The sequence below is a fragment of the Actinomyces haliotis genome, from assembly GCF_015355765.1.
GTDB lineage: Bacteria > Actinomycetota > Actinomycetes > Actinomycetales > Actinomycetaceae > Actinomyces > Actinomyces haliotis.
On sequence record NZ_JACWNA010000001.1, the window covers coordinates 57,672 to 288,357 of the forward strand.

The following is a 230,686-nucleotide window of genomic DNA, read 5'->3' on the forward strand; positions in this document are numbered from 1 at the left end:
GACCCTAGCGCCGCCGGCGGCGTCTGCACGCGCCGCGGGCGCACGGTGGCCCCGCCCTCCGATGAGGACGAGGCCACCGCGAGTCCGGGTCCCCGGACGGACCGGGGAGGGCCGGTCAGGGTCAGATGAGTCCCATGCCGGCGACGGCGTTCTTCTCGTCGACGAGCTCGGCGACGGAGGCGTCGATGCGGGCGCGTGAGAAGTCGTCGATCTCGAGTCCCTCGATGACCTTCCACTCCCCGCCCTCGGAGACGGCGGGGAGACCGGCGATGACGCCCTCGGGGATGCCGTAGGAGCCGTCCGTCGGGATGCCGGCGGAGGTCCAGGAGCCCTTGGAGCCGAGGACCCAGTCGTGGACGTGGTCGATGGCGGCCGAGGCTGCCGAGGCGGCGGAGGACGCACCACGTGCGTCGATGATCGCGGCGCCGCGCTTGGCGACGGTCGGGATGAAGTCCTTCTCGACCCACTCGCGGTCCTTGAGGAGCTCCGTGACGGGCTCGCCCTTGACGGTGGCGTGAGTGAGGTCCGGGTACTGGGTCGAGGAGTGGTTGCCCCAGATGGTGACCTTGTCGATGTCGGAGACGTGGCTGCCGGTCTTCTGCGCGAGCTGAGCGAGGGCGCGGTTGTGGTCGAGGCGGACCATCGCGTTGAAGCGCGAGGTCGGGATGTCCGGGGCGTGGGACGCGGCGATGAGGGCGTTCGTGTTGGCGGGGTTGCCGACCACCAGGACCTTGATGTCGTCGGCGGCGCTCGCGTTGAGGGCCTCGCCCTGGGGACCGAAGATGCCGCCGTTGGCGGACAGGAGGTCCGAGCGCTCCATGCCGGCCTTGCGCGGCATCGAGCCGACGAGGAAGGCGATGTTGGCGCCCTCGAAGGCCTGCTTCGGGTCGTCGAAGATGTCGATCGAGCCGAGGGTGTCGAAGGCGGAGTCGAACAGCTCCATCGCGGTGCCCTCGGCCTTCCCGACGGCCTGCGGGATCTCGAGGAGGCGGAGGTTGACGCGCTGGTCGGGGCCGAGGAGGGCGCCGGAGGCGATGCGGAAGAGCAGGGCGTACCCGATGTTGCCGGCCGCACCGGTGATGGTGATGTTGACGGGGGCGTTCGTCATGGATGACTCCTTCAGACGTGTCGGCGTTGTCACGCGGGCCGCGCGCGGCGCGGCCCCATGGACAGAGCCTACGGCGCCGTGGCGTGCGCCACCCCGGACGATCGTGGCAAAGATGTTCACCACGGGCGTCATCCAGGTCACACGACGTGGAACCAGCGCCCGCCTGCGCAGAGGCCTTCCGCCCGCTGCGCGGAGTCGTCGGTCGTGCGGCTGGCGGCCCTGCCGCGTTACTGCCTCACGGCCTCGACGAGGATTGCCTGGTCGGGGTGCATGAAGGGCGCCGTCAGCCCCACCCGCTCGAGGACCGCGCCGGTCAGGACCACGCCCTCGTCGTCGCCGAACCACGCCGGAGCGATGAGACCTGCCGGGCGGGAGCCGATGATCCGCGGACGCACCCGGTACCGGGCCTCCGGGTCGAGGCCGCGCAGGCGGACCCGCCCCTGGAGCGCGAGCGGTCCGCGCTCGAGCACCGCGAGCTCGTAGAGGGCGGCTGAGCCGTCGCGAGCGGCGACGCCGTGGAGGCGGGCGCAGCCGTCCCCGACCTCGTCCCGGACGATCCGGCCGCTCAGGAGCAGGCGCCGCTGCCCCTTGTAGAAGGCGATCCACCGCCCGAGCGCGTCGCGGTCCTCCTGGCTCTCGGCGGTGAGGTCCCACTCGACGCCCATGTGCCCCCACAGGGCCGTGGAGGCGCGAAAGGCGAGGTCGTGCTGGCGGCCCGTCGTCTGCGAGCGCCCCGAGGCGACGTGCGTCCCGAGCCGCTCGGGCGGGATGACCTGCTCGGTCCAGGGCAGCATCGTGTGCCGCTCGTGGGGTTCGATGACGTCGGAGGCCCAGAACCGCTGGGTGTGACGGACCATCTCGAGGTCGATCCGTCCGCCGCCCGAGGAGCAGGACTCGATCTCGAGGCCGGGGTGGTCGGCGCGCAGCCGGTCCATGAGGGCGAGCGCCGCACGGGTCTGGGCGCCGACGACGGCGCAGCCGCCGCGGGTGGCGTCGCCGCCGTCGAGGACGTAGCGCTCGATGCCAAGGCGGGCGGCCTCGTCCGCGAGCGCGAGGAGCTTGGGGAGGCGGTGGTCGAAGGTAACGGCCTCCCAGACGTTGAGGGTGACGGGCCGTTCAGTCGTGGGGCTGGACGGCAGGGAGCGCGCCCACTGGTGGAGGCGGTCCGCGGCCTCGTCGATGCCCTCGCCGTGGGTGAGGTGCAGCCACGGCCCGGTGTAGGTCTCGACGGGCGCGAGGAGGACCTCGCCAGGGAGGAGGAGCTCGCCGCCCCTCATGACCTGGTAGCCCTCGGGCAGCGGCTCGACGTAGGTCCGGTTGTTGCCGGGGGCGGCGACGTGGAGGCCGCGGACCTGCCCGTGGCCGAAACCGAATCCGCGCTCTCCGACGACGGCGAGGGTGGGGTGGTTGAAGCCGGTGCGGCCGTGGCGGCCCTCGCGCACGTCCGCTCCGTAGCTGACAGGACGGCGCTAGGGCTGTCGCTCGGTCCCCCAACGGCCCGTGGAGTCGAGGAGCTCGTCGGCCTCGAGCGGGAGCGGGAGCGCGAGGCTGAGCTCCTCGAGCTCGTAGGAGGTCTGCCCCGTGTTGGTGAGGATCCCGCGGGCGATGAGCGAGCCGCCGACGGCGAGCTCGATCTCGAGCCGCAGGCACAGGCCGCCTCGGCTTCAGCGGTGTCGAGGGTGAGGGTGCCGGCACCGAGCTCGACGCTCGAGCCCAGCGGGACCTCGTGCTCGGAGCCGTCGGCCGCGGCGTGGCTGATCGAGCGCGTGACGAGGCGCGGGGACCAGGCGGTGCCGTCGGGACGGTGCCCGACGAGGCCGGACCGGCCGCTCCAGCCGGTCCAGCCGGCGGGGACGAGGCCCGGCTCGGCGATGACGTCGGGGTCGTTGCCGAGGTGGGTGCGTCGGGTGCCGAGGACGAGGTCGTCGAGCGCCGCGGCGTCGATGGGGCCGAGGTCGGGGCCCCAGGAGACGACGCTCGGCGCCCCGGCGACCCCGGTGGTGAGGACGAGGGAGGTGCCCTCACCGCGCAGGTGGAGGGTCGTGGTGGCGGGTGCGTCGGCGCACGCGCCGCTCGGGACGGTCGCGGTCACGTGGCTGTCCTTCGTCGCAGGCTCGGGGCGCGCGCGTCCGTGCGCGTGCCCGGCGCCAGGCTACCGACCGCCCGGCCCGTCGAGGCCGCGGACGTGCTCGTGTGCCCTCCCCCGGGGCTGCCGCCCCAGTCGTGCGGACGGCGCCGCCGCTCGGACGGCCGCGAGAGCGGTCGGCGAGGCGGCGGCGCCGTCAGGAGGGCGCGCGCGGCGGATCAGCTCACGGCGTTGGGACCGGCCGCCTCGGCGGAGGCGGCGAGCTCCTCGGGGCTGACGAGTCCGTCGACGCTGACCTTGTCGAGGTAGGCCATGCCGTCGAAGGACAGCTCCTTGGTGTTCTCCGGGTCGCCGTCGGAGCCGATGTTCCCGCCCGCGAGGCGGTCCACGACGATGGCGATGGCGCCGTCGCCGGTGACGTTCGTGGCGGTCCCGAAGGAGTCCATGGCGATGTACGTGGCGATCATGAGCGCGACCTGCGCGTCGTTGAAGCCGAGCATGCTGGAGAGCAGACCGGTCGCGGCCATGATGGCGCCGCCGGGGACGCCGGGGGCGGCGACCATGGTGATGCCGAGCATGAAGATGAAGCCGGCCCACTGGACCGCGGAGACGTGGAGGCCCTGGGTGAGGACGATGGCGTAGGCGAAGGCGAAGATCTTGGAGGTCGAGCCGGCGAGGTGGATCGTGGCGCACAGCGGGATGACGAAGGAGGCGACCGCGTCGGAGACCCCGTTCTTCCTGGTCTGCCGCAGGGTGACCGGGATGGTGGCCGCGGAGGAGGAGGTGCCGAGCGCGGTGAGGTAGGCGGGGGCCATCCCGACGAGGGACTTGACGGGGTTCTTCCTCCCCACGGCGCCGGCGATGCAGTACTGGGTGAGCAGGATGACGACCTCGAGGAGGAGGACGACGACGACCACGCGCAGCAGCGTCTTCATGACCGCTGCCGCCTCACCCGTATAGGTGAGGTTGAGGAAGATGCCGAAGATGTGGATCGGCAGGAGCGGGATGATGATCGTCTCGATGAGCTTCGTGATGATGGCGCGGAACTCGATGAAGCCCTTGCGCAGGACTCCGCGCGGGATGAGCGAGAGCCCGATGCCCATGACAAAGGAGAGCAGGAGCGCGGTCATGACCTCCAGCGGGGCGGGCATCTCGACGGTGAAGTAGGTGGTGAGGGCGCTGCCCGGCTTGGACACGCCGTCGAGGCTCGTCGAGCGCAGCAGGCTCGGGAGGAACGCGGCGCAGACGGCGAAGGTGAGGAATCCGGAGAAGAGCGTGGAGCCGTAGGCGATGGCGGTCGTGATGCCGAGCCACTTGCCCGCACCACGGCCGAGGTCCGCGATCGCGGGGGTGACGAGCCCGACGATGATGAGCGGGATCGAGAAGGTGAGGAACTGGCTGAACAGGTCGGAGAAGGTCGCGAAGACGCGGCCGACCGGCTTCGGGATGAGGGGGCTGCCGCCCACGTGGATGGAGCCCAGGACGAGGGCGAGGACGATCGCGACGATGACCCACGTGAGGATCCCGCCCTTGGCGAGGACCCGGCGCACGTTCGACATGGTGATGACTTTCCGCTGGGGATGGACGGTGGGTACCGCCCGTGCCGGTTCAGGATGACACACGTCTTGTCATCCGGAACTCATCTGCCCAAGGCGTGGTCCGCGCGCCGCGCCGAGACTCAGACTGACGGCAGCACGGCGTAGTAGGACAGCGCGGCGAGCCCTACCGCGAGGAGCAGGCCGATGACGACGTCGAAGGCCCTGCCGCGGGCCGCGATCCACGTCCCCGTCGGCCGACGCAGGCGGACGGCAGCGAGGACGGTCACCCCGGCGGCAAGCCACAGGACGGCCTGTCTGTTGTGCCCGAGCAGGGCCAGTGCGGGGACGAGGAGCAGGCCGGCGGCCACGGCGACGACGGCGAGCGTGCGGTAGGGCTCCTTGTGCTCCTCGGGCTTGTCCAGGGCGCGCACCTCGGCGACGACCGGGGCGGGAAGGTCCTCGAGCACCGCCTCGGGCACCCCCTCGAGACCGCCGACGGTCTCAGACCCGATCTCGGACTCGATCTCGTGCGCGCGGGTCCCAGCAGCCCCGTCGGGCGTCTCGTCGCGCGCCTCGTCGGGGGCTGCGGAGCCGGTCGCGTCACTGGTCACGGCGGACATGCTAGCGGCCCTCCCCGTGGAGACGGGGAGGGCCGCTGGACGGACTCACGCTGACCGGCGCCGGACCTCTTGGTCAGCGCACGCCCGGGACGCTCAGTGCGCGAAGTGGCGGTTGCTGGTGAGGTACATCGTGACGCCGGCCGCCTTCGCGGCCTCGATGACCTCCTCGTCGCGGATGGAGCCGCCGGGCTGGACGACGGCGGTGACGCCGGCGTCAATGAGGACCTGGAGGCCGTCGGCGAAGGGGAAGAAGGCGTCAGAGGCGGCGACGGAGCCGCGGGCGCGCTCGGGCGCCTGCGCCTCGAGGATCTCGGAGGCGTCGGCGCCGCCGACGGCGCCCTCCTCCTGCTTGTCGGCCGCGGCGTCGCCGGTCGAGCGAAGGCCCAGCGTGTTCGCGCGCTCGACGGCCAGGCGGCAGGAGTCGACGCGGTTGACCTGCCCCATGCCGACGCCGACGGTCGCGCCGTCCTTGGCGAGCAGGATCGCGTTGGAGCGGACGGCTCGGATGGTCTCCCAGGCGAAGCGGAGGTCAGCGAGGGTCGGGTCGTCGGCGGCCTCGCCGGAGACGAGCTCCCAGGCGGTCGGGTCGTCGTCGCCGGCCTGGTAGGAGTCGCGCTCCTGGATGACGGCGCCGCCGGAGACCTGCTTGATCTCGAGCCCGTCGCGGGCCGGGGGCTCGACGACGAGGACGCGCAGGTTCTTCTTGGTGGAGAGGATCTCGACGGCCTCGTCCTCGAAGGCGGGGGCGGCGACGACCTCGGTGAAGATCGGCTTGATCTGACGCGCCATCTCCGCGGTGACCGTCGAGTTCGTGGCGATGACGCCGCCGTAGGCGGAGACGGGGTCGCAGGCGTGGGCCTTGCGGTGAGCCTCGGCGACGTCGCCGGAGGCGGAGACGGCGATGCCGCAGGGGTTGGCGTGCTTGACGACCGCGACGGTGGCGGCGTCGCCGTGGTCGTAGGCGGCGCGGACGGCGGCGTCGGTGTCCGTGTAGTTGTTGTAGCTCATGGCCTTGCCGTGGAGCTGACGGGCGTTGGCGACTCCCCCGGTGACGCCGGGCGTCGTGTAGACGGCGGCCTTCTGGGCCGGGTTCTCGCCGTAGCGCAGGGAGGCGAGGCGCTCGTACCCGGCGCCGACGTACTCGGGCAGCCCGGCCTGCTCACCGGCGGCCTCGGCGCGGTCGGTCTCGATCTGCTGGGCGAACCAGGTGGAGACGGCGGCGTCGTAGGCGGCGGTGTGGGCGAAGGCCTTGGCGGCGAGCTCGCGGCGCTGCGCGAGGGAGAAGCCGCCGTCGGCGACGGCCTTGGCGACGGCGTCGTACTCGGCGGGGTCGGTGACGACGGCGACGGCCGGGTGGTTCTTGGCGGCGGCGCGGACCATGGAGGGACCGCCGATGTCGATCTGCTCGACGCAGGCGTCGAAGGGGGCGCCCGAGGCGACGGTGTCGGTGAAGGGGTAGAGGTTGACGACGACGAGGTCGATCGGGGTGACCTCGAGCTCCTCGAGCTGCGCCATGTGCTCGGCCTTGCGGCGGTCGGCGAGGATGCCGGCGTGGACGCGGGGGTGGAGGGTCTTGACGCGGCCCTCGAGGCACTCGGGGAATCCGGTGACGTCCTCGACACCGGTGACGGGCAGACCCGCGCCGGAGATGGTCTTGGCGGTGGAGCCGGTGGAGACGATCTCGACGCCGGCGTCGACGAGGGCGCGGGCGAGGTCGGTGAGGCCGGTCTTGTCGTAGACGGAGATGAGGACGCGCTTGACGGGCACCTGCTCGGGGTTGACGAGTCCCTCCGTGGGGACGTGGGCGGTGGGGACGGACTGCTGGCTCATGCGCAAGCTCTCCTGGGGGGTGCCGGTGTCTGGGCGGGACGCCCAGGCGGGCGACGTCCCGTGTGCTTCAGTCAGCCAGGTACAGGCTCGACCGCTCCCCGGTGGTGGTCCACCCTCGCCAGTCGCGGTCGCTACCAGGCTACCGCCGGGTGCGGGTGCGCGGGACGGTCCGGAGGGTGCCCCGGCTCACCCGGCGCACGCGGCCCAGTGCCCACCGCCGAGATCGAAGGTGATGCGCCCAGATCGACCCTCGGGAGCACGATGTCGACGTCGACCCTTCGATCTGGGCAGTTTCGATCTGGACAGTGTGGTCGGGGTCGTCGGGAACGGCGCGTCCGCCACGGACCGCGCGGGAGCGGGCACGGCGCTAGGTTGGGTCTGAGGCCGGTCCGGCCGCGACCACGAGGCTCCACGACGGAGCGGCAGGAGGAACGGCATGGCGGCAGGAGGAACGACATGTCAGCACTCTCGTCCCTGGGACGCTCGAAGGGCTCCGGCGGCGGCACCGCCCTGGCGGCGGGCGTCGTCGGTGGCCTCGTCGCCGGGCTGGTCAAGATCGGCTGGGAGGCGGCCCTGCCCCCGAGGACGCCCGAGCGCAACGACCCCAACCCGCCGAGGCACCTGCTCGAGCAGATCGGAGTGCCCGAGAACGTCCGCATCGCGACGGTCACCTGCAACGGCAACGAGGTCGGCGTGGCCGGCCTGTCCGTGCACCACGCCTTCTCCGTGGGCACCGCCGTGCCGTACTGCCTGCTCGCTGAGCGATGCCCGGCGATCACGGCCGGCGGCGGCACCCTCTACGGCCTCGGCATCTGGGCCGGCTTCCACCTCGCGGTGCTGCCGGCCGTGGGCACGGTGCCCTCGGCCACGGAGCAGCCGTGGCAGGAGCACCTCTCGGAGGTCCTCGGCCACGTCATCTGGGCCGGCACCATCGAGGCGGTCCGCCGCGACCTCACGGCCTGAGCCTGAGCCTGAGCCTGAGGCCCAGGGACGCACGGACGGCCCCGTCCGGCTCCCGCACCCCTTGGTGCGGCGGCCGGACGGGGCCGTCCTCGTGCGACGTGCCTCAGCGCCAGGCCCAGAACCGGTCTCTGTGTCGGTGCTCCCGCGACAGGAGCCCGACCTGCTCGACGAGCTGGGGCGTCTCCGCGGCCTTGACGCGCTCGGTGAGCGTCTCCTCCGTGTCGCCGGGCAGGACCGGCACCTCGACCTGGGCGATGTGCTCGCCCGTGTCGACTCCCGCGTCCACCCAGAACAGCGTCGCGCCGGCGCGGGTCGCCCCGGCGGCAAGGGCGTCGCGCACGGCGTGGGCTCCCGGGAAGCTCGGCAGGAGCGAGGGGTGCGTGTTGACGATCCGTCCCCCGAGGCGGGTGAGGACGGGTTCGCCGAGGATCCTCATGAAGCCGGCGCACACGACGAGGTCTGGCTCGGCCGAGGCGATCTCGTCGGCGAGCGCCTCGTCCCAGGCCGCACGGTCCTCGAAGTCCCGGGGGGCGACGACGGCGACCGGGACCCCGGCGTCACGGGCGTGCTCGACGCCGGCGCAAGGCTTGTCGGCGACGACGAGGACGACCTGGGCGCCGTAGGCCGGGTCCTCGCAAGCGCGCAGGAGCGCCCCGAGGTTGGACCCGGTCCCGGAGACGAGGACGACGAGCCGCGCCCGGTCATCGGTGTCGGCCCCGGGGACGGGTGTCCCCGCGGGGGCGGTGTTTCGCGCGGAAGCAGGTTCAGTCATCGGTGTCCTCCGTGGCATCGGTCGTTGGAGAGGCGGCCCGGGCTGCGGCCTCCGCCTCGTCCCGGTCGAGACGATCGGCGAGGCGCGCTCTCCAGCCGGTGAAACGAGGCCGCTGCTCGACGGTCTCGGCCGGCGTGCTCGCCAGGGCGTCGGTCGCCCTCTCCGGCTTCTCCGAGCCGGCCCGGTCGTCTGCGTCCTCGTCGTCGCCGTAGTCGTCGTCGGCGGGCCGGACGTCCCCGGTGGGGTCATCGCCGGCGCCGTCGACCGGCAGGTCCTCGTCCCCAGCGATGGCGACCTCGTCAGGGGCCTCGTCCCAGGGGTCGTCGTCCCGGGAGCCGTCGTCGGGAGCCTCGTCAACAGGCCCCGCGAACGGCTCGTCCGGCGACGTCACCCGCTGCTGCTCGGCTGAGCCGGCGAGCAGCTCGGACTCGTCGTCATCGGTCGGCCTCGGCTGCGCCCGGGCCTCCTCGCGCTCACGGCGGGCCTGAGCGCGGCGCTCCCGCGCGGCGTCGAGGCCCGCTCCGACGCGAACTCGGGCACTCGAGGCGGCCTCCCCCGTGTGCTCGACGCCGTGCTCGGTGGCGCGGCGCGTCCAGGGGTGGGCGGCGGCGGTGCCGGCGAGCATGGCGACACCGACCTCGAGGAGCAGCAGCCCCGCGACGAGGCCCGAGCGGGGACCGACGTCCGTCATGCGGCCCGGACCGATCGAGCCGGTGGCCAGAAGACAGGCGATGAGAGTGAGGAGCGCGAGTCCGAGGGACGCGGCGACGGCGGCGATGAGGGCCTCCGGCAGCGCGAGGGCGGCGAGCCGCCGGCGGTGCCGCCACACGGCGGCGAGCGCCGCGACGCTCAGGGCCAGCGGCAGGACGGTCCCCCCGTGAGCGAGGGCGTCCGTGGGGAGCAGGCCGAGGAGCGGCAGCGAGGGCACGGAGCCGGCCACGACGTGGCTCGGCGCGAAGACGGTGCCGGTGCCGACGAGGAAGCCCGGACCGGCCAGCCACGCGAGCGTCCACACGAGGGTCGTCGGCACCCAGGCGATCTGGAGGAGCAGGAGCCCGAGCCAGGACAGGACGCCGCCCCCGCTCACGGTGCCGTACAGGCGCGTGAGTCGGTGGAAGCCGCCGATGAGGGCGAGGACCGCGCAGGCGAGCACGAGCGCGCCGATGATGAGCGCCGTCGTCCGCGCCAGCGCGAGGGCGGGGTCGACCCAGCGCGGCCGGCGGCCCCAGGCGTCGGAGGCGCGGTCCCAGCCGCGTCCGTCGCGGTGGAGGCTCCAGGCGGTGACGAGGAGGGCGAGGAGCGCGCTCCCACCGACCGCCGGAAGCGTCCCCGTCCCCGACGGTCCTGCCAGCAGAACGAGCACGAGGCTCGTGAGCAGGGCTGAGCCGACCACCCAGGCGCCCGAGGACGGGCCCGTGAGACGAGCACGGCGCACCGAGTGGGCGGTGAGCCACGCCTGAGCGAGGGTGACCCCGAGCAGGGGCAGGGCGAGCACGCCGTCGGCGCTGTCTGCGCCTCCGAGCGAGCCGCCGAGCGCGAGCCCCCACAGGCCCGTGCCGGTCCGCACGGCGGAGCCGAGGGAGAGCGCCGCCGCGGCGTCGAGCGAGGAGGTCGAGACGAAGACGGCGAGCGCCGGGATGACGACGAGGAGCCAGCCCGCCAGGACCGACTCGACGCCCGCGCGCACGGCGAAGGGCCAGTCCACCGGGAGGCCACGGCTCGCGCCGCGCCCACCGGTGGGCTGGTCCTCGCTCAGTCCTCGTTGACCGCGCTCGCGCCTCACGCCTGCTCGCCGGCGAGCTCGCGGTAGAGCTCCCGGGCGATGTCAGCGGTCTCGGTGGGGGTGCGGCCCACGCGCACGCCGGCCGCCTCGAGGGCGACCTTCTTCGCGGCGGCGGTGCCGGAGGAGCCGGAGACGATGGCGCCGGCGTGGCCCATGGTCTTGCCCTCGGGGGCCGTGAAGCCGGCGACGTAGGCGACGACCGGCTTGGTGACGTACTCCTGGATGTAGGCCGCGGCCCGCTCCTCGGCGTCACCCCCGATCTCACCGATCATGACGATGGCCTTGGTGTCGGGATCTGCCTCGAAGCCGGCGAGGGCGTCGATGTGGGTCGTGCCGACGACCGGATCGCCGCCGATGCCGATGCAGGTGGTGAAGCCGAGGTCCCGCAGCTCGTGCATGAGCTGGTAGGTGAGGGTGCCGGACTTGGAGACGAGGCCGATGGGCCCGGGGCCCGTGATGTCGGGCGGGGTGATGCCGACGTTGGAGCGGGCCGGGGAGATGATGCCGGGGCAGTTCGGGCCGATGATCTGGACGCCCTTGCTCGCCGCGTAGGCGCGGAAGTAGGTGGCATCGTGGACGGGGATTCCCTCCGTGATGACGACGACGAGGCGCAGGCCCGCGTCGACGGCCTCGACGACGGCGTCCTTGGCGAAGGCCGGCGGGACGAAGACGACGGAAACGGTCGCGTCGGTGGCGGAGCGGGCCTCGGCGACGGTGCCGTAGACGGGCACCTCGACGGTCCCGGCGGTGACGTCGCCGGAGGCCGGGCCGATGGGCTCGACGTCGAAGGCGACGGAGGTGCCGGCCTTGCGGGGGTTGACGCCCGCGACGACCTTCGTGCCGGCGGAGAGCATGCGGCGGGTGTGCTTCTGGCCCTCCGAGCCGGTCATGCCCTGGACGATGACGCGGTCGTTCTCATCGAGGAAGATGCTCATGGACTCAGGCTCCCAGCTTCTCGGCGATCTCGGTGACGACGTCGGCGGCGCCGTCCATGGTGGGGACGACGGTGACGCCGTCGATGTTGGCGTCCGCGAGGATCTGGCGACCCAGCGCGGCGTTGTTGCCGTCCAGCCGGACGACGATGGGCTTGTCGAAGTCCTCGAGCGTGCCGACGGCGGTGACGATGCCGTTCGCGACGGTGTCGCAGGAGGTGATGCCGCCGAAGACGTTGACGAGGATGGCGCGGACCTGCGGGTCGGAGGCGACGACCTCGAGGCCGGTGGCCATGACCTCCGCGGAGGAGCCGCCTCCGAGGTCGAGGAAGTTCGCCGGGCGCATCCCGCCGTGGCGCTCGCCGGCGCCTGCGACGACGTCGAGGGTGGACATGACCAGGCCGGCACCGTTGCCGAGCACGCCGACCTCGCCCTCGAGGCGGACGTAGTTGAGCCCGGCCTCCTTGGCGCGGGTCTCGAGCGGGTCGGCCTCGGTGGTGTCCTTGAGGTCGGTGTGCTCGGGGTGGCGGAAGCGGGAGTTGTCGTCGAGGGAGACCTTGCCGTCGACCGCGAGGACGGTCCCCTCCGGGGTGGCGACGAGGGGGTTGACCTCGACGAGGGTGGCGTCCTCCTCCTGGAAGACCTCCCACAGCTGGATGATGGCCGAGGCGACGCCCGTGGCGACGGGGCCGGCCTCGAAGCCGGCGGCCTCGACGATCTGGGTGGCGACCTCGGTGGTGACGCCGACGAGCGGGTCGATGGCGACGCGGGCGAGGGCCTCGGGGCGCTCCTTGGCGAGCGTCTCGATCTCCATGCCGCCCTCCTTGGAGCACATGGCGAGGTAGCGCCTCTCGGCGCGGTCCAGGAGGATCGAGAAGTAGAACTCGGAGGCGATCTCAGCGCCGTCGGCGATGAGGACGGTGCGGACCGTGTGCCCCTTGATGTCCATGCCGAGGATCTTCTCCGCGGCGTCGCGGGCCTCGTCGGCGCCGCGCGCGAGCTTGACGCCGCCGGCCTTGCCGCGGCCGCCGGTCTTGACCTGGGCCTTGACGACGACGAGGGAGGAGCCGTGGGCGAACATGTCCGTGGCGACCTCGTGCGCCTGCTCAGGCGTGGTGGCGGTGCCGCCTCCGAGCACGGGGACGCCGTGCTTCCTGAACAGGTCTCGTGCCTGGTACTCATACAGGTCCATCCAGATCGTCCTTCCAGGATCGTGTCCGGGGGCGTCGTCGTTCCCGGGGCTGGGCGTGTGTCCGCGACCGAGCCTAACGCGACCCAGGACACAGTGAGGACGAAGGACCCGGACGAGTCTCCGCGTGTTCACCCTGCGAGAGGTGACGCGGCTCGCGCCGTCGACGACAATAGCCCGGAAGACCCGCGCGACCTGGAAGGACGTCATGGCAGTCGAGGACCGACCCGAGAACCGCAACGTCGAGACGAGCCCCGCCGAGAGGGTGCGCGTCGGCATCCTCACCTCCGGCGGCGACGCCCAGGGCATGAACGCCGCCGTCCGTGCCGTGGTGCGCACGGCGCTGCGCGCGGGCGCCCAGCCCTACGCCGTCATGGAGGGATGGTCCGGAGCGGTCAAGGGCGGGGACGGGATCCGCCCCCTCGAGTGGGACTCCGTCGGCTCCATCCTCCACAAGGGCGGCACCATCATCGGCACCGCCCGCTGCGCCGAGTTCCGCGAGCGCGCCGGGCAGCTCGAGGCCGCCGCGAACCTGCTGGAGCACGGCATCGACCGCCTCGTCGTCATCGGCGGCGACGGCTCCCTCACCGGTACCAACGAGTTCCGCAAGAACTGGCCGGGGCTCGTGGCCGAGCTCGCGGACACCGGGCGCATCACCCCCGAGACGGCGCAGGCCCATCCCCAGCTCATGGTCACGGGGCTCGTGGGGTCGATCGACAACGACCTCGTCGGAGCGGACATGACGATCGGCACCGACTCCGCCCTCCACCGCATCCTCGAGGCCATCGACGACATCTCCTCCACGGCGGCGAGCCACCAGCGCACCTTCGTCGTCGAGGTCATGGGCCGCCACTGCGGCTACCTCGCCCTCATGGCCGCCGTCGCCGGCGGCTGCGACTACGTCCTCGTCCCCGAGCTCCCGCCCGCCGAGGGCTGGGAGGAGGACATGTGCCTCAAGCTCCGCACCGGCCGCGAAGCCGGGCGCCGCGAGTCCATGGTCATCGTCGCGGAGGGGGCGACCGACCGCGCCGGCAACCGCATCACGGCCGACGACGTCCGTCAGATCATCGAGGAGCGGCTCGGCGAGCAGCCCCGCGTCACGATCCTGGGCCACGTGCAGCGTGGCGGTCGGCCCAGCGCCTACGACCGCTGGATGTCGACCCTGCTGGGCTGCGCGGCCGCCCGCGAGGTCATGCTGGCCCGCCCCGAGGACGAGCCCGTCATCATCGCGGAGCGTCACAACCGCATCCACCGGCTGCCGATGATGGAGCACATCGGTCGCACGCGCGCCGTCGCCAAGCTCGTCGAGGACGGCGACTACGAGGGCGCCATCGAGGCGCGCGGCGCGAGCTTCGGGCAGATGCTCGAGCTCTTCGAGACCATGTCCACTCCCCCGGTGCTCGACCCGGCCGCCATCGGCGAGCTGCACCACCGTGCGGAGGCGGACGACGACTCGCCCGCGCGCTCGCGGCGCATCGCGATCGTCCACGCGGGCGGCCTCGCCCCGGGCATGAACACGGCGGCCCGCGCGGCCGTGCGCCTCGGGCTCGACCACGACTTCACCATGCTCGGCGTCAACGGCGGCTTCCAGGGCCTGCTCGACGGGGACGTCCGCGAGCTGTCGTGGGACGACGTCGAGGGCTGGGTCGGCGACGGCGGCGCCGAGCTCGGCACGCGCCGCGAGGTCCCCACCGTCGAGCAGCTGTACGCGCTGGGCCGCTCCATCGAGTCCCACGGCATCGACGGGCTCCTCGTCATCGGCGGCTTCAACGCCTACCTGGCCTCGAACCTCCTCGTGCGCGAGCGCGACCGCTACCCCGCCTTCAACGTCCCCATCGTGTGCGTGCCCGCCTCGATCGACAACAACCTGCCCGGCTCCGAGCTGAGCATCGGCGCTGACACGGCGCTCAACAACGCCGTGACCTCCCTCGACGCGATCAAGCAGTCCGGCGCGGCCTCGCACCGCTGCTTCGTCGCGGAGGTCATGGGACGCCGGTGCGGGTACCTGTCTCTCATGAGCGGCCTGGCGGCCGGCGCGGAGAAGGTGTACCTCCACGAGGACGGCATCACGCTCTCGGAGCTGGCCGCGGACTCCGAGCGGATGGTCACGTCCTTCCGATCGGGCCGCAAGCTCTACCTCGTGGTCCGCAACGAGCGGGCGAGCGAGGGCTACACGACGGACGTCCTCGCCAAGATCTTCACGGAGGAGGGACACGGGCTCTACGACGTGCGCGAGGCGATCGTCGGCCACGTCCAGCAGGGCGGCGACCCCACCCCCTTCGACCGCATCATGGCGACGAAGCTCGTCTCTCACGCTCTGCGGCTCCTCTCGGACCAGCTCGACGCCGGGACGTTCCACTCGAGCTACGTCGGCCTCGTCGAGGGCCGCATCACGCACCACCCCCTCGAGCGCATGAACGAGGAGCTCGACCTGGTCAACCGCCGTCCGCGCGAGCAGTGGTGGACGGGGCTCCGGGACGCCATCTCGCTCGTGAGCCAGGAGGGGGGGGTGCTCGCGCCCGAGGACCTTCCGGCCTTCGGACCGACCCGCACCCAGGCGGAGCGGGCCGCACGCGCCTGAGCCCGGGCACCGGGCCGACAGCGGGCCCCGGAGGCGGGGTCCGCTGAGCCGGCTGGGCCCGAGTGCCTCGGCCCCTGCCCCGGATCCGCCGCCGGTACCGTCGAGCATGATGAGCACGTCCCGTCCCGCCGCTTGCGGCGCTCCCTCCCCCGCCCCGGGCCAGTGGTGGCGGCTCAGCCTGACGATCCTCCTGAGCGGCGTGGCCGCAGGCCTCATCGGCATCTCGATGGCGTACCTCCTCGAGGGCTTCGAGTGGCTCTTCTACGGCGTGCGGGACGGCTCCCTGCCGCAGCGCGTCACGGAGGCCGCCACGTGGCGCCGCGTCCTCGCGCCCGCGGCCGGTGGGCTCGTCGCGGGATCGCTGTGGTGGTGGGAGCGCGCCACCGGCGGCGTCGTGACCGTCGAGCGGACCGTCGAGGACACCTCACTCGACTCCGCCCGCCGCATGGGGATCCTGCGTCCCTTCGCCGACGCCGTCCTCCAGGTCCTCACCGTCGGCTCAGGCAACTCGGTGGGCCGCGAGGGCGCCCCGAGGCTCGCGGCCGGAGCCGTCGCCTCCCGCGTCTCGCTGGCACTGCGTGTCGACGTCGAGTGGGTCCCGGTCCTCGTCGCCTCCGCCGCGGGCGCGGGCCTGGCCGCCATGTACAACGCACCGCTCGGCGGTGCCGCCTACGCCGTCGAGATCGTCATGCTGGCCTCCACCCGGGCCGGCCGGGGCGTGCGCGCCCCCGCCCTCGCCGTCGTCATCTCGGTGCTCGCCACCGTCGTGTCGTGGCTCCACTCGCACGCCGCCGCGAGCCTGTCGATGCCGCGGGCGCCTCTGGCGGGCGCCGACCTCCTCGCCGCGGTCGTCGTCATCCCGACGGCCGCGCTCGCGGGCTGGGGCGCTCGAAGCCTGTGGGGCTGGTTCAAGGCTCACAGGCTCCCGGACTCGTGGACCCTGCCACTCGCGATCGGCGGGGCGGGTCTCCTCACGGGCACAACCTCGCTGTGGCTCGCCGAGCTTCCGGGCAACGGCAAGGACGCCTTCCAGGCGGCACTCACGAGCCCGCCCACCGGGACGGCGCTCGTGGCGCTCGCCGGCGTCATCGTCCTCAAGCCCCTGCTCACGGGCGCGACCCTGGGCGCCGGTGCGACGGGCGGTCTGCTCGCGCCGTCCTTCGCCCTCGGGTCCTCGGTCGGTGCGGCGCTCGCGGGGCTCGCGCACCTCGCGGGCGCGGACGTGTCCGTGGCCGCCATGGCCGTCCTCGGCGGCGGGGTCGTCCTCGCGGTGACCCAGAAGGCTCCGGTCTTCGCGGCGCTCTTCATCTGGGAGCTCCCGCACGCGCCCCTCTGGCTCCTGCCGGTCCTGCTCATCGGGACGACGGGCGCGGTCGCCGTCACGACCTGGCTGCCCGGCCGGCGGGCGGATGCCCGCCTGCACCGGGCCTGACGTCCTCGCTGGTCGACGCCCCGCGTCCCGGCCCGGTCAGAGGCTGCGTCGCAGGAGCACCGAGTCCCAGCCGTCCAGGTGCTCGGGGAGACCGGTCCCCGACGCGGCCGCCTCGCCGGAGGGCAGGCTCGCGACGAGGAGCCGCTGCGCGCTCGTCCACTCCGCCAGGTCGAGCCCCTCGGCAGCGAGACGACCGCGCAGCGCGGAGCCCTCGCCGGTGTCGAGACCGTCCCGGCTGCAGGAGGCGACGAGGAGCAGCTGCTCGCGACCGCCGTCGGCCGTCAGGTGCTCGCGCAGGATGACCCATGAACCGGGGTCCTCGGCGTCGAGGAGGCGGAAGGTGCCCAGGGCCAGGGCGTCGTCCGAGTGGCGCAGGCTGATGAGCGCCCGGTAGTGCTCGAAGACGCTGCCCGGCACGCCCACCTGGGCGGCGGCGTTGATGTCAGCGGCGTTGGGAGCGACGTCGATCCACGGGGTACCGGTGGTGAAGCCCGCGTTCTCGGTGGCGTCCCACTGGACAGGGGTACGGGCGTTGTCGCGCGAGTTCGGCTTGAGGCCGTCGAGGACCGCGGCAGGGTCGTCCCCGACGCCGACGCGCTCGTGGAAGTGGTTGACGGACTCGAGGTCGCGGAAGTCGTCGATCGAGGTGAAGACCGTGTTCGTCTGGCCGAGCTCCTCCCCCTGGTAGACGTAGGGCGTGCCGCGGTGCGCGTGGAGGATCGAGGCGAGGGTCTTCGCGGAGAGCTCGCGCCAGGCGGGGTCGTCGTCACCGAAGCGGGAGACCGCCCGGGGCTGGTCGTGGTTGTCCCAGTAGAGGGAGTTCCAGCCCTTCTCCTCGGTCACGGCACCGGCCTCGTCCGTGTGCGGCGCCAGGGCCGCCTGCCAGTCGGCGAGATTCTTCTTGAGGACGACGCGGTCCACCGCCACCGGGTCGAACTTGCCGTGAGGGCCGTCCGCGAGGTCGACGTGCTCGAACTGGAAGACCATGTCGACCTCGGCGCGGGCAGGGTCGGTGAACAGCGCCGCCTCGTCCCGGGTGACGCCGGGGGTCTCGCCCACGGTGATGACGTGGGCCTCGCGCGGCGCGAAGACGGCCTCGTTCATCTCGTGCAGGAACTCGTGGACCCGGGGCCCGTTGGCGACCGCGACGAAGCCCGAGCCGTGAAGGTCGCCCTCCCCCTTGGGGCCGTCAGCGAGCGGGTAGGTCTTGGAGATGAGGTTGATGACGTCCATGCGGAAGCCGTCGACGCCGCGGTCCACCCAGCGGTTCATGAAGGCGTACACGGCCTGCCGCACCTCGGGGTTCTCCCAGTTGAGGTCGGGCTGCTTGGGGGAGAACAGGTGGAGAAAGTACTCGTGGGTGGCCTCGTCCCACTGCCAGGCCGAGCCTGAGAAGGCGGAGCCCCAGTTGGTCGGCTCCGTGCCGGGCTGCCCGGGCTCAAGCCCCTCGACCTCACGGGCGGGGCGCCAGATGTACCAGTCGCGCTTCGGGTCGTCCTTGGAGGAGCGGGAGGCGCGGAACCAGGCGTGCTCGTCGCTCGTGTGGTTGACGACGAGGTCCATGACGAGGCGCATGCCGCGGGCGTGGAGCCCGGCGATGAGCTCGTCGAGGTCGGCGAGGGTGCCGAACATCGGGTCGACGTCCTCGTAGTCGGCGATGTCGTAGCCGTTGTCGTCCTGCGGGGAGCGGTAGACGGGGCTGAGCCAGACGACGTCGACGCCGAGGGAGTCGAGGTGGTCGAGGCGGCTCGTGATGCCGCGGACGTCGCCGAGGCCGTCGCCGTCGGTGTCCTGGAAGGAGCGCGGGTAGACCTGGTAGACGACGGCGCGGCGCCACCACTCGGGGTCCTCCCCCGCGTGGCGCGGGGAGACTATGAGCGGTGCGGGCGAGGCGGACGGGTTGACCGGGGTCGTGGTCACGGGGTGCTCCTGCTGGTGGGCGGTCGGCGGCTTCGTCGGCGCACGGGGCGCGGCACCGTCCTACCGCAGTGCCTTACCGGGCTTCAAGGCCGACGGCGTCGCGCGGCGCCGTCAGGGCCCCGTATCGCAGCGCGAGAAATCGCCCCGGCCGTTTGTCCGCGCGCCCGAGGACGGGTCTACGGTGAGCGGCGTCACGCCCCACGCGTCAAGGAAGAGAGTCATGGGATACCAGACCACGAACCCGTACACCGGCGAGGTCGTCAAGACCTTCGAGACCGCCACGGAGGCGGAGATCGACGCCGCGATCGCCAAGGCCGACGCCGCCTTCGCCACCTGGAGGGACACCCCGGTGGAGGACCGCGTCGCCGTCCTCTCCAAGGCCGCCGACATCCTCGAGGAGAACACCCGAGAGTACGCCGAGGTCCTCACCCTCGAGATGGGCAAGACGATCGACGAGGCCGAGGGTGAGGTCGCCCTGTGCGCGAACATCCTGCGGTACTACGTCGACCACGCCGCCGAGCTCCTCGCCCCCAGGCCCGTCGCGGCCAAGGGCTACGGCGACATGGACGTCGTCGTCGTCCACGAGCCCCAGGGCGTCATCTACGCCGTCGAGCCGTGGAACTTCCCCTTCTACCAGGTCATCCGCGTCTCCGCGCCCCAGCTGAGCGCGGGCAACACCCTCGTGCTCAAGCACGCCTCGATCGTGCCGCAGTCGGCTCTCAAGATGGAGGAGCTCTTCAAGGAGGCGGGCGGTCCCGAGGGCCTCCTCGTCAACGTCTTCGCCTCCCACGAGTCCAACGAGCAGATCCTCGCCGACGAGCGCGTGCGCGGCGTTGCCCTCACCGGCTCCGAGGGCGCCGGCGCCGCCGTCGCCCAGGAAGCCGCGAAGAACCTCAAGAAGTCGACCCTCGAGCTCGGCGGCTCGGACGCGTTCATCGTCCTGGACGACGCCGACCTCGACAAGGTCGTCGACTGGGCGCTTCTCGGACGTCACTGGAACGGCGGCCAGGTCTGCACCTCCTGCAAGCGCATGATCATCGCCGACTCCCTCTACGACGAGTTTCTCGAGAAGTACCGGGCGAAGGTCGCCACGCTCAAGCCGGGTGACCCGATGGACTCCTCGACCACCCTGCCGCCGCTGTCCTCGCAGTCCGCGGCGGACGAGCTCGCGGAGCTCGTGGCGCGCGCCCGCGAGGAGGGCGTCACCGTCGAGGAGGTCGGCGAGCCGGTCCCGCAGGAGGGCTCCTTCTTCCAGCCGACGATCCTCACTGACATCCCGGCGGACTCGAGGACGTCCCAGACGGAGTTCTTCGGCCCCGTCTCGCAGGTCTACCGCGCCAAGGACGACGACGACGCAGTGCGCATCGCCAACAACTCGCCCTACGGACTGGGCGGCTCGATCTACTCCTCCGACGTGCGCCGGGCCCAGGAGCTCGCTCGGCGCATCGACACCGGCATGGTCTTCATCAACCAGCCCACCGGCGTCGCCGCGGACATCCCCTTCGGCGGGGTCAAGCGCTCCGGCTACGGCCGCGAGCTCACCGAGCTGGGCCTCACCGAGTTCACGAACCAGAAGGTCGTCGCCGTCGCCGACATCGACGGCGAGTTCTTCTGACGGGCGGGCCAGGCGCCGTCGTCGGGCGGCGCCTCGCCTCCGCGCTGAACGCCGTCGCCCCCGGAACCACTCGGTTCCGGGGGCGACGGCGTTCAGCGCGACCGGGCCGGCGGCACGGTCCCTCGGCGGTTCACTTCTGCGAGCCGCGCATGACGCCGGAGATGACCCAGCGCTGGGCGATGACGTACACGAGGAACATCGGGGCGATCGCCATGAGGTAGGAGGCGAAGGACACCGGGTAGTTCGTGTTGAACTGCCCCTGGAAGACGTACTGCGCGAGCGGCAGCGTGGCCTTCGACTGGTCGGTGAGGATGACCAGCGGCAGCAGGAAGTCGTTCCACGCCCACAGGCAGGTGAGGATGCCGACCGTGGCGTTCATCGGGGACAGCAGCGGGAAGATCACCTTCCAGAAGATGCCCCAGCGGCTCGCGCCGTCGATGGCGGCGGCCTCCTCGAGCTCCTCCGGGATCGACTTGATGAAGGAGGTGTACATGAGGATGTTGAAGGCCAGGCCGTAGACGACGTAGAGGAGAATGAGGCCCGCCTCGTTGTCGATGTGGAGCAGGGCCGTCTCCTTGACCACCGGCAGCATGATGATCGGGAAGGGGACGAAGAGCGCGGCGACTATGTAGTAGTACATCGCCTTGACCCAGCGGCGGTGCATGTTGCGGGCGAGCGCGTAGGACACCATCGAGTTGGACAGGATGGTGAAGACGGTCGCGCCGACGGTGATGATCGAGCTCGTGAGGACGCGCTTGGGGTAGGAGGTCATCTCCCAGGCGGAGCGGAAGTTGTCGAGGCTCCAGGAGTCGGGCAGGCCCCAGCCAGAGGCTGCCAGCTGCTCCGGCGTCTTGAAGGCTGTGACGACGGTGAAGTAGAGCGGCACGAGGATCGTGAGGCTGAGGACGACGGCGAGGACGGTCGTCCACCAGTTCGTCCGGCCGAAGGTGTGGCGTGAGTGCCGGCGCGTCCGGTAGGTCCTCTCGTCGGCGGGCGGGCGGGCGCCGTCGGCGATGGTGCCGGTGGCGCTGACGGAGGCGTCGGGGGATGCGGGAGCTGCTGCGGTCATCGCGGATCAGACCCTTTCCTGGCTCTGGGTGAAGCGGAGCTGGGCGAAGGACAGGAGCACCACGATGAGGAAGTAGATGATGCCGTTCGCCGTCTGGTAGGAGTACTCGCCGCCCTGGAAGCCGTTCTTGAAGATGAGGTAGGAGATCGACTGGGTGGCCGTGCCCGGGCCTCCGGAGGTCAGGGCGACGATCTGGTCGAAGACGCCCAGGAAGTTCTTGAAGGACAGGACCATGTTGATGCCGAGGTACGGGATGATCATCGGCAGGGTCATCGACCACAGGCGGCGGACCGGGCCGGCGCCGTCGATGGCCGAGGCCTCGTAGATCTCGTCGGGGACCGTCTGAAGTCCCGCCAGGTAGATGATCGTGTTGTAGGCGACGGCCTGCCACACGCCGACGAGGACGATGGCGAGCCAGGCGAGGTTCTCGTTGGCGAGCAGCGAGGTGCTCAGCCACTCCCAGCCGAGCTTCTCCCCGATGAGGGGGAGGTTGTTCGTGAACAGGTAGCTGAAGATGTAGGACACCACCAGCACCGGGAGGATGTACGGGATGAAGAAGATCCCGCGGAAGAAGCTCTGAGCCTTGAGCTTGGAGTTCAGCATGAGCGCCAGGCCCAGCGAGATGATGTTGGTGAGGATCGAGGCGACGATGGCGTACTTGAAGGTGAAGACGTACGAGCCCCAGATGATGTCGTCCTGGAACAGGTTCTTGTAGTTCGTCAGCCCCACGAAGTGCCAGGAGCCGTAGCCCTGGAAGTTGGTGAAGGTGTAGAAGAAGCCGGTCAGCAGGGGGATCGTGAGCAGGACGGTGAAGACGAGGGCCGCGGGGACGATCATCCACACGTAGGCCTTGTCGATCGGCTTGGGCTTGTTCTGAGCGCGGCGCTCGCGCTCGGCGGACCGCTTGGCGGCCGTGGTCGTGGTCATGGGTTGCCTCCGCGCTCTCAGGACGTCTCGTTGATGCGCTTGACGACCTTGTTCCACTGCGTGTCCAGGGTCGTGATGAGCTTGTCGAGGTCGCCGTCGAAGAAGTACTGCTGGATGTAGGCGTTGAGCGTGATCGCCGGCGGGAAGTTGTGGTCGGAGTAGGTCGCGAGCCGCTCGTCGTCGAAGTAGGGCTGGAGGCCCGCGAGGGCGGGGTCCGTGGCCGACAGGGTGGTGAGCGTGGGGTAGGCGACCTGCTCGTCGCAGTAGGCCTTCATGTTGGCCTTGGCCATGAGGTACTTGAAGAACCTCATGCTCTCCTCGGGGTGCGCCGGGTCCGTGCCCATCGTGAGTGCGACGTCGACGCCGGAGACCACCTTGGTGTCCTTGGGGTCGTCGGCCGGGGTGGCGAAGGTGCCGAGGTTGATGTCCTTGTTGTAGGAGCGGATCGCCGGGATGGCGTAGGTGCCGTGCCAGTACATGGCGCCCTTGCCCTGGGCGAAGCCCTGGTTCCCGTCGTTGTAGCCGAGTCCGGCCTTGTTGGGGTTCCCGTACTGGTAGGCCTGGTGCATCTTCTCGAAGACGGGCGTGAGCTCCTTGAAGCTCATGCCGTTGCCGATCTCGCGCCGCTTGTCGTACCAGGCGGCGACGCCGTCGGTGAGGAAGTCACCGGAGAGGCTGGAGAAGGCGGGGGCGCCGGTCCAGTTGTCCTTGGTGGCCCAGTAGAAGGGGTTGATGCCCTGCTTCTCGAGCTCCTCGCAGACCTCGATGAGCTGGGACCAGGTGGTCGGGGGCTCGACGTCGGCCTTGTCGAAGATGTCCTTGTTGTAGATGATCCCCGAGCCGTTGTCGGCGAAGGCGACGCCGTTGGTCTGCCCCTCCTTGCCGGTACCGAGCGTGTTGAGGATGTTGGCCATCGTCGGGTTGACGCCGTCAAGGAGACCCGAGTCCGTGAAGTCTCGGAAGATGCCCGTGCGGGCGAGTGCGCCGTAGTTGTAGTCACCGTTGATCGTCATCATGTCGGGCATGTCGCCCTTGACGAGACGGGCCCGCAGCGCGGTGACGTTGTCGGTCTGGAAGTTCTGCGTGACGACGATGTCGGGGTTCGCCGCGTTGAACTCGTCGCAGATCTTGGTGAACAGGTCGATGGCCTCGCTCTTGAACTGGAAGAGCTCGAGGTGGACCTTGCCGTCGTCGCCGGATGAGCATCCGGCGAGCGTGCCGCCGGCGGCGGCGAGCGCCGCGATCCCCGCCGAGGTGGCGAGGAAGGAGCGTCTGCTCAGTGCTGTCATGGGGACTCCCGTGCGTCCTTGCGTGAGATGGGGATGGGCGGTCCGGATGGGCTCGGCCCGCGAATATTTTGCGTCGAAAGAAACGCTTTGGCAACTTCCCGCCGCGGCGCCGCGCGACGGTGCATGATGGCGCGGTGCCCACCCCCGCCTCTCCCTGGACCGACCTCACGGGAACCCAGCGCGAGATCGTCCTGGCGCTCCTCCGCTCCGGTCGTCTCCCGCGCACCCGGCTCATGGAGATCGTCGGCATCTCCCCCGGCTCGGTCACACGCCTCACCACGCCCCTCATCGAGGCCGGCCTGCTCACCACTTCCACCGAGCGCGTCGCGGGGACCGGTCGCCCCCAGTCGCCGCTCGAGCTGAGGGCGGAGGCCGAGCACGTCCTCGGCCTCGCCCTGTCCAACCGCGCCGTCACGGCGGTCCTCACCGACCTGCGCGCCGACGTCGTCGCGAGCAGCCGCGTCGAGCTCCCGGGGCACTCCCCCGACGCGGTTCTCGACGCCGTCGCCGAGGCAGCAGCAGCCGTCTCCGACGACGTGCACCCCGCGTGCGCCGGCCTGGCCCTCGGCGGCTCGACGACGGACGGCCGCGTCGTCGACGACGCCGGCTTCTACGGGTGGCACGGCGTGCCCCTCGCGAAGCTCACCGAAGAGCGTCTCGGCGTCCCCGCCACCGTCGGGAACGACCTCGTCGCTCTCACCGGCCTCGAGGCGTGGTTCGGTGCCGGCACGCAGACCGACCGCTTCGCGCTGCTCACCACGGGCACCGGAATCGGCTACGGCCTCGTCATCGGCGGCGAGGTCGTCACGAGCGCCGACGCGCAGCTCGGCCTCATCTCCAACGTCCCGGTCCCCGACGGCGACCGTCCGCCGCACGCCGCACCCGCCATGGAGTGCCTCACGAGCGCGGCCCTCGAGCGCGCCTGGGAGGCCGAGGGTCGCGAGCGCGCCACCGCCCACCGCGTCGTCGAGCTCGCCCGAGAGGGCGACGCCGCCGCCGTCACCGTCTGCGCCTCCTTCGCGCGCAGGCTCGGTCGGCTCATCGGCATGGTCGCAGCGCTGACCCTCACCGAGCAGGTCGTCGTCGCCGGCGAGCGAGCCGACCTCGCCGCCCTCCTCGAGGACCACGTCATGGGCGGGGTCTCGGCCGTCCGACGACCGAGCGCCCGACCGCTCCGCGTCACCGTGCGCGAGCACGACCGCGTCGAGTGGGCGCGCGGCGCCGCCGTCCTCGCGCTGCGCGAGAGGGTCGCCGGGCGGTTGTGACGTCCCGGGCCCGGCTAGCCTGGACGCATGGCCTCTCCGTTGTCGCACGCCGCCTCCGAGCCCCGCCTCGCCCCCGCACCGGCCGACGCCGTGGTCTCGGGCCCCGGGTACCGCTTCACCGTCCTGACCGACCGGCTCATCCGGATGGAGTCCGCCGAGGGCGACCGCTTCGTCGACGCCGCGACGCAGCTCGTCGTCAACCGCGGCCTCGGGCCCGTCCCGGAGTTCCGCGTGGTGCGCGGCGAGAACCGCGTCGAGGTCATCACGGAGCATCTGCACCTCACGTACCAGCCCTCGCGCGGCTTCTCGCGCTCCGGCCTGCAGGTCAGCCTGCGCACGAGTGTCCTCAACCCCCACGGCGGCACCTGGCACCACGGTGACACCTGGGACCCCGCGGAGAAGTTCCCGTCCAACCTGGGTGGGACCTGCCGCACCCTTGACGAGGTCGACGGCCGCGCCGTCCTGGGACCGGGCCTCCTCGCCATGGGCGGCATCGCCGTCATCGACGACTCGGGCTCGCTGCTCGTCGACGAGGACGAGTGGGTGCGCCCGCGTCCTGGCACGAGCCCGGTGGACGGCTCCACCACGGACGAGGACCTCTACCTCTTCGGCTACGGGCAGGACTACCACGGGGCCCTGCGCGACTTCTTCGCGCTCACCGGGCCGACCCCGCTGATCCCTCGTGCGCTGCTGGGCAACTGGTGGAGCCGCTACCACGCCTACACCGCGGACGAGTACCTCGAGCTCATGGACCGCTTCGCCCAGGAGGGCCTCCCCTTCTCCGTCGCCGTCATCGACATGGACTGGCACCTGGTGGACATCGACCCCGCCATCGGCAACGGCTGGACCGGTTACACCTGGGACCGCAAGCTCTTCCCGGATCCCAAGGCCTTCCTCGACGGCCTCCACAAGCGCGGGATGCTGACCTCCCTCAACCTTCACCCGGCAGCCGGCATCCGGCGTCACGAGGAGGCGTACGGCCCCATGATGCGGGCGCTGGGCCGCGACCCGCGCTCGGGCGAGGAGATTCCCTTCAACATCGGGGACAAGGAGTTCACGGCCGCCTACCTCGAGCACGCCCACCACCCCCTCGAGGCCGAGGGCGTCGACTTCTGGTGGCTCGACTGGCAGCAGGGCGGCACCACAGACGTTCCTGGACTCGACCCGCTGTGGATGCTCAACCACGTGCACTATCTCGACTCGGGCCGCGAGCGCACCCGGACCGCGGACGACGGCAGCACCGAGAGCTACCGGCGCCGTCCCGTCACCTTCTCGCGCTTCGCCGACGCCTCGAGCCACCGCACGCCAGTCGGCTTCTCCGGCGACACGATCGTCACCTGGGACTCCCTGCGCTTCCAGCCCGAGTTCACGGCCACGGCCGCCAACATCGGCTACTACTGGTGGTCCAACGACATCGGCGGGCACATGTTCGGTGTCAAGGACTCCGAGCTGGCGGCCCGCTGGGTCCAGCTGGGCTGCTTCTCCCCCGTCAACCGGTTGCACTCCTCGAAGTCGCCCTTCAACTCAAAGGAGCCGTGGCGCTACTCGCGCGACGCGCGGGCCACGATGGAGGCTCACCTGCGCCTGCGCCACCGCCTCGTGCCCTACCTCTACACGTGGTCGCGCCTCGCGCACACGGACGGCGTCGGACCCGTCCGCCCCGTCTACCACGACCATCCCCAGCAGCCCGGCGCCTACGGCCACCGTGCTGAGCTCCTCTTCGGCGACCTGCTCGTCGTACCCGTCACGCACCAGGCGGACCGAACGAGCGGCCTGGCCCGCGAGGACGCCTGGCTGCCCCGGGGCACCTGGTTCGACCTGCCCACCGGTCGCCGCTACGCGGTGCCGGCCGAGGGCGGCAGCGAGGTCAGCCTCTCGCGCCCGCTGGACCAGCTCCCGGTCCTCGCCCGCGCAGGCTCGATCATCACCGTCGCCGACGACCTCTCCGAGGCGGCCGGAGCCAACCCCCGCGCGCTCGGGCTCGTCATCGTGCCGGGCGCCGACGGCACGGCGGTCCTCGAGGAGGACGACGGCTCGGCCGAGCCCGGCGACGAGGGCGTCGTCAGGACACGCTTCGATCTCACCTGGGACGACGAGGCCGGCACCGCCTCCCTCGAGATCGCTCAGGAGGGTGCCGACGGCGTCGTCCCGGCGGAGCGCGAGGTCACGCTGCACCTGCTGTCCGTCGGCGGCACCGGCGACGATGCCGCGGTGACCGTGTCCGGGGCCGGGTCCACCGGTGCCCCGGCCCGGATCGAACGCCGCGAGGGCGACGGGTTCACGCTCGGCCGTGGGCTCGACGTGAGCCTGGGAACCATGCGTCTGACTGACGGCCCCGTGCGGGTCGGACTCACGGGCGTGCGCACGCGGACGCCGGCCCTCGAGGACGAGGTCTTCAGGATCCTCGAACCGGTCGAGGTCGAGTACGCGGCCAAGGACCGCGCGTGGGAGGCCGTCACCTCGGGGCTGCGCGGCGGTGCGCTCCTCGGCGCGCTGCGCGCCTGCGGGCTGCCCGACGCCGTCCTGGCCGCCGTCGCCGAGGTCGTGTGAGGTGCCGACCATGAGCGCCTCGGGCCAGGCCACCTCGGTTCGACCGCGTCCCCTGGAGGGGCGGCGCGTCCTCGTCACCGGAGTGAGCCGACGCCGCGGCATCGGGTACGCCATCTCGTGCCGTGCGGCGGATCTTGGGGCCTCAGTCGCTGTGCACCACTTCTCACCTCACGACGCCGCCCAGGCGTGGGGCGCCGACGCTCTCGACGCAGTCATCGAGGGAGTGAGGGCTCACCTCGTGCCAGGCGCGGAGCTCGTTGACCTGAGCGCGGACCTCGCTGACGCGGCCCAGCCGCGGCGCGTCGTGGAGACGGCGTGCGAGGGGCTCGGGGGCTTGGACGGCCTCGTGTGCAACCACGCCGCCTCGGGTCATGACGGCAGGCTCGAGAGCATCGCTCCAGAGGATCTCGACCTGCACTGGCGCGTCAACGCTCGAGGCTCCCTGCTCCTCGTGCAGACCTTCGCCGAGGTCTTCGAGCCGTCGGCGTGCCGGGAGCTCTCGGGGGCGGTCGTGCTCATGACCTCGGGCCAGGGACTGGGCCCCATGCCCGATGAGATCGCCTACAGCACGTCGAAGGCCGCGCTCGCCGGTATCACGCCGACTCTCGCGGACGGCCTCGCGAGCCGCGGGATCCGGCTCAACACCGTCAACCCCGGTCCGGTGGACACGGGGTACATGGATGACGCGCTGCGGGACGCGGTGCGTTCCTCCTTCCCCGCCGGGCGCCTCAGCACGCCCGACGACCCGGCACGCCTCATCTGCTGGCTGCTCTCAGACGAGGCCCGATGGGTGACGGGACAGGTCATCAGCACCGAGGGTGGCTTCCGGCGCTGAGCCCCGGCGGCACGCCCGCAGCCAGGTCTCAACCGGGGACGGAGCGGACCGACCCGGTGGTCCCCCGGTCCGTGATGAGCGGAGGCTCGAGCACGATGCCGTGCGGAGCCCGGCTGGAACCCAGCGCAAGGAGGAGCTCGCCGGCTCGCCGCCCCAGACCGAACGTGTCGACGCCGAACTCGGTCACGGGCGAGGCGGTGACCGAGTTCGGGATCATGACACCGAGGGAGGCCACGGAGAGGTCAGCCGGAACGGCCAGCCCCACGGCCCGCGCAGCAGCCACGAGGCCGGTGAGCGCCCACGGATTGTTCGAGAGCACGGCGGTGCAGTCACCGATGAGCCCGCCGCCCTCGAGAAGGGCGGCCCCTGCGATCGGGTCATCCGGCACTGACCGGTGGAAGAGCTCGACGCCGCAGCCCCTCGCCGCCGTCTGCACGGCACGGACCTGAGCCGGGTAGGCGTTGGCGGGCTCGGCCCCGGCCAGACGTGAGAGCAGGAGCACGCGGCGATGCCCGAGGACGGTGAGGTGCTCGACCGCGAGCAGCGCCATGGCCTCGAAGTCCGCGTCGATGCCAGGAGCGCCCTCTGGGGTTCCCGAGGTCCCGATGAGGGTCGTCGGCACGCCTTCGGCGAGGAGGAGCCGCTCGCGCTCGTCGAGTGGCGCGACGTCCATGAGCACCGCCGCGTCGACGGATCGGGAGCGGACGAGCTCGCGCAGGCCCTCGTCGCCGTCGTGGCGCAAGCTCATGGGGACGACCACCTGGATGCCTTCCGCGGCCACCGCCTCACGCACTCCGTCGATGTAGCTCAGGTCGTCCGACTCGATAGCCGAGCGATCGAGACGAAGCAGGACGCCGACGGTCGAGATCTTGCGCGACGCCAGGGCCGAGGCGCTCCGGTCGGGGTGGTACCCGAGCTCGGTGACGGCACGACGGACGCGCTGCTTGGTCAGCGCGCTCACCGGTCTGCGCCCCGTGAGCACGTAGGTCACGGTCGAAGGGGACACCCCAGCGAGCCTCGCGACGTCCGCACGCGTCACCGCCATCGAGTCACCTCATCCCTGTCCCGGACCGCCGGGTCACTCGTCGGCCTGAAGCGCGAGCCACTGCGCCGCGCAGGGCTCGAGACGGAGCCGCTCGACCGTGTCACCGGAGGCTGCGTCACTGGAGCGCACGAGGACGGTGCCGACGACGTCGAGCTCAACAGCCGTGTCCCCGAAGTTGAGGGCGAGGAGAGTGCTTCCGTTCCTGATGGCGAGGGCCATGTCAGGCACGTCGTTCAGGATCTCAGCGGTGCCGCGGCCGAGGCCGCGCTCACGCCGGACGGCGAGAGCGCGGCGGTACAGGGCCAGGGGCGAGTCCGGATCGCTCGCCTGGACCTCCGGGGCGAGGAACGCCCACTCCGCGGGCTGGGGCAGCCAGGTGCTTCCGTTCGGCCCGAAGCCGAGGCTCGGGCCGTCCGCCGTCCAGGGCAGGGGCACGCGACAGCCGTCGCGGCCTCGCACCTTGTGCCCGGTCCGCAGCCAGGTCGGGTCCTGGCGTGCCTCGTCGGGCATCGTCGTGTGCTCGGGGAGGCCGAGCTCCTCGCCCTGGTAGAGGTAGGCGCCACCAGGCAGCCCGAGCATGAACAGCGTGGCGGCGCGAGCCCGACGCAGGCCCAGCTCGTGGTCGGGCTGCGGGTCTCCCGGACCGATGCCCGCGTCAGTGCGCGTACCCGGTGCGTAGCCGAAGCGGGTCGCGTGCCGGACGACGTCGTGGTTGGAGAGCGCCCACGTCGTCGGGGCTCCGACGGCGCCGTTCTCCTCCAGCGAGGTCTCGATGACGCGGCGGACGGCGTCGGCGTTCCAGGGAGCCCTGAGGTAGTCGAAGTTGAACGCCTGGCTCATCTCGTCCTCACGGACGTAGAGCGCGGCGTGGGACGGCGGGCCCACCCATGCCTCAGCGACGAGGAGGACATCGGGACGGATCCCGTTGAGCACTCGGCGCCACTCGCGGTAGACGTCGTGGACGCCGGGCTGGTCGAAGGCGGGACCTGAGTCAGGGGGCTTGGGGCCGTGATCAGTGGTATCGGTCGCGGCAGGCTCTGCGCCTTCCGCCGGGGAGCTCGAAGCCTCGACGCCCCACCGGTCGGGGCCGACGGCGTCATCGGGCAGGCCGGGCGCCTTGACGAGGCCGTGCGCGACGTCGACGCGGAAACCGTCGACTCCGTGATCGACCACCCAGAACCTGAGGAAGTCGCGGAACATCTCGTGGACGCCCTCATCGTCCCAGTTGAGGTCGGGCTGCTCCGGTGCAAAGAGGTGCAGGTACCACCACCCTCGGTCCTCCGCCCTGCCTGTGAGCGGCTCGACGGGCTCCCAGGCAGAGCCGCCGAAGAGGCTTCCCCAGTTGTTCGGGGTACCGTCCTCGCTGTAGCGGAACATATAGGGGTCGCGCTCGGGAGACTCGGGCCCGGCAGCGAGCGCCTTGGCGAACCACGGGTGCTGGTCGGAGGTGTGGTTGGGGACGAGGTCGATGACGACTCGCAGGCCCAGCGCATGGGCCCGTGCGACGAGGGCGTCGAAGTCGTCGAGCGTTCCCAGCTCGGGCTCGACGTCGAAGTAGTCGGAGACGTCGTAGCCCGCATCGACCTGGGGTGAGGGGTAGAAGGGGGAGAGCCACACCGCGTCCACACCGAGCTCGGCAAGGTGATCGAGGTGGGCAGTGATCCCAGCGAGGTCTCCGACACCATCACCGTCCGAGTCGGCGAAGGAGCGCGGATAGACCTGGTAGATGACGGCGTCTCGACACCAGGCACCGGTGTCATGACGATGGGCGGGGACAGTCGGGATGCTCATGGAGGTGACTTCCTTGTCACGAGGACGAGAGGCCGAGCCCCAGCGTCTGACGACGTGCTGAGGTGCTCGACGTCGAGCGGGTTCGACGAAGCGGTGGGGTGCTACCTGGGAGGTCCCACCCCACCGCTTCGGTGCTGATGCGTGCTGGTCAGCGGCTCACTGCTTGACGCCTCCGGCTGCGAGGCCGGCGACGATACGGCGCTGGAAGAGCAGCACCATGACGACGAGCGGGAGGGTCATGATGACACCGGCTGCCATCTGCGAGCCGAAGGGCGTGTTGAACTGCGAGGCGCCCGTGAACTTCGACAGAAGGACAGTCGCGGGCTGCATCGTCGGGTCGTTGATCATCGTGACGGCCACGAGGAACTCGTTCCAGGCACCGATGAAGATGATGATCGCTGTCGTGAAGATGCCGGGTGCGGCCAGCGGGAGGATGACCTTGCGGAAGGCCTGCCCCGGGGTGCATCCGTCGACCATCGCGGACTGCTCGAGCTCCTGGGGCATCTGCCGGAAGAAGCTCGTCAGGTTCCACACGGCCAGCGGCAGTGAGAACGACAGGTCTGGGATGACCATGGCCTGGTATGTGTTGATCCAGCCCCAGGCCGAGAAGTTCTTGAGGAGCGGCACGATGATCGCGACGAGCGGGAACATCGACGTCGCGAGGACGATGACGAGTAGGAAGCCCTTGCCACGGAAGTCGAGGCGTGCCAGCGCGTAGGAGGCGAAGGTCGCGATCGCCAGCGCCACGACGGTGACGATGACGGAGACGATGAGCGAGTTGATGAGGCCCTGCGTGAAGTTGTTCGTCGAGGAGAAGACCGCCTGGTAGTTCTCCAGCGAGGGGTGCTTGGGCCACCAGCTGTTGTCGAAGATCTCGGTGTCCGGGCGCAGGGAGGAGACGATCATCCAGTAGAAGGGCGCCAAGCAGTAGATGACGATGAGGAGGATGCCGAAGGTCGACAGGACGCTCCCCCATGAGGTCCGCTTGGTGCGTCGGGCGGCGGGGACAGTGGCGGTGCTCATGCCCTGCTCCTCTCAGTGGCGTCAGCGGCGTCGACGACGGCGGGCTGCCCCTCGGTGCCACGCCGGGGCAGGAACGCCGAGGCGGGCAGCTTGTGGTTGTCGCCCTTCGTCTTGCGCTTCTTCTCAGTCGAGGCGCCGAGATCCGCGCCGGTGACCTTGACGAAGGCGTAGGCGAAGATGAAGACGTAGAGGAAGAGGATGAGGGCGTAGGCGGCGGCAGAGCCGTAGCGCAGGTTGGACGCCTCGTCCTGGACCAGCATGGAGATGGTCTCGACGGAGGACTTGCGCGGGCCGACGAGGATGTAGGGCAGGTCGAACATGCGCAGGGCGTCGAGGGTGCGGAAGAGGATGGCGACCACGAGGGCGGGCTTCGCCAGCGGCAGCGTGATCCGGGTGAACCGTCGCCACGCGTTGGCGCCGTCGATCTTGGCGGCCTCGTAGACCTCGTCGGGGATGACCTGGAGCCCAGCCAGGGTGAGCAGGCCGATGTACGGGGCGGTCTTCCAGACGTCGGCGATGATGATGGCCATCTTGGCGCTCGCGTTACCGGACGCCCACATGATGTGCTGGCCGAGGATCGCGTTGGCGACGCCATTCTGGTTGAAGATCCAGCCCCACAGGATGCCGGAGACTGCGGTCGGGATGGCCCAGGGAACGAGGATGGCGGCGCGGACGACTCCGCGGCCCCGCATGGCCTTGTGCATGATGAGGGCCATCGCGACGCCCAGGACCGTCTCGAGGACGACGGTCACGACACCGAAGAGGGTCGTGTTCCAGAAGGCGTTCCAGAAGCGGTCACCCGCCCCGTTGAAGATGTTCGCGTAGTTCTGGAGGCCGACGAAGGGCTCGGTGTCGGAGACGAAGCCGGTGGTCGGGTCAAGGCCGGCCTTGCCGTAGAGCGACTGGTGGAGGGACTGGAAGACGGGGACGATGATGACGATCGTCAGGACGAGGACGGTCGGCGTCAGCAGGATCCAGGCGAGGCGGGACTGCGCCCTGCTCGCCTTGGAACGGTTCCTGCTGATGTCCTTGCTCGTGCTCGCCCTACTGCCACGGGTGGTCATGTGAGGGGTCCTTCGGACGGCTGTGGGGACGTGCGCTCCGTCGCGCACCGGTGCGGGGCGCCGGTGCGGGGCCCGTCGCAGGACGGGCCCCGCATCGGCGGCCCGGCTCAGGAGGCCAGCGCCTTGAGCGCCTTCTCGAGGCCCTCGATGGCGGCCTTCGGCTCCGTCGTCTGCTGGATGGCAGGGTAGATCGCGTCCTGGATCGCAGCGGTCACGTCTCCGTAGTTGACGGCCTTCGGACGACCCTTTGCGGAGTCGAGCGACTTCTTCAGAGTCGGCAGGTACGGGAACTTCGCGAGCATGTCCTTGTCCTCGTAGAGCGAGGAGAGGATCGGGGCGAGAGTCTGGGTGTCCAGCGCGTACTTCTCGGACTCCGCGTTCGTGAACCACTTGACGAACTTGAGCGCCGTGGCCTTGTTCTTCGAGAAGGCGGAGATACCGCAGTTGTGACCACCCAGCGTGGGCACGAAGGTCTTGCCGTCGATCGCGGGGAGGGCAGCGACGTCGAATTTGTCCAACCCGAGCTTGTCAAGGTCATTGGCGTACTCGTAGGGCCACTGGCGGTAGAAGAGCAGGTTGCCGGCCTCGAAGGCGTTGCGGCCGTCCTCCTCCTTCCACTCGAGGGCCTCCTTCGGGATGTAACCGTCCTTGAAGCCGTCGACGAGGTTCTGCAGCCCTGCGATCGCCTCCGGGGAGTTGATCGTGACGTTGTTCTTGTCGTCGTAGAAGGAGGCGCCAGCGGTGTTGATGAACTCACTCGCGCAGCAGGTCAGGCCTTCGTACTTGGCGAACTGACCTCCGAAGCCTCCAATGCTCTCGTGGCCGGAGAGCTTGCGCACGGCGTCGATCGCGGACTTGACCTCGTCCCAGGTGGTGGGGACGTCGACGCCGGCCTGGGAGAGCAGGTCCTTGCGGTAGAACATGATCGGGGAGTCCGTCGCGAAGGGCATCGCGTAGAGCTTGTTCATGTACTTGCCGGTGTTGAGGACGGCCTCGATGACGTCGTCGTTGACCAGCTCGGACTCGGGAAGCTGGAGGATCCACTGGTTCGCGGCGAACTCGCTGACCCACACGTTGTCGACACTGATGACGTCGTAGGCGTCGGACTTGGTCTGGGCGTTGTTGACGAAGGACTCACGCTGCTGGTCCGCCTCGGCGGAGAGCTCGATGAGCGTGACCTTCTCGTCCGGGTAGAGCTTGTTCCACTCGTCCAGACGCTTCTGGACCATGCCGCCCGAGTTGTCCTTGCCCTGGACCCACGTGATCGGGCCCGTGCCCTCGAAGCTGGCAGACGACACGGCGGTGGCGCCGGACGAGGACGAACCTGACTTGTTCGAGCAAGCGGCGACCGCAGCGAGGGCCGCGATCGCCGCGGAGCCGCCGATGAACTGCCGACGGGGAAGGGATGCCATTATGTTTCCTCCTTGAAACAGCACTCAGCGGTCGCGACGGGTGGGATGGGATCCCTGTCGACGCGCGTCGACGACCAGCGCGCCAGACACTATGCCCGAGGGCGCACGACACTTGAGACCTAAGTCATGACGTAATCGTTTCGTAACCATCCGCGCGTGGTAATTTCGCCGATTCCGCACGCCTCGCCAGCGCACTAACCTGGTGATCGGGCACCGCTCCACGCACGGCCGGGGACCGCGCAGTCAGCGACCAGGTCGTTGTTCGCGGCGCCTTCCACCTCTCCAACAGCGGCCTGCGCCCGTCGCCCGGTGGTCGGTCCGCCGCCCACTGAGTCATCACGCGAGGAGCCGCGCACCATGCCACAGCTGAGTGAGCACCGCGAGCACGATGCCGCGGCTCAGGACGCCGCGAGGGCCGAGCCTCGCGTCGCCGGAGGCGTCGAGGGCATGGCCTTCCACCCCGACCGCCGCTTCTGGGTGGTCTACCTGTGCCTCATGATGGTGCAGTTCCTCTCGGCCATGTAACAGACCGCCGTGACGACGGCGCTGCCAACCGTCATCGGCGAGCTCGGCGGCGTCGCCCACATGGCCTGGGCCATCACCGCCTACACGCTAGGGCAGACGCTGGCGATGCCGGTGACCGGCAAGCTCGGGGACCTCGTGGGCCGCAAGCCGCTCTACCTCACGGCCATCGCCCTGTTCGTGGGAGGCTCCGCCCTGTGCGGCATCTCGACCGGGATGCTCGAGTTCACGGTTTTCCGCTTCCTGCAGGGGCTCGGCGGCGGCGGTCTCATGATCTCCTCCCAGGCCATCACCGGTGACCTCATCCCGTCCCACGTGCGCGGAACGTACATGGCGCCGATGGGCGCGATCTTCGGCATCGCCTCGGTGCTCGGCCCGCTTCTGGGCGGCGGTCTCAACGACGCGCGGGGCTGGCGCTGGATGTTCTGGTTCTTCCTGCCCTTCGGCGTCATCGCGTGGGTCGCGGTCGCGCTCGCCCTCCAGATGCCGCGGCGGCGGGGTCGCGTGAGCGTCGACTGGGCGGGCCTGTCGCTCACGAGCATCGGCGCCACCGGCATCGTCCTCATCGCGACGTGGGGAGGCGGCGCCTACGCGTGGACCAGCCCCGTCATGCTCGGCCTCATCGCCCTCACGGTCCTCGCCTGGGCCCTCGCGATCCCGGTGGAGCGGCGGGCGGAGGAGCCGATCATGCCGCTGGACGTCCTGACGAACCGCACCTTCGTCATCGCCACGATCGTCGCGGTGCTCCTATGCGCCTGCATGCTCGGGGTCAACGTCTACCTCCCGACCTATGTGCAGATGGTCCATGGCGTGTCCGCTGCGACCTCGGGACTCGTCCTGGTGCCCGGCGCCGTCGCGATGCTCCTCGGCTCGCTCATCTCAGGGTGGCTCGTGACGCGCACCGGCCGGTACCGGATCTACCCCGTCCTCGGCTCCCTCCTCACGGCCGTGGGACTCATCGTCCTCGGGCTCATCCCGGCGAGCGCGAACGTGTGGTGGTTCGGCGTCGGGGTGTTCGTGCTCGAGCTCGGCGTCGGGATGTTCCTCCAGCTGAGCGTCCTCGTCATCCAGAACGCCCTGCCCGCCTCGAAGCTCGGCACGGGCACGAGCGCGAACAACTTCTTCCGCGAGATCGGGGTCTCCGTGGGCAACCCCCTCGTCGGCGTCCTGTTCACCTCGCGACTGCCGGCCTCGCTGCTCGACGTCGGGATGAGCGCTGACGCCGCCTCCTCCATCTCGCCGGAGAGCGTCAGCCGTCTGGACGCGTCGACGGCGGCCTCCGTCGTCGAGGCCTACCAGCACGCCCTCGCGCCGGTCCTGCTGGGACTCGCTCCCGTGTGCGTCCTCGCCGCGATCTTCGTTCTGCTCTTCCGCCCGCTGCCGCTCTCGACGCGCACGGGGCTGGAGCAGCTGGCCGAGGAGACCGGTGACGACGGCAAGCTCGCCGACGTCCCGGGAAGCAACTGAGAGGGTCCAGCGCGTGCTCGCGGAGTCGTCGACGACGGGATCGAGCCGCCGGTAGCCTCCAGGCATGAGCGAGAACCAGTCCACCGATCCGGTGTCGGCCCACGAGGACGTCCCCTTCGCGGCGGCGCAGCCGTACTTCGAGGCCTGGGGCGACACCCGCTCCAACCGCGAGCGCATGCTCGCCGGCGACTGGTACGTCGCCGACGATCCCGAGAACGGTGCGATCGCCGCGCACGCGCGCCGCGAGCTCCACCGCTACGAGGTGGCCTTCGCCGAGGAGGGCCAGGAAGCCGCGATGGCTCACCTGCGCTCCGCGATCCCGGGGCTCCACGAGACCTCCGTCCTCCTGCCTCCGGTGCGCGTCGACTACGGCACGAACATCACCGTCGGCGAGGGCACCTTCGCCAACTACGGGCTCGTCGCGCTCGACGTGGCCCCGATCAGCATCGGTGCGCACTGCCAGATCGGCCCGGGCGTCCAGATCCTCACTCCCATCCACCCGCTCGAGGCGAGCCCGCGCGCCGCGGGCATCGAGTCCGCCGACCCCATCACCATCGGGGACAACGTCTGGCTCGGCGGCGGCGTCATCGTCTGCCCAGGTGTCACCATCGGGGCGAACACGGTTGTCGGGGCCGGCAGCGTCGTGACGAAGGACCTGCCCTCCGGCGTCCTCGCGGTCGGTTCCCCGGCCCGCGTGCTGCGCGAGCTGCGCGACGACGACTTCGGCCCCCGTCACTGAGATCCGGTACGCAGGCCCGACGATGACGACGAGAAGGCGCTCCGACCCCGCCAACTGGATCGGCGACGACGAGCGCACCGACCGCGAGCGCATGCTCGCCGGCGACTGGTACACCTCCGGGGACCCGGACTCGCGGGCGATCTCGGCGCGCGCCGACGAGCTGTGCCTCCTGTACTGGCAGGAGTGGGCCCGTGACCAGGTCGCGGCCCAGCACCACCTGCGCGAGCTCATCGGCTCCCTCGGCGACGGCGTGCGCCTCAAGCCCCCGCTCAGCGTCGACTACGGCCGCAACATCTCCATCGGCGAGAGCACCTTCATCAACTACGGGCTCACCGCTCTCGACGTCGCCCCGATCCGGATCGGGGTCCACTGCCAGATCGGCCCCAACGTCCAGCTGCTCACGCCCGTCCACCCCGTCGAGCCAGGCCCGCGCGAGACGGGCCTCGAGAGCGCCGACCCGATCACCATCGGGGACAACGTGTGGCTCGGCGGCGGCGTCATCGTCTACCCCGGCGTCACCATCGGCGACGACTCCGTGATCGGAGCGGGAAGCGTCGTCACGCGCGACGTCCCCGCCGGGGTGATCGCCGTCGGTCAGCCCGCGCGCGTGCTGCGAGAGATCGACGACTCGGCCTTCCGCCTGCGCCGTTGAGGGCGCGGGCGGCGCGGTCGAGCCCGGTCGCGGGCGAGCCGAGGCGTCCCGGCGCCGTTAGGATCGCCACGTCGTCCAGGACCGGCCCCCGTCGGGACCTGGCCCGCCCCGAGCAGGAGGAGACCCGTGGCACGCCCGAGGATCAACGCCAAGGGAGCGGCGGCAGCCGTCTCCGTCATCGCGGCGGCGGTCGACGCCGTCCCTGCGGAGCAGCGCGACCGGGCCGTGTCCGCGCTCAAGGACGCCGCTGGCAAGGTCACCGTCCCCGCGCGCCTGTCTGCCTCCGAGCGGATCGCCGATGAGCTCGACGCCATCGCGGACGCACTGGGCCGCCTCGACGAGGACCCGGAGCGTGCCGTGTCCACCGCCGCGTGGTGGCGCCGTCTGCGGGCCTTGCGCTCCGGCCTGCCGCTGGCTGAGGTGGCGCGCTCACGGCGCAAGCAGCTGCGCGAGCTCTCCTCACGGGCGCACGAGCTCCAGGCCGAGGTCTTCGCCGCCGCCATCACGCCCGACGTCGTCGTCCCCTCCCAGGTGCGCAGGCTCGAGGACGTCGGCGCCGATCCTGACCCCGACCAGGAGAGCCCCCGTGACTGACGCCCACTCCTCCGTCGAGGACCTCAGACCGGACTTCGACGCGGTCCTCCACCGGCGCCGCGCCGTGCGGGCCTTCCGCACGGACCCCGTCCCCGAGGATCTCCTGACGGAGGTCCTCGACGACGCCGCCCAGGCGCCGAGCTGGTCCAACACCCGGCCGTACATGCTGGCGATCGCGACCGGCGAGCGCGCCGAGCGGATCCGCGCCGCCTACGCCGCGGAATTCGACCGCTCCGCCGCCGCGCAGCGCGGGGACAAGGCCGCCATGGCGAAGCTGGCGCTCACGGGCTCGATGCCCGACGGCGACTACAAGGTCTGGGCCCCCTACCCGGCGGACCTGCGGATGCGGAGCGTGCGCCTGGGCAAGGCGCTCTACACGCACATCGGGATCCCCCGCGGGGACAAGGCGGCGCGCGACGCCTACAACCGCCGCAACGGCGAGGCCTTCGGCGCGCCCGTCATCGGCTTCGTCCTCGTCCACTCCGGGATCATGCCCTTCGCCGCAATGGACGCGGGCCTCATGCTTCAGACGCTGTTCCTCTCTGCGACGGCCCACGGCCTGGCGACCTGCCCCATCGGGATGCTCGCCGCCTGGCGGCGTCCCATCGACGCCGAGTTCGAGGTCCCGGAGGAGTACAAGCTCATCACCGGCTTCGCACTGGGCTACGAGGCGGACGAGCCGATCAACGCCTTCCGTGCCGAGCACGATCCGATCGGGCTCGTCCCGCCGCGCGAGGGCTGACGTACCCGCGGAGGCCAGAGTCATCCCGAGCGACACGACGGCGGTGCGCCCCTCGGAGGGGTGCCCCGCCGTCGTTCGCGCTCAACCAGGAACGGGCTCAGATCTTCGCGACGGGGGCGAGGCGCAGCATGAGGCGCTTCACTGTCCGGGCGCCGTCGATGGTGAACTCGACCCGGGCGACGGTGGAGCGCCCGGAGCCCTCGATGGCGACGACGTCGCCGGTGCCGTAGGAGTCGTGTCGGACCTGGTCGCCGACCTTGAGGCCACGCACGGCCTCGGGCAGGGCCTCAGAGTCCACTGCGGAGCCGGCGCCGGCGCCAGTACTCGAGGAGCCCGTGGAGCCGTCGAGCCTCGTGGGGGCGGAGCGCTCGGAGAGGCGCTTGGATCGTCGGGCCTCCGCGCGGTCCTTCGGCGTCTCGACGCGACCCAGCTTGCCCGTACGCTTGCCGGAGCCGATCGCGGGCGCGAAGTCGTCGTCCTCGGAGTAGCCGGAGCCGCCTCGCGAGCCGGCGCCGTAGCCCGAGCGACGGCCCGACCCGAAGCCGCCCTCGCCCCAGCTGCTCCCCCATCCGGTGCCGCCCCCGCGCAGGGCGTCCATCGAGGAGGCCAGCCGCTTCCACTCCATCGTCTCGGCAGGGATGTCGTCGAGGAAGCGGGAGGCGGGCATGGCGTTGGCGGCGCCCCAGGCGGAGCGCACGGCCGCCCGGGTGACGTAGAGGCGCTCGCGCGCGCGAGTGAGGGCCACGTAGGCGAGGCGACGTTCCTCGGCGAGCTCGGTCTCGTCGGCGAGCGATCGGGAGTGCGGGAAGGTGCCGTCCTCCATGCCGGTGACGAAGACGACCGGGAACTCCAGGCCCTTGGCGGTGTGGACCGTCATGAGGGTGACCTGCCCGTCGTCGGTCTGGGCAGCGGCGACGTCGTCGGAGGGCGGGAGCTGGTCCGCGTCGGCGACGAGGCTGACGCGCTCGAGGAAGTCCGCGAGGGTGCCGTCGGGGTTGGCGGCCTGGAAGTCGGTGGCCACCGAGTGCAGCTCGGCGAGGTTCTCGACGCGGGTGGCGTCCTGCGGGTCGTCGCTGGCGCGCAGCTCGGCGAGGTAGCCGGAGGCGTCGAGCGCGGAGTCGAGGACGTCGGCGACGCCGTCGCCGTCGGCGAGCTGGTGGCGCAGGCCCGTGAGGAGCTCGTGGAACTTGGTGACCTGGGTGCGGGCGCGGGTGGCGAGGCCCTCGACGGCCGGGGGCTCGGTGCCCGGGGCGTCGAGGTCGCCGGCCGTGTCCCCCTCCTCGTTGGGGCGCAGGGCGCCGGCGGCGTCGGCGATGGCGGTGCCGAAGGAGACGCCGTGGCGGGCGGCGTGCTCGGCGAGGACGGCCTCGGCCTTGTCCCCGAGTCCGCGCTTGGGGACGTTGAGGATGCGGCGGAGGTTGACGTCGTCGTCGGGGTTGTCGACGGCACGCAGGTAGGCGATGGCGTCCTTGATCTCGCGGCGCTCGTAGAAGCGGGTCCCGCCGACCACCTTGTAGGGCTGGCCCGAGCGGACGAAGGCCTCCTCGAGCGCGCGGGACTGCGCGTTGGTGCGGTAGAAGATGGCGACGTCACGCGGCTTGACGCCGGAGACGTCGTGGAGGCGGTCGATCTCCTGGCTGATCCAGCGGGCCTCGTCGTGCTCGGAGTCGGCGACGTAGCCGGTGATGGGCGCCCCGGAGCCGGACTCGGTGAAGAGGTTCTTCTTGCGGCGCCCCTCGTTGCGGGAGATGACGGCGTTGGCGGCGTCGAGGATGTTCTGGGTGGAGCGGTAGTTCTGCTCGAGCAGGATGGTGCGGGCCGAGGGGTAGTCCTCCTCGAACTCCTCGATGTTGCGGATGGTGGCGCCGCGGAAGGCGTAGATCGACTGGTCGGAGTCTCCGACGACAGTGAGCTCGGCGGGAGGCAGGGCGCTGCCGGCACCGGAGGTGCCGGGCCCGCCGGTGAGCTCGCGGACGAGGACGTACTGGGCGTGGTTCGTGTCCTGGTACTCGTCGACGAGGATGTGGCGGAAGCGGCGGCGGTACGTCTCGGCGACGGCCGGCTTGGTCTGGAGGAGCTGGACCGTGCGCATGATGAGGTCGTCGAAGTCGAGTGCGTTCGCGGCCACGAGGCGGGCCTGGTAGGCCTTGTAGACGTCGACGAGGTAGCGCTCGAGCGGGTTCGAGGTGACGGCGCGCTCCGCGTACTGGGCGGGGGTGACGAGCTCGTTCTTGAGGTCGGAGATGCGGTTCGCGAAGGTCTTGGGCGTGAAGCGCTTGGAGTCGATACCGAGCTCCTTGACGATCATCGTGATGAGCCGCTGGGAGTCGGCGGAGTCGTAGATCGAGAAGGTGGAGCGCAGGCCGGCGGCGTCGTGCTCACGGCGCAGGATCCGCACGCAGGCCGAGTGGAAGGTGGAGACCCACATGCGCTCGCCGGCGGGGCCGACCAGCGCCGTGACGCGCTCACGCATCTCCGCGGCCGCCTTGTTGGTGAAGGTGATGGCAAGGATCTCGCCGGGGCGGGCGCGGCCGGTGGCGAGGAGGTAGGCGATGCGGTGGGTGAGGACCCGGGTCTTGCCCGAGCCGGCGCCGGCGATGATGAGCAGCGGCGAGCCGGCGTGGACGACGGCGTCGTGCTGGGCGGGGTTGAGGCCCTTCGTGAGGGCGTCCGGGTCAGCGACGGTGACGCCGAAGGCTGGGGCCCCGGCGCCGCCCAGGCCGCCCGTGGAACGGGGGCGGGCGCCGGTGAACGGGGCGTCCTCGCCGGTGGCTCGGGCGCGTGCCGCGGCCGCGTTCGCCTGGGCGCGCGCGACGAGGGACGCCGTCTCGTCCTGGCGGTCCTCCCAGGAGGGCTGGGCGGCGACGAGGTCCTCCTGCGAGGGGGCGGCGGAGGCGGCGTCGTCGTAGTCCGGCTCGTCCGGTGCCTCGAGGCCCGCGAGGGACTCCGCCCAGGCGTCGTCGTCCGCGGAGGCGAGGGCTGGGAGCGCCGCCTCGGGCGGCGGCGTGGACGTCCCGTTCTGGCCGGGCATGGGCAGGGCGCCGAAGAGGGAGTTCATCGCGTTCATACTGCGCCCAAGACTAGGCCAGGGCGCCGACGCGCTGCGCTGACGGCACCGCGCCCGGGCATGCTTGGAGCATGACGGCTCACGAGCGATCAACGTTCCGCAAGACCGATGACTTCCCCGGTGCCACGCGGGTCGAGGCCCAGGGCCTTCAGTGGCTGGCCGAGGCGAGCACGGACGGCGGCGCGCACGTCGTGCCGGTGACCGTCGGCGACGGCTGGATCGAGGAGCCGCGGCTCCGCTCGACCTCGGTCACAGCTGCGGCCGCCGAGGCCTTCGGACGGGCGCTCGCCGTCACGCACGCCGCGGGAGCACCAGTCTTCGGCGCGGCCCCGCCCGGTTGGGACGGCCGCACGCGGATGGGGCGGTCGAACATCCGCCTGCGGGACGCCTCATCCGAGGACGATGCGGCGGCGCCGCGCCCGTGGGGCGTCTTCTACGCCGAGGACCGCATCGAGCCCTACGTCCGCCCAGGCCGCGACTCCGGCGCCCTCAGCCCGCACGACGCGGCCGTCATCGAGCACGTGTGCGAGCGCTTGCGCGACGGCGAGCTCGACTCGCCCCAGCCGCGACTCGTCGAGGAGGCGGCCGCTGAGGCGGGTCGGCCCGTCGCCGTCGCCCGCACGCACGGCGACCTCTGGTGCGGCAACGTGCTCTGGGTACCGACGGAGGACACGGCGTCCTGGGCGCCGAGGGCGGCCGGCCGCGGCCCGGACGACCGCGATCCCGGCGACGTCGTCGGCGTCCTCATCGACCCGATGGCTCACGGAGCTCACGCGGAGACGGATCTCGGGGCTCTGGGCCTCTTCGGGCAGCGTCACCTCGAGCGCGTCTACGCGGGCTACAACGAGGTCTCCCCGCTGGCCGACGGCTGGCGCGAGCGCATCGGACTGCACCAGCTGCACATCCTCATGCTCCACGTCTACCTCTTCGGCGGCGGCTACGGCCCGGAGGCGGCCTCGGTCGCCCGGCAGTACGCCTGAGACGCGGCTGATCCCGAGGCGGTCGGTCAGCTCACGGCCCGGAGGTAGCGGTCGCGGCCGGTGAGGTCCTGCCCGGTGGAGGCCTCCACGAAGCCGGCCGACCGCGCTGCCTCGCGCAGCGCGGCCCCCTGGCCGGCGTCGTGCTCCATGACGAGGACGCCGCCGGTTTGCAGGAGGTCGGAGGCACGGGCGATGACCGCCGTCGGGACCGCGAGGCCCTCCGCTCCCCCGCCGTACAGGGCGAGGTCGGGATCGAATCGCTCCGTCTCGTCGTCCTCGACGGCCCCGACGGGCACGTACGGAGGGTTCGAGACGACGACGTCGACCGCGCCGTCGAGATCAGCAAGAGTCTCCGGCGCGGTGGCATCGGCCTGGACCAGGCGCACCCGTCCCGGCGCGAGGCGCTCGAGGTTCTCCGCGGCCAGGGCGGCGGGAGCGTCGTCGAGCTCGACGGCGGTGACACGTGCCGCGGGGACCTCGACCGCGAGCGCGGCGGCGATGGCCCCGGATCCGGTGCACAGGTCGACGACGACGGGCTCCACGGTCCCGGCCACGACCGCCTCCCGTGCGGCGTCGATGGCCGTCTGCGCGACGACCTCGGTCTCGGGCCTCACGATGAAGACCCCCGGTCGGACGAGGAGCTCGAGCCCGCGGAACCACATGGTCCCGGTGAGGAGCTGCAGAGGCTCGTGAGCAGCCCGCCGCTCGACAAGACCGAGATACCGCTCGACCTGCTCAGCGCTCGCACCGTCCGCCATGACGAGCGAGCGACCGATCACGTGCTCCGCCAGCAGCCGCGCGTCCACCTCCGGCGACGCGACGCCCGCCTCCGCAAGTCTCCTCGCGGCCTCCCTGACGAGCCGACGAAGCCCGTAACGGTCCAGAGGCTCGTTCAGGGCATCGCCCCGAAGACGTAAAGGAGCCTGCGACCAGTCGAGAAGCGGGTCCCCGACCCGTCCGTCCGGATGACGATCCGTCACTGCTCCCCCACGGCAGCGAGCCGCTCGGCCTCGTCCATCGCGATCGCGGAGTCGATCACGGGGCCGAGGCCACCGTCGAGGACGGCGTCGAGGTTGTACGCCTTGAAGCCGGTGCGGTGGTCTGCGATGCGGTTCTCGGGGAAGTTGTAGGTGCGGATGCGCTCGGAGCGGTCGACGGTGCGCACCTGGGAGCGCCGTGCCTCGGCGGCCTCGGCGGCGGCCGCGGCGGCGCGCTCGGCGAGGAGGCGGGCGCGCAGCACGCGCATGCCGGCCTCCTTGTTCTGGAGCTGGGACTTCTCGTTCTGCATCGAGACGACGATGCCGGTGGGCAGGTGGGTGATGCGGACAGCGGAGTCGGTCGTGTTGACGCTCTGGCCGCCGGGGCCGGAGGAGCGGAAGACGTCGATGCGCAGGTCGTTCTGGTCGATCTCGAGCTCGCCGGCGTCGTCGGCCTCGGGCATGACGAGGACGCCAGCGGCGGAGGTGTGGATGCGGCCGGCGGACTCGGTGACGGGGACGCGCTGGACGCGGTGGACGCCTCCCTCGTACTTGAGGTGCGCCCAGACGCCGTCCTGGGGCTCGACGGAGCCCTTGGCCTTGATGGCGAGGCGGACGTCCTTGTAGCCGCCGAGCTCGGAGTCGGTGTGGTCCAGGACCTCGACGGCCCAGCCCTGCCGCTCGGCGTAGCGCGTGTACATGCGGGCGAGGTCGGAGGCGAAGAGGGCTGACTCCTCGCCGCCCTCACCGGCCTTGACCTCGATGATGACGTCACGGCCGTCGTCGGGGTCGCGCGGGATGAGGACCTCGCGGAGCCGGTCGGCGGCGGCGGCCTCGGCGGCCTCGAGGTCGGGCAGCTCTCCAGCGAAGTCCGGGTCGTCGACGGCGAGCTCACGGGCGTCGCTGAGGTCCGCGGAGGCGGCGGACCACGCGCGGTGGGCGGCGACGACGCGTCCGAGATCGGCGTAGCGGCGCCCGAGGCGGCGCATGGCGCCTGGGTCGGAGGCGACGGCGGGGTCGGCCATCTCGCGCTCGATGCCGGCGTACTCGTCGAGCAGCGGCTCGGCGGCGGAGAAGTCCTCGCTCATGGGCGTGTCCTCGGGTCTCGTGGGTGCGTGGGGTGGCGGGGCCGGGTTCGGTGCCCACGTCGACCGGGCTCAGCGCGGTGGCCCGCCGAGCTCGGTTGAGGTGGCGTCCGGAGACGCGACGACGCCGACGGCGGCTCCCTGAGGAGTCATCCGTCGGCGTCGGGCAGGCTGCTTACTTGTTGCGCTTGCCGTAGCGAGCCTCGAAGCGGGCCACGCGGCCACCGGTGTCGAGGATCTTCTGCTTGCCCGTGTAGAACGGGTGGCAGGCCGAGCAGACGTCAACGCGGATCTCACCGGAGGTCTCGGTCGAGCGAGTCTCGAAGGTGTTGCCGCAGGTGCACGTGACCGTGGTGGGCACGTAGTCGGGGTGGATCCCCTGCTTCATGGTGTCTCCTAGCATTCAGAGGGTCCCGGGTCCCACGTGGTCGACGCAGGTGAACCGGATACCAAGGCGCGATCCTACCGGCGCGGAACCGCACCGACAACGCCGCGAGCGTGGCGCCCAGCGTGATCCCGGGCACCGGCACAGGGCCGGAGCCCGTCCCGGGTCAGGCGAGGTTGGCGTCGTCGTCGGCGTCGGCCAGCGACGTGCCCTCCGGCGTCGTCCGCGAGATCGTCATGAGGAACTCGGCGTTCGACTGCGTCTCCTTGAGCTTGCCGATGACGAGCTCGAGGGCCGCCTGCTGGTCCAGCCCGGCGAAGAGGCGGCGCAGGCGCCACATGATCTTGAGCTGGGCCGGGTTGATGAGGAGCTCCTCGCGGCGCGTGGAGGAGGCGGCGACGTCGACAGCCGGGAAGATGCGCTTCTCGGCGAGCTGGCGGGACAGGCGCAGCTCCATGTTTCCGGTGCCCTTGAACTCCTCGAAGATGACCTCGTCCATCTTCGAGCCGGTCTCCACCAGGGCGGTCGCGAGGATGGTAAGGGATCCGCCGTTCTCGATGTTGCGGGCGGCGCCGAAGAAGCGCTTGGGCGGGTAGAGGGCGCTGGCGTCGACACCACCGGACAGGATGCGGCCGCTCGCGGGGGCGGCGAGGTTGTAGGCGCGGCCCAGGCGGGTGATGGAGTCGAGGAGAACGACGACGTCCTGCCCGAGCTCGACGAGGCGCTTGGCCCGCTCGATGGCGAGCTCGGCGACCGTCGTGTGGTCCGAGGCGGGGCGGTCGAAGGTCGAGGCGATGACCTCGCCCTTGACCGTGCGCTGCATGTCGGTGACCTCCTCAGGACGCTCGTCGACGAGCACGACCATGAGGTGGGCCTCGGGGTTGTTGACGCTGATCGCGTTGGCGATCTGCTGCAGCACGATCGTCTTTCCGGCCTTCGGCGGGGAGACGATGAGGCCGCGCTGCCCCTTGCCGATCGGCGCCACGAGGTCGATGACGCGGGGCGTGAGGGCCTTGGGGGTCGTCTCGAGCCGGAGCTGCTCCTGCGGGTAGAGCGGGGTCAGCTTGGCGAACTCGGGGCGCCTCTTGGAGCGCTCCGGGTCCATGCCGTTGACGGTCTCGATGGAGACGAGCGGGTTGTACTTCTGGCGGTTCTGCCGGTTCTGGCGCCGGCCGGAGCGGCCGCCCTGGTTGCCGCCGGGGTTGGAGGTCTCGCCGCCCTCGCGGACCCAGCCGGTGACGGCGTCGCCGGGGCGCAGGCCCGCGTCCTTCATCTGCTGGGCGTTGACGTAGACGTCCTTCGCTCCGGGCAGGTAGCCGGAGGTGCGCAGGTAGGCGTGCTGCTTGTCGGCGACGTCGAGGATCCCGGCGACGGGCAGGAGGACGTCGTCGTCGCGGTTGCCGCGCGAGCCCTGGCCGGAGTCGTTCTGGTCGTTGCCGTTGCTGTTGCTGTTGCCGCCGTTGTTGCGGTCGCGGTCCCGGTCGCGGCGCTTGCGTCCGCGACGACGGCGACCGCCACGGCCCTCGTCGTCCCAGGAGTCGCCGTCGGAGTCGCGCCCGCCGCGCTCGTCGTTGCCGTTGCCGCCGTTGCCGCGGTCGCGGTCCCGGTCGCGGCGCTTGCGCTCGGAGGGCTCGACGGCGGCGGTGCCGGTGGCGTCGGCGAGGTCCCGCATGAGCGCGGCCTTGGCGTCGAGGTGGTCCTCGGGCGAGTCGGGTCCCTGCTGGTCGTCGCGGTCGTAGCGGCGGGCGGGCGCCTCACCGGTCTCGGACTCGGCCCGACGGCGGCCACGGCGCGAGCCCTCGCGCTGGTTGTCTCCCCGCTGGACGTCCTGACCGCGCTCGCCGCGCTCACGGCGGCTGCGCCGGGACGCCTGCTGGTCCTGGGGGGCGGACTCGTCACCCTGCCGGTCGTCGCGGTCGCGCCCCGCCTGCGGGGCCTCGGCCTCGTGGTGCTCGGGGGCGCCCGCCACGGCGGTGGCACGACGACGGCGAGCGCGGGGCGACTCCTGGCTCTCGGGGGCGCCCTCCGGCACGGTCTGAGCCGGGACGTCCTGACGGGCTGCGCTCGGCTCGGCCGTCGGGGATGAGTGGGAGGCGGAGGGAGCCGCGTCGGCGCCCTCGCCGCGGATGGCGGCGACGAGCTCGCTCTTGCGCATCCGGGAGGTGCCCTTGAGGCCCATGGAGGAGGCGAGCTGCTGGAGCTCGGCCAGGCGCATGGTGGACAGCGCGGGCTTGTCGCTGGAGGTCTCGGTCACGAGTGTCCTTACGTGTGGGTGCTGCGGTCCGGCTCGCGGGTGGAGGCGGCGTGCAACAGGTGGGACTGTCCCGGAGCGGGTCACGGGGAGGAGTCGTGCGCCACCGGACGCCGGGGCTGGGCCACCGGAAGGGTCCGAGGTGCGAGGCGGTGCGGTGCGATCCGCAGGGCCGTTGCCGACACAGTACCAGCCCCGCGCCCGGCCGTTCCCGCACGGTCCGTCACTGTGACGAAGGCCCGGGCTCACGCGGTCCCGCACCGGCCCGCGTGCGGTGCGGCGACGCCCCACGGCCCGAGTCCACGACGACGCCGTCGGGCCCGGGACGGGGCCCCGTCCCGGGCCCGACGGCAGCGGACGCTCACCCGCCCGTCGGGCTGTCAGTGCCGGCGCTTGAGAAGGTCGTCGAGCGGCGTGAAGTCGCTCATCGCGTCGACCGGCGCGTGGCGCGGGAAGCGCTCGACGTACTGGGCGAGCTCGCCGCCGGCGCGCTCGATGCGCTCGGCGAGCGGAGCGGTGTGCGAGTCCGAGTCCGCCCAGCTGGCCCCGAAGTCCTCGCTGGCCGCGAAGACGGCGAGGGAGGTCGGGATCGCCTTGAGGTAGGCGAAGAGCGGACGCATGGCCATCTCGGTGACGAGGCTGTGGCGGGCGGTCCCGGCGGTGGCGCCCATGAGGACCGGGGCGCCGCGCAGGGTCCCGTCGGGCAGGACGTCGATGAAGGACTTGAAGAGCCCCGTGTAGGAGGACTGGAAGACCGGGCTCACGGCGATGACGCCGTCGGCGGCGGCGAGGTCGTCGATGACGTCCTGCAGCTCGGGGCTGATGGCTCCGCCGACGCTCGCGGAGGCGATGTCGCTCACGAGGGGCCGCAGGGCGACCACCTTGACGCTCGCGACCCGGGAGTCCTTCTCGAGGGCGGCGCGCGTCGCCTCGCCTAGGCGCTCAGCGAGCATGGCCGAGGTCGAGGGCGTGCCGATGCCGGCGTGCAGGGCGACGATGTGGGCGAAGCGCCCCATCTGGGTGTGGTCGTAGGCGTCGACGCTGTCCCCGTACTCCGCCGCGGGAGCGTCGGGGCTGCCCGCGGCGACGGCGGTGCCGGGCACGCCCGTGGCGACCGGGGAGACGGCCTCGGCGCCGGCGGCCTGGGCGTCCGGGTCGAAGTCGGAGATGGCGGAGAGCGGGTTGCGCCTCTGGTCGGGGGCGGTCATCAGCGGACCCTCCTTCCGGTGAGCGGGTCGTAGGACTCGGCGAGGGCGAAGGGCTCCTCGGCGGGCGGCTCGGCGCCCGTCAGCGTGGCGAGGTGGCGCGGGTGCAGCGGGGCGTCCGGGACGCCCTCGGGGCGGGAGCCCTCGAGCGCGGCGCGCAGGGCCGGGACGACCTCGGTGCCGAGGAGCTCGAGCTGGCGCATGACCTCGGCGTGCGGGACGCCGCCCATGTCGAGGACGAAGGCCTGGCGCTGGTAGTCGCCGACCAGGGTGGCGTACTTCAAGTATTTCTCAGTGACCTGCTCCGGGGTGCCGACGGTCAGCGGCGTGTGCTCCGTCATCTCCTCGAGGGAGGCGCCCTGGTAGACGTAGGTGTTGCGGAAGTACGGCTCGTAGCGGTCGATCGCCTCGCGCTCGGAGGAGGCCATGAAGACCTGACCGCCGAGGCCCACGATCGCCTCGTCGGCGCGGCCGTGCCCGTAGTGCTCGAAGCGCTGGCGGTACAGGTTGATCATGCGCTTGACGTGGTCGGCGGGCCAGAAGATGTTGTTGTGGAAGAAGCCGTCGCCGTAATAAGCGGCCTGCTCGGCGATCTGGGGGCTGCGGATGGAGCCGTGCCAGACGAAGGGCGCGACGCCGTCGAGCGGGCGGGGCATCGAGGTGAAGTCGCTGAGCGGGGTGCGGAACTCGCCGGACCAGTCGACGTTCGTCTCGGTCCACAGGGTGCGCAGCAGGTCGTAGTTCTCGACGGCGAGCTCGATGCCCTTGCGGATGTCCTTGCCGAACCAGGGGTAGACGGGGCCGGTGTTGCCGCGCCCCATCATGAGGTCGAGGCGGCCGTCGGCGAGGTGCTGGAGGTAGGCGTACTCCTCGGCGAGGCGCACCGGGTCGTTCGTCGTGATGAGCGTCGTCGAGGTGGACAGGAGGAGCCTGTCGGTCCGGGCGGCGATGTTGCTGAGCAGCGCGATGGGGCTCGTGGGGGCGAAGGGCGGGTTGTGGTGCTCGCCGGTCGCGAAGAAGTCGAGGCCGAGCTGCTCGGCGGCGACCGCCATCTCGACGGTGTTCTTGATGCGCTGGTGCTCGCTCGGCGGCTTGCCGGTGGCGGGGTCGGCGGTGATGTCGCCGACGGTGAAGATGCCGAAGTGCATCTTGTGCCGCTCAGGGGTGGGGGCGACGGTGCTCATAGGGAACCTTTCTCGGTGCTGGACATACTGTACGTCCAAACTGCTTGAGCATTGAACTATTCCCGCGAGAGCCGCAACACACCGTCATCGGCCAGAAGCACCCTGAGGCGCCGTCGCCAAAGGTCGCGATCCGGTCAACCACCCGCCTCTTCACCCGGGACCACCCGCCCACCGTCGTTAGGCTGGCGCAGGCCAGGAACTGAAGATCGCACCAGAAGACCCAGTAGGAACCATGGCCCCCACCGCTCCCAAGCCCGCGCCCAGCGGCGCCGTCCACGAGGTCGGCGTCGACGAGCTCTTCTTCTCGACGACGGACTCGCGCGGCGTCATCGAGCGCTCCAACGACGTCTTCGTGCGCCTGTCGCACTACGAGCGCGAGCAGCTCGGCGGAGCGCCGCACAACATCATCCGGCACCCCGTGATGCCCGGCGGCGCCTTCCGGGCCATGTGGGACACCCTCGAAGAAGGGGCTCCTTTCGCCGCCTACGTCCGCAACCTGGCCGCCAACGGCTCCGAGTACGACGTCCTCGCCACGGTCACACCCCTGCCGGGCGGCGGCTACCTCTCCGTGCGGACCAGGCCCGTCGTCGAGGAGCTCTACGGCACGGCGACGGCCGTCTACGCGGACGCCCGCGCCCTCGAGGACGAGCGCCTCGCTGCCGGCGCCACACGTCGCGACGCCGCGCTCGACGGCGCCGGCCGGATCCTGGAGCTCCTCGCCGGTGAGGGGATCGAGGACTACGAGAACTTCCAGAACACGGTCCTGCCCGCCGAGGTCGCCCGCCGCGAGGAGCTGAGCGCAGGCTTCCCGGCCCGCCCGGGCGCGTCCGGTCCGCTGGCCTCGAGGCTGGAGGCCGTCACGGCGGTGAGTCGCGCGCTCGAGACGCGCATGGCGCAGCAGGACGAGCTCGCCGGCCTCGCCCACGACCTGCGCCGGGCGAGCCGGCGCCTCGCGCGCTCCGTCGAGGACCCGGCGCTCACGCCCGAGGCCGTCGCCGCGCTCGACCGCTCGGACGATCGGGTCGCACCGCTCGCTCAGCCGCTCGACCTGTGGCTGCAGATGCAGTCGATCGTGCGCGCCAACGTCACACGTCTCCAGGGCTCCCTCACGGACCTCGAGCGCAACGTCGGCCGCACGCGCTTCCGGGTGGCTCTCGCGCGCCTTCACGCCACGATGACGGCGACCTTCCTCGTCGAGCTCCTCGACGGCGGCGCGGACGCCTCGCCCGACGAGGCGCGCGAGGCCCTCGAGGACGTCGATCTCCTCACGAGCGCGCTCGATGACGGCGTCGTCCGCCTCGGCGAGCAGGCCCGGGAGCACACGCGGATCGCCGCCCTCACGGCGACGACGATCGAGGAGACGCGACGGGTCCTGGAGATCCCACGTCAGCTCCTCTCGCTGTGGACCGCCGGCGGCGGGTCGGACGTCGCTGGTCTTCCCGAGCGCGCCGCCGCGCTCTCCCGGGCGGCGGAGCGCACCGTCTCCTCGACCGACGAGCTCCTCGAGCGCCTCGGAACGCTGGCCGAGCAGTGCCGGTCCGTCGACGTCGCCTCCGACGAGGCGGGCCTGCGCGAGTCGCTCCTGGCCCTGCGCGGAGAGCCCGTCACAGCCTGAGAACACCGGACGAGCGTCCTGCCCGGGACGTGAGCACGCTGGACGCCTCGCCGGTCGAGGGACCGGCGGGGCGCGTCCAGCGCGTCGAGGCGGACGTTCCAGCCCACCCGCACAAGCCTGGTTCAGGCGGCGGCGACGAGCCGCGCGCCCTCGAGGTCGATGCCGGGCCGAAGCACGGTCCAGCCGTGGCGCTCCAGCGTGAAGCGGGTCTGCTCCGAGAGCGCGGCGAGGACGAGGACGGTCGGTCCGGCGCCGGAGATGACCGCTGGGTAGTCCTGCTCGCGCAGGGAGTCCATGACGGCCATCGAGTCCGGCAGCACGGTGCGGCGGTACGACTGGTGGAGCCGGTCCTCGGTCCCCGCCATGAGGAGGTCCGGGCGCCCGTTGAGGGCGAGCATGAGGACGGCGGCGCGGGAGGTGTTGAACAGCGCGTCGGCGCGCGGGACCGAGTCCGGGAGGACCTTGCGGGCCTCCTTCGTTGACAGGCGCGTCGTCGACGGCGGCACGAGGAGGCTGACGGGCAGGTTCCCGTCCACGGGCATCGGCGCGCAGTGCGGAGTGCCGTCGGCGTCGGTCCAGGCGACGGTGGCGCCGCCGTAGACGGCGGGGGCGACGTTGTCCGGGTGCCCCTCGAACTCGGTGGCGATGCGGAAGAGGGTCGCGCCGTCGAGCGCCTCGGGTTCGTCGATAAGGCCGCGCGCGAGCAGGAGGCCGGAGACGGCCGCGGACGCCGAGGACCCCATGCCGCCGCCGTGCGGGATCCGGTTGAGGCAGTGCATCTCGAGCCCGGCCTGCGGGGCGCCGACAGCGTCGAGACCGGCGCGCAGCGCCTTGACGACGAGGTTGCGGTCGTCGGTGGGGACCCGCCCCTCTCCCACGCCCTCGACGGTGACGTGCGTGGTACCGGCGACGGCGCGGACGGTGACCTCGTCGTAGTAGCGGAAGGCCATGCCGAGGGAGTCGAAGCCCGGCCCCATGTTGGCGGTCGTCGCGGGGACGCGGACGGCCGCGGCGTCGTGTACGAGGCGCACGCTCACTCCCCCTCGACCTTCTGGATGGAGAGCACGTCGAGGACGCGGTCCTCGTCGCGGAGCGCGTCGACGGCGGCGTCGAGGTGGAAGATGCTGGCGGGGTGGGTGACGATCGTGACCGTGGCCTCGGCGGCGCCCACGTAGGCGGACTGCCGCACCGAGTCGATGGAGACGCCGTTGGCGGCGAAGACGCCGGCGACGGTCGCGAGGGAACCGGGCTGGTCGTCGACGCGGAGCTGGACCTGGTAGCGGGTGACGGCGGCCTCCGGCCCGAGCACGGGGAGCTCGGCGTAGGAGGACTCGCGGGGCGCCTGGCCTCCGTTGACGCGGTGCGCGGCGGCCGCGACGACGTCGGAGAGCACGGCGGAGGCGGTGGGGGCGCCGCCCGCGCCCTGGCCGTAGAACATGAGGCGCCCGGCGGACTCGGCCTCGATGAGGACGGCGTTGAAGGCGCCGTGGACCGAGGCGAGCGGGTGGTGAGCGGGGACCAGGGCGGGGTGAACGCGCACGGAGATGCCACGGGCGTGGGCGTCCTCACGGCGCTGGGCGATGGCGAGGAGCTTGATCTCGCAGCCGGAGGCGTGGGCCTCGCGGATGTCCTCGGCGGTGACGGATCGGATGCCCTCGACGGTGACATCGTCGAGGCCGACGCGGGTGTGGAACGCGAGGGAGGCGATGATGGCGCACTTCGCGGCGGCGTCGAGGCCGTCGACGTCGGCGGTGGGGTCGGCCTCGGCGTAGCCGAGCTCCTGGGCGGTGGCGAGGGCCTCGTCGAAGGACAGGCCCTTGATGCTCATCTCGTCGAGGATGTAGTTCGTGGTGCCGTTGACGATGCCGAGGACGCTCGTGACCCGGTCGCCTGCCATGGACTCGCGCAGCGCGTAGACGACGGGGATGGCGCCGGCGACAGCGGCCTCGTAGTAGAAGTCGACGTCGGCGGCGGCCGCGGCGGCGTAGAGCTCGGGACCGTAGGCGGCGATGAGGGCCTTGTTGCCGGTGATGACGCTGGCACCGGCCTTGAAGGCGGCGAGGATGAGGGTGCGGGCGGGCTCGATGCCGCCGATGAGCTCGATGACGAGGGCGTTGGAGGTGGCGACGGCGGTGGCGTCGTCGGTGAGGAGCTCGCGCGGGACGGACTCGTCACGGGGCGCGGCCACGTTGCGCACCGCGACGCCGGTGATCTCGAGGCGGGCGCCGGAGCGGGCGGTGAACTCCTCGGACTGCTCGAGGAGGAGGCGGATGACCTGGGTGCCGACGGTGCCGGCGCCGAGGACGCCGACCTTGAGGACGGGCTGGTCGGAGTCGGTCACGGCGGACCACCTTCCGGATGACGCGGGTCGCGAGGCGCGGCCCTGTGGGGGATCGAGCGCGCTCAGCATAGGCGGGCGGGTGCGGCGCGCACGGGGCGGGCCCGCCAGTCAGACGCCCGTCCCTCGCCGCACTCGTACCCGGCGCTCCCGAGCACGAGTCAGCCCGTCTGGCGCGAGGACGCCCGCTCGGCGGGCTGTCCCGCGCCGAACGGGCTGACTCGGAACCTGGATCGCGCTCGGGGCGCCTACTCCTCGCCCTCGAGCCGGAGGAGGTCGTCGATCGTCTCGGGCCGGATGAGCCAGCCCTGCTCGCCGCCGGAGACCCAAGCGACGCCAGGACGGGTGAAGAGGTTGTAGTTGCTCGCCATGGAGCGTCCGTAGGCACCGGTCGCGGGGACGGCGAGGACGTCGCCGACGGCGAGGTCGGCGGGCAGGTCGACGTCGCGGACGACGACGTCGCCGCTCTCGCAGTGCTTGCCGACGACGCGCGCCCGGACGGGCTCGACCGCGGGGTCAGGGCGGTGGTTGGCGACGAGGGCCGTGTAGGCCGCGTCGTAGAGGGCGGGGCGGATGTTGTCGCTCATGCCGCCGTCGACGCTCACGTAGAGTCGGCTCGCCCCCTCCCCCAGCTCGACGGTCTTGAGACCGGTCACCGTGTAGAGGGTGATGGTCGTGGGGCCGACGACGCTGCGTCCGGGCTCGATGGAGACGTGCGGGACGGCGTCGCCGAGCTCGGCGCAGACGGAGCGGACGGCGTCGGCGAGCGTGCGCGCCACGTGCTGGGGCGAGGGCGGGACGGGGTCGGCACCGGTGTAGGCGATGCCGTAGCCGCCGCCGAGGTCGATCTCGGGGCAGAGCCATCCCGTGCTCGCGGCCACCTCGTGGCGCAGGCGCAGGACGACGCCGACGGCCTTGCGGAACCCGGCGAGGTCCATGATCTGGGAGCCGATGTGGGAGTGGAGGCCGTGGAGCTCGAGCTCGGGGGCGTCGACGACGGCGCGGCAGACCGCGAGCGCGGTGCCGCTCGCCACGGAGATCCCGAACTTCTGGTCCTCGTGGGCGGTGGAGATGTACTCGTGCCCGCCGGCGTGGATGCCGGTGGTGAGGCGGACCATCACCTGGCCGGTCTCATCGGGCGCGTACTCGCCCACCTCTCGCAGGCTGCGCACGGCGGAGGCGGCGAGGGCGACCTCGTCGGCCGAGTCGAGCACGAGGTGCCCGACGCGGTGGGCGAGCGCCGTGCGGATCTCGGCCTCGGTCTTGCCGTTGCCGTGCAGGCCGAGCCGGGTGGCGTGGGCGGGGTCGAGACCCTCCGCCTCGGCGCCGTCGCCGCCGCTGAGCTGGTCGAGGGCGCGCAGGCCGACGGCGAGCTCGACCCGGCTCGCGGTGTCGATGCCCATGCCCTCGGCGAGGACGTCGCGAGCGACCCGCGTGGTGAGGAAGGCCTTGCCGGCGTAGTAGGCGTCGCCGCCTGCCATGCCGTAGTCGGGCCAGAACTCCTCGAACATGGCCGAGGCCCAGGTCGCGGCGCGACCGCGCAGGTCGGCCTCGTCGAGGACGAAGACCGGCGTAGGAGCAGCGTCGAGGATCTCCGTGAGGCTCCGGCCTCCGACGACGAGGGCGCCGTCGTCTCCGCGGCGCAGCGTCGAGGGCCACAGGTCGGGGCGCTCGTCGGGCTCGGGGGCGAGCAGGGCCCCGAGGGGCGGCTCGCCGGTGGGGACCGCCATGCTCACATGCGCTCCGGGGCGGAGACGCCGAGGAGGCCGAGGCCGTTGGCGAGGACCTGGCTGACGGCGTCGTTGAGCCAGAGGCGGGCGACGTGCCCGGCGTCGACCGGGTCGTCGCCGCGCGGGGTGACGCGGGTGGCGGCGTACCAGGTGTGGTAGGCGCTCGCGAGCTGCTCGAGGTAGCGGGCGACGCGGTGCTGCTCGCGCATCTGGGCGGCCTGGGCGACGAGTGCCGGGTACTGGGCGAGGACGCCGAGGAGCGCGGAGTCGGCCGGGTCGTCGAGGGCGGCGGGGTCGAAGGCGATGGAGCCGTCGCGCTCGACGCCGTGCTCAGCGGCGTTGCGGGCCACGTTCCGGGTGCGCGCGTGGGCGTACTGGACGTAGTAGACGGGGTTGTCGTTGGTCGAGGAGGCCAGCAGGTCGAGGTCGATGTCGATCATCGAGTCCATCGAGGAGCGGGTGAGCGCGTAGCGGGCGGCGTCCACGCCGACGGCGTCGACGAGGTCCTCGAGGGTGACGATCGTGCCGGCGCGCTTGGACATGCGCACGGGCTGGCCGTCCTTGACGAGGTTGACGAGCTGGCCGATGAGGATCTGCATGTTGACGCCGGGCTCGTCGCCGAAGGCGGCGCACATGGCCATCATGCGGCCGATGTAGCCGTGGTGGTCCGCGCCGAGGAGGTAGATGGCGCAGTCGGCGCCGCGCTGGCGCTTGTTGAGGTAGTAGGCGACGTCGGCGGCGAAGTAGGCGGCGTCGCCGTCGGACTTGATGAGGACGCGGTCCTTGTCGTCGCCGAAGTCGGTGGTGCGCAGCCAGGTGGCTCCGTCCTTCTCCATGATCATGCCGCGCTCGCGGAGGCGGTCGATGGCGGCCGTGACGGCGCCGGACTCGTGGAGGGAGTCCTCGTGGAAGAAGACGTCGAAGTCGGAGTGGAACTCGTGGAGCTCACGCTTGATGGAGTCGAACATGAGGTCGACGCCGCGGGCGCGGAAGACCTCGGTGGCCTCCTCGTCGGGGAGGGTGGCGGGGTCGGGGCGGCCGGCGGCGAGCTCGTCGTCGGTGACGGTCCGCGCGATCTCGCCGATGTACGCGCCGCCGTAGCCGTCCTCGGGGGTCTCCTGGTGGCGGGCGGCCGCGAGGAGGGAGCGGGCGAAGCGGTCGATCTGGGTGCCGTGGTCGTTGAAGTAGTACTCGCGGGTGACCGTCGCGCCGCAGGCGCTGAGGATGCGGGCGAGGGAGTCTCCGACGGCTGCCCAGCGGGCGCCGCCGAGGTGGACGGGACCGGTGGGGTTCGCGGAGACGTACTCCAGGTTGACGTGGTTCCCGGCGAGGGAGTCGTTGGTGCCGTAGGCGTCGCCGGCCTCGAGGATCGTGCGGACGAGCTCGCCGGCGGCGCCGGCGGAGAGACGGACGTTGAGGAAGCCGGGGCCGGCGACCTCGACGGAGTCGATGCCGTCGACGGCGCCGAGGCGCTCGGCGAGGAGCTCGCCGAGGGCGCGGGGGCTGGTCCCGGCCTTCTTGGCGAGCTGCATGGCGACGTTGGTGGCCCAGTCGCCGTGGTCGCGGTTGCGGGGTCGCTCGACCTTGGGCAGCGGCACCTCCTCGACCGGGAGGTTGAGGCTGCCGTCGCCGACGGCGGCGACGAGGACGGTGCGGATCGCTTCGGCGAGCTCTTCTGGGGTCACGCGCTCAGGGTAGCGGAGGCCCGGGAACCGGGCTTCCGCCATCCGATAGCCGTCCCGGGCCGCACCGCGCTAAGGTTTCGGGTATCCGAAACTTTGCCGTCGCCCCAGCCGGCGAGCTCGTCACGGGAGGAGGGAGAGCCGTGACCGTCACTGCCGGCGACTCCATGGAGTCGCCCTCCGCCGAGGCCTCGCGCCCCGGCCCGCTGCCCGACGGCGACCGGCCGGACGCCCACCCGCGCTGGCTCCACCTGCTCACCCTGCTGGGGCCGGCCTTCGTCGCCGCCGTCGCCTACGTGGACCCCGGGAACGTCGCCGCCAACATCACCGCCGGCGCCCGCTACGGCTACACGCTCACCTGGGTCCTCGTGGCCGCGAACCTCATGGCGATGGTCGTCCAGTACCAGAGCGCCAAGCTCGGTGTCGTCACCGGGCGGTCCCTGCCCGAGGTGCTCCGCGACCGGATGGGACGAGGTGCCCGGCTCGCCTACCTGGCGCAGGCGGAGCTCGTCGCCGTGGCGACGGACCTCGCGGAGGTCGTGGGCGGTGCGGTGGCGCTCCACCTCCTCCTCGGCCTGCCGCTGATCACGGGCGGTCTCCTCATCGGGGCCGTCTCGGTCGCCCTCCTCGCCCTCCAGGAGCACCGCGGCCAGCGTCTCTTCGAGGGCCTCGTCATCGCCCTGCTCGTCGTCATCACCGTCGGCTTCGTCGGCGGGCTCCTCGCGGCACCCCCGGACTGGGGCTCCGTCATCGGAGGGCTGAGGCCGCGGCTCGAGGGGCCCGGCGCGCTGCTCGTCGCGGCCTCGATGCTCGGTGCGACGGTCATGCCGCACGCGATCTACCTGCACTCCTCCCTCGTGCGCGACCACGACGGCGCCCCGCGCGCCGACGACGCCCCAGTCGGCACCACCCGCTCCCCCGTCCCCTCCGCACAGAACAGGACGGAGGCCATCCGCACCGCGAGGCGTCTGCGCGGCACGCGGATCGACGTCGTCTGGGCTCTCGGCCTGGCGGGGGTCGTCAACGTCGCCCTCCTGCTGCTGGCGGCGTCGGCGCTCTCGGGCGCGGTCGGCACGGACACGATCGAGGGCGCGCACGCCGCGATCAGCACCACGCTGGGTCCAGCGGTCGGCGTCGTCTTCGCCGTCGGTCTGCTCGCCTCGGGACTGGCGTCGACGTCGGTGGGCGCCTACGCGGGAGCGGAGATCCTGAACGGGCTCCTCCGCGTCCGGGTGCCGGTCCTCGCCCAGCGGCTCGTCACACTCGTCCCGGCGCTCCTCGTGCTCGCGGCCGGTGCGGAGCCGACGCGGGCGCTGGTCGTGAGCCAGGTGGTCCTGTCGTTCGGGATCCCGTTCGCGCTCGTTCCGCTCATCCGACTGACGGCCTCGGAGCACGTCATGGGACCGTGGCGCGACGGCGTCGCGCTGCGGGTGGCCTCGCGCACGGTCGCGGGCCTCATCATCGCGCTCAACCTCGCGCTGGTGTGGCTGACGCTGACCGGCCGGGGCTGAGCGAACCTCCACCGCTTCCTGCGGCACCCGACGCGCAGCGAGCGCGCGCGAGGCATCTACTCGTGCCAGGCTTCCGACCATGAACAGCACTGAGTTCCACGCCGCCCGACTGGCGCTCGGTCTCAACCAGGCCGCGCTCGCCGAGCTCCTCGACGTCAAGCAGCAGACCGTGAGCCGGTGGGAGCACGGGCTCGCACCGGTACCAGACGGGGTGAGTGCGGAGATCTTCACGCTCGGCGCACGTCTCGACGAGCTGACGGCGGCCTGCGTCGAGCAGGGGCGGGCGAGCGGCGTCATCACGATCGTCGAGGAGACGCGCAACCCGATGGGAGTCCTCCTCATGGTCGCCGCGGGGACCGCCCAGCGCGCCCTGGCCGCCGAGTCCGTCCCCACGACCATCACCGCTCAGTAGGGCGCCGGGCACGACCTGCCGTGCCGTTTTCGCAGGAGCGCGGCGCGCTGGTAGAGTCCCTCTCCGGGCCCCGGTAGCTCAGTGGATAGAGCGTCTGCCTCCGGAGCAGAAGGTCGCAGGTTCGAATCCTGTCCGGGGCACCAGCAAGGAACGCCCGCCGTCGCGACGGCGGGCGTTCTCTCCGTCTCCGGTTCGCACGGCGAGGAGGGCACGCGCCCGCGCGGCGCCCGCGATCTCGCACGCCACGGGCACGTCCGGCTCCTCCGCAGCGGTCAGACCCGGTGCAGCACCTCGAGCGCGAGGCTCGGCACGTCGGTGATGACGGCGTCGACGTGCATCGCCTCGAGCCGGCGCATCTCCTCGGGGTCGTCGACGGTCCACACGTGGACATCGATGCCGGCCGAGTGCGCCACGGCGACGAGCCTGGGCGTGACGACGGGCACGCCGCGCCAGCTCACGGGCACCTGGATGGCGTCGACGTGCCCGTTGGTCCACCCGTAGCGCGTGTGCGGCAGGGGCACGGCCGCCTCGGCGAGCAGCAGGAGGCCGGCGACGTCGACCAGCCCGACGGAGGTCGTCGCATGGGGCTCCTGACGTCGGAGGACGGCGAGGCGCCGGGCGGAGAAGGAGGCGAACCGGATCCGCTCCAGGGCGCCTGCGGCCCGGACGGCCTGCAGCGCGGGCTGGACGACGGCCGCCTCCTTGAGGTCGACGTTGAGGCCGAGGTCCGGGAAGGCGTGGAGGGCGTCGTCGAGGCGCACGTAGGGTTGGCCGTCGCCGGCGTCGCGCTCCTGGAGCTCGTCCCAGCTGAGGTCCCGGATGAGGACGTCCTCCCCGGTTGTACGGGCGAGCCCGGGGTCGTGGGAGAGGACGACGACCCGGTCGGCGGTGACCCGCAGGTCGGTCTCCATCCAGGCGAGGCCGAGCCCGGCCGTGTGCTCGACGGCGGCCCAGGTGTTCTCGGGGGCCTCGGCGGCTCCCCCGCGGTGGGCGATGACCTGGCAGGTGCGAACGGGCCGTGCTGCGTGCCTCCCGGCGCGCTCCCCCGTGGCGTTCTCGGTACGGCTCATGGTCCTCCTCGTGGACGACGGGCGTGCGCGCCCACCGTAGCGCTCGCGGCGAGGGCCCGCCCGGCTTCCCCGGTTGCGCAGGGCTCCGTGCACCGGCGCCCCGGCAGGGCCAGCCGGCTCAGGAGCAGTCGGTGGAGAGCTCGGCCGCGTGCTGGTCCGTGAGCCACAGGGCGGGGTCGACCGTGGACTCGTCGGCCGCGTCGTTCTTGGTGCGGACCTCGAGGTGGAGGTGCGGTCCGGTCGAGCGACCGGTGGAGCCGACTCCGGCGATGAGCTGGCCGGCCTCGACCTTGTCCCCCTTCTTGACGTAAATCCCGTCCTCGAACATGTGGAGATAGCTCGTGTACCAGGTCTTCCCGTCGATCCTGTGCTCGATGGTGACCGTGCCGGTGCCGTCCACCATGCCGGCCTCAACGACGGTGCCCGCGGCGGCCGCGTAGATCGGGGTGCCGACGGCGGCGGAGAAGTCCTGCCCGGCGTGGAGCTTGGGGACGCCGAGGGTCGGGTGGATGCGGTAGCCGTAGGGCGAGGAGACCGTGTAGGTGCCCTTGACCATGGGCATGAGGACCTGCGGCTTGCTCGAGAAGGCGGCGGTGTCGCCGGAGGCCCCGGAGGACTGGGCGGCGCAGGTGTCGGCCGCGTTGGCGTAGGCCTCGCGGATCCGCGCGAGCGTGGCGGCGTCGGGCACGTTGGACAGGGAGTCGTCTCCCGCGAAGTCGTCGACGTCAGCGTCCGAGCCGAGGACGGCGGCGGCGACGGAGGACGGCAGGACGCTCGGGGTGGCGGTCGAGGTCGCGGCGGTGCTCGAGGTGGCGGAGGCGAGATCGGCACGGCCACCCTCGGGGAGCGCCGCCGTCGTGGTGCTGAGCGGCGCGATGACGGTGACGGCCGCGAGGACGACGAGGACGGCGAGGCGCGCCCCGACCCCCAGCGGGGTGCGGGCTCCGAGGAGGGAGTCGATGCCGCCGGGCACGGGCGCTCGGAGGGGGGTGCCGGGACCGGCGTCGTGCCCCTGCTCGGGCACGGCCGGGTTGGTGGCCGAGGCCTGGACGGAGGCAGGCGCGACGGGCACGGTCGGCGTCGCGGAGGGGGCCGGCTGGTCGGTAGCGGCAGGCGCCGAGGTACGTTCCGCGGCGCGCTCGGCGTCGCGTCGCTCACGGCGAGTCATGGGCCGCTCGGCTGCGGGGTGCTGCTCGCTCACGGGGTGGTCCTCCTCCCCCGCGTGTGGTCGCTCCGTCGGGCGCCTGGGGTGGGACGCGGCGCGGTCTCCCCGACGGCGGGGTGGCGCGCTGACCGAACGTCCCAGAACGATAACGGCTTGCTGCTCGTCCCCGCCAGGATCGGCGTCACAGCAGCGGAGGCTGGGGACGCGCACGTCGCGCACCGGGCCCTGTGGAGCCCGGCCGGTCCCGCGCTCAGTCGCGGTCGCGGCGCTGGTACTCCTCGCGCTGCATCGCGTCGTTCACCTCGCCGACGAGCTCCTCGAGGATGTCCTCGAGGAACACGACGCCGACCATCCGACCGGCCGAGTCCTCGACGCGACCCAGGTGGGCGCCGGTGCGCTGCATGGCGACGAGCACGTCCTCGACCTCGTCGGCCTCGTGGACCGGCACGAGAGCGCGCGAGCGCCACGACGGGACGGGGCTCTCACGCACGGAGAGGTCCCGCTCGGCGTCCGCGTAGAGGACGTCCTTGAGGTGGAGGTACCCGGTGACCGTGCGGCCGACGGCGCCCGGCTCCCCCTCCGCTGGCGTCCCGTCGTCGGCGGGTGCTCGCAGCGGACCCGCGGCGAGGACGGCGAGGTCGCCGAACGTCGGCTCTCCCATCGCGTGCGCGCCGGAGCGCGCGGGCGCCGCCGCGCGCGGCGCGACGAGGGGGAAGCGGGAGAAGCCGGTCGACGCGACGGCGCGCTCGACGTCCTCGGGCGTGCAGCCCTCCTCGAGGACCACCAGCTCGGAGAGCGGCACCATGACGCTGCCCGCGGTCTCCTCGGAGAACTCGAGGGCCCCGGAGAGCAGGCCAGTGTCGTCGTCGAGGACCCCCTCGGAGGTCGAGCGCTCGACGATCGAGGCGACCTCCTCCGCGTTGAAGGTCGCGGCGAGCTCGTCCTTGGGCTCGAGGCCCATGATCCGCACAATCCAGTTCGCGAAGGCGTTGAGCCCGGTGACGACGGGTCCGAAGACGTGCGACACGCCGACGATCGCGGGCGCGAGGATCCGCGCGGCCCGCTCCGGGGAGGCGATCGAGAGGTTCTTCGGCACCATCTCACCGGTGACGACGTGGAGGAAGACGACGATGACGAGGGCGAGGACGACGGCGACGGCGTGGACGCCGGCGCCCTCGACGCCCGCGCGCGCGAGCGGGTCCTCGAGGACGTGGGCGAGGGCGGGCTCCGCGACGATGCCGAGTCCGGTCGAGCACAGGGTGACGCCCAGCTGGCAGGTGGCCAGCATGAGGGAGACGTGCTCGAGGGCCCACAGGGCGGTGGCCGCCCGGCGGTCGCCGGCGCCCGCGAGGGGCTCGAGCTGGGCGCGGCGCGCTGAGGTGATGGCGAACTCGGCTCCGGTGAAGAAGCCGTTGCCGGCAAGGAGCAGGAGGGCGATGACGAGGGCGAGGGGGGTGCTCATCGGTGCTCCTCCCCCGTCCGACGGCCCTGGCGGTCCGCGGCGTCGTCGGGCTGCGCGTCGATGATCGGGATGACGCGTAGGCGGGTGACGCGGCGCCCTTCCATGGCGTCGACGAGGAGCTCAGCCTCCCCCGCGGTCACCCGGTCGCCCAGCTGCGGGATGCGACCGAGCTCAGTCATGACGAGACCGGCAAGCGTCTCGTACGGGCCGTCGTCGGGGACATGGATCCCCGCGCGGGTGGCGAGCTCGTCGGGGCGCATCCAGCCCGGAGCGACCCAGTCGCCGGAGGGCTCGAGGTGGGCGCCGGCGCGACGCCGGTCGTGCTCGTCGGCGACGTCGCCGACGATCTCCTCGACGGCGTCCTCGAGGGTGACGACGCCGGTGGTGCCTCCGTACTCGTCGACGACGATCGCCATCTGGCTGCCGGCGGCGCGCAGCTCGACGAGGAGGGAGGCGAGCGGCATGGTCTCGGGGACCCGGGGAGCCTCGGTCATGAGGGAGGAGGAGGTGACAGGCACCTGGCTCCTCTTCTCGAAGGGCACGGCGATGGCACGGCGCAGGTGCACGACTCCGAGGACGTCGTCGACGTCGTCGCCGAAGACGGGGAAGCGGGAGTGCCCGGTCTCTCGCGCGAGGGTGACGACGACGTCGGCGGTGTCACCCTCCGCGAGGGCGTGGAGGCGACCGCGGTCGGTCATGACGTCGACCGCGGTGAGGCTGCCGACGCCGATGGAGCGGGTGAGGAGCGTGGCGGTGGAGACGTCGAGGGTGCCCTCCTCGGCGCTGTGGCGGACGAGGGCGGCGAGCTCGCCGGCGGAGCGGGTGCCGCTGATCTCCTCAGCGGGCTCGATGCCCAGGCGGTGCAGGACGCGGTTGGCGGCGCCGTTGAGCACCGCGATGACGGGCTTGAGGACCGTGGTGAACGCAGAGAGGAAGGGTGTGACGAGCCCGGCCGCCCGCATGGGGTCGGTGAGGGTGATGTTCTTCGGGATGAGCTCGCCGAACACCATGGAGAAGGCGTTGACGACGACGAGGGCGACAGCCACGGCGATCCCGGCGGCGAGCGACTCGGCCATCCAGTGGCCCAGGGCCTGCGTGAGCAGCTCGGCGAGGGAGTCCTGCATCGTGTAGCCGAGGAGGATCGTCGTGAGCGTGATGCCGACCTGGGCCCCGGAGAGCAGGGTGGACAGGCGCCCGAGGGCGCCTCGGACGGTGACGGCGCGCTTCTCCCCGTTGGCGGCGCGGGTCTCGACCGTGGAGGGGTCGAGCGCGACGAGGGAGAACTCGGCGGCGACGAAGACGGCGGTGCCGGCGGTGAGGAGCACGCCGACGAGGATCATGAGCCAGTCACTCACGCGGCGCTCACCCGCCAGGAGTCGGTCCCGGCCGCGGCTGCAGCGGCTCGAGGGGCCGCCGTGGTGGTAGCGGGGTGGGGACGGTCGCGGTCGCTGGTGGACTCGCTGTGGGCGTGGTGCGGGCGGGCGGGACGCCGCTCGGAGCGTCCGCGGGCCCTGCTGGAGGCCGGTCGCATAGTGGCTCGCACGCTATCACCGGGGCGCGACGCGCTCACGGCGACGGAGGCCGGGTGAGCAGGGCCGACGCCGCCGAGCGGAGGCCGTGGCTGGAGGGCGGGTGGGCCGCGGGCCGCGCTCCGACGGCGGTGTCACGGAGACGCAAGGGGAATCGCAAGACCCGTGCCTTTGGTCCCGCGTTTCACTATCGCGACGCAGGTCACGAACGTAGGATTGCGCGCGACGCGGCCCCGTGACGGTCATCACCGCCATGACGGCAGCGCCGACCGCCATTCGACGAGGAGAGAAGCGCCGTGCCGACGCATGAGAGCACCGCGGCTGGAGCCGCAGGATTCGGAGCCAACGAGTGGATGGTGGAGGAGATGCGCGAGGCCTGGGAGGCCGACCCCTCCTCCGTGAGCGCCCAGTGGCGTGAGCTCTTCGAGAAGGATCCCGCCGCGGGCGTGAGCGAGGACGAGAGCGCCGGAGCCGAGGCCTCCTCGAGCCCCGCGCCTGCGCCCGAGTCGGCAGTCGTCCCCGCCCCCGACGCCGTTCCCGCGGGCGCCACCCACCCCGAGTCCGCTCCCGCGGGCGACGAGGACACCGCGATCCGTCCGCGGCGCCGGGCCGCCACCCCGGTCCAGGACGTCACCCGGTCCGACCTGCCGCCGGCGCCCACCTCCGACGTCGCCCCTCCGACCTCTCCGTACGCGCAGCGGGTCGCCCGTCTGGCCGCCGAGGGCCACGGCTCCTCCGACGCCGCCGACGTCGACACCAGGATGAAGGGCGCCCCGGCGCGCACGGCGAGGAACATGGAGGAATCGCTGTCCATCCCGACGGCGACCTCCGCGCGCGCCGTCCCCGCCAAGGTCATGATCGAGAACCGGGCGATCATCAACTCCCACCTCTCCCACACCCGCGGCGGGAAGGTCTCCTTCACCCACCTCATCGGCTGGGCCGTCGTCGAGGCGCTCACCGAGATGCCCGGCATGAACGTCTCCTACACGACGAACGAGAAGGGCAAGCCGGTCCTCCACGAGCCCGCCCACGTCGCCTTCGGCCTCGCCATCGACGTGCCCACGTCCAAGGGCGAGCGCCGCCTCATGGTGCCCTCCATCAAGCAGGCCGACCTGCTCGACCTGGCCGGCTTCGTCGAGGCGAACCAGGCGCTCGTGCGCAAGGCCCGCGACGGCAAGCTCGAGGTCGCTGACTTCATGGGGACGACCGTCACCCTGACCAACCCCGGCATGATCGGCACCCTGCACTCGGTGCCGCGTCTCATGCCCGGGCAGGGCGCGATCATCGGGGTCGGTTCCATGGCGTACCCGGCCGCCTTCGCCGGGGCGAGCGACGAGACGCTGGCCCGCAACGGCGTCGGCAAGACCATCACGCTCACCTCTACCTACGACCACCGGGTCATCCAGGGCGCGCTGTCGGGCGAGTTCCTGCGCCTGCTCGAGACCAAGCTCCTCGGCCTCGACGGCTTCTGGGAGCGGGCCTTCGAGTCCCTGCGAGTCCCCCACGAGCCCGTCACCTGGACGCGTGACACGACCTACGACGCCGAGCTGGAGACGGGCAAGCCGGCCCGCGTCGCCGAGCTCATCCACGCCTTCCGGCAGCGCGGCCACCTCGCCGCGGACACGGACCCGCTCACGTACCGCCTGCGCCGCCACCCCGACCTGGACATCACCACCTACGGGCTGAGTCTGTGGGACCTGGACCGCACCTTCCCCACCGGAGGACTGGGCGGGACCGAGCGCGCCACCCTGCGCGAGATCCTCGACCGCCTGCGCGAGGCCTACTGCCGCACCGTGGGCATCGAGTACATGCACATCCAGGACCCGGCGCAGCGCGAGTGGTGGCAGGAGCGCCTCGAGGGCCCCTGGTCCCCCACGACCGACGCCGACCGCCGCCGCATCCTCACCAAGCTGCAGCAGGCCGAGGCCTTCGAGACCTTCCTCCAGACGAAGTACATCGGCCAGAAGCGCTTCAGCCTCGAGGGCGGCGAGTCCCTCATCGTCCTGCTCGACCGCGTCCTGGACGAGGCCGCCCACGACGGCCTCGACGAGGTCGTCATCGGCATGGCCCACCGCGGCCGCCTCAACGTCCTCACCAACATCGCCGGGAAGTCCTACGCGCAGGTCTTCGACGAGTTCGACGGCAACGGCGTCATCGAGGGCGCCGGCACCGGCGACGTCAAGTACCACCTGGGCACGGAGGGCGTCTTCACGGGCACCGACGGGGTCGAGACGCGCGTCTCCCTGGCCGCCAACCCCTCCCACCTGGAGACGGTCGACGGCGTCGTCGAGGGCATCGCCCGTGCCAAGCAGGACCGCATCGGCCTGGGAGAGAAGGGCTACACGGTGCTCCCGGTGCTCGTGCACGGCGACGCCGCCTTCGCCGGCCAGGGCGTCGTCTACGAGACCCTCAACATGTCCCAGCTGCCCGGCTACCGCACCGGCGGAACCGTCCACGTCGTCGTCAACAACCAGATTGGCTTCACGACCGGCTCCGCGTCTGGCCGCTCGACGACCTACGCCACGGACCTCGCCAAGGGCCTCCAGGTGCCGATCTTCCACGTCAACGCGGACGACCCCGAGACCGTCGCGCGCGTCGCCGAGCGCGCCTACGAGTACCGGGCGACCTTCCACAAGGACGTCATCATCGACCTGATCTGCTACCGCCGCCGCGGTCACAACGAGGGCGACGACCCCTCGATGACGCAGCCGGTCATGTACCGCCTCATCGACTCCATGCCCTCGACCCGCGCCGTCTACCTCGGCCAGCTCGTGGGGCGCGAGGAGATCACCGAGGAGGAGGCCGAGCAGATCGAGACCGACTTCCACGACGAGCTCGAGCGGATCCTCACCGAGACCCGTGCCGCCCACGCGGACAAGTCCGAGGAGACCTCGATGGCCGAGGAGGCCGCCGAGGGGCAGTCCGAGGCCGACCCGACCCTCGTCGGACGCCAGCGCTCCAGCCTCGAGCTGCCCAGCTCGCAGGCCGCCGGCGCCGGCATGATGATCGGATGGACGAGCGCGGTCCCGAGGGAGATCGTCGAGCGCATCGGCGACTCCCAGATCGCCTACCCGGAGGGCTTCCACGTCCACCCCAAGCTCGCCAAGATGCTTGAGAAGCGTCAGGCCGCCTCGCGCGATGGCGGCATCGACTGGGGCTTCGGCGAGCTGCTCGCCCTCGGCTCCCTCCTCATGGACGGCGTCCCCGTGCGACTCGCGGGCGAGGACACGCGCCGCGCCACCTTCGCCCAGCGCCACGCGGTCCTCCACGACCACGACTCGGGCGCCGAGTGGACGCCGCTCGACTTCCTCACTCCGGACCAGGCGCCCTTCGAGATCTATGACTCGCTCCTGAGCGAGTACGCGGCGATGGCCTTCGAGTACGGCTACTCGGTGGAGCGCCCGGACGCCCTCACCCTGTGGGAGGCCCAGTTCGGCGACTTCGCCAACGGCGCCCAGAGCGTCATCGACGAGTACGTCACCTCGGCGGCCCAGAAGTGGGGCCAGCGCTCCGGTCTCGTCCTCCTCCTGCCCCACGGTCAGGAGGGCCAGGGCCCGGACCACTCCTCCGCCCGCATCGAGCGCTACCTGCAGATGTGCGGCCAGGACAACATGCGGGTCGTCATGCCGTCGACGCCGGCGAACCACTTCCACGTGCTTCGCGAGCAGGCCTTCCGCCGACCGCGGCGTCCGCTCATCGTCTTCACCCCGAAGCAGCTGCTGCGCCTCAAGGCGGCGACGTCGTCCGTGGAGGACTTCACCGACGGCGCGTTCCAGCCGGTCATCGGCGAGACGGAGCAGAAGGTCGTCGACGGTGGCCGCGTCACCCGCGTTCTCCTGTGCTCCGGCCGCGTCTACTACGACCTCATCGCCGAGCGCGCCAAGCGTCAGGACGACACGATCGCGATCATCCGCCTCGAGCAGCTCTACCCGCTGCCCGTCGAGGAGCTCGCCGAGGCCCTCGCGCCCTTCGAGGGCGCGGAGCTCGTGTGGGTGCAGGACGAGCCGGAGAACCAGGGAGTGTGGCCCTTCCTGGCCCTCAACCTGCCCGACTCGATCACGGGCGGGAAGCGCCCCGGCCTCGCCTCGCGGCACGTCGCGGCGGCTCCGGCGGTCGGCACGGCCGGCGTTTACAAGCGCACCCAGGCCGAGCTCGTCGCCAAGGCCTTCGACCAGGGCTGAGGCTCCGGCAACCGGGGCGCCCGCGGTCGGCGCGGCGCTCCGCGCCGCCTCCACGGCGCGTCGGCGCCCGCGTCGCTCAGGCAGCGACGCGGGCGCCGTCGTCGGACGCTGGTAGCGTGCGCACTGGACCAATCCAAGTCAGGAGGACTCCCGTGGACGAGATGAGGATCCACTTCCTGGGCGACGAGCTCGTCGCCGGCTACGGCGACCCGCGCGCGCTCGGCTGGACGGGCCGCGTCATGGCGCGCACCCCGCGCGAGATCGACGCCGTGTGGATGCAGCTCGCCGTCCCCGGTGAGACCACCACCCAGCTCACCGCCCGCTGGGAGGAGGAGGTCGCCAGGCGCTCGACCCCTACCGGTCAGAACCGTCTCGTGCTGGGGCTCGGCGTCGGCGACGTCGTCAACGGCGTCTCCCACGCCCGCTCGCGCCTCGCGATCGCGAACATCCTCGACACGGCGATCTCGGACCGCCGCTCCTGCTTCGTCGTCGGCCCGCCGCCCTTCCCGGGCGTCGACCCGGAGGGCACGGCCGCTCTCTCGCGCGCCGTGGCCGAGGTCTGCTCGCGCCGCAACGTGCCCTTCGTCGACACCTTCGAGCCGCTCCGCAACCACGAGCAGTGGGGCACGGACGTCGCCGCCGCGGGCGGCTCCCACCCCGGTCAGGCCGGTTACGGCCTCCTCGCGTGGCTCGTCCTGCACCGCGGCTGGTACGAGTGGATGGGCACCGCCCGCACCGTCTGAGCCGCGTACGTCTCCGCAGCGACCTCGCCCCGGCCCCTCTCAGGGCCGGGGCGAGGTCGTCTCCGCCGTCGTTGCGCGGAGCGCACGCTCGACGTCTGACGTGACCATCGTGCGTCATCCGACGATCGCCTGCGCGTGCGGCTCGTCACACGTAGGGTGGTCGCGGGTCCGTCCTCCCCACGCCAGACCCGTACTCAACGATGAGGAGTGACCGTGCGCACCAGACTGCTGCCACGTCGTCAGGTCCTGGAGCTCGGCCTGGGCGCGGCCGCCCTGTCCCTCGGAGGCTGCGCGACGACCGGGACGGGGGTGAACACCTCCCCCACGGTCCCAGCGGCGAAGGGAAAGGTGACCCTGACCTACTGGTCATGGCTCAAGGACCTCCAGAAGGTCGCGGACCTGTACTCCAAGGTCAACCCCGACGTCTCCGTCGAGGTCACCTGGATCCCGTCCTCGACGCAGGGCGGCTACCAGAAGCTCTACTCCGCGCTCGCCGCCGGTGCCGGTCCTGACATCGGACAGGTCGAGCTCCGCATGATCCCCGAGTTCATCCTCGCGGGCGACCTCACCGACATCGCCCGCTACGGCGCCCGCTCGGACGAGTCCAAGTTCGACAAGGCCGCGTGGAGCTACGTCGACATCGCCGACGGCGTCTACGCGATCCCCCAGGACACCGGTCCCGTCGCGACCTTCTACCGCACCGACGTCTTCGAGAAGGTCGGAGCCGAGCCCCCGACGACGTGGGAGGAGTGGGCCGACACGGCCCGCACCATCAAGGGGACGCTGCCGGGCACGTACATGGACGTGTTCAACGTGGCGGACGGCAACATGATGGCGACGTTCTGCCAGCAGGCCGGTGCGAACTGGTTCGTGCCCGAGGACGACGGCTCCTGGACCATCAACCTCACTGACGACGCCTGCCGCACGGTCGCATCGTTCTGGGACGAGGCCATCGACGACGGCCTGGTCAACACCGCGTTCGGCCCCTTCTCCTCACCCTGGCTCTCAGCGATGGGAGACGGGACGCTCGCCTCCCACACCAACGGCTCCTGGGCCGACGCCCTCATCGAGGCGGTGCCGGGAGGCTCGGGGAAGTTCCGGGTGGCGCCCATGCCCCGGTGGGACATCGGCTACGGATCGTCCTACTCCGGTGGCTCCACCGCCGCCGTCATGGCGAACTCAAAGCACCCCAAGGAGGCCATGGACTTCGTGGTGTGGATGCACTCCACGCCCGAGGCCCTCGACGCGCTCATCGCCAACTGCGGCATCGGCTGGTCCCCGGCCGCCGACTACGTCGGAGCCAGCCGGGAGAAGCCGAGCGAGTTCTTCTCCGGCCAGTCGTACAACACCGAGGTCATGGTCCCGATGGCCAAGGACCAGAACCTCGAGTGGAAGTGGCCCCCGTTGTGCCAGCAGTCCATCAACATCATCGCCGACGGCATGCGCAGCAAGCTCACCGACGGCACGACGCTCGTCGACTCGCTCGCCGCGTCCCAGAAGCAGATCGTGGAGGCCTTCGTCCGCCGCGGCCTGCGCGCGCAGGAGGTCTCCGCATGAAGAAGTCCTGGGCCCCCTGGGCCCTCCTCGCCCCGTTCCTCCTCTTCTTCCTGCTCACCTTCATCGTCCCGATCATCGTCGCGGTCGCCCAGTCGTTCACCCGGACCCGCTACTCGGGCCTGTACGGCGAGCGCGGCACGACGCAGGCCTTCGCCGGCCTCGACAACTACGCGACGGCACTGGGGAACATGAACTTCCTCCAGTCGATCGGCCGGGTGCTCCTCTTCGGGATCGTCCAGGTGACGGTCATGATCGCCGCGTCGACGATCCTGGCCCTCCTGCTGGAGTCGGCCGCCGCCAAGTGGCCCGGGCTGTTCCGCGGGCTGTACTTCATGCCCTACGGGGTCCCCGGGGTCATCGCGACGATCCTGTGGTCGTTCCTGTACATCCCGGGACTGTCCCCCATCGTCGACGCGCTCGGCGCCGTCGGGATCCACTACGACTTCCTGGCGGACAACCACGTCCTGTGGTCCATCGCCAACATCGTCACCTGGGCCTACACGGGCTACAACATGCTCATCATCATCGCCCAGCTCAAGGCGATCCCCTCCGAGGTCTACGAGGCCGCCAAGGTCGACGGCGCGGGCCCCCTGCGCATCGCCGCCTCGGTCCAGCTCCCGCTCATCAGGCCGGCGCTGCTGCTCACGACCGTCTTCTCCATCATCGGGACCCTCCAGCTCTTCGCCGAGCCTCAGGTCCTCTCGACGATGGCCCCGGCCATCAACACGGAGTACACGCCGAACTACTCGGCCTACACCTGGGCCTTCCAGTACAACGACTACGGGGTCGCCTCCGCCGAGGCCGTCATCATCGCCCTGGCGGCGTTCCTCCTGTCGTTCATCTTCCTCCGGGCGACCTCCTCACGCGGAAGGCAGAAGCGATGAGCAGCACCAACTCCCGCGAGGCGGGCACCAAGCGGTCCACGACCTGGATCATCACCGCGATCCTCGTTCTCGTCTCGCTGTACTTCGTCATCCCCGTCCTGTGGGTCCTCGTCAACGCGACGAAGACCACCGAGGACCTCTTCTCCACCAACGGCTTCTGGTTCGGCCACACCGTCGTCCTGTGGGACAACCTCAAGAACGTCCTCACCGCCAACGGCTCGGTGTTCCCCCGGTGGTTCCTCAACTCGCTGCTGTACTCGGGCGTCGGCGCCGTGCTCGCGACGTACTTCGCGGCAGCCGCCGGCTACGCGCTCTCGAAGTACGACTTCCGTGGGAAGAACGTCGTCTTCGGGCTCGTCATGGGCGGCGTGCTCGTTCCGGGCACCGCCACCGCGCTCCCTCTCTTCCTCGTCTTCTCCCGGCTGGGGCTGACGAACTCCTACCTGGCCGTTCTCTTGCCGGCCGTCGTGAGTCCCTTCGGGCTGTTCCTCTGCCGGATCTACGCCGATGCCGCCGTGCCCTCCTCGCTCATCGAGGCCGCGCGGATCGACGGAGCAGGCGAGCTGGCGATCTTCCACCGGATCGGGCTGCGGCAGATGACTCCGTCGCTCGTGACGGTCTTCCTCTTCCAGTTCGTCGCCATCTGGAACAACTACTTCCTCCCGCTCATCATGCTGGCCGACGACCGGCTCTACCCGGTCACGCTGGGCCTCAACACCTGGCTGTCCCAGACGAACAGGCTGCCGCAGTACTACCAGCTGACGATCGGCGGTGCGCTGCTCAGCATCATCCCGCTGGCGATCCTCATGCTCATCCTCCAGCGCTTCTGGAAGGGCGGTCTGACCGAGGGCGCCGTCAAGGAGTAGCTCCGCCGCCACCAGTCCGCACGCACGGACCGGGGGCCGGTCACCATCTCGGTGACCGGCCCCCGGTACTCAGTTCTGGGTGCGTTCGCGACCCGGCTCAGGCGTTGGGACGCTTGCCGTGGTTCGCAGCGCTCTTCGCACGGGAACGACGCTTCCGACCGCGCTTGCTCATAACTGCCTCCTCATGTCTGGACTGCCCCAGACGGGGCACGGAACCTGCACATCCTCGCACAAGCGACCAAGTCGGTTCCAGTCGGTCACCCGTTGCGCGGGTCACGCCTCGGCACGGGGACCAGGCGACCGCCCGCGACGCCCCGGCAGGCCGTCAGCCCTCGGTGTGGCTGACCGTCCGGCGACGCACCGTCGTCGTGCTTCCACCGCTCGTCACGGTCGTGACCGTGGAGGTGGCACGCATGACCGACAGACGCCCCAGGACGCGGGCGCGAAGCTCGGAGGGAGCCTGCTCGGCGCAGCGGGAGCGAAGGATCTCGCGGAGGTGCACCTCGGCGTCGGCGACCTTCGCGCAGTGCGAGCAGGTCGCGACGTGCGCGGCGAGGCGCTCGGAGAGGTCACCGTCGCACTCGTGGTCCAGGAAGGCCTCCAGGTGCGCCCGGGCCTCGGAGCACGAGCAGCCGCCGTCCGCGGCGTGGTCCGTGGCGTGACCGGCGTCGCGCATCACTTCTCCTCCTCGTCCTTGACGTAGCCCAGGCGACGGGCGTGGTCCGCGAGCAGCTCGCGCAGCTGGCGGCGCCCCCGGTGCAGGCGGGACATGACCGTCCCGATCGGGGTGCCCATGATCTCGGCGATCTCCTTGTAGGAGAAGCCCTCGACGTCCGCGAGGTACACCGCCAGGCGTCGCTCCTCGCTCAGCTCCATGAGCGCGTCCTTGATCTCGTCGTCCGGGAGGTCGTCCAGAGCAAGGACCTCCGCGCTCGGCAGACCCACCGAGTCGTGCGAGGCGGCCCGGTGGAGCTGCCAGTCCTCGACGGCGTCCGCGTCGGACTGGAGGGGCTCGCGCTGCTTCTTCCGGTAGGAGTTGATGAAGGTGTTGGTGAGGATCCGGTACAGCCAGGCCTTGAGGTTCGTGCCGGGCCGGTACTGGTGGAAGGACCCGAAGGCCTTGGCGTAGGCGTCCTGGACGAGGTCCTCCGCGTCGGCACTGTTGCGCGTCATGCGCAGGGCGGCGCCGTAGAGCTGGTCCAGGTAGGGCAGGGCGTCGGCCTCGAACCGGGCGGCGCGCTCCTCCTCGGACTCGTCGTCAGGGGCACGGTCAAGGGAGCCGTCGCCGTCCGGGTCGATGTCCTCGGCCAGCTCCTCTCGGGTGCGGCCGTCGACGGCGTCCTCCCCGGACGCGTCGAGCTCGACGTCAGCAGCGTGCCCGGCGTCGTCGGGGCCGCCGGGGCTCTCGACGCCCGGCGCGCTCGTGGAGGAGTGCGTGTCGGTGTCCGTCATCAGCCACGAGCCTAGCCCGCGACGGCGCGCGGGGCGGCGCGGGGCGGCGCTGAGTCCGCTTGCGGCTGGAGCGAGGGTCATCGTGGTCATCGCCTGGCACAACGGCTCCCGGCCCGGACGCATTCCCGGCGCGCCCGGCGCGGGATCGCCGAGCGCGCAACCGGGCCCTCCCGCCTGGCGGCCCGGCCCGACCTGAGTGAGGATGAGCACATGGACCTTCTTCGCAGCTTTGCCCGCCCCATCCTCGCGGCCTCCTTCATCGTCGACGGCGTCGACGCCATCGCGCGCCCGAGGCGCCACGTCGAGAAGTTCGAGCGCGTCGCCCCTCTCCTCGAGAAGACGGGCCTTCCGCCGGTCATCACCTCTGACGTCACCAACCTGACGCGCGCCACCGGCGCCGTCAGCGTCGTCGCCGGGCTCGGCCTGGCCACCGGGATCGCCCCGCGCAGCTCGGCCGCCGTGCTCGCCGGCCTCAACATCCCGCTCACCCTCATCAACAACCCCGTCTGGGCCGCACGCGGCAAGGACGAGCGCTCCGAGGCCCTGTCCGGCCTCGCTCGCGGCGGTGCGCTGGGCGCCGGGCTGCTCCTCGCCTCGGTGGACCGCGAGGGCGACCCGTCGCTCGCCTGGCAGCTGCGCAACTCCCGCCAGCAGCGCGAGGCCATGGAGAACGCCTTCGACGACGCCAAGGGCCTCTTCTGAGCCGCAGGGCTCCCGGGGGCGGCGCCATGCGCCCGCCCCGCGCAGCCAGCGGTCGCCCGTGAGCGGCCGACACGGGCCGCACCCCGAACGGGGTGCGGCTCGCGTCACATTCGCGTCGGCGCTTCGCGGTAACCTCGGAGCTGATACGGCTCCCGCCCGTCGGCGGGAGGGACCACGCGCGGCGCGCCCAGCACGACCGCCGCGCCCGAGGAACCGGGAGACCAACGACGTGACCCAGACCAGCACGAGCAACGAGCAGCCCGACGTCATCTGGACGTGGACGGACGAGGCACCGATGCTCGCCACCCACTCCTTCCTCCCCGTCGTCGAGGCCTTCACGCGCCCCGCGGGCGTGAGCGTCGGCACCGCGGACATCTCCCTGGCCGGGCGCGTCCTCGCCGCATTCGACCTCGCCGAGGACGACCTCGGCCGCCTCGGGGCCCTCACCCAGTCGCCGTCGGCCACCATCGTCAAGCTGCCGAACATCTCGGCCTCGCTCCCCCAGCTCAAGGCGGCGATCAAGGAGCTCCAGGCCGCCGGCTACGCCGTCCCGGACTACCCGGACAGCCCCTCGACGGACGCCGAGCGCGACGCCCGCGCACGGTACGACGCCGTCAAGGGCAGCGCCGTCAACCCGGTCCTGCGCGAGGGCAACTCCGACCGCCGCGCGCCGGGCGCCGTCAAGGCCTACGCGCGCACCCACCCGCACTCCATGGGCGAGTGGAGCAAGGACTCGCGCACCCGCGTCGCCACCATGAGCGAGAGCGACTTCCGGCACAACGAGAAGAGCGTCGTCGTCCCCGAGGCGGGCACGTTGCGCATCCAGGAGCGCCCCGCCGACGGCGGCGAGCCGATCGTCCTGCGCGAGTCGCTCCCGGTCACCGCCGGGGAGATCGTGGACGCGACCCACATGTCCGCCTCCGCCCTCGACTCCTTCCTCGCCGAGCAGGTCCGCGCCGCCAAGGCCGACGACGTCCTGCTCTCCGTGCACCTCAAGGCCACGATGATGAAGGTCTCCGACCCGCTCATCTTCGGCCACGCCGTCCGCGCGGCCCTGCCGGGCACCTTCGCCACCTACGGCGAGGAGCTCGCTGAGGCCGGTCTGCGCCCGGAGGACGGCCTCGGCGCCATCCTCGCCGGGCTCGACGGCCTCGCCTCGGGCCAGCGCATCCGCGACTCCATCGAGAACGACCTCGCACAGGGCCCGCGCCTCAACATGGTCGACTCCGACCACGGCATCACCAACCTGCACGTCCCGTCCGACGTCATCATCGACGCCTCGATGCCCGCCATGATCAGGAACGGCGGCAAGCTCTGGGACGCCGACGGCGAGAAGGCTGACACGCTCGCCGTCATCCCGGACAGCTCCTACGCCGGCGTCTACGAGGCGGTCATCGAGGACTGCAAGGAGCACGGCGCCCTCGACCCGACCACGATGGGCACCGTCCCGAACGTCGGCCTCATGGCCCGCAAGGCCGAGGAGTACGGCAGCCACGACAAGACCTTCCTCATCGACGTACCCGGAACCGTCGAGGTGGTCGTCGTCGACGGCGCCGGCGCCGAGCCCGCCACCGTCTTGCTCTCCGACGAGGTCGAGGCCGGGGACATCTGGCGCGCCTGCCAGACCCAGGACGCCCCGGTCCGCGACTGGGTCCACCTCGCCGTCACCCGTGCCCGCGCCACGGGCGCGCCCGCCGTCTTCTGGCTCGACCCCGAGCGCGGCCACGACGCCGTCATCATCGGGCTCGTGAAGAAGTACCTGGCGGACGAGGACACCGAGGGCCTGGACATCCGCATCCTCGACCCGGTCGCCGCCACGCGGCTCTCCCTCGAGCGGATCCGCCGCGGCGAGGACACGATCTCCGTGACGGGCAACGTCCTGCGCGACTACAACACGGACCTCTTCCCGATCCTCGAGGTGGGCACGAGCGCCAAGATGCTCTCCGTCGTCCCGCTCATGAACGGCGGCGGCCTGTACGAGACCGGCGCCGGCGGCTCCGCCCCGAAGCACGTGCGCCAGCTTCTCGAGGAGGACTACCTGCGCTGGGACTCCCTGGGGGAGTTCCTTGCCCTGGCGGAGGCGCTACGCCACGTCGCGGAGGTCTCGGGCAACCCGAAGGCCACCGTCCTCGCTGACGCCCTCGACGCAGCGACGACGACCCTGCTGGAGGAGAACCGCTCCCCCGAGCGCCGCGTCGGAGGCATCGACAACCGCGGCTCGCACGCCTGGCTCGCCCTGTACTGGGCCACCGAGCTCGCCGCCCAGACGACGGACACCGAGCTCGCCGCCGCCTTCGCCCCCGTGGCCGAGAGGCTCAAGGCGGACAACGAGCAGATCCAGGCGGAGCTCGTCGGGGTCCAGGGGCACCCGGTCGACCTCGGCGGCTACTACCTGCCGACGCCCGAGCTGGCGGACAAGGTCATGCGCCCGAGCGCGACCTTCAACGCCGTCATCGACGCGCTGTGAGCGCGTGATCCGGGTCTGGCCACCCGCCCCCCCCACGAGCACGACCTCCCTGGACGAGCACGATGCCGACGGCGCCCGTCCCGTCCAAGGAGGTTGTGCTCGTCGTTCGAGGCGGACCCACGGGACCGGCCCGGCTGCCGCCTGACACAATGGCGCCCGTGACGAGCACGGACGAACGCAGCAGTAACGCAGCCACCGAGAGGCCGACCACCCGCGTCGCGGACCCGTGGCCGGCTCCCACCGCAGCCGGACCGCTCGACGCCGTCGTGCCGCTGCCGGGCTCGAAGTCCCTCACCGCCCGTGCGCTCGTCCTCGCGGCCGTCGCCGACGCCCCCACCGAGCTCACCGGGGTCCTGCGCTCACGCGACACCGATCTCATGGTCTCGGCCCTCACCACCCTCGGTGCCCGCGTCGAGCGCCTCGACGCCACGGGACCGCGTCTGCGCGTCACGCCAGCAGCGCTCCCCCTCCCAGTCGCCACCGGCCCCGACGGCGCGGCGCACGTCGACTGCGGGCTCGCGGGCACGGTCATGCGCTTCGTCCCGCCACTCGCCACCCTCGCTGACGGTCCCGTCATCTTCGACGGCGACGCCGGAGCGCGTCTGCGCCCTCTCGGACCGGTCCTCGACGCACTGTCAGCCCTCGGCGCCGAGGTGACCTGGCTCGGCGAGCCGGGGCACCTGCCCGTGCGGGTCGGCCCCGGCAACGGAGGCTTGCTCAAGCCTGGCGGCACCATGAACCCCGGCGAGCCGCACCGCGTCGCCGTCGACGCCGAGGGCTCCTCGCAGTTCCTCTCCGCGCTCCTGATGCTCGGCCCCCTCGTCCCGGGCGGGCTCGCCCTCACGCCGACCGGTCACGTCCCCTCCCTCCCCCACGTCGCCATGACGGTCGCCTCCCTGCGCGGGCGCGGCGTCACCGTCGACGAGCCGGACGCGGACGTGCCCGAGGGCGAGCGCACCTGGACGGTCCGTCCAGGCCGCCCCGCGGGCGGCGCCGTCTTCATCGAACCGGACCTGTCCAACGCCGGTCCCTTCCTCGCCGCGGCCCTCGTCGCGGGCGGATCCGTCACCGTACCCGCATGGCCCTCCACCACGACCCAGGCCGGCGACGCCTGGCGCGATCTCCTCCCCCGCCTCGGCGGTCGGGTCTCGCTCGCCGACGTCGACGACGGGCTCGCCCTCACGGCTACCGGCGACGGCGCCGCCTCGCTCACCGGCATCGACGCCGACCTCTCGGCCGTCGGCGAGCTCGCTCCCACCGTGGCGGCCCTGGCAGCCCTTGCCTCCGCGAACGGGCAGGCCTCACGCCTCACCGGCATCGCCCACCTGCGGGGTCACGAAACGAACCGGCTCGCCGCCCTCGTCACCGAGATCCAGCGAGTCGGAGGACTCGCCCGGGAGACCGACGACGGCATCGAGATCGACGCCCTGCCCGCCGGCGCCGCGCTCCACCCGGCCGTCCTGGAGACCTACGCCGACCACCGGATGGCGACCTTCGCCGCTCTCCTGGGCGTCGGGATCCCGGGCTGCCAGGTGGTCGACGTCGCCTGCACCTCGAAGACCCTCCCGAACTTCCCCGCCATGTGGACGACTCTTCTCGAGCCGAGATCGGGACATCCTGACCTCGAGATCGGGACATCCGAACCACGAGATCGGTCACTCGCCCCTGCCTCCGACGGAGAGACCCACTGATGGCCCGCCGCGACACGGGCACCGACGACCCGCGCGTCCGCGTCCGTCCCAACCGCCGCGGCTCGCGCCCGCGCACGAAGCAGCGCCCCGCCCACGAGGACGCCGTCATCGGCATGGTCACCCGCATCGACCGGGGCCACTACCGCATCCGCCTCGAGGACCCCTCCCTCACCGAGGACGGCACCGGCGACATCACCGCGATGAAGGCCCGCGAGCTCGGTCGGGGGAAGGTCGTCGTCGGGGACCGTGTCGGCGTCGTCGGCGACGTCTCGGGCCGCAAGGACACGCTCGCCCGCATGGTCCGGGTCGAGGAGCGCCGCACGCTCCTGCGCCGGTCCGCCGAGGACGGCGACGCCGCCGGCACCGAGCGCCCGGTGGTCGCCAACGCGGAGCTCCTCGTCATCGTCACCGCCGTCGCGGACCCCGAGCCGCGACCGCGCATGATCGACCGCTACCTCGTGGCCGCCTACGACGCGGGGATGGAGCCCCTCCTCGTCCTCACCAAGTCCGACCTCGCCGACGCGGGTCCGCTCCTCGCGCTCTACGAGCCGCTCGGCGTGGCCTCCGTCGCGACGCACCTCGAGCGCGCTGTCCGTGAGGCCGGCCCCGACGGCGCCGCCGCGGCCGGGACGGGTGTCGACGCGGTGCGCGAGCGCATCGCCGGCCGCACGAGCGTGTTCGTCGGCCACTCCGGCGTGGGCAAGTCGACCCTCATCAACGCGCTCGTCCCCGAGGCGCACAGGGTCACCGGGCACGTGAACGAGGTGACGGGCCGCGGCCGACACACCTCGACGAGCCTTCAGGCGGTCGCGCTGCCTGGCGGCGGCTGGGTCATCGACACCCCGGGAGTGCGCTCCTTCGGGGTTGCGCACGTCTCGAGCGCCGACGTCCTGCGCGGGTTCCCGGACCTGGCCGAGGTGGCCGAGGACTGCCCGCGCGGCTGCACCCACGACGAGGGCGTCATCGACTGCGCGCTCGACGAGTGGGCCGCCGCGACCGACGTCGACGACGCCGTGCGCGAGCAGCGGGGCAGCCGCGTCGCCTCCCTCCGCCGGCTCCTCGCGCCCTCGCTCGAGGCGGAGGACCCGACGCTCCCCAGTGGTCACCACCGCTGAGCGCACACACCTGCCCGAGAGCGGCGACTCCGTGACAATTCCGCGCCCGGGACCCGCACGATAACGGCGCGAACAACGCGTTCTGGGACCTTTTTCCGCTTCAGAGTCGTGACAAAGGTTAGGGTGGTGGCATGTCAGAAGCCCCCACGCGACTCCCGCGCCCGTCCTGGGCGGACCTCTCGGCCCGCTCAGACCTGTCGGTGGCGCGCCGCAGGGTCCTGGAGACCATCGAGTCGGCCGACGAGCCGATGACCGCCGCTGAGGTGGCTGAGAGGCTCGACCTCCACCACAACACGGTGCGAGAGCACCTCGACGCCCTTGTCGAGGCGGGCTTCGTCGAGGTCTCCACCAGGCCGACGGGTCGGCGCGGCCGCCCCGCCCTGCGCTACGCCTCGACCGCACCGGACCCCGCCCAGGTCCTCGACTCCTACCTCACCCTGCTCGACGCCATCGCCGACACTCTCGGGACGGGCCCCGAGGCCCAGCGCCTCGCCCGCGAGATCGGTCGACGGTGGGCTCAGCTGACACCGCTCTCCGAGGCCGACGCGGCGACCGCCGGGGCCCCGAACGCCCTCACGCGCGCGACGGCGCTGCTTCCCGACCTGTCGACGATGGGCTTCGCCCCCGACGTCGCCGGCGAGGAGATCGTCCTCAAGGCGTGCCCGCTCGTGACGAGGGACCGCGTCCCGCACTCGCTCGTCTGCCTCATGCACGAGGGCTTCCTCAACGAGGTGCTCGCCGAGCAGGGCCGTGGTCTGAGCCCGGCGAACGACCCGGGTTCCCGCACGCACCTGTCCGTCGTCCCGCTGGTGGACGACGGCTGCCACGTCCTCGCGAGCGACGAGCCCGCGACGGTCTGAGTAGGCCGTCTCCTGAGCCCCGCCGCGTCCCAGAAAGGCGGGGCTCAGGCCGTCGCCCTGAGGATCCCCTTGGCGCCCTTCTCCATGTCGGCGAAGGCGTGGGTGACGATCGAGTAGCTGCCCGCCGCAGGCACCTCGGCCTCGACGAAGCCGCCCTGGGCGGGCTGGAGGGCGAGGGCCTGCGAGCCGCCGTGCCAGGCTCGCCCGAGCTCGTCGGGGCCGCCGAGGAGGTAGGCGCCCTCGGAGAAGACGGTGTCGAACTGGAGCCCGACGACGTGGAAGGAGCTGGGCAGGCTCGGGCCGGCGTCGAGCACCCAGAAGCGGACGCGCTCGCCGGCCCTGGCGGCCAGCGGCTCGAGTGCGTACTGGAAGGCGACGCCGTTGAAGCTCATGAGGTCCGGCGTCTTGGCGGAGATCTTCGCGGTGTCGGGGGTGCCGCCCTCGGGCCCGAGGTAGGTCTCGGACTGGATGAGGAGGTACTCCCTGTCGACGTCGGCGAGGCCGTCGGGGTCGATGATGACGGCGCCGTACATGCCGGCGGCCAGGTGCTCGCTCATGGGGACCGTCGAGCAGTGGTAGAGCCAGATGCCTGAGTGCTGGGCGGTGAACTTGTAGACGAGGCTCTCGCCGGGGTCGATGGAGCGCATGGTGTCGTCCGGGGACACCATGCCGGCGTGGAAGTCGATCGAGTGGCTCATCTCGCCCTTGTTGACGAGGGTGATCTCGAAGGTGTCGCCGACGTGCCCGCGCAGGACCGGGCCGGGCGCGGTGCCGTTGTAGGTCCAGCGGGTCTGAGTGACACCGGCCCCGACGTAGGCGTCGGCGACCTCGGTGACGGTGAGGGTCTCGCTGTGGGTCGTGGCCGTGGGCGCGGGGTCGAGGGCGGCGTCCCACGGGGTGAAGCCGTGGGGCAGGGCGGCGGAGAGGTCGGGGACGGCGTCGGAGCCCGTGCTCGCCGCGGAGGTTGCTGTCGCTGAGGCGGCTGCGCTGGCGCCGTCGGCGGTGACGTGGAGGACCATGCCCTGGGCGCGGTGGCCGGCGATGGAGCACCAGCCCTCGACGGGCCCGGGGATGACGCCGGCGTCGAGCGTGGCGCTCGCTCCGGCGGCGACGCGCCCCGTGGTGAGGCTCGTGCCGTCGACGTCGAGGACGAGGTCGTGGACCTGGTCGGCGGTGTTGTCGAGGGTGAGGACGAGGCGGTCGCCGACGCTCACCTCGACGGTCTCGGGCACGAAGCGCATGCCGTTGACGGTGATCGTCTGGCGGACGGTGCGGCCGGTGGGGGTGACGCCGTCGGCGCCCGAGCCGCTGGTGGAGCTGGAGCCGTGCTCGTGGGCGGCGTAGGCGGAGCCGACGACGACGGCCGCGCCCGCCGTGACGAGACCCATGAGGGCGCCGCGGCGGTCGGTCGCGCGAGCCGCCTGACGGGCGGCCTCGGTGTCCTGCGCGGAGGAGCCGGCTCGGCCGCGCCCGACCGCGGGCGCGGTGCCGGAGGTGACGGCGCCCCGGTGCGCGGCGCCTCGGGCGCGTCCCGACGCGCCGGGGGTCGATGACGTGGGGGTCGATGACGCAGCGTCGTCCTGCGCGGGCTCGTCGGCGTCACTCATCGGTGTGCTCCTCGGTCTTCTTCTGGGCGGGTGCGGGAGTGAGGATGGTCGTGGGACCGCTCGTCCTGCGGTCGGAGGCACTCGACGGACGTGACGACAGTCCGCCGACAGGGAGCATGCTGCCCCCCGTCGCACCCTTGGGCGGTCCGACCGGGATGCTGAGGGCGACGACGTCGTCGTCCTTCTTGCGGGAGCGGCGGACGAGCTCGCGGCCGGACAGGCCCATGCCGACGAGGACGTAGCAGGCGACCGCGCCGGCGACGAGGGCGGCGGTGGCGCGCACGGGCCAGCTGAGGAAGGGCAGGACGGCGAGGAGCAGGCAGGCGTTCGACGCGGTGACGCGGTAGGCCGCGGCCCGGTCCATGATCGCGTTGATCGCCCGGGTGGTGGCGGGTCCGCCGCCGAGCATGACGGGGGTGAGGTAGGACAGCGCCGCGGCGAGGACCTGGAGGGCGAAGCCGGCGCCGAGGGCGACGCGCACCCCGTGGATGACGTCGCGGGCGCCTGAGGCGTCGCCGGCGAGGGTGATGCCGATCCCGATCCTCACGACGCAGGCGAGGAACCAGACGACGGCGGCGGCCGCGGAGGCCGTCGCGAAGGAGGACGGCGGGACGCGCCGGGCGGTCCGCACCGCGGGGACGACGACGCCGCAGGCACCGGCGAGGTAGACGAGGGCGCCGACGGCGGCGAGCGGCGCCCAGAGGCCGGAGCACGCGAGGAGGACGGTCCCGACGACGATGACGGGCAGACCGCGGCTCGTCCAGCGCGGCGCCTCGACCTCCATCTTGGTGCGCAGCATCGTCGGCCACAGCACGGTGAGGGTGCCGAGCACGGTGGTGCCGACGAAGCCGAGGAGCATGGTCATCGTGTGGGAGACGTAGAGGACGTCGGCGAGGTGGACGCCGCCCCGCGCCTCCGCCCAGCTCGTGAGGTAGCCGAGGGTGGCACCGACGGCGAGGAGCAGGAGGGCGACGGCGTAGTGGACGGCGAGGGCTGCCAGGCGCGGGGCGACGGCGCGCCGGTACTGGACGCCGATGGCGAGCACGCCGGCGAGCGCGGCGAGCATGACGACGGTGACGCCGACCATCGCGAGGACCTGCCAGCCGGCCGTGATCCCGATGAGGACGAGGAGGCTGCCGGCGCTGTGCGCGTAGAGGCGGGCGTCGAGGAGGGCGGCTCCGCCGAGTGCCGGGCGGTGCAGGAGGGTGTCCGCGAAGTGCGCGGACCAGATGGTGATCGCGGAGCCGATGCCGCCGAGGAGGACGGTGTGCAGCGGCAGCCACTGGCCCCAGCTCGCAAGCGGTCCGCCGACGACGAGGAGGGCGAGGACGGCGGCGGCCACGACCCAGGCGAGCACGACGGCGTTGCGCCGGACCTGGGTGTTCCGGCGGGTGTGACGCTGGGCGGGCAGGCGCTGGGTGCCGGGGGTGGCGAAGCCGGCGCCGGGGCGACCGCTGGCGCTGGAGGCGGGCTGCTCGCCCGGACGGCCGGGGCTTCCGGGCACGCCGACGGAGATGGACATTCAGGCCCTCCTGTCGGGCGCTGGGGTGATGTGCGTGGAGGAAGCGACGGGCTCGGGCCCCGGGGAGGGACGGGCGCTGGTCGCTCGGACCGTCGCTCCGCTGCGGCGGGTCCTCGTGATGGACCCGGAGGCCAAGGCGCTCACGACGACGATGGCGAGGAAGACGAGGATCGCGGCGACGCCGAGCGCCCCGCCGGTCTGCCACGGCCCGGCGGCGCCGACGGCGAGGCCGATGACGCGGGCGGCGAGCCCGAGGTGCAGCAGGGCGTAGGGCAACCACATGAGCGGGTGGTAGGGCAGGCGCCGGTGGACGATGGCGGGGACGATCGTCGGCGCGTGCGCCAGGATCATGGAGAAGGCGTAGCCCAGCGCCAGGCAGTGGATGACGATCTCGTAGGCGGCGCCGGTCCCGCCGTCGATACTCGTGAGGGTCCAGACGACGCCGGCGAGAGCCAGCCAGACGTAGCCGGCGAGCATGGAGGCGGCCATGAAGCGAGGTCCCCCGCTGGCGCGGATCGTGCGGCGGGCGACGTCGTAGTACGTCATGACGACCGCGAGCGCGAGGAGGGCGGGGCCGAGGACGAGGTGCGCGGCGTCGGTGACGGGCAGGAGGCAGGCGGCGAGGAGGGCGAGGGCGGACAGGCCGCGGACGGTCCCCTCGACGCCGTCGCCGAGGAAGGCGACGCGGGCGAGCTCGAGCCGCTCCCCCACGATGGTGAGCACGGGGAAGAGGAGCCAGAGGGGGACCGCGGCGGGGACGGCCTGTGCCGCGGAGGTGCCCGACGCTCCGGCGGCGAGCCACTGGAGGTCGCCGAGGGCGAGTGCGATGGCGCCGAGGGACTCGACGTCGCCGGCGACGGATGGTGCGCGCCGGTGGACGGCGACGTAGATGCCGCACAGGGCGAGAGCCCCGGCGAGGACGACGGCGCAGCCGAGGAGCGCGGGGGCGCCGGCCAGGAGGAGCAGGCAGCCGAGGGCGGATCCGAGCGGAGCGAGGAAGGCCCAGGGGGCGCGGGCGGCGACGGCGCGCTCGAGGGCGATGACGGTGCCGAGGAAGCCGACGAGCATGAGGGGGCCGTGGAGGTCGGAGAGCTCGGCGCCGCTCACGGGCGCGGGGAGCCCGACGCGCAGGAGGGCGGCGTCGAGGCCGGCGAGGAGGCAGGCGGCGCCGAGGAGCAGGCAGATGAGCCGGGGCCAGACGCGGGTCGTGAGGACCTCTGCGCTCTTCGACACACCCACCCCTCTGTTTTTCACAAGAGCAACCGTAATAATATAGTCGCGTACCGGGCAATGCTCTCACGGCGCGCTCCGTGTCACGTCGGACGCCAACGAGGCCGCCCACCACCCGCCGTACCACGAGCGCGGCGCACCCACAAACGAGAGGAACCTCAATGAGCGAGAACCCGAACCTCATCCCGATCCAGGAGAAGCACTCCGGCGGCTGCTCCTGCGGCGAGCACGACTCCGGCCGTCTCACCCTCGACGCCCGCGAGATCCCGCACCGTCTGCGTCACGCCGCCGTCATCGGCGCCGCCTCCTCCCTCAACGTGGGCGAGGGCTTCGACCTCGTCGCCCCGCACGTCCCCACCCCGCTCCTCACGCAGATCGACCAGCTGCCCTTCACGTTCCAGCACACCCTCCTGGAGCAGGAGGACGGCTTCGCCCGCGTCGAGATCCTCCGCGTGGCCTGACCCGCCGCAGGACCGACCGGACGCCCGCCCCGCCCCTGGCGCCGGACGGGCGTCCGGTTATCCTCACCCCATGACTTCCGCCGACGTCCGCACGAGGGGGAGCAGCGCCGCGCCCGTGGCGCTGCCGATGCCCCTGCGCCGCGACGCCGTCGCCGCCCCCTGGTCCCCTGACCAGGTCCCTGAGGTCCCGACGACCGCCGACGGCGCCGTCCCCGACCACCTCACCGACCGCTTCGGACGCACCGTGCGCGACCTGCGCCTGTCCGTCACGGACCGGTGCAACCTGCGCTGCACCTACTGCATGCCCGCCGCGGGCCTCGAGTGGCTCCCGAGCGAGTCCCTCCTCACCGTTGAGGAGCTGGGTCGGCTCGCGCGCATCGCCGTCGAGAGGCTCGGCGTCGAGCGGATCCGTCTCACGGGCGGCGAGCCGCTCATGCGCCGCGACCTCGAGGAGATCGTCGCCGCGGTCGCCTCGCTGCGCACCCGCCGCACCGGCGAGGCCCCCGACGTCGGCCTCACCACGAACGGCCTCGGCCTGGACAAGCGGGCGGAGGGCCTGCGCGCCGCCGGGCTCAGGCGCGTCAACGTCTCCATCGACACCCTCGACCCCGAGGAGTACGCCCGCACCACGCGCCGCGACCGCCTCGACGACGTCCTGCGCGGCGTCGCGGGCGCCCAGGCGGCGGGGCTTGACCCGATCAAGGTCAACGCCGTCGCCATGCCGGGCACCGTGGACCGGCGCGCTCCCGAGCTTCTCGGGGAGTGCCTGCGCCGCGGCTGGAGCCTGCGATTCATCGAGCACATGCCGCTCGGTCCGCGCGAGTCGTGGCAGCCGGAGGACGTCGTCGGCGTCGCCGACGTGCTGGCCTCGCTCGAGGCCGCCGGCTACGAGCTGACTGAGGTGGGGCGCCCCGACCGCCGCCCGGCCGCCCTGTGGGACGTCGCCGCGGGCACCGACCGCGGGGGCCACGAGCACCCGGCAGGCCGCGTCGGCATCATCGCCTCGGTGACCGCCCCCTTCTGCGAGGACTGCGACCGCACGCGGGTCACCGCGGACGGGCGCCTCATGACCTGCCTCTTCTCCTCGACGGAGACGGACCTGCGCGGCCCCGTGCGCGCGGGCGCCACCGACGACGAGCTCATCCGCATCTGGGCGGGCGCCACCTGGCACAAGCCCCTCGGGCACGGCACGAACGAGCCCTGGGAGGCGCCAGACGGCTTCGTCCGCCCGGCGCGCACGATGTCCGCGATCGGCGGCTGAGCCCGCCGGCCCGCGCGCTGCGCGCGGGTCCCCGCACGGCGCACTGCCCGCGCCCCTCCCCCATCCACCAGCCTCGAGACAGGAGCCTCGTTGAGCACTGAGTCCTCCACCGGGACGATCTCGGTCGAGATCCACTACTTCGCGGCCGCCGCCGAGGCCGCCGGACGGACCGAGGAGCGCCTCGACGTCGCCGAGGGCACGACCCTCGCGGCGCTGCGCGAGGAGCTGGCCGGGCGCGGCCTCGCGATGGCGAAGGTCATCGGGGTGTCGAGCTACCTCGTGAACTCGATGTCGACGCCGCCGGACTCGCTGACGCCGCTGGCCGACGGCACCCGGGTCGACGTCCTACCGCCTTTTGCGGGCGGCTGAGCCCGCGGCAGCACAGCGGGCGGCAGCACCGCAGGCGCTCCCGCTCAGGCGATGTTGGACCACTCCTTGGAGCCGTCCTCGAAGAGCTGGTGCTTCCAGATCGGCAGGCGCTTCTTGACCTCCTCGACCGCCTCGCGCAGCGCGTCGAAGGCGGGCGCGCGGTGGTCGGCGCTCACGGCGACGCCGAGCGCGGTCTCCCCGATGCGCAGGTCCCCGACGCGGTGGACGACGGCGACGGCGCGCAGACCGGGACGCGCCGCGACCTCCTCGGCGATGGTCCGCACGATCTCGTCGGCACTGGGGTGCGAGGAGTAGGTCAGGCCGATGACGCCACGACCGCCGTCGTGGTCGCGCACGACGCCGTCGAAGGTGAGGACCGCTCCGGCGGCACGGTCCCCGACGGCGTCGGCGAGCTCGGAGACGCTGATCGGCTCCGAGGTGACCTCGGCACGGACGATCCGCGCGCTCAGCCTGTCGTCGGCGGGCACCTTCTCGCTCACTGCTCCTCCTCGGGACGGGTCCGGGACTGCCCCGAGACGCTACACGTACCCACCCGGGCACGGCACCCGTGGGCGGGTGCGTCGGTCGAGCGGATGCGGGCATGATGGGGACCCCGGGCGCGCCCCGCCCGCAACCGACTCATCGAGGAAGGGACCTCATGCCCGAGCTGCTGCCGCTGGAAGACTACGTCGCCGAGGTGCTGGCCTCCCTCACGCCGCTCGAGCCCGTCGAGGTCCCGCTCGCCGAGGCCCACGGCCTCGTGCTCGCCGAGGACGTCACCGCGGCCCTCCCGGTGCCGCCGTGGACGAACTCCTCCATGGACGGTTACGCCGTGCGCGCCGCCGAGAGCGCGGGCGCCTCACCGGAGAACCCGGTCCTCCTGCCCGTGACGGGCGACGTCCCCGCGGGCGCCGCGCCCGAGCCTCTCGCGCCGGGGACGGCGCAGCGCATCATGACCGGCGCGATGCTGCCCGAGGGTGCGGACGCCGTCGTCAAGGTGGAGGACACGGACCAGGAGCCGGGCAGCCACCCGCTGCCCGAGCGCGTCGGGATCATGGCCGAGGTCGGCGTCGGGCTCGCGATCCGTCAGGCGGGCGAGGACGTCGCCGTCGGCGACCCCGTCATGGCGGCCGGGACGGTCCTGTCCGCCACCGCCGTCTCCTCGCTGGCGAGCGTCGGCCGCGGCACGGTCACGGCGTTCCCCCGGGTGCGCGTCGCCGTCGTCTCGACCGGCGCCGAGCTCGTCGACCCCGGCGAGTCCCTGCCCACGGGTGCGGTCCCGGACTCCAACAGCCTTCTCATCGCCGGGCTCGTCGAGGAGAACGGTGAGGCCGTCGCCTCCGTCCACCGCTCCGGCGACACCGCCGAGGCGCTCTCAGCGGTGCTGGCCCGGGCCGCCGACGGCGCGGACCTCATCGTCACCTCCGGAGGAGTCTCGGCCGGCGCCTTCGACCCGCTCAAGATGCTCGCGGACGCCTCCCGTGAGGGCTCCCAGGCCGGTGCCGACGTCGTCCTCACCTTCTCGAAGGTCGCCATGCAGCCGGGCAAGCCGCAGGGCCACGGCACCGTGCGCGCCTCCGACGGTCGCGAGGTGCCGATCATCATGCTGCCGGGCAACCCGGTGAGCGTCCTCGTGTCCTTCACGACGATCGTCGCCCCGGCGCTGGCCCGCCTCGACGGGCACGACGGCGTCGCGCTCGCTCCCGCCACCACCTCCGACGGCGTCGACCAGTCCGCGGCCACCGCGCTCACCCCGGCCCGCGCCGGCACCGCGCTTCCGGTGCGCACACGCGCCGGGATCTCCTGGAGGACCGCCGGGAGCCGCCGCCAGCACGTCCCTGTGCGCCTCATCGAGAGGCCCGCCGACCTGCCCGAGGGCACCGACGCCGCGCCGCAGGACGTCTGGGTGACCCGCTGGGTGGCGCCGACGCACCGCCTGGGCTCGGGCTCGCACCTCGTCGCCTCCCTGCCGGCGGCGCAGGCCCTCGCCGTCGTCCCCGCGAACACGCCGGCCGTCGAGCCGGGCGACGAGGTCGGGCTCATCGCGCTCGCCTCCCCCGCCGCTCCCGGCGGCGCGCAGCTCCCGGTCCGCTCGGGCGCCCCCGTGCCGCCGCACGCGCCCGAGCAGCCGACCGCCTGACCCTCGAGACACGTCCAGGAGACAGCCGTGACCGACCCGTCCCAGATCCGCCTCACCCACCTCGACGACGCCGGGGCCGCCTACATGGTCGACGTGACCGCCAAGCAACCGACGGTCCGGACCGCGAGCGCGACCGCCTTCGTGGCCTGCGCCCCGAACATCGTCGCGGCGCTGCGCGACGGCACGGTCCCGAAGGGCGACGTCCTCGCGGTGGCGCGGATCGCGGGTATCGCCGCAGCGAAGAAGGTCCCGGACCTGCTGCCGCTCGCCCACGTCATCGGCGTCCACGGCTGCTCGGTCGACCTCGCCGTCGAGGACGAGGGCGTCCGGATCGAGACGACGGTGCGCACCGCGGACCGCACCGGCGTGGAGATGGAGGCCCTCACGGCCGCGACGGTCGCGGGTCTCGCGATCGTCGACATGGTCAAGGGCGTCGACCGCTCCGTCGCGCTGCGCGAGGCGAAGGTGACCGCGAAGTCCGGCGGCCGCTCCGGCGACTGGGTCCGTCCCGATGACGCCGTCTGAGCCTCGGGCCCCCGCCGGAGCCTCCTCACCCCGAACGCGCGGTACCAGCGGCAGCGTCGGCGGCGCTGGCGCAGTCGGCGTCGTCGTGCTGGCGGGCGGGACCGGACGCCGCCTGGGCGGGGTCTCCAAGCCCGACGTCGTCGCCCGCGGCGAGCGCCTGCTCGACCACGTCCTCGCGGGGATCGAGTCGCTGCGCGCCCCGCTGGGGCTCGGCGGGGTCGTCGTCGTGGCGCCCGAGGAGGTCGCCCTGCCGGTCGGCGTCCTGCGAGCCCTCGAGGACCCGCCGCTCGGCGGACCGGTCGCCGGCCTCGCGGCGGGGCTCCTCGCGCTCGCCCACGTCTCCGACGGCGCCGAGGCCGCTGACGGCCCGGTACCGCTCACGGCCGTCCTCACCTGCGACGCCCCGGACTCCTACCGGGCGCTGCCCGCCCTCCTCGTCGCCGCACAGGACGCCCCGGAGCGCGACGGCGCCGTCGCCGTCTCCGGACGGGGCGCGGACCGGCACACGCAGTACCTCCTCGGCGTCTACCGCACGGCACGGCTCAGTGCCGTCGTCGCTCCGGGCGGGCGCCCGCTCCGGGACGTCGCCGTGCACCGGACCCTGCGGGCCCTCGACGTCGTCGAGCTCGCTGAGGACGCCGTGCGCGACGCCTCGCGGGACCTCGACACCTGGCAGGACGTGCACGACTGGGAGCGAGCCGGCGGAGGTCCTTCCGGGGACGCGACCGTCCGCTGAGCCCGCGAGGCCGGTCGGCGCCGCTAGCACGCGGGCGCGCCCCTGGGACTGCGCCCGCCCCAGAGTCGGAACCGGGCGCGCGCGGAGCGCCCGAGAACGACGGAGCCGCCCGGCGCCGTGGAGCGCTGGGCGGCTCCGGGTCGGCTCAGCGACGACCTCAGTGGTCGCCGCCGCCGAGCTGCTCGAGGACGTGCGGGACGAGCGGGCCGATGACGGCGACGGTGTCCTTGACCCCGCCGCGCGACCCGGGGGCGTTGACGACGAGCGCGCCCGCTGAGTCCCGGGACGTGACGCCCACGAGCCCGCGGGAGAGCCCCGCGAGCGGCGTCTTGGCCAGGCCGTAGGAGCGGACCTGCGCCTCAAGGCCCTCAAGGCGGGTCTCGAGGAGCGGCGCGGTGCCCTCCGGGGTGAGGTCGCGCGGGGTGACACCGGTGCCGCCGGTCGTGAGGATGACCCGCGACCCCGTCGCGACGGCCTCGCGGATCGCCTGGGAGACGGACTCGACGCCGTCGGGGACGACCTGGACGTCCTGGACGAGGACGCCGTGCTCAGCGAGCAGGCGCATGGCGAGCGGGCCGGAGAGGTCATCGCGCTCGCCGGATGCGCAGCGGTCGGAGACGGTGATGACGGCACCGCGCACCTCGTGCTCGAGGGGCTGCAGGCTCTTCTGGACGACCTCATCGGCGCTCGGCTGGGAGCCGGGGCGGGCGCCCTCGCCCGGACCGTGCGCGGAGCCGCCGTGGGCGTGCTCGTGGAAGTGACTCATGGGCACCACGCTACCCGGGCCCCGACGCAGCCCAATAGCGAAGCCCCCTATTATTTAAAACAAAGCATCCCGTGAGAAATCCGGGTGCGGAGAACCCGCGTCCTACCGGGGAAAACACGCCGTTGTCCAACCGGCTACCGGTCGAGTGCATCATGAGCCCAGCACGTGCCGAGGGCCACCCCGCCGACGGCGCCGCCACCGGCTCCGGCACCCCGCCCACCGCACCGACGCACGGGCCCGCGAGCCCTCCAGGTCATCAGCACGACGTCACTCAACAGGAGACCACATGAGCAGCGAGATCCCGCTCGACACCTCGGGGAAGGTCCTCCAGGGCTGGAACCCCGAGGACCCGGAGCACTGGGACTCCAAGATCGCCTGGCGGACCCTGGCCATCTCGACCTTCTCGATGGTCATCGCCTTCTGCGTCTTCTTCCTCGTCTCGGCCATCGCCCCGAAGCTCAAGCTCATCGGCTTCGACCTCACCAAGGGCCAGCTCTACTGGCTCACCGCCATGCCCGGCCTGTCCGGCGGGCTCATCCGCCTCATCTACATGTTCCTGCCGGCCCCCCTGGGCACGCGCAAGCTCATCGGGATCTCCTCGATGCTCTACCTGATCCCGATGATCGGCTGGTTCTTCGCCGTCCAGGACGTCCACACGCCCTACGCCGTCCTCCTCCTGCTGTCCTTCCTCTGCGGCGTCGGCGGCGGCACCTTCTCCGGCTACATGCCCTCGACCGGCTTCTTCTTCCCGAAGCGACTGTCAGGCACGGCCCTCAACCTCCAGGCCGGCATCGGCAACCTCGGCATGTCGATCATCCAGATCGTCGGCCCCTGGCTCATGGGCTTCGGCCTCCTCGGCATCACCTTCATCGCCCCGCAGCGCCAGGCCGGCAACGAGGCGATCTTCGTCCACAACGCCGCGATCTTCTTCGTGCCGTGGACGATCCTCGCCGCGATCCTCGCCTTCGCCTACCTCAAGGACGTCCCGGTCAAGGCGAACTTCCGCCAGCAGATCGACATCTTCTCCAACCCGAACACGTGGTTCATGACCATGCTCTACGTGCTCACCTTCGGGCTCTTCTCCGGCTTCTCCGCCCAGTTCGGCCTCCTCATCAACAACACCTTCGGCGCCTCGTCCCACCTCGCCGAGCTCGGCTTCAAGGACCTGCCGCTGGGTGCCACCTACGCCTTCCTCGGCCCCCTCATCGGCTCGATCGTCCGCGTCGCCTGGGGCCCGCTGTGCGACAAGCTCTCCGGCGGCCTGTGGACCTTCGTCTCCGCCGTCGGCATGGCCGTCACCCTCGGCTGGGCCGCCCTCTACCTCCACCCGAGCGACCCGTCCCAGTTCACGCCCTTCCTGTGGGCGATGCTCGCCATGTTCTTCTTCGCAGGCATCGGCAACGCCGGCACCTTCAAGCAGATGCCGATGATCATGCCCAAGACCCAGGCCGGCGGCGCCATCGGCTTCACCGCCGCCATCGCCTGCTTCGGGCCCTTCCTCGTCGGCGTCGCCCTGTCCTCTATGGACGCCGCCACCTGGTTCTGGATCTCCGCCGCCTACTCGGCCCTGTGCGCCGTCGTCTGCTGGATCCGCTACGCCCGTCCGAACGCCCCCTTCCGGGGCTGACGCCACGGCCCGGTCCGCCCGCTCAGAGCGGACCGGGCCGAACCGCTTTCCGACCACCACCTCCACCGCACCGATCGAAGGACCTCGATGAGCACCGTGCACGAGCCCCTCGTCCCCAGCGACGACACCCAGGTCGAGACCGCCCCAGGGCTGTTCTCCCTCGGCTCCTACCTCCGCAAGGGCAAGGCGTCCAAGGACGGCCGCCGACTCTTCCTCGAGGGCGGCCGCGAGGCCGACACCTTCTACCGGCACCGCTGGAGCCACGACAAGATGGTCCACTCCACGCACGGAGTGAACTGCACGGGCTCGTGCGCCTGGGAGGTGTACGTCACCGACGGCGTCATCACCTGGGAGAAGCAGATCACCGACTACCCGACCACCGGGCCGGACATGCCGGAGTACGAGCCGCGCGGCTGCCCCCGCGGCGCCGCCTTCTCCTGGTACACCTACTCCCCCACCCGCATCCGCTACCCCTACGTGCGCTCCGTCCTCCTGGACGCCTTCCGCGAGGCGCGAGCCCGCCACGACGGCGACGCCGTCGCCGCCTGGGCCGAGGTCACCGGGAACCCCGAGACCGCCCGCGCCTACAAGTCCGCCCGCGGCAAGGGCGGCATGGTGCGCGTCGGCTGGGACGAGGCCATGGACATCATCGCCGCGGCCTACGTCCACACGATCCGCACCTGGGGCCCGGACCGCTGCGCCGGCTTCTCCGTCATCCCCGCCATGTCGATGCTCTCCTACGGCGCCGGCTCGCGCTTCCACGAGCTCATCGGCGGCACGATGCTGTCCTTCTACGACTGGTACGCGGACCTGCCGCCCGCCTCCCCGCAGGTCTTCGGCGACCAGACCGACGTCCCCGAGGCCGGCGACTGGTACAACTCGCAGTTCCTCATCATGTGGGGCTCCAACCTCCCAGTCACCCGCACCCCCGACGCCCACTTCATGACCGAGGCCCGCTACCACGGCCAGAAGGTCGTCGCCGTCTCCCCCGACTACGCGGACAACACCAAGTTCGCCGACCAGTGGCTGCGCGTCGCCCCCGGCACCGACGGGGCCCTCGCCATGGCGATGGGGCACGTCATCCTCAAGGAGTTCCACGTGGGGCGGCGCGAGCCCTACTTCCTGGACTACATGCGCCGCCACACCGACGCACCCTTCCTCATCGAGCTCGACGAGCGCCCCGAGGGCGGCTACGTCCCCGGCCGCTTCGTCACCGCCGACGGCGTCGACGGCGTCGCCGAGGGCGCCCCCAAGAACGCCTTCCGACCGCTGGTCTGGGACCGCGAGCGCGGCCCCGCCGACCCCGGCGGCACCCTCGCCGACCGCTTCACCCCGGAGGGCGAGGGCCGCTGGAACCTCCTCATGGAGGGCGTCGACGCGATCATGAGCATCGACGACCTCTCCGGGCAGCGCGAGGTCCTGCCGACCGAGGTGCTCCTCCCCCGCTTCGACCTGCCCGCCTCCAAGACCCCCACCGGGAGCGTCGGCGGCGGCGTCGTCCACCGCGGCGTCCCCGCCACGCGACTGGCCGACGGCCGCCTCGTCACCACCGTCTACGACGTCCTGCTCGCCAACTACGCCGTCGAGCGCCCCGGCCTGCCCGGCCAGTGGCCCGCCGACTACCAGGACGCCACCGTCCCCGGCACCCCCGCCTGGGCCAGCGAGATCACCGGCGTCGCCGGCCCCGCCGCCATCCGCGTCGCCCGCGACTTCGCGCAGAACGCCGTCGAGTCCCAGGGCCGCTCGCAGGTCATCATGGGCGCCGGGATCAACCACTACTACCACGCCGACGAGATCTACCGGACGATCCTCGCCCTCACCTCCATGTGCGGCACCCAGGGCGTCAACGGCGGCGGCTGGGCCCACTACGTCGGGCAGGAGAAGGTCCGCCCGATCGGCGGCTGGTCCATGTTCGCCTTCGCCCTCGACTGGGCCCGCCCGGCCCGACAGATGATCTCGACCGCCTTCTGGTACCTCACCACCGGCCAGTGGCGCTACGACGACACCCCCGCCGACCGCCTCGGCTCACCGCTGGGTACCGGAGATCTCGCGGGCAAGTCCGCCGCCGACACCATGGTCGAGTCCATGAAGCGCGGCTGGATGCCCTCCTACCCGACCTTCAACCGCAACCCGCTCCTCCTCGGCCAGCAGGCCGCTGAGGCCGGGATGAAGCCCGCCGAGTACGTCGCCGACCAGCTGAGCAAGGGCGAGCTGCGCTTCGCCTGCGAGGACCCCGACGCCGAGGAGAACTTCCCGCGCATCCTCGCCTCCTGGCGCACGAACCTCCTCGGCTCCTCCGCCAAGGGCACCGAGTTCTTCCTGCGCCACATGGTGGGCGCGGACAACGACGTCAACGCCGTCGAGACCCCCGAGGACCGCCGCCCCAAGTCGATGACCTGGCGCGAGGCCCCCCAGGGCAAGCTCGACCTCATGTGGACCGCGGACTTCCGCAACACCTCCACCACCCTGCACTCCGACGTCGTCCTGCCCGCCGCGACCTGGTACGAGAAGTACGACCTGTCCACGACGGACATGCACCCCTTCATCCACTCCTTCAACATGGCGATCAACCCGCCGTGGGAGGCGCGCAGCGACTTCGACATCTACCAGCAGCTCGCGCGCATGGTCTCGCAGTGGGCACCGACGTACCTCGGCACCCAGACCGACGTCGTCGCCGCCCCGCTCAGCCATGACACGCCCGACGCCATGACCATGGCGCACGGCGACGTGCGCACCCTGCCCGAGGGCTGGGTCCCCGGCGTCACGATGCCCAAGCTCGTCCCCATCGAGCGCGACTACACGCAGATCCTCAACAAGTTCAACACCGTCGGCCCGCTCGTGGAGTCCCCCGGCATCCCCGCCAAGGGCATCATGCTGGTGGCCGACAAGGAGATGGAGAAGCTGCGCCGCGCCCACGGGACCGGCACCGGCGCGGGCGAGGACCGCCCGCTCATCGACACCCCCATCAGGGCCGGCGACGCCGTCATGCACATGTCCGGCGCCACCAACGGCCGCCTCGCCACCCAGGGATGGGGCACGCTGTCGAGGCGGACCGGCACCGACCTCGTCGAGCTGAGCGAGGAGGAGGCCGGCAAGCAGATCACCTTCGCGGACACGCAGGTCAAGCCCCAGCCGGTCATCACCACCCCCGAGTGGTCCGGCTCCGAGCACGGCGGGCGCCGCTACAGCGCCTTCGTCGTCAACGTCGAGCACCACAAGCCGTGGCACACGCTCACCGGCCGCATGCACTACTACCTCGACCACGACTGGATGCGGGACATGGGCGAGTCCCTCCCGCAGTTCCGTCCGCCGCTGGACCTCGCGAGCCTCTACGGCGAGCAGGCCCCCGGCACGGTCTCCCAGTCCGGGGCGGGCACCGCGCAGGTCGCCGTCCGGTACCTCACCGCGCACAACAAGTGGGCGATCCACTCCCAGTACTACGACAACCTCCACATGCTCACCCTGGGCCGAGGCGGTCAGACCATCTGGATGAGTCCCCAGGACGCCGAGAAGATCGGCGTGAGGGACAACGAGTGGGTCGAGGCCTACAACCGCAACGGCAACGTCGCGGCCCGCGCCATCGTCTCGCACCGCATCCCCGAGGGCATGGTCTTCATGTACCACGCCCAGGAGCGCACGATGAACACCCCGCTCACCGAGGAGTCCGGCCGTCGAGGCGGCACGCACAACTCGCTCACGCGCATCGTCCTCAAGCCCAGCCACTTCGCGGGCGGCTACGCCCAGCTCTCCTACGCGTTCAACTACATCGGCCCGACCGGAAACAACCGTGACGAGGTCACGCTCATCCGCCGCCGCGTCAACCAGGAGGTGACCTTCTGATGAAGGTGATGGCCCAGATCGGCATGATCATGAACCTCGACAAGTGCATCGGCTGCCACACGTGCTCCGTCACGTGCAAGCAGGCGTGGACGAACCGCGAGGGCACCGAGTACATGTGGTTCAACAACGTCGAGACCCGTCCCGGCGTCGGCTACCCCAAGGGGTGGGAGGACCAGGACAGGTGGAAGGGCGGCTGGAGGCGCACCCGCAACGGTCGCCTCGTCCCGCGCGGCGGCGGCCGTCTGCGCAAGCTCGCCACCATCTTCGCCAACCCGGACCTGCCCGGCGTCGAGGACTACTACGAGCCCTGGACCTACGAGTACGACAAGCTGCTCTCGGCCCCCAAGGACTCCCCCGCGCTGCCCGTGGCCCGTGCCAAGAGCCAGCTCACCGGCGACTACATGTCGAAGATCGAGTGGGGCCCGAACTGGGACGACGACCTCGGCGGCTCCATGGAGACCCTCGCCGAGGACCCGGTCCTCGCCGGCATGAACGAGAAGGTCCGCACCCAGATCGACCAGACCTTCATGTTCTACCTGCCGCGCATCTGCGAGCACTGCCTCAACCCCACCTGCGTCTCGGCCTGCCCGAGCGGCGCCATGTACAAGCGCTCCGAGGACGGCATCGTCCTGGTCGACCAGGACCGCTGCCGCGGCTGGCGCATGTGCGTCTCCGCCTGCCCGTACAAGAAGGTCTACTTCAACCACACCACGGGCAAGGCCGAGAAGTGCACCCTGTGCTACCCGCGCCTCGAGGTCGGCCAGCCGACCGTCTGCTCCGAGACCTGCGTGGGCCGCCTGCGCTACCTCGGCGTCCTCCTCTACGACGCCGACCGCGTCTCCCAGGCCGCCGCCGTCGAGGACCCCCAGGACCTCTACATGGCCCAGCGCGAGATCCTCCTCGACCCGCGCGACCCGGAGGTCATCGCCTCCGCACGCGCCGAGGGCGTCCCGGAGTCCTGGATCACCGCCGCGCAGGAGTCCCCGCTGTGGGACCTCATCCAGACCTACGAGGTCGCCCTGCCGCTGCACCCCGAGTACCGCACCATGCCGATGGTCTGGTACATCCCGCCGCTGTCCCCCGTCGTCGACGAGGTGGCCGCGGCCGGGATGGACGCCGAGGACCACCGCGTCCTCCTCTCCGCCGTCTCCGACATGCGCATCCCGCTGGAGTATCTCGCCGGGCTCTTCACCGCCGGCGACACGAACCCCGTCGAGAAGTCGCTGCGCCGCCTGGCGGCCATGCGCTCCCACATGCGCGACGTCGACCTCGGTACCACCCCGGACCCGGCGATCGCCGCATCGGTGGGCACCACCGGCGAGCGGCTCGAGGCCATGTACCGCCTCCTCGCCATCGCCAAGTACGACGACCGCTACGTCATCCCCACGAACAAGCCCGAGGTGCCCCGAGGCATGGAGGCGATGGGCGACGACGTGCGCACCCTGCTGGGCGACGGCGCCCCCGAGGCCTGCCACACCGCCGACGTCGCCTCCTTCCACGGCCAGCCCGGCTCCGGCCGCGTCGCCCTGCCGATGCCCTCCGTGCGCCCCTCCCCCGTGCCGGCCGCGGGTCCGGGCCTCGCGGGGGTCGGCTCCAGCGGCGAGGGTCGGTCATGACGACCTTCGTGCGCGCCCCGCGCGTGCTCGCGGCCCCGGAGCCCGTGGCCGTCACCTCCGCCCAGCGCGCGACGACCCACATGATCGCCTCCCTCCTCCTCGACTACCCCGAGGAGACCACGATCAGCGACCGGCTGGGCGCCTCCGAGGCCGCCCTCGCCGGCCCGGACGCACCGCCGGAGCCCGTGGCCGCAGCCCTGCGCCGCTTCATCACGGCCGCCCATGACATGGGGCCCCGGGCGCTCGCCGAGCACTACGTCGAGACCTTCGACCGCCGTCGGCGCTGCTGCCTGTACCTCACCTACTACGCGGTGGGCGACACCCGGCAGCGCGGCAGCGCGATCCTCGCCTTCAAGGAGGCGCTCGCAGCAGCGGGCTGGGGGATGACGAACGACGAGCTGCCGGACTACCTGCCGGTCGTCCTCGAGCTCTCGGCGCGCTCGGGCGACGAGATCGCCGACGTCCTCCTGTCCTCCCACCGCGAGGGCATCGAGGTGCTGCGCGCCGCCCTCACGGACGCGCGCAGCCCCTACACGGACCTCGTCGAGGCCGTCTCCATGACGCTGCCGGAGATCGACGAGGCCACCGCGGACCGGATCAGGGCGCTCGTCGCGGCCGGCCCGCCCACGGAGACCGTCGGCGTCACCGACGTCCTGCCCTTCCCGACACTCCCCGTCCGGAACGCCCTCGCCGGGCTCGCTCCGGCAGCCGCCACCCAGGAGACCCGCTCATGAGCACCTTCGAGTCCGCCGTCCTGTGGACGGCACTGCCCTACGCGTCCCTCACCCTGCTCGTCGTGGGGCTCGTGTGGCGCTACCGCACGGACCAGTTCGGCTGGACGAGCCGCTCCTCCCAGTGGAACGAGTCCGCCATCCTGCGCTGGGCCAGCCCCCTGTTCCACTTCGGCATCATCTTCGTGGCCCTCGGTCACGTCATGGGCCTCCTCATCCCGAAGAGCTGGACCGAGGCCGTCGGGATCCCGGAGCACGTCTACCACCTCATGGCGATGATCCCGGGGTCGATCGCCGGACTCATGACCCTCGTGGGCCTCGCGGGCCTGCTGTACCGCCGCTTCGTCGTAAGGTCCGTGCGCTTCGCGACCACCCGCAACGACAAGGTCATGTACTGCTTCCTCCTCGTCCCGATCCTCCTCGGCTCGTGGGCGACGATCACGACGCAGCTCCTGGGCGGCGCCGACGGCGGCTACGACTACCGCCAGACGATCAGCCCCTGGCTGCGCTCGGTCCTGTCCTTCCACCCGGACACGGCCCTCATGGCGGGCGTGCCGCTCGCCTTCAAGCTCCACGTCGTCGCGGCCTTCCTCCTCTTCGCGATCTGGCCCTTCACGCGCCTCGTCCACGTGGTCTCGGCCCCGGTCGGCTACGTGACGCGCCCCTACGTCGTCTACCGCACCCGCGAGGCGTCGGTCTCCGCCGCCCCGGTCCGGCGCGGCTGGCAGCCGGTGCGCACGCAGGGCACCGGCAACCAGGGCTCCGACGACGTCGCCGCCTCCCGCGGCGCCTGAGCACGGTCCCAGAGCCCGGTCCCAGCCAGCGGGCCGAGCACCCTCCACACGGCGGGGCGTCCTCCTCCAGGAGGGCGCCCCGCCGTCGTCGTGCCCGGGCGAGGAGCCGACTGGCCGGGGCCGGTGGCGGAGCCAGCACACGCTGCATGGTCCGAGGTCCGGGCAGACCGCCCGAATATCGACGGCCACCACCGTACGATTGAGGCGGCCCCGGTCCTCCGCGCAGCCCGGCGTGCAGGAGAGCGGGACCCGGGGGGCCCGGCGCCGTCGGCGGGAGCCACGGAGCCCGGTCTCGCAATCGCCTCGATCCCGAAAGGAACGCCATGCGCCTCTCGCGCCGCGTCGCACTCACCACCCTGTCCCTCGTCTCCGCCGCCTCGCTCGCCGCCTGCGGTGGTGGCTCCTCCAGCTCCTCGACCGCCTCCGCGAACGACGCCGGCGCGTCCAGCGCCGCGACCGCGGGCGCCTCCGGAACCGTCTCCGGGGAGATCACCGTCTTCGCCGCAGCCAGCCTCCAGGACTCCTTCGAGGAGATCGCCAAGGACTTCAAGGCGGACAACCCCGACGCCTCCGTCACCTTCGACTTCGAGGGCTCCCAGGACCTCGTCTCCGCCCTCGCCGAGGGCTCCGCGGCCGATGTCCTCGCCACCGCGAACAGCTCGACGATGAAGGACGCCGCCGACCAGGGCCTCGTCGGCGAGCAGACCGAGTTCGCCACGAACGCCCTCACGCTCATCGTTCCCGAGGGGAACCCTGCTGGCGTCACGGGACTCAACGGCACGCTCAAGCACGCGGACCTCGTCGTCTGCGCGCCCGAGGTCCCCTGCGGCGCCGCCACCGTCAAGCTCGAGAAGGAGCTCGGAGTGACCCTCGCCCCGGTCTCCGAGGAGCAGAAGGTGACCGACGTGCGAGGCAAGGTCGAGTCCGGTGAGGCCGACGCCGGCATCGTCTACGCCACCGACGCCAAGGACGCCGGCGACGCCGTCGAGACCGTCGCCCTCCCGGCGAACGACGTCATCAACCACTACCCGATCGCCGTCACCAAGGACGCGAAGAACGCCGCGGCCGCGCAGGCCTTCGTCGACTACGTCCTGTCCCGGAGCGGCCAGACCGTCCTGCAGGGCACCTACGGCTTCGGAGCCCCGGGCGCCGGCGCGGACGCGAGCAGGTCAGCGTCCCCCGCGACCACGAAGTGAGCCGTCGGTCGCGCGCCGTCCGGACGCCCCTTCCGACGCTCGTCGTCCTCCTGGGGGCGCTGGGCGGCTGCGCCATCGTACTGCCCCTCCTGGGCCTGGGCACCCGCGTCGGCTGGACCGAGCTCCCGACGGTCCTGTCATCCCAGAGCGCCCGGCTCGCCCTCGGCCTGTCCCTGCGCACCTGCGTCGTCTCCACCGCCGTCTCGGTGCTGCTCGGTGTCCCCCTCGCGCTCCTTCTCGCCCGCGACTGGCCAGGGGTCCGCGTGGCCCGGGTCATCGCCGTGCTCCCGATGACGATGCCGCCCGTCGTCGCCGGCATCGCGCTGCTCGCCACGCTCGGCAGGCGCGGCGTCCTCGGCCCGGTCCTCCAGGCCTCGGGCCTGCAGATCTCCTTCACGACGGCTGCGGTCGTCGTCGCCCAGGTCTTCGTGTCCATGCCCTACCTCGTCGTCACCCTCGAGGCGGCCCTGCGCACGCGCGACACCCGCGCGGAGACGGTCGCCCGGACGCTCGGCGCCGGGCCCTGGACGGTTCTGCGGCGCGTCACGCTGCCCCTGGCGGGACCCGCGCTGGCCCGCGGGACGGCCCTGGCCCTGGGACGGAGCCTCGGCGAGTTCGGCGCGACGATCGCCTTCGCCGGCTCCAAGGAGGGCGTGACCCGCACGATGCCGCTCGCGATCTACCTCGAGCGCGAGTCGGACACGCAGACCTCGCTGGCCCTCGCCGTCGTCCTCATCGCCCTGTCCTTCGTCATCGTGGGCGCGACCAACGTGTCCTGGTCGGCCCTGCGGCCGCGGCGCGGCGCCGAGGGACGCGGTCCGGGCGACGCAGTCGCAGCGTCTGACGGCACGGACGCGTCGACCGATCTGGCGGTCGGGACGTCCCGATCCCGGGGTCAGGACGTCCCGATCCCGGCGGGGACGGAGCGGCCGGAGCCCGGGCGCGGGCGCGGCCGCGAGCTTCACGTGTCCTTCACGTCGCCCGAGCGCGACGTCGCCGTCGACCTCGACGTCCCCGCCGGACGCGCACTCGCCCTCATCGGCCCCAACGGATCCGGCAAGTCGACGACCTGCCTCGTCCTCGCCGGTCTCCTCGACGCCACCGGTGGCGCTGTCCGCGTCGGCGAGCGGACCGTCGACGACGGAGGGACCGGCGCCTTCGTCCCCGCCGGGCGGCGCGACGTCGCCCTCCTGTCCCAGGCACCCGGCGTCTTCACCCACATGAGCGTCCTCGACAACGTCGCCTTCGGCCCGCGCTGCCACGGGTCGGGACGCACAGTCGCCCGCGAGCGCGCCCGTGCCGAGCTGGCCGCCGTCGGTGCCGAGCACCTCGCCGGCCGCGCCGGGTCCGACCTCTCCGGCGGGCAGGCCGCCCGCGTCGCCCTCGCCCGGGCCCTCGCGACGGACCCCGCCGTCCTCGTCCTCGACGAGCCGATGGCCGCGCTCGACGTGACCGCCCGCGCGCAGATGCGTCGTCTCATCGCCCGGCGAGCTGCCGAGGAGGGGCTGACGGTCCTCCTCGTCACCCACGACGTCCTCGACGTCACCGCCCTGGCCGACGACGTCGTCGTCCTCGTGCGGGGGCGCGTCGTCGAGCGGGGCGCCGCGGCGGAGGTGCTCGCCGCCCCGACCACGGACTTCACCGCTCGCCTCACGGGCACGAGCGTCCTCACAGGGGTCCTCGACGGGACCCCGTCCGCCCCCGCCCTCCTTCTCGGTGACGGCCCCCGGGTCGCCGGCCGCCCGGACACCGACTGGGACGGAGCCCGGCACGGCTCCCCCGGCATCGCCCTCGTGCCCCCGGACGCCGTCGGCCTGTACCCGGTCCGGGAGGAGGGGGACGCCGCGCACGGCTCCCCGCGCAACGCACTTCCGGTCATCGTGACGTCCCTGGAGCGAGCCGGCGCCCTCGTCACCGTCGCGCTGGAGACGCCCGAGGGCCAGCGCCTCGCCGCGGCCGTGACCGCCGGCGCCGTCGCCGAGCTGGGCCTCGAGCCCGGGGCGCAGGTGCTCGCCGTCATCAAGGCGGTCCAGGTGCGGGTACTACCCGCCCGAGGCTGAGCGCTTGAGCGCGGCGACGTTCGCCGTAGGCGTGTGACCCTGCCACGGTCTCCCTCGTCACCGGACACGACCGTAGGCTGGCCCATCACCACTCACCTGCACCAGGGAGGCCGCTCCATGAGCACCAGCACCACCGACATCCCGGCCACCATGAAGGCCGTCATCATGAACGCCCCCGGCGAGGTCGTCGTCGAGGAGATCGACGTCCCCCGCGTCCAGAAGGACGGCGACGTCGTGCTCCAGGTCGCGGCCGCCTGCGTCTGCGGCTCGGACCTCTGGCCCTTCCGCGGCGCGCAGCCCGTCGACCACAAGCGCATGGGCCACGAGTACGTCGGGACCGTCGTCGAGAAGGGCGACGGCGTCGAGACCCTCGAGCTCGGCGACTTCGTCATCGGCTCCTTCATGCTCTCGGACGGCACCTGCGAGATCTGCGAGGCCGGCTACCCGTCCCGCTGCGCCAACGCCGGCGAGTTCACCGGCTCCCAGGCCCAGTACATGCGCGTCGAGCAGGCCGACGGCTCGCTGGTCAAGGTCCCGGGCGGCAAGCCCGAGGACCCGGAGCGCCTCGCCGACTACCTCGCCGCCTCCGACGTCCTCGGCACGGGCTGGTACGCCGCCGTCGCCGCCCAGGCCGGCCCGGGCAAGACCATCGCCGTCGTCGGCGACGGCGCCGTCGGCCTCTCCGCCGTCCTCGCCGCCAAGGCGCTCGGCGCGGAGAAGGTCATCGCGTTCTCGCGTCACGAGGACCGTGCGGCCCTCGCCCGCGAGTTCGGCGCCGACGTCGTCATCGCCGAGCGTGGCGAGGAGGGCGCCGCCAAGGTCAAGGAGCTCACGAACGGCTACGGCGCCCACGGCGTCTGCGAGGCCGTCGGCACCCAGGGCTCCATGGACCAGGCGCTCGCCTCCTGCCGCCCGGGCGGCTACGTCGGCTTCGTCGGCGTCAGCCACGACCAGACCATCGACGGCCAGGACCTCTTCCTCCGCGAGGTGCACCTCGAGGGCGGCCCGGCTCCCGTGCGCCGCTTCCTGCCGGACCTCATCGCGCGCATCGACCGCGGCGAGATCCACCCCGGCAAGGTCTTCACCAAGCGGATCCCGCTCGACGACGCCGCCGAGGCCTACAAGGCCATGGACGAGCGCCGCGAGATCAAGGTCCTCCTCGAGGTCTGATCCGTGAGCCTCTTCCCGCGCAGCGCCTGCTGCGAGGTCATGCTCCGCGACTGAGGGCACCGCCGGGCGAAGAAGCACCCGCTCGGGAGGGCGGACGGCGCGGCACCTGCTGCGTCGTCGGCCGTCCCGGGCACTCCGGCAGGCTCCGGCTACCCTCGCACCATGAGCACGCCGGCCTCCCCGCTCCCCCCGTCCCTCACCGACCGCCGCTGGCGCGACGACCTGCACCTCGCGCACACGATCGCGGACCAGGTCGACCCGCTGACCCGAGCCCGCTTCGAGGCGCAGGACTTCGTCGTCGAGACCAAGCCGGACCTCACCCCCGTCACGGAGGCGGACCGCGAGGCCGAGCGCACCATCCGCGACATGCTGGGACGCGCACGCACCCGCGACTCAGTGCTCGGCGAGGAGTTCCCGACGACGGGCTCCGCCCCGCGCCAGTGGGTCATCGACCCGATCGACGGGACGAAGAACTTCGTGCGGGGCGTGCCCGTGTGGGCCACCCTCATCAGCCTCGTCGAGGACGACGAGGTCGTCGTCGGGGTCGTGTCCGCCCCGGCGCTGGGACGGCGCTGGTGGGCCGTCAAGGGCGGCGGCGCCTGGACTGGCCGCTCGCTCGCCTCCGCCAAGCGCCTCCACGTCTCCGACGTCTCGGACCTCGAGCACGCCTCTCTGTCCTACTCGTCCCTGTCGGGCTGGGTCGAGCGCAAGCGCCTGCGCGGCATGCTCTCCCTCATGCAGTCCTGCTGGCGCACGCGCGCCTACGGCGACTTCTGGTCCTACATGCTGCTCGCTGAGGGCGCCGTCGACCTCGCCGCGGAGCCGGACCTCGAGCTCTACGACATGGGTGCGCTCGTCCCGATCGTCACCGAGGCGGGCGGCGTCTTCACGTCCCTCGCCGGCCAGCCGGGACCGTGGGGCGGCAACGCCGTCGCGACGAACGGACGGCTCCACGAGGCGGTCCTCTCGATCCTGGGTGAGGAGACCGACTGACGGCGTCCTCCTCCGCACGGTCATACCTGATCGCACCGACGCCAAGGGAGCGCCAAGAATCAGCACCGAGCGACTGAGTGCGTTCCCACACCGGTCAGTGATCTCCCGGGGCCGCCGCCGCCGGTAGCCTGCACGAGGCCCATCCGCCTCACACAGGAGCACCATGAACTGGCTGCACGCGATCCTCCTCGGCATCGTCGAGGGGATCACCGAGTTCCTGCCCGTGTCCTCGACCGGACACCTCAACATCGTCGAGAAGCTCCTCGGCTACAACATCGACTCCGTCGGCATGACGGCCTTCACCGCCGTCATCCAGGTCGGCGCCATCATCGCCGCCGTCGTGTACTTCTGGGGCGACATCGTCCGGATCCTCACCGCGTGGTTCAAGGGCCTGGGCAACCAGTCCGCCCGCAACGACCCGGACTACACGCTTGGCTGGGGCATCATCCTCGGCTCGGTCCCCGTGGCCGTCGTCGGCCTCGCGTTCAAGAGCTTCATCGAGGTCACCTCCCGGTCCCTGTGGGTCATCGCCGGCGCGCTCATCATCTGGTCGGCGGTCATGTGGGTCGCGGACCGCCGCAAGAACCTCACCAAGGACATGAAGCAGGTCGGCATCGTCGACGCCCTCGTCATCGGGTGCTTCCAGGCCCTCGCCCCGGTCTTCCCCGGCATCTCCCGCTCGGGCGCGACCATCTCCGCCGGACTGTTCCGCGGCTTCGACCGCGTCACCGCGACCCGCCTGTCCTTCTTCATGGGCATCCCGGCGCTGCTCGCCGCCGGCGCGCTCGAGGCCGTCACGAGCGCGGGCGGCATCTCCGCGACCGTCGGCTGGGGCCCGACCATCCTCGCCACCGTCGTGTCCGGCGTGGTCGCCTTCGCGACGATCAAGTGGCTGCTCGACTTCGTGTCCTCCAACAAGTTCACGAGCTTCCTCGTCTACCGCGTCGTCCTCGGCGTCGTCATCATCGTGCTCGTCGCGACCGGCCTCGTCGCCGCGGCCTGAGCACACCCAGCACGCGGGTCGGCCGCCGTCGGAGCTCTCCGACGGCGGCCGATCCGCGTTCACGGGCGACGGCGCGCCCATTCGTGTCGGAGGGCCGTGAGACAGTGCGGTCATGCGGATCCTCCACACCTCCGACTGGCACCTCGGGCGGACCTTCCACGGGCGGGTCCTGGACGAGGCGCAGGCGGCCTTCGCGGACCACCTCGTCGAGCTCGTCGAGGCCGAGTCCGTGGACGCCGTCGTCGTGTCCGGGGACGTCTACGACCGCGCCATCCCGCCGACGGCGTCGGTGAGCCTGCTCGATGACACCCTCGCGCGCCTGGCGGACCGCACCCGGGTGGTCCTCACCTCGGGCAACCACGACTCCGCCCAGCGTCTCGCCTTCGGCTCGGGACTGCTCCGCGAGGGACTGTCGATCCGGGCGCGACCGGCGCAGGTGGACCAGCCCGTGCTCATCCCGGACGCCGACGGCGGCACGGGGCTGTACGTCTACGCCCTGCCCTACCTGGACCCGGACGGGGCGAGGGAGACCCTGCCGCCCCTGCTCTCGCTGCGCCTCGGCGAGGGTGATCCCGAGGCTCCGACGCCGCTCGCCCGCTCGCACGAGGCCGTCGTCTCCGGCGCGCTGCGGCTCGTCGCGCATGACCTCGCGGCGCGTCGAGGCGGTGCGGGGAGCCGGGTGCCGGCGCTCGTCATGGCGCACGCCTTCGTCGTGGGCGGCCGTGCGAGCGAGGACTCCGAGCGGGACATCCGCGTCGGCGGGGTCGACTCGGTGCACGGCGAGGTCTTCACGGCCCTCGGCGGCTCGGCGGAGGCGGCCGCCTCCGGCGGGCTCGACTACGTCGCCCTCGGGCACCTGCACCGCCCCCAGGAGATCCGGCAGGGCTCGAACGCGCTCGACTCGGGCGACGCGCCCACCGTCGGTGGCCCGAGGCTCGTCTACTCGGGAAGCCCCCTGCCGTTCTCCTTCGCTGAGGCCGACTCCCCCAAGTCCTCGGTCCTCCTCGAGGTCGGCGCCGACGGCGTCACCTCCCTGGAGCGCGTACCCGCTCCCCTGCCCTACCGGGCGACGACGCTGCGAGGCACGCTCGACGAGCTCCTCGGCCGCCTCGGAGACGGCCACGAGCGGGACTGGGTGCGTGTTGAGCTCACCGGCCCGATGCCGCCGGAGACGATGGCGCGGCTGAAGGAGCGCTTCCCGGACATGCTCGCCTTCTCCTGGTCCCGGCCCGCCGAGCCCCGCACCCAGGCGGCCCGCGTCACCCGCACCTCGGACCCGGTGGAGGTCAGCGAGCGCTTCCTCGCCCGGATGCTCGGGCGCGATCCTGACGACGCCGAGCGCGCCGTCCTCACCGAGGCCTACGACGCCGTGCGCGCCACCAGGGAGGACTCATGAGACTGCACCGCCTCACCATGACCGGGATCGGCCCCTACGCGGGGACCGAGACCATCGACTTCGAGCGCTTCGCCGAGTCTGGACGCTTCCTGCTCACCGGCCCGACGGGCGCCGGCAAGTCGACCATCATCGACGCCATCGTCTTCGCCCTCTACGGCGCCGTCGCGGACACCGCGGGCTCTTCGAAGCAGCGGCTGCGCTCCACGCTCGTCGACCCCACCACCCCGAGCGAGGTCGAGCTCGTCTTCTCCACCTCCGCCGGGACGTACCGGATCCGGCGCACCCCCGAGTACGAGCGTCCCAAGCGCCGCGGCACGGGCCTGACCAAGGAGAAGGCCTCGGTGCGCCTGTGGCGCCTGTCGGGACCGGACGGGGAGTCCCAGGGAGAGCCCCTCACCCGCTTCGACGAGGTCGGCCACGAGATGCAGCGCGTCGTCGGGCTGAGCCGGGACCAGTTCACGCAGACGGTCGTCCTGCCCCAGGGGCGCTTCGCGCAGTTCCTCCGGGCGAGCTCGGCCGAGCGGCACGAGCTCCTCCGCGACGTCTTCGGCACCGCCGTCTTCGACCGCCTCCAGGAGGAGCTGCGCGAGCGCGGCCGCACGCTCAAGCGTGAGACGGACGCCGCCCGGCAGACGCTGCGCAGCCGCGCCGAGGTGCTCGCGCCATTGCTGCCGGAGGAGCCCCAGGACCCGCAGCACGGCGCCTCCGCAGCCGAGGAGCTGATCGGCCTCGTGGAGGCGGCGGTGCCGGACGCCGACGCCATCAGCGCGATCGGACAGGCCGCCGTCACTCAGGCCGAGGTCGGTCTCGCCCCGCTCGTCGCGACGCTCGAGGCTGCGCGCAGCGAGCGTGCCTCCGCCGCCTCGGAGGTGGAGGCCGCGGTGTCCCTCCAGGACCGCCTCAGCCGTCGAGCACGCCTCATCGCCGAGCGCAATGAGCTCGAGACCTCGGCGCAGTCGGACGCCGCCGACGCCGAGCGCCTCGAGCGGGCACGCCGCGCTTCCACGGTCACCGGCACCCTGACAGCGCTGCGACGGTCCGAGCAGGCCAGTCGCTCGGCGGAGACCGTCGCCCGGGAGTCGCTTGCGGCCGCCGCTGAGCGCGAGCCCGACGACGAGGGCTTCCTCTCCCTCCTCCACTCCGCCGGCGAGGTACTTTCCCAGGCAGGTGAGCAGCGGCCCGACGGCGCCCGTTCGTCGATTGAGACGGCCTCCGCCGTGCTCGCGCGCACCGCGGACGAGGCCCGGTCCAGTGCCGGGGCGCTCAGGCCCCTCGCCGACCTCGAGGGCGGCCTCGGCGCCCGGGCGGACGAGCTCGAGCGGAACCGTGAGGAGCTCGCGACGCGCACTGAGGCAGCCGCCTCCAGCCGCGACGCGCTCGAGGCCCGTCCCGCGAAGCAGACCGCCCTCGAGGCACGACTCCAGGCCGCGCGCACGGCGGCGGCCGGTCTCGACGGCCTCAGGCTCGCCCGCACCGCCGCCGAGGAGCGCCTCGCCCGGGCTCGCGGCGCCGTCGCCCTCGAGCAGTCCCTCGCCCTGGCTGTCGCGGCCGTCGAGCACGCCCGCGACGCCGCAAGCGCCGCCGCTGCCGCCGTCGCGGAGCGCCGCGGTGCCTGGATCGCAGCCACCGCCGCCTCCATCGTCGGTGAGCTCGAGGACGGCGCCCCCTGCCCGGTCTGCGGATCGACCGAGCACCCCGCGCCCGCGAGCCGCGAGCCCGGCGCAGTCACTCGCAAGCAGGTCGAGGCCGCCGAGAAGTCGCAGCGTGCCGCCGACGACGATCTCGCCGCAGCCGCGTCCGAGCACACCCGCATCACCCGGGAGCTCGAGACCGCCCGGGCGGCTGTCGGCGAGGCGAGCGTCGAGGAGCTCGAGACCGGGCTCGCCCAGGCCACCGAACGGCTCACGGCCTCGGCGGCCGCCGCCGCGGAGGAGCCCGCGCTCGCCGCGGAGCTCGAGGGGTTCACGGCGCGGACCGCGGAGCTGCGCGAGGCCCTCGACGCCGAGTCCACCGACCTCGCGGCCGCTCGCAGCCGGGCCCAGGCGGCGGGGCAGCAGCTGGAGACGGACCGGGCTCGCTGCGAGGCCGCTCGCGGAGAGCACACCGACGTCGCCGGTCGGATGAACGCCCTCGCCGCTCGGGCGGGGCAGGACGATGCTGCAGCGTCCGCCCTCGACCGCGTCCTGGCCGCCTGGGCCACTGCGGGCGCGGCAGCGGAGGACCTCCGCACAGCCCTGACCGTGGCCGGCTTCGAGACGCCGGAGGAGGCCTCCGCCGCCTCGCTGCCGCCCGCGGACCTGCGCCGCCTCGAGGAGTCCGTCGCCTCGGTCCGTGCTCGGCGCGAGCGCGTCGAACACGGCCTCACGCGCGACGAGTCCCTCGCCTCGCTCACGGGCGAGGAGGTCGCGGACGTCGACGGGGCGCGTGCCCGCCTCGCGGAGGCTGACGCCCGGCAGACGGCGGCAGTCGAGACGCTTGAGCGAGCCCGGGCCGCACGGGCCCGGCTGGCGGACGCGGCCGGTGGCGTCGGGGCGGCGGCCCGCGCTCTGGAGGGTGTGGTCGCCGGCGCGGCCGCGCTCGCGCAGGTCGTCGAGGCGGTCACCGGTCAGAACCCCGAGTCAACGCCTCTGGCCACGTGGGTGCTGCTGGAGCGCTTCAACGACGTGCTCGTCTTCGCGAACAACCGACTCGCGCAGATGTCGTCTGGACGCTACGAGCTCATCCGCGTCGACGACGAGTCCGGGTCAGCGGGCCGGCGCGACAAGGGCCTCGGTCTCGGGGTCATCGACCGGTTCAGCGGCGACGGGACGGGCGTGAGGGACCCGCGCACCCTGTCGGGCGGTGAGACCTTCTACGTCTCCCTGGCGCTCGCACTCGCCCTAGCGGACGTCGTCTCAGCGGAGGCGGGCGGCGTCCAGATGGAGACCCTCTTCGTCGATGAGGGCTTCGGCTCCCTTGACCCCGAGACCCTTCAGATGGTCCTCGGCGAGCTCTCGCGGCTCCAGGAGGGCGGGCGCACCGTCGGGATCGTCAGCCACGTCGAGGAGCTGCGCCGGCAGGTCCTCGACCGCATCGAGGTCACCAAGACGGGCCACGGCTCCACACTGCGGGTCGTCGCGCCCTGACGATCCCGTGGCGGGGCCCGACGGTCAGGCCGCTCCTCAGACGGCGCCCACGGTCGCGTCGCGCAGGCCCGGTCAGGCACTCGCCCGGGCTCCCGTCGGGAGCCCCGCACCGCGAGCCCGGCTGGCGTGCCCCGGAGGTCTCGACGCGCCGCGAGCGGAACGGCCGGCCGTCGAGAGGCCTCGCCGGGTCCTGGCTCAGCGGAGCTCTGCGGCGAGGGCGGCCCGCTCGGAGATGTCGTACCACAGCAGGTCCGCGTCCGCGGCCCGCTCGAAGGCCTCCTCGTCACCGGTGCGGGCTGCGCGCACGTCCGCCTCGGCCTCGGCCTCGTCGACGAGGACGGCGGCGACGTCGTCCCAGGTGACGGGCTCGGAGACCTCAACCGTGCCGGGCAGGACGTCCTCGCCGGAGGGCACCTCGTCCACGGAGCCTGCAGGGACGTCCGCGGCGATGACGACGCGGCGGTCGGGCTCGTCGGCGCTACCCGGCTCGGCGAGCAGCACGAGGGAGGAGTCGGCGGCGCACAGGCTCGCCGAGACCTCGAGGCCCTCCTCGTCCTCCTCGGGGAGGGCGGAAGCGAGCGCCTTCGTGACGGCGTGCGCGCGGCGCGCGGTCACGGCGTCGGCGGCGAGGTCGGAGGCGGTGGCTGGCAGGTAGATGCGCATGGGCACAGTGTGCCGCACCCCACCCGTGAATCGCGCGAGCGCCCCAGGCTCAGGCGGCCCCACCTGCGGAGGTCTCCACCTCCTCGGCGGTCACGACGTCGCCGCGTCGACCAAGACCGTGCAACCGCGCCCGGAGGCCTCCCCTCGCCCGGGCTGCCGCGCGCACGGCTCCCGCCGAGGGATCCACACGGTCGACGAGCACGGCGAGCGCCCGTCCCAGCTCCGACCCCGGGGCGCCCTCGAGGACGCTCGTCCCCTCGAGCAGGCACCGGTCGGCGGCGACGGGGTCGTTCGGCAGCACGACGACGTCGCCGAGCCCGCCGAAGCGCTCAAGGGTCTCGCGGACGGCGCGCTCCGGCGATGGCCCCGCCACGGAGGCCCGGACGCGGTTGACGACCACCTCCACGCGTCCGGAGGGCCGTTGGCCCTCGTCGAGGTCACCGAGGAGCTGGAGGAGGCGGCGCACGCCCACCGGGTCCCCGGCGCCGACGACCACGACGACGTCGGCAGCACGCAGGAGCTCCGCGACGACGGCGCCCCGCCCGGGCTCGAGCGTGAAGTCGTCGACCTCGTCGTCCGCGGCGCCGCCGGCGACGTCGACGACGGTCCATGCCGCGGTGCCGCGCGCCCGCTCCCAGACCTCCCGCATGGCGACAGGCGGCAGCTCGCGCCAGCGGCCGGCACGGCCGAGACCGGAGAGGAGCTCGACGTCGTCGGAGACGGGGACGGTGAGACGGGCGAGGGCCTCGTCGTCGAGGCGCCCGTGCGTGGCCAACCGCGCAGCGCTCGCGAGACCGGAGGAGTCACCGGGCAGGCCGAGGACCTGGACGAGTCCCGGGGCCTCGAGGTCGGCGTCGACGAGCAGGCTCCCGCCCGCGCGGGCGAGCCCGTGGGCGAGGGAGGCAGCGACCGTCGTGCGCCCGGGTGCGCCGTGCGGTCCCCACACGACGAGGAGCCGGCCGTCCCCGCGACCCGTTGTGCTCGGCGCGCCCGGATCACCGTCGGGAGCGGTCCCGGCAGCCGGGCTCTCACGGTGCGGGCAGGGCCCGTCGGGTGCCGAGGCGCCGTCCTCCGGCCCGGGTACCGTCTTGGCGGCGTCGAGGCGGGCCCACTCGTCGTCGATGGCGTCGCCGCGCCCAAGATGAGCCGGCGTACCGGCGGCGTGGGCAGGGCTCTCCGAGCCCGGGGCGCCGTCCCCCGTCTCAGCGCCGGAACCACCGGAGCTGCTGCCTCTCGCGGTGTGCTCGCCGGACGGGCGAGCCCCGTCCTCGGTCCCGCGCGCGATCCTCTGGAGCCGCACTCGCACGTCGTCCACGGAGGCGTCATCGTCGAGCACCGTCCACCCCGAGCTCGCCCAGCGCTCCCGCTCCGCGGAGGAGGCGATCAGCACCCCGCGCAGCCCGGCACGCTCGAGCCTGTCGAGGACGGTGCGGTCGACGTCGTCGAGCCGGGTGTCCAGGACGACGAGGCTCGCCATCCCCGCCATGCCGGCGCTGAGGAGCTCGGGCAGGTCCCCGCAGCGCCGCACGACCTGCAGGCCGGTGCCAGTGGCGTCGAGTCGGCGGACGAGCGGGGCGTCGTCCCCGGTGAGGGCCAGGAGGACTCCGACGGCACCGGTGCCCTCCATCAGGCGCCCTCTCCCGTGGGCACGAGGACGAGGGACCCCTCGGAGGCGACGGCGGTGAGCACCTGGGAGACCCTGGACCTGGGGACGAGGACCTCGACGGAGGTGGTGCGGGCGCCGACGAGGTCGTTGCCCGCCTCGCCCACCCGGACGACGACGAGCTCATCCGCGACGAGGGAGGCGTCGGTCTCCCCCGTCTTGGCCGTGACGGAGGCCGAGGGCAGGGTCCACAGGTCGACGAGGTCGCCGGTGCCAGTGCCCTCGGGCAGCCCCGAGGCGATGTCGAGGACGACGGAGCGGGTGTCCGCGGCCGCCTCCGTGGAGACGCCCGCCTGCGGGAGGAGCTCACCGGCCTTCATCGAGCGGGTGGCGACCGCGTCATCGGGGAGCTCGTCGGCCGTGACGTAGTCACCCGTGCCCGGGTGGGAGGAGACGAGCGTGAGGACGCCGTCGGCGGTGAGCGAGGCACCCGGGGCGACGTCGGCCGTGAGGGCGTAGAGGTCCTGGGTGTCGGCCGCCGCGTCGACGGCCCAGGCTCCGACGGCGACGGACGCGCCGATGAGGACGAGGCCGCCGGCGAGACGCGGGTCGCGCCAGCGGGAGCGCCGGGAACGACTCGGGACAGGGTGGTCGACGCCGCCTCGGCGTCGGGGGCGAGAGATCGGGGGCATGAGATCTTCCTTGATCGTGTCGCCGCTCGGACCGAGAGCGGCTTCGTCATGTTTCATACCCGGTGATGCTGCTTGGAGTGGTACCGGGTGGGATGGGGTGAGATCATCGTGGCATGAGCGAGAAGTTCCTGACCATCGCGGAGGTCGCAGAGAACCTGCAACTGTCCGCACAAGCCGTGCGGGCCCTCATCCTTTCGGGCGAACTCCCCGCGATCCAGGTCGGCGCCCGTCGCCTGTGGCGCGTCCCCGAGTCGGCCTTCGACGGGTACGTCGAGCGTCAGCTCGAGGCCACGCGGGCGATGGTGGCGGCGGGGCACCGTTCCACTGGGGACTGACACCCCACCCGTGCGGTCAGCGGGACCGCACGACCTCCAGGGCTCCGAGGGCGACGGTCACGGCGTCCCGGGACGCACGCGCCGCGGTCCGCAGGGCCCTGTCGGGAGTGCCGTCGACGACGAGGTCGACGTGGTCGCGCCCGACGCGCACGACCCGGCCGGTCACCTCTGAGCCGACCAGGAGGACACGGACGCGCGAGCCCGACCGGGCGAGCCCGCGAAGGGCGTCCGCGAGGCACGCCCGCCGGCACCTCGCTTCAGGAGCCGGTCCTGGCAGGGGCCCCGCGGTCGCGACCGCCCGGAGGCGGACGAGCGCCTGGAGCCCCTCCCCCTCCTCGAGCAGGAGGACGTCCTCACCAACACGGGCGAGCCGCCCAGCAACTGTCCGCCCGCTCCACGTCCCGAGACTCACGGGACGTCCGACGGCACCGCGGAACCTGTCCACAAGAAGAACCTGCCCGCGCTCCGCCTCGGCAAGGTCGGCACTCTGGGCCGTGATGTCCGCACGACGCTCCGCGTCGAAGCGGCTCTCGAGGTCGGCGAGGAGCTCGTTCCAGTCCATGGGACCAGCCCACCACAGGGGCAGTCGTCCGTGTCCGCACTCGACCGCGCCGCACCCCGCAAGGCCGCACAGCGAATCCACATCCTCTTGACGACACCCACAACCATCATCGATCCTCAAACCACCTCAAACATCATCATCGAAGGTCGGAGACCACATGCGCACCTCAGTCGCCCTCGCCGGAGTCGGCACCACGTCGTGTCTCGCCGCTCTCGCCCTCGGTATCGTCACCAGGAACGCCGTCGTCCACCTCGTCTCCCTCCCGGTCGCGGCGTGGGGCCCGGACCAGCTGGCCACCTGCGTCGTCGCCGTCGCCGCGGCGGCTGGGACGCTCGGCACCCTCTGGCACCTCGGCTCGGTCCTCCTCGCGTGCGTGGCACTGATGCCCACTGAGCCCCACCCCTCGGTGAGGACGGACCGCGGTCGCCAGCTGGCCCTGGCGCTCCTCGAGAGGTGGGGCGCCCCTGTCGTCAGGCGCGCGGTCATCGGCACGGTTCTCTCTGGCCTCCTCCTGCCCGCAACAGCGACGGCCGCGAGCGCCGCGCCCAGTCCCGCCCCGGACGACCTCGGGTGGGCACCCGCCGCGAGCGCACCCGCCACCGACGCTGCAGCACCAGAGTCGGAGCCCTCCCCCACCACTGCAACCGCCGAGTCCGCCGCGCCCGATGAGGAGATGACAACCGCGGTGCCGGACGAGTCATCCACGCAGGCGGGTCATGAGCCCTCGCGGGACCAGAAGACCACGGCGACGACCGAAGCAGCCGACGACGGGGCTCAGGACCAGAGCACCCCGAGCCGCGCCCCGGAACGCCGGACCGTCACCGCTGGCGATTCCCTCTGGACCATCACGAGCGACCTCCTCGGGGCCGACGCCCCTGACACCCGGGTCGCCGTCGCTTGGCCCGAGCTCTACCGAGCCAACGCCGAACGCATCGGTGACGACCCCGGTCTCATCCGCCCCGGCACCGAGCTCGTCATCCCCACGGGCCTCACCTCCACAGGCCCGTCACAGCCGAGCTGACGCCCCTCACCTCCTCCGCCCACGACGCCCTTCCGCACCCCCTGGAGTCCCCATGAGCGCCCTCCTCCTGCCCACCGAGCCCGACCACCGCCCGTCCCTCACGGCCGTGCCCAGCGCTGACGCCGCTGCCACTCGCAGTCGCAGCGCGTCCGGGCCCGCGCCGTCGGGTCGCTCAGCTCCCACCGTCCGGCGGACCACTGCGGCCGGTCGCCCCCGCCGGCCCTCCGCTCTGGCGGGACCCGAGCGCCGAAGCTGGGACCCGCTCCGCTTCCAACCCGCCCTGGCCGATGGGACGGGGCAGGAGAAGCCTCCGGCTCGGTCAGGCGTGCGATCCTCCCCGGCGACGCCCGTTGCGGCACCGCGCCGCCAGGCGGGAACGCTGGTGTGCGCCGCGGCCGAGTCGCTCCTCGGCCTGCGCCCCGCCGAGCAGCTGGCGCGGTGGACGACGCCCGAGCTCTTTGACGCCCTCGTGCGGCGCGCGGGCCTGGCCCGCCGAATCCTGGGCAGCGGTCCTCGCAGGCACCCCGTCGTGCGGTCGGTCCACCTCCAGGCGACCCCGTCGGGCGCCTGCGAGGCGGCCGTCATCCTCGACGACGGCCGCCGGATGCGGGCCGCGGCGGCACGGCTCATCGTGCGGCGAGGACGCTGGGTCCTCGACCGCCTCGAGATCGCCTGATCCCGGTCGCCTCGCCACGTCGTCCGCCACCTCGCACGGCGGCGGATCGGACCTCGCACCGCGCCCACGACGACGTCGCCGCCCCTCCCCGCCCGGGGACGGGCGGCGACGTCGTCGTGCGGTGGCGCTCAGCGGCGCTTCTTCGCCTTCTTCTTGGCGGCGCGGCGCTCGGCGCGGTTGGCCCCGGTGGCAGCACCGTCGTCGGAGGGTCCGGCGGACGTCCCGGAGGCCCCGGAGGCGCTCCCCGCGGAGACGGTGCTCGAGCCGTCCTCGTCGGGGGCGGAGTAGGTGACGCGCTCGTTCATGGTCTCCTGGCCGGTCGAGCCGAGGACGGTCCCGCCCTGGGCCTTCCGGCCGAGGCTCAGGCGGCCCGAGGCGTCCGCGGCCGCCACGGTCGCGGCAGCCTGCGCGGTGCCGTCGGCCTCGGCGCGGGCGGCGGCCTCGTCGAAGCGCTGCGCGTTGGCGAAGACCTGCTCGACGGTCTCCTCGCGGATCCCCTCCATCATCGCCTTGAACATGTGGGCGCCCTCGTTGCCGTACTCGACGAGCGGGTCCCTCTGGGCCATGGCGCGCAGGCCGATGCCCTCCTTGAGGTAGTCCATCTCGTAGAGGTGCTCGCGCCAGCGCTTGTCGACGACGGCGAGCAGCACGCGGCGCTCGAGGGTGCGCATCGGCTCGGAGCCGAGCTGGGCGCGGGCGAGCGGGTTGGCGTCGATGCGGGTCTCGGCGTCCTCGTAGGCGACGGCGGCGTCGTCGGTGAGCTCGGAGGCCAGGCGCTCAGAGGTGAGGTTGTCACGGCCGCCGACGGCGTCGACGAGCTCGGCCTGGGTGAGGGAGACAGGGTAGACGTGGGCGAGGTCGTCCCAGAGGGCGTCGAGGTCCCACTCGTCGGGGCGGCCCTCGGCGGTGCGCGCGGCGACGATCGTCTCGACCGTCTGGGCGCGGAAGGCCTCGATCTGGGGCTCGAGGTCCTCGCCGTCCAGGACGCGGCGGCGCTCGGAGTAGACCTTCTCGCGCTGCTCGGTCATGACGTCGTCGTACTTGAGGACGTTCTTGCGGATCTCGTAGTTGCGGGACTCGACCTGGCGCTGCGCGGAGGCGATGGCGCGGGTGACCATCTTGGACTCGAGCGGAACGTCGTCGGGGTAGGCGCCCGAGGACATGATGCGCTGGGCCGCCCCGGAGGCGAACATGCGCATGAGGTCGTCCTCCATGGACAGGTAGAAGCGAGACTCGCCCGGGTCCCCCTGTCGGCCGGAGCGGCCGCGCAGCTGGTTGTCGATGCGGCGGGACTCGTGGCGCTCGGTGCCGAGCACGTAGAGGCCGCCGAGCTCGACGACCTCGTCGTGCTCCGCCTTGCAGGCCTCCTTGGCGGCCTTGAGGGCGGCGGGCCAGGCCTTCTCATAGGCCTCGGAGTCCTCCTCGGGGTCGAGGCCCTTCCCCTTGAGGGCGGTGACCGCGAGGTGCTCGGCGTTGCCGCCGAGCATGATGTCGGTGCCTCGTCCGGCCATGTTGGTGGCGACGGTGACGGCGCCCTTGCGTCCGGCCATGGCGACGACGGCGGCCTCCCGCGCGTGCTGCTTGGCGTTGAGGACCTCGTGCGGGATCTTGCGCTCGGTGAGCATGCGGGAGAGCTGCTCGGACTTCTCCACGCTCGTGGTGCCGACGAGGACCGGCTGGCCGGCCTCGTGGCGCTCCTCGATGTCGTCGACGACGGCGGTGAGCTTCGCCTTGACGTTGGTGTAGACGAGGTCCGGCTGGTCCTTGCGGATCATCGGCTTGTTCGTCGGGATCGGGACGACGCCGATCTTGTAGGTGCCGGCGAACTCGGCGGCCTCGGTCTCCGCGGTACCGGTCATGCCGGAGCGGGAGCCCTCGGGGTAGAGGCGGAAGTAGTTCTGGAGGGTGATCGTGGCGAGGGTCTGGTTCTCGGCCTTGATCTCGACGCGCTCCTTGGCCTCGATGGCCTGGTGCATGCCCTCGTTGTAGCGGCGGCCCGGCAGGACGCGCCCGGTGTGCTCGTCGACGATGAGGACCTCGCCGTCGCGGACGATGTAGTCCTTGTCGAGGTGGAAGAGCTCCTTGGCGCGGATGGCGTTGTTGAGGAAGCCGATGAGCGGGGTGTTCTCGGACTCGTAGAGGTTGTCGATGCCGAGGTAGTCCTCGACGCGGTCGATCCCGGAGGCGGTGATGCCGACGGTGCGCTTCTTCTCGTCGACCTCGTAGTCCTTCTCCGGGGTCAGGCGCGTCGCGATCTTCGCGAACTCCTGGTACCACTTGTTGACGTCACCGCTGGCAGGACCGGAGATGATGAGCGGGGTGCGAGCCTCGTCGATGAGGATGGAGTCCACCTCGTCGACGATGACGAAGGCGTGGCCGCGCTGGACGAGGTCCTCGTGACGTTGCGCCATGTTGTCGCGCAGGTAGTCGAAGCCGAACTCGTTGTTCGTGCCGTACGTGATGTCGCAGGCGTACTGGGCGCGGCGCTCGGCGGGGGTCTGGCCGGTGAGGATGCAACCGGTGGTGAGGCCGAGGAAGCGGTGGACGCGGCCCATGAGGTCGGACTGGTACTCGGCGAGGTAGTCGTTGACCGTGACGACGTGGACGCCCTCTCCGGTGAGCGCCCGCAGGTAGGAGGGCATGGTGGCGACGAGGGTCTTGCCCTCACCGGTCTTCATCTCGGCGATGTTGCCGAGGTGGAGAGCGGCGCCGCCCATGATCTGCACGTGGTAGGGCCGCATGCCCAGGACACGCTCGGCGGCCTCGCAGACGGCGGCGAAGGCCTCGGGCAGGAGCTGGTCGAGGGTCTCGCCCTCGCGGCAGCGCTCCTTAAGGTCCTCGGTGACCTCGCGGAGCTCCTCGTCGGTCATCTCGCCGTAGGCGTCGGCGAGCGCCTCGACCTGGGTGGCGAGGGCGTCGAGCCGCTTGACGGTGCGGCCCTCACCGATGCGAAGGATCCGGTCGACGATCGACACGCTGGCTTCTCCCTTGGTTCGCGGGGGCGGGCCCGGGGGCCCCGGCCGCGGTGGCGGCTCACGCGCCGAGGGGCGCGGCCCGGCGCCCGGTCACCCGGGCGCAGTCGCCACAATCGTAGTGGACGGCCTCCCCTCTTCCGCATGATCTCGCTCATCGCGAGCGTCGCGGAGCGGTTGTGGCTCCCGGGCTCCCCAGGGGCCGGCGGTGCGGCCTCCCTCCCCCGCCCGAGCATCGGCGCGGACGCGCGGCGGACCTTGCGCCGCAGCATCGTCCCGTGCCTCCCGACAGCCCGCTGCGACCCCTCGCCCGCCTCGTCCTTCCCGCCGCCTGCGCCGGTTGCGGCTGCTGGGAGACGACGCTGTGCCCGCGGTGCACCGCCCTTCTGGAGGGCCCGCTCGAGCTCGTCGAGCACCTTCGAGCAGTGGAGGGGCTCGAGGTGGTGGCCCTGACCCGCTACACCGGTCCCGTCCGGTCGATCGTCCTCGGGTGGAAGAACGGGGCGCGCGAGGACCTCGACGCCGTCGTCGCCGACGCGGGGCGGCGAGCGGGTGCCGCGTGGGCGGCGTCGCACCTACCGCAGGCGGACGGCACGGACCACCTCGGCACGGCGGACGGGCCCAGCGCCGCTGCCCGGCGCCCGACGGGTCCCGTCCTCGTCGTGCCGGCGCCATCGGGGCTGGGGCGTCGGCTGCGGGGGCGGCTCGTGGTCGCGCGGCTGGCGGACGAGGTCGCGCGGGGGATCGCTCGGGGCCTGCGGCCGGACGGCCTCACCGACGACACGTCCAGCGACCGTCCTGGCCCGGGCGCTGGCGCGAGCGCATCCCCCTTTGACACCGCCCCTCCTGCCCCGGCTGCAGCCCCCGTCCGCGTGCTCTCCGCCGACGTGCTGCGGCGCGAGCGTCACCGAGCGAGCGCGCACCAGGCGGGCCTGTCCTCTCGCGGCCGACGCACCAACCGCGCCCGTGAGCCCCGCGTCCTGGCCGACGTCGCCGGGACGCGGGTCCTGCTCGTCGACGACGTCGTCACGACGGGGGCGACGCTCGGCGCCTGCGCCAGGGCGCTGCGGGCCGAGGGCGCCGAGGTTCTGGGCGCGCTCGTCCTGGCGGCCGCGCCACCGCCGGCCTCCGCACGCCCACGGGTCCCCGGAGGCGTCGTGCGGGGCACCGCGGAGTGCGCTCGGAGCGTCGCCTCACTGGCGACCCCGCCGTCGTCGGACTCCGCATCCTCCGCCGGTGGCGAACCGGGCCCCGCCCTGCCCGCGACGGCGCCCACGGACGTCGGACGAGTGGTGTAAGTTATGTGGCACATCGCACACGAGGTCGTCACGGTCCCAACGACGTCAACGACGACGCCGAACCGGGGACGCGCAGTCAGGAGGTGGTCGAGGACTCTCCAGAACCCGTCGCGAGGTGCGGCGGGCGCTCTTCGGACCGATCCCCCGAGGGATCCCCTGAACCCGGAAGAAGGTTCCACCATGGACATCACCGTCGTCGGCCGTAACGCTGAGATCAGCTCGCGCCTGCGGGACTACGTTGAGGAGAAGGCCGTCAAGGTCGAGCAGTTCGACCCACGCGTCCAGCGCGTCGAGGTCGAGGTCACCCACGAGCGCAACCCGCGACAGGCGGACACCGCCGAGCGCTGCGAGATCACCGTGGTCTCCAAGGGCCCGGTCATCCGCGCCGAGGCCAGCTCCTCCGACCGCTTCGCCGCCTTCGACATCGCCATGGGCAAGCTCACCGAGCGCCTCCGCCGCGCCCGGGACCGCAAGAAGGACCACCGCCGTTACGCGGTCGAGGCCTCCGGCGTGCTCGAGGGCGCGTCGACCCTCGCGGAGCCGACCGCCCCGGAGACGGACGACGCCCCCATTGAGGACCAGCCCAAGGCGCCCACGGAGCACGGTGTCGCCGTCGAGTCCCAGCTGGGCGACTCCCCGGTCCTCGTGCGCCAGAAGCTCCACGAGGCGACCCCGATGACCGTCGACGAGGCGCTCTACCAGATGGAGCTCGTGGGCCACCCCTTCTACCTCTTCATCGAGAAGTCCACGAAGCAGCCCTGCGCGGTCTACCACCGCCGCGGGTGGACCTACGGCGTCATCCGCCTCGACGCCCAGGTCCTCTGAGAGAGATCCCTCCGCACGGGCGCGCCCCGCCGTCCTCCGGGACGGCGGGGCGCGCCCCTGCCCGACGAGAGCCGGGCCACCGCGTCACACCAGCGGGTACGAGACGTCGCTGACGTCCGTGGAGATGACTCTCCAGGTGGCGCCGACGCGCTGCCAGACCTGGCGGGAGCCATCCGTGAGCAGGACGGTGCCATCCACGCGGTTGGCGACGACGGCGACCGCGCCCTGGGCACCGGGGCTCGCCGCCTGGGTCCCGGGGACCTGGACCCGCCGGACGACGGGCGCGTCCTCCCCGTCGGAGGGGTCGGCGAGCAGGCACAGGTCGGTCGGGTCGTACCAGGCCAGGCCCTCGCGGACGCCGGCGCCGGGAAGAACCCGGACGGCGTCGCCGAGACCGGTCGGGGCGCCGTCGTCGTCACGGACGATGGCAGCGAGCGTGATGGTCGGTCCGGAGCTGCGCACGAGGAGGCGCTCGGACTCGGCCGAGAGGTCGATCGCCTCGATACCGTCCTTGAGCCAGTCCGCGGCGACCTCGGCGCGCAGGCCCTGGGCGTTGACGACCGTGAGCGCGCCGGCCGAGGCGGTCCAGACCCACCCGTGGCGGTCGACGACGGGCGGCAGCATGACGATCTTCGAGGGGTCGTTGGTGTCGGCCGAGAGGACGGCGGCCGCGGCCCTCTCCCCCACCCCGACGCGCAGGAGGCTCGCTCCCGAGAGGACGTAGACGGCGCCGTCGGCGCCGAGCGCCGGGTAACGGGCGTCCTTGGTCCCCAGCACGTCCGAGGTGACGAGGGTGGTGCGCGTCGACGAGGCGCCGCGCACGACGTTCCCGCCGCTCATCCCGACGAGCGCGCCCGGGGAGGCACCCGGAACAGGAAGGTCCGCCGCCTTGCCGAGGTCGTCCGAGCCGGAGCTCGCCGTGACGGTGTCGACGCCGTCGACCTGGGTGAGCGTCGCGCTCAGCTGGGCGACGAGGAGCCCCCGCTGCGCGGCGGTGAGGCTCCCCGCCTCCTCCGAGACGCTGACCTGGGCGGTGCCGCCGCCTGTGACGACGCCGTCGTCGACGAGGGCGAGGCCCTTCGGGACGGCCGTCGTGACGGCGGGCGCGAGCCACGCGGCGGGACCGCCGAGGAGCGCCTGGGCGAGCCCCTTCTCACCGTCGCGTCGCGGCAGGAAGCGCAGGTCGGGGACGAGTCGCTCGCGGTCGCGGGTGAGGAAGTAGACCGGGCGCGCGATGAAGTTGTCGGTGAGAGCCGAGGAGGGCAGGAGGATCCCGCCGGGCAGGTCGACGATGCGCCACTGCCCGGCGGCGTTCGTCGCCAGGGAGTACGAGGCGTCGAGCGTGCTGCCATCGACCTGGGTGAGGACGCCGGTGGAGTCGAGGGAGGCGGTCTGCTCGGCGGAGACTCGCACCGCCCCGTCCTCAGCGACCTCGAGGACGCGGGCCTTGGAGCCCTGGTAGACGCGGACGACGCCGAGCGGTTCCCAGCTCGTCCGAACGGGCCCCAGGAGGAAGCTGCGCGCGGTGGCGAACTCGTCGGAGAAGCCCGCCTCGCAGGCGCGCAGGAAGCCGGAGACGATCTGCTCGACGGTGGCGCCGTCGGCGGGTCCCGCGGCCGTCTGGACGAGGCCGGAGTCGTCCTTCGTGACGGCGTCGGAGCGCGTGACGTCTCCCGAGCGGGGCAACGAGGCGCAGCCGGCCAGCGCGCCGACGGCGGCGCTCCAGCCGAGGGCCGCGAGCGCGCGGCGACGGGTCATGGGGGCGACGGGGAGGAGGCCGCGGGTCATCGCGAAGCTCCCTTCGGGGCGTCGGGGGTCCGGGCGGAGGGGGCGTCGCCGGGGACGCGCACGGTGACGCGCCGGCCGGTCGCTGGTGGCGGGGCCGGGCGGCCGGCGCCGCGTGCCTCGGCGGCGAGGTCGGGGGTCGGGGCGGTCGGGGCCTGCTCGTCCTCGTCGTCGTGGTGGACGCCCTCGGCACGACGGGACACGGGGACGGGCCCGATGGCGGAGCTCGGCGCCGGAGCGGCGGTGTCACGCCGGGACGCGGCCCGTGAGACCGCCGGGGCGTCGTCCGGGACTGCGGTGAGCGGCCAGGGGCCCGTGAGCGCGCCCGGTGTCGCGTCGGGTCCGAGGGTGCGCGGCAGGACCATGAGGAAGGCGGAGCCGTCGCCGGGCCAGCCCCAGTTCTCCAGGGTTCCGCCGTGGAGGTGCGCGTCCTCGAGGGAGATCGACAGGCCGAGCCCGGTTCCGCCCAGGGTGCGCTTGCGCGAGGGGTCGGCGCGGTAGAAGCGGTCGAAGACCTTGCCGAGGACGTCCGGGCTCATGCCGACGCCGTGGTCGCGCACGCGCACCGCGACGATCGTGTCCGTCCCGGCCATGGTCACGTCGATCCGCGGTGGCTCGTCCTCGCGGGCGTGGTCGAGGGCGTTGGTGACGAAGTTGCGGACGATGCGCTCGACGCGCACGGAGTCCATCTCGGCGATGAGGGGCTCGGGCGCTGGGGCCACGGTGATGACGGCGTCGCGCTCGTCGATCTGGACGCGCAGGTCCTCGATGACCCGGGCGACGACGGTGCGCAGGTCGATCTCCTCCACGGAGAGCTGGACGCGGCCGGAGTCGATCCGGGAGATGGCCAGGAGGTCCTCGAGCATGCGGGCGAAGCGGTCGACCTCGCGCTGGAGGATCTCGATGGCGCGCACGGCGAAGGGGTCCTCGATCTCGTCGCGGGCCTCCATGATCTGCTCACTGGCGAGCTGGATGGAGGACAGGGGCGTGCGGAGCTCGTGGGAGACGTCGGAGACGAAGAGGCGCTGGAGCTCGGAGAGGTTCTCCAGCCGCTTGATCTGGGACTCGAGCGCGTCGGCCATGTCGTTGAAGGAGCGCGCCAGCGCGGCGAGCTCGTCCTCGCCCGTGACCTCGAGGCGCTCGGACAGGAGGCCGGAGGCCAGGCGCTGCGCGGCGAGCGAGGTGCGGCGCACGGGGATGAGCACGCGCCAGGTCAGGCCCCACACTCCCAGGATGAGGATGAGGAGGAACCCGACGCCGGCCAGGACGATGGCGCGGGTGGCGGTCGAGATGAGGCGCTGCTCGGGCTCGAGGGAGTAGACGAGGTAGAGGTCGTAGTCGCCGGCCACGGGGAGGCTGGCGCGGGAGCCGACGATGATGCCGGGCGCCGTGCCCTTGCCTGAGGCGGCCGGGACCGACACGGACTGCCAGAACTGGGCTCCCGTGTCCCCCGTGGCGGCCGCGGCGTCGACGGCCTTCTCGAGCTCGGGCGTGACGAGCGAGGACAGGCGGGGGTCGGTGGCGAGGTCGTTGATGGCGGCTGACGAGTCGTCGGAGCCGCTGCGGAGCATGACGACGCCGACCCCGCCGGAGCCGGAGGCGGAGCCCTTGATGCGGGAGACCTCGTCCTGGACGGCGGCGGCCGCCTCGTCGGCGGTGGTGACGGTGGTGTCGTCGAACTCGGACTGGACGCCGGCGACGCGCTGGCGGGCGTCGGCGAGGACGGCGTCGCGGCGGTCGTTGAAGACGTCGTCCCGCACACGGCTCGTGACGCCGGTGAGAAGGAGGGCGATGAGCACGACGCCGGCCACGGTGGCGAGGAGCGCCATGCGGGTGGACAGGCTCCTGCGCGCGGCGAGCACGAGGCGGCGCAGCCGCGGGGGCAGCCACCTCGGCACGGGGCGAGGCGTCGGGGCGCCCGGGGAGCTCGTCACTGGTTCATCATCCCGCGTCCGGGCCGCCGATCCGGTCACGGACAGGCCGCATCACGGCGTCGCCGCGTGAGACGCGCGACCCGCCGGGCGGCGCGCCGGTCGGGCGACCGCACGGGCCTGACCGCGGCGGACGCGCGCTCAGCTCACTTGGACTCGCCGGCCCGGTAGCCGACGCCGCGCACCGTGATGACGATCGCGGGGTGCTCGGGGTCGTGCTCGATCTTGGCGCGGAGGCGCTGGACGTGCACGTTGACGAGACGGGTGTCAGCGGCGTGCTGGTAGCCCCAGACCTGCTCAAGAAGCTCCTCGCGGGTGAAGACCTTCCAGGGGGTGCGGGCCAGCGTGACGAGGAGGTCGAACTCGAGGGGCGTGAGGGCGATGGTCTGGTCACCGCGGTGGACCTGGTGACCGGCGACGTCGATGTCGAGGTCCCCGGCGCGCACGTGCTCCGCGTTGCCGCCGTCGGTGTTGCGGCGGAGCCGGGTGCGGACGCGGGCGAGCAGCTCCTTGGACTTGAAGGGCTTGGTGACGTAGTCGTCCGCGCCGGCCTCGAGCCCGGCGACGACGTCCTGGGTGTCCGTGCGCGCGGTGAGCATGATGACGGGGACGTCGGACTCGGCGCGGATGAGGCGGCAGATCTCCACGCCGTCCAGGCCGGGGAGCATGAGGTCGAGGAGCACGAGGTCGGGGTCCGTGCTCCGGAAGGTCTCGAGGGCCTGGGTGCCGTCAGCGCAGAAGGACGGCGTGTACCCCTCGGACTCGAGCATGATGCCGATCATCTCTGCGAGGGCGGTGTCGTCGTCGACGACGAGGATGCGCGTGCTCATGCCCCTATCTTGGCACGAACATGATCCACACAGCGGGCTTGCGTCACGGACCGGTCACGCACCCGTCCTCCGGGCGGGGACGCGCGCACCGGATCTCCTCCTCCTGGCGGAGGGCACCGAGGCACGGGACGTGCCAGGGTGGGCCCATGAGCGAGAACTCCGGGTGGCTCCCGCCCTCGTCCGACGGCGGCCACGGCACGAGCCCGCAGGACGAGACCCCAGCCCCGCGCTACGGCGCCTACGGCAGCGCCCCCGCAGGCTACCCGTCCTACGGGTCCCGCGGGGCGGACGCCCCTGGCCAGGAGGGCGCCGGGCACCCGGACAGCAGCCACCCCGGCGCGTACCCCACCGGCCTCCCGCCGCAGGGAGGCTGGGGCGGACCGGACGCCGCCGCCCCGTACGCGCAGGGCGCCGGCGCGCCCGGCGGCTTCTTCCTCGCCCCCAAGCCCGGCATCATCCCGCTGCGCCCGCTCGGCATCACCGAGATCATCGGCGGCGCCGTCGAGGCCCTCCGGGCGAACCCGCGCGCCATGTTCCTGCCCGCGCTCGTCGTCATGAGCGTCGTCGGCCTCGTCTCCGCGCTCCTGTCCGGGCTGGCGACGCACTCCCTCGCCTCGCTCGGGACGACGCTCGAGTCCGGCAGCGACCCGACCGAGGCGCAGCTCGCGAACCTCCTGGGCGGAGGCGTCTCGAGCCTCGGCTCGATCACGCTTCAGGGCCTCATCTCGGCGATCGCCACGGCGGTGCTCACGGGGCTGCTCATCGTCGCCGTCTCACGGTCGGTCCTGGGCCGGGTCGCCACCCCGGGCGAGGTGTGGGAGCGGACGCGCCGCCGCGTGTGGGCCCTCATCGGCCAGTCCCTCCTCGTCAGCCTCATCAGCGGCCTCGCCGCCCTCCTCCTCGTCGGTGCCGCCGTCCTCCTCGTCATCGCGATCCTCTCCGCGTCGTCCGACGGCTCGACCACCGGCATCGTCCTGGCGGTCCTCGCCGCGATCGTCGTCGGGCTCGGCGCGATCATCGCGGCCGTGTTCCTCGGGGTCCGGCTGTCGATGTCCTCGGCCGCGCTCATCCTCGAGAACGTCGGTGTCCTCGACGGCATCCGCCGCTCCTGGCGACTCACCAAGGGCTCCTTCTGGCGGGTCCTCGGGATCCTCGTGCTCGCCGCCCTCATCCAGGGCGCCGTCGGAGCGCTCCTCGGCGGTGTCACCGGTGCGCTGACCGGGCTCATCACCGTCACCGCGCCGGACCAGGTCGCCCTCGCGAGCGCGCTGTCCACCTTCCTCTCGGCGCTCCTGTCCGCGCTCATCCTCCCCTTCACCGCCGCCGTGACCGCCCTGACCTACATCGACCTGCGCATGCGCCACGAGGGCCTCGACGTCGAGCTGCGCCAGGCCGCGGGCCGCTGAGCCGGCCGCAGGAACCGGCACCCGAGCCCCGTGGACCTCGCGCTCACGACCGTCGTTCCCGCCCGCGCCCAGCCGCGGGCGGGCACCGTCGTGCGCTCACGGGTCCTCGCCTCGGACGTCCCCGCCACCCCGAGCGCTCAGGAGGCGCGCGACGCCGCGGACCGCGAGCTCGCCAAGCCCGCGTACCACCCGCGCCAGGACGTGCTGGAGGCCGCCCTGACCTGGCTGCGGCACCACCTCGACCCGGCCGGGATCGTGCCCGGCGTCCCCGCGTGGCTCTCCGTCCTCATCGTCGTGCTCGCCGCCGGCGCGCTCATTGCCGCCGTCCTCCTCACGCTCACCAGGTTGTCCGCCGCACGCGCGAGCCGGGTCCCGTCCCACGCGCTCTTCGCCGGCGACGAGCGCGACGCCGCCACGCTGCGGGCGGCAGCGGATGCCGCCGTGACCCGCTCCGACTGGGCGACGGCCGTCATCGAGCGGTACCGCGCCATCATCCGGTCCCTCGACGAGCGCGGCCTCATCGACGACCACCCCGGCCTCACTGCCCACGAGGCGGCGGTCGCTGCCGCTGAGGCGCTCGGCGGCCTCGGGGGCGACCTCGTCTCCGCGGCCAGGGTCTTCGACTTCGTCCGATACGGCGACCTCCTGCCCACGGAGCACCAGGACCAGTCCATGCGCGACCTCGCCGAGCGCGTCGCCGCCGCGGCGCCGCGGGCTCCCGAGTCCTCCCCCGCCCCTGAGCGCTGGACGGTGCGCCGATGAGCGCTCCCGTCCTCCCCTCCGCCGCGGCCGATGAGGACCAGGTCCTCGGGGCGCCCGAGCGCGAGCGCCTGCGCCGGTGGCGGCCGTTCGCCGTGGCGCTCACCGTGCTCCTCGCCGTCGCCCTCCTCACCAGCTGGACGCGCCCGGCCACCTCGAGCACCCCCCTCGCACCCACCAACCCAGGGGATGACGGCGCCCAGGCGCTCGCCGCGCTGCTCCACGACGAGGGCGTCTCCGTCACCACCGTCACGAGCGTCGACGACGCCGTCGCCGCTTCCTCGCAGCAGCACGCCACCGTCGCCCTCGTCAACGCCGGCTCGCTGAGCACCGCCGACCGGAAGCGCCTCGCCGCCGCCGGGGGCGACGTCACCATCATCGGCTCCACCTACCAGTCCCTCACCGGTCTGACGGACCTGACCCCCACGGGCGCCTCGGCCGGGACGGGCACCGCGCTCAGCGCCCAGTGCGAGGACCACGACGCCGTGGCCGCCGCGACGCTCCGCGGCTCCAAGGGAGCCGTGACGGTCGACGGCGTTCCCGGCGCCGTCGGCTGCTTCCCCGTCAAGGACGACGCCTACGCCTACGCCACGGCTCCCCTGTCCTCCGGCGCCGTCCTGCGCGTCGTCGCGGACCGGGGCGCCCTCACGAACGCCCGGCTCGCCACCGCGGGCGAAGCCGCCCTGGGCGTCCGGGCCCTGGGGCACCACGACCGCGTCGTCTGGCTCGACGCCGCCCACCTGGAGCCGCCCAGCGTGTGGGACACGACGGTCGTGCCGCCGTGGGCTCCGGTCGTCCTGGCCCAGCTCGGGATCGCCGTCCTCGCCCTCGCCCTGGTCCGCGGGCGCCGGATGGGACCGGTGATCGTCGAGGACCTGCCGGTCGTCGTGCGGGCGACGGAGACCACCCGCGGTCGCGGCCGGCTGTACCGCCGGGCCGGCGACCGCGAGCACGCCGCACGCGTCCTGCGCACGGCCACCGCGACTCGCCTGGGCCGACGACTCGGCGTGCCCGCGGGCACGGGCGCCGACGAGCTCGTCGGCGCCGTCGCCCGCACGACCGGCCGACCCGAGCCGCTCGTCCGCGAGACGCTCACCGGCGCCCCACCCACCGATGACCAGTCCCTCGTGGACCTGGCCGTCCAGCTCGACCGACTCGAGAGCGAGGCAGAGAACTCATGAGCACCTCACCGGACCACGGCGCCGTCCCCGCAGAGGATCGGAACGACCCGCACTCCCGGCTCGTCGCCGTCCGCGGCGAGGTCGGCAAGGCCGTCGTCGGGCAGGACGGCGCCGTCACAGGCCTCGTCATCGGGCTCCTCGCCGGCGGGCACGTGCTGCTCGAGGGCGTCCCGGGCGTCGCCAAGACCCTGCTCGTCCGGTCTCTCGCGGCGTCCCTCGACCTGGGGACCAAGCGCGTCCAGTTCACCCCGGACCTCATGCCGGGCGACGTCACCGGCTCCCTCGTGTACGACGCGCGCACCGCGGAGTTCTCCTTCCGCGAGGGGCCCGTCTTCACGAACCTCCTCCTGGCCGACGAGATCAACCGCACGCCCCCGAAGACCCAGGCGGCGCTCCTCGAGGCCATGGAGGAGCGGCAGGTGAGCGTCGACGGCGAGCCCCGGCGCCTGCCGGACCCCTTCATGGTCATCGCGACCCAGAATCCCGTCGAGTACGAGGGCACGTACCCACTGCCGGAGGCCCAGCTGGACCGCTTCCTCCTCAAGCTCGTCCTGCCGCTGCCGGACCGCGCCGACGAGCTCGAGGTCCTCAGCCGCCACGCCGCAGGCTTCAGCCCCGGGGACCTCGCGGCCGCGGGCCTGCGCGCCGTCGCAGGACCCGGGGACCTCGCTCGCGCCAGGGAGCAGGTCCGCACGATCGGCGCCTCCCCGGAGGTGCTCGGCTACGTCGTCGACCTCGTCCGCGCCACCCGGCAGGCGCCGAGCGTGGCGCTCGGGGTCTCGCCGCGCGGCGCGACCGCGCTGCTGGCGGCCGCCCGCGCCTGGGCGTGGCTGTCGGGCAGGTCCTTCCTCACGCCCGACGACGTCAAGGTCCTCGCTGCGCCGGCCCTGCGCCACCGCATCACCCTGCGCGCCGAGGCCGAGATGGAGGGCGTCACCACGGAGTCCGTCATCGCCGGCGTCCTGCGCACGGTCGAGGTCCCCCGCTGAGGCCGCCGTGTACCTGACGACGCGCACGGTGTGGACGCTCCTGGCGGGCGTCCTCGTCGTCGTGCTCGTCCCGCGCCCGGCGACCGTCCTGGTGCTCGCGCTCGCCGTGACCGCCCTCGCCCTCCTCGACGTGCTCCTCGCGCCCTCGCCCCGCTCCCTGCGCGTGTCCCGGGACCTGCCCCGTTCCGCCCGCCTCGGAGAGACCGTCACCGAGACCCTCACCGTGAGCTCGAGGGCGTCGCGGACGGTGCTCCTCGAGGTGCGCGACGCCTGGCCGCCCTCGGCCGGAGCGGTCGGCGAGCGCGGCTCGCTCGCGATCCCGCCCGGCGAGCGACGGCGCCACCGCACCGCGCTCACCCCGACGCGCCGGGGCGACCGGCGAGCCGAGCGGGTCACGGTGCGCGTGCGCGGCCCGCTGGGGCTCGCCGGCCGGCAGGCCTCGCTGTGCGCGCCCGCCACGCTGCGCGTCCTGCCCGCCTTCTCCTCCCGGCGTCACCTCCCGAGCCGGCTCGCCCGGCTGCGCGAGATGGACGGCCGCAGCGCCGTCCAGGTGCGCGGCGCGGGCACCGAGTTCGACTCGCTGCGGCAGTACGTCGCCGGCGACGACGTCCGCTCCATCGACTGGCGCTCGACGGCTCGTCGCGGTGACGTCGTCGTGCGCACGTGGAGGCCCGAGCGGGACCGCCGCGTCCTCATCGTCCTCGACACGGGCCGCGCGGCGGCGGCTCGCCTGGGCGAGGGCACGCGCCTGGACGCTCAGATCGAGGCGGCCCTGCTCCTCGCGGCCCTCGCCTCGCGCGCGGGTGACAGGGTGGACGTCGTCGCGCTCGACGAGGCGCTGCGCGCACAGGTCCGGGGCGAGTCCGGTCCCGCGCTCATGAGCGCGCTCGCGGACGGTCTGGCCCCCGTCGAGCCCGCCCTCACCGAGACGAGCTGGCCCCTGGCGGCGGCGACCGTGTCCCGCTCGCTGTCGCAGCGCGCCCTCGTCGTCGTCCTCGCCGGGCTGGAGGGCTCGAGCGCGGACGCCGCCACCCTGCGCGCGCTCGCACCGATCGTCCGCGAGCACACGGTGCTCCTCGCCTCGGCGACGGACCCGGAGCTGGCCGCCCTGAGCGCCCGGCGCACCGACTCGGAGAGCGCCTACGTCGCCGCCGCCGCCGAGCAGGACCTCCTCGAGCTCGCGGCCGCTCGGGACCGTCTGCGCCGCGCGGGCGCCGAGGTCGTCGAGGCCTCCCCCGAGACCCTCGCTCCCGCGCTCGCCGACGCCTATCTCGCGCTCAAGGCGGCGGGTCGGCTGTGAGCGCTGTCGTCCTCAGCAGACCCGTGGAGGCACCGGTCCCGCCGGCCCCGGGCTCCGCCCCGTGCGGGGCGGGCTCAGACGGCCTCCGGCAGGACCGCCCCGGCCTCCTCGGCGTCGAGGTCACCGGTCTCCCCGAGGGAGACGGCCCGGCCGCCCAGCACGATCGTGTAGGCCCACAGGGCCGCGAGCGCCAGGACGCCGATCGCGATCTTGAGGGCCCACGGGACGGGGGCCGGAGTCACGAAGGCCTCGATGACGCCGGAGACCGCGAGCGCCCCGGTGAGGGCGACGGCCACGGTGATGAGGGTGCGGCCCTCCTCTGCCAGCGCGCGTCCGCGCGAGCGCTGCCCGGGGACGAGGAGCGTCCAGCAGAGGCGCAAGCCGGCTCCGCCGGCGACGAAGACGCAGGTGAGCTCGAGCAGGCCGTGCGGGCTGATGAGTGCCAGGAACAGGCCGAAGTGGCCGTGGTCGGCCATGATGGCGCCCGCCTGCCCGACGTTGACGGCGTTGGCCCACAGGACCCAGGCCGGCAGGACGCCGGTGACGCCGCCTGCGACGCACAGGGCCGCGATCCGGGCGTTGTTCGTCCAGACCAGCCCGGCGAAGTCCTGGGCGGAGTAGGTGGAGTAGTAGGCCTCGAAGGAGTGCTGGGCGTAGGCGTCGAGCTCGCTGGGCGAGCCGAGGGCGGCCATCGCCTCAGGACTGCGCAAGGTCCAGACGCCCACGACGACGGCGACGAGCACCGAGGCGGCGGTGACGCCGAGCGTCCACCAGCGCACCCGGTACAGGGCGGCCGGCATCGTGCGCGTCAGGAAGCGACCGAGGTCCGAGGCGCGCGACTCGCGGGTCCCGGTGACGCGGCCACGGGCACGCGCGAGGCGGGTCGAGAGCTCGGCGACGAGCTGCGGGTCCGGGGCCGAGGTCCGCACCTGCGAGAGGTGACGCGCCGTGAGGCGGTAGAGGGCGACGAGCTCGTCGGCCTCGGCGCCGCTCAGGCGGCGGCGGGAGGCGAGCGCGTCGAGCCGGTCCCACTGGTCCCGGTGCGCCGCGCTGAAGGCATCGATGTCCACGGAGGGAGTCTGTCATGGTGAGTGAGCCCGTCTCCTCGTCCGAGCGGATGATCGAGCAGGACCGCGTCGTCACGGGCGAGGCGGTCGCGCTCGACGTCGTCCCCGCGACGCTGGGGAACCGGATGGTCTCCGGGGTCATCGACTACGGCCTGCAGGCCGCGGGCCTCGTGCTGTCCCTCATCACCTGGTCGGTGGTCCTCCCGCAGCAGTCGGACGCGGCGGAGGTGACGCAGGCGGCCCTCATCGCCGCCTTCTGGCTGCTCCTCCTGCCGCTCGCGGTGGAGACGCTGTCGCGGGGACGATCGGCGGGGCGGCTCGTCGTCGGCACGCGGGTCGTGCGCGACGACGGCGGCGCTGTCCGACTGCGCCACTGCCTCGTGCGGGTGCTCCTGGCGGTGATCGAAATATGGGCGTCATCGGCCGTGCTCGCGGTGTGCTCCTGCGCGGTGACGCGCCGCGGCAAGAGGCTCGGCGACCTGCTCGCGGGAACCTATGAGGTGCGCGAGCGGGACGGGTCGCAGGCCGCTCCCCCGCTCCTCATGCCTCCCGAGCTCGCCGGATGGGCCGCGGAGGCGGACATGGGGGCCCTGCCCGGCAGGTTGACGCTGGCAGCCCGGACCTTCCTCCAGCGCGCGTCCTCGACACGGCCCGAGGCGCGGGCGCGCCTGGGACGGCAGCTGGCCGACGCGGTGGCGCCCCACGTGGCTCCCGCCCCGCCCGCGGGGACGCACCCGGAGCGCTTCCTCGCGGCGGTCCTCGTCGAGCGGAGGGACCGCGAGATGGCGCGCGAGATGGACGACCGGGACCGCGACGAGGCGGCGGCCACGCGGGCGCTCCGTCCTCGCTACGGCGTCTGAGGCGCGGGCGACCCAGCGCCTCAGGCCAGCGGGCTCGCCTCGTGGGCGAGCAGGATCGGCACGCCGTCGCGCACCGGGAAGGACAGGCCGGCCTGCGGCGAGTCGAGGCGGGGCTCCCCGTCGCGACCGACGGCGTCGACGAGCTCACCGCCGGTGACGGGGCAGCGCAGGTCCGCGCGGAGCCAGGCCGCCACGACGGGGGTGGCGGGGGCCGGGGAGCCGTTGGTGGTGCTCACGGGGTCAGTCCTCCTTCTCGCCGCGCAGCACCCGCAGGTGGCCGCGGCGCAGGATCTCGCCGTCGCCCAGGCCCGTGAGGTGGCTGGGGAGCTCGGCGGGGTCGTGGGTGATGGGGCCCGGCATGATGCCGCCCGGTCGGCCCGCGTGCTCAGCGGGCTGCGGGCGGGGCCGCGGGGCGCGCGAGGCCTCGCGGACGGCGTCCGCCAGGGCGGTGAGGTCGTCGTCGCTCGGCGGTGCCGGGGCAAAGTCGGTGGCGAGGCGGATGACCTGCCAGCCGCGGGGCGCTGTGAAGGACTCGACGTGCTTCTCGCACAGGTCGTAGGCCTCGGGCTGGGCCTCGGTGGCGAGCGGGCCCAGGACGATCGTGGAGTCCGCGTAGACGCTCGTCAGGGTCGCCACGGCGGGGTTCTCGCAGCCGGGCCTGCGGCAGCGTCGGACGGTTCTCACGGCGGCAGGCTATCGCGCGCCCGCCGCGCGGCCGAGCGCGCCACTCGGGCCGGACGGGGACCTAGGGTGTGCTCCATGACGCCCACCGAGCCGAGACCCCGCCGGTCCCCCGCGCAGGCGCCGCGCAGCTCGCGGCGCCGCGACCGTCACGGGCGCGGCCTGCGGGGCCCGCTCCTGCCGCCGGGGCTGCCTGCGTGGCGCACGCGCGCGGAGCGCTTCGACGAGATGGTCATCACCGCCGCGGACGAGCTGGCGGCGCAGTGGCCCCAGGTGGAGTCGATCCAGTTCGCGGTCGAGGAGGTCCCGCCGTCGGACCCCGCCCCCTGGGAGCGCGGCGCCGTCCTCGGGCGCGGCTTCGCGGCAGAGCCGCGCGCCGGTCTGCCGGCCCGGGTCGTGGTCTACCGCCGTCCCGTGTCCTCGCGGGCGCAGGACGACGAGGAGCTCATGGAGCTCGTGCGGCGCGTCGTCGTCGAGCAGGTGGCTCTCATGCTGGGGCGTCGTCCGGAGGAGATCGACCCCGAGGGGTACTGAGGGACGTTCCCCGTCCGCCCCGGCGCAGGGGCGGCCCCGCTCAGCCGAGCCTGATCCGCCGCTCGGCGAGGGCCTGGGCGTCCGCGACCGGGCTCAGGGTCGAGATGAGGGTGCCGGCGGCGTCGCACTTCACCTTCGCGGTGACGACGACGGCCGCGGTGACGTCCCGACCGGGCTCCCCGGACATTGTCACGGCGTCGACGTCGTCGGGCACCTTGGCCGCGACCGTCGTGCCGGCGGGGACGTCGACGTCCGTGGACCAGCCGCCGTCGGCGGAGGCGAGGTGGACGGTCGTGTCGCCGAGCGCGGCGTCGCCCGAACTCGTGAGGAGGAGCTGCGGCGTCAACCCGTCGGAGCGCGGCATCGAGACGGTCCCAGCCTGGACCGCTGAGGGCTGCCCGGCCTGGGCCCAGGCGACGTCGTGGACGAGGACGCCAGAGGCCTCGGGGTACTCCCCCGCGCTGCGCACGAGGCGAACGGCCGCCACGACGGGCTGGTCGGAGGTGACGCGCACGCCGTAGGCGCCCGGAGTGACGCCGGCAAGGCTGACGTCGAAGACGGCGCCCGGGTCGATGGTGACGGACTCGGCGCCGGGCAGGACCTCCGAGCCGTGCTCGCCCTCGATGGTGAGGGTGACGGTGGCGGGCTCGGTTCCGGGGTTGGCGACGCGCACGGCGGGTGCGTCGGAGGAGGAGGCTCCGTCCTTCTCCTCCTCGCCCTGGTCGGCGACCTTCGTGAGGACGACGCCAGGAACGGTGAGGTCGGTCGACGGAGCGGCGCCCGGAGTCAGCACCTCGGTGCCGGCCGGCGTCTCGCCGTCGAGGGACTCGGTGGCCAGGGAGACGCCGAGGGCGCCGTCGTCCGCCTCGACGCCGACGGCGACGCGGTCGGAGGCGTCCGGGGCGGTCTCGAGCAGGACGGTGCGGGTCTCGCCCGCCGGGACGGAGACGGCACCGCCGGAGGGAAGGCTGAGCTCGCCAGTGGAGCCGAGGAGAGTGACGTGGGCGGTGACGGAGGTCGATCCGGGGTTGGTGAGGCGCAGCTCGGCGGAGGAGCCGACGGCCGCCGAGCCGCCGACGATCCAGGAGACGGCGCTCGGGGGCGCGCAGGAGGCGGTCGTGAGGCCGCGCAGGTCACCGTCCGGGGACAGGCTGGTGACGACGCCGGACGCCCCACCGCGCTCCCGCGCGGAGCCGGCTGCGGCAGTCGACGAGGCCGTGGGGCTCGCCGTCGCGGAGGGCGAGGCGCTCGCGGCGGACTCCTCGAGGCGGATGACGCCGCCCTCGGCGTCCTTGCCGCTCCAGGTCGGGTCCGCCTTGAGAGTCTCGCCGTCGTAGCTGAGGGTGCCGGTTCCGGTGAGGCTCGTGATGGCGGTCCCCGTCGTCGCCTTGCCGACGGTGACGGCGCCGATCGTGTCCGAGGGGCCCGCGGGGCACACGTAGCTGACCGCGCTCGACGGTGCGGGCACGGCGTGCGCCGCGACCTGCGGGGAGGTGGCGCGGGGCGCGACGGCGCCCCACCACGTGAGCCCCCCGACCGCGGCGAGGGCGGCCGCGGAGACGGCGAGGCCGCCGGTGCGGCGGGCGGCGCGGGCGAGGCGGGTCATGCGGCGGTCCTCCTGCGTCGCAGGGGCAGGGAGGCGAGGGCGGCGACGGCCCAGGAGACCCAGATCGCGGGTGCGAGGAGGTGCTGCCACCCGTCGTCGTGGGCGAGGACGAGGCGGCCGCCCTCGGCGGGGACGGTGAAGGCCTGGCGCCAGGTGCCGGAGGTGGTCCCGGGCGCGGTGGTCGCGGTGAGGGCCCGGCCGTCGAGGGTCGCGCGCCAGCCGTCGTCGGCACGCTCAGCGAGGACGAGGACGCGCTGCACGCCGTCCTTCGCACCGGGCAGGTCCGCGGTGACGCGGCCGGCGCTGGAGCCGCTGGTGGAGACGACGGTCGAGCGCGCGGAGGCACCGGCGCCGGTGACGAGGGCGGCGCGGGCCGGCTCGCCGGTAGCGGGCTGGACGCGCCAGGACGTGCCCGTCGTCGTGGTGGCGAGCTGGTCGAGGCCGTCGGTCGAGTCGAGGCCCGTGCGCGCGGTGGCCGTGGCCTCGTCGCCGGTCCGGGCCTGGAGGACGACGACGGCGACGTCGTGGGCGGCCAGGTCGGCAGCGGCGTCGGGGTCCTGGCCGCTGGTCGCGCGGGCGACGGCGTCGGCGAGGGAGGCGTCAGCCGAGTCCGTGAGGACGGTGGGGATCGTGCCGTCCAGCGCTGGGTCGCTCGTGGTGCTGCCCTGGTAGGAGCCCGTAGGGCGCAGGGCGCCGTCGGCGTGCTCGTCGACCCGCTCGCGGCGCTGGGCGGACAGGACGTCGGGGAGGGCGTCGACGAGCCGGGTGCCGTCGCCGCGCCAGAGGGTCGCCGTGAGGGAGTCCCCGTCGGAGCTGAGGAGGAGGACGCGGCCGGAGGTCCGCGAGGAGGCGATGTCCTCGGCGATGAGGGGGACGGCTCGGGAGGCGGGGTGCAGGGCCATGAGCTCGGCGTCAGCGCCCGTCGCGGTGGAGCGAGCCGCCTGGGCGGCCCACGCCCCGCCGACGGCGACGGGGACGAGGAGGCAGGCCGTGCCGAGGACGCCGAGGAGGACGTGGCGCCAGCCGACGCGGTGGCGGACGAGTGCGGAGCGAGCCGCGTCGCCGGCGGCGAGCACGGTGGCGATCATGCCGGCGAGGGCGAGGGACAGCCCGGCACCCGGCCAGGCGCGCACGAGGACCTCGCCGGTGCCGTCGGGCGCGGTGCCGATGGCGGTGGTGACGCGGACGGCGACGGCGGCGAGGGCCAGGCCGCCCACGACGAGGAGCGCACCTGTGCGGGCCCGGTGGCCGCGGTGGCCGCCGAGGAGGAGACCGAGGACCGCGAGGGCCGGGGTGACGGCGAGGGTGGCCTTGAGGGCGAGCGAGACAGTGGGGCTGGGCGCGAGCGTGTCGAGGTCGACGGGCGAGCCGAGGAGGAGCTCGACGGCGCTCGGGGCGCTCGCGGCGACGGGGGCCCCGGCCTCGGTGAGGAGGTAGCGGACTCCCTCGCCCCAGGCGTGCCCGGAGCCGGTGAGCTCCCAGGCCCTCGTCCACGCGGGGGCGGCGGTGAGGAGGACGGGAACCGCGGTGAGGAGCAGGCGTGCGGCCGAGCGCCGGGCCGCGACGGCCAGGCCCCCGAGGAGGAGCAGGACGATCGGCGCCGTGGCCGGCTCGGCCGCGACGACGAGGCACAGCAGGAGCCCGGCGACGGCGGCCGCCGCGGCGGAGCCGGGTCCGTACTGCTCGGTCGCTGCGGCACGGACGGCGGCGCCGTGAGCGGTGGTCGCGGCGACGACGACGCCCTCGGCGTCGTCGAGGACCGGGGTGGCGGGGTCGTCGTCGACGGGGCCGTCGCCGAGCCCGGCGTGCGCAGCGGCGGTGCCGGTGGTGCCCGAGTCGTGCGCAGGGGCGACGACGTCGGAGGCGGCGTCGGGCTCGAGAGCGTCTGCGTCCCGGGGCTCGGGCGGGTCGGCGTGCGCCCGGGTGACGCCCGTGCGGGCGTCCACGACCTGTGAGGGCCCGGCAGCGCCCGCGGCAGCGGCGGTGGCCGGGGCGGCGTCGTCGGGCTCCTCCCCCAGGTGGGCGAGGTCCTCGACGCGCTCCGAGGCGAAGCGGTCGAGCTCGGCCTTCTCCTCGGCGGAGGCGTGGTGCGCCCCGACGAGGCCGGAGAGGACGACGTCACGGCGGTCGGCGCCGACCGCGCGGGACAGGGCGGTGAGCGCCCACGGCAGGACGAGGTGGACGAGGAGGGCGGGCAGCCGCCCCTGGCCGAGCGAGAGCAGGAGGGTGGGCGCGAGGGCCCAGGTGAGTGCCGCCCAGGCGCGCAGGCTGGTGCGGCGGGTGATCGTGCCGGCCGCGTACCAGGCGCCGAGGGCCGCGAGCGGGACGCCGAGGACGAGCACGGCGTGGACGAGGTCGTCGCCGGTGAGGCCGAGGCGGCTGACGAGGGCGACGGGCACCGCGATGATCGCCAGGAGCGGGTTCATGGCGCTCGGGTAGCCGTCACCGGCAGGGACCCACGTGCCCCAGGCGGTCGCCCACAGCTCGTGCCAGTCCTGGCCGACGCGGGTCAGGGCGCCGCCCGCGACGAGACGCGTCGCGAGGACCCGGCTCGTGCCGAGCAGTCCGAGGGCGGCGGTGACGACGAGGCTGGCGCCGAGGACCCGGCGCCGACGACGACGGGCGGCCGCCAGCTCCCGCAGCTCGAGCTCGCTGGGCGCGGCGGCGCGCTCGAGGCGCTCGCGCTCCTGCCGGGCGACGTCGCGCCGTGCGGCGCGGATCTCGGCGGGCGTCGCGTAGAGGTCGGAGAGGACCGAGCGCGGGACGCTCCGCAGGCCGTGGAGACGGCGGCGTCCCTCACGGATGGTGCGCGCCGAGCGGAGGGCGGCCCAGGCCGCGGCGGTCTCGTCGCGGGCGAGGGCGGGCTCCTTGGCGAGGAGGCGCCACAGCGAGCGGGCGAGACCCAGGAGGAGGATCCAGGGCAGGAGCAGCAGCAGGGGGCGGTTGGAGAAGGTGGCCCAGGCGCGCAGCTGGGCGGTGCGGCGCGCGCGGTAGGAGCGGTCGGCGTCCGGGTCGCCCTCCTGGGCGAGGGCGGCGAGCTGCTCGTCGACCGGCGGCTCCGTCCCGCCCTCTGATCGGCGGCCGCGCTCGTCGTGCGCGGCCTCGCGGTGCCGGCCGGGGCCCCGCAGCCCGAGGTACGAGGCGCGGCGGTGGCGGACCCTCGCGCTGGGCACGAGGACGACGCGGTGGCCTGCGAGCCGGGCGGCGCGGCTCAGCTCAAGGCCGTCGCCGAAGGGGCCGAAGGCCGGCGAGGGGCCGCCCACCTCGTCCCAGAAAGTCCGTCGGACGAGGGCCCCTGCGGTGCCGACGGCGAGGACGTCGGAGCGCTCGTCGAGCTGTCCCTGGTCGATCTCGCCGTCGACGACGTCGAGAGCGCGCCGGGCGGAGCGGGTGGTGCGCAGTCCGGCCTCGAGGAGGCGGCTCGGGTCGTCCCAGTCAACCTGCTTGGGGCCGAGGACGGCGGCCGAGGGGCTCGCGGCGGCAGTGGTGACGAGACGCTCGAGGCAGTCGGGCTCGGGTGCGGAGTCGTCGTGGAGGAGCCAGAGCCACGCGGTCGCGGGCGTCCCGGGATCGGAGGACCGGGTGGTGCCGCCGGTGCCGGCTCCGAGGCGACGAGCCTCCGAGCGGGTGATGGGCGAGCGGGCGTCGGCCGGGCCGTCGAGGCGGCCGGTCTCACGCCGCTCGCCGCGCGGACCGAGCCGGAGGCGTTGGCGCGACTGGTCGTGGTCGGCGTCGGAGCGCCGGTCCGGAGCAAGTGCCGAGGTGGGGACTGAGGTCCGTCCGTCGGGGCGGCGGTGCGTGCGTCGGCGGTTGCCCTCGGCGACGAGATCCCGGTACAGCGCGAGGCCCCGGTTGACGGCGTCACCGAAGGTGGTCGCCTCGGGCGCCCGGACGATACGGACGTCAGCGACGTCGTCGAGCCCGGAGCCGTTGACGCACTCCTCGACCGGGGTGCCGTCACCCAGCCCGTTGTCCCGGGAGCAGACGTCGACGAGGAGGACGACGTCGGGCGGGAGGGTCTGGCCCGCGACGGCGCGGAGGGTGCGGTGGAGATAGGGGGTCGTGCCGGCGGAGACGACGACCGCGAGGGTCTCAGCAGAGACGGTGGGACCGGCGAGGCTCGAGGCGCTCGCCGGGCTCATACCGCGCGGCGCTTGAGCTTGCGGCGCTCGCGCTCGGACAGGCCGCCCCAGATCCCGAAGCGCTCGTCGTTGGCGAGGGCGTACTCGAGGCACTCCTCACGGACCTCGCAGGTGGCGCAGACGCGCTTCGCCTCGCGGGTCGAGCCGCCCTTCTCCGGGAAGAAGGCCTCGGGGTCGGTCTGCGCGCACAGAGCGCGCTCCTGCCACGCGAGGGGGCCCTCGTCGACCTCGTCACCGCCGAAGAGGAGCAGGAGTGCCTCGTCGTCGGCGTCGTCGGTCCTGGTGATCGGACCGTCGCCGAGGATGTTCCACACGATGGCGTCCCTTCGAACTGGCTTCTGGTTACCAGTGGAAATTACACGGGTGTAGGACGGGTGAGTCAAGCCGGGCGGGTCGAATTCACCCACTCGTGACGAAACCGCATCATGCTGCGGTTTCGTGAGGGTGAAGTGAGACCTGGACCACGCCCCACGGGTGAAGTCGGACGGGTGTGCACGCCGCTGGCAACAACCACGCAGGGATCCCGCAACCCCCATTCTCACGGGGGCTCACGACGGCGGTCCCCGCCGTCCACCACGCGACCCTCTTCTGCTTTGATGGCGCCATGACTGACGCCCTCGCAACGATCCTCCCCCAGCGGTCCGACGCCGATCGGCCCTGGCTCGTCTGGTACGCACCCGAGGAGCGAGTCGAGCTCTCCGGGCACGTCCTGGCCATGTGGGAGGCGAAGACGGCGGGTTTCATCACAGTTGAGTCACGACCTGGCGCCCTCGTGCACGTGGCCCTGCCCGTCCACTGGCGCACGGTCACCTGGTGCACGGGCACGTGGGCTGCCGGATCCCCCGCCCTCCTGACCGACGGCACGACCGCCGACTCGCTCGTGGAGGCGGGCGAGGCGGCAGCCGGACTGTCCGTCGCGATGGAGCCAGGACTCCTGAGCGAGGAGGCGGAGGCTCAGGCCCTGGTCCCGGCCGCCTCGCTCGCGGTCCGCTGGCCGGGCGAGCTGCCGCCGCTCGTGCTCGACGGGCTGGCCGACCTCATGACGCACCCCGACCAGTACACCGGGCCGCAGGTGCCCGGATCGGCCACCGCGATCCTGGAGGCGGCGGACGGGAGGACGAGGGCGCTCAGCCGGGACGAGCTGGTGTCGGGACTGCCGCAGGCGGGCGCGGGCCCGGACGGCCCACGGGCAGTCCTCGTGCGCGAGGACGAGCCGCTCGACGCGGTGCGCGGCGTCCTGGCCGCGTGGCGCGCGGGCCGGACAGCCGTCCTGCTCTCCCCCGACGCCGACGACGCACTGGCGGCGACGGCGGCACGTCAGGAGGGTGCGGCGCTCTGACCCGTCACGCCGGCGGCGACCGCAGCGGCCGGGACCGGCGCCTCAGGGCACGTCGGCCTGGACGACCGATCCCCGCCCCTCAAGGGCCAGGGTGCGCTCGTCGGCGCCGACGAAGGCGGCTTGGCCTCGCCGCAGCGCGAGCGAGCCCGCCGGGGTCGTCGCGGCGACCTCGCCGTCGAGGCAGAGGAGGACGCGGGGGCCGCGGCCCGGCACCTGCACGCGGCCGTCCTCGGGGACGACGTCAGTGACGAGGAGCTCGAAGTCGTCGACGGGCGCGTAGTAGGCGCGGGTGGCCCGTGACAGGTACTCCGGGGCGGGCCGGACCGGTGGCGCGGCGACGTAGTCGACGCAGGCGAGCATCTCGGGCACGTCGACCCGCTTGACCGTGAGCCCGGCACGCAGGACGTTGTCCGAGGAGGCCATGATCTCCACACCGAGACCGGAGACGTAGGCGTGGACCGAGCCCGCCGGGACGAAGAGCGCCTCCCCCGGACGAAGCGTCACGGGGTTGAGGAGGAGGGCCGCGGCGAGACCCGGGTCCCCGGGGAAGGCGTCGGCCATGGCGACGGCGTTGGCGTCGACACGGGGCGAGGGCGACGTCCCCGCCGCGAGGCGCGCGGCGAGCTCCGCGACGAGGCCGGCGACCTCGTCGCCGGAGGGGCGCGTCGCCGGCTCGACGAGGTCGCTGAAGACCTGGCGGATGCCGAAGCGCGTCGGGTTGAGGCGGAGCGTGCGCCGCATCCGGCGCGCGAGGGGCGAGTCGAGGCCCGCGAGGACCTCTCCGACGCGCCGCGGGGCTCGGAAGCCGGCGACCGCCTCGAAGGTCTCGATCGCGAGGACCATCTCAGGCTTGTGGTTGGAGTCCTTGTAGTTGCGCTCGGGCGCTTCGGGCGCGAGGCCCGCGCGATTCTCTCGGGCGTACCCCTCACCGGCCTGCTCGAGGGAGGGGTGGACCTGGAGCGAGAGGGCCTGGGCCGGGGCGATGAGCTTGAGGAGGAAGGGGAGCTGCGGGCCGAAGCGCCGGACGACGTCCTCGCCGAGGAGCCGCTCTGGAGCGGAGTCGATGAGCGACTCGAGGGTGCGGCCCGAGGCGAGCCTGGTCGGGCCACCCGGGTGCGCCCCGAACCACTGCTCGGCCCAGGGACGCCCGTCAGCTGGCACGCCGAGGATCTCGGGGATCGCTGACGTCGAGCCCCAGGCGTAGGTCTGCCGGGCGCCGTCGAGTCTCTCCATGGGCGCGACGGTACCTGGCGCAGGCCGTGCGGTCCGCACACGGCGTCCGCGCGGTGACGGGCATCATGTCGCGGAGACGCGTTCGTGACCTATGGTCTGGCGAATTCGTACGAGGACGGCGGTCCGCAGGCTCGTCGTTCGAGTGGGAGGCCCGGCGGAGCCCGGCCGACCCGCGACCGCTATCCCACGACGAAGGAGCACCCATGCCCCGCACTCGAGCACGTCTCACCACCGCCGCCCTGGCCACCGCGATCGGACTGGCACCGGCTGCGGTGGGTGTGGTGTCGGCGTCGGCCTCCGCCGCGACGATCCAGTCGGGCGGCTACACCATCCTGGGCGCCATCGGCGACCTGTGGACCGCCCAGGGCGGCGCGAGCGGCTGGCTCGGCAGCCCCCGCAGCAACGAGATGCCCGCCCGCGGCGGCATCTACCAGCAGTTCGACGGCGGAACCGTCTACTGGTCGGCCACCACCGGAGCGCACGCCGTGCACGGCGCCATCTTCGGCGCCTACGCCGCCCTCGGCTACGAAGGCAGCTACCTCGGTCTGCCGGTCACCAACGAGACCGCCACCACCGGCGGCGTCTACCAGCGCTTCCAGGGCGGCACCATGTACTGGTCCGCCGCCGGCGGAGCCCACGCCGTCCACGGCGCCAACCTCGACGCCTACGGCCGCTACTCCTACGAGCGCGGACGCCTCGGCATGCCCCTGACCGACGAGACCGCCACCACCGGCGGCGTCTACCAGCGCTTCCAGGGCGGCACCATGTACTGGTCCGCCACCACCGGCTCCCACCCCGTGTGGTCCGGCATCCTCAGCCTCTACGCCGCCAAGGGCTACGAGCGAGGCAGCCTGGGCATGCCCACCACCGACGAGTACAGGAACTCCGACGGCCGCACCCGCCAGGACTTCACCGGCGGCTCCCTCTATTGGGGCACCACCAGCACCACCGCCAGCACGGACTCCCAGCGCTCCACCATCATCGCGACCGCGCGGGCTCAGGTCGGCAAGCCGTACCTGTTCGGCGCCGCGGGCCCCAGCGCCTTCGACTGCTCGGGCCTCACGAGCTACGCGTACAAGGCGGCCGGCGTCACGCTCCCCCGGACCTCGGAGCAGCAGTCCAAGGTCGGCACGCGCATCTCGGCGGCCCAGGCGCAGCCTGGGGACCTCCTGTGGTGGCCGGGCCACGTGGCCGTCTACGCGGGGAACGGCATGCTCTACGAGGCCGCCAACCCGTCGACCGGCGTGCGCTACGGCTCCGTCTGGGGATCGCCCGTCTACATCCGAGTGCTCTGAGTCGCACCGCACGCGGGCGCAGACGGGGTCCGCTCCGGTCACAGTGACGCAACCGTTCGGGATCCTTGCGCCGACGAGCGGGCGCTCGGCCGTCGAAATACGTCAGACTGTGCCCATGCGTGGCATCATCCTGGCCGGCGGTTCCGGCACACGACTCAACCCGATCACCCTCGGCACCTCGAAGCAGCTGGTCCCGGTCTACGACAAGCCGATGGTCTACTACCCGCTCAGCACGCTCATGCTCGCCGGGATCCAGGACGTCCTCGTCATCACGACGCCGCACGACGCCGCCAGCTTCCACCGTCTGCTCGGAGACGGCTCCCAGCTCGGCGTCAACCTGTCCTACGCCGTCCAGGAGGAGCCGAACGGCCTCGCCCAGGCCTTCGTCCTCGGTGCTGACTTCATCGGTGGCGAGCCGGCTGCCCTCGTGCTGGGCGACAACATCTTCTACGGTCCCGGCATGGGCACGCGCCTGCGCCGTCACACCACCCCGGAGGGCGGCGTCGTCTACGCCTACCAGGTGGCCGACCCCCGCGCCTACGGCGTCGTCGAGTTCGACGAGGACTTCAAGGCCCTCTCGATCGAGGAGAAGCCCTCCGAGCCGAAGTCCGACTACGCCGTGCCCGGTCTGTACTTCTACGACAACGACGTCGTCGAGATCGCCAAGAACCTCAAGCCCTCGGCGCGCGGCGAGTACGAGATCACCGACGTCAACCGGACCTACCTGGAGGCAGGCCGTCTCACGGTCGAGGTCCTCCCCCGAGGGACCGCCTGGCTTGACACCGGAACCTTCGACTCCCTGGCCGACGCGACGAGCTTCGTGCGCACCATCCAGCACCGCCAGGGCCTCAACATCGGGTGCCCCGAGGAGATCGCGTGGCGCAACGGCTTCATCGACGACGAGGGCCTGCGCCGGCGCGCTGAGCCGCTCGTCAAGTCCGGCTACGGGCAGTACCTCCTCGGCCTCCTCAAGCGCGAGGTTCGCTGACCGTGGTGTCCACGGGAAGCCCCGCTGTTTTTCCCGACGCGGCGATCAGCACTCGCACTCTTCCGCGGGCTCGTCAAATCTCCGTGTTCCCCGTCGTCACATTCTTGGCGCTGCTCGTCGCCGTCACCTTAGAACTCACGGGGGAGTCGACGGGAGCTTGGGCCGAGGTGTTCGGCCAGCACTCCTCGGCAAAGCTTCTGGCTGGACGTCCGCGTGACATCACGTCTGACATGTGGCAGGTCCAGGCTTCCTGGGTCGCCGCACAGATCGCCCACGGCTTCCCCACGCTCAACTCCGCACTGCCGGGCGGGATGGACACGACGATCCAGAACGACCTCCCGACTCACGACTGGTCGGTCATCTTCCGTCCGCACACGTGGCTTCTCCTGACCGGCGACCTCGCCCGAGGAATGGCATGGCGCTGGTGGCTGCCAGGCTGGGCGGCTCTTAGCTCCATCCACGTCTTCGTCCGCTCCCTGCACCCGAGCCAGCGCACGGCGTCCTGGATGCTTCCCTTCGTCATCCTGCTCAGTCCGCTCGTGCAGTGGTGGTGGCGTCCGACGACGCTGTGGCCCATCGCGATGTGCTTCCTCGGACTGACCGCCGTTGTGTGGGCCCAACGCGCACATCGGCCCCGAGGCCCCGTCGTTTGGGCAGCACTCACTGGTTACGTCGTGGTGACAACAGCGATGAGCATCTACGTGCCCTATATCGTCCCGTGCGCGCTGGTCATGACCCTTGGTTCCGTCGGCCTGTGCCTCAACGAGGGCCGAGGTCGCGGTTGGCGCGAGGTTCTTCACTCACTCATTCCACTTGCCTCCAGCGCCCTCGCCGCCGTGGGCGTGCTGGGGCTGTGGGTGGCGACCCGGTGGAGCACGGTGCGGGCCGTCCTCGGCACCGTCTACCCGGGCCAGAGGCTCACACCGACGGGGGGCTGCTCCCAGCACCCCGGTGAGTGCCTCGCCACCTTCGCTGGAGCATGGTCTCGAGCGATCGCACACAATGCGGGCCTCGGTGAACTCGGCGGTAATTCACTCGAGGCTTCGACTGGCCTGCTTATCTGCCTCGTCCTTGCCGCACCCCTACTGCTCAGAGTGGTTGCGGGCGCTCGCAGACGCCGGATGGACTGGCTCGCTGTGAGCGTCCTCATTGCGATGGGGCTGACCTTTGCTTTCTCCCTCGTGCCCCACTGGGACACGCTCGCTCACCTCCTCCTGCTGGACCGCAGTTTCTCAACGCGCATGCGCCTGGCCCTCGTCGTCCTCGACGTCGTCGCCGTTGCCTGCCTGCTCGGCCCCGCGGCCGAGTCCCCACGTACCAGTCACGCGAGCGCCCTCCTCGCAGCAGCAACCGCCTTCGGGACATTCGTCGTCGTCAGGCACCTCCTGCCGCGCTACACGTCCGAGGACTTCTATGCCAACCGCGGTGCCATCGCCATCTCTCTGACCGTGGGCATTGGCGCGGTGCTCGTCGTCCTGCGCCACCCGCGAATCGGTACGGCTCTCCTCGTCGTCGCCGCTCTCGCCGCTGGAAACGGTATCAACCCCCTTTACCGCGGTTACACCGACCTGCGTCAGACACCACTGGGACGAGCCATCCGGGCAGAAGCCTCAACGAATCCGACGGGTCGCTGGGTCGCCGTCGCTGGTAAGACGAGCTATGTCGAGACGGCGGCCGTCACTGATGTCCTCCTAGCCGTCGGAGTGACGTCCTACAACGCCGTCCAGACGTACCCGTCAAGGGAGATGTGGTCGGAGATAGACCCGTCAGACACCTACGAGAACGAGTGGAACCGCCTCGCCAACATCACGTGGACCAGCGCTCCAGAGACGGGCGATCCGGTCGTCACGAATCCCGCCCAGGACCAGATCTCTATCACCTTCGATGCCTGCGCAACCTTTGCCCAGAAGAACATCACATTCGTCGTGTCAACGGACAAGCTTGACCAGGCCTGCCTCGGCGACGAGCAGGAAGTAGCCGACGGCAACGGTGAAACAACCTTCCTCTACGAGATTGAGCCAACCACGCCGTAGCAAGCAGGGAAACGTAACATCGAGAAGCGACGCACCCACGTACGAACCACTCAAGGAAGTTCCACCCCCATGACTGAAACCTCCAAGCCCCTCAGCATCGAGACCACCCCGATCCCGGGCTTCCTCCGCATCGACCTCACCGTCCACGGCGACAACCGTGGCTGGTTCAAGGAGAACTGGCAGCGCGAGAAGATGGTGGCCCTCGGTCTGCCCGACTTCGGCCCCGTGCAGAACAACATCTCCTTCAACGACGAGGTCGGCGTCACCCGCGGCATCCACGCCGAGCCCTGGGACAAGTTCGTCTCCGTCGCCACCGGCCGTGTCTTCGGCGCCTGGGTGGACCTGCGTGAGGGGCCGTCCTTCGGCACCGTCTACACCACGGAGATCGATCCCTCCGTCGCCGTCTACGTGCCCAAGGGCGTCGGCAACGCCTACCAGACGCTCGAGCCCAACACGGCGTACACGTACCTCGTCAACGACCACTGGTCGCCCGACGCCCAGTACACCTTCCTCAACCTCGCCGACGAGACCGCCGCCGTCCCGTGGCCCATCCCGCTCGAGCAGGCGATCCTGTCCGACAAGGACAAGGCCCACCCGCGCCTCGCCGAGGTCACGCCCTTCCCCGCGACCGCGGAGGCCGGCAAGCGCGTCCTCGTGACCGGCGCCAACGGCCAGCTCGGCCGCGAGCTCATGAAGCAGCTCCCCGAGGCGGGCTTCACGCCGACCGGCGTGGACCTGCCCGACGTCGACATCTCGGACGCCTCGCAGATGGCTGGCTTCGACTGGTCCGCCTACGACGTCGTCATCAACGCCGCCGCCTGGACCAACGTCGACGGCGCCGAGACCCCGGACGGCCGCCGGCTGTCCTGGCGCGCCAACGCCACGGGACCGGCGAACCTCGCCCGTGAAGCGGGCGGCCGTGGCCTCACGATCGTCCACATCTCCTCCGAGTACACCTTCGACGGCACCATCGAGCCGCACACGGAGGACGAGGCTCCGAGCCCGCTCGGCGTGTACGGGCAGTCGAAGGCGGGCGGTGACGCCGCCATCGAGGCGACCGAGAAGCACTACCTCGTGCGCACGAGCTGGGTCGTCGGCGACGGCAAGAACTTCGCCAAGACGATGGCCGGCCTCGCCGCCCGCGGCATCAAGCCCTCCGTGGTCGACGACCAGACCGGCCGTCTCACCTTCACGGCGGACCTCGCAGCCGGCATCATCCACCTCCTGAGCACTGGCGCTGAGTTCGGTACCTATGACCTCTCGGGCGAGGGCCCCGTCGTCTCCTGGGCTGACGTCGCCAAGCGCGTCTTCGAGCTGCGCGGCTTCTCCGCCGACGACGTCACCCCGGTCTCCACCGAGGAGTACTTCGCCGGCAAGGAGGGCATCGCGCCCAGGCCGCTCAAGTCCGCCCTGGACCTGTCCAAGATCGAGGCCACGGGCTTCACCCCGCGGAACTCGATGGAGCGCCTCGACGAGTACGTTCCGACGATCGAGCTCTGAGCGCTCGTCGGGCCTAGCCCCCGGCATGCGAGGTACTGATCCCATTCACCGATCCCAAGGACCGTAAACGGGATCAGTGCTCCACCCACCGGCTCGCCCGCGAGGTCGTGCCGATCACGGTAGGCCTCGAACTAATACCTCTCCCGCCGCACGGCGGCCTCATAGGCCGCCACGTGCGCACGGGCGGAGCCCGCCCACGTGAACTCCGCAGCCCGGGCAATAGCAAGACGTCCGAGTTCCGCCCTGCGCTCCGGCCGGGCCATGAGCGAGGCAAGTGCCCGGCCGATCGAGTCCGAGTCGGTCCCGCAGTAGGCGACCGCGCCCCCCCCGACTTCAGGAAGGCTCGTCTCCGGCGTCGTGAGGACCGCGGCACCGCAAGCCATCGCCTCGAGCACCGGCAGCCCGAAGCCCTCCGCGATCGAGGGGTAGGCGAGGACCTCCGCGCCAGACAGAAAGCCGGGCAGGTCCTCCAGCGGGAGATAGCCGGGCCGTAGAACGCGCATCCGCTCAGGGACCTCGGCGAGCGCGGGCTCGATGCCGTCGTCCCATCCGGCCCCTCCGGCCAGGACAAGCACCGGCGGGTTCGGGTCCCCACAAAATTCCCGGACCCAGCCACGTATGAGGTTCGGCACGTTCTTGCGCGGCTCAAGGGTGCCGAGGAATCCGATGTACCGCTCCCGCGCGAGGCCAAGCGACGCCGCCACGCGCGCGCGCTCTGCGTCGTCAACCGCATGGAAGCGCGAGGTGTCGACGCCGTGGTACGCGACGTGGAACTTGGCGGGGTCGCCGTCAACGAAACGGAGCGTCTCGTCCTGGGTAGCCCTCGACGGAACGATAAGGACGTCGGCACCGCCGACGGCACGGCGGATCGCCCGTGAGAAGAACACGCGCTTGAGACGCGTGTGCGCCTGGGGGTGCGTAAAGAAGGTGGCGTCGTGAAGGGTCACGGCAACCGGCACCTGGTGAAGCTCGGGGTACGTGTAGTGAGGCGAGTGAAGGACGTCCGGACGAATCCGGCCGATCAGTTCGGGCAGGCCCGTCTGCTCCCACGCCAAGCGGGCTGAGCGGCGCTCGAACACTGCGGGCACGGGGAAGAGGTGTGCGGTAGGCACCCTCGTCCGGAAATGGTCCACGTCACGCCGTTGAACGGCCAGGGCGAGATCGACGCCGGCGACGATGAGCTCCGGGACGAGGTCGTCGACGTAGCGGCCGACACCGCCCAGGTCAGCGGGGATGGCTGTGGCGTCGAGGAGAACCTTCATGGGGTGACAGTATCGTGGCCCAGCCCACGGCGGACGCGTGAACCTAGAGCTCCCAACAGTGCCTTCGGGAGCCCCGTCCTCAAGCACATTCGCCTAGACTGCCGCGAACTGGCCACGCTCGCTACCCCAAGGACGCTCCCCTAGATGAAGATCTTCGTGCAGATCCCCTGCCTCAACGAGGAGGGCACGCTCGGCATGGTGCTCGACACCATCCCCCGTGAGATCCCGGGCGTCGACGACGTCGAGATCCTCATCATCGACGACGGCTCGACCGACCGCACCGTCGAGGTCGCCCGCGAGCACGGCGTCACCCACTTCGTGCGCCACGCCCGCAACATGGGCCTCGCCCGGTCCTTCCGGGACGGCGTCGACTACGCGCTCGCCCACGGCGCGGACATCGTCGTCAACACCGACGGCGACAACCAGTACAAGCAGGAGTACATCGGGGAGCTCGTGGCCCCCGTCGTCGCCGGCGAGGCGGACATCGCCATCGCCGACCGCCAGACCGCGAAGATCGCGCACTTCTCCTGGTTCAAGAAGAAGATGCAGCACTTCGGCTCCGAGGTCGTCAACTACGCCGCGGAGACGACGCTGCCCGACGCCGCCTCCGGCTTCCGCGCCTACTCGAAGAGCGCCCTGCTCAAGCTCAACGTCGTCACGCAGTTCTCGTACTGCATGGAGACGATCATCCAGGCGGGCAACAAGCGGCTGCGCATCGCGTCGGTCCCGATCACGACGAATCCCAAGACCCGCGAGTCGCGCCTCTTCAACAACATCTTCCAGCACATGGCCAAGTCCGCCTCGGCCATCATCCGCTCGTACCTCATGTTCAAGTCCGGCATCGTGCTGGGGTGGATCGCGGGGATCTTCGGGGTGCTGGGCCTCATCCCGCTCCTGAGGTTCCTGTTCATGGCGCTGGCCGGTCACTCCGCGGGGCACGTCCAGTCCCTCGTGTTCGGCGTGCTCCTCGTCGTCGCCGCGCTGCTGTGCGTCGCGCTCATGGTCATCGCCGACCTGCAGCGCACGAACAGGGTGCTCATCGAGGAGGCCCTCGAGAGGATCAAGAACATCGAGTACGGCCGCGTCGACGGCGCCGACGACGCGACCGGTGAGCCGGGCACGCGGCTCTGAGACCGCTCACGCAGGGAGGACAGTCATGAGGATCGCCGTCGTCGGCCCCACGCACCCCTACAAGGGCGGGATCGCCCAGCACACCACCCAGCTCACCCACGCGCTGGGGCGAGCGGGCCACGAGGTGGTCCTCGAGGGCTGGCGCAACCAGTACCCCGCCGCCCTGTACAAGGGACAGCTCACGGTGCCAGAGGACAGGCCCGAGATCCCGGTCTTCCCGAGGACCGAGCGCCTGCTGTCCTGGAACCGTCCCGACTCCTGGCTGCGGGTCGCGGAGCGCGTCGCGGGAGCCGACGTCGTCGTCCTCGTCGTCGGCAACGCGGTCCAGATCGCCCCCTTCCTCACCATGCTCCCGGTGCTCCGGCGCCGCGGCGCGCGCGTGGTCGCGCTCGTGCACAACGTCGACCCGCACGAGGGCCACGTCTGGGACGAGCCGCTCATGCGCGCCCTGCTCCAGCACGTCGACGCCGTCATGGTGCACTCCGACGCCCAGGCCGAGGTCGCGCGCGACCTCGGGGCCAGCGAGGTGCGCGTCCACGAGCTCCCCCCGAACCTCGGCGAGACGACCGAGGTGCCCGCACGGCGGCGCGCCGGCGCCGACGAGCCGCTCGACGTCCTCTTCTTCGGCCTCGTCCGCCCGTACAAGGGACTCGACGTCCTGCTCCGCGCGCTGCCCGCGGCGCCCGGGGCTCGGCTCACCGTCGCCGGCGAGTTCTGGTCCCCCAAGGAGGAGACCGAGTCCCTCATCGACGAGCTCGGCGTCGCCGACCGCGTCACCCTCGACGACGGCTACGTCGCCTCCGAGGACCTCCCGGCCCTCTTCGGGCGCCACGACCTCGTCGCCCTGCCCTACCGCAGCGTGACGGGCTCCGGGATCATCAAGGTCGCCTACGGCTTCAACCGACCGATCATCGTCTCGGACATCGGCACGCTCGCCGAGGAGGTCAAGGGAGGGCTCGGCCTCACCTTCCCGCCCGAGGACCCGGCCGCGATCGCCGAGGTCCTGCGCCGGGCGGCCGACCCCGACGTTTACAACTCCATGGCGGAGGCGGTCGCCGCGCGGCCCAAGGACCTCGAGGGCGAGTGGGCGGGCTACGTCGAGCAGCTCCTCGGCGGACGCTCGTGAGCGCGACGACGAGGGCGGGGCGGAGCCCGCGGAAGGTCCTCACGACCGTCCTCAAGTGGCTCATCATCCTCGTCGCCGTCGTCTTCCTCGCCCGTGAGGTCGTCTCGCAGTGGGCCGAGGTCAAGGACGTCCTCGCCGTCATGCCGGTGTGGTCCGTCGTCGCCTCGGTGGTCCTGGCCATGGGGGCCGTCGCCGCCTCAGGTGAGCAGCAGCGGCTGCTGCTGCTCGCGCTGGGGCACGACATCGCCCGGCGGGAGTGGTTCGCGGTCTTCTTCGCGGCCCAGCTCGGCAAGTACGTCCCCGGAACGGCGTGGGCGTACGTCTCGCAGATGGAGCTCTCGCGCGCCAAGGGGGTGCGCCGCGCGTCCTCGGTCATCGTGATGCTCCTGGGCGCGGGGATGACCGTCCTCGCCTCCTTCGCCGTCGGTCTCGTCGCCGCGCCGTACCCGACCGTCGGGTGGCTCCCCGTCTGGCTGCGCGCGCTCGCGGGCGCTCTCGGCATCGTCGGGCTCGTCATCCTGTCGGCGCGCCCGGCGGTCTTCGCCTGGGCGGTGCGCCACCTCCCGGAGCGCGCCCGCGTCGACACCACGACGCTCGACGGCGTGCGCCACCTGTGGACGCCGACGGCCTGGACGCTCCTCGCGACCGTCCTGTACGGCCTCCACGTGCTGGTCCTCGCGACGGTCACGACGCCGGGCGACGCCTCGGAGATGATCTGGCGCGCACTGGGAGGCTTCGCGACCGCGTGGGTCGTCGGCTTCCTCGCCATCATCGTGCCCGCGGGCGTCGGCGTGCGCGAGGTCATCCTCGTCGCCTTCCTCGCCCCCGTGACGGGGGCCGCGGCGGCCCTCACCGTCACCGTGCTGTCACGCTTCCTCATCATCATCGCCGAGACCCTCCTTCTCGGAACTGTCCCAATCGTCCGCCGAAGGTATTAGAACGTGAATGACTCCCACCTCAGCCTCTTGAAAAGAAGTCAACAGACCTCGCCCTCAGCGCACTCGTGGCGGCGTTCCGACACGTTGGCAGTCGTTATCCTCATTGCTGCCGCACTCGCGACATCACTCATCGGGATTGTCCGAGCCCCGCAATTCAGCCCTATTGATGAGATGACTCACGTAGATTACACGTGGCGCGTCATGCACGGCTCATTTCCACACCGCGGCGACAACATGACGGCCTGGACCCTCGAGGAGTGGACCTGTCACCGACAGACCAACTTTCCCCAGCTACCTGCCTGCGGCAAGCACACCGCCGCCGACTTCAACCGCGACATTGAAAACTCTAATGCATGGCAGCCGCCCCTCTATTACATATACGACGCAGCATTCACACGAGCGGCAATGAAGGTTTCTGACGCAGACCCCGTCAATATCATGCGGCTTGGATCTGGAACCCTTATTGGCGCTGGCCTCGCAGCCACCTACGCACTGTGCCGCATGTGGAACATCAAACGCTCCGTCGCGTTCGCTGTCACAATATTCCTCCTGTGCGAACCTCACATCGCAACTGAGGCAATGACAGTCACAGAGGACGCCGCGGCACTGATAATCAGCATCGGAGCATTATGGACCCTCTCCCTCGTCCTGCACAACCATCCTCACGCATGGGTCTACGCAGCCATGGTGGCATTCGTTGCAGCCATGTCGAAGACTATTCTACTGTCGCCGGTAATCACCATGTGCGCGGTACTCCTCTTTGGTCTCACACGGTGGACCCGCAACCACGACCCTCGCACGATGAATGCCGTCCGCACGATGGTCGCTGCGGCGGCAGCTGCCGCCATTCCAACGTTGCTCTGGAACCACTACACCGCAGCCCACACGCCAGCAGGCTGGCACAGCACAACCCTCGGGATCAACAATCGCCCCCTCGACGGCCTTCCCTTTAACGTGTGGCTGCCCGGAATTCTCCGGGGATACGGATTCAACGGGGGTTACTGGGTCGAGCCAAAGCTCACCACCTACCTTGGCACGGGCGTCTTTGCGCTAGTGGCGATTGTGCTTACAGCGGCACCGTGGGTAGGACTCGCCTGCGGCACGACCAAGGAACGCGTCGTAAGCGCTGTCTCCGCGATCGGACCGTTCATAGCGATCTTCCTCGTCCAGTTCGACGAGTGGATCCGCGAGAACGTCTATTTCCCGCTGCCATCGCCCAGATATGCAGCCTCCCTCATCGGCGCTACAGCCATTGCGCTCGCTATTGCATTGAACCGGCTGCCGGCACGGTGGAGGTGGTTCGCGGTCGCCGTCTGCGTGGTGTGCGTCGCAGCATCCACCCTCGGGCTGCTAGGAGTCACTCTGATGCCATCGTCATCGTGAGGCCACCCACCTTCTCGCAGGCAGGGGGCACGGGCGCCAAGTGATGCACGCCAGGCAAGTGGCTCTTCACAATTCGGGGTGTAGGTGTGGTCTGAATCCGCCGGTTTCGAGGTGTGCGCGGGCGATGTAGTTGGTGAGGTTGCGGAAGCCGAGGGCCAGGCCACGCAGGTGCTCGAGGCGACCGTTTACGGCTTCGGTAGGTCCGTTGGTCGTGTGCGGCCGGTCGAGGTAGGCCAGGACGTCGCAGGCGCGTCTGGTCAGGGTGGGGCCGAGCTTGCGCAGTTCTGCCAACGCCTCAGGCACACCCTCGGCGAGGGCGTCGATCGCGGAGCTCATCTCGACGCGGCCGGCTGCCCGGTCGGGGTGAGGGTAGGCGCAGATCATGCGCTGGTAGATCCCCCAGGTGCACTCGACGTGCACGTGCCGGTCCCCAGCGAAGAGCTTGTCAAGGCGCTCGTGCTGGCGGTCGGTGAGCAGGTCAGCCCCGGTGTGCAGGGTCCGCCGCGCGGTGTAGAGCGGGTCGCCCTTGCGTCCGCGGTGTCCGTGCAGTTCCTGCTGGACTCGGCGGCGGCACTCATCGAGAGCGTCCCCGGCCAACCGGATGACGTGGAAGGGATCCATAACCGTGACGGCGTGCGGCAGCTCCTCGGTGGTGGCGGTCTTGAAGCCCGCGAACCCATCCATGGCCACGACCTCGATCCCATCGCGCCAAGCCTGGTCCCGCTCGGCCAGCCAGTCCTTGAACGCCTTCTTCGACCGACCTTCGACCACGTCCAGCAGGCGTGAGGGCCCGGTGCCGTCCCGGACCGGGGTGAGGTCGATGATCACGGTGGCGTACTTGTCACCGCCCCGGGTGTGCCGCCACACGTGCTCATCGACCCCGACGACCTTGACATTGTCCAGGCGGGTCGGGTCCTCGATGAGCAGACGCCGGCCCTCAGCCAGGACGGCGTCGTTGGCGGTGTTCCACGCCACTGCCAGCCCTTCGGCGATCCGGGCTACGGTCAGATGCGCGACCACGAGTGCTTCCAACGCCCACCGCAACGCCCGTCGGGACAACTTCGCCCGCGGCTCGGCGGCTCTGCTCATGTCCTGACGCCACACATGCCCGCACTCGCCGCAGCGGTAGCGACGCACGGTGACGAGCAAGATGGTGGGTCGCCAGCCGAACGGCTCGTGCGCCAGACGAGGCACCACGGTGCCACGTGGTGTTCCCTCGCAGCCGCACCGCCGGCACCACTGGTCCGGCTCCACGACCCGGCACGCCAGCACGGACCGGTCAGGCTCGAGCAGCTGGCCGGTGACCTCCACACCGAGGCCGTCGAGGCGGGTGAAGGTAGTCAGGTGGGGCGCGTGAAGGTAGCGTCAGGGACGTCGAGGTCTTCGGGACGGGTTGTGTGAGAACTCCCATCATCGGAAGACCTCGACCCTCACCCCGACACCGACGCGCCGCCCCAGGTCGCACCACAGCTACACCCCCATCTGTGAAGAGCCACGCAAGTCCACACCGAGGGCGCTCGGCTTGCGCCGGCGACGCGAACCACGCGTTGGATCGCCGATGCGGAATCAAGATGCTTGGCCCGCGGGATGCCCCCGTGGCACGAAGAGGATGTGGCCCGGCGCAGGGTCACGGCGACAGGAAGGCCGCGGGCCACGGGGCGGCTGCGGCGCGGCGAATCAAGGGAAGCCGGGGCGAGCCCCTAACGTCAGCGCAGGTAGACCCACCTGTTAAGAACCGAGATGCCAGGAGTTAACAGGCTCTTCACAGATGAGGGTGTAGCTGTGGTGCGACCTGGGGCGGCGCGTCGGTGTCGGGGTGGGGGTCGAGGTCTTCCGATGATGTGAGTTCTCACACAACCCGTCCGGAAGACCTCGACGTGCCTGACGCTACCTTCACGCGCCCCACCTGACTACCTTCACCCGCCTCGACGGCCTCGGTCTGGAGGTCACCGGCCAGCTGCTCGAGCCTGACCGGTCCGTGCTGGCGTGCTGGGTCGTGGAGCCGGACGACTGGTGCAGGCGGTACGGCTGCCAGGGCGTGCCCCGTGACACGGTGGGCAGGGAGTTGGCGCACGAGCCGTTCGGGTGGCGCCCTACCACGCTGGTGCTCACCGTGCGCCGCTACCGCTGCAAGGAGTGCTCGCACGTGTGGCGTCAGGACACCACCGCTGCGGCGCCGCCGCGGGCCAAGATCTCCCGCGCCGGCCTGCGGTGGGGTCTGGTCGGGATCGTCGTCGGCCACCTGTCGATGGCCCGAGTTGCCGAAGCACTGGGCGTGGCGTGGAACACCGCCAACGACGCCGTCCTGGCCTACTTCGACCGGCCGCGCACGAGCAACGGACCTACCGAAGCCGTGAACGGTCGCCTCGAGCACCTGCGTGGCCTGGCCCTCGGCTTCCGCAACCTCACCAACTACATCGCCCGCGCACTCCTCCAAGCCAGCGGATTCAGACCACACCTACACCCCGAATTGTGAAGAGCCAGTTAACAGGTACCCGAATGAGGTGAGCATGTGGCGCATTGGCTCGAAATTGCTTCCCATCGAACTACGGTACCGCCATCGCCGCCACTTGCCCCCGCTGGCAACTAGCACGGGGAAGGGATCGCCCATAGAGTGGCTCAAGCCACATGGGTTCGCAGGAACAGCGGTCCATTGTCGGGAACCTCCATCACGTGTGCGCACCATGGAGTTCGATATTGCGAGGTGTGATCGTAGCCTGAGCACATGAAGACGCGCTCCGACGGGACGACCCGACCTTCTGGGCCTCGCACGGCGCTCGTGGTCGAGCAGCTCTGGCAACCGGTCCCTGGAGGATCAGGTAGGTACGTCGTTGAGCTCGCACGCTCACTCAAGGACCTCGGAGCCCCGATCACCGGGCTCGCCGCCTTGCACCCGGATTCACCCATGCCGCGAGACCTGGATCTCCCCCCGATGCCCGTACGTCGGTCGCGGCTGGTGCGCCCGGTTCTCTACGAGGCGTGGAACCGCCTAGAGTATCCGCTCGCCGAATCGCTCGCGCCCGATGCGGACCTCGTCCACGCAACCACGTGGGCCGTTCCCGGAACGCACCTCCCGCTTGTCGTCACGGTGCACGACACCGCTTTCCTCCGCGCGCCTGAGCACTTCACACGGCGGGGGAACGCCTACTTCCTGCGGGCTCTCGAGCGAACCATCCGGCACGCTGATCGCGTGGTCGTCCCGTCAAAGGCGACCGCGGATGACTGCGTCGCCGCAGGGATCGACGCAACGCGGATCGTCGTGATCCCCCACGGCGTGCGTACCATCCCCGTGACAGATGAGAAGGTCGAGAGTTTTCGCGCAGCACACGGTCTCATCCGCGGCTACATTTTATGGACTGGTACACGTGAGCCGCGCAAGAACCTCCCAACGCTCCTTCGCGCCTTCGCGCTCCTGGGCAGGCAGTTCGACGAGATCGACCTCGTCCTCGTCGGCCCCGACGGCTGGGGCGACGACGCGGTAGGGCGGTCACTCGTCCGCGAGCTCGGAGCTCGGGTCCACGTCCTTGGGCGGCTGTCGGACGACGACCTCGCTGCCGCGTACACGGGTGCCAGCGTCTTCGCCTTCCCATCAGTCTGGGAGGGCTTCGGCCTCCCTGTCCTCGAAGCCATGGCCCACGGCGCACCCGTCGTGACGAGTCGCGGCACGTGCATGCAAGAGGTCTGCGGCGACGCGGGTCTGCTCGCCGCCTCGGACTCGCCCGAGGAGATCGCCACCCAGCTCGCGCGCGCCCTCGGCGAGGAGCACGACGCGCTCGTCGTCGCCGGACGTCAGCGTGCCGCCACCTTCACCTGGGAGGCCTGTGCGCAGGCCCACATCGCCGTCTACGCGGACGTCGCGCGATGATTTCCCCGGTCCCCGCCGCCAATGCTCGCCCCAGCGCGCTCGTCGTCATCGTGAACTGGCGACGCCCCGACCTCACGCGCCGAGCGGCGACCTCGATCGAGCACCAGCTCGGCGTTCACGACCGCCTCGTCGTCGTCGACAACGCATCCGAGGATGGATCAGTCGAGGAGCTCCGAAAGACAGGACTCGACGTCATCGTCAACAGCTCCAACGCCGGATTCGGCTCCGGCGTCAACCTCGGGGCGCATGGGATGCGCGAGGACACCCTGGTTCTGCTCAACAACGACGCCGTCGCGGACGATGGCTTCATCGATGCACTGGTAATGCCTCTCGCAGCCTCGTCCCGCCTCGGTGCGACCACGGCGCTCATCCTGCTATCTGGGCGCTGGAAGCACTGCTCGCGTGTTGATCCGGCGGCGCTCTCCAGCACGCGCGGGGCCGCCTGGCGTCGTGTCACCCATGGCGACGGCGCCGGGCAGGTGCTCGTGAACTCGACCGGGAACGTCGTGGACCGGGCAGGGAACGGCCAGGACCGGGACTGGCTGACACCGGTGGAGGACCTCCGGGCCCAACCTGAGGTCTTCGGCCTGTGCGGTGGGGCGTGCGCCATTCGTCGCACGGCCTGGGAGGAGGTCGGAGGCTTCCGTGAGGACCTCTTTATGTACTACGAGGACACGGACCTTTCCTACCGCCTGCACGAGCACGGTTGGCAGATCCGCTTCGTCCATGACGCCGTGGCCCTCCACGAGCACGCGGCCTCCTCGGGAGCTGACAGCCCAATGTTTATCCGCGTCAACGCGCGCAATCGCATCATCGTCGCCGCCGAGCACTCCCCGTGGCCCGTCGTCCTGAGGTCGGTGGTGCACTCAGCGGCCCGGGCGGCCCAGGCTGGCCTGCGCGGGCCCGTCGCCGCCGGCGTGAAGCAGGGTCTCGCGGGCCTTCCCGCCGCGCTTCGGCGCCGTCACTCCCGCTGGCGAGGTACCACGGGCCGCGCGTGCCCTCCCCTGGGCTGAGGGCACGCGCAAGCGTCTCAGCGCTGCAGCCCGAGCTGCCGCTTGATGCGCCCGGTCGCGCGGCGCGCGACCTCCTGCGGTCCCCCGACCCGCATGTAGTCGACGACGAGGCGCAGATCGCCCTGCACACTGGGCTTCCGCTTGGGGTAGGCGTGGGCGCGCAGCCCAGAGGCCCCGGCGACGGCACCCGACAGGGTGAGGTCGCGCGCCCGGTGCGGCGTCCGGCAGAACTCCACGAGCGGTGCCAGCACCGTCCTCCACCGGAACTGCTCCGCGAAGACGCGCACGTTGGCCTTGGCCTGAGCGATCGCAGCCTCGTCGTAGAGCATCTCCTCCAGGGCGTTCTCAAGAGCGTCCACGTCCTCGGGCGGGACCCCGCGCCCCAGCCCCTCGGAGTCGAGGACGTCGCCGAAGGAGTCGCCAGTGGTCGCCACGATCGGCAGGTCCGTCCACAGGTAGTCCAGGATTCGTGTGCGGAACGAGAAGGCCGTCTCGATGTGCTCGAAGTGCGTCGACACCCCGAGGTCGGCGTCAAGGAGGACGTCGGCGCGCTCGTTGTACGGCACCCAGTCGGAGTTGAAGAAGACGTGCTTGTCGGTGAGGCCCAGCTGCGCGGCGAGCTCCTTGGTCTCCCACGCGACCTTCATGTCCGGGACTCCGGGGTTGGGGTGCTTCATCCCCATGAAGTACAGGCAGACGTCGTCGTGACGCTCGGCCAGGCGCCCGACGGCGCGCACGAGGGTCAGCGGGTCGAACCAGTTGTAGACGCCGCCGCCCCAGACGATGACCTTGTCGTCCATGCCGATGCCCGGCACGACCCCGCGGATGCCGTGCTTGCGCTGGACAGGTTCCTCGTCCTGGATGCCGAAGGGGACGATCGACACGAGCGAGTCCAGCCCCTCCCCCGGCGCGACGGTCAAGGGGTTGATGCGTCCGACGCTGGCCAGCTCGCCGAGCCAGAAGCCGCGCTGCTTCTCCGAGGCGCACAGGAAGTGGTCCGCCCGCGAGAGCTGCTTGTTGAGGACGTCGGTCACGGAGAAGATCGCCTCGCGACGACCGGACCGGCCCAGGTCCTTGGCCTGCTCCAGCTGCTCGAGGTGCATCGGGTCGTAGATGTCGGCGACGATGATCTTGTCGGAGCCGACCAGCCACGGGGCGCCCTCCAGCAGGAAGCCCTGGAAGACGATGATGTCGGCCCAGTCGGTGTGGCCCCGCAGGTCGTCGCCCTGCGCGAAGGCGATCTCGAAGCGCGGGTCCTCCACGTCCTTGACCCCCGCCGTCGAGACGAGCCGGGTCGGGTGCTCCGCGCTCAGCGCTGCCGCCATCTCCCAGGCGCGGATCGCGGGCCCGGCGAGCTTCCCGGAAAGGGGCTCACCGGTGACGACGAGGACGTTCGTCGAGGAGATGAACAACTGGTCGATGCCGAAGGACTCCACAAGGACCTCGTGGCCCTTGAGATAGTGCTCGACGGGGTACGCCGGCTCGATGGCGTGCCGGAAGAGGGGGAAGAGCTGGGCGTCCGTGACCGCCCGGTGCGCCTGGAGCTCGGCCCGGGTGACGGCGAGCGTGTCGAGCTGCTCATCGAGGTAGTCGACGGCGTAGATCCCGGTCATCCCCATCTTGGGGACGACGGTGGTCGCATCGTCGGTCAGCGTCGAGGTGTCGACGTCGGCACGCGCCGTACCGCGGCGCACCGCCAGTGAGATCGCGGCCGGCAGCGCCGTGCGCAGGGTCTCGTCCTCGTAGTTCTTGAACATGCTCAGCAGCGCGTTGCGCTCCAGGAGGTAGGACTCCCGGTAGTTGCCGAACTTCTTCATCGTCACGTGGTGCTTGTGGTACGCCACCGAGCCCGGCACGTAGCGGACCTTGCGGCCGAGGAGGTTGACCCGCCAGCCGAGGTCGACGTCCTCGTAGAACATGAAGAAGCGCTCGTCGAAACCGCCGATCTCGCGGAAGTACTCCGCCGGCATGAACATGGCTGCGCCGGTCCCGAAGAGGACGTCCTTGGGCGTCTCGTAGGAGCCGTCGTCGATCCACTCGGCCTCGCGCTTGTAGCCCATGCCGTACCAGGTCAGGGAGCCGTCGACGAAGTCGACGAGCTTGCCGTCCCAGTCCAGGACCTTGGAGGCGACCGCACCGACGCTCGGGTCGTTCTCCATCTCCTCGACGGCGGCACGCACCCAGCCCTTGCCGGGACGGGCGTCGTTGTTGATGAACGCGACGTACTCGCCGGTGGCGGCCTCGACGCCGAAGTTGCACCCGCCGGCGAAACCGAGGTTGGCGCCCGAGGGCAGCACGCGTACGGTCGGGCACGCCTTCGCGATGAGCTCGGCGGATCCGTCCTGGGAGTCGTTCTCGACGACGATGAGCTCGAGGCGCTCCGTGGGCCAGTCGATCTCGTCGAAGTACCGCAGGCAGGCGATCGTGTCCTCGGCACCCTTGTAGTTGACCAGGATGACGGAGACGACGCCCTGCCGCACTTCGTGCTCACGGTCGATGAGGTGAGCCCGGGAGGGATCGGCGTTCAGGGTCTCGGGAATGACGTTCTCGATCGGCATCTCAGTTGCCCTTCCTCTCGGCGACGACTCGTCGGACTCGGCCAGAAGCCTTCTCCGCGACCTTCCGCACCCCGCCCTCACGCAGGTACTGCACGGCGATCGCCAGGTCTCCGGACCGCGGGGTCAGCGCGACGGCCTCAGCGGCCGACAGCGAGCCGGCGTCGGCGGCCCTGATGGGCCGCCGGCAGAACGCCTCGAGCCGCACGCCGTCGGGATCCGCCGCGACGAGCGAGGTGAGCGAGGGATCGGCGTCGTAGACGACGTCGTTGACGCGGCCGGTGCCCGCGAGCGTGCCCAGGACGAGATCGCGCTGCACGTCGTCGGCGACGAGGACGCGGTCGGCGCGCTTGACGAGCTCGACGAGCGCGACGGCCCTGGAGTCCGTGCGGCGCGCGTTCATCAGCCAGCCCAGGACGTCCATGGTCGACAGGTCGGCGATGAGCGGCGTCGAGGTGTAGGCCGTCCCCGGGGCGTCGGCAAGGACGACGCCGATGAGCACGATGACGTCGGCCCACTCGGTGTGGTCCGCGGCGATCCCGGGCAGCTCGCGTCCCTCCTCCGTCATCGTGTCGGTCTGCGGGTCGACGCGCCGGACGACGACGTCGCGCCCGAGGCTCTCGATGAGGGCGTCCGCCCGCCGGCGGGCGGCGCCGTCCTCCGGAGCCACGACGAGGACGTGCATCGGCTCCCACAGGACGCGGTCGACGCCGAGGATCGTCGCGAGACGGTCGAATCCCGGAGCGTCGGCGCTGGGATCGAGTCCGAGAACCGTCGGCAGGGCAGGTCCGATCAGCGGGGCGAGAGCCCGGTCGGGCACGCGCCGGACGCGCTGGACGTAGTCGCGCACGCCGTCTGTCTCGGTCAGGTTGTCGAGCGCGCCGTCGATCGCGTAGGCGCCCAGGAGCCCGCTCGTGGGCACACTGAGGTCGCCGACCTCATCGCCGCCCGGCGAGCGCTGGAGGTCCAGGGCCGTCGTGTCGGTGCGGGAGGCGTGCAGGGAGGAGGAGAGGCCGAGGATCTGAGCGACGGGCGCCAGGACCCCGCGGAACTCGTCGCTGAGGTTGGTGTCCAGGGTCGTGAGCAGGCCGCGGCGGCGCAGCAGCCGGGCCTCAGCGGTGGCTGGCACGTCCGGGGAGGCCGGGCCGTCGATGACCGCGACCTGCCGTCCCATGATGTTCAGACGCCACTGGACGTCGAACAGGGCGGTCTCAGGGTCGGCGAAGCGCCGGGCACCCCCCACGTCGACGAGGACCTCCTGGCCGACCCAGTCCAGCGCCTCGTCCCTCACCAGGAGGGTGTCGGTGAGCACACCGAGCGTGAGGGTCTCGTCACCGCCGGGCGCGTAGGCGTAGGCGTCGAAGACGGAGGTGGTCAGGCGGAGGGCGTCGGCCCTGAGGACCTCCAGGGGCACGCAGGCGGGGCGCCCGCCGACCGTGAGCGCGCTGATTCCGGCGGAGACGTGATGCACCGCGGGCAGGTCCTCGATGAATGACATGGGGGCTTGTCCTTCCCGTATGAGACGTGGAGCATCCTAGCCCGGAGGTCCCTGTCCCACCTGCCGAGCCAGGTACAGTGTCGCCGTCGTCGTCACCGAGATGGCGACCTGACACGACCGTCTTGGAGGCCCCGTGACTGCATCCACCGACAGGGAGCACGCGCTCTCGCTCGAGCCCATGAGGCCCGCCGCGCCGTCGGTCGGCTTCTTCAAGGGGACGCGGGCGTCGCTCGCGGACATCTGGGGCCGACGCGACCTGCTGGGTCGCCTCACGCGTCGTGAGATCAGGGCGCGCTACAAGGACTCCGTCCTCGGCGTCGTGTGGAGCCTCATCAAGCCCCTCGTGAGCCTGGTCATCTACGTCGTCGTCATCGGACAGGTCATGGGAGCTGCCCGGTCCATCCCGGACTTCGCGATCTACGTCTTCACGGGTCTGACCGCCTGGCAGCTCTTCAGCGACATCATCTCGGCGTGCACGGGCTCGATCGTCGGCAACTCCGGGATCATCAAGAAGATCCAGCTCCCCAGGGAGATCTTCCCGCTCGCCTCCGTCGGCTCCTCGCTCTTCAACTTCGCGATGCAGTTCGCGATCCTCATCCTCGCGGTCCTCCTGCTGCCGTACGTGCCCGGCTCGCTGGCGACGACGCCTCTGGTCTTCGACCTCCGGCTCGTCTACCTGCCCTTCGCGCTCCTCATCCTCGTCGTGTGGGGCACGATGTTCGGCCTGGTGCTCTCCGCCGTCAACGTCTACCTCCGCGACATCCAGTACCTCGTTGAGGTCGTCCTCCTCGTGGGCATGTGGGCCTCTCCGATCGTGTACTCGTGGAACATGGTGCTCAGCGTGACCAAGGGCAACGCCATCGCGGAGGAGCTGTACCTGTCCAACCCCGTGACGCTGGCGATCCTCGGGTTCCAGCGCTCCGTCTGGGTCGCCGGCGCCGGTGAGGCCACGGCGACGCACCTCGGCGTGCGGATGCTCATCGCGCTGGCGGTCGGCGTCATCCTCCTCGGCGTCGCCCAGCGGATCTTCTCCGTCCTCCAGCGCAACTTCGCCCAGGAGCTCTGACCATGACCGAAGTCGTCACCGTCCGCGACATCGCCAAGCGCTTCGTCGTGCACAAGGACAAGTCCCTCAAGGAGCGCGTCGTCAACGCCCGCACCTCGCGGGCGCAGAAGGTGGACTTCTGGGCCCTGCAGGACATCAACCTCGACATCCACTCCGGTGAGACCATCGGCCTGGTCGGGGCCAACGGCTCAGGCAAGTCCACTCTGCTCAAGGTCATCGGCGGGATCCTCACCCCCGACCGCGGCGAGGTCATGCTCCGCGGCCGCCTCGCGGCGCTCCTCGAGCTCGGCGCCGGGTTCCACCCCGACCTCACGGGCCGCGAGAACGTCTACCTCAACGCGGCGATCCTCGGGCTCACCGAGGCGGAGACGCAGCGCCACTTCGACGAGATCGTCGCCTTCTCCGGCATCGAGGACTTCATCGACACCCAGGTGAAGTTCTACTCGTCGGGCATGTACGTGCGCCTCGCCTTCGCCGTCGCCGTGCACGTCGACCCCGACATCCTCCTGGTCGACGAGGTCCTGGCGGTCGGCGACGAGCCCTTCCAGCACAAGTGCATGGAGAAGATCCACGAGTTCCAGGACGACGGGCGCACCATCATCCTCGTCTCCCACTCCGCCTCCCAGGTCGCGGAGGTGTGCGACCGCGCCGTCATGCTCGAGCACGGGCGGATCGTCGTGGACGGCAGCACCGACGAGGTGCTCGGCCGCCTGCGCCATAACTACGAGGTGACGATCGAGGCCGAGGAGATGGCCGAGGCTGAGCGCAAGGGTGAGGTCTCGCTCGTCCTGCCGGCGGACCAGCAGATCACCTCGACGGAGATCGTCGCGCCCGTCGTCGACGGCGTCCCCACGATCGCCCCGGGTGACGACCTCGTCGTCAGGGGCGGGATCAAGGCAGCCCCACCGCTCATCGGATGGGGCATCTCGCTCACCGTCTCGACCGTCCTCGGTGGAGCGGTGCTCGGCACGGACACGAAGATGATGGGCGCAGAGCTCCCCGTGGTGGACGGCGAGGGCGAGTTCGAGCTCGTGCTGCCGCGTCTCCAGCTGGGCGAGGGCGAGTACGCCATCAGCCTGTCCCTCCTCGACGGCAACCTCGAGGAGATCCATCGGATCCGCGAGGCGGGCCGGTTCAAGGTGCACACCGATGGCCACACGGTGGGCGCCGTCTACACCGACCCGCGCCTCATCGTCAGTGGTTAGGAGCACCTGGAAAGTGGTCCACCACACCGCCGCTGGCGACGTTCCTGAGCCTGCGATGGGGGCCGCGACACCGCCGTGTCACGGCCCCCGTCACTTGACAGGCTCAGCGCGTGCTGTCACGACACCGTCGGCCCGACGCCGCTCGTCCAGGTGATCATTCCACCAACAAAGGACTGACAACTCACCCCACTGGGCACGACCGCTTCATCCGAGGACGGATACCCCAGGGAGCCCGTCACGCCGCCGCGCTCAAGCCATGTCGACAAGATGCCGCTCCACACAGGATGTGAGTCAGTCTGCCGAGACCAGTAGATGCGCCCGCCTTGGAACTGCTGATAGACGCCGCCACTGACGCTCCGCTCGTCCGACGTCGGGTATCCAAGACGCCCCCGCTCGAACGAGAAGCGGCCCCATGCAGCAAGGTTTCCGCCCCACACGGCATGAGCCCCACCGGATGCTGACCAGTAGATGCTGCCCCCCTGAAAGGTCTGGTAGGACCCCGCGGCCAGGGCATGTTCGTCGCTCGTCGGATACCCCAAGCGTCCAGCCTCCGAGCCCAACGCTGCATATCGAGCCCCGACACCCTCAGATACGAAGTGCGCCCCGGTCGATGCGGACCAGTACCCAGTACCATTGCTGTACTGCTCGAAGTATCCGCCCTTGATCGCGTGAGGACCGCTGACGAACGCCCCGTACTTGGAGGAGGCTCCACCGAGCGCGTTCCACTTGGCACGGATGGCGCTGTCAGCCGTCGCAGTCGCACTGCCCGTCCCAGACAGTGAGTCGATCTCCGACTGCGCGATCGACCGGATCTGGTCCATCTTGGAGTAGCCGACGTCGCCGGGGCACGTCGTGTAGTTCACGTCGCGGTGGGCGAAGATGTACGTGAAGTTCTGCGTCGAGCCCTTGGGGTACTTGATGAGTGCGCTGGGCGACCCCATCACGAAGCTCGAGGAGCCGGTGGAGCTCGTGATGCCCTGTCGGCCCAGGAACCAGCCGGCCATCTTGCCGACGGCGTCGAGCTGCGCGGAGCTCGGGCTGATGGAGGTGAAGTCACCCATCATGGAGATGCCCATCGTGCCGTTGTTGACACCGAGGGCGTGGCCACCGACGACCATCCGGCCGGGGGCCGAGGCGAGGGAGCCCGAGCGTCCCTCGAAGACCTGACCGTACTTGGAGACGAGGAAGTTGTACCCGATGTCGCCCCAGCCGAGCGTGACGGCGTGGTAGTAGTAGATGCCGTTGACGATGGACGCGGACTGGGCCGCGGTGTAGCTGTTCGTGCCGGCGGTGTGGTGGACGACGACGTGGTCGGCCTCGGCGTACGCCGGGCTCCACGTCATGTACGACTCGTTGGCCCCCCACTCGGCCCGGGTGGTCACGGGCACCGGGAGGCTGTTGGCGGTCGTCGTCGCGGCGAGCAGGGCGGCGGCGGCGGGGCTGACGCCGCTTCCGCCGCTGGTGCTGCCCGACCCGCTCTGCTCGGAGCCGGACGGGACCGCGGTCGGCGTCTCGGTCTGCTGGGCGATCGGCCCGCGGGCGTTCGAGGACGTGTTCGAGTCGTCGGCGGCGACGTCGGTCGACGACGCGTCCACGGTCTTGAGGTCGGAGGCGTCGACCTGCTCCTCCCCGGTCGGCTGGCCGGGGACCATCGCGAGGTTGAGGTCCGCGGGCAGGTCGCCCGAGGGGCTGATGACGCTGGCCTGGATGGCGTCGGCACCGCCCGTGACGAACTCGTCGGTCCCCTGCAGGCCCGCGCCGTCATCGCGGCCGACGTCGGAGGCCTGGTTGAGGTACCACGGGGACCAGACGCCGTCCTCGCGGACGCGCAGGTAGATCTGGGTGCCTGTCGGCAGGTTCGCTTCGCCCTTCCAGCTGAAGCCGGCGACGAGGAAGTCGTCGACGGCGACGGGCTCGGTGAGCAGCGTCGCGTCCTTCTCGGGGTCGACCGGATCGGTCGCCGTCGCGAGGAGCGCGGAGCGCCCGGGGGCGACCGAGCTGCCGCCCGAGGTGGCGGCGGGCGCCTGGGTGGCGGCTGCGCTCGGTGACGCGGTGCTCGCTGAGTCGTCGAGTCCCGCCTCGGCGACGGCGGTGCCGTCGCCCGAGGAAGTGGTGAGCTGGAGGAGCTGTGCTGGGGCTTGCGCCTCGGCCGGGTCGGCGGCGGTCGCGGTCGACGCGGGCGCGAGCCCGACGGCGAGGAGCGGTACCGTGGCGACGAGGCCGAGGAGACGGGGGGCCGACATGGGGGTCCTTTCGGCATGGTTTCCTGGCTTGTTCCCAAGAGGCGCCTGTGCACGATGTGATACATGTGACCTTTGGGAACGGTGGCGAGACTACCGGGTGCCCACGAAATGACAATGCGAGTTTGTCCGAGGTCACCAAATTTCACCCTGCACCACGTCGCCGCGGAGCATCCACAAGCCACCCCTGGGACATCCCATCACGACCGAAGATAATGCCTGTGGCATGATGTCCTTGGAACATCGGCGGATTCTCAACGATCCGTCGCCTCGAACCCACCCACGGAGCGATTCACCCATGAACGTCCTCATCACCGGCGGCGCCGGCTTCATCGGCGCCAACTTCGTCCGCCAGACCCTCGTGCGTCACCCCGACGCCAAGGTCACGGTCCTCGACAAGCTCACCTACGCGGGCAACAAGGGATCGCTGGCGGACCTTGGCGACAAGGTCGAGCTCGTCGTCGGTGACGTCGCGGACATGGACACCGTGGACCCGCTCGTCGCGGACGCCGACGTCGTCGTCCACTTCGCCGCCGAGTCCCACAACGACAACTCCCTACGGGACCCCTCCCCCTTCATCCAGACGAACCTCGTCGGCACCTTCACCCTGCTCGAGGCCGTCCGCCGCCACGGGGTGCGCTACCACCACATCTCCACCGACGAGGTCTACGGCGATCTCGAGCTCGACGACCCGGCGAAGTTCACCCCGACGACGCCGTACAACCCCTCGTCGCCGTACTCCTCCTCCAAGGCGGGATCCGACCTCCTCGTGCGGGCGTGGGTACGCTCCTTCGGCGTCGAGGCCACGATCTCGAACTGCTCGAACAACTACGGCCCGTACCAGCACATCGAGAAGTTCATCCCCCGGCAGATCACCAACCTCATCGACGGCGTCAAGCCCAAGCTCTACGGCGCCGGCGAGAACGTCCGCGACTGGATCCACGTGCTCGACCACAACGACGCCGTCTGGGACATCATCGAGAAGGGCCGCATCGGCGAGACCTACCTCATCGGCGCCAACGGCGAGAAGAACAACAAGGAGGTCGTCGAGCTCATCCTCGAGCTCATGGGCTACGACCCCACCGACTACGACCACGTCAACGACCGCCCCGGCCACGACATGCGCTACGCCATCGACAACACCAAGCTCGTCGAGGAGCTCGGCTGGGCCCCGAAGTTCACGGACTTCCGCTCCGGGCTCCAGGCGACCATCGACTGGTACAAGGAGAATGAGGCCTGGTGGCGCCCGCTCAAGGCCGAGGTCGAGGCCAAGTACGCCGCGCAGGGCCAGTGAGCTCGACGACCGCACCACCCCGCCTTTGAGAGCGAGCGGCCCCGCCCGGACGATCCGGCCGGGGCCGCCATCTCATTGCGGCCGGACGACGTTACCTCAGGCGACGTCGTCCGGACACCCCACCGCGTCGTAGTGCAGGTAGTGCAGACGGGCCGTGTTCGCCCTGTTGTGCCGCAGGCCCGACTGGACCACCCCGAGCATGACGATGAGGACGGCTACCGTTAGCAGGCCGACACCGAGGATAAGGGTGGGAAACCGAGGAACGTCGCCATCAGCGAGGTAGTGGGTCAGGACCGGTAGGCACATAAGGGCGTCGACCATGGCGATGAGGCCTGCCAGCCACCCATAGAACCCGATAGGCCTCTCGTGACGGACGAGCCGAAAGATGAGGTTGAGGATCTTGAATCCGTCGGAGAAGGTGTTCAGCTTCGACTCAGTACCCGCAGCACGCTCCTTGAAGCCGACGGGAACCTCGACCTGCGGGACGCGCAGCGTCGCGGCATGGACGGTCAGCTCGGTCTCGATCTCGAACTCCCGACTCGCTGACGGAAAAGACTTCACGAACCGCCGGCTGAAGACGCGATAACCCGAGAGCATGTCCGTGACCTCCGTGCCGAATACCCTGGAGGTCAAGCGGTTAAACATCTTATTGCCCGCCTCGTGACCCGGCCGATACGAGGACTCCTCTCGGATATCCCTTCGGACCCCGAGCACATGATCGTAGGGGCCAGCGAGGAGTGTCTCTATCATGCCCGGCAGCGCGGCGGCGTCGTAGGTGTCGTCACCGTCGATCATCACGTAGACGGCAGCATCGATGTCCGCGAAGGCACGGCGCACGACGTTGCCCTTGCCCTTGCGCCGCTCGGTGCGGACGATGGCGCCGGCCTGCGCAGCGACCTCGGCGGTGCGGTCGGTCGAGTTGTTGTCGTAGACGTAGATCTTCATGTTCGGCACCGCTGTCCGAAGATCGGCCACAACCTTGGCGATGGCGGCCTCCTCGTTGAAACAGGGCACAATGGCGGCGATGTCAAGATCGTCTGAACGCACGAAACTTCCTCATGATCGTAGGGATGGCAATACTCTATAGCCACGCCAGCGGATCCACATCTGACCCGCCGCAACGGATCGACGCCGATTGCACTACACGTATCAAGAGCGCCAGCCCCGGAAGAGGCATCGTTGTGCCGTGCGATGGTGGGTGGCGTGCTGTCCTCTTCACGTGGCAGCGAGCGGGCGAACGACGACAACTGGAGCGAGCGACAAGACCGATGCACCATCTGCCGCACGGCGTCGCCTGGACACGGGTGGCACAGGCTGGACAAGCCTGAGGGTAGCGATACCACGACCGGCCCAATTCTGGACCGGCGTCGAGGTGGCACCGCAGAGGGAATGCACGCCGCATCACGAGCCCAATATCTATGCATCTGACGCGGGACTTCCGGGGGCGGCTAAGCTCCACGGCTAGCAAGCTGGCGGCATGCGAGGAAATCTCCGGAACACATTGAGCAGCAAATGTGACGTCAGAGGCGTCACTCCTCCGAACGCGACCTCGTCGAATAGCGACCCCGTGCGCACCCAGGGCACCAAGCAGTAACGGGCACCAACATCACGCTCAGCCGCTGGGCCAGGGGATGCCGGAGGCGCCTTCTGGCGCACTGATTCGGCCGGTGACACACGCAGCGGGTCCCGAATACCGTCCGCGGACCGAATCAATGCTCGTCACACGCAAGCCGGGCTCGTCCCCATGGTCCCGCCCCAGCGCAGTCGGCACCCCCAGCCTACGGCTCATTGCGAGGCACTCGCCGTCTTGGCCGGTAACCACGTGGCGCGAAGCTCCCGACGACGGAGCATTGACAATGGCAGGAGGTTCCAAACACCGTCGTCGCGGTGCCGCGTGCCGACCATCGCTGGCCACATGACCTCCCCGTGCCGGGTCATGCAAGGGAATTGGTCATCCACAGGCCGTGATCCGCCAGAGGGTCGCCGTGCCGCCGTCACCGGACCAGGCCGAGTCGATGTGCTCGAGGTACTGCTCCGGCAGCCGGTCGAGGGCCTCGCCCCACAGCGCCTTGCGCCCGCCGCCGGTCACACCGTCCTGGGCGGTGTCATCCGAGTAGTAGTACAGGGCGTCGTGCTCGCGGAGGATCTCGCAGACCCGCGGGTTCGTCCCGATCTCGTCGAGGTGCTCGCCGAGCCAGCGCAGGTCGCCGTCGGGGGGCTTGGGACGCGACGGGTAGAGGACCTCCACCCCGCCGACGCTCCACAGGTAGGCCGAGCCGTTCGAGGGGTCGCCGACGACGACGGCGCCGGCGGGCAGCTCGGACCCGGCCCGCCGGATGAGGGCGATCTCGTCGCCGCCGAGCATGGCGCCGTAGGAGATGCGGTCGGGCACGTGCACGGCCTCGAGGACCTGCGCCTTGAGGGGCGCACGCCACGCCGGCGCGAGGACGAGGGAGGCGATGAGGACGGTGGCCGGGACGTGCCGCGCGGCGCGGCCACACAGCCGGGCGAGTCGGCCTGCCGCGTGTCCCGCCGCACCGTCCCGCGCCGCAGCACTGGCGAGGGTTCCGGGCGCGCTCCCCCACCGGCGTCGGGCCTCGGCGGTGCCGAGGGCGGCTAGGACGAGCATGCCGGTGCTCAGCAGCGGCATGATCCGGGCTCGCTGCGTGTACCAGGGTCCGGCGAGACCCCGCAGGGGCCAGGCGGGGCCGGAGGCGAGGAGCAGGAGGGCGAGCGCGAGGCCGGTCGCGACGGCCCAGCGGCGCAGCCCCGGGGTGCGCCAGGCCGCGACGGCACCGAGCACGGCGAGCGCCGCGACGAGGAGGTTGCCGGGCACCCACGGGGTGAAGGTCGCGAGCAGCGGGTGGTCGGAGACGACCGCCCAGACCGTCTCCGCCATGTTGGCGCCGCCGCGCGGGTAGCGCAGTACCGACAGGAGCGGCGCCCGCATGACCCACGCGCCGGCGGCGAGGACGAGGACCGCGGCCCCTCCGGCCACGACGACGGACGCGCGCCTGGCGCCGCCCCGGCTCCAGGCTCGGCGCAGCGGCGCCGCACCCGCCGCGGCCACGACGGGCCCGGCGAGCACAAGGAGGTTGAAGACGGCGGCGCCGTGCGCGACGAGCACGCCGAGGCAGGCCAGCACCCCGACGCCGAGCGCCGCCGTCCGGGCTGCGGCGCCCGCGCGTCCCGGGACGACGGCGCGCACGACGAGGGCGAGCGCACCCGGCAGGACCGCGAGGCTGAGCGCGTAGGGCCACGTGCTCGTGAGCAGGAGGAGCACGCCGATCACGGAGCCCGACAGTGCGGTCCCGACGGCGAGGACGGCGCCGTCGTCGTCAGGCAGGTGCCGGGCGGTCGCCTCGCGGAGCAGCGCGGCGACGCCGAGGGGCCAGACGAGGGAGGCGAGGACGAGCACCATGACGTTGGCGCCGGCGACGACGCTGCCGGGCAGGAGCGCCGTGAGGGCGTGCCAGCCCGTCGGGTAGTAGACGGCGTGCCCGTCGTAGAGGGAGGCCAGTCCGCCGAGCGGTGAGGCGTCTCCCTCGGCGCGGACGAAGGCGGTGGCCGAGAGGTGGAAGACGGCGTCGGAGGCCTGGGCGGGCGACTCGGGGCCCTGCGTGCCGAGGATGACCGGCACGGCGGTGAGGAGCCCGGCGAGCAGGACGGCGCCGGTGAGTCGGCGCCTCGCCAGGGGGCTCAGCGCAGGTGCGTCGAGGACCTCGCCGGAGACGGTGGCCGATGGCGTCCTCAGGCAGCCAGATCCGCGGACATGGCCCCTACCGGGTGCGACGCGTCCGCAGGAGCGCCACGGCCGCGCCAGCGCGAGGCCGGGGAGGACGAGCGCCCCCCAGCACCAGGCCGCCGACCCGGTGGTGAGCACGGAGCGGTCCCACCGCTCTCCCACGAGGTGCGCGAGGACGGTGGCGGGGCCGACGGCGGCGAGGAGCAGGGCAGGCGCGGCACCGAGCGCGGTGACCCCGCGCAGTCCCCACGACCGTGCGAGGAGCCAGCCGGGCACCAGAAGGAGCGCGGCGCAGGCGAGGACGATCGGCAGCGCCGACCACCAGGACCCGTTCACGGACGGCGCGGGGCGGCCGGGCGCGCGGACGCGGCGGTCAGGAGCGGACGGCCCGTGGCCTCACTCGCCCCCACCGATGACGAGGCGAGGCGTGCCGGCCCACAGAGCCGGGTCGGTCGCGCGGCGGCCGTCGAGGAGGAGCCGCACGCCGGGCAGCTGGTCCGGGGTGAGGTCGCGGTACTCGGGGTGGTCGGCCTGGACGATCGCGACGTCCACGGGCTCGCCGAGGTGGTAGGCGGTCCAGCCGAAGCCGGCGAGCTCCTCGTCGGTGTACATCGGGTCCTGGACGAGGACCTCGGCGCCCTTGGCGCGCAGGGCCTCGACGGTCGGGAAGACGCCGGAGAAGGCGGTCTCCTTGACCTTGCCGCGGTACGAGGCGCCAAGGACGACGACGCGCAGCCCACTGAGGTCGCCGAGGACCTCCTCGGCGCGGCCGACGACGTAGTCGGGCATCGTCGCGTTGAAGGTGCGAGCGGTGCGCACGACGGAGGCGTCGGGGTCCGTGGACAGGTAGAGGCGCGGGTAGACGGGGATGCAGTGGCCGCCGACGGCGATGCCGGGGCGGTGGATGTGCGAGTACGGCTGCGAGTTGCAGGCGTCGATGACCTTCTCGATGTCGAAGCCGGCCTTGTCCGCGTAGACGGCGAACTGGTTGGCGAGCCCGATGTTGACGTCGCGGTAGGTGGTCTCGGCGAGCTTGGCCATCTCGGCGGCCTCGGCCGTCCCCATGTCCCAGACGCCGTTCGGACGCGGGAGGTCGGGGCGCTCGTCGAAGTCGAGGACCTGCTCGTAGAACTCGATGCCCGCCTTGGTGCCGGCGTCGTTGAGGCCGCCGACGAGCTTGGGGTAGCGGCGCAGGTCCGCGAAGACGCGGCCGGTGAGGACGCGCTCGGGGCTGAAGACGAGGTAGAAGCCGTTCTCGTCGGCGCCCTCGGTGAGGCCGCTGATCTCCTCGATGAGGGGCTTCCAGCGGTTGCGGGTGGTGCCCACGGGCAGCGTGGTCTCGTAGGAGACGAGGGTGCCCGCCGTGAGGTGCTCGGCGAGCGACCGCGTGGCGGCGTCCATCCAGTCGAAGTCGGGCTCCCAGGTCTCGTCGTTGACGAAGAGCGGGACGACGAGGACGACGGCGTCGGCGCCGGGGATCGCCTCGGAGTAGTCGGTGGTGGCGCGCAGGGCGCCGGCGGGGACGAGGCGCTCGAGCTTCTCCGCCAGGTGGGCCTCACCGGGGAAGGGCTCGCGCCCGGCGTTGACGGCCTCGACGGTCTTCGGGTTGACGTCGACGCCGATGACCTCGTGGCCCTTCTCGGCGTACTGGACGGCCAGCGGCAGTCCGATCTTTCCCAGGGCGACGACGGCGATGCGCATTCAGCGGCCTTCCGAGTGGTGATCCGTGTGGTCAGGGCGCCGTCGCCGCGCCGTGTCGGTGCGCGGGAGCCAGGGCGTCCACGGCCGTCATCGTACCCATCCGCACCCGGAGATGAGCCAGAGGCTGCGAGTGCCGTCGGAGGCCACGAGGGTGAGCTCGCTGCGCGGGACCTGGCTCAGCTCGTTCTGCCACTTGGGCAGAGCGCCTCCGCCGGGGGCGCCGCCGCCGGTGCGGTCGGTGTCCGTGTAGTAGTAGTGGGCCCCGAGGCTGTCGAGGTCGCGGCAGACCTGGGGGTCGGTGCCGAGCCAGGCGGTGTTCGCGGCAACGTAGCTTCGCAGCTCCTCGGAGTTGGGGCGCAGCGAGGGGTAGACGACGTCGGTGCCGGTGAGCGACCAGTAGTAGGCGGAGCCGTTGGTCGGCTCCCCCAGCACGACGGCGCCGGCGGGCAGCTTCTTGGCCGAGGACTCGAGGAACTGGGCCTCGCCGGTGGAGAGCATGACGGGCCAGACGAGCTTGTCGCTCTGGTAGGCGTAGGCCGTGACGCGCCAGTGCTCGACGGTCCGCTGCACGGCGATGATGACGGGCACGACCGTGTAGGCGACTGCGAGCAGGGCGGCGAGGACGGCGATCACCGGGCGCCGCAGGCCCGTGAGGGAGCCCGCCGTCGCGAGCCGCAGGCGCGCGGCCTCGAGCCCGGTCATGGCGAGCACGAGGACGGGAATCTCGAGGACGGGGAGGATCCGGGCCCGTTGCTTGTACCAGGGCGAGGCGAGCAGGCCGATGGGTGTCGAGGTCCAGATCGTCCCGAGGAAGACGATGACGACGAGAACGACGGCGAGGACCGCCCACCGGTTGCGGTGCCTGCGCACGGCCGGGACGATCCCGAGGAGGGCGAGGACGGTGAGCCACAGCGCGCCGTCGCCCCCGTAGGGGATGAGGTTGATCATGTCGTCGTCGCGCAGCATGCCGAGGACGAGGCTCTTGACGCCCCCGGTCTTCCGCCAGTAGCCGGCGAGCATGTGGAGCTGGTCCCGGAACCCGAGCAGCCCGACGAGCACGACGAGCACGACGAGGCCCACGAGAAGGACGACCGTGCTCCGGGACCGGCCCCCGGCGGCCCAGCGGTGGCGGAGCCACCGCCAGCCGACGATGAGGAGGGTCGGCACGGCGATGAGGGCGAGGTTGAAGGCGGCGGTGCCGTGGACGTAGATGACGCCCAGCACGGCGAGCAGAGCAGCCACGAGTCCGCCCGCTCGCGAGACCGAGGCGCGCCGCCGGACCTCGACGGAGCTCGGGCGCATCACCATGACGAGGCCGAGTACCCCCGGGAGGAGGCACACGGACCAGCCGTAGGGCCACAGGGTCGTCATCATGACGACGGGTGCGGTGGCGAAGATGGAGGCGAAGGCGCCGACGAGAAGCGGGAGGCCGTCGCGCACGCGACGTGAGGTCGGCGCGAAGGAGGCCCCCAGGACGGAGGCCATGCCGAGCGGCCAGACGACGGCGAGCCCGGCGATGACGGTGAGGTTGGCGGCCGCGGAGACCGAGGTCGGCAGGATGGCGACGAGGGAGTGCCAGCCCGCGGGGTAGAAGTGGACGGAGCCCCAGTACATCTCGGGGAAGGCGCCCACGGGGAAGGCGTCCTGACCGCGGCGCAGGTAGGCGACGGCGTTGAGGTGGAAGACGCCGTCGGAGGCCTGGAGCGGGGTGGCGATCCCCTTCATGCCCCGGAACACGGCCCAGCCTGCGGTGGCGGCGGCCGCCGCCAGGGCAGCGAGGAGCGGCCACCACGGCCGTGGAGCGCGGGCAGCACCCGCGGCGGCGAGCCGGGCGCGCGCCCCGTGCGTGATGAGCCGACCGACGAGGACGCCGACCGCCGTCGCCACGACGAGCCCGATGGCGACGTTCCTCAGGGTCCAGGCGACGTGGGCCTCGTGCATGACGACGGCGAGCCCGCCGAGGAGGAAGGCGAGGACGGCGGGCGCCCCGCCGAGCGCCTGGAGACGCAGGACGAGGAGCGAGCGCAGGACGAGGTAGCCCGGAACAAGCAGCAGGACGAGGAGCAGGGCCCCGGCGAGCAGGGTCTCAGCCACGGCGCCCGCTCACCCCACCGGGGCGTCCCGGTGCGTCCGGGACGTGGCGGGCCAGGAGGGAGGCGGCCATGAAGCGCAGCGGCGCCTCGCGGGCGAGGAGCGCTCCCGGCTCGCGGGTGAGGACCGTCCCGGGGCGACCGTGGTGGCGGCGGGCCTCACCCCGGGCGATGAGCTCGGCGGCGGGGACAGAGACGTCGAGGCAGGCGTCGAGGAGGTCGCGGTCGGCTCTCGACAGGACGCGCTCGTAGCCGGGGGCGACCGCAGCGAGGTGCCGCGCGGTGGCGGCGAGGTCGGCGCGCTCGTCGGCCGTCCAGATCTCCTCGTGGGAGCGGTAGTGGACGGCTCCGAAGACGTGGATGCGGGTCATCTTGGTGGCGAGGGCGCGCCGGGTGGGCAGCGGCAGCTCCGCCCACCAGCTCTCGTCCAGCATGCGGTCGAGGAAGCCGAGCTGCTCAGCCATGGGGCGCACGACGTAGGTGACCCGGTCACCGGCGTCCTCCCCGATGAGGTAGGCGGGGCCGGTGGCGTCGTAGGCGGTCGGCACCGTGGCCATGAAGCGGGTGACCATGGCGACGTCGCCGCCGACGCCGGCGCCCTCGACGAGCGCCAGGCCCTCGCGCCGCAGGGCGGCGACGCTCATGAGTCCGAGCGGTGCGCTGCGGTAGGCGAGCCGGTCCGCCACGAGGTCAGCGCGCGCGGCGCCGCGCGCGAGGTGCGCAAGACGCACACGGAGGTCCCGCGACAGGCTCCGGCCGAGCCGCCCGGGGTCGCCGAGGGCCGTGAGGGCGGGAGCCGCGAGTCGGCTCGGGCGCGGCGCGGGAGTGGGGACGTGGTTGCTCGGCGTTCCGAGGGCGAGGCGAGGGACGACGAACTCGGCGCCGGCGGCGCGGGCGAGCCGGAGCCAGGAGGCGACGGCGCCGGGCAGAAGGGAGTCGTCGGAGCCCACGATCGAGACCCAGGGGGTGCGGGCCGCGCGCATACCGGCGTTGAAGGGGCCGGAGGCGGAGGGGCGCGGGTCGGCGTGCTCGAGGTAGCGGACGCGGTCCCGGTGCTCGGGCGCGATGGCCGCGGCGATCTCCTCCGCGGGCCGGTTGTGGCAGGCGACGGTGACGGCGGCCTCGGGGTTGCCGTCGAGGACGGAGGCGACGGCGCGGGCGACGGGGCGGGCCGGGTTGTGGCAGGCGATGACGACGTCGACGGCCGGCGCCGGGCCGAGCGCGGTCGTGCCGAGGTCGGTGCGCTCGACCGTGGAGGGGCCGAGCGCGCGGCGCCCGGGGCCCGGCTCGGCGACGGTGCTCGGGCCGGGCCCGGTGGGGACGTCGGCGGCGTGGCGGCCGGCGGGGCTCATGACCATCCCTCCGTGCGCGGGGCGAGGGCCTCGCGATAGACGCGGTGGTAGCCGGCGGCGACGACCGGTGACGAGAAGGCGTCGCCGATGGTCGCGCTGATCTCCTCGGCGCCGGTGCTGAGGGTGGCGGCGTCGAGGTCGATGACCGCGTCGGCCCAGACGGCCGGCTCCCTGGACGCGACGAGGCGGGCGGTGGCGTGCGTGAGGTACTCGTCCTGGCCTCCGGCCGTGCCGACGACGACGGGTCGTCCGGCGATGACGGCCTCGGCCGCGGAGACGAAGAAGTTGTCGCCCTTGGTGGGGCCGAGGAAGAGGTCAGCCTCGGCGAGGGCGGCGCGGACGCCCTCGCGGTCGAGGGTCCCGAGGAGCCGGATCCTCTCGGTGACGCCGAGCTCGGCGGCGAGGGCGAGGACCTCGTCGTGCAGGGGGCCCTCCCCCGCCCAGGCGAGGTGCGCGTCGACGTCACGGCCGGCGAGCTCGGCGACGGTGCGGACGGCGAGCAGCGGGTCCTTGCGGTCGATGAGACCGCCGACGCTCACGAGCTGGAGGCGCCCGTCATGGCGGGGGCGGCGCGGTGCAGGCTCGTAGGGCTCGACGATGCAGGGCACGACCCGCGTGGGGCGCTCGCCACGGACGGCGCGCACGGGCCGGGCGAGGTAGTCGCACACCGTCGTGACGACGTCGGGCAGGGCGAGGAGCCTCGACAGCGCCGGTAGAGCGGCGCGGCCCGCGCGGCCGAGGGTCTCGGGGTTCGTGAGGGCCGACCAGTGCTCGGTGTGGACCCACGGCGCCTGCGGACGGGCGAGGGAGAGCGGCTCGAGGCTGGAGAAGGCCATGGAGTGCACGAGCTGCGCGCCCGCGAGCGCGGGCCGGAGCCTCGCGGAAGCGAGGGCGACGGAGGCCGGGTCGGCCGGGTTCATGGGGATCCGGAGGACCTCGACGCCCTCGTGGGTGAGGCGGCGCGTGCCGTCGTCGTCCGCCGGCGGCACGAGGTGCACGAGGCGGACGTCGTGCAGGGCCTGGAGCGCGTGGACGTCGCGCAGCACGAAGCTGCCGCGGCTGGGAGCCTGCTGCGTGGGGAACCAGGTGGTGACGGCGGTGATCCTCATGCGCGGTCCTCCTCGGCGAGCTCGATGGACGGGTCGACGGCGGCCGCCCGGCGAGCGAGGGCGGCGACGGCGCGGCGCCAGCCGCCGACCTGCTCCTGGGCGGAGAGCTCGTGGGCGGCGCGGTGGGCGGCCGCCTTCCCGGCGGTGACGACGTCGTCGGTGAGGGCGTCGATGGAGCGCGCGAGGGACGCGGCGGTGAAGTCGTCGGTGACGAGGCCGAGCTCGTGCTCGCGCACGAGGCGCTCCATCTCCGGGCTCGGCGAGACGACCGTGGCGAGGCGGGCCTGCACGAAGTCGAACAGCTTGTTCGGCAGGGTGTGCTTGTAGTTGAAGGAGACCGGTGGGATGGAGAAGACGCCGACGTCGTATCCGGCGAGGGTGTCGATGAGCTCGGCGTAGGGCACGGGGTCCATGACGCGCACGCGACCGGCGGGCAGGGCGGCGGCCTGCTCGCGGAGCGACGCGATGACGGAGGGGTCGTTGCGGGTGAGGTAGAGGTCGAGGGCGGCGTCGCGTGTGGTGAGCCCCATGGCCTCGATCATGATCTCGAGGTGGCGGTCGGGCAGGGCGGCGCCGGAGTGGACGAGCCGCAGGGGGCGCCCCGGACCGGTGGCGACGGGGGCGGGCTCTGCCTCCCGGTAGGGGGTGGCGTTGGTGACGACGCCGGCGTCGATCCCGTACTCCTCGCGGTACGCGTCGGCGAGTCCCTGGGCGACCGTGGTGACGGAGTCGGCGCGGGTGACGTAGGTGCGGCAGAGCCAGCGGACGTAGGGAGCGACGAAGAGCCGCCAGCGGCGCACGCCCTCCTTCTGACGGGGCGCGTACTCGTGGAGGTCGGAGTGCACACCGCCGAGCGGCTGGAGCCAGAGGGCGAGGGGCACGGTCTCGGCGTCGTCGGCGAGGACGACGTCGTAGTCACCCGGAGCGAGGTGCTCGCGGGCCCAGGCGACGACCTCCTGGGCGGCCTGGGCGCGCTCGAAGCGGCGGGCCATGACGAGGGCGCGGTCGAGGCGCCAGGAGACGAGCTCGTCGGGGATCCGGACGTGGTGGGCGACGCCGGCGGGGGCCTCGCCGTAGCCGCAGGTGGTCAGCTCGTAGTCGGTGGAGAAGAGCCTCACCTGCTTGAGGACTCGCGCGTCGGAGACGATCGGGGAGAAGGACAGGATGAGGAGGCGCGGGCGTCGGCGCGCCTCGGGCGTGCGGCTGCCGCGTCCGGCGAGGACCTCGCGACCGACCGAGTGGCTGACCTCGTGGCTCGTCATCGCGTGCTGCCTCCCTGTGCTCGTCCCGCTCGCGGCGTGCGCAGGACCGTCTCCGGCGGTCCCCGAGCCGCGTCCACCCATCGTAGTGGGCCCGGAGCGCCCTCCGGTCACGTCACCGCTGGTGACGGCCCAGGACGGCGTCGACGTACGGCGCGGGGACGTCCTCGGGGCGCAGGTGCTCGGCCACCCACGCGGAGGCCTCGAGCCCGGCGCGCTCGCGCGCGGTCGGCTCGGCGTGGTCGAGGATCCGGCGCGCGGCGGCCTCGCGGTCGGCGACGATCCACGTCTCGGGGTAGATGGAGCGGGCGCCGCCGGCCCATCGCTCGGCGTCAGGCCAGGCGCGCACGACGGGCACGCAGGCCGCTGCGGCGCCCTCGGCGACGGACTCGTGGGTGCCCTCGTGCCGTGAGGAGGAGAGGATGAAGCCGGCGCGGCGCAGGAGGTCGGGGACGTCGTCGCGGCGGCCGAGGACCTCGACTGCGTCGCCGAGGTCGGCGATCCGCGCCTCGGCCTCGCAGGCGTAGGCCTCGTCGCGGGCGACGCTGTGCGCGGGACGGGGTCCCACGAGGATGAGTCGCCACCCGGGATCCTCCTGCCGCAGGCTCTCGAGGACGTCGAGGGTGAAGAGGACGTCCTTGACGGGGGTGGCCCAGCCGACCTGGATGAGGGTGCGCTCAGCGCCGGGCTCCTTGGTGGTGGTGAAGCGCGTGTAGTCGTGGGGGTTGCGGACGGTGCTGACGCGGTGGGCCTGGGCGAGGCGGGGTGTCGCGGCCGCGAGCGCGTCGCGCACGGACGGGGAGATGAGGAGCATCTCGTCGACGTTGGCGAAGTCCGCGAGGAGCGGGTAGGGGGTCATGCCCTCGTAGCGGTGGAGGCGACACACGAGACGGGTGCTCCCGAGGTCCATGAGGCTGAGCCAGGCGAAGGGGTAGGCCCCCCACTCGACGAAGAGCGTGTCGGTGCTCTCGAGGTGCCGGGCGAGGTGGTCGGGGACGGCGGGGCGCTCGCCGGTGAGGGCGAAGCGGGCGCGGGCGCGGACGGCGCGCCGGTGGGCGGGGCGCTGGTCGGGCGGGAGGGCCGCGAGGTCGAGGCGGCTCCAGCTCAGGGGGCCCGTGGGGGCGCCGGTGGCCTCGACGAGGCGGTCGAGGAAGGTCCACGAGGAGTGGCAGGCGGCGAGGGCCCTCGGGCCTCCGGCGTGCTCGGCGCGGACGGGGTCCGGGGCGAGGAGGAGGCGACGGCCGGTCTCGGACTCGCGGAAGGGTGCGAGGAAGTCCTCGGGGGCGGCCAGGACGGGTGAGCTGGCGTAGGAGTGGTGGACGGTCGGGTGGAAGGCGAGCTGGAGGGCCTCGTCGAACCACTCTGTGGTCCAGTCGAGGTCGCCGCGCGCGAGCGCCGCGTCGGCGCGCTCGAGGATCCGGGTGAGGGTGGCAGCGAGGTCGTCGGGGCGGCGTCCCGCGGTGAGCTCGTCGCGCGCCGTGACGAAGGCGGCGAGGGCCCCGGCCGCCCCGGGCCGGTCAGCCGTCGGCGCTGCCCAGCCACGCGAGGGCAGCCGCTGGAGGAGCGGCGAGACGGTCTCGACGGCGCGGCGTCGGAGGGGACGTGCTGAGGGGCTCACGCGGTCACGGTATCGCCCGAGCCGGGGCGGCGTCGGCGCCCGGCGTGGGCTGGCGGCGTCGAGGAACGCGACGGTCGCCCCCGAGGCGCGGTCTCCGTCTCGTCGCACCCGCGCGAAGCCACCGGTCGCCTAGAGTCCTGCCCGTGAAGGTCCTCTCCGTCGTCGGCGCACGCCCGCAGTTCGTCAAGCTCGCCCCCATCGACCACGCCTTCCGCGCGGCCGGGATCGAGCACGTCATCGTCCACACGGGGCAGCACTACGACCCGATGCTCTCCGACGTCTTCTTCCGGGACCTGGGGATCTCGGAGCCGGACGTCCACCTCGGCGTCGGCTCCGGCAGCCACGGCCGACAGACGGGTGCGATGCTCGCCGCCATGGACGAGGTCCTCGAGACCCACCGCCCCGACTGGGTGCTCGTGTACGGGGACACCAACTCGACCCTCGCCGGGGCCCTCGCGGCCGTCAAGCTGCACGTCCCGGTCGCCCACCTGGAGGCGGGCCTGCGCTCCTTCAACCGGGCGATGCCCGAGGAGGTCAACAGGGTCCTCACCGACCACGCGTCGGACCTCCTCCTCACCCCGACGGAGGTCGGAGCCGCGCACCTGGCGGACGAGGGCCTGGCCGAGCGCACCGTCGTCGTCGGCGACGTCATGACGGACGTCCTGCTCCAGGTGCGCGACGAGGTCGCCAGCTCCCCCTCTCCCGTCATGACCGAGCTCGGTCTCCCCGACGGCGGCTACTCGCTCGCGACGATCCACCGCGCGGAGAACACGGACGACCCCGAGCGCCTGCGCACCGTCCTGGAGTCCCTGGCCGGCGTCGACCACCCGGTCGTCCTGCTCGCGCACCCCCGGCTCGTCGCGAAGTGCGCCGAGCGCGGGATCCCGCTCGTGGACGCGGGCAGCCTGCGGATCCACCCGCCGCTCGCCTACCCCGAGCTCATCGCCTCGGCCCTGCACGCCCGCGGCGTCGTCACGGACTCGGGCGGCCTGCAGAAGGAGGCCTTCCTGCTCCGCGTGCCGTGCACGACGGTCCGCCCGCAGACGGAGTGGGTGGAGACGGTGGACCTCGGGTGGAACGTGCTCGTCGAGCCCGGCCCGGGGCTCGTCGCCGCGGCGTCCCGACCGCGCCCGGCCGAGCCGGACGCCGAGGTGGCCCATCCCTACGGGGACGGGCACGCCGCGGAGCGCGTCGCCGAGGTGCTGGCGGGCACAGGCGTCTCAGAGCGCTGACCCGCGCGGCGGCGGGCCCCGAGGACCCGCCGTGCGCCGTCGTGGCCGGCTCTCGTCAACGGGACCACCGGCTCAGCAGTCGACGTTGTCGGTCCGGACCCGCTCGAGCTCGACGGCTCCCACGGCCTGCGCGTACAGGCTGCTCGTGCCCTGGGCGAAGGCCGCGTCCTCGACCGTCGGAAGGACCCGCCACGCGCCCACGTGCCAGGCGCGGGTGAGCCGCTCGCGCAGCTCCTCGGTGTCGGCAGCCCTGATGGCCACCCGCTGCAGGTCCGCGCGCACCCGGCCGGCGCCGGGGCCGGGCTCGTCGGCGCTGCTCCCGCCGTGGGTGGACAGGACGACGCCGCAGCCGAGGACCGCTCCCGCGAGCGCGGTCATGTGGACGGCGGGGACGACGCCGAGACCGTGGACGACGTCGGGGCTGCCCGCCTGGGCCACGTAGGCCTCCAGGGCCTGCCGTGTGCGACGGCGCAGGAGAAGTCCGCTGCCTCGACCGCCTCTGGGGCTCGCCGAGCCGGCTCCTCCCTCCTCGACGAGCGTGATGCCGTCGACGACACGCATCTCCAACGGAGCCCGGCGCTCGAGCAGACCGCCCGGGGCGAGGGCGATCGCGCCCACGGTGTGCCCTGCGCGTCGCAGGGCGGCCGCGAGCTCAGGGACGGGACGTGATCCGTCGGTCGGGCTCTCGTCCCACGCGGGGGCGAGGAGGAGGACGTGCACGGCAGCTCCTGTCTCGAGAGGGGCACGACGTCGTCGTCGCGCTCCCCCATTGTCAGTCATCGGCGTCGCAGACGGGGAGCCCGCGGGCGAGTTGCCTTACTCGTCCGGCTCGTCGATCTCGCGCTCGACCTCGGCCTCGACGGCCTCGGCCGCGAGGGCCTCTGCCTTGTCCGCCGGCGGGTGACGGTCGAAGTAGCGGGCCGCCCGGATCGCCAGGCCGGTGTTGATGAGCAGCAGCACGGTCATGGCGCCGCCCAGGGCGTAGATGGTCGTGAGAAGCGGCCAGGGGCTCAGCGCCAGGATGGACAGCGGCACGGCGCAGTAGACGCAGGCGAAGGCGAGCATGACCTGCTGGCGCTCGGCGACGATGAAGGTCGTCGAGATCGGCGAGGTCACGATCGTCATGAACAGCCACGGGGTGAGGGCCCGGGCGAAGTCCCCGGAGGCGACGTACTGGTCCCCGAACACGAAGGGGAAGACCCACGGGCTCACCAGGTAGATGAGCGCGAAGGGGATGATCCCGGCGAGGAAGGCCCGCTTGGCGACCCACCTCACGAGCGGCTCCATCTCACCGGGCTTGAGCGTCGTGAGCTTCTGGAAGAAGACCTGGCTGATCGCGCTCTGGATGAGCGACATGGGCACCTGGAGCATCGTCCAGGCGAGGTTGAACTGGCCGAGGGACCGCAGCGAGGCCTCGCCGACGAGCAGCGTGATGCCGTTGGTGCGGATGGCGTCGACGAGCGCGTTGGGGCCGTTGAGCAGCGGCATCTTGCGGTAGCGGTAGGCCATGGAGCGGATCGAGGGGGCGTCGTCGGGCAGGGGCTCGCGCAGCTCCTTGGCCCGCAGCCCCAGGTTCGCCCAGGCGTAGAGCTGACCAGCGATCATCCCGAGGAAGAGGCCGACGACGTTGGTGAGCCCGACGACGCCGACGGCGAGCTGGCCGGCGGAGGAGCCGACGGACTGCTGGGCGCGATTGACGGCGATGCGCTTGTAGTCGGACTTCCGGTTGTACCAGTACTGGAGGACGTTGACCTCGGCCAGGAGGAACACGGACAGGCCGACGAGGCAGAGGAGGTCCGCGAGGACCCAGTCGTCTCCGTAGTGGGCGGCGACCCACGGGCGGGCGAGCACGGCGACGAGGCTCGCCAGGGCGGAGACGACGATGATGGACCGGGTCGCGAGGCGCTTGAGGACCCGGGCGTCGGTGTCGGACTCGGGCAGCATCATCGTCATGTCGAAGCGCAGCGAGGCGATGGCGACGACGAGGGAGGCGATCGAGGCGAAGACGCCGATGCGGCCGTAGTCGGTGTCGGTGAAGATCCGGCGCAGCGGGATCGACAGGAGCATCGAGCCGGCCTGGGCGATGACCGTCCCGGACATGAGGGTGAGGGAGTGGCGCAGCACCGGCGAGGACGCCAGCCTGGCGCGCGCCCAGCCGAGGGGCCCGCGGCGGGGCGTCTCGACCCCGCCCGCGGGTGCCGTCATCAGCGGGCCGTCCTGGTCAGGAGGAGCTCGGCGGCGCGGCCGAGGGCCGTCTGCATCGAGCGGTTCTCGAGGACCCACTGGCGTCGCAGGCTGGCGCGGTCGCGCCGGGCCGTGCCGCCGGCCGTCGCGTCGGCGTCGTCGGCCTCCCGCTCGGCGAGGGCGGCGAGCACCGCGTCGGCGACGAGCGCCGGGTCGTAGTCGACGGCCCAGCCGAGCCCGGCCGCGGGGACGTCGGTGCGCGCGGGCCCGGGGCCGGCGTAGACGACGGGCGTGCCGCAGGCGAGGGCCGCGAAGATCTTGGTCGGGTAGGCGAAGTCGTAGCCGAGGCCCGGCTTGATGGAGACGACGGAGGCGAGGGCCCCGCGCTGCCAGGCGGCGGCCTCCTCGGGCGGGGCGAGGGGCTCGAAGCGGACGCGGGCGTCGCCGTCGGCCGCGGCCTGGAGCGCCTCCCAGTCGCTGCCCTGGCCGAGGAAGACGAGCTCGACCTCGGGGCGGGTCTCGTGGACGATCCGGAGCGCCTCGACGAAGACGCGAGCGCCCTGCCACTCCGAGGCGGTGCCCGCGTAGAGGAGGTACGGCGCCTCGGGCGCGCGCGGCGCCGTCGCCCCGTCCGTCGTGAAGACCTCGGTGTCGATGCCGTTGGGGACGACCGTGACCGCGCGGCCCCCGAGCTCGCGCACCCGGTCGGCGACGCCGTGGTTGACGGCGAGGACACGGCTCGCGCCCGACAGCGCGAAGCGCTCGACGAGGCGGAGCGCGGCGACGACCCAGTCCGGGGCGCCTGTCGACTCGGAGGCGTCGGACCAGACGTCGGCGGCGTAGTAGACGTAGGGGACGCCGCGCAGGGCCGCGGCGAGGCGGACGACGGCGCCCGTGGTGGGCGGCGGCTCGGCGACGAGGAGGTTGGGGCGCGGCCCGGCGAGCAGGCGCGCTGCGAGCGGCACGTCGAAGCTCATGTACTGGGCGTAGCCGCGGATGTAGCCGGACTCGTCGCGCAGGGTCCGTGCCGAGCGGACCTCGACGCCCGGGTCCTCGGGCGCGAGGGCACCGGGCGGGGTCGAGGTGAGGACGGTGACGCGGGCGTCGCGGTCCGCGAGCGCCCGGGCGAGGCCGCGCAGGCGCAGGGCGGCCGCGGCCGCCTCCGGGGCGTAGAGGCGCGTCGCGATCGTGACCCGCGGGGCCCGGTCCTCAGGTGCGGCGGTGGGGCGCCGGAGCCCGGCCAGGACGACGCCGGCCCCCGCCGCGGCGGCGGCGAGGGCCAGTGCGGAGCGGGTCCTCACAGCTCGACGGTCCTGTTCTCCGCGGCGGAGGTGAGGACGGCGTCGATGACCTCGAGGGTGCCCACGCCCTCGGCCATGGTGACGATCCCGGAGGCGTCGCCGCCCACGGCGTCGCGGAAGTGCTCCTGCTCGAGGGCGAGGGGCTCGCGCTTCTCGATCGCGAGGCGGGTGACGTCGCCCTCCGTGACGCCGCGGAAGTTGGCGACCTGGTCCCAGGTGTTCTCGATGGTGCCGTTGGCGTAGAAGGTCAGGTCCCCGGTCAGCGTGTCAGCGACGAAGGAGCCCTTCTCGCCCGTGACGATCGTGACCCTCTCCTTGAAGGGGGTGAGCCAGTTGATGACGTGGGAGACGATGACGCCGTTGGTGAGGCGCCCGGAGGCGACCACCATGTCCTCGTTCTCGCGGCCGGACCGGTGGGCGACCTGCGCGCTGACGTTGGCGTAGGGGGCGTCGGCGACCCAGGCGGTGAGGTCGATGTCGTGCGTGGCGAGGTCCTTGACGACGCCGACGTCGCTGATGCGGGCCGGGAAGGGGCCCTGCCGGCGGGTGAGGACCTGGTAGACCTGCCCGAGCTCGCCGGCGTCGAGGCGCTCGCGCAGGGCGCGCAGGGCCGGGTTGCAGCGCTCGACGTAGCCGACGGCGCCGACGAGGCCCTTGTCCGCGAAGGCCTCGGCGACGCGGCGCCCGGCCTCGGTGGTGTGGGCGATGGGCTTCTCGACCATCGTGTGGACGCCGGCCTCGGCCAGGGCGAGGGCGACCTCCTCGTGGTAGACGGTCGGGACGGCGACCATGGCGGCGTCCAGGCCGGCGTCGATGAGGGCGTGCACGTCGGGCAGGAGCTCGAGGTCCCCGGCGACGCCGAACTTGTCGCCCGCCGGGTCCGCGACGGCGACGAGGTCCATGCCCTCGGTGGCGCGGATGACGCGGGCGTGGTGGCGCCCCATGGAGCCGAGGCCGATGAGGCCGACGCGCAGGTTCTTGCCGCTCTCGCTCATGCTCAGGCACCCGCCTTCGCGACGGCGGTGACGGCCTCGACGATCCGGTCGAGGTCCTCGGCGGACAGGGAGGGGTGGACCGGGAGGGAGAGGCACTCGCGAGCGGCCTTCTCCGTGCCGGGCAGCTCGAGGCCCTCGGCGAAGGGAGCGAGGGAGTCGAGCCGGTGGTTCGGGATCGGGTAGTAGACGCCCGAGCCGACCTGCCACTCGTCCTTGAGGGCGGCCTGGGCGGCGGTCCGCTCCTCGCCCGTGGCCCCCTCGAGGCGGATCGTGTACTGGTGGTAGACGTGCCGGTAGCCCTCGGGGACGGTGGGGGTGACGACGCCGGCGACACCGGCGAGGCCCTCGTCGAGGGCGGCGGCGTTGGCCTGGCGCTTCTCGGTCCATCCCTGGAGCTTGGTGAGCTGGACGCGGCCGACCGAGGCGTTGACGTCGGTCATGCGGTTGTTGAAGCCGACGAGCTCGTTGGCGTACTGCTTCTCCATGCCCTGGTTGCGCAGGAGACGGACGCGGCGGGCGAGCTCGGCGTCACCGGTGGTGACCATGCCGCCCTCGAGGGCCGTCATGTTCTTCGTCGGGTAGAAGGAGAAGGAGCCCCACTCGCCGAAGGTGCCGACGGGCTTGCCGTCGATGGCGGCGGCGTGGGCCTGGGCGCAGTCCTCCCAGACCTTGAGGCCGTGCTTCTCGGCGATGGCGAGGATCTCCGGCATGTTGGCCGGCAGGCCGTAGAGGTGGACGACCTCGATGGCCACGGTCCGCTCCGTGATGGAGGCCTCGACGCTCGCTGGGTCGAGGGTGAAGGTGACCGGGTCGATGTCGGCGAAGACAGGGCGCGCGCCGGTGGCGGCGACGGAGTTGCCGGTGGCGGCGAAGGTGAAGGACGGGACGATGACCTCGCGGTCGCGCAGGGCGGCGGGGTCGGTCTCGTTGAAGGAGGCCAGCGACGCGAGGTGCTGGGCCGAGGTGCCGGAGTTGACGGCGACGGCGTGGGCCCCGGCGGCGACCTGGGCGCCGAACTCCTCCTCGAAGGCCTTGACCTGGGGCCCCTGGACGACCATGCCGGAGGCGAGGACGGCGTCGACGGCGGCACGCTCCTCGTCGCCGATGATCGGCTTGGCTGCGGGGATGAACTCGCGTGACATCAGTGGGTGACCTCTCGGATGGTGGTGTCGGATTCTGTTGCGGTGGGGGCGACCTCCTCGAAGAGGTCCCCGGTGACGGGGCAGCGCCAGCGCGGCGCCGCGTCGGAGTGGTCGGGGTCCCCGGCGGGGACCGCGACGAGCGGCTCGCCCGCCCGGCCGACCCAGCCGATGCGGCGCGCCGGGACGCCGGCGACGAGGGCGAAGGCGGGGACGTCCTTGGTGACGACGGCGCCGGCGGCGACCGTCGCCCAGGCGCCGACGGTGACGGGCGCGACGCAGACCGAGCGGGCGCCGATCGCGGCCCCCTCCTCGATGGTGACCCCGACGGGCTCCCAGTCCGAGGCGGACTTGAGGGAGCCGTCCGGGTTGACGGCGCGGGGGAAGTGGTCGTTGGTGAGGGTGACGGCGGGGCCGATGAAGACGCCGTCGGCGAGGCGGGCTGGCTCGTAGACGAGCGCGTAGTTCTGCACCTTGCAGCTGCGTCCCATGACGACGCCCTCGCCGATGTAGGCGCCGCGCCCGACGATGCAGCCCTCCCCGAGCTCGGCGTGCTCGCGGACCTGCGCGAGGTGCCAGACGCTCGAGCCGTCGCCGATGACGGCCTCCTCGGAGACGTCGGCGGACGGTGCGATGCGCGTGGACATGGGACTCCTGGTGTGCTGACGGCGTCGGCTCACCCGCGCCGGCGCGGAAGGAACGTGCGCTCCGGCACGGACGGGCGCCCACAGTCTAAGCCGCGGCCGTGCGAGAATGCCGTCCACCCGAGGGAACGGCAGGACGGATGACGGTGAGAGACGCGGCGGAGGCCGGCGCGCTGGGCGCGCCGATCGAGGACGCCTGGCTCGTCGTCCCGCTGTACAACGAGGCCACGGTCGTCCGCGGTGTCATCGAGCGGGCGCGCGAGGTCTTCCCCCACGTCGTCGCCGTCGACGACGGGTCCAGTGACGCCTCGGCGCGCGAGGCCCGAGCCGCGGGCGCCGTCGTGGTGCGCCACCCCATCAACCTCGGCCAGGGCGCCGCCCTCCAGACCGGCTTCAGCTACCTCGTCGAGCGGACGAGCGCCCGGTACGCCATCACCTTCGACGCGGACGGCCAGCACTCCGTCGCCGACGCCGCCGCCATGGTGGCCCGTGCCCGCGAGGAGGACCTCGCCGTCGTCCTCGGCTCGCGCTTCCTCGACGGATCGACACAGGTCGGCTGGCTCAAGCGCCTCATCCTGCGCACCGCCGCCGTGGTGAGCTCGCGCTCCTCGGGCATGCACCTCACGGACGCCCACAACGGGCTAAGGCTCATCCGCCGGGACGCGCTCGAGCAGCTCGACCTCCACCAGAACCGCATGGCGCACGCCAGCGAGATCGTTCGGCAGCTCGGCGGGACCGGTCTGCCGTGGGCCGAGCACCCGGTCCACATCGCCTACACGGACTACTCGAGGTCGAAGGGGCAGTCCCTGTGGAACTCCGTGAACATCCTCGTCGACCTGCTCTTCTCATGACCGCCGTCGTCGCCCACCACCGGACCGTCCAGGGAGGACACGCATGAGGACCCAGCTCGTCATCCAGGTCGTCCTCATCGTCGCCGTCGCGGCGATGGGGTGGATGATGCTCCGCTCCCCCGGCGGCGCGCGCCACCTCGCCGCACGGCGGCTGGTGACCCTGGCCTTCGTGCTCTTCGCCATTGTCGCGATCATCACGCCGTCGCTCGTGACCGGGCTGGCGCACCTCATGGGCGTCGGGCGCGGGGCGGACCTGCTCCTCTATGCCCTCGTCATCGCCTTCCTCGCCTCGTTGCTCTCATCGTTCCGCAGGAACGCGGCGATGGAGCGACGCCTGACCCGCCTCGCGCGACGCGTCGCGCTCGACGACGCACCCAGCCCGGACGGGAGCGAACCCGTGGGCACCGGCGGGGCTGCGGGCGCCGGACCGGCGCAGGAGCCGCCCCAGCGCGAGACGCGCTGAGACGCCTACCGGCGCGGCGTCGTCCTCACCGCGACCTCCTCGCGGGCACGCAGCCCGGCGGACAGCGCCCACCGCAACGGGGCCTGCCACGGCGCTGAGTAGGCACGGCTGAGGTAGCGACGTGCTGACGCGTGGTGGGCTCGCACCATCGCCTCTGGACGGGCGCGCCAGCTTGCGCCCTGGTCGTGAACGACGACAGCGTCCGCAACCTGGAGGTTCGTCCAGCCCGCCGCGCCCACCCGGGCACCGAGGTCGACGTCCTCGAAGAACATGAAGTACCCCTCGTCGAAGCCGCCGACGGCAGTCCACACCCGGGACGGTAGGAGGAGGCAGGCGCCCGAGAGCCAGCCGACCTCACGGAGCCCGCCCATCGCGCGGCCACGATAGGCAGCCGTGAACGGGTTGCCGGGCCACGCCCTCGCGAGGAGGGCGTGCCCCGTGCCGTTGACGAGCGACGGCAGGGCGCGGCCCGACGGGTAGACCGTCCCGTCAGGGTTGAGGATCCGCGGACCCAGGCAGCCGGCGTCGGGACGGGCGCCGGCGGCCGCGATGAGCGCGTCAAGGCTCCCCGGGCGCCAGACGATGTCCGGGTTCGCCACGACGAGCCAGTCCTCGGTCAGATCCTTCGCACCCAGGTTGGCGCCGGCACCGTAACCGCGGTTGGCACCGTCACCCATGACGACGGCGCCGTGACGCGACGCGGCGGCGCCGACGACGTCGTGCTCGGATCCGTTGTCGACCACGACGGCGCTCACGGCGTGCCTCGTCGACGCCCCGTGAAGCGTGTCGAGGAAACGATCGAGCTCCTCGCCCGGGTTGAAGGCCACGGTGACCACGCGAACCGACGCTGCACCGGTTTGGGCGAACGGCGCGGGCGGCTGGTCCGGCATCCTCGTGGCACTCACGGGGCGAGACTAGCCGAGGCCGTCCGGCCTCCGAGGCGACGCCCTCGGAGCCTTGACCGGCCGATCGAGACGAACCCCACGCGAGATGCCCCGAAGATCCTTCCTGAGGAGGACCCCGCCTTCCGGCAAGTCACAGGGGTCCTGCTTATTATCACTGGGTGTACTCCACCGTCACGCCGCACGCGCGGCACTCAGCGCGAGACTCACGTCGACACCTCGGGCGCCGCGTAGGCATCACGGTCCTCGCCGTCGTTCTGTTCCTCGTCTCAGGTGCGTGCTTCGCCCTCTGGGACCTCCAGCACCAGGTCAATCGCGTCGACGTCTCGAGCATGCTCGGGACCGACCGACCGACGCACGCGTCCACGACCGATTCCTACAAGGGACAGGCCGTCAACCTCCTCGTCCTCGGGTCGGACTCCAGGCAGGGCGACAACGACGTCGACGGCTCCGCCGCGACGGAGACGGTGGCCCGGTCCGACACGGCCATGATCATGCACGTCTCCGCCGACCGGAAGCGCATCGACGTCGTCTCGATCCCGCGCGACACACTCGTCAAGGTCCCGGACTGCAAGAGCTCGGACGGCTCGACCGTCTCCGGCTCGGACTCGGAGATGTTCAACCAGGCCTTTGCGAACGGCGCCGGGACGGGCAACGACGAGAACGCCATCGCATCCGGCGCGGCGTGCACGATCAAGACCGTCGAGAAGCTGACCGGCGTCTACATCGACGAGTACGTGGTCGTCGACTTCGACGGGCTCTCCAACATGATCGACTCGCTCGGCGGCGTCAAGGTCTACGTGTCCGAGGACATCGACGACACCGACTACACCGGGCTCGTGCTCAAGAAGGGCTGCTACACCATGGACGGAGCCACGGCCCTCAAGTACGCCCGCGTGCGCCACGGCGTCGGGGACGGCTCGGACATCCAGCGGATCGCGCGCCAGCAGAACCTCATGAGCGCGATGCTCCGGACCGCCAAGGAGAAGAGCCTCCTCACCAATGCCGACGACCTCTACTCCTTCGCGAAGTCCGCCCTCGCCTCGCTCACGACGTCGCCGGGCATCGGCTCGCTGTCGACGCTGGCGGGCCTGGCGCAGTCCATCCAGGACCTCGGGATGAACAACGTCAATTTCGTGACGATGCCCAACGAGGCCCCAGCTTGGAACCCGAACCGCGTCGTGCCCACTGACGAGGCGGACCAGGTCTGGGCGGCCCTCAAGGCGGACAAGCCCGTGCCGGACCAGACGGTCTCCGTCGCCGCGGACGGGAGCACCCCGAGCGCCCACGCGACGGAGAGCGCGTCCGCGGAGGCCACGACGCAGAAGGCGGAGGCCACGACGACAGCCTCTGCCAAGGCGAGCAGCAAGGGGACGGCGGAGGACCCCGCGGCCCAGTGCCACTGATCCCCTCCCACGCACGTACCCGCACCACCGATCTGATCGAGGCGCACCTCCAGTGACTTCATCCTCCGACGGGCTTCCCCCCTCCTTCCGGCCGGGTGCCGGCTCGGGACCCCGCGGCCACCGCAGGCGTCCGGTGCCCCCCGCGCGCCGACCGCGCGGCGGCAGCGAGCCCGAGCGGACCCCCGCGGAGGACGGCTCCGAGGCCGCGACGCCCGCGGACGACGCACGTCGCGCGGAGGCCGCGCGCTCCCGACGAGGCTCCGCGCCGCCGGCAAGCCGCAACCGCGCAGCGCGCGGTCCGGCGCAGGGTCAGCGGCAGGGCGGAGCCTGTGCCTCCAGCCACGCCCGCCCTGGTTCGTCCGCGGTGCCCATCGGGAGGTCGGATTCTGCGCCCGCGCGGACGCGCGCGGTGCCGAGCACCTCGTCGCGGCGCGGTCCCGCACGTCCCGCAGCGACCACCAACGAGCCGGGCTCGGTCGGCGCGGCCCCCGCACGCGCCCGGTCAGGGGCGCAGGCCCCTGGACGCGATCAGCCCTCGCGGTCCGACGGGCCGGCACGCCGGCGCAGGAAGCACCCCGTGCTCCGCACCATTGCGCTCGTCCTCGTCCTCTTCCTCGCCCTCGTCGGGCTGAGGATCGCCTGGATCTGGCACCGCGTCGACTCCGGGATCACGAGGGCGGCCGCGCTCAGCTCGACGGGCACCTCGGACGGAGAGACCTGGCTCATCGTAGGATCCGACTCCCGTGCCGACGGAGCCGTCCAGGACGCCACGGAGGGCGCGCGCTCCGACTCGCTCATGGTCCTCAACCGGGCGCCCAACGGCGAGGCGACGCTCATCTCACTGCCTCGGGACACCTACGTCGACATCCCGGGCTACGGCGGCAACAAGATCAACGCCGCCTACTCCTTCGGAGGCGAGTCCCTGCTCGTCTCAACGGTGAACAACCTGACGAGCCTCACCGTCGACCACTACATCCAGGTCGGCATGGGCGGGGTCGAGGAGATGGTGGACGCAGTCGGCGGCGTCAACGTCTGCCTCGACTACGACGTCAATGACAAGGACTCGGGCCTCGTGTGGGACACCTCGCAGGGCACCTGTCAGGACGTCGACGGCGAGAAGGCGCTCCAGTACTCCCGGATGCGCAAGTCGGACCCGACGGGCGACATCGGGCGGGCCAAGCGTCAGCGAGCCGTGATCTCCGCCGTCGTGGCCAAGGCCGCGACGCCGTCGACCCTCGTCAACTTCTCGCGGCAGGACGCGATCATCGACGCCGGCACCGGCGCTCTGACCGCTGACAAGGGCACGACCACGGGCGACCTCCTCCAGATGATGGCGGCCTTCCACAAGGCCTCGAGCAACGGGCTCACGGGCGCCCCTCCGATCTCCTCGCTCGACTACGAGCCCGGCAGCATCGGCTCAGCGGTCCTCCTCCAGGACACGACGGCCCCCGACTTCTTCGCCAAGGTGAAGAACGGCTCGCTCACCACGAGCGACTTCAACCAGGGCTGAGTCAGCCACCCGATCACGGCCGGAGGGCCTGTCTCCCCTCGGGGAGACAGGCCCTCCGGCCGTGATGGCGTGCCGCGTCGGCTCAGGCGAAGTGCGGACGGTTCGGGTCCGCCTGCCAGGCGGTGAAGGAGGAGCTGACGATGTCGTCGAGGTCGTGCTCGGGGGTCCAGCCGAGGACGCGTCCGATGCGCGAGGCGTCGCCGATGAGCTGCGGCGGGTCGCCGGCGCGGCGGTCGAGCTCCTCCGGCTCGCGGTCGAGCCCCGTCGAGGCGATCACCTTCGAGACGACCTCGCGGACGCTCGAGCCCTTCCCGGTGCCGACGTTGAAGACGTGGTCGGTCATCTCCTGGCCGCCCGCGAGGTAGTCGAGGGCGGCGATGTGGGCCGCGGCGAGGTCCTTGACGTGGATGTAGTCGCGGACGCAGGTGCCGTCCGGCGTCGGGTAGTCGGTGCCGAAGATCTTCGGGGTCTCGCCGTTGGCGAGTCGCTCGAGGACCATGGGGATGAGGTTGAGGGTCGCCATGTCACCCAGGTCGTCCCAGCCGGCGCCGGCGACGTTGAAGTAGCGCAGCCCGGCCCAGCGAAGACCCCAGGCCCGCTCGGCGTCGGCCATCATCCACTCGCCGATGAGCTTCGTCTCGCCGTAGGGGTTGATGGGCCGGCAGTCGATGTCCTCGGGCACGACCTCGACCGGCGGCATGCCGTAGACGGCGGCGGAGGACGAGAAGATCATCTGCTCGACGCGCGCCTGGTCCATCGCGAGGAGCATGTTGGCCAGTCCCCCGACGTTCTGCTGGTAGTACCAGGCGGGACGGGCCACGGACTCGCCGACCTGCTTGCGCGCGGCGAAGTGGATGACCGCGGTGACCCCACGGCGCTCCATGAGATCCGTGAGGGTCTCGACCGCGCTGCCGGAGGCGACGTCGAGCTCGACGAGCGTCGCGCCCTCGACGCGCTCGGGCGTCCCGTAGGAGAGGTCGTCGACGACGATGACCTCCTCCCCACGCTCGAGGAGGAGACGGACCACGTGGGCCCCGATGTAACCGGCGCCGCCGGCGACCAAGATGCTCATGCCGCCAGCATATCGACGGGGTCTGTACGTGTCCTGTGTACGGATAGGGACGGGCAGTGGCCCGTCACGGTCGAGTGCGGCCTGACCACGGGGGCCCTCGCCGAGGGCGGCCCGGCTGAGCACGGCAGCTCGCGGCTCAGCCCTGGGAGCGGCGCTCGCGCAGGCGGGCGCCCTTCTCGTGCGCGACGCGGGACAGGTCCGCCTGGAAGTCGCGCATGGCGGCGCGGATGCGCTCCGCCTCAGCACCCTCGCCCGCCCCGAGGATCCGCGCGGCGAGGAGCCCGGCGTTGCGGGCACCACCGATGGAGACGGTCGCGACCGGGACCCCCGCGGGCATCTGGACGATGGAGAGCAGCGAATCCATGCCGTCGAGGTACTTCAGCGGCACGGGGACCCCGACGACGGGCAGCTCGGTGACGGCGGCGAGCATGCCGGGCAGGTGGGCCGCTCCCCCGGCGCCGGCGATGATGACGCGCAGCCCGCGGCCGGCTGCCTCGCGCCCGTACTCGATCATCTCGGTGGGCATGCGGTGGGCGGAGACGACGTCGGCCTCGTAGGCGATGCCGAGCTCGTCGAGGGCGTCGGCGGCGGCCTCCATCGTGGGCCAGTCGGAGTCTGACCCCATGACGATGCCGACGACGGGCTGCTGGTTCTCACTCATGCGGGTGTCCTTCCGGGACGCTGGTGGGCCGCGGTCAGGCTGGTCCCGACCGGGCTCGATGAGGGTGCGGGTGGCTCAGGCGTCGCCGCGCAGGATCGCGACGACGGCGCGGGCGCGCTCGCGCACGGCCGCGACCTCCGTGGGCTCGGCGCTGGCCCCGGTGAGGTTGACGTGGCCCAGCTTGCGGCCGGTGCGCCACCCCTTGCCGTACAGGTGGATCCGGGCCTCGGGCTCGAGCGCCATGGCGCGGGCCAGCGCCTCGGCGCCGGGCTCCTGCTCGCCGCCGAGGAGGTTGACCATGACGGTCGCCGGCGCCGTCGGTGCGGTGGAGCCGAGCGGGAGGTCGAGGACGGCGCGCAGGTGCTGGGCGAACTGGCTCGTGACGGCTCCGTCCTGCGTCCAGTGGCCGGAGTTGTGGGGGCGCATCGCCAGCTCGTTGACGTAGACGCGGGTCGGCTCGCCCGGGGTCTCGACGGCGAAGAGCTCGACGGCGAGCACGCCGGTGACGCCGAAGCGCTCGGCGACGGTGCGGCCGATGCGCTCGGCCTCCGCGGCCGCCGCGGCGTCGAGGCCCGGCGCGGGGGCGAGGACCTCGGAGCAGATCCCGTCGGCCTGGACGGTCTCGACGACGGGCCAGACGGCGACCTCGCCGCGGGGGCTGCGGGCCAGGAGGACGGCGAGCTCGCGGGTGAAGGGGACGGCCTGCTCGATGAGGAGGCTCGTGACGGCGCTGCCGCCGAGGCTGCCGCCGCCGCCCGCTCCGGCGCCATCGGCGTGTCCGGCCGCTGCTGCGGCGGTGGAGGCGATCCAGCCGGCGGCCTCGCCGTCGTCGAGCTCGGTAGCGGAGCGGACGAGGAGGACGCCGTGCCCGTCGTAGCCGCCGCGGGGGGTCTTGAGGACGAGCGGCCAGCCGTGCTCCTCGCCGAAGGTCAGCACCGCACCGCGCATCTCCGACTCGCTGCCCGCCGCCTCGGCCCAGGCGGGCTGAGGAAGCCCGGCCTCGCTCATGGCGCGGCGCATGGCAAGCTTGTCCCGGGCCAGCAGGAGCGCCTGGGCGCTCGGCTGCACGGAGACGCCCTCCTCGGCGAGCGCGAGGAGGAGCTCGTGGTCCTGGTGCTCGTGCTCGAAGGTGAGGGCGTCGGCAGGTCCGACCGCCTGGAGCCTCGGCGCGTCCTCGCCCTCGGTCACGGAGGCGCCCGAGACGAGGGCGCGGACGGCGGCCTCGTCGTCGGCGGCGCCGACGGGGGCGTCGACGGTGACCTGGGCGGTCGACCCGTCGGGAGCCTCGACGAGCGCGCGCAGGTGGATGCCGAGGCGCGCGGCCTCCTCCTGCATCATCCGGGCCAGCTGGCCTCCCCCGATGACGGCGACGACGGGAAGGTCGCCGTGGAGGGTGCCCTCTCGACCGGCGGGACGGCTCGTGGTGGACGGGGTGCTCGACTCGCTGCTGCTGGCTGCGCTCACCCCGCCAGGCTACCCGTGCTCGTACCCTGCTCCCGTGCCGGCCACCTCACCAGACAGCATCCGAGACCGTGCCCCCGGCGAGGGCGCCCGGTCCTCCACCGGGTCCCCTCGCGGCTCGCGGGCGCTGCGAGTCCTCGCGGTCTGGGTCGCCGCCACCCTCGTCACCTTCGTCCTCGCGCGCCTGGGCGCGCAGGACACGCCGGCGACGCCGTGGGGCGGGGCCTCGCCCTCGTGGCAGGAGCACCTGGCCTTCTGGGACTCGGGCTGGTACGAGCGCATCGCCCGCGAGGGCTACCCGACGACGCTGCCGGTCGGCGCGGACGGAACGGTGAGCCAGAACGCCTGGGCCTTCATGCCGATGCTGCCGTGGCTGGCCGGCCTCCTGTCCTGGACCGGCCTCGGCTTCTACGTCCGCGCCGCACTGGTCTCCCTCATCGCCTCGGCGGGAGCGGCCGTCATCATGGACCAGTGGCTCGAGCCCCGCGTGGGCGGCCGGGTCTCCCTGTGGGGCGTCGCGCTCGCGTGGAGCGCCGCGCCGGCTCTCGTGCTGCAGGTCCCCTACGCGGAGTCCCTCGGGCTTCTGCTCGTCGGCTCCGTCATGCTGCTGGCGGACCGGCGGCTCTTCCTCCGGGCCGTCCCCCTGGTCCTGCTCGCGGCGCTCGCCAGGCCCGTCGGCGTGCCCCTCGCGGCGGGCCTGGGGCTGTGGTGGCTGCTCGAGCTGCTCGCGGCGCGCAGCGACGGGAGCGCGTGGTCCGCGCGGCTCGCCGTCCTGCTCCCCGGGGACGCGCGGCTGTCGGGCGCCGAGCGCGTGCGCCTCCTCGCTCTCACCGCGGTGAGCGCGCTCTCCGCCCTCGCGTGGCCCGTCATCGCCTGGGTCACGACGGGTCGATCCGACGCGTACACGGCCTCGGAGACCGCGTGGCGGGGCACCTCGCTCACGCCGTTCCTGCCGTGGCTCGACCGGGGCGGCTGGTGGGCCGGAGACCACCTCGGTCCGATCCTCCTCCTGGGCGTCCTCGCGCTGACGGTCCTCGCCCTCGCCGCGCCCGCCGCCCGTCGGCTCGGTGCCGCAGCGTGGTGCTGGTGCGTCGGGTACGTGCTCTACCTGCTCGCCTTCTTCGACCCGACCGCGTCCCTCATTCGGGTGCTCCTCCCGTTGGCGCCGCTCGGCTGGGCGGCGGCGTCCTCGGTGCGCTCCAGGCGTGCGCGCCTGGCGCTTCTCGCGGCGGGCGTCGTCGCCCAGGTGCTCTGGATCAGCTGGGTGTGGGACCTCGGGACCGTCTCCGTCCAGTGGGTGCCGTGACGCAGGACGACCTCACACCCCGGCCGACCGCTGACGCGCGCACCGCGGCCTAGGATCGCTCGCATGACCAGCGCGAAGAACCCCTCCCCCGTCGTCGACGAGCAGGAGGACGCACCGTCCTCGCTTCGCGACCGCGTGGTCGCCTGGATCAAGGAGTTCGTCCAGTTCGGGCTCGTCGGTGCGATGGCTTTCGTCATCGACTTCGGTCTCTTCAACCTCTTCCAGCACGGCCCGATCGGCTTCCTCGCCGGCCACCCGAACACGGCCAACGTCCTGTCGGCGACGATCGCGACGATCTTCTCGTGGGTCGCGAACCGCCTGTGGACCTACCGGGGACGCACGCAGGAGAACGCTGCCCGTGAGGCCCTGCTCTTCGCCTTCGCCAACATCGGCGGCGTCCTCATCACGCAGTTCTGCCTGCTCTTCACCCACCACATCCTGGGGCTGAAGGGTCCGCTCGCGGACAACATCGCCGCCTACGTCGTGGGATTCGGCCTCTCGACGGCCTTCCGCTTCCTCTTCTACCACTTCATCGTCTTCACCGGCTCGACGGAGGAGCCCGCCGCGGACGGCGTCGTGCTCGGCGCCTCGATCGGCGGGATCCCCGAGACCTGGGACGAGGCCGACGACGGCCCGCACGCCCCGTCCCGCGAGCAGGGTCGCTGACCTCCCAGCGCAGTGACCGCGGTCGAGGCTTTCGCGCTCCGGGGCCGACTCGCAGGCCGAGCCCGGAGCCACGTGCCCGATCGCACACGGCCCGTGTGACGGCGGTCAGCGCGGCACAGCCCCCTCGTCCCTAGCCTGAGCACGTGACTGCACTGCCCGCGGCCATCGCCGCCCTCTCCGGGAGCCTGCCGAACGCGCCGCTCCCCGCCCTCGGGCCCTCGTGGCTCGACGCGGCGAACATCATCACCAAGATCGTCGAGTGGTTCGGCCCCTGGGCCATCGTCGGCGTCATGCTCGTCATCTTCGCCGAGACGGGGCTCCTGGTCGGGTTCTTCCTGCCGGGCGACTCGCTCCTCTTCACCCTGGGCATGTTCGTCGGCCAGGGCGCCGTCGGCGTCAGCATCTGGGTGGCGGCCCCGCTGGTCCTCCTGGCGGCCGTCATCGGCAACCAGACCGGCTACGCGATCGGCCACAAGGCCGGGCCCTCGATCTTCAACAAGCCGGACTCGCGGTTCTTCAAGCGCGAGTACGTGGACCGGACGAGCGCCTTCTTCGAGCGCCACGGCGGCGCCGCCGTCACGCTCGCTCAGTTCGTGCCGATCGTGCGCACCTTCACCCCGGTCATGGCGGGAGTCGGGCGCATGCACTACCGGCACTTCTTCACCTTCAACCTCATGGGCGCGGTCCCGTGGGCCTTCGGCATCACGTGGCTCGGCTACCTCCTCGGCTCCATCACCTGGATCCAGAAGAACATCGACGTCATGATCGTCGCGATCATCCTCGTCTCCCTGCTCCCGATGATCATCTCGGGCCTGCGCGGCTGGCTGTCCTCGCGTCGCGGGAGCGCTGAGCCGCAGGCCTGATCGGCTCCTCCGTCCAGGCGCGCGCGAGGGCGGCCGCACCCCACAGGGTGCGGCCGCCCTCGTACGCGTCAGCCGATCCATGGGGCCTGTCGGCCCGGCCTCGGCCTGCCCTTCGCCGGCGTCCGCTCGAGGCCGTCGACGTGGACGGCCTCAGAACCTACCGCGCCGTCCAACGGAGACGAGCGCCCCCTCGGGCAGGACGTTGTTGGGGTCGAGGGACTTCGGGACGGCGTTGAGGAGGATGGAGAAGACCGCGGGGCGGCGTTGGCTCAGCTCAATCCGACCGCCGTCGGCCTCGACGAGGTCCTTGGCGAGCGCGAGGCCGACACCGGTGGACCCGTGGCCGGACACGGAGCGCTCGAAGACGTGGGGGGCGAACTCGTCCTCGATGCCCTCGCCCTGGTCAGCGACGTCGATGAAGACGCCGTGGCCGCCGTTGGCGCTGCGCACCGTGACCGAGGTGGTCCCGTCGCCGTAGCGCAGGGAGTTCTCGATGCACGTGGCGAGCTCCTGGGCGAGCGACCCACGGGTGGCGAGCACGGGCAGGCCGACCTCGTCGCTCATGACGAGGGCCCGTCCGGCCTCGGCGAAGGCGGGCTCCCACTCCTCGCGCTGCTGGGCGAAGACGTCCTCGAGGTGGAGGGCCTCGGTGGTGCCCCCGCCGGAGCGCCGGGAGATCTTGAGGAGGTCCTCGACGACGCCGGTGAGGCGCTCGACCTGCTCGACGCAGGCCCGGGCGCCCGCCTGGACCTCCGGGTCGTCGGAGAGCAGCTCGATCTCCTCCAGGCGCAGTGACAGACCCGTCAGCGGCGTGCGCAACTGGTGCGAGGCGTCGGAGGCGAACTGGCGCTCGGCGGCGAGACGGCCCGCGACCCGTTCCGCGGAGCGCACGAGCTCGGCCTGGACGAGGTCGATCTCCTCGATGCCGCTCTTCCTGACGCGCGGCCGCACCTGCCCCGAGCCGAGCTGCTCGGCCTCGGCGGCGAGGTAGATGAGCGGCGCGGAGATCCGGCGCGAGTAGCGCGCCGCGACCACCCAGGCGGCGAGGAGCGCGGTCGCAGCGAGGAGCACGATGATGAGGATGACGGTGAGGATGACCTGCGTCCGGGAGTCCGAGTCCCGGGTCGTGCGGAAGGTGACGAGGATCCAGCCCCCACCGAGCGGGACGCCCAGGAGCACGACGGCCACGCAGACCGCCGTCATCGTCATCTGCATCGCGCGTGCGCGCATGTGTCCTTCCTTCCCTTGGGACGACGGCGCCCCGGCGCTCGCGTGGGCGAGGGCCGGGGCGCCGCGACGTGCGGGTCCGGTCAGCCGACGAGGCGGTACCCGTCGCCGTCGGCGACGAGCAGGGCCGGGGCGTCGGCGTCGTCGCCGAGCTTGCGGCGCAGCCAGGTCACGTGCATCTCGACGGTCTGGTGGCTGCCCGTCGGGTCCTCGCCCCAGACCTCCTTGAGGATGACGTCCTCGGGGACCGCCTGGCCACCGCCGCGGACGAGCACGCGCAGGAGCTCGAACTCGCGCGTGGTGAGCTGGAGCTCGCGGCTGCCGATGAAGGCGCGGTGGGCGGCGACGTCGACGCGGACCTCGCCGCTGGTGAGCTCGTCCTCCGTGACCTCGCCGGAGGCGCGGCGGACCTGGGCGCGCACGCGCGCCAGCAGCTCCGCGAGGCGGAAGGGCTTGGTGACGTAGTCGTCCGCGCCGGCGTCGAGGCCGACGACGAGGTCCGTGGCCTCGGACCGCGCGGTGAGCATGAGGATGGGGATGGTGAGGCCCTGGGCGCGCACCTGGCGGGCGACGTCGAGGCCGTCGATGTCGGGCAGGCCGAGGTCGAGGACGATGATGTCCGCCCCGGAGACCTCCTCGAGAGCACCTCTGCCGGTGCCGTGGGCCCGGACCTCATAGCCCTCGCGTCCGAAGGCGCGCGCGAGCGGCTCAGAGATCGCGGGGTCGTCCTCAACGAGAAGCACTGTCGTCATGCCATGGATCGTAGGCGGTCGGCGCCCTCACGTCATCATTCTGGAGAGGGAGATCGCGTGGCGGACTCGCCCCGCCGCAAATCAGGCGCGCTCGAGCGACCAGGGCACGACGTTCCCGAGGCCCTTGGCGACCACCTCGTGGCAGCGGCGCACGACGTAGCGCTCCGCGACGTCGAGCTCCCCGATGGCCCTGGCGGTGGCCTCGTCCATGCGGATGCCGCCCGGCTCGGCCGTGTCGACGAGACGGGAGGCGAGGTTGACCGTGGGCCCGAAGACGTCGCCCGAGCGCGAGACGACGCGCCCCTGGACGAGGCTGGCGCGCACGAGCATCATCTCGGGGCCCGACTGGATCTCGTCGACGAGGGCGGTGACGACGTCGGCGGCGGTCTCGAGGTCGTCGGCGATGTACATGACGGCGTCGCCGATCGTCTTGACGACGCGCGCGCCCCGCGAGGTGACGACGTTGCGCGCCGTCGTCTCGAAGTCGTCGAGCATCGTCGCGAGCTCCTTGCGGCCCATGGTCTGGGCGCGCTGCGTGAAGGAGACGATGTCGACGAAGCCGAGCGAGCGGGTGAGGGGGTAGAGGTCGGGGCCGGCCTCCTCGCGGCCGCGCTGGGCGACCTCGGCCTCGGTGCGTCCGAGGAGGGAGGCGAGGTGACGGCGCCACACGTAGGTCAGCTGGTCGCTCATGGAGTGGGCCATCTCGTCGACGTGGTCGAGGACGACGAGCCGGGCGGAGGTGTCGTCGAGGTGGAAGCGCTGGGCGACGTCGGAGACGAGGATCTCCAGCTGCCACAGCACGAGGCGGTCCATGGTCTGGGCCTGGGCGCGCAGGAGCTCGAGGATGGAGCTCGCGGCGAGGCCACCACCGGGGGCGGACGGCGAGGGGATGCCGTCGTCGGTCTCGTCGATGAGGTCGGCGATGGCTCGCAGCGCGTCGACGTCGCGGGCGGTGAAGCGGACGTCGTCGGGGGCGAGGTCCGCGAAGCCCATGGCGCGCCAGAACTTGTGGGCGAAGGACAGGCTCGTCCCGGCCTCGCGCGCCAGCTGGCGGAGGCTGTAGACGGGGTCGCCGCCCAGGAGCATGCGCTCGTGGCCGGTGATGGTGGCCCAGTCGGCGGCGGGTCGAGGCGTGGCCGCCTGGCCCTGCGGGAGGCCCCGGTCGGGACTCTGGGACTCTCCCTCCGCGGGGGTCGGCTGCACACTCACGCCCGACAGGGTAGCGCAGGTCACAAGGGATGTCCCGTCCGGTCGGAAGGCGCCCGGCCAGGGCGCGAACGGTGTCCCGTGACAGCCCTCAGGCGCTGCGCAGGGAGCTGACGTCGCCCGCGGTCACGACGGTGCGTCCCTGTGCCGTCTCCAGGACGAGACCGGGCTCGAGCTCGACGGCGCGACCCGCCACGGGGCCGGCCGGGGCCTCGACCCGGACCTCCTGGCCGAGGGTGCGGCAGGCCTCCCGAAGGCGGCGGCCGAGGGCGCCGTCGGCAGCGTCGGGATCGCCTCCGAGCGCCTCCCAGCGGCCGACGAGGTCCACGAGGTGAGAGCCGAGAACGTCCAGGACCGCCTCCGGGGTCGTGCGGGCGCCGAGCTGGGCGAGCGAGGCGGCCCAGGGCACCGGGAGCTCGTCGGAGCCCTGGGCGACGTTGACGCCGACGCCGAGGACGACGGCGGGGGCCGTCTCGCGGGAGGCCGGGACACGTCCAGACTCCGGTGGTGCGGCCGGCGGCATGAGCTCCGCGAGGACGCCGACGACCTTGCGGCTCCTCCCCCAGCCCTCGACCGCCGGGGCGGTGTCCGCGCGCTCGGCGGCGTCGCCCTCCGCAGCCGTGACCGGGAGGACGACGACGTCGTTGGGCCACTTGGTCCACGCTCGCCACGGGGAACCCGCCTCGCCGAGGAGGGCGGCGACGGCGTCGCGGGCGGCCAGACCACCCAGGAGCGGGAGCCAGGCCAGGGTCTCGACCGGGACGAGGGGGCGCACGACGACGGACACGGTGAGGGCGCCGTCGACCGGGGTCTCCCAGCTGTGGTCGGAACGGCCACGCCCTGCGGTCTGGGTACGGGCACGCAAAGCGGAGAGGTGCGGCCACGGGCCCGCGGAGGCAGGGTCCAGGACGCCTCCGGGGCCGGTGAGGGCGGCGCGCAGGTCCGAGCTGGTCGATCCGGTGCGCTCGACGGTGCGCACGAGCAGGGCCTCGGTCATGCCAGGAGCGTAGCCGGGCGCCTCGCGCTCCCCTCGCTAGGCTGGGACCGTGCTCCTCCTCGCCTCGAAGTCCCCCGGTCGCCTCTCCACGCTCCGCGCCGCCGGCGTCGAGCCCCTCGTGCGCGTCTCCGAGGTCGACGAGCCGGCCGTCCTGGCGGCTCTCGCCCGCGAGCGCGCCGCCGCCGGCGTGCCGGAGCCGTCTCCCACCGAGCAGGTCCAGGCCCTCGCCCGGGCCAAGGCCCTCGCCGTCTCCGCGACGCTCACCGAGACGGAGCGCGCGGCACCGGGGCTCGTCGTCGTGGGCTGCGACTCGATGCTCGAGATTGACGGGGAGGTCGTCGGCAAGCCGCGCACCCCTGAGCGGGTCGTCGAGCGGTGGCGCGCCATGCGCGGGCGCCACGGCGCCCTGCACACCGGTCACTTCCTCGCGCGCGCCTCCGACGGCGCGACCGCCGAGGGGGTGTCCACGGCACGGCTCCGCTTCGCTGAGGTGAGCGACGCCGAGATCGAGGCCTACGCCGCCACCGAGGAGCCCCTGTGGTGCGCGGGCGCCTTCACGATCGACGGCCTGGGCGGGGCGTTCATCGAGTCCGTCGAGGGAGACCCTCACGGCGTCGTCGGGATCTCGCTGCCGCTCCTGCGCCGTCTGCTCGCCGGGCTCGGCGTCACGTGGACCGATCTGTGGCCCTCGTCGGCACCGGTCGCGGACCCAGGCAGCGCGGTCGACGCTCCGGCGCCGGACGGCGCGGGGGCGGACGCGTGAGGCGCCTCCTCGTCGCCGCGCGCGGGCTCACGGCCCTGCGGGTGGCTCGCAGCGCCCGGGGACTGGGATGGTCGCCGGTCGGCGTCGTCACGGCGCAGGACCGCGACGCGGTGTGGACGCGGGCGCTCGACGACGCCGCGGAGGTCCCCTCCTACGACGACGTCGACGCGCTCCTCGCGGCGGCCGACGCGCTCGGCGCGTCGGGACTGCACCCGGGCGTCGGCTTCGCGGCCGAGGAGGCCGCGCTCGCCCGCGGCGCCCTCACAGCCGGCCTGGTGTGGGCCGGTCCCTCCCCCGAGGCTCTCGCCCTGCTCTCCGACAAGGCTCGCCTCGCGGGCCTGCTGGACCAGCTCGGCGTCGAGGCGCCGCTCACCTCGGGCGTCCTCGACGACGTCTCTGCGCTCGAGCGCTTCCGCGAGCGCGTCGACGGCGCGGTCGTCCTCAAGGCGGCGCACGGCGGCGGCGGGCGGGGACTCACCCGGCTCCTCCCCGGCGCAGACGCGGAGGCCGCGTGGGCGGCGGCCGCCGGGCTCGGACCGCTCATCGCCCAGGCGGCGGCAACGCGCGCCCGGCACCTCGAGGTCCAGGCCCTGGCCGACGGCGAGCGGGTCCTCACCCTCGGCACCCGGGAGTGCACCGTGCAGCGCCGCTCCCAGAAGCTGATCGAGGAGGCACCGGCGGTCGTGGTGGCTCCGGAGGCCGTCGTGGTGATGGAGGAGGCGACCCGACGCGTCCTGGGAGCCGTCGGCTATCGCGGCGCCGCCACCTGCGAGTTCCTCCTCCCCGAGGGCGGCGCGCCCCGGCTGCTCGAGGTCAACGCGCGGCTCCAGGTCGAGCACGCCGTCACCGAGGAGACGACCGGCGTCGACCTCGTCGCCGCGCAGCTGCTCGTGGCCGAGGGGCGCACCGCCGCCGGGGCGCTCCGTGAGGCCGGCCCCGGGGCCGAGCTCTTGCGCGACCGCGTCACGCTCGCCGGGCACGCCGTTGAGGCCCGCGTCTACGCGGAGGACCCGGCCACGCTCCTGCCGCAGGCCGACGAGCTGCTCGGCGTCGAGGTCCCGGTGTCCCTGGCCCGCGAGCGCGAGGCCGTGGCGACCGAGGAGCCGGTCGGGACGCCACGGCTGCGCGTCGAGCGCGGCACGTTCCAGGGCGACGCGCTGCGCCCGGAGTACTCCGAGCCCCTCGCACTGGTCACGGGCGTGGGCGCCGACCGTGAGGAGGCCGTCAGCGCGCTCGACGAGGCGCTCGGCCAGGTGGCCGTCCGCGGTCCGCTCGCGCTCGTCCCCTTGCTGCGCCGGGTCCTCCACGAACCGGCCTTCCTCGACCCGCGCGGGCTGTGGACGCGGTGGCTCGAGGACGGCCTCCTGGACGGCCCCGGCCTGAGCGCGCCGGGCACGGGCGCCCCGCCCGTCCAGGCCGGCCCGTCGTCCGGACCGCAGGAGCTCCGGGCCCCCATGCCGGCGACGCTCCTCTCCGTCCGTTGCGCCGGGCCCGTCCGCGCGGGCGAGCAGGTCGCGGTGCTCGAGGCGATGAAGATGCGGCTGCCGGTGCGGGCCGAGCAGGACGGCGACCTCGTCGTGGGCTCCGCCGAGGCGCCGCGGGCGGTGCGCGCCGGTGAGCTCCTCGGGCGCGTCCTGCCGCAGGGGTCCTCCCTGCCAGGGCCTGCGCCGTCGCAGGCTGCTGTCCCGGGCGACCGCGCGCCGGCGCCGTCCGAGGCACCGGCTCCCGCACCTCGGCGCCGCAGCGCCCGCGAGCGCGTCGAGGAGCTCGTCGATCCCGGCTCGCTGAGGGACCTCGTCGACGAGGACGCCGTCCTCACGGCCCGCGCCCGGCTCGCCGGCCGCGAGGTCGCGGTGTGGGCCCAGGACCCCACGAGCATGGGCGGCACCATGGGCCTGGCCGAGTCCCGTCGGGTGGCCGCGCTCATCGACGCCGCCGCCTGCGACGTCGTCCCCGTGCTCTCGCTGCTCGACGGCGGGGGTGCCCGCGTCCAGGAGGGCGTCGACGCCCTGGCAGGGGCAGGCCTCGTCCTGGCCGCCGAGACGCGCGCCCGAGGCCGCACCGCTCAGGTGGGGCTCGTGCTCGGCGCCGCCGCCGGGGGCGCGGCCTACGCCCCGGCGCTCACGGACGTCCTCGTCATGGTCGAGGGCGCCGCGCGCGTCCTGCTCACGGGCCCCGCGGTCGTCGCCTCGGTGACCGGCGAGCAGGTCGACGCCGAGTCCCTCGGGGGCGCTGCCCTCCACGCCCGTCGCGCGGGGACCGCCCACCTCACCGTGCCCGACGAGCGCGCGGCGTGGGCCGCCGCGCGACGGGTCCTCGGCTACGCGCCGCTTCCCGCTCGCCCGCTCCTCGCCGGGGCGACGCCGACGGGCCGGGCCCTCCCGATGCGCGTCGGCGGTGCCGGCCGGCTCGCCGTCCCCACGGACCTCGGGACCGGTTCCGTGCTGCCCTCGGACCCCACCCAGCCCTACGACGTCCGTGACCTCCTCGCTCGGCTCGTCGACCGCGGGGACCTCCTCGAGCTGCGGCAGGACTGGGCGGCCTCGGCCGTGACGGGGCTGGCCCGAGTGGGCGGGGTGCCGGTCGGCGTCGTCGCCACCCAGCCGGCGGTGCTCGCGGGCGCGCTCACGGCGCGGACTGCTCAGAAGATCGAGGAGCACCTCGCCCTGTGCGTGCGTCTCGGACTGCCCGTGCTCACCGTCGTCGACACGCCGGGGTTCCTGCCCGGGACCGAGTCTGAGGCCGAGGGTGTCGTCCGGCACGGGGCGCGCCTCGTGGAGGCCTACGCGAGGGCCGGTGAGCGGGCGCGCCTCGTCACGCTCCTCACCCGTCGGGCCTACGGCGGGGCCTACGTCGCCCTCGGCTCCACGCCGCTGGCGGGAGCGCTCTCGCTCGCGTGGCCGACCGCCCGCCTCGGCGTCATGGACGCGGGATCGGCCGTCGACCTCGTCAACCGACGGGAGCTCGCCGCTGCCCGTTCGGACGGGGGCGACGCGGCCGCCGACGCGCTGCGCTCACGGCTCGTCGCCGAGCAGGAGCGCGAGGAGTCGCCGTCGGGCGCCGTCGAGCGCGGGTGGATAGCCGAGGTCGTCGATCCGGCCTCCACGAGGGCCCGGCTGGCGACGGCCTTCGCCGCGCCCGGGCCGGGCGCCCCGCTGCTGCGCCCCGTCGGGGGCGTGCGTCACCCGGGCGACGGCTGGGTCGAGTGCGGTTGCGGCCGTCGGCACTGGGGGCGCAACGGAGCAGCCGGGATGCTCGTGTGGCGGCGACGCGAGGAGTCCCTCGAGGTGCTCCTCCAGCTGCGGGCCGCGTGGACGCACCAGGGCGGCACGTGGGGCGTGCCCGGCGGCGCCGTCGCCGACGGCGAGGGCTCCGCGTCGGCCGCCCTGCGCGAGCTCGAGGAGGAGGCGGGCCTCCCGGCGCGGCTGCTCCGCCTCGGCGCGCCTCACGTCCAGCAGCACCCGGACTGGTCGTACACGACCTGGACGGCGCAGGGGCCATCGGCGGCCGCGTGGGACGCGCTGCTGCCGGCGGACGGCGAGTCCGACGCCCTGGCCTGGACGACGCTGCGCACGACGGCGTCGGGCACGTGGGCGCCGCCGGCTCCCTCCGGCGCGCAGGCGGGCCCCCTCCTGCCGGCCCTCGCGGCCGTGTGGGACGAGCTGGCGGCGCTGCTGCCGCAGCCGGGCTCCCAGGGCTGAGTCACCAGGCGACCAGCGGGGCCGCTCCTCGACGACGACGCCGGCCCGTTCCCTCGTGGGGGCGGGCCGGCGTCCTCGTGCGCTTGAGGCTCAGATCTCGACGTCGCCGGGCTCGACGAGCGAGCGCAGGAGGACGGTGAGCTCTCCGAGCTGCTCGCGGTCGAGGTGGTCGATGACGTGCCGACGGACGCCGTCGAGGTGGATGGGGGCAGCGGTCCGCAGGAACTCCTCGCCGGCCTGGGTGAGGTGGCAGTTGACGCCGCGCTTGTCCATCGTGCAGGCGGTGCGCTCGACGTAGCCGGCCTTCTCGAGGCGGCCGACCGTGTGGGTGAGGCGTGAGCGGGAGTGGGAGACGTTCTCAGCGAGGGCGGACATGCGCAGGGTGCGGTCCTCAGCCTCGGAGAGGCGGACGAGGATCTCGTACTCGTGCATGGAGATCCCGGCCCCGGCCTCGAGCTCGTGGTTGAGCTTGGCGGTGACGGCGGTGGAGGCGGTGAGGAAGGCGCGCCAGGCGTTCATCTCGGTCGTGTCGAGGTAGCGGGCCTGGGCGGGGGCGCCGCAGGACGAGGCGGCGGAGGACTGGGCGCAGGCGGTATCGGCCGGAGCCTGGGACTGGCCGCAGGAGGCCGCGTCGGACTGCTCCGCCACGGTGCTCTGCCCGCAGGCGCTCGTCGTGGGAGCGGCCGCGCTCTGGCCGCAGGAGGAGGCGGGTGCCGAGTCCTGCCCGCAGGCCGTGCTCCCGGGCGCCGCGGCGTCCTGGCCGCAGGAGCTCGGGGTCTCGGGGACCTGCTGGCCGCAGCTGCTCGCGGGGGCGGCATTCTGCCCGCACGCGGCCGCGGGCGCCGTGGTCTCCGTCTGCTCGATGGTGCTCATCGAACTCACCGTCCGTTCCTCGTGCCCGCGCGCGGGAGGCCGCGCCGGGCCTCCTCGCCGGGTCATTCATATTTGAACGACCTCCGGTGCACCTGTATATCACCGTAGACAGGGCGTGGTCTCGTGGGTCCTGTCACCCGCTCGACGTGCTCCGCCGCTCAGCCGCGGCGGAGCAGCGTCCGCCCGCCGGCGAGCACGGTGCCACTCACCTCGTCCACGGCGATCTCGCAGCCGCACTCCGGCACGGCGCAGGGCGCGAGGAGGCGCAGGTCGACCACCCCGTCCCTGGCAGGCGTGACGGCGAGGCTGATCGCGCCGAGAAGGAGGCCGTGGGCGACGACCTCGTCACGCCCGACGGACAGACCAGCCTCGAGGGCGGCCCCCGGTCGGAGGTGAACGGCGTTCCGGTCTCCGGTCGCCCCACCCCACGCGGCGACCGCCGCGGGCGTGACCCGGACCATGTCGACTGACCGGCCGGCGAGCGCGGACGACGACGCCGCCGCTGCGCGTAGCGGCCTCGCCGGGGTCGCCTGGTCACGCGCCCCCGACTCGACGGCGGCTCCGGCGGCGTGCTCCGCGACGGTCTCAGGTGCAGGCGCCTGCGCGCTCCCCTCCGATCTGCGCCGCGCCAGCTCGTGGACGACGAGAACGTCGTCGACCTCCACCTCGGCCCGGGCGGTCCACCAGCCGGCGCGCTCCGCCGCTCGCAGGGACCGGAGCACCGGCCTGGCGGCGTCGCCCGCGCCGCTCCCCAGGTCGTCGAGGGAGTCTCGGCGCGCGGGCCGGATCCGGCAGCGGCGGTGGACGAGTCCGTCCCAGGCCACGTCGAGGGCGCCGTCGGCGAGGAGCTCGAGCGCCGCGACCGCGGGCCCGATCGTGCGGGCCGCCGCCGTCACGCCGTCGGGCTCGTCCCTGCCGGCGCCGGGCAGGAGCGTGCTCAGGACGCGGACCATGGCCGCCTCCCGGGCACGACGAAGCCCCGCCGACTCGGGGTCGACGGGGCTCGCGGTGCTCACGCCGGAATGCTACCGGCTGTGAGGGGAACCGGCCTCAGCGGGTCTCGCGGTGCTCGGTGTGCTTGCCGCAGCGCGAGCAGAACTTGTTGACCGCGAGGCGGTCAGGGGTGTTCCGCCGGTTCTTCTTGGTGATGTAGTTGCGCTCCTTGCACTCCGAGCAAGCCAGAGTGATCTTGGGGCGAACGTCGCTGGACTTAGCCACGTGTCTCTCCTCTGTGTGATCCTCGAGGGGCGCGCGAGGGCTGCCTTGCTCGAATCTTGCGTAGCGGGGGAGGGACTCGAACCCTCGACCTCACGATTATGAGTCGTGCGCTCTAACCAGCTGAGCTACCTCGCCATATCAACACAATGGGGGCCGAAGGGCCCCCGCTGCATCCGAGCCTCGAACGAGGATTGAACTCGTGACCTCTTCCTTACCAAGGAAGTGCTCTACCACTGAGCTATCGAGGCAACGAGCGGGATCCTAGGCAGATCCGGATCACTGTCGCAATCCGGAGCCGAGTGGACTCGCTCACTGCGGGGCGCCCCACGAGGGGGCGTCCGGATCATCGAACCGGGGCCCGGTGATCGTGGTGGCGGGTGAGGGATTCGAACCCCCGTAGCATTCCGCGGCTGATTTACAGTCAGCTCCCATTGGCCGCTCGGGCAACCCGCCTCGCGCCTGACGTGGAGCCCGTGGGCTCACCTCTTGGCGCCGTGGAAGAATAGCAAGCCGACGGACCGGGGCGCCAATCGCGGGGCTGGGACCCTGCTCACACGCCCTCGAGGGCCCGTCACCGCCCGACGGCAGAGCGGCGAGATCCTCACGACGCCCCGCCGCTCACCACTACCACCACGTGATGAAAGGACGCCCATGGCCTCCGAGTCCTCCTTCGACGTCGTCTCCAAGCTCGACCGGCAGGAGGTCGACAACGCGGTCAACCAGACCGCGAAGGAGATCTCCCAGCGCTACGACTTCCGCGGCGTCGACGCCGGCATCGACCTCTCCGGGGACGCGATCACCCTGCAGGCCAACTCGGCCGAGCGGGTCCTGGCGGTCCTCGACGTCCTCCAGTCCAAGCTCTTCCGCCGCGGCGTCTCCCTCAAGGCCCTCGACCTCGGCGACAAGGAGCCCAAGCCCCAGGGCAAGGTCTACACGATGGTCTGCCCGCTCAAGGAGGGCCTCACGCAGGACGTCGCCAAGCAGATCACCAAGGCGGTCCGTGACGAGTTCCCCAAGGGCGTCAAGGCGACGATCCAGGGCGACGAGGTCCGCGTCTCCTCCAAGTCGCGTGACGACCTCCAGGCCGTCATCACCCTGCTCAAGGGCCTCGACGTCGACGCCGCGCTCCAGTTCGTCAACTACCGCTGACCGGGTGTCGGCCCCGTCACGGGCCCTGGTCATGGTGACGGGCCCTGCCCACCGCTCGCTGCGGTGGGCAGGGCCCGTCGTCGTCACGTGCTCAGCGGCTCAGTAGCCGGCCATCTCCTCGAGCCGGCGGATGCGCTGGTCCATCGGCGGGTGCGTGGAGAACAGGTTCCTCGCGCCCCCGAAGGGGTTGGCGATCATCATGGCGCTCACGGGCTCGACCTTCGGGTCCTGGGCCATGGGGCGTGCGGCGACGCCCGTCTCGAGCTTGCGCAGGGCGCTGGCGAGGGCCAGCGGATCGTTGGTGAGGACCGCGCCGTCGTGGTCAGCGTCGTACTCGCGGGTCCGGGAGACGGCGAGCTGGGTGACCGTGGCGGCGAGTGGGGCCAGGACGGCGAGGAGGATGAGGGCGATCGCGTTGCCCTCGCGGCGGTCGCGGCCGCCTCCGCCGAACCAGAGGACCATCGAGGAGATGCTCGAGATGATCCCGGCTATGCCGGCGGCGACGGAGCCGGTGAGGATGTCGCGGTTGTAGACGTGGGAGAGCTCGTGGCCGAGGACGCCGCGCAGCTCGCGCTCGTCGAGGAGCTGCAGGATGCCCTGCGTGCAGCAGACGGCGGCGTGCTCGGGGTCGCGGCCCGTCGCGAAGGCGTTGGGGCTCATCGTCGGTGCGACGTAGAGGCGGGGCATGGGCTGACCGGCGCTCGCCGAGAGCTCGCGGACGACGGCGTACATGACCGGCGCCTCCGCCGGCGAGACCTCGATCGCGCCCATGGAGCGCACGGCGAGCCGGTCGGAGTTCCAGTACGAGTAGGCGGTCTGGGCGATGCCGATGACCGGCATGATGAACAGCCACACCGAGGAGCCGGTGCCCCGTGCGAGCAGCCAGCCGATGAGGAGCAGGAGGCCCCACAAGCCGCCCATGAGGGCGGCTGTCTTGAGCCCGTTGTGGTGGTCGGTTGCCGTCATGCCCTGAGTCTACGAAGAGCCCCTGGGCGCCTGCTGTGAGGGCTCGTGCCGCGGCCTGCCGGCGCGGACTGCCCGTCGAGCACGGCCCCTCGCCGTGGCCGCTGGACCCCGGCTCAGCCCCGAGGCGCGAGCCGCGTCCCCGTGAGGCCGTGGTCGAGGTGGTGGAGGAGTGCTCGGTACCGCTCCGCGCTGAAGGGCGCGCCGTCGACCTCGCGGACCAGCGGCCAGTACTCGCCGGTGGCGTCGGTGAGGGCGAGGCCGGTGTCCCGGAAGCCCGCTCTCTCGTAGAAGGCGAGGCGTCGCCGCCTCTGCTCGGCGTTCGGGGCCTCGTCCACGACGGGCTCCACGTCGAGGACGATCGTGCATGACGGGTGACGGCGTGAGAGCTCGGCCAGGAGCCGGGAGCCCACGCCCCTCCCCCGCGTCGTCGGGTCGACGGCGAGGTAGAAGAGGTAGAGCAGGCTCTCGCCCGGCCGCCTCACCGTCCAGGTGAGGGCGCTCGGCGAGGTGCGGCCCGGGTCAGCGTCGTCGTACCAGGCGACGAGGTCGATGCCCGAGCGGAGGCTCAGCGCGTGGAGAGCGGTCCAGGGAAGCCGCTCGGAAGGTGGGAAGGCCTCCTGGTACACGCGGCGCGCCCACCGGTCGGCCCGGGTAAGAGGGCGGACGCGGTGGGCGCGCACCGTCTCAGGCCTGCTCGGGAGCGGGCACCTGCGCACTGGGCTCGACGCCCTCGGCGCCCCGGCGCTCGCGCGCTGCGGCGGCCTCCTCGCGCAGGTCGTCGGGGAGCCGGTCGGCGACGCGCTCGGGGACGCGGTCGGCGTCCGGCTGGCCGATGAGGTCCGCGGGGACCTCGGTCGAGCGCGAGATCGCGGTCATGGCGTGACGGTCGACGACCTTGACGCGCTCGCGCGGCCTCTCGTCGCCGCCCGTGACGACGACCTCGCCGAAATCGTCTCCCAGCGTGCGCTCGTAGGCGTCGAGGAGCTCCCAACCCTCCCACGTGGTGTACGGGATGGAGCGGGAGTCCAGCAGGGCGAGGAGCGCGTCGTGGCCGACCTCCTTCTCGTCGTCGGTCGACGCGTGCAGGAGTCCGGCCTGCGCGTCCTCGACGAGGTGGGAGATCGTCTCCTGGGCGTCGGACTTCGTCGAGCCGATGAGGCCGACGGGTCCGCGGCGGATCCAGCCGGTCGCGTAGACGCCGGTGACGGGCTTGCCCTCGGCGTCGATGACCCGGCCGCCCTCGTTGGGCAGGACGTGGTGGACGTAGTCGAAGGGCAGTCCCTCGATGGGGCTGCCGGCGTAGCCCACGGCCCGGTAGACCGCCTGGACCGGCCAGTCCTTGTACTCCCCGGTGCCGGAGACGGAGCCATCGCCGTTGAGGCGTGTGCGCTCGGTGCGCAGGCCCGTCACGTGCCCCTCGTCGTCCAGGAGGACCTCGCTGGGCGACTGGAAGAGGTGCAGGTGGATCGTGTGGGAGGCCGTGAGGTCCTCCGGCTCCTGCATGGCGTAGTTCTCCAGAGCCTTGACGACCTGGCGCTGCTGGTTCGAGGACCGCAGCGCCTCCTCGGAGCCCTCGTCGTACTCGAAGTCCTCCTCGTCGACGGTGACGTCGACGTCGGGCTGCTTGCCGAGCTCACGCAGCTCCAGCGGGGTGAACTTCACCTGCGCCGGGCCGCGGCGTCCGAAGACGTGGACGTCGGTGACCGGCGAGGACTTGAGCGTCTCCGCGACGTTCTCTGGGATCTCGGTGACCATGAGGTCCTCGGGGTGCTTGGCGAGCACACGGGCGATGTCGAGGCCGACGTTGCCGACACCGATGACCGCGACCTCCTTGGCTGACAGGTCCCAGGTGCGCGGGTGGTCCGGGTGGCCGTCGTACCAGGACACGAAGTCGGCGCCGCCGTAGGACTCGGGCGCGTCGATCCCCGGGATGTCGAGGTCGCGGTCGTGGTCGGCGCCGGTGGACAGGACGAGGGCGTCGTAGTGCTCGAGCAGCTCGGCCACGGAGACGTCCCGACCGACCTCGACGTTGCCGATGAGCCGGATGTCGCCTCGCTGCAGGATCTTGTAGAGCGCCACGATGATCTGCTTGATGCGCGGGTGGTCGGGGGCGACGCCGTAGCGCACGAGCCCGTAGGGGGCGGGCAACCGCTCGAACAGGTCGATACAGACCTCCATGCCCGACTTCGAGAGGATGTCCGAGGCGTAGATGCCCGCGGGACCGGCTCCGATGACGGCGACATTGAGAGGACGTGCGTTCACAGTTCTTCGTTCCTGTAAGCGGTGGATGGGGAGCGCCGTCCCGTGAGCCACCGGCCCAGCGGAACGACGCTGTCCAGTTTATTGATTCGAGACTGACCGTCCCAATGCTGTCCACCACGCCGGGTGCGCACCCGGTCGGGCTCCGTGCGCCGCGGATCAGGCGGCGCGGTCCACCAGGACGCGCGCGAACTCCTCCATGCCCTCGCGCACGAGCACGACCCGCTCGCGGGCGTCGGCGACAGCGGCATCGACCACGGTCTCCTCGCAGCCGGCGAGGCGCTCGCGCGTGCCGGCGACGACGGCGTCCTCGAGGCCGGCCAGGACGGCGACGGCCTCATGGGCCCACTGCGTCGCCATGGCGCGGGTGCGCTCGAGGACGGGGTGGACGCGGAACCGGTCGACGACGCTGGCGAGGACGACGTCGTCGGCGAGGTCGCCGGCGGACAGGGTCGAGAGGATCGACTGGCCCGCCGCGTCGAGCTCGCCGGCGGCCAGGGCCTGGCGCAGGAGCAGGACGGGCATGGTGTCGACGCCCTCGCGCAGGTCCGTGCCCGGGGTCTTGCCGGTGGTGGCGGAGTCACTGGTGAGGTCGATGACGTCGTCGGCGAGCTGGAAGGCGACGCCGATCTTCTCGCCGAACTCCTCGACGATCCGCTCGGTCTCCTCCCCGGCCCCGGTGAGCATGACCCCGTAGCGGGCGGAGACTGCGATGAGGGAGCCGGTCTTGTCCGCGAGGACGTCGATGTAGTGCTCGACCGGGTCGGTCCCGGCGGGACGCGGGAGGGTCTCGTGGAGCTGGCCCATGCACAGGCGCTCGAAGGTCTTCGCGTGGGCGAGGACGGCCTTCGGGCCCAGCGCCGCGACGAGCTGTGAGGCGCGGGCGACGAGGACGTCGCCCGTGAGGATGGCGGCCGAGTTGCCCCAGACGGTCTGGGCGCTCGGGGCGCCGCGCCGCAGCGGGGCGTCGTCCATGACGTCGTCGTGGTAGAGCGTCGCGATGTGCGTGAGCTCGACGGCGACGCCGGCGTCACGAACCTGCTCCCCCGTGGCGAGGGCCGGGTCGCCCAGCTGCGCGGTGAGCAGCGTGAGCACCGGTCGGAGCCTCTTCCCACCGGCCTGCGCGAGGTGCGAGGTGGGCGGGTTGATGGTCTCGTCGGCGTTGTTGACGACCTCGAGCAGCCTGGTCTCGACGGCATCGAGGGCCGGAGAGATCCGGCCCTCGAGCTCAGGGGTGTCCAGCGGGAGCGATCCGATCACGGGACGAGCATAGCGGCGTTGCTCAGGGCGGTCAGAACCACCTGGGGCAGGACGCCGAGGACGATCGTGAGGATGACGGACAGGGCCACCGCGGTGGTGATGAGGCCGTCGGAGCGGACGATGACCGTCCCCCCCTCCGGGTCGCGGAAGAACATGAGCACGATGAGGCGCATGTAGAAGAACGCGGTGATCATCGAGGAGATGACCGCGGCGACGACGAGCCAGCTGGCGCCGCCCTGGACACCGGCGATGAAGAGCTCGAACTTCCCGATGAAGCCCGCGGTCAGCGGGATGCCCGCGAAGGACAGGAGGAAGAGGGCCATCGAGCCGGCGAGCCACGGGGAGCGCTTGCCGAGGCCGCGCCAGGCGTCGAGGTCGGTGGCCTCGGCGCCGGCGGCGCCGTCGTGGCTCTGGCGGACCAGGCCGACGACGGCGAAGGCGCCGACCGTGGAGACGCCGTAGGCGAGGGCGTAGAAGAGGATGGCACGCAAGCCCATGCCGTTGAAGGCGATGACGCCGATGAGCATGTAGCCGGCGTGGGCGATGGCCGAGTAGGCGAGCATGCGCTTGACGTCGCCCTGGACGACGCCCACGAAGGTGCCGACGACCATGGTGAGGATGGCGACGGTCCACAGGAACGGGGCGAGGTCCCAGCCGAGGTTGCCGGCGACGACGTAGTAGAAGCGCACGAGCGCGAGGAAGGCGGTCGCCTTGACGCCGGCCGCCATGAAGGCGGTGACGGGGGTCGGGGCGCCCTGGTAGACGTCCGGGCTCCAGGCGTGGAAGGGGGCGGCCGCGGTCTTGAACAGGAGGCCGATCGTCACGAGGGCCACGCCGGCCAGGGCGAGCCAGTCCATGCCGGAGACCCCGCCGGTCTGGACGGCCTTCGCGATGCCCGCGTAGTCGACGGCGTCGGAGAAGCCGTAGAGGAAGGCGGAGCCCATGAGGAGGAAGGCCGAGGCGAAGGCACCCAGCAGGAAGTACTTGAGCGCGGCCTCCTGGGACAGGAGGCGGCGGTGCCGGGCCGTGGCCGCCATGATGTACAGCGGCAGGGAGACGAGCTCGAGCATGACGAAGAGGCTGATGAGGTCGTTGGCGACCGGGAACAGCATCATGCCGGCGAGCGAGAAGAGCGTCAGCGGGAAGACCTCGGTGGAGACCCAGCCGGCGTGAAGGGACTCGGTCTCCTCGGCGGAGCCGGGCCGGTCCGCGGGCTGGGCGGCGAAGAAGCCTTCGCCGGTCGAGGTGCGGTCCGCGATGACGAGCAGCGAGAGCAGCCCGATGACGAGGAGCACGCCCTGCGCGGCGACGGCGAAGGGGTCCTCCGCGAAGCCGGTGGAGAGGGTGCCCGCGCCGTCGTGGCGGACGACGCCCCAGCGCGCGGCGAGCGCGACGCCGGATCCGAGGACCGCGAGGAGCGACAGGACGGTCTGGACGCCGTGGCGCGCCCTGCGCGGCACGAAGGCCTCGATGAGGACGCCGAGGACGCCGGCGCCCAGGATGATGATGACCGGGGTGAGGCCGGCCCAGTTGATGGTCGGGGCGGTGAAGCTCACTTGGTGATCCCTTCCTGAGCGGTGGGGGCGAGGACGGCGGAGGCCGCCGCGTCACCGGAGGTGGTGCTGGTCGTCTGGGCGACGTCCTTCGCGACGCCGTCGACGGCGTCGGTGAGGAAGGCCGGGGCGAAGCCGAGCACGAGCATGGCGACGATGACCGGGACGACGACGATCTTCTCGCGCAGGTCCATGTCGCCGCGCTGGGCGACGCGATGCGTCCACGCCTTGGTGGGCGCGCCGGTGAAGACGCGCTGGTAGGGCAGCAGGACGTAGACCGCGGCGATGATGACGCCGAGGACCGCGAAGATCCCGAGGACCACGGAGACCGAGAAGGTGCCGGTGAGGACCATCCACTCCGGCACGAAGCCGGACAGGCCGGGCAGCGCGATCGAGGCGAGGCCGGAGACGAGCCAGGTGCCCGCGATGAGAGGAAGGACCCGGGCCATGCCGCCGAGCTCGGAGATCCGGACCGTGCCGGTGCGGCGGGCCAGGAAGCCCGTCACGAGGTAGAGGCCGGCGATCGAGAGGCCGTGGGCGACCATGTAGACCATGGCGCCGGTGGCGGCGATCTGGCTGCCGATGAAGATGCCCAGCACCATGAAGCCGAAGTGGCTGATCGAGGTGTAGGAGATGAGGCGGTACAGGTTGTCCTGGCCGACGGCGGCGAGCGCCCCGTAGAGGATCGAGATGACCGCGAGGACCATGATCGGCGTCGCCGCCCAGCGGGAGGCCTCCGGGAAGAGCGGCAGGACCAGGGTGATCATGCCGAAGGTACCGATCTTGTCCAGGATGCCGATGAGGAGGACCGAGGTGCCCGGGGTCGCCTGCTCGGCCGTGTCGGGCAGCCACGTGTGGACCGGGAACATCGGGGCCTTGATCGCGAACGCGATGAAGAGGCTGAGGAACATGATCCGCTGCGTCGACCGCGAGGCGGTGAGGTGGCCGACGAGGCTGGACAGCAGGTAGTTGCTGTCGCCGCCGGGGCCGTACACGTACAGCATGGCGACGCCGACGAGCATGATGAGTCCGCCGGCCAGCGAGTACAGGAGGAACTTGAGGGCCGCGCGGTGGCGGTCCGGTCCACCGAAGCGCCCGATGAGGAAGTACACCGGGATGAGCATGGCCTCGAAGCAGATGTAGAAGAGGAAGACGTCCTGCGCCGCGAAGATGACGACGATGAAGGCCTCGAGGAGGAGGACGAGGGCGGAGAAGCCGCCCTGCCGCTCGGGCTCGACCTCGCCGTGGGAGGCGAGCATGACGATCGGGACGAGGAAGACGGCCAGGAGGAGCATCGCCAGGCCGAGGCCGTTGACGCCCAGGGCCCAGGAGATGCCGAGCGCTGAGATCCAGGAGTGGGTCTCGGCCAGCTGGACGGTGCCGCCCTGGCCGGCGTCGAACTGCGTCACGGCGAGGACGCCGATGACGAGCTCCGCGAGGGAGAAGACGAACCCGACCGTGCCGCCGAGGCGGCGCAGCGGTGCGACGCCCCAGAGGAGCAGCGCCCCGACGAGCGGGACGAGCACCATGAGGGTCAGCATGGGGAACGATGCGGTGATGGACTGCATGTGGTCGTGTCCTCTCAGAACCTGCTGGCCAGGACGGCGATGAGGGCGAGGACCGTTCCGCCGAGCATGTAGCCGGCGTAGGAGCGGACGAACCCGTTCTCGGTGCGGCGCAGGACCGAGCCGAGCCCGGCCGTGCCCTTGGCGAGTCCCTCGACGGCGCCGTCGACCACGTAGTGGTCCGACGCGCTGGCGGCGATGACGAGCCCCTGGCCGGGACGCATGGCGACCGCCTCGTTGATGGGGTCCTGGTACATGTCGCGGCGCGCGGCCTCGACCAGGACGTTGGAGGGCTGGACGACCGTGGGGACGTCGTTGCGCACGTACATGGCCCACGCGACGAGGACGCCGACGATGACCAGGACGAGCGTGAGGCCCATGATGACGCCCGCCGGGAGGACCGGCTCGCCGTGCTCGGCGTGGCCCGTGACGGGCTCGAGCCAGGTGACGAAGGCGCTGTTGATGCTGAGGACGCCGCCCAGGCCGATCGAGAAGATCGACAGGACGATGAGCGGGATCGTCATCAGGGGGCCGGACTCGTGCGGGTGCACGGGGCCCTCGACGTCGCGCTCCGTGGTCCAGCGGGCCTTGCCGTGGAAGATCATGAAGAAGAGGCGCGACATGTAGAAGGCGGTGAGGCCGGCGGCCAGCATCGCGATCGTGCCGAGGATCCACGGCTTCGCGCCGTCGCCGATGAAGGCGGCCTCGATGATCTTGTCCTTCGACCAGAAGCCCGAGAAGGGCGGCACGCCGAGGATGGCGAGCCAGGCGATGCCCATCGTGATCCAGGTGACCTTCATGACGCGCTTGAGGTCGCCGAAGCGGCGCATGTCGACCTGGTCGCTCATGGCGTGCATGACCGAGCCCGCTCCGAGGAACAGCTGGGCCTTGAAGAAGCCGTGGGTGAGCAGGTGGAAGATCGCGAAGGCGTAGCCGATGGGGCCGAGGCCGGCGCCGAGCATCATGTAGCCGATCTGGCTCATGGTGGAGGCGGCGAGGACCTTCTTCATGTCGTCCTTGGCGGAGCCGATGACGGCTCCGAGGACGAGGGTGATCGTGCCGATGACTGCGACGGCGAGCTGGGCGTGCGGGGCGCCCTCGAAGATCGCGCCGGAGCGGACCATGAGGTAGACGCCCGCGGTGACCATCGTCGCGGCGTGGATGAGGGCGGAGACCGGCGTCGGGCCGGCCATCGCGTCGCCGAGCCACGCCTGCAGCGGGAACTGCGCGGACTTGCCGCATGCGGCCAGGAGGAGGAAGAAGCCCATCGCGGTGAGCCAGCCGGTGGAGACCGAGCCGGACTGTGCGGCGGGGAGGACCTTGTCGAAGGCGACCGAGCCGACCTGGGAGACCATCGCCATCATGGCGAGGAGGAGGCCGACGTCGCCGACGCGGTTCATGATGAAGGCCTTCTTCGCGGCCGTGGCGTTCTCGCGGCTCTTGGCCTGGGCGGCCTGGGGGTCGTCGGCGTCGGCGGTGTTCCAGAAGCCGATGAGGAGGTACGAGGCGAGGCCCACGCCCTCCCAGCCGACGAAGAGCACCACGTAGGAGCTGCCGAGCACGAGGGTCAGCATCGCGGCGACGAAGAGGTTGAGGTAGGCGAAGAAGCGACGGCGGTCGCGGTCGTGCTCCATGTAGGCCACCGAGTAGAGGTGGATGAGGAAGCCGACGAAGGTCACCAGCGTGACGAAGGTGAGGGACAGCGGGTCGACCCGGAGGCCGGCGTCGACGCTCAGGGAGCCCGAGCCGAACCAGTGCCACAGGTCGACGCCCATCGTCCGCTCCCCCGCGTCGAGGGAGAGGATTTGGCACAGGATGCCGATGCCGAGGCAGGCGTCAAAGAGGGCGGCCAGCAGGCCGAGCCAGTGGCCCCACTTGTCCGTGGCGCGGCCGGCGACGAGGAGGAATCCGGCGCTCAGGAGCGGGACGGCGATGAGGAGCCAGGCGTAGGAGGCCAGCCCCGTGGCCGGGGCGGCGGCGCCGACGACGGACTGGGCGGCGAGGAGGAGAGGAGCGGTGGTCATCTGGGGCGGTCCTCTCAGAGACAGAGCAGGTTCTCGTCGTCGACCGACGTGGACCTGCGGGATTTGAAGATGGACACCACGATGCTCAGGCCCACGACGACCTCGGCGGCGGCGACGACCATGACGAAGAAGGCGAAGACCTGCCCCGTGAGGTCGCCGTACATCCGCGAGAAGGTGACGAGGACGAGGTTGACGGCGTTGAGCATGAGCTCGACGCCCATGAGCTCGATGATCGCGTTGCGGCGCAGGAGCACCGTGAGCGCCCCGAGGGTGAACAGCACCCCGGCGAGGACGACGTAGGCAGTGACGGGGAGACTCACTTCTCCTCCTCCTTCTCCTGGGACTCGCCGGCCGGAGCCGGCTCGACCGCCGGGGCGGGAGCGGGGGCCATCGGCTGGACGACGGCGGGGGCGGCGGCACCGGGCATGGCGGGCATGCCGGAGCGGGCCGGGTTGGTGTCCTCGCGGGCGCGGACGCGGCCCTCGCGCTGGGCGGCGGCGTACTCCGGGGAGACGTCGGCGAGCGAGAGGCCCTGGCCGCGGACGCGCAGGACGCGCGGGATCGACTCCTCGACGGCGTCGCCAGAGGCCTCGAGGGCGGGGGCGGCGGCGGTGTTGGTCGAGGCGTAGACACCGGGCATGGGCTTCTGACCGGGGTGGACACCCTTGGAGGCGTAGGCCCGCATCTTGTCGTCCATGGTCGACTGCTGCGTGACCTTGGCGCGCACGCGCTCGCGGTGCGTGAGGGTCAGCGCACCGAGCGCCGCGATGATGAGGAGGAAGCCCGTGAGCTCCATGGTGACGACGTGGTCGCCGAAGAGCACACCGGCGAGGTCCGCAGGAGTCGCGGAGTCGCCGTTCTGGAGGCCGGCGGCGCTCGGGAAGGCGGTGCGCCAGACGACGGCGGTGAGAACGGCGACGAGGCCGACGCCCAGGAGGGCGATGACCCCCTTGCCGGCGGCACCGCCGGCGGCGGAGACGGGCTCGTCTCCGCCGACGCCGACCAGCATGATGACGAACAGCACCAGGGTCATGACGGCGCCGGTGTAGACGACCATCTGGGTGATGCCGAGGAAGGGCGACTCGTTGGCGATGTAGAGGATCGCCAGGCTGACCATGATCGCGATCATGTTGACGGCGGCGGAGACCGCGCGGTGCGCGGTGAGCAGGCCGAAGCCGCACGCGACGCACACGAGGGCGACGATCGCGAAGAGGACGGTCTCGCCGGAGCCCATGTCGCCGACGGAGTTGAGGTTCGCAGGGAGAAGGGAGGGGACGAGGGCGTTCACCGCACGGCCTCCTTCGCGACCGCCGCGACGGGGCGCGCGGATGAGAGCGTGGGGTCGTCGGGGCGGTTGGCGCGGACCCAGTCGACCTGCGTCTGCGTGACGCCGGTGACGGCCTCGCGGTAGTAGTCGCCGTCCTCGGTGCCCTCGACCATCGGGTGCGGGGCGGCCAGCGCGCCGTCGGGCACGGGGGCGAGGAGGTCCTGCTTCTCGTAGATGAGGCCGGTGCGGTTGGGGCCGACCAGCTCGTCGATCTCGTGCGTCATGGTGAGGGCGCGCGTCGGGCACGCCTCGATGCACATGCCGCAGAAGATGCAGCGCAGGTAGTTGATCTGGTACACGCGGCCGTAACGCTCACCGGGCGAGTACTGCGCGCCGGGGGCGTTGGAGGCGGCCTCGACGTAGATGGCGTCTGCCGGGCAGGCCCACGCGCACAGCTCGCAGCCGATGCACTTCTCGAGCCCGTCCGCGTAGCGGTTCAGTTGGTGGCGGCCGTGGTAGCGCGGCATGAGCACCGGGCGGATGAACGGGTACTGCTCGGTGACCGTGGGCCGGAACATCGAGGAGATCGTCACGCCGTAGCCGGCGACGGGGGCGAAGAAGCGGCCGATGGCGGAGGGCTCGTCGGCCAGCCACTTGTCGTGGTCACCCCCGTTGCGGGGCGCTGAGCCCGCGGCGTGGGCACCGCCCGCGCCGGGCGCGGGGCGGTCGTGGGTCTGGTCAGTCATCGGATCCCTCCTGGACGTTCGTCACGGAGTCGGGGGTGGACTGGGCGCCGGCGAGCACGGGGCGGTGGGCCCCGGCCGCAGCGGCGCGGCGGGCGCGCGGGGACAGCGGGAGCTGCTGGCCCGGCAGGGGCGGGACGGGGAAGCCGCCCGCGGTGGCGTCGAGCTCCTCGCCGGGGACGAGCAGGTCGCCGTCGGCGTCGGTGCCCGCGGTGGCGGTCGAGGTCTCGTCGTCTTCCCCGCGCTCCGGGACGAGGAGCAGCAGGAGCATGGCGACGAGGAAGACCGCGCCGAGGATGAGGAGGAGGCCCCGGGAGGAGCCGCCCGAGAAGGAGCGGTAGCCCTGGACGAGGGCGACGAGCACGAACCAGGCGAGCGAGACCGGGATGAGGAACTTCCAGCCGAGCTGCATGAAGTGGTCGTAGCGGATACGGACCAGGGTGCCTCGGGTCCAGATCATGAAGAACATGCACAGCCAGACCTTGGCGATGAACCAGAGCATCGGCCACCAGCCGTGGTTGAAGCCGTCCCAGAAGGACCCGAGGATCCAGGAGCGCCAGCCGCCCAGGAAGAGGGTGGTGCACATGGCCGAGACGTTGAACATGTTGATGTACTCGCCGAGGTAGTACCAGGCGAACTTCATCGAGGAGTACTCGGTCATGTGGCCGGCGACGAGCTCGCCCTCGGCCTCGGGGAGGTCGAAGGGCAGACGGTTGACCTCCCCGACCATGGAGACGACGTAGATGAGGAAGCTCGGGATCATGGCGAGGCACCACCAGATGCGCTCCTGCGAGGTGACGATGCCCGAGGTGGACATCGTGCCCGCGGCGAGGAACACGGTGAGGATCGACATGCTCATGGAGAGCTCGTAGGAGATCACCTGGGCGGCGGAGCGGACGGCGCCGAGCAGCGGGTAGGTCGAGTGGGTCGACCAGCCGCCGAGGATGAGGCCGTAGACGCCGAAGCCGGTGATGGCCAGGACGTAGAGGACCGCGACCGAAAAGTCGGTCAGCTGCAGCGGCGTCACGTGGCCGAACATGCTGACCTCGGGCCCGAAGGGGATGACCGCGTAGATCATGAAGGACGCGAAGGCCGTGATGATCGGGCCGAGCAGGAAGATGAAGGTCTCGGCCCCCTTGTGCCAGATGTCCTCCTTCATGATGAGCTTCGTGGCGTCCGCGATGAGCTGCGGGATGCCGAGGAAGCCGTTCACGTTGGGGCCCGGGCGGGTCTGCATGCGCCCCAGCACTCGGCGCTCGGCCCAGATGGCCATGATGACGCTGAGGATGAGGAACAGCATGATGAAGACGGCCTTGATGAGCGAGAGCCACCAGGTCGTCTGGCTGAAGTCGGCCGTCACTCCCCCGATCGCGGGGAGCGCCGAGCCGAGGCCGGCGTGTAGAAGAGTCGCGGTGCTCACCGGACCACCTCCGAGCTGTTCGTGAGGGCGAGCGACAGGCTGACGTGGGCGCCGTGGCCGGCGCCGAGGGTCTGGTGGACGGTCGAACCGGCCGAGCACTCAGGGAGCCACACCGTCCCGTCCGCGACGCCGCCGATGATGGCGGGCAGCGTGATGGAGCCGGTGGGGGTACTCACCTCGACCGGCTCTCCCGGGGTGACCGAGAGACGGGCGGCGAGGTCAGCGCCGAGGCGGGCGATCGGGCGCAGCGCGGTGGCGGCGAGGAAGGCCTCCCCGTCCTGAAGACGCCCGGCGTCGAGCATCGGCTTGTGGGTAGAGAGGACGGCGTCGAGGCCGGAGACCGTGGAGAGGGTCTCGGGCACGTCGTCGCCGGTCTCGGGGCCGGAGGCCTCGGCCTCCGTGAAGGAGACCTCGCCGCGCTGGCCGGCGTACAGGCCGAGGCCCGCGAGCTCGGCGTGGAGGGTCTCGAGGTCGTCGACACCGAGGTCGACGCCCATCTCCGCGGCCAGCATGCCGAGGACCTGGCGGTCGGTGCGGGCCCGCGAGACGTGGGCCTGGCCGAAGGGGCGGACGCGACCCTCCCAGTTGACGAAGGTGCCGTTCTTCTCGACGGCGGGGGCGACCGGGAGGACGACGTCGGCGTGCTCGGAGACCTCCGAGCGGCGGACCTCGAGCTGCACGGTGAAGCCGGAGGAGGCCAGGGCCGTGCGGGCCAGGCCCGGGTCGGAGAAGTCGCGCACGTCGACGCCACCGACGACCAGGCCGCCGAGCTCGCCGTCGGCGAGGGCGTTGAGGATCGCGGTGGTGTCGCGACCGGCGGTCGCGGGAAGGGCCGGGCGCTGGTGGAGGCCGGTGGTCTCGATGCCCCAGGCGTCCTGGACCTCGGCGCGAGCCGCGTCGTCGGTGACCGGGCGGCCGCCGGGCAGCAGGCTCGGCAGCAGGCCGGCCTCGATGCCGCCGCGCTCACCGGAGCGGCGCGGCACCCAGGCGAGGCGGGCTCCGGTGCCGGTGGCGAGGGCGTCGACGACGGAGAGGAGACCGGGGACGGAGGCGGCGCGCTCACCGACGAGGATGGTGGCGCCGTCGCCCTTGAGGGCCTCGACGAGCTCGGGATGGCTCTGGGACAGGAGCGCGACGGCGCGGGCCTCGTCGCCAGGGGCGGCGAGGATGGTGTCGGCGCCGAGCTTGCGGGAGCCGTTGGAGGCGACCGTGGCCACGGTGGCGACCTTGACGCCGCCGGCGCGCACGCCCTTGCGCAGGCGCAGGAAGAGGGAGCCGCACTCGTCCTCGGGCTCGAGGGCGACGAGAAGGACCTGGCCGGCCTTCTCCAGGCTGCTGTAGGTGACCGCGCCGAGCCCCGTGCCGGCGACGCGCTTGGCGAGGAAGGACTCCTCCTCGGCGCTGTGGTCGCGGACGCGCTGGTCGATGTCGTTGGTGCCGAGGACCGTGCGGGCGAAGCGGGACCATGACCAGGCGTCCTCGAGGGTGAGTCGACCGCCGGGGAGGAGGCCGACACCGCCGTCGGACTGGGCCTTGGCGAGACCCTGGGCGGCGACGTCGAGGGCGTCGGACCAGGAGGTCGGGACGAGCTCGCCGGACTCCTCGTCGCGTACGAGCGGAACCGTAAGGCGGTCGTCAAGGCTGGACCAGGCGAAGCCGAAGCGGTCCTTGTCGGTGATCCACTCCTCGTTGACCTCGGGGTCGTTGCCGGCGAGGCGGCGCAGCACGACGCCGCGGCGCATGTCGACGCGGATCGCGGAGCCGGATGCGTCCTGCTCGGTGACGGAGTCGGTGGAGACGAGGTCCATCGGACGGGCGCGGAAGCGGTAGCGGGCGCTGGTGAGGGCGCCCACGGGGCAGATCTGGATGATGTTGCCGGAGAAGTAGGAGGCGAAGGGGCGGCCGGACAGGTCGAGGTCCTCGCGCACGTCACCGGCCGCGGAGCCGACAACGGTGCCGGCGGCGACGCCCGCCTCACCGGACGGGCCCGCGAGCCCGGCGTCGGGGGCGAGGTAGTCGCCGCCGCGGATCGTCTGGGTCGAGATCCCGGCGATGCCCTCGGGGTCGAAGAAGTCGAGGACCGTGGAGTCGAAGCGGCCGATCTGCTCGCCGTAGAGGCCGCCGTCGACGTGCCCGCCGACGTGGCCGCCGCCGCGGCCCTGGAGCGCGATGAACGGGTCGCCGGCGATCTGGTCGGCGAAGCGCACGCAGCGCTGGCACAGGATGCAGCGGTCGCGGTCGAGGAGGATGTTGCTCGTCAGGCGCAGCGGCTTGGGGAAGGTGCGCTTGACGTCCGTGAAGCGGGTGACGCTCTGCGCGCCCGAGGCCATGAGCTCGAGGGCCTGGTTCTGCAGGGGGCACTCGCCGCCCTTGTCGCAGACGGGGCAGTCGAGCGGGTGGTTGATGAGCAGGAACTCCATCGTGCCGTCCTGCGCCTTGGCGGCGACGGGGCTGGTGGCCTGCGTCTTGATCTCCATCCCCTCCATGGCCGTCATGGCGCAGGACGGCTGGGGCTTGGGCATGGGACGGACGACGCCGTCGCGGCCCGGCATGGCGACCTCGACGAGGCACTGGCGGCAGTTGGCCGAAGGCGCGAGGAGGGGGTGGTCGCAGAAGCGCGGGATGCGGACGCCGACCTTCTCCGCGGCGCGGATGAGGAGGGTGCCCTTCTCGACCTCGACGGGCATGCCGTCGATCGTCATGTTGACCATGTCAGTCATGTGTCACCGTGCGCTTTCAACGATGGAGGAGGCGGCGTGGGGGAAGAGCTCGGCGGCAGGGGTCGTGTACCCGGCCTCGAACTCGCTGCGGAAGCGCTTGATGCCGGAGCGCACCGGCGTCGCCGCGGCGTCGCCGAGGGCGCAGAAGGAGCGGCCCGCGATGTTGGAGGCGATGTCGTCGAGCTTGTCGACGTCCCCGGGCAGGCCCTTGCCGGCCTCGAGGCGCTCCATGATCTGGCGCATCCAGTAGGTGCCCTCGCGGCACGGGGTGCACTTGCCGCAGGACTCGTGCTGGTAGAACTCCGTCCACCGCGAGACGACGCGGACCACGGAGACGGTCTCGTCGAAGACCTGGAGGGCGCGCGTGCCGAGCATGGAGCCGGCTGCACCGACTGACTCGTAGTCGAGGGGGACGTCGAGCTCCTCGGGACCGAAGATCGGCACGGAGGAGCCTCCGGGGACCCAGAACTTGAGCTCGTGGCCCGGGCGCACTCCGCCGGCCATCTCGATGAGCTCGCGCATGGTGATGCCGAAGGGAGCCTCGAACTGCCCCGGGTTCACGACGTGGCCCGAGACGGAGAAGATGCCGTGGCCCTTCGACTTCTCGGTGCCCATCGAGGAGTACCACTCGGCGCCGCGGGCGAGGACACCCGGCACGGAGGCGATGGTCTCGACGTTGTTGACGACCGTCGGGCGGGCGTAGAGACCGGCGACGGCCGGGAACGGGGGCTTGAGGCGCGGGTGGCCGCGGCGGCCCTCGAGGGAGTCGAGGAGCGCGGTCTCCTCACCGCAGATGTAGGCGCCGGCGCCGGCGTGGGCGGTGATGCGCAGCGGCTTCGTGCCGTCGAGGCCGAAGCCGGTGGACAGCAGGCCCGCCTGCTCCGCCTCGGTCACTGCGTGGAGGAGACGGCGGTAGACGTGGACGGCCTCGCCGCGCAGGAAGATGAAGGCGTGGTCGCCGCCGATGGCGCGCGAGGTGATCGCGACGCCCTCGATGAGGGCCTGCGGGTTGAACATGATGGTCGGCATGTCCTTGCAGGTGCCCGGCTCGGACTCGTCGGCGTTGACGACGAGGTAGCGGGGCTTGCCGTCGTCGGGCGGCAGGAAGGACCACTTGAGGCC

The 230,686-nt window shown here is 72.2% G+C and carries 179 protein-coding genes, 4 tRNA genes, 4 pseudogenes and 1 riboswitch (1 of these 188 running past the window's edge); of the genes and pseudogenes, 84 read left to right on the forward strand and 103 right to left on the reverse strand.

What is annotated here, in order from left to right:
- Positions 1–121 precede the first annotated feature (121 nt).
- The 6 genes and pseudogenes from IXW69_RS00210 to purH form a co-directional block, all read right to left on the reverse strand.
- The gene (locus IXW69_RS00210; protein WP_194784391.1) at positions 122–1,108 is read right to left on the reverse strand and encodes a malate dehydrogenase; all 987 of its coding nucleotides are present in this window, start codon (positions 1,106–1,108) and stop codon (positions 122–124) included.
- A gap of 227 nt (positions 1,109–1,335) precedes the next feature.
- Entirely contained in the window at positions 1,336–2,130 is a 795-nt protein-coding gene (locus IXW69_RS11390) for an alpha-galactosidase (RefSeq protein ID WP_407646505.1), read from the reverse strand.
- Positions 2,116–2,760: pseudogene (locus IXW69_RS12140) on the reverse strand (glycoside hydrolase family 36 N-terminal domain-containing protein); the annotation flags it as partial. The gene IXW69_RS11390 and the pseudogene IXW69_RS12140, both read right to left, overlap by 15 nt.
- A gap of 652 nt (positions 2,761–3,412) precedes the next feature.
- Positions 3,413–4,744, reverse strand: a complete 1,332-nt coding sequence (locus tag IXW69_RS00225) for a dicarboxylate/amino acid:cation symporter (RefSeq protein ID WP_194784577.1) — start codon at positions 4,742–4,744, stop codon at positions 3,413–3,415.
- Positions 4,745–4,872: 128 nt separating this feature from the next.
- Positions 4,873–5,343, reverse strand: a complete 471-nt coding sequence (locus IXW69_RS11400; protein WP_228524383.1) for a hypothetical protein — start codon at positions 5,341–5,343, stop codon at positions 4,873–4,875.
- Between the two features lie 102 nt (positions 5,344–5,445).
- The gene (purH, locus tag IXW69_RS00235) at positions 5,446–7,182 is read right to left on the reverse strand and encodes a bifunctional phosphoribosylaminoimidazolecarboxamide formyltransferase/IMP cyclohydrolase (RefSeq protein WP_194784393.1); all 1,737 of its coding nucleotides are present in this window, start codon (positions 7,180–7,182) and stop codon (positions 5,446–5,448) included.
- Between the two features lie 33 nt (positions 7,183–7,215).
- Positions 7,216–7,318: riboswitch (ZMP/ZTP riboswitch) on the reverse strand.
- Between the two features lie 320 nt (positions 7,319–7,638).
- On the opposite strand from purH, the gene IXW69_RS00240 reads away from it, so the two are divergent.
- Entirely contained in the window at positions 7,639–8,145 is a 507-nt protein-coding gene (locus IXW69_RS00240; protein WP_194784394.1) for a YagU family protein, read from the forward strand.
- 103 nt (positions 8,146–8,248) lie between these two features.
- Here IXW69_RS00240 and purN read toward each other — a convergent pair whose 3' ends face one another.
- The 4 genes from purN to sucC form a co-directional block, all read right to left on the reverse strand.
- Positions 8,249–8,917, reverse strand: coding sequence for a phosphoribosylglycinamide formyltransferase (purN, locus tag IXW69_RS00245; RefSeq protein ID WP_194784395.1), 669 nt, complete (start codon positions 8,915–8,917; stop codon positions 8,249–8,251).
- Complete coding sequence (locus IXW69_RS00250) at positions 8,910–10,622, reverse strand: cell division protein PerM (protein WP_194784396.1); 1,713 nt, start codon at positions 10,620–10,622, stop codon at positions 8,910–8,912. Before IXW69_RS00250 ends, purN begins: the two co-directional genes overlap by 8 nt.
- A 74-nt stretch (positions 10,623–10,696) precedes the next feature.
- Positions 10,697–11,635, reverse strand: coding sequence for a succinate--CoA ligase subunit alpha (gene sucD, locus IXW69_RS00255; RefSeq protein ID WP_194784397.1), 939 nt, complete (start codon positions 11,633–11,635; stop codon positions 10,697–10,699).
- A gap of 4 nt (positions 11,636–11,639) precedes the next feature.
- Positions 11,640–12,824 (reverse strand): ADP-forming succinate--CoA ligase subunit beta, encoded by a 1,185-nt coding sequence (gene sucC, locus IXW69_RS00260; RefSeq protein ID WP_194784398.1) that lies wholly within the window; start codon positions 12,822–12,824, stop codon positions 11,640–11,642.
- 205 nt (positions 12,825–13,029) lie between these two features.
- Here sucC and IXW69_RS00265 point away from each other — a divergent pair, with 205 nt between their 5' ends.
- Both IXW69_RS00265 and IXW69_RS00270 read left to right on the forward strand, forming a co-directional pair.
- Positions 13,030–15,402 carry a 6-phosphofructokinase gene (locus tag IXW69_RS00265; protein WP_194784579.1) on the forward strand — a complete coding sequence of 791 codons (2,373 nt, stop codon included), beginning with the start codon at positions 13,030–13,032 and terminating at the stop codon, positions 15,400–15,402.
- A 106-nt stretch (positions 15,403–15,508) separates the two neighbouring features.
- Complete coding sequence (locus tag IXW69_RS00270) at positions 15,509–16,834, forward strand: chloride channel protein (protein ID WP_228524385.1); 1,326 nt, start codon at positions 15,509–15,511, stop codon at positions 16,832–16,834.
- Between the two features lie 36 nt (positions 16,835–16,870).
- Here the strand turns inward: IXW69_RS00270 and IXW69_RS00275 are convergent, their stop codons facing one another.
- Positions 16,871–18,754, reverse strand: a complete 1,884-nt coding sequence (locus tag IXW69_RS00275; RefSeq protein ID WP_194784399.1) for an alpha-glucosidase — start codon at positions 18,752–18,754, stop codon at positions 16,871–16,873.
- A 220-nt stretch (positions 18,755–18,974) separates the two neighbouring features.
- On the opposite strand from IXW69_RS00275, the gene IXW69_RS00280 reads away from it, so the two are divergent.
- Complete coding sequence (locus IXW69_RS00280) at positions 18,975–20,369, forward strand: NAD-dependent succinate-semialdehyde dehydrogenase (RefSeq protein WP_194784400.1); 1,395 nt, start codon at positions 18,975–18,977, stop codon at positions 20,367–20,369.
- Between the two features lie 130 nt (positions 20,370–20,499).
- Here IXW69_RS00280 and IXW69_RS00285 read toward each other — a convergent pair whose 3' ends face one another.
- The 3 genes from IXW69_RS00285 to IXW69_RS00295 are packed head-to-tail and all read right to left on the reverse strand — an operon-like array spanning position 20,500 to position 23,654.
- Positions 20,500–21,438 (reverse strand): carbohydrate ABC transporter permease, encoded by a 939-nt coding sequence (locus IXW69_RS00285; RefSeq protein ID WP_194784401.1) that lies wholly within the window; start codon positions 21,436–21,438, stop codon positions 20,500–20,502.
- Between the two features lie 6 nt (positions 21,439–21,444).
- Positions 21,445–22,365 (reverse strand): carbohydrate ABC transporter permease, encoded by a 921-nt coding sequence (locus tag IXW69_RS00290; RefSeq protein WP_194784402.1) that lies wholly within the window; start codon positions 22,363–22,365, stop codon positions 21,445–21,447.
- A 17-nt stretch (positions 22,366–22,382) separates the two neighbouring features.
- The gene (locus IXW69_RS00295; RefSeq protein ID WP_194784403.1) at positions 22,383–23,654 is read right to left on the reverse strand and encodes an ABC transporter substrate-binding protein; all 1,272 of its coding nucleotides are present in this window, start codon (positions 23,652–23,654) and stop codon (positions 22,383–22,385) included.
- 134 nt (positions 23,655–23,788) lie between these two features.
- Between IXW69_RS00295 and IXW69_RS00300 the strand changes: the two genes are divergently transcribed.
- Genes IXW69_RS00300 through IXW69_RS00310 form a run of 3 tightly spaced genes read left to right on the forward strand, consistent with a single transcriptional unit; the run spans position 23,789 to position 28,304 of the window.
- On the forward strand, positions 23,789–24,919 hold the full coding sequence (locus IXW69_RS00300; RefSeq protein WP_323745084.1) for an ROK family transcriptional regulator: 1,131 nt from the start codon (positions 23,789–23,791) through the stop codon (positions 24,917–24,919).
- 27 nt (positions 24,920–24,946) lie between these two features.
- Positions 24,947–27,469, forward strand: coding sequence for a glycoside hydrolase family 31 protein (locus tag IXW69_RS00305; protein ID WP_194784404.1), 2,523 nt, complete (start codon positions 24,947–24,949; stop codon positions 27,467–27,469).
- Between the two features lie 10 nt (positions 27,470–27,479).
- Positions 27,480–28,304 (forward strand): SDR family oxidoreductase, encoded by an 825-nt coding sequence (locus IXW69_RS00310; RefSeq protein WP_194784405.1) that lies wholly within the window; start codon positions 27,480–27,482, stop codon positions 28,302–28,304.
- Positions 28,305–28,332: 28 nt separating this feature from the next.
- Here the strand turns inward: IXW69_RS00310 and IXW69_RS00315 are convergent, their stop codons facing one another.
- The 5 genes from IXW69_RS00315 to IXW69_RS00335 all read right to left on the reverse strand — a co-directional run bounded on the left by IXW69_RS00315 (position 28,333) and on the right by IXW69_RS00335 (position 34,639).
- Positions 28,333–29,349 (reverse strand): LacI family DNA-binding transcriptional regulator, encoded by a 1,017-nt coding sequence (locus IXW69_RS00315; RefSeq protein ID WP_194784406.1) that lies wholly within the window; start codon positions 29,347–29,349, stop codon positions 28,333–28,335.
- Positions 29,350–29,382: 33 nt separating this feature from the next.
- Positions 29,383–31,140 (reverse strand): glycoside hydrolase family 13 protein, encoded by a 1,758-nt coding sequence (locus IXW69_RS00320; protein WP_194784407.1) that lies wholly within the window; start codon positions 31,138–31,140, stop codon positions 29,383–29,385.
- A gap of 156 nt (positions 31,141–31,296) precedes the next feature.
- The gene (locus tag IXW69_RS00325; protein WP_194784408.1) at positions 31,297–32,163 is read right to left on the reverse strand and encodes a carbohydrate ABC transporter permease; all 867 of its coding nucleotides are present in this window, start codon (positions 32,161–32,163) and stop codon (positions 31,297–31,299) included.
- Positions 32,160–33,227 (reverse strand): carbohydrate ABC transporter permease, encoded by a 1,068-nt coding sequence (locus tag IXW69_RS00330; protein ID WP_194784409.1) that lies wholly within the window; start codon positions 33,225–33,227, stop codon positions 32,160–32,162. The genes IXW69_RS00325 and IXW69_RS00330 overlap by 4 nt, the downstream gene beginning before the upstream one ends.
- A 107-nt stretch (positions 33,228–33,334) precedes the next feature.
- Positions 33,335–34,639 carry an ABC transporter substrate-binding protein gene (locus IXW69_RS00335; protein ID WP_194784410.1) on the reverse strand — a complete coding sequence of 435 codons (1,305 nt, stop codon included), beginning with the start codon at positions 34,637–34,639 and terminating at the stop codon, positions 33,335–33,337.
- 357 nt (positions 34,640–34,996) lie between these two features.
- Here IXW69_RS00335 and IXW69_RS11405 point away from each other — a divergent pair, with 357 nt between their 5' ends.
- The 6 genes from IXW69_RS11405 (at position 34,997) to IXW69_RS00355 (ending at position 39,355) form a co-directional block, all read left to right on the forward strand.
- A complete protein-coding gene (locus tag IXW69_RS11405) occupies positions 34,997–35,164 on the forward strand; it encodes a hypothetical protein (RefSeq protein ID WP_228524387.1) in 168 nt (55 codons plus the stop codon).
- A gap of 9 nt (positions 35,165–35,173) precedes the next feature.
- Positions 35,174–36,628, forward strand: a complete 1,455-nt coding sequence (locus IXW69_RS00340; RefSeq protein WP_323745085.1) for an MFS transporter — start codon at positions 35,174–35,176, stop codon at positions 36,626–36,628.
- Positions 36,629–36,692: 64 nt separating this feature from the next.
- Positions 36,693–37,367: a sugar O-acetyltransferase gene (locus tag IXW69_RS00345; protein WP_194784411.1), complete on the forward strand. Its 675-nt coding sequence runs from the start codon at positions 36,693–36,695 to the stop codon at positions 37,365–37,367.
- 22 nt (positions 37,368–37,389) lie between these two features.
- The gene (locus tag IXW69_RS00350) at positions 37,390–38,019 is read left to right on the forward strand and encodes a sugar O-acetyltransferase (RefSeq protein WP_228524388.1); all 630 of its coding nucleotides are present in this window, start codon (positions 37,390–37,392) and stop codon (positions 38,017–38,019) included.
- Positions 38,020–38,145: 126 nt separating this feature from the next.
- Positions 38,146–38,613 carry a hypothetical protein gene (locus IXW69_RS11410; RefSeq protein WP_228524390.1) on the forward strand — a complete coding sequence of 156 codons (468 nt, stop codon included), beginning with the start codon at positions 38,146–38,148 and terminating at the stop codon, positions 38,611–38,613.
- Complete coding sequence (locus IXW69_RS00355) at positions 38,606–39,355, forward strand: nitroreductase family protein (protein WP_407646497.1); 750 nt, start codon at positions 38,606–38,608, stop codon at positions 39,353–39,355. The genes IXW69_RS11410 and IXW69_RS00355 overlap by 8 nt, the downstream gene beginning before the upstream one ends.
- A gap of 97 nt (positions 39,356–39,452) precedes the next feature.
- Here IXW69_RS00355 and IXW69_RS00360 read toward each other — a convergent pair whose 3' ends face one another.
- Positions 39,453–42,422, reverse strand: a complete 2,970-nt coding sequence (locus IXW69_RS00360; protein WP_194784413.1) for a UvrD-helicase domain-containing protein — start codon at positions 42,420–42,422, stop codon at positions 39,453–39,455.
- Between the two features lie 71 nt (positions 42,423–42,493).
- Here IXW69_RS00360 and IXW69_RS00365 point away from each other — a divergent pair, with 71 nt between their 5' ends.
- Positions 42,494–43,402, forward strand: coding sequence for a fructosamine kinase family protein (locus IXW69_RS00365; RefSeq protein WP_194784414.1), 909 nt, complete (start codon positions 42,494–42,496; stop codon positions 43,400–43,402).
- Positions 43,403–43,428: 26 nt separating this feature from the next.
- Here IXW69_RS00365 and prmC read toward each other — a convergent pair whose 3' ends face one another.
- The 6 genes from prmC to IXW69_RS00395 form a co-directional block, all read right to left on the reverse strand.
- Positions 43,429–44,298 carry a peptide chain release factor N(5)-glutamine methyltransferase gene (prmC, locus tag IXW69_RS00370; protein ID WP_194784582.1) on the reverse strand — a complete coding sequence of 290 codons (870 nt, stop codon included), beginning with the start codon at positions 44,296–44,298 and terminating at the stop codon, positions 43,429–43,431.
- 80 nt (positions 44,299–44,378) lie between these two features.
- Entirely contained in the window at positions 44,379–45,467 is a 1,089-nt protein-coding gene (gene prfA / locus IXW69_RS00375) for a peptide chain release factor 1 (protein WP_194784415.1), read from the reverse strand.
- Positions 45,468–45,639: 172 nt separating this feature from the next.
- Entirely contained in the window at positions 45,640–45,852 is a 213-nt protein-coding gene (gene rpmE / locus IXW69_RS00380; RefSeq protein WP_194784416.1) for a 50S ribosomal protein L31, read from the reverse strand.
- A gap of 163 nt (positions 45,853–46,015) precedes the next feature.
- Positions 46,016–48,103, reverse strand: a complete 2,088-nt coding sequence (gene rho / locus IXW69_RS00385) for a transcription termination factor Rho (RefSeq protein WP_194784417.1) — start codon at positions 48,101–48,103, stop codon at positions 46,016–46,018.
- Positions 48,104–48,480: 377 nt separating this feature from the next.
- Positions 48,481–49,308, reverse strand: coding sequence for a CE1759 family FMN reductase (locus IXW69_RS00390; protein WP_194784418.1), 828 nt, complete (start codon positions 49,306–49,308; stop codon positions 48,481–48,483).
- On the reverse strand, positions 49,308–50,489 hold the full coding sequence (locus tag IXW69_RS00395) for a CE1758 family FMN-dependent luciferase-like monooxygenase (protein ID WP_228524392.1): 1,182 nt from the start codon (positions 50,487–50,489) through the stop codon (positions 49,308–49,310). Before IXW69_RS00395 ends, IXW69_RS00390 begins: the two co-directional genes overlap by 1 nt.
- A gap of 232 nt (positions 50,490–50,721) precedes the next feature.
- On the opposite strand from IXW69_RS00395, the gene IXW69_RS00400 reads away from it, so the two are divergent.
- Positions 50,722–52,104, forward strand: coding sequence for a PAS domain-containing protein (locus tag IXW69_RS00400; RefSeq protein WP_194784419.1), 1,383 nt, complete (start codon positions 50,722–50,724; stop codon positions 52,102–52,104).
- 122 nt (positions 52,105–52,226) lie between these two features.
- On the opposite strand, the gene thrB is transcribed toward IXW69_RS00400, so the two are convergent.
- The 4 genes from thrB to argS form a co-directional block, all read right to left on the reverse strand.
- Positions 52,227–53,135, reverse strand: coding sequence for a homoserine kinase (gene thrB, locus IXW69_RS00405; RefSeq protein ID WP_194784420.1), 909 nt, complete (start codon positions 53,133–53,135; stop codon positions 52,227–52,229).
- Between the two features lie 2 nt (positions 53,136–53,137).
- The gene (locus IXW69_RS00410) at positions 53,138–54,445 is read right to left on the reverse strand and encodes a homoserine dehydrogenase (RefSeq protein ID WP_323745086.1); all 1,308 of its coding nucleotides are present in this window, start codon (positions 54,443–54,445) and stop codon (positions 53,138–53,140) included.
- A 245-nt stretch (positions 54,446–54,690) separates the two neighbouring features.
- A complete protein-coding gene (gene lysA / locus IXW69_RS00415) occupies positions 54,691–56,172 on the reverse strand; it encodes a diaminopimelate decarboxylase (RefSeq protein ID WP_228524394.1) in 1,482 nt (493 codons plus the stop codon).
- Positions 56,173–56,174: 2 nt separating this feature from the next.
- The gene (gene argS, locus IXW69_RS00420) at positions 56,175–57,857 is read right to left on the reverse strand and encodes an arginine--tRNA ligase (RefSeq protein ID WP_194784423.1); all 1,683 of its coding nucleotides are present in this window, start codon (positions 57,855–57,857) and stop codon (positions 56,175–56,177) included.
- A 140-nt stretch (positions 57,858–57,997) separates the two neighbouring features.
- Here argS and IXW69_RS00425 point away from each other — a divergent pair, with 140 nt between their 5' ends.
- The 3 genes from IXW69_RS00425 (at position 57,998) to IXW69_RS00435 (ending at position 59,920) form a co-directional block, all read left to right on the forward strand.
- Positions 57,998–59,365 (forward strand): Nramp family divalent metal transporter, encoded by a 1,368-nt coding sequence (locus tag IXW69_RS00425; protein WP_323745087.1) that lies wholly within the window; start codon positions 57,998–58,000, stop codon positions 59,363–59,365.
- Positions 59,366–59,444: 79 nt separating this feature from the next.
- Positions 59,445–59,777, forward strand: coding sequence for a helix-turn-helix domain-containing protein (locus IXW69_RS00430; RefSeq protein WP_194784424.1), 333 nt, complete (start codon positions 59,445–59,447; stop codon positions 59,775–59,777).
- Positions 59,778–59,844: 67 nt separating this feature from the next.
- A tRNA-Arg gene (locus IXW69_RS00435) sits at positions 59,845–59,920 on the forward strand.
- Positions 59,921–60,049: 129 nt separating this feature from the next.
- On the opposite strand, the gene IXW69_RS00440 is transcribed toward IXW69_RS00435, so the two are convergent.
- From IXW69_RS00440 to IXW69_RS00455, 4 genes are all read right to left on the reverse strand, one after another.
- Positions 60,050–60,847, reverse strand: coding sequence for a glycerophosphodiester phosphodiesterase family protein (locus tag IXW69_RS00440; protein ID WP_194784425.1), 798 nt, complete (start codon positions 60,845–60,847; stop codon positions 60,050–60,052).
- A 118-nt stretch (positions 60,848–60,965) separates the two neighbouring features.
- Positions 60,966–62,048 (reverse strand): peptidoglycan DD-metalloendopeptidase family protein, encoded by a 1,083-nt coding sequence (locus tag IXW69_RS00445; RefSeq protein WP_323745088.1) that lies wholly within the window; start codon positions 62,046–62,048, stop codon positions 60,966–60,968.
- 214 nt (positions 62,049–62,262) lie between these two features.
- Positions 62,263–63,474, reverse strand: a complete 1,212-nt coding sequence (locus IXW69_RS00450) for a hemolysin family protein (protein WP_194784426.1) — start codon at positions 63,472–63,474, stop codon at positions 62,263–62,265.
- Positions 63,471–64,829, reverse strand: coding sequence for a hemolysin family protein (locus IXW69_RS00455; protein WP_194784427.1), 1,359 nt, complete (start codon positions 64,827–64,829; stop codon positions 63,471–63,473). The genes IXW69_RS00450 and IXW69_RS00455 overlap by 4 nt, the downstream gene beginning before the upstream one ends.
- A 527-nt stretch (positions 64,830–65,356) precedes the next feature.
- On the opposite strand from IXW69_RS00455, the gene IXW69_RS00460 reads away from it, so the two are divergent.
- From IXW69_RS00460 to IXW69_RS00480, 5 genes are all read left to right on the forward strand, one after another.
- Positions 65,357–69,184 (forward strand): multifunctional oxoglutarate decarboxylase/oxoglutarate dehydrogenase thiamine pyrophosphate-binding subunit/dihydrolipoyllysine-residue succinyltransferase subunit, encoded by a 3,828-nt coding sequence (locus IXW69_RS00460; protein WP_228524434.1) that lies wholly within the window; start codon positions 65,357–65,359, stop codon positions 69,182–69,184.
- 161 nt (positions 69,185–69,345) lie between these two features.
- Positions 69,346–69,927, forward strand: coding sequence for a GDSL-type esterase/lipase family protein (locus IXW69_RS00465; RefSeq protein ID WP_228524435.1), 582 nt, complete (start codon positions 69,346–69,348; stop codon positions 69,925–69,927).
- Positions 69,928–70,140: 213 nt separating this feature from the next.
- On the forward strand, positions 70,141–71,484 hold the full coding sequence (locus tag IXW69_RS00470) for an ABC transporter substrate-binding protein (RefSeq protein WP_323745089.1): 1,344 nt from the start codon (positions 70,141–70,143) through the stop codon (positions 71,482–71,484).
- A complete protein-coding gene (locus IXW69_RS00475; protein WP_194784429.1) occupies positions 71,481–72,368 on the forward strand; it encodes a carbohydrate ABC transporter permease in 888 nt (295 codons plus the stop codon). Before IXW69_RS00470 ends, IXW69_RS00475 begins: the two co-directional genes overlap by 4 nt.
- Entirely contained in the window at positions 72,365–73,234 is an 870-nt protein-coding gene (locus IXW69_RS00480) for a carbohydrate ABC transporter permease (RefSeq protein ID WP_194784430.1), read from the forward strand. The genes IXW69_RS00475 and IXW69_RS00480 overlap by 4 nt, the downstream gene beginning before the upstream one ends.
- A 97-nt stretch (positions 73,235–73,331) precedes the next feature.
- On the opposite strand, the gene IXW69_RS12145 is transcribed toward IXW69_RS00480, so the two are convergent.
- The 3 genes from IXW69_RS12145 to IXW69_RS00490 all read right to left on the reverse strand — a co-directional run bounded on the left by IXW69_RS12145 (position 73,332) and on the right by IXW69_RS00490 (position 74,686).
- On the reverse strand, positions 73,332–73,406 hold the full coding sequence (locus tag IXW69_RS12145; protein ID WP_390881948.1) for a 50S ribosomal protein bL37: 75 nt from the start codon (positions 73,404–73,406) through the stop codon (positions 73,332–73,334).
- Between the two features lie 153 nt (positions 73,407–73,559).
- A complete protein-coding gene (rsrA, locus tag IXW69_RS00485; protein WP_194784431.1) occupies positions 73,560–73,910 on the reverse strand; it encodes a mycothiol system anti-sigma-R factor in 351 nt (116 codons plus the stop codon).
- Positions 73,910–74,686, reverse strand: coding sequence for a sigma-70 family RNA polymerase sigma factor (locus IXW69_RS00490; RefSeq protein ID WP_407646499.1), 777 nt, complete (start codon positions 74,684–74,686; stop codon positions 73,910–73,912). Before IXW69_RS00490 ends, rsrA begins: the two co-directional genes overlap by 1 nt.
- A 210-nt stretch (positions 74,687–74,896) precedes the next feature.
- Between IXW69_RS00490 and IXW69_RS00495 the strand changes: the two genes are divergently transcribed.
- From IXW69_RS00495 to IXW69_RS00515, 5 genes are all read left to right on the forward strand, one after another.
- Positions 74,897–75,388 (forward strand): DoxX family protein, encoded by a 492-nt coding sequence (locus tag IXW69_RS00495; protein WP_194784432.1) that lies wholly within the window; start codon positions 74,897–74,899, stop codon positions 75,386–75,388.
- Positions 75,389–75,617: 229 nt separating this feature from the next.
- Entirely contained in the window at positions 75,618–77,855 is a 2,238-nt protein-coding gene (locus tag IXW69_RS00500; protein ID WP_194784433.1) for an NADP-dependent isocitrate dehydrogenase, read from the forward strand.
- 158 nt (positions 77,856–78,013) lie between these two features.
- On the forward strand, positions 78,014–79,546 hold the full coding sequence (gene aroA / locus IXW69_RS00505; protein ID WP_323745090.1) for a 3-phosphoshikimate 1-carboxyvinyltransferase: 1,533 nt from the start codon (positions 78,014–78,016) through the stop codon (positions 79,544–79,546).
- Positions 79,546–80,661: a ribosome small subunit-dependent GTPase A gene (rsgA, locus tag IXW69_RS00510; protein WP_194784435.1), complete on the forward strand. Its 1,116-nt coding sequence runs from the start codon at positions 79,546–79,548 to the stop codon at positions 80,659–80,661. Before aroA ends, rsgA begins: the two co-directional genes overlap by 1 nt.
- Positions 80,662–80,792: 131 nt before the next feature.
- On the forward strand, positions 80,793–81,521 hold the full coding sequence (locus IXW69_RS00515; protein ID WP_194784436.1) for a helix-turn-helix transcriptional regulator: 729 nt from the start codon (positions 80,793–80,795) through the stop codon (positions 81,519–81,521).
- Positions 81,522–81,565: 44 nt separating this feature from the next.
- Here the strand turns inward: IXW69_RS00515 and IXW69_RS00520 are convergent, their stop codons facing one another.
- The 3 genes from IXW69_RS00520 to IXW69_RS00530 are packed head-to-tail and all read right to left on the reverse strand — an operon-like array spanning position 81,566 to position 85,889.
- Positions 81,566–83,128: a multicopper oxidase domain-containing protein gene (locus tag IXW69_RS00520; protein ID WP_194784437.1), complete on the reverse strand. Its 1,563-nt coding sequence runs from the start codon at positions 83,126–83,128 to the stop codon at positions 81,566–81,568.
- Positions 83,121–84,650 carry a hypothetical protein gene (locus tag IXW69_RS00525; RefSeq protein ID WP_228524396.1) on the reverse strand — a complete coding sequence of 510 codons (1,530 nt, stop codon included), beginning with the start codon at positions 84,648–84,650 and terminating at the stop codon, positions 83,121–83,123. Before IXW69_RS00525 ends, IXW69_RS00520 begins: the two co-directional genes overlap by 8 nt.
- Complete coding sequence (locus IXW69_RS00530) at positions 84,651–85,889, reverse strand: hypothetical protein (protein WP_407646500.1); 1,239 nt, start codon at positions 85,887–85,889, stop codon at positions 84,651–84,653.
- 152 nt (positions 85,890–86,041) lie between these two features.
- On the opposite strand from IXW69_RS00530, the gene IXW69_RS00535 reads away from it, so the two are divergent.
- The 3 genes from IXW69_RS00535 (at position 86,042) to IXW69_RS00545 (ending at position 87,971) form a co-directional block, all read left to right on the forward strand.
- Positions 86,042–86,341 carry a DUF2249 domain-containing protein gene (locus IXW69_RS00535; RefSeq protein ID WP_194784438.1) on the forward strand — a complete coding sequence of 100 codons (300 nt, stop codon included), beginning with the start codon at positions 86,042–86,044 and terminating at the stop codon, positions 86,339–86,341.
- A 70-nt stretch (positions 86,342–86,411) separates the two neighbouring features.
- Positions 86,412–87,602 carry a GTP 3',8-cyclase MoaA gene (moaA, locus tag IXW69_RS00540; RefSeq protein WP_194784439.1) on the forward strand — a complete coding sequence of 397 codons (1,191 nt, stop codon included), beginning with the start codon at positions 86,412–86,414 and terminating at the stop codon, positions 87,600–87,602.
- 90 nt (positions 87,603–87,692) lie between these two features.
- On the forward strand, positions 87,693–87,971 hold the full coding sequence (locus tag IXW69_RS00545; RefSeq protein WP_194784440.1) for a MoaD/ThiS family protein: 279 nt from the start codon (positions 87,693–87,695) through the stop codon (positions 87,969–87,971).
- A gap of 44 nt (positions 87,972–88,015) precedes the next feature.
- Here the strand turns inward: IXW69_RS00545 and IXW69_RS00550 are convergent, their stop codons facing one another.
- Entirely contained in the window at positions 88,016–88,471 is a 456-nt protein-coding gene (locus tag IXW69_RS00550; protein ID WP_323745092.1) for a molybdenum cofactor biosynthesis protein MoaE, read from the reverse strand.
- 158 nt (positions 88,472–88,629) lie between these two features.
- Here IXW69_RS00550 and IXW69_RS00555 point away from each other — a divergent pair, with 158 nt between their 5' ends.
- Genes IXW69_RS00555 through mobA form a run of 3 tightly spaced genes read left to right on the forward strand, consistent with a single transcriptional unit; the run spans position 88,630 to position 91,372 of the window.
- Positions 88,630–90,111: a molybdopterin molybdotransferase MoeA gene (locus tag IXW69_RS00555; RefSeq protein WP_194784441.1), complete on the forward strand. Its 1,482-nt coding sequence runs from the start codon at positions 88,630–88,632 to the stop codon at positions 90,109–90,111.
- A 27-nt stretch (positions 90,112–90,138) separates the two neighbouring features.
- Positions 90,139–90,636, forward strand: coding sequence for a cyclic pyranopterin monophosphate synthase MoaC (gene moaC, locus IXW69_RS00560; protein WP_194784442.1), 498 nt, complete (start codon positions 90,139–90,141; stop codon positions 90,634–90,636).
- Positions 90,623–91,372 carry a molybdenum cofactor guanylyltransferase gene (gene mobA, locus IXW69_RS00565; RefSeq protein ID WP_194784443.1) on the forward strand — a complete coding sequence of 250 codons (750 nt, stop codon included), beginning with the start codon at positions 90,623–90,625 and terminating at the stop codon, positions 91,370–91,372. The genes moaC and mobA overlap by 14 nt, the downstream gene beginning before the upstream one ends.
- A gap of 157 nt (positions 91,373–91,529) precedes the next feature.
- Here mobA and IXW69_RS00570 read toward each other — a convergent pair whose 3' ends face one another.
- On the reverse strand, positions 91,530–92,138 hold the full coding sequence (locus IXW69_RS00570; RefSeq protein WP_194784444.1) for a MogA/MoaB family molybdenum cofactor biosynthesis protein: 609 nt from the start codon (positions 92,136–92,138) through the stop codon (positions 91,530–91,532).
- Positions 92,139–92,424: 286 nt separating this feature from the next.
- Here IXW69_RS00570 and IXW69_RS00575 point away from each other — a divergent pair, with 286 nt between their 5' ends.
- The 12 genes from IXW69_RS00575 (at position 92,425) to IXW69_RS00630 (ending at position 111,689) form a co-directional block, all read left to right on the forward strand.
- A complete protein-coding gene (locus tag IXW69_RS00575) occupies positions 92,425–93,765 on the forward strand; it encodes a nitrate/nitrite transporter (protein WP_194784445.1) in 1,341 nt (446 codons plus the stop codon).
- An 87-nt stretch (positions 93,766–93,852) separates the two neighbouring features.
- Complete coding sequence (locus IXW69_RS00580) at positions 93,853–97,605, forward strand: nitrate reductase subunit alpha (protein ID WP_194784446.1); 3,753 nt, start codon at positions 93,853–93,855, stop codon at positions 97,603–97,605.
- Positions 97,605–99,221 carry a nitrate reductase subunit beta gene (gene narH, locus IXW69_RS00585; RefSeq protein WP_194784447.1) on the forward strand — a complete coding sequence of 539 codons (1,617 nt, stop codon included), beginning with the start codon at positions 97,605–97,607 and terminating at the stop codon, positions 99,219–99,221. The genes IXW69_RS00580 and narH overlap by 1 nt, the downstream gene beginning before the upstream one ends.
- Positions 99,218–99,955: a nitrate reductase molybdenum cofactor assembly chaperone gene (gene narJ, locus IXW69_RS00590; RefSeq protein WP_194784448.1), complete on the forward strand. Its 738-nt coding sequence runs from the start codon at positions 99,218–99,220 to the stop codon at positions 99,953–99,955. The genes narH and narJ overlap by 4 nt, the downstream gene beginning before the upstream one ends.
- Entirely contained in the window at positions 99,952–100,746 is a 795-nt protein-coding gene (gene narI / locus IXW69_RS00595) for a respiratory nitrate reductase subunit gamma (protein WP_194784449.1), read from the forward strand. Before narJ ends, narI begins: the two co-directional genes overlap by 4 nt.
- A 323-nt stretch (positions 100,747–101,069) precedes the next feature.
- A complete protein-coding gene (modA, locus tag IXW69_RS00600) occupies positions 101,070–101,942 on the forward strand; it encodes a molybdate ABC transporter substrate-binding protein (RefSeq protein WP_194784450.1) in 873 nt (290 codons plus the stop codon).
- Positions 101,939–104,002, forward strand: coding sequence for a molybdate ABC transporter permease subunit (gene modB / locus IXW69_RS00605; RefSeq protein ID WP_194784451.1), 2,064 nt, complete (start codon positions 101,939–101,941; stop codon positions 104,000–104,002). Before modA ends, modB begins: the two co-directional genes overlap by 4 nt.
- Positions 104,003–104,119: 117 nt before the next feature.
- A complete protein-coding gene (locus tag IXW69_RS00610; RefSeq protein WP_194784452.1) occupies positions 104,120–105,172 on the forward strand; it encodes a zinc-binding dehydrogenase in 1,053 nt (350 codons plus the stop codon).
- 162 nt (positions 105,173–105,334) lie between these two features.
- Positions 105,335–106,165 carry a histidinol-phosphatase gene (hisN, locus tag IXW69_RS00615; protein WP_194784453.1) on the forward strand — a complete coding sequence of 277 codons (831 nt, stop codon included), beginning with the start codon at positions 105,335–105,337 and terminating at the stop codon, positions 106,163–106,165.
- Positions 106,166–106,328: 163 nt separating this feature from the next.
- Positions 106,329–107,168: an undecaprenyl-diphosphate phosphatase gene (locus IXW69_RS00620; protein WP_194784454.1), complete on the forward strand. Its 840-nt coding sequence runs from the start codon at positions 106,329–106,331 to the stop codon at positions 107,166–107,168.
- A gap of 112 nt (positions 107,169–107,280) precedes the next feature.
- Complete coding sequence (locus IXW69_RS00625; RefSeq protein WP_194784455.1) at positions 107,281–108,564, forward strand: exonuclease SbcCD subunit D; 1,284 nt, start codon at positions 107,281–107,283, stop codon at positions 108,562–108,564.
- On the forward strand, positions 108,561–111,689 hold the full coding sequence (locus IXW69_RS00630; protein WP_194784456.1) for an AAA family ATPase: 3,129 nt from the start codon (positions 108,561–108,563) through the stop codon (positions 111,687–111,689). The genes IXW69_RS00625 and IXW69_RS00630 overlap by 4 nt, the downstream gene beginning before the upstream one ends.
- 195 nt (positions 111,690–111,884) lie before the next feature.
- Here the strand turns inward: IXW69_RS00630 and IXW69_RS00635 are convergent, their stop codons facing one another.
- The 3 genes from IXW69_RS00635 to IXW69_RS00645 are packed head-to-tail and all read right to left on the reverse strand — an operon-like array spanning position 111,885 to position 114,647.
- Positions 111,885–112,352, reverse strand: a complete 468-nt coding sequence (locus tag IXW69_RS00635; protein ID WP_194784457.1) for a DUF6912 family protein — start codon at positions 112,350–112,352, stop codon at positions 111,885–111,887.
- A 49-nt stretch (positions 112,353–112,401) separates the two neighbouring features.
- Complete coding sequence (locus IXW69_RS00640) at positions 112,402–113,979, reverse strand: AAA family ATPase (RefSeq protein ID WP_194784458.1); 1,578 nt, start codon at positions 113,977–113,979, stop codon at positions 112,402–112,404.
- Positions 113,979–114,647, reverse strand: a complete 669-nt coding sequence (locus tag IXW69_RS00645; protein ID WP_228524398.1) for a hypothetical protein — start codon at positions 114,645–114,647, stop codon at positions 113,979–113,981. The genes IXW69_RS00640 and IXW69_RS00645 overlap by 1 nt, the downstream gene beginning before the upstream one ends.
- A 113-nt stretch (positions 114,648–114,760) precedes the next feature.
- On the opposite strand from IXW69_RS00645, the gene IXW69_RS00650 reads away from it, so the two are divergent.
- Positions 114,761–114,982 (forward strand): helix-turn-helix domain-containing protein, encoded by a 222-nt coding sequence (locus IXW69_RS00650; RefSeq protein WP_194784459.1) that lies wholly within the window; start codon positions 114,761–114,763, stop codon positions 114,980–114,982.
- A gap of 16 nt (positions 114,983–114,998) precedes the next feature.
- Here IXW69_RS00650 and IXW69_RS00655 read toward each other — a convergent pair whose 3' ends face one another.
- Positions 114,999–115,544: a Fis family transcriptional regulator gene (locus IXW69_RS00655; protein ID WP_194784460.1), complete on the reverse strand. Its 546-nt coding sequence runs from the start codon at positions 115,542–115,544 to the stop codon at positions 114,999–115,001.
- A gap of 157 nt (positions 115,545–115,701) precedes the next feature.
- Between IXW69_RS00655 and IXW69_RS00660 the strand changes: the two genes are divergently transcribed.
- The gene (locus tag IXW69_RS00660; protein WP_194784461.1) at positions 115,702–116,565 is read left to right on the forward strand and encodes a LysM peptidoglycan-binding domain-containing protein; all 864 of its coding nucleotides are present in this window, start codon (positions 115,702–115,704) and stop codon (positions 116,563–116,565) included.
- 52 nt (positions 116,566–116,617) lie between these two features.
- Complete coding sequence (locus IXW69_RS12150; RefSeq protein WP_228524400.1) at positions 116,618–117,241, forward strand: Rv3235 family protein; 624 nt, start codon at positions 116,618–116,620, stop codon at positions 117,239–117,241.
- A gap of 128 nt (positions 117,242–117,369) precedes the next feature.
- Here the strand turns inward: IXW69_RS12150 and secA are convergent, their stop codons facing one another.
- On the reverse strand, positions 117,370–120,216 hold the full coding sequence (gene secA / locus IXW69_RS00670; RefSeq protein ID WP_194784462.1) for a preprotein translocase subunit SecA: 2,847 nt from the start codon (positions 120,214–120,216) through the stop codon (positions 117,370–117,372).
- 275 nt (positions 120,217–120,491) lie between these two features.
- Here secA and IXW69_RS00675 point away from each other — a divergent pair, with 275 nt between their 5' ends.
- Together IXW69_RS00675 and hpf are read left to right on the forward strand one after the other, a co-directional pair.
- Positions 120,492–121,511 (forward strand): ComF family protein, encoded by a 1,020-nt coding sequence (locus tag IXW69_RS00675; protein ID WP_323745095.1) that lies wholly within the window; start codon positions 120,492–120,494, stop codon positions 121,509–121,511.
- 180 nt (positions 121,512–121,691) lie between these two features.
- The gene (hpf, locus tag IXW69_RS00680) at positions 121,692–122,336 is read left to right on the forward strand and encodes a ribosome hibernation-promoting factor, HPF/YfiA family (protein WP_194784463.1); all 645 of its coding nucleotides are present in this window, start codon (positions 121,692–121,694) and stop codon (positions 122,334–122,336) included.
- Between the two features lie 84 nt (positions 122,337–122,420).
- Here the strand turns inward: hpf and IXW69_RS00685 are convergent, their stop codons facing one another.
- The 3 genes from IXW69_RS00685 to mtrA all read right to left on the reverse strand — a co-directional run bounded on the left by IXW69_RS00685 (position 122,421) and on the right by mtrA (position 126,882).
- Positions 122,421–124,124, reverse strand: a complete 1,704-nt coding sequence (locus tag IXW69_RS00685; protein ID WP_194784464.1) for a GerMN domain-containing protein — start codon at positions 124,122–124,124, stop codon at positions 122,421–122,423.
- Complete coding sequence (mtrB, locus tag IXW69_RS00690) at positions 124,121–126,055, reverse strand: MtrAB system histidine kinase MtrB (RefSeq protein WP_323745096.1); 1,935 nt, start codon at positions 126,053–126,055, stop codon at positions 124,121–124,123. The genes IXW69_RS00685 and mtrB overlap by 4 nt, the downstream gene beginning before the upstream one ends.
- A gap of 143 nt (positions 126,056–126,198) precedes the next feature.
- The gene (gene mtrA, locus IXW69_RS00695; RefSeq protein ID WP_194784465.1) at positions 126,199–126,882 is read right to left on the reverse strand and encodes an MtrAB system response regulator MtrA; all 684 of its coding nucleotides are present in this window, start codon (positions 126,880–126,882) and stop codon (positions 126,199–126,201) included.
- Between the two features lie 146 nt (positions 126,883–127,028).
- Here mtrA and IXW69_RS00700 point away from each other — a divergent pair, with 146 nt between their 5' ends.
- From IXW69_RS00700 to IXW69_RS00720, 5 genes are read left to right on the forward strand one after another with little or no spacing between them, the layout of a single operon-like run.
- Positions 127,029–128,288 (forward strand): glycerophosphoryl diester phosphodiesterase membrane domain-containing protein, encoded by a 1,260-nt coding sequence (locus IXW69_RS00700; RefSeq protein WP_194784466.1) that lies wholly within the window; start codon positions 127,029–127,031, stop codon positions 128,286–128,288.
- Positions 128,289–128,318: 30 nt separating this feature from the next.
- Positions 128,319–129,050: a DUF4129 domain-containing protein gene (locus IXW69_RS11955; protein ID WP_194784467.1), complete on the forward strand. Its 732-nt coding sequence runs from the start codon at positions 128,319–128,321 to the stop codon at positions 129,048–129,050.
- Positions 129,047–130,228 (forward strand): DUF4350 domain-containing protein, encoded by a 1,182-nt coding sequence (locus IXW69_RS00710; RefSeq protein ID WP_194784468.1) that lies wholly within the window; start codon positions 129,047–129,049, stop codon positions 130,226–130,228. Before IXW69_RS11955 ends, IXW69_RS00710 begins: the two co-directional genes overlap by 4 nt.
- Positions 130,225–131,217 (forward strand): AAA family ATPase, encoded by a 993-nt coding sequence (locus IXW69_RS00715; RefSeq protein ID WP_194784469.1) that lies wholly within the window; start codon positions 130,225–130,227, stop codon positions 131,215–131,217. Before IXW69_RS00710 ends, IXW69_RS00715 begins: the two co-directional genes overlap by 4 nt.
- A gap of 7 nt (positions 131,218–131,224) precedes the next feature.
- On the forward strand, positions 131,225–132,517 hold the full coding sequence (locus IXW69_RS00720) for a DUF58 domain-containing protein (protein ID WP_194784470.1): 1,293 nt from the start codon (positions 131,225–131,227) through the stop codon (positions 132,515–132,517).
- Positions 132,518–132,591: 74 nt separating this feature from the next.
- Here the strand turns inward: IXW69_RS00720 and IXW69_RS00725 are convergent, their stop codons facing one another.
- Complete coding sequence (locus tag IXW69_RS00725; RefSeq protein WP_194784471.1) at positions 132,592–133,587, reverse strand: stage II sporulation protein M; 996 nt, start codon at positions 133,585–133,587, stop codon at positions 132,592–132,594.
- 14 nt (positions 133,588–133,601) lie between these two features.
- Between IXW69_RS00725 and IXW69_RS00730 the strand changes: the two genes are divergently transcribed.
- Positions 133,602–134,444: an RDD family protein gene (locus IXW69_RS00730; RefSeq protein ID WP_194784472.1), complete on the forward strand. Its 843-nt coding sequence runs from the start codon at positions 133,602–133,604 to the stop codon at positions 134,442–134,444.
- A gap of 20 nt (positions 134,445–134,464) precedes the next feature.
- Here the strand turns inward: IXW69_RS00730 and IXW69_RS00735 are convergent, their stop codons facing one another.
- A complete protein-coding gene (locus IXW69_RS00735) occupies positions 134,465–134,680 on the reverse strand; it encodes a Trm112 family protein (RefSeq protein WP_194784473.1) in 216 nt (71 codons plus the stop codon).
- 4 nt (positions 134,681–134,684) lie between these two features.
- Entirely contained in the window at positions 134,685–135,128 is a 444-nt protein-coding gene (locus IXW69_RS00740; RefSeq protein WP_194784474.1) for a DUF3499 domain-containing protein, read from the reverse strand.
- A 75-nt stretch (positions 135,129–135,203) separates the two neighbouring features.
- Here IXW69_RS00740 and IXW69_RS00745 point away from each other — a divergent pair, with 75 nt between their 5' ends.
- Complete coding sequence (locus IXW69_RS00745) at positions 135,204–135,659, forward strand: metallopeptidase family protein (protein WP_194784475.1); 456 nt, start codon at positions 135,204–135,206, stop codon at positions 135,657–135,659.
- A gap of 40 nt (positions 135,660–135,699) precedes the next feature.
- Here the strand turns inward: IXW69_RS00745 and IXW69_RS00750 are convergent, their stop codons facing one another.
- Genes IXW69_RS00750 through IXW69_RS00760 form a run of 3 tightly spaced genes read right to left on the reverse strand, consistent with a single transcriptional unit; the run spans position 135,700 to position 141,658 of the window.
- A complete protein-coding gene (locus IXW69_RS00750) occupies positions 135,700–137,265 on the reverse strand; it encodes a DUF5719 family protein (RefSeq protein WP_194784476.1) in 1,566 nt (521 codons plus the stop codon).
- Positions 137,262–141,407 carry a glycosyltransferase gene (locus IXW69_RS00755; protein WP_194784477.1) on the reverse strand — a complete coding sequence of 1,382 codons (4,146 nt, stop codon included), beginning with the start codon at positions 141,405–141,407 and terminating at the stop codon, positions 137,262–137,264. Before IXW69_RS00755 ends, IXW69_RS00750 begins: the two co-directional genes overlap by 4 nt.
- Complete coding sequence (locus tag IXW69_RS00760; RefSeq protein WP_228524462.1) at positions 141,404–141,658, reverse strand: WhiB family transcriptional regulator; 255 nt, start codon at positions 141,656–141,658, stop codon at positions 141,404–141,406. The genes IXW69_RS00755 and IXW69_RS00760 overlap by 4 nt, the downstream gene beginning before the upstream one ends.
- A 353-nt stretch (positions 141,659–142,011) precedes the next feature.
- On the opposite strand from IXW69_RS00760, the gene IXW69_RS00765 reads away from it, so the two are divergent.
- The gene (locus tag IXW69_RS00765) at positions 142,012–142,746 is read left to right on the forward strand and encodes a TIGR03089 family protein (protein WP_194784478.1); all 735 of its coding nucleotides are present in this window, start codon (positions 142,012–142,014) and stop codon (positions 142,744–142,746) included.
- Positions 142,747–142,788: 42 nt separating this feature from the next.
- Here the strand turns inward: IXW69_RS00765 and manA are convergent, their stop codons facing one another.
- Positions 142,789–143,979 (reverse strand): mannose-6-phosphate isomerase, class I, encoded by a 1,191-nt coding sequence (gene manA, locus IXW69_RS00770; protein WP_194784479.1) that lies wholly within the window; start codon positions 143,977–143,979, stop codon positions 142,789–142,791.
- 203 nt (positions 143,980–144,182) lie between these two features.
- On the opposite strand from manA, the gene IXW69_RS00775 reads away from it, so the two are divergent.
- The 4 genes from IXW69_RS00775 (at position 144,183) to IXW69_RS00790 (ending at position 149,795) form a co-directional block, all read left to right on the forward strand.
- Positions 144,183–145,274 carry an NlpC/P60 family protein gene (locus IXW69_RS00775; protein ID WP_194784480.1) on the forward strand — a complete coding sequence of 364 codons (1,092 nt, stop codon included), beginning with the start codon at positions 144,183–144,185 and terminating at the stop codon, positions 145,272–145,274.
- A gap of 115 nt (positions 145,275–145,389) precedes the next feature.
- Positions 145,390–146,262, forward strand: coding sequence for a glucose-1-phosphate thymidylyltransferase RfbA (gene rfbA, locus IXW69_RS00780; RefSeq protein WP_194784481.1), 873 nt, complete (start codon positions 145,390–145,392; stop codon positions 146,260–146,262).
- Between the two features lie 83 nt (positions 146,263–146,345).
- A complete protein-coding gene (locus tag IXW69_RS00785) occupies positions 146,346–148,295 on the forward strand; it encodes a DUF7657 domain-containing protein (protein ID WP_194784482.1) in 1,950 nt (649 codons plus the stop codon).
- A 69-nt stretch (positions 148,296–148,364) separates the two neighbouring features.
- The gene (locus IXW69_RS00790) at positions 148,365–149,795 is read left to right on the forward strand and encodes a sugar nucleotide-binding protein (RefSeq protein ID WP_194784483.1); all 1,431 of its coding nucleotides are present in this window, start codon (positions 148,365–148,367) and stop codon (positions 149,793–149,795) included.
- Between the two features lie 131 nt (positions 149,796–149,926).
- Here the strand turns inward: IXW69_RS00790 and IXW69_RS00795 are convergent, their stop codons facing one another.
- Entirely contained in the window at positions 149,927–151,057 is a 1,131-nt protein-coding gene (locus tag IXW69_RS00795) for a glycosyltransferase family 4 protein (RefSeq protein WP_194784484.1), read from the reverse strand.
- 144 nt (positions 151,058–151,201) lie between these two features.
- Here IXW69_RS00795 and IXW69_RS00800 point away from each other — a divergent pair, with 144 nt between their 5' ends.
- Genes IXW69_RS00800 through IXW69_RS00815 form a run of 4 tightly spaced genes read left to right on the forward strand, consistent with a single transcriptional unit; the run spans position 151,202 to position 155,635 of the window.
- Positions 151,202–152,188 carry a glycosyltransferase gene (locus tag IXW69_RS00800; protein WP_194784485.1) on the forward strand — a complete coding sequence of 329 codons (987 nt, stop codon included), beginning with the start codon at positions 151,202–151,204 and terminating at the stop codon, positions 152,186–152,188.
- A 25-nt stretch (positions 152,189–152,213) separates the two neighbouring features.
- The gene (locus tag IXW69_RS00805; RefSeq protein ID WP_194784486.1) at positions 152,214–153,314 is read left to right on the forward strand and encodes a glycosyltransferase; all 1,101 of its coding nucleotides are present in this window, start codon (positions 152,214–152,216) and stop codon (positions 153,312–153,314) included.
- Positions 153,311–154,252 (forward strand): lysylphosphatidylglycerol synthase domain-containing protein, encoded by a 942-nt coding sequence (locus tag IXW69_RS00810; protein ID WP_194784487.1) that lies wholly within the window; start codon positions 153,311–153,313, stop codon positions 154,250–154,252. Before IXW69_RS00805 ends, IXW69_RS00810 begins: the two co-directional genes overlap by 4 nt.
- 3 nt (positions 154,253–154,255) lie before the next feature.
- Complete coding sequence (locus tag IXW69_RS00815; RefSeq protein ID WP_194784488.1) at positions 154,256–155,635, forward strand: hypothetical protein; 1,380 nt, start codon at positions 154,256–154,258, stop codon at positions 155,633–155,635.
- 66 nt (positions 155,636–155,701) lie between these two features.
- Here the strand turns inward: IXW69_RS00815 and IXW69_RS00820 are convergent.
- Positions 155,702–156,988 (reverse strand): annotated as a pseudogene (locus tag IXW69_RS00820) (ISL3 family transposase); the annotation flags it as partial.
- Between the two features lie 524 nt (positions 156,989–157,512).
- Between IXW69_RS00820 and IXW69_RS00825 the strand changes: the two are divergent.
- The 3 genes and pseudogenes from IXW69_RS00825 to IXW69_RS00835 form a co-directional block, all read left to right on the forward strand.
- Positions 157,513–158,012: pseudogene (locus IXW69_RS00825) on the forward strand (ISL3 family transposase); the annotation flags it as partial.
- 348 nt (positions 158,013–158,360) lie between these two features.
- Positions 158,361–159,500, forward strand: coding sequence for a glycosyltransferase family 4 protein (locus tag IXW69_RS00830; protein WP_194784489.1), 1,140 nt, complete (start codon positions 158,361–158,363; stop codon positions 159,498–159,500).
- Positions 159,497–160,513 (forward strand): glycosyltransferase family 2 protein, encoded by a 1,017-nt coding sequence (locus IXW69_RS00835; RefSeq protein ID WP_194784490.1) that lies wholly within the window; start codon positions 159,497–159,499, stop codon positions 160,511–160,513. The genes IXW69_RS00830 and IXW69_RS00835 overlap by 4 nt, the downstream gene beginning before the upstream one ends.
- 17 nt (positions 160,514–160,530) lie before the next feature.
- Here IXW69_RS00835 and IXW69_RS00840 read toward each other — a convergent pair whose 3' ends face one another.
- Both IXW69_RS00840 and IXW69_RS00845 read right to left on the reverse strand, forming a co-directional pair.
- Positions 160,531–163,071 (reverse strand): glycosyltransferase, encoded by a 2,541-nt coding sequence (locus tag IXW69_RS00840; protein ID WP_194784491.1) that lies wholly within the window; start codon positions 163,069–163,071, stop codon positions 160,531–160,533.
- A gap of 1 nt (position 163,072) precedes the next feature.
- Complete coding sequence (locus IXW69_RS00845) at positions 163,073–164,566, reverse strand: hypothetical protein (RefSeq protein ID WP_194784492.1); 1,494 nt, start codon at positions 164,564–164,566, stop codon at positions 163,073–163,075.
- 133 nt (positions 164,567–164,699) lie between these two features.
- Here IXW69_RS00845 and IXW69_RS00850 point away from each other — a divergent pair, with 133 nt between their 5' ends.
- Both IXW69_RS00850 and IXW69_RS00855 read left to right on the forward strand, forming a co-directional pair.
- Complete coding sequence (locus IXW69_RS00850; RefSeq protein WP_194784493.1) at positions 164,700–165,632, forward strand: ABC transporter permease; 933 nt, start codon at positions 164,700–164,702, stop codon at positions 165,630–165,632.
- A 2-nt stretch (positions 165,633–165,634) separates the two neighbouring features.
- On the forward strand, positions 165,635–166,837 hold the full coding sequence (locus IXW69_RS00855) for an ABC transporter ATP-binding protein (RefSeq protein WP_194784494.1): 1,203 nt from the start codon (positions 165,635–165,637) through the stop codon (positions 166,835–166,837).
- A 116-nt stretch (positions 166,838–166,953) separates the two neighbouring features.
- On the opposite strand, the gene IXW69_RS00860 is transcribed toward IXW69_RS00855, so the two are convergent.
- Positions 166,954–169,080: an N-acetylmuramoyl-L-alanine amidase gene (locus IXW69_RS00860; protein WP_194784495.1), complete on the reverse strand. Its 2,127-nt coding sequence runs from the start codon at positions 169,078–169,080 to the stop codon at positions 166,954–166,956.
- A 295-nt stretch (positions 169,081–169,375) separates the two neighbouring features.
- Between IXW69_RS00860 and rfbB the strand changes: the two genes are divergently transcribed.
- A complete protein-coding gene (gene rfbB / locus IXW69_RS00865; RefSeq protein WP_194784496.1) occupies positions 169,376–170,371 on the forward strand; it encodes a dTDP-glucose 4,6-dehydratase in 996 nt (331 codons plus the stop codon).
- A gap of 96 nt (positions 170,372–170,467) precedes the next feature.
- Here the strand turns inward: rfbB and IXW69_RS00870 are convergent, their stop codons facing one another.
- The 8 genes from IXW69_RS00870 to IXW69_RS11960 form a co-directional block, all read right to left on the reverse strand.
- On the reverse strand, positions 170,468–171,418 hold the full coding sequence (locus tag IXW69_RS00870; RefSeq protein ID WP_194784497.1) for a glycosyltransferase: 951 nt from the start codon (positions 171,416–171,418) through the stop codon (positions 170,468–170,470).
- Positions 171,419–172,322: 904 nt separating this feature from the next.
- A complete protein-coding gene (locus tag IXW69_RS00875; protein WP_194784498.1) occupies positions 172,323–174,452 on the reverse strand; it encodes a DUF6541 family protein in 2,130 nt (709 codons plus the stop codon).
- 60 nt (positions 174,453–174,512) lie between these two features.
- Positions 174,513–175,817, reverse strand: a complete 1,305-nt coding sequence (locus tag IXW69_RS00880; RefSeq protein WP_194784499.1) for a nucleotide sugar dehydrogenase — start codon at positions 175,815–175,817, stop codon at positions 174,513–174,515.
- A gap of 87 nt (positions 175,818–175,904) precedes the next feature.
- On the reverse strand, positions 175,905–177,911 hold the full coding sequence (locus tag IXW69_RS00885) for a DUF6541 family protein (protein WP_194784500.1): 2,007 nt from the start codon (positions 177,909–177,911) through the stop codon (positions 175,905–175,907).
- Positions 177,904–179,259 (reverse strand): glycosyltransferase, encoded by a 1,356-nt coding sequence (locus IXW69_RS00890; RefSeq protein WP_194784501.1) that lies wholly within the window; start codon positions 179,257–179,259, stop codon positions 177,904–177,906. Before IXW69_RS00890 ends, IXW69_RS00885 begins: the two co-directional genes overlap by 8 nt.
- Positions 179,256–180,368, reverse strand: coding sequence for a glycosyltransferase family 4 protein (locus IXW69_RS00895; protein WP_194784502.1), 1,113 nt, complete (start codon positions 180,366–180,368; stop codon positions 179,256–179,258). Before IXW69_RS00895 ends, IXW69_RS00890 begins: the two co-directional genes overlap by 4 nt.
- A complete protein-coding gene (locus IXW69_RS00900; protein ID WP_228524401.1) occupies positions 180,365–181,630 on the reverse strand; it encodes a glycosyltransferase family protein in 1,266 nt (421 codons plus the stop codon). Before IXW69_RS00900 ends, IXW69_RS00895 begins: the two co-directional genes overlap by 4 nt.
- Before the next feature lie 112 nt (positions 181,631–181,742).
- Positions 181,743–183,245, reverse strand: coding sequence for a glycosyltransferase (locus IXW69_RS11960; protein WP_194784503.1), 1,503 nt, complete (start codon positions 183,243–183,245; stop codon positions 181,743–181,745).
- A 143-nt stretch (positions 183,246–183,388) separates the two neighbouring features.
- On the opposite strand from IXW69_RS11960, the gene wecB reads away from it, so the two are divergent.
- The gene (wecB, locus tag IXW69_RS00910; RefSeq protein WP_194784504.1) at positions 183,389–184,477 is read left to right on the forward strand and encodes a non-hydrolyzing UDP-N-acetylglucosamine 2-epimerase; all 1,089 of its coding nucleotides are present in this window, start codon (positions 183,389–183,391) and stop codon (positions 184,475–184,477) included.
- Positions 184,478–184,549: 72 nt separating this feature from the next.
- Here the strand turns inward: wecB and IXW69_RS00915 are convergent, their stop codons facing one another.
- From IXW69_RS00915 to IXW69_RS00940, 6 genes are all read right to left on the reverse strand, one after another.
- Positions 184,550–185,197 carry a glycosyltransferase family 4 protein gene (locus tag IXW69_RS00915; protein ID WP_194784505.1) on the reverse strand — a complete coding sequence of 216 codons (648 nt, stop codon included), beginning with the start codon at positions 185,195–185,197 and terminating at the stop codon, positions 184,550–184,552.
- A 96-nt stretch (positions 185,198–185,293) separates the two neighbouring features.
- The gene (locus IXW69_RS00920) at positions 185,294–186,682 is read right to left on the reverse strand and encodes a lipopolysaccharide biosynthesis protein (protein WP_228524405.1); all 1,389 of its coding nucleotides are present in this window, start codon (positions 186,680–186,682) and stop codon (positions 185,294–185,296) included.
- Positions 186,682–187,962: a glycosyltransferase family 4 protein gene (locus IXW69_RS00925; RefSeq protein WP_194784506.1), complete on the reverse strand. Its 1,281-nt coding sequence runs from the start codon at positions 187,960–187,962 to the stop codon at positions 186,682–186,684. The genes IXW69_RS00920 and IXW69_RS00925 overlap by 1 nt, the downstream gene beginning before the upstream one ends.
- Entirely contained in the window at positions 187,959–188,957 is a 999-nt protein-coding gene (locus tag IXW69_RS00930; protein ID WP_194784507.1) for a Gfo/Idh/MocA family protein, read from the reverse strand. The genes IXW69_RS00925 and IXW69_RS00930 overlap by 4 nt, the downstream gene beginning before the upstream one ends.
- 2 nt (positions 188,958–188,959) lie before the next feature.
- Positions 188,960–190,099, reverse strand: a complete 1,140-nt coding sequence (locus IXW69_RS00935) for a DegT/DnrJ/EryC1/StrS family aminotransferase (RefSeq protein WP_194784508.1) — start codon at positions 190,097–190,099, stop codon at positions 188,960–188,962.
- On the reverse strand, positions 190,099–190,743 hold the full coding sequence (locus tag IXW69_RS00940) for an acyltransferase (RefSeq protein ID WP_194784509.1): 645 nt from the start codon (positions 190,741–190,743) through the stop codon (positions 190,099–190,101). Before IXW69_RS00940 ends, IXW69_RS00935 begins: the two co-directional genes overlap by 1 nt.
- Before the next feature lie 137 nt (positions 190,744–190,880).
- On the opposite strand from IXW69_RS00940, the gene IXW69_RS00945 reads away from it, so the two are divergent.
- On the forward strand, positions 190,881–191,591 hold the full coding sequence (locus IXW69_RS00945; RefSeq protein WP_194784510.1) for a glycosyltransferase family 2 protein: 711 nt from the start codon (positions 190,881–190,883) through the stop codon (positions 191,589–191,591).
- Positions 191,592–191,634: 43 nt separating this feature from the next.
- The gene (locus IXW69_RS00950) at positions 191,635–192,054 is read left to right on the forward strand and encodes a DUF2304 domain-containing protein (RefSeq protein ID WP_194784511.1); all 420 of its coding nucleotides are present in this window, start codon (positions 191,635–191,637) and stop codon (positions 192,052–192,054) included.
- A gap of 5 nt (positions 192,055–192,059) precedes the next feature.
- Here the strand turns inward: IXW69_RS00950 and IXW69_RS00955 are convergent, their stop codons facing one another.
- Positions 192,060–192,944, reverse strand: a complete 885-nt coding sequence (locus IXW69_RS00955; protein WP_194784597.1) for a glycosyltransferase family 2 protein — start codon at positions 192,942–192,944, stop codon at positions 192,060–192,062.
- 173 nt (positions 192,945–193,117) lie between these two features.
- Between IXW69_RS00955 and IXW69_RS00960 the strand changes: the two genes are divergently transcribed.
- Positions 193,118–194,362, forward strand: coding sequence for an LCP family protein (locus IXW69_RS00960; RefSeq protein WP_194784512.1), 1,245 nt, complete (start codon positions 193,118–193,120; stop codon positions 194,360–194,362).
- Between the two features lie 577 nt (positions 194,363–194,939).
- Complete coding sequence (locus tag IXW69_RS11430; protein WP_323745097.1) at positions 194,940–195,872, forward strand: LCP family protein; 933 nt, start codon at positions 194,940–194,942, stop codon at positions 195,870–195,872.
- Positions 195,873–195,954: 82 nt separating this feature from the next.
- Here the strand turns inward: IXW69_RS11430 and galE are convergent, their stop codons facing one another.
- From galE to IXW69_RS00980, 3 genes are all read right to left on the reverse strand, one after another.
- Positions 195,955–196,944: a UDP-glucose 4-epimerase GalE gene (galE, locus tag IXW69_RS00970; protein WP_194784514.1), complete on the reverse strand. Its 990-nt coding sequence runs from the start codon at positions 196,942–196,944 to the stop codon at positions 195,955–195,957.
- Positions 196,945–197,080: 136 nt separating this feature from the next.
- Positions 197,081–197,605, reverse strand: a complete 525-nt coding sequence (gene purE / locus IXW69_RS00975; protein ID WP_194784515.1) for a 5-(carboxyamino)imidazole ribonucleotide mutase — start codon at positions 197,603–197,605, stop codon at positions 197,081–197,083.
- 75 nt (positions 197,606–197,680) lie between these two features.
- Positions 197,681–198,967: a 5-(carboxyamino)imidazole ribonucleotide synthase gene (locus tag IXW69_RS00980; protein WP_407646506.1), complete on the reverse strand. Its 1,287-nt coding sequence runs from the start codon at positions 198,965–198,967 to the stop codon at positions 197,681–197,683.
- Between the two features lie 136 nt (positions 198,968–199,103).
- Here IXW69_RS00980 and IXW69_RS00985 point away from each other — a divergent pair, with 136 nt between their 5' ends.
- From IXW69_RS00985 to IXW69_RS00995, 3 genes are all read left to right on the forward strand, one after another.
- Positions 199,104–200,372: a hypothetical protein gene (locus IXW69_RS00985; RefSeq protein ID WP_407646502.1), complete on the forward strand. Its 1,269-nt coding sequence runs from the start codon at positions 199,104–199,106 to the stop codon at positions 200,370–200,372.
- Between the two features lie 63 nt (positions 200,373–200,435).
- Positions 200,436–201,038 carry a GtrA family protein gene (locus IXW69_RS00990; RefSeq protein WP_194784516.1) on the forward strand — a complete coding sequence of 201 codons (603 nt, stop codon included), beginning with the start codon at positions 200,436–200,438 and terminating at the stop codon, positions 201,036–201,038.
- 143 nt (positions 201,039–201,181) lie between these two features.
- Complete coding sequence (locus IXW69_RS00995) at positions 201,182–201,901, forward strand: VTT domain-containing protein (RefSeq protein WP_194784517.1); 720 nt, start codon at positions 201,182–201,184, stop codon at positions 201,899–201,901.
- Between the two features lie 150 nt (positions 201,902–202,051).
- Here the strand turns inward: IXW69_RS00995 and IXW69_RS01000 are convergent, their stop codons facing one another.
- From IXW69_RS01000 to IXW69_RS01015, 4 genes are all read right to left on the reverse strand, one after another.
- Entirely contained in the window at positions 202,052–203,131 is a 1,080-nt protein-coding gene (locus tag IXW69_RS01000; RefSeq protein WP_194784518.1) for a sensor histidine kinase, read from the reverse strand.
- A gap of 80 nt (positions 203,132–203,211) precedes the next feature.
- Positions 203,212–203,880, reverse strand: coding sequence for a response regulator transcription factor (locus IXW69_RS01005; protein ID WP_194784519.1), 669 nt, complete (start codon positions 203,878–203,880; stop codon positions 203,212–203,214).
- Positions 203,881–203,961: 81 nt separating this feature from the next.
- The gene (locus tag IXW69_RS01010) at positions 203,962–205,089 is read right to left on the reverse strand and encodes an adenylate/guanylate cyclase domain-containing protein (protein WP_407646503.1); all 1,128 of its coding nucleotides are present in this window, start codon (positions 205,087–205,089) and stop codon (positions 203,962–203,964) included.
- Between the two features lie 88 nt (positions 205,090–205,177).
- Complete coding sequence (locus IXW69_RS01015; protein ID WP_194784520.1) at positions 205,178–206,083, reverse strand: biotin--[acetyl-CoA-carboxylase] ligase; 906 nt, start codon at positions 206,081–206,083, stop codon at positions 205,178–205,180.
- Positions 206,084–206,132: 49 nt separating this feature from the next.
- Between IXW69_RS01015 and IXW69_RS01020 the strand changes: the two genes are divergently transcribed.
- Positions 206,133–206,846 carry a Maf family protein gene (locus IXW69_RS01020; protein WP_194784521.1) on the forward strand — a complete coding sequence of 238 codons (714 nt, stop codon included), beginning with the start codon at positions 206,133–206,135 and terminating at the stop codon, positions 206,844–206,846.
- Positions 206,843–210,547, forward strand: coding sequence for a carboxyl transferase domain-containing protein (locus IXW69_RS01025; RefSeq protein ID WP_194784522.1), 3,705 nt, complete (start codon positions 206,843–206,845; stop codon positions 210,545–210,547). Before IXW69_RS01020 ends, IXW69_RS01025 begins: the two co-directional genes overlap by 4 nt.
- A gap of 90 nt (positions 210,548–210,637) precedes the next feature.
- Here IXW69_RS01025 and IXW69_RS01030 read toward each other — a convergent pair whose 3' ends face one another.
- The 6 genes from IXW69_RS01030 to IXW69_RS01055 all read right to left on the reverse strand — a co-directional run bounded on the left by IXW69_RS01030 (position 210,638) and on the right by IXW69_RS01055 (position 213,091).
- Complete coding sequence (locus IXW69_RS01030; protein WP_194784523.1) at positions 210,638–211,420, reverse strand: MarR family winged helix-turn-helix transcriptional regulator; 783 nt, start codon at positions 211,418–211,420, stop codon at positions 210,638–210,640.
- Positions 211,421–211,578: 158 nt separating this feature from the next.
- Positions 211,579–212,436: a MaoC/PaaZ C-terminal domain-containing protein gene (locus IXW69_RS11965; RefSeq protein ID WP_194784524.1), complete on the reverse strand. Its 858-nt coding sequence runs from the start codon at positions 212,434–212,436 to the stop codon at positions 211,579–211,581.
- Positions 212,437–212,470: 34 nt separating this feature from the next.
- The gene (gene rpmG / locus IXW69_RS01040; protein WP_194784525.1) at positions 212,471–212,638 is read right to left on the reverse strand and encodes a 50S ribosomal protein L33; all 168 of its coding nucleotides are present in this window, start codon (positions 212,636–212,638) and stop codon (positions 212,471–212,473) included.
- A gap of 61 nt (positions 212,639–212,699) precedes the next feature.
- Positions 212,700–212,773: transfer RNA gene (locus IXW69_RS01045), tRNA-Met, on the reverse strand.
- Positions 212,774–212,814: 41 nt separating this feature from the next.
- A tRNA-Thr gene (locus tag IXW69_RS01050) sits at positions 212,815–212,886 on the reverse strand.
- Between the two features lie 120 nt (positions 212,887–213,006).
- A tRNA-Tyr gene (locus IXW69_RS01055) sits at positions 213,007–213,091 on the reverse strand.
- Between the two features lie 198 nt (positions 213,092–213,289).
- On the opposite strand from IXW69_RS01055, the gene IXW69_RS01060 reads away from it, so the two are divergent.
- Positions 213,290–213,787, forward strand: coding sequence for a YajQ family cyclic di-GMP-binding protein (locus tag IXW69_RS01060; RefSeq protein ID WP_194784526.1), 498 nt, complete (start codon positions 213,290–213,292; stop codon positions 213,785–213,787).
- Between the two features lie 99 nt (positions 213,788–213,886).
- On the opposite strand, the gene htpX is transcribed toward IXW69_RS01060, so the two are convergent.
- The 13 genes and pseudogenes from htpX to nuoF all read right to left on the reverse strand — a co-directional run.
- Positions 213,887–214,753, reverse strand: coding sequence for a zinc metalloprotease HtpX (gene htpX, locus IXW69_RS01065; RefSeq protein ID WP_194784527.1), 867 nt, complete (start codon positions 214,751–214,753; stop codon positions 213,887–213,889).
- A gap of 113 nt (positions 214,754–214,866) precedes the next feature.
- Positions 214,867–215,379 carry a GNAT family N-acetyltransferase gene (locus IXW69_RS01070; RefSeq protein ID WP_323745098.1) on the reverse strand — a complete coding sequence of 171 codons (513 nt, stop codon included), beginning with the start codon at positions 215,377–215,379 and terminating at the stop codon, positions 214,867–214,869.
- Positions 215,380–215,536: 157 nt separating this feature from the next.
- Positions 215,537–217,015: pseudogene (locus IXW69_RS01075) on the reverse strand (FAD-dependent oxidoreductase); the annotation flags it as partial.
- Positions 217,016–217,171: 156 nt separating this feature from the next.
- The gene (locus IXW69_RS01080; protein WP_194784530.1) at positions 217,172–218,272 is read right to left on the reverse strand and encodes a polyprenyl synthetase family protein; all 1,101 of its coding nucleotides are present in this window, start codon (positions 218,270–218,272) and stop codon (positions 217,172–217,174) included.
- Positions 218,269–219,828, reverse strand: coding sequence for an NADH-quinone oxidoreductase subunit NuoN (gene nuoN, locus IXW69_RS01085; RefSeq protein ID WP_194784531.1), 1,560 nt, complete (start codon positions 219,826–219,828; stop codon positions 218,269–218,271). Before nuoN ends, IXW69_RS01080 begins: the two co-directional genes overlap by 4 nt.
- Positions 219,825–221,393 (reverse strand): complex I subunit 4 family protein, encoded by a 1,569-nt coding sequence (locus tag IXW69_RS01090; RefSeq protein WP_194784532.1) that lies wholly within the window; start codon positions 221,391–221,393, stop codon positions 219,825–219,827. Before IXW69_RS01090 ends, nuoN begins: the two co-directional genes overlap by 4 nt.
- Before the next feature lie 14 nt (positions 221,394–221,407).
- Positions 221,408–223,414: an NADH-quinone oxidoreductase subunit L gene (nuoL, locus tag IXW69_RS01095; protein ID WP_194784533.1), complete on the reverse strand. Its 2,007-nt coding sequence runs from the start codon at positions 223,412–223,414 to the stop codon at positions 221,408–221,410.
- A gap of 14 nt (positions 223,415–223,428) precedes the next feature.
- Positions 223,429–223,734, reverse strand: coding sequence for an NADH-quinone oxidoreductase subunit NuoK (nuoK, locus tag IXW69_RS01100; RefSeq protein WP_194784534.1), 306 nt, complete (start codon positions 223,732–223,734; stop codon positions 223,429–223,431).
- Positions 223,731–224,702 (reverse strand): NADH-quinone oxidoreductase subunit J, encoded by a 972-nt coding sequence (locus IXW69_RS01105; protein WP_407646504.1) that lies wholly within the window; start codon positions 224,700–224,702, stop codon positions 223,731–223,733. Before IXW69_RS01105 ends, nuoK begins: the two co-directional genes overlap by 4 nt.
- Entirely contained in the window at positions 224,699–225,427 is a 729-nt protein-coding gene (nuoI, locus tag IXW69_RS01110; RefSeq protein ID WP_194784535.1) for an NADH-quinone oxidoreductase subunit NuoI, read from the reverse strand. Before nuoI ends, IXW69_RS01105 begins: the two co-directional genes overlap by 4 nt.
- On the reverse strand, positions 225,420–226,844 hold the full coding sequence (nuoH, locus tag IXW69_RS01115) for an NADH-quinone oxidoreductase subunit NuoH (RefSeq protein WP_194784536.1): 1,425 nt from the start codon (positions 226,842–226,844) through the stop codon (positions 225,420–225,422). Before nuoH ends, nuoI begins: the two co-directional genes overlap by 8 nt.
- Positions 226,841–229,564: an NADH-quinone oxidoreductase subunit G gene (locus IXW69_RS01120; protein WP_194784537.1), complete on the reverse strand. Its 2,724-nt coding sequence runs from the start codon at positions 229,562–229,564 to the stop codon at positions 226,841–226,843. The genes nuoH and IXW69_RS01120 overlap by 4 nt, the downstream gene beginning before the upstream one ends.
- 3 nt (positions 229,565–229,567) lie before the next feature.
- A protein-coding gene (nuoF, locus tag IXW69_RS01125) for an NADH-quinone oxidoreductase subunit NuoF (RefSeq protein ID WP_194784538.1) crosses the window boundary here: on the reverse strand, positions 229,568–230,686 show its 3' portion. It continues 237 nt past the right edge of the window; the window shows 1,119 of its 1,356 coding nt (coding positions 238–1,356); its start codon lies beyond the right edge, outside the window; it ends in the stop codon at positions 229,568–229,570.

Coding starts and splice junctions, on each gene's coding strand:
- IXW69_RS00625 (WP_194784455.1), top strand. CDS start 107,281: ATGCGGATCCTCCACACCTCCGACTGGCACCTCGGGCGGACCTTCCAC.
- IXW69_RS00305 (WP_194784404.1), top strand. CDS start 24,947: ATGGCCTCTCCGTTGTCGCACGCCGCCTCCGAGCCCCGCCTCGCCCCC.
- IXW69_RS00900 (WP_228524401.1), bottom strand. CDS start 181,630: ATGACGAGCCACGAGGTCAGCCACTCGGTCGGTCGCGAGGTCCTCGCC.
- IXW69_RS00575 (WP_194784445.1), top strand. CDS start 92,425: ATGAGCAGCGAGATCCCGCTCGACACCTCGGGGAAGGTCCTCCAGGGC.
- IXW69_RS00265 (WP_194784579.1), top strand. CDS start 13,030: ATGGCAGTCGAGGACCGACCCGAGAACCGCAACGTCGAGACGAGCCCC.
- IXW69_RS00290 (WP_194784402.1), bottom strand. CDS start 22,365: ATGACCACGACCACGGCCGCCAAGCGGTCCGCCGAGCGCGAGCGCCGC.
- IXW69_RS00765 (WP_194784478.1), top strand. CDS start 142,012: ATGACTGACGCCCTCGCAACGATCCTCCCCCAGCGGTCCGACGCCGAT.
- IXW69_RS00525 (WP_228524396.1), bottom strand. CDS start 84,650: ATGTCCATCTCCGTCGGCGTGCCCGGAAGCCCCGGCCGTCCGGGCGAG.
- IXW69_RS00660 (WP_194784461.1), top strand. CDS start 115,702: ATGCGCACCTCAGTCGCCCTCGCCGGAGTCGGCACCACGTCGTGTCTC.
- IXW69_RS00805 (WP_194784486.1), top strand. CDS start 152,214: ATGAGGATCGCCGTCGTCGGCCCCACGCACCCCTACAAGGGCGGGATC.
- IXW69_RS01030 (WP_194784523.1), bottom strand. CDS start 211,420: ATGAGCACCATCGAGCAGACGGAGACCACGGCGCCCGCGGCCGCGTGC.
- IXW69_RS00930 (WP_194784507.1), bottom strand. CDS start 188,957: ATGAGCGAGAGCGGCAAGAACCTGCGCGTCGGCCTCATCGGCCTCGGC.
- IXW69_RS00860 (WP_194784495.1), bottom strand. CDS start 169,080: ATGTCGGCCCCCCGTCTCCTCGGCCTCGTCGCCACGGTACCGCTCCTC.
- IXW69_RS00460 (WP_228524434.1), top strand. CDS start 65,357: ATGGTGGAGGAGATGCGCGAGGCCTGGGAGGCCGACCCCTCCTCCGTG.
- IXW69_RS00755 (WP_194784477.1), bottom strand. CDS start 141,407: ATGAGCCCGGCGAGCGCCTCGAGCCTCGCCGGTCCCACCGTCTCTGCT.
- IXW69_RS00830 (WP_194784489.1), top strand. CDS start 158,361: ATGAAGACGCGCTCCGACGGGACGACCCGACCTTCTGGGCCTCGCACG.
- IXW69_RS00610 (WP_194784452.1), top strand. CDS start 104,120: ATGAGCACCAGCACCACCGACATCCCGGCCACCATGAAGGCCGTCATC.
- IXW69_RS00855 (WP_194784494.1), top strand. CDS start 165,635: ATGACCGAAGTCGTCACCGTCCGCGACATCGCCAAGCGCTTCGTCGTG.
- IXW69_RS00325 (WP_194784408.1), bottom strand. CDS start 32,163: ATGAGCACCGCCACTGTCCCCGCCGCCCGACGCACCAAGCGGACCTCA.
- IXW69_RS00465 (WP_228524435.1), top strand. CDS start 69,346: ATGAGGATCCACTTCCTGGGCGACGAGCTCGTCGCCGGCTACGGCGAC.
- IXW69_RS00650 (WP_194784459.1), top strand. CDS start 114,761: ATGAGCGAGAAGTTCCTGACCATCGCGGAGGTCGCAGAGAACCTGCAA.
- sucD (WP_194784397.1), bottom strand. CDS start 11,635: ATGAGCATCTTCCTCGATGAGAACGACCGCGTCATCGTCCAGGGCATG.
- IXW69_RS00710 (WP_194784468.1), top strand. CDS start 129,047: ATGAGCGCTCCCGTCCTCCCCTCCGCCGCGGCCGATGAGGACCAGGTC.
- moaA (WP_194784439.1), top strand. CDS start 86,412: ATGACTTCCGCCGACGTCCGCACGAGGGGGAGCAGCGCCGCGCCCGTG.
- IXW69_RS00515 (WP_194784436.1), top strand. CDS start 80,793: ATGTCAGAAGCCCCCACGCGACTCCCGCGCCCGTCCTGGGCGGACCTC.
- IXW69_RS00490 (WP_407646499.1), bottom strand. CDS start 74,686: ATGACGGACACCGACACGCACTCCTCCACGAGCGCGCCGGGCGTCGAG.
- purN (WP_194784395.1), bottom strand. CDS start 8,917: ATGACTGAACCTGCTTCCGCGCGAAACACCGCCCCCGCGGGGACACCC.
- IXW69_RS00640 (WP_194784458.1), bottom strand. CDS start 113,979: ATGGAGGGCACCGGTGCCGTCGGAGTCCTCCTGGCCCTCACCGGGGAC.
- IXW69_RS00315 (WP_194784406.1), bottom strand. CDS start 29,349: ATGGCGGTGACGCGTGCGGACGTCGCGAGGCTCGCTGGGGTGTCCCCT.
- IXW69_RS00620 (WP_194784454.1), top strand. CDS start 106,329: ATGAACTGGCTGCACGCGATCCTCCTCGGCATCGTCGAGGGGATCACC.
- mtrA (WP_194784465.1), bottom strand. CDS start 126,882: ATGAGCACGCGCATCCTCGTCGTCGACGACGACACCGCCCTCGCAGAG.
- prfA (WP_194784415.1), bottom strand. CDS start 45,467: ATGAGCGAGGACTTCTCCGCCGCCGAGCCGCTGCTCGACGAGTACGCC.
- IXW69_RS00570 (WP_194784444.1), bottom strand. CDS start 92,138: ATGAGTCACTTCCACGAGCACGCCCACGGCGGCTCCGCGCACGGTCCG.
- IXW69_RS00845 (WP_194784492.1), bottom strand. CDS start 164,566: ATGTCATTCATCGAGGACCTGCCCGCGGTGCATCACGTCTCCGCCGGA.
- IXW69_RS00895 (WP_194784502.1), bottom strand. CDS start 180,368: ATGAGGATCACCGCCGTCACCACCTGGTTCCCCACGCAGCAGGCTCCC.
- sucC (WP_194784398.1), bottom strand. CDS start 12,824: ATGGACCTGTATGAGTACCAGGCACGAGACCTGTTCAGGAAGCACGGC.
- IXW69_RS00750 (WP_194784476.1), bottom strand. CDS start 137,265: ATGACCCGCCTCGCCCGCGCCGCCCGCCGCACCGGCGGCCTCGCCGTC.
- IXW69_RS00700 (WP_194784466.1), top strand. CDS start 127,029: ATGAGCGAGAACTCCGGGTGGCTCCCGCCCTCGTCCGACGGCGGCCAC.
- IXW69_RS00950 (WP_194784511.1), top strand. CDS start 191,635: ATGAGGACCCAGCTCGTCATCCAGGTCGTCCTCATCGTCGCCGTCGCG.
- IXW69_RS00795 (WP_194784484.1), bottom strand. CDS start 151,057: ATGAAGGTTCTCCTCGACGCCACAGCCATCCCCGCTGACCTGGGCGGT.
- IXW69_RS00320 (WP_194784407.1), bottom strand. CDS start 31,140: ATGAGCATCCCGACTGTCCCCGCCCATCGTCATGACACCGGTGCCTGG.
- narI (WP_194784449.1), top strand. CDS start 99,952: ATGAGCACCTTCGAGTCCGCCGTCCTGTGGACGGCACTGCCCTACGCG.
- IXW69_RS00395 (WP_228524392.1), bottom strand. CDS start 50,489: ATGAGCACCGTCGCCCCCACCCCTGAGCGGCACAAGATGCACTTCGGC.
- IXW69_RS00715 (WP_194784469.1), top strand. CDS start 130,225: ATGAGCACCTCACCGGACCACGGCGCCGTCCCCGCAGAGGATCGGAAC.
- htpX (WP_194784527.1), bottom strand. CDS start 214,753: ATGACGGCAACCGACCACCACAACGGGCTCAAGACAGCCGCCCTCATG.
- IXW69_RS00330 (WP_194784409.1), bottom strand. CDS start 33,227: ATGACCACCCGTGGCAGTAGGGCGAGCACGAGCAAGGACATCAGCAGG.
- IXW69_RS11405 (WP_228524387.1), top strand. CDS start 34,997: ATGCCACAGCTGAGTGAGCACCGCGAGCACGATGCCGCGGCTCAGGAC.
- purE (WP_194784515.1), bottom strand. CDS start 197,605: ATGAGTGAGAACCAGCAGCCCGTCGTCGGCATCGTCATGGGGTCAGAC.
- rsgA (WP_194784435.1), top strand. CDS start 79,546: ATGGCCCGCCGCGACACGGGCACCGACGACCCGCGCGTCCGCGTCCGT.
- IXW69_RS00480 (WP_194784430.1), top strand. CDS start 72,365: ATGAGCAGCACCAACTCCCGCGAGGCGGGCACCAAGCGGTCCACGACC.
- IXW69_RS00280 (WP_194784400.1), top strand. CDS start 18,975: ATGGGATACCAGACCACGAACCCGTACACCGGCGAGGTCGTCAAGACC.
- IXW69_RS01060 (WP_194784526.1), top strand. CDS start 213,290: ATGGCCTCCGAGTCCTCCTTCGACGTCGTCTCCAAGCTCGACCGGCAG.
- IXW69_RS00630 (WP_194784456.1), top strand. CDS start 108,561: ATGAGACTGCACCGCCTCACCATGACCGGGATCGGCCCCTACGCGGGG.
- IXW69_RS00390 (WP_194784418.1), bottom strand. CDS start 49,308: ATGACCGCCCCCGACCAGAGGCGCAACCCGCTCTCCGCCATCTCCGAC.
- IXW69_RS00335 (WP_194784410.1), bottom strand. CDS start 34,639: ATGGCATCCCTTCCCCGTCGGCAGTTCATCGGCGGCTCCGCGGCGATC.
- IXW69_RS00730 (WP_194784472.1), top strand. CDS start 133,602: ATGGTGAGTGAGCCCGTCTCCTCGTCCGAGCGGATGATCGAGCAGGAC.
- narH (WP_194784447.1), top strand. CDS start 97,605: ATGAAGGTGATGGCCCAGATCGGCATGATCATGAACCTCGACAAGTGC.
- IXW69_RS01120 (WP_194784537.1), bottom strand. CDS start 229,564: ATGACTGACATGGTCAACATGACGATCGACGGCATGCCCGTCGAGGTC.
- IXW69_RS00360 (WP_194784413.1), bottom strand. CDS start 42,422: ATGAACGCGATGAACTCCCTCTTCGGCGCCCTGCCCATGCCCGGCCAG.
- IXW69_RS00450 (WP_194784426.1), bottom strand. CDS start 63,474: ATGAGCACCCCCCTCGCCCTCGTCATCGCCCTCCTGCTCCTTGCCGGC.
- IXW69_RS00635 (WP_194784457.1), bottom strand. CDS start 112,352: ATGCGCATCTACCTGCCAGCCACCGCCTCCGACCTCGCCGCCGACGCC.
- IXW69_RS00840 (WP_194784491.1), bottom strand. CDS start 163,071: ATGCCGATCGAGAACGTCATTCCCGAGACCCTGAACGCCGATCCCTCC.
- hisN (WP_194784453.1), top strand. CDS start 105,335: ATGAGCACGCCGGCCTCCCCGCTCCCCCCGTCCCTCACCGACCGCCGC.
- IXW69_RS01000 (WP_194784518.1), bottom strand. CDS start 203,131: ATGCGCGCACGCGCGATGCAGATGACGATGACGGCGGTCTGCGTGGCC.
- IXW69_RS00800 (WP_194784485.1), top strand. CDS start 151,202: ATGAAGATCTTCGTGCAGATCCCCTGCCTCAACGAGGAGGGCACGCTC.
- IXW69_RS00240 (WP_194784394.1), top strand. CDS start 7,639: ATGTCAGCACTCTCGTCCCTGGGACGCTCGAAGGGCTCCGGCGGCGGC.
- IXW69_RS00935 (WP_194784508.1), bottom strand. CDS start 190,099: ATGTCACGCGAGTTCATCCCCGCAGCCAAGCCGATCATCGGCGACGAG.
- IXW69_RS00495 (WP_194784432.1), top strand. CDS start 74,897: ATGGACCTTCTTCGCAGCTTTGCCCGCCCCATCCTCGCGGCCTCCTTC.
- IXW69_RS01005 (WP_194784519.1), bottom strand. CDS start 203,880: ATGACGACAGTGCTTCTCGTTGAGGACGACCCCGCGATCTCTGAGCCG.
- IXW69_RS00580 (WP_194784446.1), top strand. CDS start 93,853: ATGAGCACCGTGCACGAGCCCCTCGTCCCCAGCGACGACACCCAGGTC.
- purH (WP_194784393.1), bottom strand. CDS start 7,182: ATGAGCCAGCAGTCCGTCCCCACCGCCCACGTCCCCACGGAGGGACTC.
- IXW69_RS00400 (WP_194784419.1), top strand. CDS start 50,722: ATGGCCCCCACCGCTCCCAAGCCCGCGCCCAGCGGCGCCGTCCACGAG.
- lysA (WP_228524394.1), bottom strand. CDS start 56,172: ATGGCGGTCCCCACCGGCGAGCCGCCCCTCGGGGCCCTGCTCGCCCCC.
- IXW69_RS00880 (WP_194784499.1), bottom strand. CDS start 175,817: ATGCGCATCGCCGTCGTCGCCCTGGGAAAGATCGGACTGCCGCTGGCC.
- IXW69_RS00475 (WP_194784429.1), top strand. CDS start 71,481: ATGAAGAAGTCCTGGGCCCCCTGGGCCCTCCTCGCCCCGTTCCTCCTC.
- IXW69_RS01090 (WP_194784532.1), bottom strand. CDS start 221,393: ATGCAGTCCATCACCGCATCGTTCCCCATGCTGACCCTCATGGTGCTC.
- modA (WP_194784450.1), top strand. CDS start 101,070: ATGCGCCTCTCGCGCCGCGTCGCACTCACCACCCTGTCCCTCGTCTCC.
- IXW69_RS00345 (WP_194784411.1), top strand. CDS start 36,693: ATGAGCGAGAACCAGTCCACCGATCCGGTGTCGGCCCACGAGGACGTC.
- IXW69_RS00745 (WP_194784475.1), top strand. CDS start 135,204: ATGACGCCCACCGAGCCGAGACCCCGCCGGTCCCCCGCGCAGGCGCCG.
- IXW69_RS00920 (WP_228524405.1), bottom strand. CDS start 186,682: ATGACGGCACCCGCGGGCGGGGTCGAGACGCCCCGCCGCGGGCCCCTC.
- IXW69_RS01015 (WP_194784520.1), bottom strand. CDS start 206,083: ATGACCGAGGCCCTGCTCGTGCGCACCGTCGAGCGCACCGGATCGACC.
- IXW69_RS00285 (WP_194784401.1), bottom strand. CDS start 21,438: ATGACCGCAGCAGCTCCCGCATCCCCCGACGCCTCCGTCAGCGCCACC.
- IXW69_RS00645 (WP_228524398.1), bottom strand. CDS start 114,647: ATGCCCCCGATCTCTCGCCCCCGACGCCGAGGCGGCGTCGACCACCCT.
- IXW69_RS00295 (WP_194784403.1), bottom strand. CDS start 23,654: ATGACAGCACTGAGCAGACGCTCCTTCCTCGCCACCTCGGCGGGGATC.
- IXW69_RS00555 (WP_194784441.1), top strand. CDS start 88,630: ATGCCCGAGCTGCTGCCGCTGGAAGACTACGTCGCCGAGGTGCTGGCC.
- narJ (WP_194784448.1), top strand. CDS start 99,218: ATGACGACCTTCGTGCGCGCCCCGCGCGTGCTCGCGGCCCCGGAGCCC.
- IXW69_RS00775 (WP_194784480.1), top strand. CDS start 144,183: ATGCCCCGCACTCGAGCACGTCTCACCACCGCCGCCCTGGCCACCGCG.
- IXW69_RS00365 (WP_194784414.1), top strand. CDS start 42,494: ATGACGGCTCACGAGCGATCAACGTTCCGCAAGACCGATGACTTCCCC.
- rsrA (WP_194784431.1), bottom strand. CDS start 73,910: ATGCGCGACGCCGGTCACGCCACGGACCACGCCGCGGACGGCGGCTGC.
- IXW69_RS00535 (WP_194784438.1), top strand. CDS start 86,042: ATGAGCGAGAACCCGAACCTCATCCCGATCCAGGAGAAGCACTCCGGC.
- rpmE (WP_194784416.1), bottom strand. CDS start 45,852: ATGAAGCAGGGGATCCACCCCGACTACGTGCCCACCACGGTCACGTGC.
- IXW69_RS00835 (WP_194784490.1), top strand. CDS start 159,497: ATGATTTCCCCGGTCCCCGCCGCCAATGCTCGCCCCAGCGCGCTCGTC.
- IXW69_RS00520 (WP_194784437.1), bottom strand. CDS start 83,128: ATGAGTGACGCCGACGAGCCCGCGCAGGACGACGCTGCGTCATCGACC.
- IXW69_RS12150 (WP_228524400.1), top strand. CDS start 116,618: ATGAGCGCCCTCCTCCTGCCCACCGAGCCCGACCACCGCCCGTCCCTC.
- rfbB (WP_194784496.1), top strand. CDS start 169,376: ATGAACGTCCTCATCACCGGCGGCGCCGGCTTCATCGGCGCCAACTTC.
- nuoI (WP_194784535.1), bottom strand. CDS start 225,427: ATGACTGACCAGACCCACGACCGCCCCGCGCCCGGCGCGGGCGGTGCC.
- nuoL (WP_194784533.1), bottom strand. CDS start 223,414: ATGACCACCGCTCCTCTCCTCCTCGCCGCCCAGTCCGTCGTCGGCGCC.
- IXW69_RS00945 (WP_194784510.1), top strand. CDS start 190,881: ATGACGGTGAGAGACGCGGCGGAGGCCGGCGCGCTGGGCGCGCCGATC.
- IXW69_RS00350 (WP_228524388.1), top strand. CDS start 37,390: ATGACGACGAGAAGGCGCTCCGACCCCGCCAACTGGATCGGCGACGAC.
- IXW69_RS00655 (WP_194784460.1), bottom strand. CDS start 115,544: ATGGACTGGAACGAGCTCCTCGCCGACCTCGAGAGCCGCTTCGACGCG.
- IXW69_RS00310 (WP_194784405.1), top strand. CDS start 27,480: ATGAGCGCCTCGGGCCAGGCCACCTCGGTTCGACCGCGTCCCCTGGAG.
- IXW69_RS00790 (WP_194784483.1), top strand. CDS start 148,365: ATGACTGAAACCTCCAAGCCCCTCAGCATCGAGACCACCCCGATCCCG.
- IXW69_RS00940 (WP_194784509.1), bottom strand. CDS start 190,743: ATGTCCACGCGCATCGCACCGTCCGCCGACGTCTCCGAGGAGGCCGTC.
- hpf (WP_194784463.1), top strand. CDS start 121,692: ATGGACATCACCGTCGTCGGCCGTAACGCTGAGATCAGCTCGCGCCTG.
- galE (WP_194784514.1), bottom strand. CDS start 196,944: ATGAGCATCTTGGTCGCCGGCGGCGCCGGTTACATCGGGGCCCACGTG.
- IXW69_RS00210 (WP_194784391.1), bottom strand. CDS start 1,108: ATGACGAACGCCCCCGTCAACATCACCATCACCGGTGCGGCCGGCAAC.
- rfbA (WP_194784481.1), top strand. CDS start 145,390: ATGCGTGGCATCATCCTGGCCGGCGGTTCCGGCACACGACTCAACCCG.
- IXW69_RS00430 (WP_194784424.1), top strand. CDS start 59,445: ATGAACAGCACTGAGTTCCACGCCGCCCGACTGGCGCTCGGTCTCAAC.
- IXW69_RS00440 (WP_194784425.1), bottom strand. CDS start 60,847: ATGAGCCGTACCGAGAACGCCACGGGGGAGCGCGCCGGGAGGCACGCA.
- IXW69_RS00955 (WP_194784597.1), bottom strand. CDS start 192,944: ATGCCGGACCAGCCGCCCGCGCCGTTCGCCCAAACCGGTGCAGCGTCG.
- mobA (WP_194784443.1), top strand. CDS start 90,623: ATGACGCCGTCTGAGCCTCGGGCCCCCGCCGGAGCCTCCTCACCCCGA.
- manA (WP_194784479.1), bottom strand. CDS start 143,979: ATGGAGAGACTCGACGGCGCCCGGCAGACCTACGCCTGGGGCTCGACG.
- IXW69_RS00990 (WP_194784516.1), top strand. CDS start 200,436: ATGACCAGCGCGAAGAACCCCTCCCCCGTCGTCGACGAGCAGGAGGAC.
- IXW69_RS00890 (WP_194784501.1), bottom strand. CDS start 179,259: ATGAGCCCCGCCGGCCGCCACGCCGCCGACGTCCCCACCGGGCCCGGC.
- IXW69_RS00685 (WP_194784464.1), bottom strand. CDS start 124,124: ATGACCCGCGGCCTCCTCCCCGTCGCCCCCATGACCCGTCGCCGCGCG.
- IXW69_RS00270 (WP_228524385.1), top strand. CDS start 15,509: ATGATGAGCACGTCCCGTCCCGCCGCTTGCGGCGCTCCCTCCCCCGCC.